The sequence below is a fragment of the Rhizobium sp. BK619 genome (assembly GCF_014195245.1).
In the GTDB taxonomy this organism is placed as follows: domain Bacteria; phylum Pseudomonadota; class Alphaproteobacteria; order Rhizobiales; family Rhizobiaceae; genus Rhizobium; species Rhizobium acidisoli.
The window spans coordinates 114,557-338,438 of record NZ_JACIBH010000004.1; the positions used below are offsets into that span (position 1 = coordinate 114,557).

Annotated in this window: 221 protein-coding genes, 7 tRNA genes and 3 pseudogenes (2 of these 231 cut by a window edge); 85 read left to right on the forward strand and 146 right to left on the reverse strand. The window is 60.7% G+C overall.

From position 1 onward, the window contains the following. Positions 1 to 233 carry the beginning of a sugar ABC transporter permease gene (locus FHX14_RS08600; RefSeq protein WP_184376871.1) on the reverse strand. 706 nt of this gene lie to the left of the window's left edge, so only the first 233 of its 939 coding nucleotides appear in the window; its start codon is at positions 231 to 233; its stop codon lies off the left edge, out of view. 79 nt (positions 234 to 312) lie between these two features. Beyond that, positions 313 to 1,617 carry an extracellular solute-binding protein gene (locus tag FHX14_RS08605; protein WP_184376872.1) on the reverse strand — a complete coding sequence of 435 codons (1,305 nt, stop codon included), beginning with the start codon at positions 1,615 to 1,617 and terminating at the stop codon, positions 313 to 315. 199 nt (positions 1,618 to 1,816) lie between these two features. Here FHX14_RS08605 and FHX14_RS08610 point away from each other — a divergent pair, with 199 nt between their 5' ends. The 4 genes from FHX14_RS08610 to FHX14_RS08625 all read left to right on the forward strand — a co-directional run bounded on the left by FHX14_RS08610 (position 1,817) and on the right by FHX14_RS08625 (position 5,985). Next, entirely contained in the window at positions 1,817 to 3,016 is a 1,200-nt protein-coding gene (locus FHX14_RS08610; protein WP_184376873.1) for an ROK family transcriptional regulator, read from the forward strand. A 33-nt stretch (positions 3,017 to 3,049) separates the two neighbouring features. Further along, the gene (locus FHX14_RS08615) at positions 3,050 to 4,150 is read left to right on the forward strand and encodes a Gfo/Idh/MocA family oxidoreductase (RefSeq protein ID WP_184376874.1); all 1,101 of its coding nucleotides are present in this window, start codon (positions 3,050 to 3,052) and stop codon (positions 4,148 to 4,150) included. 17 nt (positions 4,151 to 4,167) lie between these two features. Then, the gene (locus FHX14_RS08620; RefSeq protein WP_183692918.1) at positions 4,168 to 4,809 is read left to right on the forward strand and encodes a ThuA domain-containing protein; all 642 of its coding nucleotides are present in this window, start codon (positions 4,168 to 4,170) and stop codon (positions 4,807 to 4,809) included. A gap of 240 nt (positions 4,810 to 5,049) precedes the next feature. Next, the gene (locus tag FHX14_RS08625) at positions 5,050 to 5,985 is read left to right on the forward strand and encodes an IS110 family transposase (RefSeq protein WP_184377019.1); all 936 of its coding nucleotides are present in this window, start codon (positions 5,050 to 5,052) and stop codon (positions 5,983 to 5,985) included. A gap of 177 nt (positions 5,986 to 6,162) precedes the next feature. Here FHX14_RS08625 and FHX14_RS08630 read toward each other — a convergent pair whose 3' ends face one another. Next, positions 6,163 to 6,642: a DUF2938 domain-containing protein gene (locus FHX14_RS08630; protein WP_184376875.1), complete on the reverse strand. Its 480-nt coding sequence runs from the start codon at positions 6,640 to 6,642 to the stop codon at positions 6,163 to 6,165. A 242-nt stretch (positions 6,643 to 6,884) separates the two neighbouring features. Between FHX14_RS08630 and FHX14_RS08635 the strand changes: the two genes are divergently transcribed. After that, the gene (locus tag FHX14_RS08635) at positions 6,885 to 7,682 is read left to right on the forward strand and encodes a creatininase family protein (protein ID WP_003586555.1); all 798 of its coding nucleotides are present in this window, start codon (positions 6,885 to 6,887) and stop codon (positions 7,680 to 7,682) included. A gap of 65 nt (positions 7,683 to 7,747) precedes the next feature. On the opposite strand, the gene FHX14_RS08640 is transcribed toward FHX14_RS08635, so the two are convergent. Next, positions 7,748 to 8,698: a LysR family transcriptional regulator gene (locus FHX14_RS08640; protein WP_003586557.1), complete on the reverse strand. Its 951-nt coding sequence runs from the start codon at positions 8,696 to 8,698 to the stop codon at positions 7,748 to 7,750. A gap of 221 nt (positions 8,699 to 8,919) precedes the next feature. Between FHX14_RS08640 and FHX14_RS08645 the strand changes: the two genes are divergently transcribed. From FHX14_RS08645 to FHX14_RS08675, 7 genes are all read left to right on the forward strand, one after another. Continuing rightward, positions 8,920 to 9,897: an ABC transporter substrate-binding protein gene (locus FHX14_RS08645; RefSeq protein ID WP_245279822.1), complete on the forward strand. Its 978-nt coding sequence runs from the start codon at positions 8,920 to 8,922 to the stop codon at positions 9,895 to 9,897. 71 nt (positions 9,898 to 9,968) lie between these two features. Then, the gene (locus FHX14_RS08650) at positions 9,969 to 10,793 is read left to right on the forward strand and encodes an ABC transporter ATP-binding protein (protein WP_184376877.1); all 825 of its coding nucleotides are present in this window, start codon (positions 9,969 to 9,971) and stop codon (positions 10,791 to 10,793) included. Positions 10,794 to 10,804: 11 nt separating this feature from the next. Next, the gene (locus tag FHX14_RS08655) at positions 10,805 to 11,656 is read left to right on the forward strand and encodes an ABC transporter permease (RefSeq protein WP_184377020.1); all 852 of its coding nucleotides are present in this window, start codon (positions 10,805 to 10,807) and stop codon (positions 11,654 to 11,656) included. Then, positions 11,656 to 12,969 carry a cytosine deaminase gene (locus tag FHX14_RS08660; protein ID WP_184376878.1) on the forward strand — a complete coding sequence of 438 codons (1,314 nt, stop codon included), beginning with the start codon at positions 11,656 to 11,658 and terminating at the stop codon, positions 12,967 to 12,969. The genes FHX14_RS08655 and FHX14_RS08660 overlap by 1 nt, the downstream gene beginning before the upstream one ends. Position 12,970: 1 nt before the next feature. Continuing rightward, the gene (locus FHX14_RS08665; protein WP_184376879.1) at positions 12,971 to 14,377 is read left to right on the forward strand and encodes an FAD-binding oxidoreductase; all 1,407 of its coding nucleotides are present in this window, start codon (positions 12,971 to 12,973) and stop codon (positions 14,375 to 14,377) included. Next, positions 14,377 to 14,958 carry an NAD(P)H-dependent oxidoreductase gene (locus FHX14_RS08670; RefSeq protein ID WP_003586564.1) on the forward strand — a complete coding sequence of 194 codons (582 nt, stop codon included), beginning with the start codon at positions 14,377 to 14,379 and terminating at the stop codon, positions 14,956 to 14,958. Before FHX14_RS08665 ends, FHX14_RS08670 begins: the two co-directional genes overlap by 1 nt. Positions 14,959 to 14,997: 39 nt before the next feature. Beyond that, a complete protein-coding gene (locus FHX14_RS08675; protein WP_012557610.1) occupies positions 14,998 to 15,390 on the forward strand; it encodes a RidA family protein in 393 nt (130 codons plus the stop codon). 24 nt (positions 15,391 to 15,414) lie between these two features. Here FHX14_RS08675 and FHX14_RS08680 read toward each other — a convergent pair. The 8 genes and pseudogenes from FHX14_RS08680 to FHX14_RS08715 form a co-directional block, all read right to left on the reverse strand. Continuing rightward, positions 15,415 to 15,564, reverse strand: a pseudogene (locus tag FHX14_RS08680) (MarR family transcriptional regulator); the annotation flags it as partial. 153 nt (positions 15,565 to 15,717) lie between these two features. Continuing rightward, positions 15,718 to 17,316: an MFS transporter gene (locus FHX14_RS08685; RefSeq protein ID WP_012557609.1), complete on the reverse strand. Its 1,599-nt coding sequence runs from the start codon at positions 17,314 to 17,316 to the stop codon at positions 15,718 to 15,720. After that, a complete protein-coding gene (locus FHX14_RS08690; RefSeq protein ID WP_012557608.1) occupies positions 17,313 to 17,756 on the reverse strand; it encodes a DoxX family protein in 444 nt (147 codons plus the stop codon). Before FHX14_RS08690 ends, FHX14_RS08685 begins: the two co-directional genes overlap by 4 nt. A gap of 166 nt (positions 17,757 to 17,922) precedes the next feature. After that, entirely contained in the window at positions 17,923 to 19,905 is a 1,983-nt protein-coding gene (locus tag FHX14_RS08695) for an amidohydrolase (RefSeq protein ID WP_184376880.1), read from the reverse strand. Next, the gene (locus FHX14_RS08700) at positions 19,905 to 20,192 is read right to left on the reverse strand and encodes a XapX domain-containing protein (RefSeq protein WP_003586569.1); all 288 of its coding nucleotides are present in this window, start codon (positions 20,190 to 20,192) and stop codon (positions 19,905 to 19,907) included. Before FHX14_RS08700 ends, FHX14_RS08695 begins: the two co-directional genes overlap by 1 nt. A gap of 65 nt (positions 20,193 to 20,257) precedes the next feature. Further along, positions 20,258 to 20,947, reverse strand: coding sequence for a hydrolase (locus FHX14_RS08705; RefSeq protein WP_003586571.1), 690 nt, complete (start codon positions 20,945 to 20,947; stop codon positions 20,258 to 20,260). Between the two features lie 528 nt (positions 20,948 to 21,475). Beyond that, positions 21,476 to 22,393, reverse strand: a complete 918-nt coding sequence (locus FHX14_RS08710) for a LysR family transcriptional regulator (RefSeq protein WP_003586573.1) — start codon at positions 22,391 to 22,393, stop codon at positions 21,476 to 21,478. A gap of 90 nt (positions 22,394 to 22,483) precedes the next feature. Beyond that, positions 22,484 to 23,416, reverse strand: coding sequence for a VOC family protein (locus FHX14_RS08715; protein WP_012557605.1), 933 nt, complete (start codon positions 23,414 to 23,416; stop codon positions 22,484 to 22,486). 116 nt (positions 23,417 to 23,532) lie between these two features. On the opposite strand from FHX14_RS08715, the gene FHX14_RS08720 reads away from it, so the two are divergent. Next, entirely contained in the window at positions 23,533 to 24,432 is a 900-nt protein-coding gene (locus tag FHX14_RS08720; protein WP_012557604.1) for a LysR family transcriptional regulator, read from the forward strand. A 164-nt stretch (positions 24,433 to 24,596) separates the two neighbouring features. On the opposite strand, the gene FHX14_RS08725 is transcribed toward FHX14_RS08720, so the two are convergent. From FHX14_RS08725 to FHX14_RS08735, 3 genes are all read right to left on the reverse strand, one after another. Then, positions 24,597 to 25,316, reverse strand: a complete 720-nt coding sequence (locus FHX14_RS08725; protein ID WP_003586577.1) for a gamma-glutamylcyclotransferase — start codon at positions 25,314 to 25,316, stop codon at positions 24,597 to 24,599. A 75-nt stretch (positions 25,317 to 25,391) separates the two neighbouring features. Next, on the reverse strand, positions 25,392 to 25,850 hold the full coding sequence (locus FHX14_RS08730) for a Rid family hydrolase (RefSeq protein ID WP_184376881.1): 459 nt from the start codon (positions 25,848 to 25,850) through the stop codon (positions 25,392 to 25,394). A gap of 104 nt (positions 25,851 to 25,954) precedes the next feature. Then, positions 25,955 to 26,791 carry an alpha/beta hydrolase gene (locus FHX14_RS08735; RefSeq protein ID WP_184377021.1) on the reverse strand — a complete coding sequence of 279 codons (837 nt, stop codon included), beginning with the start codon at positions 26,789 to 26,791 and terminating at the stop codon, positions 25,955 to 25,957. Between the two features lie 398 nt (positions 26,792 to 27,189). On the opposite strand from FHX14_RS08735, the pseudogene groEL reads away from it, so the two are divergent. Then, positions 27,190 to 27,562: pseudogene (groEL, locus tag FHX14_RS08740) on the forward strand (chaperonin GroEL); the annotation flags it as partial. A 295-nt stretch (positions 27,563 to 27,857) separates the two neighbouring features. Next, complete coding sequence (locus FHX14_RS08745) at positions 27,858 to 30,968, forward strand: response regulator (RefSeq protein ID WP_184377022.1); 3,111 nt, start codon at positions 27,858 to 27,860, stop codon at positions 30,966 to 30,968. Between the two features lie 101 nt (positions 30,969 to 31,069). Here FHX14_RS08745 and FHX14_RS08750 read toward each other — a convergent pair whose 3' ends face one another. After that, a complete protein-coding gene (locus FHX14_RS08750) occupies positions 31,070 to 31,543 on the reverse strand; it encodes a MarR family winged helix-turn-helix transcriptional regulator (protein WP_012557599.1) in 474 nt (157 codons plus the stop codon). A gap of 44 nt (positions 31,544 to 31,587) precedes the next feature. Here FHX14_RS08750 and FHX14_RS08755 point away from each other — a divergent pair, with 44 nt between their 5' ends. Continuing rightward, positions 31,588 to 33,114: an FAD-dependent oxidoreductase gene (locus FHX14_RS08755; RefSeq protein ID WP_184376882.1), complete on the forward strand. Its 1,527-nt coding sequence runs from the start codon at positions 31,588 to 31,590 to the stop codon at positions 33,112 to 33,114. A 174-nt stretch (positions 33,115 to 33,288) separates the two neighbouring features. Here FHX14_RS08755 and FHX14_RS08760 read toward each other — a convergent pair whose 3' ends face one another. The 3 genes from FHX14_RS08760 to FHX14_RS08770 form a co-directional block, all read right to left on the reverse strand. Further along, positions 33,289 to 33,555: a hypothetical protein gene (locus tag FHX14_RS08760; protein WP_184376883.1), complete on the reverse strand. Its 267-nt coding sequence runs from the start codon at positions 33,553 to 33,555 to the stop codon at positions 33,289 to 33,291. After that, positions 33,555 to 33,725 carry a hypothetical protein gene (locus FHX14_RS08765; protein WP_010069037.1) on the reverse strand — a complete coding sequence of 57 codons (171 nt, stop codon included), beginning with the start codon at positions 33,723 to 33,725 and terminating at the stop codon, positions 33,555 to 33,557. Before FHX14_RS08765 ends, FHX14_RS08760 begins: the two co-directional genes overlap by 1 nt. Before the next feature lie 101 nt (positions 33,726 to 33,826). After that, on the reverse strand, positions 33,827 to 34,084 hold the full coding sequence (locus FHX14_RS08770; protein ID WP_003586584.1) for a DUF982 domain-containing protein: 258 nt from the start codon (positions 34,082 to 34,084) through the stop codon (positions 33,827 to 33,829). A gap of 389 nt (positions 34,085 to 34,473) precedes the next feature. On the opposite strand from FHX14_RS08770, the gene FHX14_RS08775 reads away from it, so the two are divergent. Then, a complete protein-coding gene (locus tag FHX14_RS08775; RefSeq protein WP_184376884.1) occupies positions 34,474 to 35,301 on the forward strand; it encodes a nickel-binding protein in 828 nt (275 codons plus the stop codon). Positions 35,302 to 35,377: 76 nt separating this feature from the next. On the opposite strand, the gene FHX14_RS08780 is transcribed toward FHX14_RS08775, so the two are convergent. Further along, positions 35,378 to 35,671 carry a DUF982 domain-containing protein gene (locus FHX14_RS08780; RefSeq protein WP_003586587.1) on the reverse strand — a complete coding sequence of 98 codons (294 nt, stop codon included), beginning with the start codon at positions 35,669 to 35,671 and terminating at the stop codon, positions 35,378 to 35,380. A gap of 303 nt (positions 35,672 to 35,974) precedes the next feature. On the opposite strand from FHX14_RS08780, the gene FHX14_RS08785 reads away from it, so the two are divergent. Continuing rightward, complete coding sequence (locus FHX14_RS08785) at positions 35,975 to 36,157, forward strand: hypothetical protein (RefSeq protein ID WP_082366278.1); 183 nt, start codon at positions 35,975 to 35,977, stop codon at positions 36,155 to 36,157. A gap of 146 nt (positions 36,158 to 36,303) precedes the next feature. Here the strand turns inward: FHX14_RS08785 and FHX14_RS08790 are convergent, their stop codons facing one another. From FHX14_RS08790 to FHX14_RS08800, 3 genes are all read right to left on the reverse strand, one after another. Further along, positions 36,304 to 36,582, reverse strand: coding sequence for a hypothetical protein (locus FHX14_RS08790; RefSeq protein WP_184376885.1), 279 nt, complete (start codon positions 36,580 to 36,582; stop codon positions 36,304 to 36,306). Between the two features lie 357 nt (positions 36,583 to 36,939). Further along, a complete protein-coding gene (locus FHX14_RS08795; RefSeq protein ID WP_184376886.1) occupies positions 36,940 to 38,433 on the reverse strand; it encodes an FAD-dependent monooxygenase in 1,494 nt (497 codons plus the stop codon). 117 nt (positions 38,434 to 38,550) lie between these two features. Next, the gene (locus tag FHX14_RS08800; protein ID WP_184376887.1) at positions 38,551 to 39,408 is read right to left on the reverse strand and encodes a LysR family transcriptional regulator; all 858 of its coding nucleotides are present in this window, start codon (positions 39,406 to 39,408) and stop codon (positions 38,551 to 38,553) included. Positions 39,409 to 39,515: 107 nt separating this feature from the next. Here FHX14_RS08800 and FHX14_RS08805 point away from each other — a divergent pair, with 107 nt between their 5' ends. Next, a complete protein-coding gene (locus FHX14_RS08805) occupies positions 39,516 to 39,974 on the forward strand; it encodes a DUF3237 domain-containing protein (RefSeq protein ID WP_184377023.1) in 459 nt (152 codons plus the stop codon). 305 nt (positions 39,975 to 40,279) lie between these two features. Here the strand turns inward: FHX14_RS08805 and FHX14_RS08810 are convergent, their stop codons facing one another. Further along, complete coding sequence (locus FHX14_RS08810) at positions 40,280 to 40,450, reverse strand: hypothetical protein (RefSeq protein WP_184376888.1); 171 nt, start codon at positions 40,448 to 40,450, stop codon at positions 40,280 to 40,282. A gap of 77 nt (positions 40,451 to 40,527) precedes the next feature. Between FHX14_RS08810 and FHX14_RS33010 the strand changes: the two genes are divergently transcribed. After that, positions 40,528 to 40,755: a hypothetical protein gene (locus tag FHX14_RS33010; RefSeq protein ID WP_246713367.1), complete on the forward strand. Its 228-nt coding sequence runs from the start codon at positions 40,528 to 40,530 to the stop codon at positions 40,753 to 40,755. A 104-nt stretch (positions 40,756 to 40,859) separates the two neighbouring features. Here FHX14_RS33010 and FHX14_RS08815 read toward each other — a convergent pair whose 3' ends face one another. Next, a complete protein-coding gene (locus tag FHX14_RS08815; RefSeq protein ID WP_184376889.1) occupies positions 40,860 to 41,063 on the reverse strand; it encodes a CsbD family protein in 204 nt (67 codons plus the stop codon). A gap of 502 nt (positions 41,064 to 41,565) precedes the next feature. Between FHX14_RS08815 and FHX14_RS08820 the strand changes: the two genes are divergently transcribed. The 3 genes from FHX14_RS08820 (at position 41,566) to FHX14_RS08830 (ending at position 43,591) form a co-directional block, all read left to right on the forward strand. Then, positions 41,566 to 41,787 carry an AlpA family phage regulatory protein gene (locus tag FHX14_RS08820; RefSeq protein WP_184376890.1) on the forward strand — a complete coding sequence of 74 codons (222 nt, stop codon included), beginning with the start codon at positions 41,566 to 41,568 and terminating at the stop codon, positions 41,785 to 41,787. A gap of 172 nt (positions 41,788 to 41,959) precedes the next feature. After that, positions 41,960 to 43,009: a bifunctional DNA primase/polymerase gene (locus tag FHX14_RS08825; RefSeq protein WP_184376891.1), complete on the forward strand. Its 1,050-nt coding sequence runs from the start codon at positions 41,960 to 41,962 to the stop codon at positions 43,007 to 43,009. A gap of 159 nt (positions 43,010 to 43,168) precedes the next feature. After that, positions 43,169 to 43,591, forward strand: a complete 423-nt coding sequence (locus FHX14_RS08830) for a hypothetical protein (protein WP_184376892.1) — start codon at positions 43,169 to 43,171, stop codon at positions 43,589 to 43,591. Between the two features lie 105 nt (positions 43,592 to 43,696). Here the strand turns inward: FHX14_RS08830 and FHX14_RS08835 are convergent, their stop codons facing one another. Together FHX14_RS08835 and FHX14_RS08840 are read right to left on the reverse strand one after the other, a co-directional pair. Next, positions 43,697 to 43,897: a hypothetical protein gene (locus tag FHX14_RS08835; RefSeq protein WP_246713368.1), complete on the reverse strand. Its 201-nt coding sequence runs from the start codon at positions 43,895 to 43,897 to the stop codon at positions 43,697 to 43,699. A gap of 356 nt (positions 43,898 to 44,253) precedes the next feature. Next, positions 44,254 to 44,329: transfer RNA gene (locus FHX14_RS08840), tRNA-Lys, on the reverse strand. A 302-nt stretch (positions 44,330 to 44,631) separates the two neighbouring features. On the opposite strand from FHX14_RS08840, the pseudogene FHX14_RS08845 reads away from it, so the two are divergent. The 4 genes and pseudogenes from FHX14_RS08845 to FHX14_RS08860 all read left to right on the forward strand — a co-directional run. Further along, a pseudogene (locus FHX14_RS08845) lies at positions 44,632 to 45,510 on the forward strand (AraC family transcriptional regulator); the annotation flags it as partial. Positions 45,511 to 45,670: 160 nt separating this feature from the next. Next, positions 45,671 to 46,420 carry a cytochrome c biogenesis CcdA family protein gene (locus FHX14_RS08850; protein ID WP_184376893.1) on the forward strand — a complete coding sequence of 250 codons (750 nt, stop codon included), beginning with the start codon at positions 45,671 to 45,673 and terminating at the stop codon, positions 46,418 to 46,420. A gap of 193 nt (positions 46,421 to 46,613) precedes the next feature. Beyond that, positions 46,614 to 47,522, forward strand: a complete 909-nt coding sequence (locus FHX14_RS08855) for an MBL fold metallo-hydrolase (protein ID WP_184376894.1) — start codon at positions 46,614 to 46,616, stop codon at positions 47,520 to 47,522. A 176-nt stretch (positions 47,523 to 47,698) separates the two neighbouring features. Next, complete coding sequence (locus FHX14_RS08860) at positions 47,699 to 48,661, forward strand: AEC family transporter (protein ID WP_184376895.1); 963 nt, start codon at positions 47,699 to 47,701, stop codon at positions 48,659 to 48,661. Here the strand turns inward: FHX14_RS08860 and FHX14_RS08865 are convergent. Genes FHX14_RS08865 through cysG form a run of 5 tightly spaced genes read right to left on the reverse strand, consistent with a single transcriptional unit; the run spans position 48,629 to position 53,834 of the window. After that, entirely contained in the window at positions 48,629 to 49,840 is a 1,212-nt protein-coding gene (locus tag FHX14_RS08865) for a UbiH/UbiF family hydroxylase (protein ID WP_184376896.1), read from the reverse strand. The two genes, FHX14_RS08860 and FHX14_RS08865, sit on opposite strands and share 33 nt — an antisense overlap. 39 nt (positions 49,841 to 49,879) lie before the next feature. Further along, positions 49,880 to 50,392: a DUF934 domain-containing protein gene (locus tag FHX14_RS08870; protein ID WP_179610914.1), complete on the reverse strand. Its 513-nt coding sequence runs from the start codon at positions 50,390 to 50,392 to the stop codon at positions 49,880 to 49,882. 9 nt (positions 50,393 to 50,401) lie between these two features. Further along, entirely contained in the window at positions 50,402 to 52,072 is a 1,671-nt protein-coding gene (locus FHX14_RS08875; protein ID WP_184376897.1) for a nitrite/sulfite reductase, read from the reverse strand. 8 nt (positions 52,073 to 52,080) lie between these two features. Then, complete coding sequence (locus FHX14_RS08880; protein ID WP_184376898.1) at positions 52,081 to 52,395, reverse strand: DUF2849 domain-containing protein; 315 nt, start codon at positions 52,393 to 52,395, stop codon at positions 52,081 to 52,083. Between the two features lie 2 nt (positions 52,396 to 52,397). Beyond that, the gene (gene cysG, locus FHX14_RS08885; RefSeq protein ID WP_184376899.1) at positions 52,398 to 53,834 is read right to left on the reverse strand and encodes a siroheme synthase CysG; all 1,437 of its coding nucleotides are present in this window, start codon (positions 53,832 to 53,834) and stop codon (positions 52,398 to 52,400) included. Between the two features lie 267 nt (positions 53,835 to 54,101). Here cysG and FHX14_RS08890 point away from each other — a divergent pair, with 267 nt between their 5' ends. After that, on the forward strand, positions 54,102 to 54,689 hold the full coding sequence (locus FHX14_RS08890) for a nucleoside deaminase (protein WP_184376900.1): 588 nt from the start codon (positions 54,102 to 54,104) through the stop codon (positions 54,687 to 54,689). Positions 54,690 to 54,710: 21 nt separating this feature from the next. Further along, positions 54,711 to 55,556: a nucleoside triphosphate pyrophosphohydrolase gene (gene mazG, locus FHX14_RS08895; protein WP_184376901.1), complete on the forward strand. Its 846-nt coding sequence runs from the start codon at positions 54,711 to 54,713 to the stop codon at positions 55,554 to 55,556. Between the two features lie 181 nt (positions 55,557 to 55,737). On the opposite strand, the gene hflX is transcribed toward mazG, so the two are convergent. The 8 genes from hflX to glyA all read right to left on the reverse strand — a co-directional run bounded on the left by hflX (position 55,738) and on the right by glyA (position 65,545). Beyond that, positions 55,738 to 57,063 (reverse strand): GTPase HflX, encoded by a 1,326-nt coding sequence (hflX, locus tag FHX14_RS08900; protein WP_184376902.1) that lies wholly within the window; start codon positions 57,061 to 57,063, stop codon positions 55,738 to 55,740. 77 nt (positions 57,064 to 57,140) lie between these two features. Next, entirely contained in the window at positions 57,141 to 57,383 is a 243-nt protein-coding gene (gene hfq / locus FHX14_RS08905) for an RNA chaperone Hfq (protein WP_003539403.1), read from the reverse strand. 106 nt (positions 57,384 to 57,489) lie between these two features. Beyond that, the gene (locus FHX14_RS08910; RefSeq protein WP_012557578.1) at positions 57,490 to 58,353 is read right to left on the reverse strand and encodes a D-amino-acid transaminase; all 864 of its coding nucleotides are present in this window, start codon (positions 58,351 to 58,353) and stop codon (positions 57,490 to 57,492) included. Positions 58,354 to 58,471: 118 nt separating this feature from the next. Next, complete coding sequence (locus FHX14_RS08915) at positions 58,472 to 59,836, reverse strand: sigma-54 dependent transcriptional regulator (protein ID WP_003586617.1); 1,365 nt, start codon at positions 59,834 to 59,836, stop codon at positions 58,472 to 58,474. Beyond that, entirely contained in the window at positions 59,826 to 62,096 is a 2,271-nt protein-coding gene (locus FHX14_RS08920; protein WP_003586618.1) for a PAS domain-containing sensor histidine kinase, read from the reverse strand. The genes FHX14_RS08915 and FHX14_RS08920 overlap by 11 nt, the downstream gene beginning before the upstream one ends. A gap of 280 nt (positions 62,097 to 62,376) precedes the next feature. Beyond that, a complete protein-coding gene (gene purU, locus FHX14_RS08925; RefSeq protein ID WP_184376903.1) occupies positions 62,377 to 63,273 on the reverse strand; it encodes a formyltetrahydrofolate deformylase in 897 nt (298 codons plus the stop codon). A 20-nt stretch (positions 63,274 to 63,293) separates the two neighbouring features. Next, a complete protein-coding gene (gene folD / locus FHX14_RS08930; RefSeq protein WP_184377024.1) occupies positions 63,294 to 64,190 on the reverse strand; it encodes a bifunctional methylenetetrahydrofolate dehydrogenase/methenyltetrahydrofolate cyclohydrolase FolD in 897 nt (298 codons plus the stop codon). Between the two features lie 77 nt (positions 64,191 to 64,267). Further along, on the reverse strand, positions 64,268 to 65,545 hold the full coding sequence (gene glyA / locus FHX14_RS08935) for a serine hydroxymethyltransferase (RefSeq protein WP_184376904.1): 1,278 nt from the start codon (positions 65,543 to 65,545) through the stop codon (positions 64,268 to 64,270). A 123-nt stretch (positions 65,546 to 65,668) separates the two neighbouring features. Here glyA and FHX14_RS08940 point away from each other — a divergent pair, with 123 nt between their 5' ends. The 6 genes from FHX14_RS08940 (at position 65,669) to FHX14_RS08965 (ending at position 72,546) form a co-directional block, all read left to right on the forward strand. Then, positions 65,669 to 66,565, forward strand: a complete 897-nt coding sequence (locus tag FHX14_RS08940) for a LysR substrate-binding domain-containing protein (RefSeq protein ID WP_184376905.1) — start codon at positions 65,669 to 65,671, stop codon at positions 66,563 to 66,565. Between the two features lie 400 nt (positions 66,566 to 66,965). Beyond that, positions 66,966 to 68,000, forward strand: a complete 1,035-nt coding sequence (locus tag FHX14_RS08945; RefSeq protein WP_184376906.1) for a transporter substrate-binding domain-containing protein — start codon at positions 66,966 to 66,968, stop codon at positions 67,998 to 68,000. 92 nt (positions 68,001 to 68,092) lie between these two features. Then, a complete protein-coding gene (locus tag FHX14_RS08950) occupies positions 68,093 to 69,274 on the forward strand; it encodes an ABC transporter permease subunit (RefSeq protein ID WP_246713369.1) in 1,182 nt (393 codons plus the stop codon). Next, positions 69,271 to 70,398 carry an amino acid ABC transporter permease gene (locus tag FHX14_RS08955; protein WP_184376907.1) on the forward strand — a complete coding sequence of 376 codons (1,128 nt, stop codon included), beginning with the start codon at positions 69,271 to 69,273 and terminating at the stop codon, positions 70,396 to 70,398. Before FHX14_RS08950 ends, FHX14_RS08955 begins: the two co-directional genes overlap by 4 nt. A 25-nt stretch (positions 70,399 to 70,423) precedes the next feature. Beyond that, positions 70,424 to 71,182, forward strand: coding sequence for an amino acid ABC transporter ATP-binding protein (locus FHX14_RS08960; RefSeq protein WP_210300988.1), 759 nt, complete (start codon positions 70,424 to 70,426; stop codon positions 71,180 to 71,182). A 41-nt stretch (positions 71,183 to 71,223) separates the two neighbouring features. Beyond that, complete coding sequence (locus FHX14_RS08965) at positions 71,224 to 72,546, forward strand: D-serine ammonia-lyase (protein ID WP_184376908.1); 1,323 nt, start codon at positions 71,224 to 71,226, stop codon at positions 72,544 to 72,546. 78 nt (positions 72,547 to 72,624) lie between these two features. Here the strand turns inward: FHX14_RS08965 and FHX14_RS08970 are convergent, their stop codons facing one another. The 4 genes from FHX14_RS08970 to dusB form a co-directional block, all read right to left on the reverse strand. After that, positions 72,625 to 73,614, reverse strand: coding sequence for an aldo/keto reductase (locus FHX14_RS08970; protein ID WP_184376909.1), 990 nt, complete (start codon positions 73,612 to 73,614; stop codon positions 72,625 to 72,627). A 517-nt stretch (positions 73,615 to 74,131) separates the two neighbouring features. Next, complete coding sequence (ntrC, locus tag FHX14_RS08975) at positions 74,132 to 75,583, reverse strand: nitrogen regulation protein NR(I) (protein ID WP_003586635.1); 1,452 nt, start codon at positions 75,581 to 75,583, stop codon at positions 74,132 to 74,134. Beyond that, positions 75,580 to 76,734: a nitrogen regulation protein NR(II) gene (locus tag FHX14_RS08980; protein WP_184376910.1), complete on the reverse strand. Its 1,155-nt coding sequence runs from the start codon at positions 76,732 to 76,734 to the stop codon at positions 75,580 to 75,582. Before FHX14_RS08980 ends, ntrC begins: the two co-directional genes overlap by 4 nt. After that, positions 76,731 to 77,747, reverse strand: a complete 1,017-nt coding sequence (gene dusB, locus FHX14_RS08985) for a tRNA dihydrouridine synthase DusB (RefSeq protein ID WP_184376911.1) — start codon at positions 77,745 to 77,747, stop codon at positions 76,731 to 76,733. Before dusB ends, FHX14_RS08980 begins: the two co-directional genes overlap by 4 nt. Positions 77,748 to 77,892: 145 nt before the next feature. Between dusB and FHX14_RS08990 the strand changes: the two genes are divergently transcribed. Together FHX14_RS08990 and FHX14_RS08995 are read left to right on the forward strand one after the other, a co-directional pair. Then, complete coding sequence (locus tag FHX14_RS08990; protein ID WP_184376912.1) at positions 77,893 to 79,113, forward strand: bifunctional 2-C-methyl-D-erythritol 4-phosphate cytidylyltransferase/2-C-methyl-D-erythritol 2,4-cyclodiphosphate synthase; 1,221 nt, start codon at positions 77,893 to 77,895, stop codon at positions 79,111 to 79,113. Next, entirely contained in the window at positions 79,110 to 79,610 is a 501-nt protein-coding gene (locus FHX14_RS08995; protein WP_184376913.1) for a CinA family protein, read from the forward strand. Before FHX14_RS08990 ends, FHX14_RS08995 begins: the two co-directional genes overlap by 4 nt. A 21-nt stretch (positions 79,611 to 79,631) precedes the next feature. Here the strand turns inward: FHX14_RS08995 and FHX14_RS09000 are convergent, their stop codons facing one another. The 15 genes from FHX14_RS09000 to FHX14_RS09070 all read right to left on the reverse strand — a co-directional run bounded on the left by FHX14_RS09000 (position 79,632) and on the right by FHX14_RS09070 (position 92,932). Beyond that, a complete protein-coding gene (locus FHX14_RS09000) occupies positions 79,632 to 80,084 on the reverse strand; it encodes a type II toxin-antitoxin system RatA family toxin (protein ID WP_184376914.1) in 453 nt (150 codons plus the stop codon). 9 nt (positions 80,085 to 80,093) lie between these two features. Further along, a complete protein-coding gene (locus FHX14_RS09005; RefSeq protein ID WP_184376915.1) occupies positions 80,094 to 80,687 on the reverse strand; it encodes an AAA family ATPase in 594 nt (197 codons plus the stop codon). Between the two features lie 221 nt (positions 80,688 to 80,908). Beyond that, on the reverse strand, positions 80,909 to 81,880 hold the full coding sequence (lipA, locus tag FHX14_RS09010; protein WP_184376916.1) for a lipoyl synthase: 972 nt from the start codon (positions 81,878 to 81,880) through the stop codon (positions 80,909 to 80,911). Positions 81,881 to 82,032: 152 nt separating this feature from the next. Next, a complete protein-coding gene (locus FHX14_RS09015; RefSeq protein WP_179610625.1) occupies positions 82,033 to 82,281 on the reverse strand; it encodes a GlsB/YeaQ/YmgE family stress response membrane protein in 249 nt (82 codons plus the stop codon). A gap of 14 nt (positions 82,282 to 82,295) precedes the next feature. Then, a complete protein-coding gene (locus FHX14_RS09020) occupies positions 82,296 to 82,550 on the reverse strand; it encodes a GlsB/YeaQ/YmgE family stress response membrane protein (RefSeq protein WP_003539329.1) in 255 nt (84 codons plus the stop codon). Between the two features lie 120 nt (positions 82,551 to 82,670). Further along, positions 82,671 to 84,116, reverse strand: coding sequence for a dihydrolipoyl dehydrogenase (gene lpdA / locus FHX14_RS09025; protein ID WP_184376917.1), 1,446 nt, complete (start codon positions 84,114 to 84,116; stop codon positions 82,671 to 82,673). Positions 84,117 to 84,132: 16 nt separating this feature from the next. Beyond that, the gene (locus FHX14_RS09030) at positions 84,133 to 84,714 is read right to left on the reverse strand and encodes a GNAT family N-acetyltransferase (RefSeq protein ID WP_179610627.1); all 582 of its coding nucleotides are present in this window, start codon (positions 84,712 to 84,714) and stop codon (positions 84,133 to 84,135) included. 2 nt (positions 84,715 to 84,716) lie between these two features. Continuing rightward, positions 84,717 to 85,358, reverse strand: a complete 642-nt coding sequence (locus FHX14_RS09035; RefSeq protein ID WP_003586651.1) for an SGNH/GDSL hydrolase family protein — start codon at positions 85,356 to 85,358, stop codon at positions 84,717 to 84,719. 19 nt (positions 85,359 to 85,377) lie between these two features. Further along, positions 85,378 to 86,715 carry a pyruvate dehydrogenase complex dihydrolipoamide acetyltransferase gene (locus FHX14_RS09040; protein WP_184376918.1) on the reverse strand — a complete coding sequence of 446 codons (1,338 nt, stop codon included), beginning with the start codon at positions 86,713 to 86,715 and terminating at the stop codon, positions 85,378 to 85,380. A gap of 15 nt (positions 86,716 to 86,730) precedes the next feature. After that, positions 86,731 to 88,116, reverse strand: coding sequence for a pyruvate dehydrogenase complex E1 component subunit beta (locus tag FHX14_RS09045; protein ID WP_184376919.1), 1,386 nt, complete (start codon positions 88,114 to 88,116; stop codon positions 86,731 to 86,733). A gap of 15 nt (positions 88,117 to 88,131) precedes the next feature. Next, entirely contained in the window at positions 88,132 to 89,178 is a 1,047-nt protein-coding gene (pdhA, locus tag FHX14_RS09050; RefSeq protein WP_164009483.1) for a pyruvate dehydrogenase (acetyl-transferring) E1 component subunit alpha, read from the reverse strand. A gap of 145 nt (positions 89,179 to 89,323) precedes the next feature. Continuing rightward, positions 89,324 to 89,644, reverse strand: coding sequence for a septum formation initiator family protein (locus tag FHX14_RS09055; protein WP_003586657.1), 321 nt, complete (start codon positions 89,642 to 89,644; stop codon positions 89,324 to 89,326). 134 nt (positions 89,645 to 89,778) lie between these two features. Then, on the reverse strand, positions 89,779 to 91,053 hold the full coding sequence (gene eno, locus FHX14_RS09060) for a phosphopyruvate hydratase (protein ID WP_003586659.1): 1,275 nt from the start codon (positions 91,051 to 91,053) through the stop codon (positions 89,779 to 89,781). A 140-nt stretch (positions 91,054 to 91,193) separates the two neighbouring features. Continuing rightward, entirely contained in the window at positions 91,194 to 92,039 is an 846-nt protein-coding gene (gene kdsA / locus FHX14_RS09065; protein ID WP_012557559.1) for a 3-deoxy-8-phosphooctulonate synthase, read from the reverse strand. Then, entirely contained in the window at positions 92,036 to 92,932 is an 897-nt protein-coding gene (locus tag FHX14_RS09070; protein WP_012557558.1) for a VOC family protein, read from the reverse strand. The genes kdsA and FHX14_RS09070 overlap by 4 nt, the downstream gene beginning before the upstream one ends. Positions 92,933 to 93,128: 196 nt before the next feature. On the opposite strand from FHX14_RS09070, the gene lexA reads away from it, so the two are divergent. After that, positions 93,129 to 93,848: a transcriptional repressor LexA gene (gene lexA / locus FHX14_RS09075; RefSeq protein ID WP_003579060.1), complete on the forward strand. Its 720-nt coding sequence runs from the start codon at positions 93,129 to 93,131 to the stop codon at positions 93,846 to 93,848. Here the strand turns inward: lexA and FHX14_RS09080 are convergent. After that, a complete protein-coding gene (locus FHX14_RS09080) occupies positions 93,829 to 96,261 on the reverse strand; it encodes a ComEC/Rec2 family competence protein (RefSeq protein WP_184376920.1) in 2,433 nt (810 codons plus the stop codon). The two genes, lexA and FHX14_RS09080, sit on opposite strands and share 20 nt — an antisense overlap. Before the next feature lie 290 nt (positions 96,262 to 96,551). Here FHX14_RS09080 and gltA point away from each other — a divergent pair, with 290 nt between their 5' ends. Then, positions 96,552 to 97,841, forward strand: a complete 1,290-nt coding sequence (gltA, locus tag FHX14_RS09085) for a citrate synthase (RefSeq protein ID WP_003586663.1) — start codon at positions 96,552 to 96,554, stop codon at positions 97,839 to 97,841. Between the two features lie 42 nt (positions 97,842 to 97,883). Here the strand turns inward: gltA and lpxB are convergent, their stop codons facing one another. From lpxB to FHX14_RS09175, 18 genes are all read right to left on the reverse strand, one after another. After that, a complete protein-coding gene (gene lpxB / locus FHX14_RS09090; protein ID WP_184376921.1) occupies positions 97,884 to 99,053 on the reverse strand; it encodes a lipid-A-disaccharide synthase in 1,170 nt (389 codons plus the stop codon). Then, positions 99,050 to 99,931: an LpxI family protein gene (locus tag FHX14_RS09095; RefSeq protein WP_012557555.1), complete on the reverse strand. Its 882-nt coding sequence runs from the start codon at positions 99,929 to 99,931 to the stop codon at positions 99,050 to 99,052. Before FHX14_RS09095 ends, lpxB begins: the two co-directional genes overlap by 4 nt. A 3-nt stretch (positions 99,932 to 99,934) precedes the next feature. After that, on the reverse strand, positions 99,935 to 100,753 hold the full coding sequence (gene lpxA / locus FHX14_RS09100; RefSeq protein WP_012557554.1) for an acyl-ACP--UDP-N-acetylglucosamine O-acyltransferase: 819 nt from the start codon (positions 100,751 to 100,753) through the stop codon (positions 99,935 to 99,937). Next, positions 100,750 to 101,217, reverse strand: a complete 468-nt coding sequence (fabZ, locus tag FHX14_RS09105; protein WP_003586669.1) for a 3-hydroxyacyl-ACP dehydratase FabZ — start codon at positions 101,215 to 101,217, stop codon at positions 100,750 to 100,752. Before fabZ ends, lpxA begins: the two co-directional genes overlap by 4 nt. Beyond that, positions 101,210 to 102,274 carry a UDP-3-O-(3-hydroxymyristoyl)glucosamine N-acyltransferase gene (gene lpxD / locus FHX14_RS09110; RefSeq protein ID WP_003586670.1) on the reverse strand — a complete coding sequence of 355 codons (1,065 nt, stop codon included), beginning with the start codon at positions 102,272 to 102,274 and terminating at the stop codon, positions 101,210 to 101,212. Before lpxD ends, fabZ begins: the two co-directional genes overlap by 8 nt. Positions 102,275 to 102,324: 50 nt before the next feature. Next, positions 102,325 to 104,664: an outer membrane protein assembly factor BamA gene (gene bamA, locus FHX14_RS09115; protein ID WP_003586671.1), complete on the reverse strand. Its 2,340-nt coding sequence runs from the start codon at positions 104,662 to 104,664 to the stop codon at positions 102,325 to 102,327. A gap of 197 nt (positions 104,665 to 104,861) precedes the next feature. After that, complete coding sequence (rseP, locus tag FHX14_RS09120; RefSeq protein WP_172643295.1) at positions 104,862 to 105,995, reverse strand: RIP metalloprotease RseP; 1,134 nt, start codon at positions 105,993 to 105,995, stop codon at positions 104,862 to 104,864. A gap of 28 nt (positions 105,996 to 106,023) precedes the next feature. Then, positions 106,024 to 106,854, reverse strand: a complete 831-nt coding sequence (locus FHX14_RS09125; protein WP_012557551.1) for a phosphatidate cytidylyltransferase — start codon at positions 106,852 to 106,854, stop codon at positions 106,024 to 106,026. Beyond that, positions 106,854 to 107,597: an isoprenyl transferase gene (locus FHX14_RS09130; protein WP_003586675.1), complete on the reverse strand. Its 744-nt coding sequence runs from the start codon at positions 107,595 to 107,597 to the stop codon at positions 106,854 to 106,856. The genes FHX14_RS09125 and FHX14_RS09130 overlap by 1 nt, the downstream gene beginning before the upstream one ends. Positions 107,598 to 107,634: 37 nt before the next feature. Then, positions 107,635 to 108,195 (reverse strand): ribosome recycling factor, encoded by a 561-nt coding sequence (gene frr, locus FHX14_RS09135; RefSeq protein WP_184376922.1) that lies wholly within the window; start codon positions 108,193 to 108,195, stop codon positions 107,635 to 107,637. A 63-nt stretch (positions 108,196 to 108,258) separates the two neighbouring features. Beyond that, on the reverse strand, positions 108,259 to 108,981 hold the full coding sequence (gene pyrH / locus FHX14_RS09140) for a UMP kinase (protein WP_003573378.1): 723 nt from the start codon (positions 108,979 to 108,981) through the stop codon (positions 108,259 to 108,261). 96 nt (positions 108,982 to 109,077) lie between these two features. Next, complete coding sequence (gene tsf / locus FHX14_RS09145; RefSeq protein ID WP_003586678.1) at positions 109,078 to 110,004, reverse strand: translation elongation factor Ts; 927 nt, start codon at positions 110,002 to 110,004, stop codon at positions 109,078 to 109,080. 239 nt (positions 110,005 to 110,243) lie between these two features. Further along, on the reverse strand, positions 110,244 to 111,011 hold the full coding sequence (gene rpsB / locus FHX14_RS09150; RefSeq protein ID WP_003573382.1) for a 30S ribosomal protein S2: 768 nt from the start codon (positions 111,009 to 111,011) through the stop codon (positions 110,244 to 110,246). A gap of 233 nt (positions 111,012 to 111,244) precedes the next feature. Further along, positions 111,245 to 112,351, reverse strand: coding sequence for a substrate-binding domain-containing protein (locus FHX14_RS09155; RefSeq protein WP_184376923.1), 1,107 nt, complete (start codon positions 112,349 to 112,351; stop codon positions 111,245 to 111,247). Further along, on the reverse strand, positions 112,351 to 112,968 hold the full coding sequence (locus tag FHX14_RS09160) for a 5-bromo-4-chloroindolyl phosphate hydrolysis family protein (protein WP_184376924.1): 618 nt from the start codon (positions 112,966 to 112,968) through the stop codon (positions 112,351 to 112,353). Before FHX14_RS09160 ends, FHX14_RS09155 begins: the two co-directional genes overlap by 1 nt. A 7-nt stretch (positions 112,969 to 112,975) precedes the next feature. Further along, the gene (locus FHX14_RS09165) at positions 112,976 to 114,544 is read right to left on the reverse strand and encodes a VWA domain-containing protein (protein ID WP_184376925.1); all 1,569 of its coding nucleotides are present in this window, start codon (positions 114,542 to 114,544) and stop codon (positions 112,976 to 112,978) included. A gap of 14 nt (positions 114,545 to 114,558) precedes the next feature. Continuing rightward, a complete protein-coding gene (locus tag FHX14_RS09170; RefSeq protein WP_184376926.1) occupies positions 114,559 to 115,635 on the reverse strand; it encodes a toxic anion resistance protein in 1,077 nt (358 codons plus the stop codon). 201 nt (positions 115,636 to 115,836) lie between these two features. Further along, positions 115,837 to 116,673, reverse strand: coding sequence for a cell envelope integrity EipB family protein (locus FHX14_RS09175; RefSeq protein ID WP_003586683.1), 837 nt, complete (start codon positions 116,671 to 116,673; stop codon positions 115,837 to 115,839). 136 nt (positions 116,674 to 116,809) lie between these two features. Between FHX14_RS09175 and FHX14_RS09180 the strand changes: the two genes are divergently transcribed. The 4 genes from FHX14_RS09180 (at position 116,810) to FHX14_RS09195 (ending at position 119,744) form a co-directional block, all read left to right on the forward strand. Beyond that, on the forward strand, positions 116,810 to 117,280 hold the full coding sequence (locus tag FHX14_RS09180; protein WP_003586684.1) for a RidA family protein: 471 nt from the start codon (positions 116,810 to 116,812) through the stop codon (positions 117,278 to 117,280). Beyond that, positions 117,277 to 117,996, forward strand: a complete 720-nt coding sequence (locus FHX14_RS09185) for a glycerophosphodiester phosphodiesterase (RefSeq protein WP_003586685.1) — start codon at positions 117,277 to 117,279, stop codon at positions 117,994 to 117,996. Before FHX14_RS09180 ends, FHX14_RS09185 begins: the two co-directional genes overlap by 4 nt. Before the next feature lie 78 nt (positions 117,997 to 118,074). Then, complete coding sequence (locus FHX14_RS09190; RefSeq protein WP_184376927.1) at positions 118,075 to 119,265, forward strand: GNAT family N-acetyltransferase; 1,191 nt, start codon at positions 118,075 to 118,077, stop codon at positions 119,263 to 119,265. Between the two features lie 53 nt (positions 119,266 to 119,318). Next, positions 119,319 to 119,744, forward strand: coding sequence for an HIT family protein (locus FHX14_RS09195; RefSeq protein WP_184376928.1), 426 nt, complete (start codon positions 119,319 to 119,321; stop codon positions 119,742 to 119,744). A 2-nt stretch (positions 119,745 to 119,746) separates the two neighbouring features. On the opposite strand, the gene FHX14_RS09200 is transcribed toward FHX14_RS09195, so the two are convergent. The 7 genes from FHX14_RS09200 to FHX14_RS09230 form a co-directional block, all read right to left on the reverse strand. Further along, on the reverse strand, positions 119,747 to 120,913 hold the full coding sequence (locus tag FHX14_RS09200; protein WP_246713370.1) for an MFS transporter: 1,167 nt from the start codon (positions 120,911 to 120,913) through the stop codon (positions 119,747 to 119,749). 173 nt (positions 120,914 to 121,086) lie between these two features. Further along, positions 121,087 to 123,579 carry an ATP-dependent Clp protease ATP-binding subunit ClpA gene (gene clpA / locus FHX14_RS09205; RefSeq protein ID WP_184376930.1) on the reverse strand — a complete coding sequence of 831 codons (2,493 nt, stop codon included), beginning with the start codon at positions 123,577 to 123,579 and terminating at the stop codon, positions 121,087 to 121,089. A 10-nt stretch (positions 123,580 to 123,589) separates the two neighbouring features. Continuing rightward, the gene (gene clpS, locus FHX14_RS09210; protein ID WP_003586692.1) at positions 123,590 to 123,940 is read right to left on the reverse strand and encodes an ATP-dependent Clp protease adapter ClpS; all 351 of its coding nucleotides are present in this window, start codon (positions 123,938 to 123,940) and stop codon (positions 123,590 to 123,592) included. 276 nt (positions 123,941 to 124,216) lie between these two features. Beyond that, on the reverse strand, positions 124,217 to 124,588 hold the full coding sequence (locus FHX14_RS09215) for a phasin family protein (RefSeq protein ID WP_003586693.1): 372 nt from the start codon (positions 124,586 to 124,588) through the stop codon (positions 124,217 to 124,219). Between the two features lie 274 nt (positions 124,589 to 124,862). Beyond that, positions 124,863 to 125,066, reverse strand: a complete 204-nt coding sequence (locus FHX14_RS09220; protein ID WP_012557538.1) for a DUF3126 family protein — start codon at positions 125,064 to 125,066, stop codon at positions 124,863 to 124,865. 142 nt (positions 125,067 to 125,208) lie between these two features. Next, the gene (gene cysE / locus FHX14_RS09225) at positions 125,209 to 126,042 is read right to left on the reverse strand and encodes a serine O-acetyltransferase (RefSeq protein ID WP_054183201.1); all 834 of its coding nucleotides are present in this window, start codon (positions 126,040 to 126,042) and stop codon (positions 125,209 to 125,211) included. A 153-nt stretch (positions 126,043 to 126,195) separates the two neighbouring features. After that, positions 126,196 to 126,981 carry an alpha/beta hydrolase gene (locus tag FHX14_RS09230; RefSeq protein ID WP_003586698.1) on the reverse strand — a complete coding sequence of 262 codons (786 nt, stop codon included), beginning with the start codon at positions 126,979 to 126,981 and terminating at the stop codon, positions 126,196 to 126,198. Between the two features lie 166 nt (positions 126,982 to 127,147). On the opposite strand from FHX14_RS09230, the gene FHX14_RS09235 reads away from it, so the two are divergent. Together FHX14_RS09235 and FHX14_RS09240 are read left to right on the forward strand one after the other, a co-directional pair. Continuing rightward, positions 127,148 to 127,393: a zinc-finger domain-containing protein gene (locus tag FHX14_RS09235; RefSeq protein WP_003539274.1), complete on the forward strand. Its 246-nt coding sequence runs from the start codon at positions 127,148 to 127,150 to the stop codon at positions 127,391 to 127,393. A gap of 28 nt (positions 127,394 to 127,421) precedes the next feature. Then, complete coding sequence (locus FHX14_RS09240) at positions 127,422 to 128,576, forward strand: FAD-dependent monooxygenase (protein ID WP_184376931.1); 1,155 nt, start codon at positions 127,422 to 127,424, stop codon at positions 128,574 to 128,576. An 11-nt stretch (positions 128,577 to 128,587) separates the two neighbouring features. On the opposite strand, the gene FHX14_RS09245 is transcribed toward FHX14_RS09240, so the two are convergent. Next, on the reverse strand, positions 128,588 to 129,778 hold the full coding sequence (locus FHX14_RS09245) for a cystathionine beta-lyase (RefSeq protein ID WP_037073109.1): 1,191 nt from the start codon (positions 129,776 to 129,778) through the stop codon (positions 128,588 to 128,590). 359 nt (positions 129,779 to 130,137) lie between these two features. Here FHX14_RS09245 and FHX14_RS09250 point away from each other — a divergent pair, with 359 nt between their 5' ends. From FHX14_RS09250 to FHX14_RS09265, 4 genes are all read left to right on the forward strand, one after another. Further along, entirely contained in the window at positions 130,138 to 131,163 is a 1,026-nt protein-coding gene (locus tag FHX14_RS09250; protein WP_003586705.1) for an amino acid ABC transporter substrate-binding protein, read from the forward strand. Between the two features lie 102 nt (positions 131,164 to 131,265). Then, on the forward strand, positions 131,266 to 132,468 hold the full coding sequence (locus tag FHX14_RS09255) for an amino acid ABC transporter permease (RefSeq protein ID WP_184376932.1): 1,203 nt from the start codon (positions 131,266 to 131,268) through the stop codon (positions 132,466 to 132,468). Position 132,469: 1 nt separating this feature from the next. Beyond that, positions 132,470 to 133,624, forward strand: a complete 1,155-nt coding sequence (locus tag FHX14_RS09260) for an amino acid ABC transporter permease (protein WP_003586709.1) — start codon at positions 132,470 to 132,472, stop codon at positions 133,622 to 133,624. Positions 133,625 to 133,659: 35 nt separating this feature from the next. Then, positions 133,660 to 134,433, forward strand: a complete 774-nt coding sequence (locus FHX14_RS09265; RefSeq protein WP_003586711.1) for an amino acid ABC transporter ATP-binding protein — start codon at positions 133,660 to 133,662, stop codon at positions 134,431 to 134,433. Between the two features lie 77 nt (positions 134,434 to 134,510). On the opposite strand, the gene FHX14_RS09270 is transcribed toward FHX14_RS09265, so the two are convergent. Then, complete coding sequence (locus FHX14_RS09270) at positions 134,511 to 135,083, reverse strand: hypothetical protein (protein WP_003586713.1); 573 nt, start codon at positions 135,081 to 135,083, stop codon at positions 134,511 to 134,513. A 501-nt stretch (positions 135,084 to 135,584) separates the two neighbouring features. On the opposite strand from FHX14_RS09270, the gene FHX14_RS09275 reads away from it, so the two are divergent. Together FHX14_RS09275 and FHX14_RS09280 are read left to right on the forward strand one after the other, a co-directional pair. Beyond that, complete coding sequence (locus FHX14_RS09275; protein ID WP_003586714.1) at positions 135,585 to 136,025, forward strand: DUF3597 domain-containing protein; 441 nt, start codon at positions 135,585 to 135,587, stop codon at positions 136,023 to 136,025. 171 nt (positions 136,026 to 136,196) lie between these two features. Beyond that, the gene (locus FHX14_RS09280) at positions 136,197 to 136,508 is read left to right on the forward strand and encodes a hypothetical protein (RefSeq protein ID WP_003586716.1); all 312 of its coding nucleotides are present in this window, start codon (positions 136,197 to 136,199) and stop codon (positions 136,506 to 136,508) included. 121 nt (positions 136,509 to 136,629) lie between these two features. Here FHX14_RS09280 and FHX14_RS09285 read toward each other — a convergent pair whose 3' ends face one another. After that, positions 136,630 to 137,025, reverse strand: coding sequence for a hypothetical protein (locus FHX14_RS09285; protein WP_003586717.1), 396 nt, complete (start codon positions 137,023 to 137,025; stop codon positions 136,630 to 136,632). A gap of 221 nt (positions 137,026 to 137,246) precedes the next feature. Between FHX14_RS09285 and FHX14_RS09290 the strand changes: the two genes are divergently transcribed. Together FHX14_RS09290 and FHX14_RS09295 are read left to right on the forward strand one after the other, a co-directional pair. Beyond that, the gene (locus FHX14_RS09290) at positions 137,247 to 137,579 is read left to right on the forward strand and encodes a hypothetical protein (protein ID WP_003586719.1); all 333 of its coding nucleotides are present in this window, start codon (positions 137,247 to 137,249) and stop codon (positions 137,577 to 137,579) included. Positions 137,580 to 138,341: 762 nt separating this feature from the next. After that, positions 138,342 to 140,384, forward strand: a complete 2,043-nt coding sequence (locus FHX14_RS09295; RefSeq protein WP_003586721.1) for a right-handed parallel beta-helix repeat-containing protein — start codon at positions 138,342 to 138,344, stop codon at positions 140,382 to 140,384. A gap of 287 nt (positions 140,385 to 140,671) precedes the next feature. On the opposite strand, the gene FHX14_RS09300 is transcribed toward FHX14_RS09295, so the two are convergent. Then, positions 140,672 to 140,748, reverse strand: a tRNA-Pro gene (locus FHX14_RS09300). A gap of 595 nt (positions 140,749 to 141,343) precedes the next feature. On the opposite strand from FHX14_RS09300, the gene FHX14_RS09305 reads away from it, so the two are divergent. After that, a complete protein-coding gene (locus FHX14_RS09305) occupies positions 141,344 to 141,649 on the forward strand; it encodes an ETC complex I subunit (protein WP_003586872.1) in 306 nt (101 codons plus the stop codon). A 57-nt stretch (positions 141,650 to 141,706) separates the two neighbouring features. After that, positions 141,707 to 141,783 (forward strand) — tRNA-Arg (locus FHX14_RS09310). Between the two features lie 32 nt (positions 141,784 to 141,815). Here the strand turns inward: FHX14_RS09310 and FHX14_RS09315 are convergent. Beyond that, positions 141,816 to 142,304, reverse strand: a complete 489-nt coding sequence (locus tag FHX14_RS09315) for a DUF192 domain-containing protein (protein ID WP_003586875.1) — start codon at positions 142,302 to 142,304, stop codon at positions 141,816 to 141,818. 1 nt (position 142,305) lies between these two features. Next, a complete protein-coding gene (locus tag FHX14_RS09320; protein WP_003573434.1) occupies positions 142,306 to 142,884 on the reverse strand; it encodes a cold-shock protein in 579 nt (192 codons plus the stop codon). Positions 142,885 to 143,078: 194 nt separating this feature from the next. Between FHX14_RS09320 and gloA the strand changes: the two genes are divergently transcribed. The 7 genes from gloA (at position 143,079) to FHX14_RS09355 (ending at position 151,990) form a co-directional block, all read left to right on the forward strand. Further along, a complete protein-coding gene (gene gloA / locus FHX14_RS09325; protein ID WP_003586877.1) occupies positions 143,079 to 143,519 on the forward strand; it encodes a lactoylglutathione lyase in 441 nt (146 codons plus the stop codon). 165 nt (positions 143,520 to 143,684) lie between these two features. After that, positions 143,685 to 144,749 carry a D-Ala-D-Ala carboxypeptidase family metallohydrolase gene (locus FHX14_RS09330; protein WP_003586878.1) on the forward strand — a complete coding sequence of 355 codons (1,065 nt, stop codon included), beginning with the start codon at positions 143,685 to 143,687 and terminating at the stop codon, positions 144,747 to 144,749. A gap of 197 nt (positions 144,750 to 144,946) precedes the next feature. Continuing rightward, a tRNA-Glu gene (locus FHX14_RS09335) sits at positions 144,947 to 145,021 on the forward strand. A gap of 75 nt (positions 145,022 to 145,096) precedes the next feature. Beyond that, positions 145,097 to 145,171: transfer RNA gene (locus tag FHX14_RS09340), tRNA-Glu, on the forward strand. Between the two features lie 506 nt (positions 145,172 to 145,677). Beyond that, positions 145,678 to 147,696, forward strand: a complete 2,019-nt coding sequence (locus FHX14_RS09345) for a class I SAM-dependent DNA methyltransferase (RefSeq protein WP_184376933.1) — start codon at positions 145,678 to 145,680, stop codon at positions 147,694 to 147,696. Further along, positions 147,693 to 149,000, forward strand: a complete 1,308-nt coding sequence (locus FHX14_RS09350) for a restriction endonuclease subunit S (RefSeq protein ID WP_184376934.1) — start codon at positions 147,693 to 147,695, stop codon at positions 148,998 to 149,000. Before FHX14_RS09345 ends, FHX14_RS09350 begins: the two co-directional genes overlap by 4 nt. Beyond that, complete coding sequence (locus FHX14_RS09355) at positions 148,997 to 151,990, forward strand: type I restriction endonuclease (protein WP_184376935.1); 2,994 nt, start codon at positions 148,997 to 148,999, stop codon at positions 151,988 to 151,990. The genes FHX14_RS09350 and FHX14_RS09355 overlap by 4 nt, the downstream gene beginning before the upstream one ends. Positions 151,991 to 152,131: 141 nt before the next feature. Here the strand turns inward: FHX14_RS09355 and FHX14_RS09360 are convergent, their stop codons facing one another. From FHX14_RS09360 to FHX14_RS09410, 11 genes are all read right to left on the reverse strand, one after another. Further along, entirely contained in the window at positions 152,132 to 153,010 is an 879-nt protein-coding gene (locus FHX14_RS09360; RefSeq protein ID WP_184376936.1) for a DUF4435 domain-containing protein, read from the reverse strand. Between the two features lie 8 nt (positions 153,011 to 153,018). Continuing rightward, positions 153,019 to 154,353 carry an AAA family ATPase gene (locus tag FHX14_RS09365; RefSeq protein ID WP_348649239.1) on the reverse strand — a complete coding sequence of 445 codons (1,335 nt, stop codon included), beginning with the start codon at positions 154,351 to 154,353 and terminating at the stop codon, positions 153,019 to 153,021. Between the two features lie 526 nt (positions 154,354 to 154,879). Next, positions 154,880 to 155,551, reverse strand: coding sequence for a recombinase family protein (locus tag FHX14_RS09370; protein ID WP_348649237.1), 672 nt, complete (start codon positions 155,549 to 155,551; stop codon positions 154,880 to 154,882). Positions 155,552 to 155,654: 103 nt separating this feature from the next. Further along, positions 155,655 to 155,981, reverse strand: coding sequence for a hypothetical protein (locus tag FHX14_RS09375; protein WP_184377028.1), 327 nt, complete (start codon positions 155,979 to 155,981; stop codon positions 155,655 to 155,657). Further along, positions 155,968 to 156,555, reverse strand: a complete 588-nt coding sequence (locus tag FHX14_RS09380; protein WP_184376938.1) for a Terminase small subunit — start codon at positions 156,553 to 156,555, stop codon at positions 155,968 to 155,970. Before FHX14_RS09380 ends, FHX14_RS09375 begins: the two co-directional genes overlap by 14 nt. A gap of 348 nt (positions 156,556 to 156,903) precedes the next feature. Continuing rightward, positions 156,904 to 158,022 carry an AAA family ATPase gene (locus FHX14_RS09385; RefSeq protein WP_184376939.1) on the reverse strand — a complete coding sequence of 373 codons (1,119 nt, stop codon included), beginning with the start codon at positions 158,020 to 158,022 and terminating at the stop codon, positions 156,904 to 156,906. Beyond that, positions 158,015 to 158,683 carry a hypothetical protein gene (locus FHX14_RS09390; RefSeq protein WP_184376940.1) on the reverse strand — a complete coding sequence of 223 codons (669 nt, stop codon included), beginning with the start codon at positions 158,681 to 158,683 and terminating at the stop codon, positions 158,015 to 158,017. The genes FHX14_RS09385 and FHX14_RS09390 overlap by 8 nt, the downstream gene beginning before the upstream one ends. Continuing rightward, positions 158,680 to 159,030, reverse strand: coding sequence for a hypothetical protein (locus FHX14_RS09395; RefSeq protein WP_184376941.1), 351 nt, complete (start codon positions 159,028 to 159,030; stop codon positions 158,680 to 158,682). The genes FHX14_RS09390 and FHX14_RS09395 overlap by 4 nt, the downstream gene beginning before the upstream one ends. Continuing rightward, entirely contained in the window at positions 158,999 to 159,289 is a 291-nt protein-coding gene (locus tag FHX14_RS09400; protein ID WP_184376942.1) for a hypothetical protein, read from the reverse strand. Before FHX14_RS09400 ends, FHX14_RS09395 begins: the two co-directional genes overlap by 32 nt. After that, a complete protein-coding gene (locus FHX14_RS09405; protein ID WP_184376943.1) occupies positions 159,286 to 159,582 on the reverse strand; it encodes an AlpA family phage regulatory protein in 297 nt (98 codons plus the stop codon). Before FHX14_RS09405 ends, FHX14_RS09400 begins: the two co-directional genes overlap by 4 nt. Positions 159,583 to 159,930: 348 nt before the next feature. Beyond that, the gene (locus FHX14_RS09410) at positions 159,931 to 161,208 is read right to left on the reverse strand and encodes a site-specific integrase (RefSeq protein WP_184376944.1); all 1,278 of its coding nucleotides are present in this window, start codon (positions 161,206 to 161,208) and stop codon (positions 159,931 to 159,933) included. Positions 161,209 to 161,744: 536 nt separating this feature from the next. Between FHX14_RS09410 and FHX14_RS09415 the strand changes: the two genes are divergently transcribed. Next, positions 161,745 to 161,819, forward strand: a tRNA-Glu gene (locus FHX14_RS09415). A gap of 48 nt (positions 161,820 to 161,867) precedes the next feature. Here the strand turns inward: FHX14_RS09415 and recJ are convergent. From recJ to FHX14_RS09440, 5 genes are all read right to left on the reverse strand, one after another. Beyond that, on the reverse strand, positions 161,868 to 163,670 hold the full coding sequence (gene recJ / locus FHX14_RS09420) for a single-stranded-DNA-specific exonuclease RecJ (protein WP_003586880.1): 1,803 nt from the start codon (positions 163,668 to 163,670) through the stop codon (positions 161,868 to 161,870). Between the two features lie 80 nt (positions 163,671 to 163,750). After that, positions 163,751 to 163,996, reverse strand: coding sequence for a hypothetical protein (locus FHX14_RS09425; protein ID WP_003586881.1), 246 nt, complete (start codon positions 163,994 to 163,996; stop codon positions 163,751 to 163,753). 173 nt (positions 163,997 to 164,169) lie between these two features. Further along, positions 164,170 to 165,495 carry a homoserine dehydrogenase gene (locus FHX14_RS09430; protein WP_003586882.1) on the reverse strand — a complete coding sequence of 442 codons (1,326 nt, stop codon included), beginning with the start codon at positions 165,493 to 165,495 and terminating at the stop codon, positions 164,170 to 164,172. Positions 165,496 to 165,556: 61 nt separating this feature from the next. Then, the gene (locus FHX14_RS09435) at positions 165,557 to 166,774 is read right to left on the reverse strand and encodes an LL-diaminopimelate aminotransferase (RefSeq protein WP_003586883.1); all 1,218 of its coding nucleotides are present in this window, start codon (positions 166,772 to 166,774) and stop codon (positions 165,557 to 165,559) included. A gap of 220 nt (positions 166,775 to 166,994) precedes the next feature. Then, complete coding sequence (locus FHX14_RS09440) at positions 166,995 to 167,408, reverse strand: hypothetical protein (protein WP_164009350.1); 414 nt, start codon at positions 167,406 to 167,408, stop codon at positions 166,995 to 166,997. A 146-nt stretch (positions 167,409 to 167,554) separates the two neighbouring features. Here FHX14_RS09440 and phaC point away from each other — a divergent pair, with 146 nt between their 5' ends. Both phaC and FHX14_RS09450 read left to right on the forward strand, forming a co-directional pair. Next, entirely contained in the window at positions 167,555 to 169,405 is a 1,851-nt protein-coding gene (gene phaC, locus FHX14_RS09445; RefSeq protein WP_246713376.1) for a class I poly(R)-hydroxyalkanoic acid synthase, read from the forward strand. 206 nt (positions 169,406 to 169,611) lie between these two features. Continuing rightward, positions 169,612 to 170,952 carry a DUF2778 domain-containing protein gene (locus FHX14_RS09450; RefSeq protein ID WP_012557523.1) on the forward strand — a complete coding sequence of 447 codons (1,341 nt, stop codon included), beginning with the start codon at positions 169,612 to 169,614 and terminating at the stop codon, positions 170,950 to 170,952. A 36-nt stretch (positions 170,953 to 170,988) separates the two neighbouring features. Here FHX14_RS09450 and FHX14_RS09455 read toward each other — a convergent pair whose 3' ends face one another. Continuing rightward, on the reverse strand, positions 170,989 to 172,146 hold the full coding sequence (locus tag FHX14_RS09455; RefSeq protein ID WP_012557522.1) for an aminotransferase class I/II-fold pyridoxal phosphate-dependent enzyme: 1,158 nt from the start codon (positions 172,144 to 172,146) through the stop codon (positions 170,989 to 170,991). Positions 172,147 to 172,356: 210 nt separating this feature from the next. On the opposite strand from FHX14_RS09455, the gene FHX14_RS09460 reads away from it, so the two are divergent. The 5 genes from FHX14_RS09460 to aat all read left to right on the forward strand — a co-directional run bounded on the left by FHX14_RS09460 (position 172,357) and on the right by aat (position 176,189). After that, a complete protein-coding gene (locus FHX14_RS09460) occupies positions 172,357 to 173,115 on the forward strand; it encodes a DsbA family protein (protein ID WP_184376945.1) in 759 nt (252 codons plus the stop codon). A 160-nt stretch (positions 173,116 to 173,275) separates the two neighbouring features. Then, a complete protein-coding gene (gene aroQ, locus FHX14_RS09465; RefSeq protein ID WP_003578965.1) occupies positions 173,276 to 173,713 on the forward strand; it encodes a type II 3-dehydroquinate dehydratase in 438 nt (145 codons plus the stop codon). Between the two features lie 20 nt (positions 173,714 to 173,733). Next, entirely contained in the window at positions 173,734 to 174,207 is a 474-nt protein-coding gene (gene accB, locus FHX14_RS09470; RefSeq protein ID WP_003586892.1) for an acetyl-CoA carboxylase biotin carboxyl carrier protein, read from the forward strand. Between the two features lie 4 nt (positions 174,208 to 174,211). Continuing rightward, positions 174,212 to 175,567 (forward strand): acetyl-CoA carboxylase biotin carboxylase subunit, encoded by a 1,356-nt coding sequence (accC, locus tag FHX14_RS09475; protein WP_172643239.1) that lies wholly within the window; start codon positions 174,212 to 174,214, stop codon positions 175,565 to 175,567. A 7-nt stretch (positions 175,568 to 175,574) separates the two neighbouring features. Further along, positions 175,575 to 176,189: a leucyl/phenylalanyl-tRNA--protein transferase gene (aat, locus tag FHX14_RS09480; RefSeq protein ID WP_184376946.1), complete on the forward strand. Its 615-nt coding sequence runs from the start codon at positions 175,575 to 175,577 to the stop codon at positions 176,187 to 176,189. Between the two features lie 58 nt (positions 176,190 to 176,247). Here aat and FHX14_RS09485 read toward each other — a convergent pair whose 3' ends face one another. From FHX14_RS09485 to gatB, 7 genes are all read right to left on the reverse strand, one after another. Beyond that, positions 176,248 to 177,270 carry a LuxR family transcriptional regulator gene (locus FHX14_RS09485; RefSeq protein WP_184376947.1) on the reverse strand — a complete coding sequence of 341 codons (1,023 nt, stop codon included), beginning with the start codon at positions 177,268 to 177,270 and terminating at the stop codon, positions 176,248 to 176,250. A 9-nt stretch (positions 177,271 to 177,279) separates the two neighbouring features. Beyond that, a complete protein-coding gene (locus FHX14_RS09490; RefSeq protein ID WP_003586898.1) occupies positions 177,280 to 177,471 on the reverse strand; it encodes a hypothetical protein in 192 nt (63 codons plus the stop codon). Between the two features lie 216 nt (positions 177,472 to 177,687). After that, the gene (locus tag FHX14_RS09495; protein ID WP_012557517.1) at positions 177,688 to 178,128 is read right to left on the reverse strand and encodes a DUF2155 domain-containing protein; all 441 of its coding nucleotides are present in this window, start codon (positions 178,126 to 178,128) and stop codon (positions 177,688 to 177,690) included. 115 nt (positions 178,129 to 178,243) lie between these two features. After that, on the reverse strand, positions 178,244 to 178,642 hold the full coding sequence (locus tag FHX14_RS09500) for an NADH:ubiquinone oxidoreductase subunit NDUFA12 (protein ID WP_184376948.1): 399 nt from the start codon (positions 178,640 to 178,642) through the stop codon (positions 178,244 to 178,246). 103 nt (positions 178,643 to 178,745) lie between these two features. Beyond that, positions 178,746 to 179,219, reverse strand: a complete 474-nt coding sequence (locus tag FHX14_RS09505; protein ID WP_184376949.1) for a GNAT family N-acetyltransferase — start codon at positions 179,217 to 179,219, stop codon at positions 178,746 to 178,748. 3 nt (positions 179,220 to 179,222) lie between these two features. Next, the gene (locus FHX14_RS09510) at positions 179,223 to 179,726 is read right to left on the reverse strand and encodes a GNAT family N-acetyltransferase (protein WP_184376950.1); all 504 of its coding nucleotides are present in this window, start codon (positions 179,724 to 179,726) and stop codon (positions 179,223 to 179,225) included. Between the two features lie 4 nt (positions 179,727 to 179,730). Beyond that, the gene (gene gatB / locus FHX14_RS09515; RefSeq protein ID WP_054183222.1) at positions 179,731 to 181,233 is read right to left on the reverse strand and encodes an Asp-tRNA(Asn)/Glu-tRNA(Gln) amidotransferase subunit GatB; all 1,503 of its coding nucleotides are present in this window, start codon (positions 181,231 to 181,233) and stop codon (positions 179,731 to 179,733) included. A 250-nt stretch (positions 181,234 to 181,483) separates the two neighbouring features. Here gatB and FHX14_RS09520 point away from each other — a divergent pair, with 250 nt between their 5' ends. Further along, positions 181,484 to 181,858, forward strand: a complete 375-nt coding sequence (locus tag FHX14_RS09520; protein ID WP_184377030.1) for a VOC family protein — start codon at positions 181,484 to 181,486, stop codon at positions 181,856 to 181,858. Between the two features lie 70 nt (positions 181,859 to 181,928). Here FHX14_RS09520 and FHX14_RS09525 read toward each other — a convergent pair whose 3' ends face one another. Further along, entirely contained in the window at positions 181,929 to 182,438 is a 510-nt protein-coding gene (locus FHX14_RS09525) for a GNAT family N-acetyltransferase (protein ID WP_179610649.1), read from the reverse strand. 297 nt (positions 182,439 to 182,735) lie between these two features. Here FHX14_RS09525 and FHX14_RS09530 point away from each other — a divergent pair, with 297 nt between their 5' ends. Continuing rightward, positions 182,736 to 182,993 carry a YjhX family toxin gene (locus tag FHX14_RS09530; RefSeq protein ID WP_184376951.1) on the forward strand — a complete coding sequence of 86 codons (258 nt, stop codon included), beginning with the start codon at positions 182,736 to 182,738 and terminating at the stop codon, positions 182,991 to 182,993. A gap of 50 nt (positions 182,994 to 183,043) precedes the next feature. Here FHX14_RS09530 and FHX14_RS09535 read toward each other — a convergent pair whose 3' ends face one another. From FHX14_RS09535 to FHX14_RS09550, 4 genes are all read right to left on the reverse strand, one after another. Continuing rightward, positions 183,044 to 183,319 carry a hypothetical protein gene (locus tag FHX14_RS09535; protein ID WP_184376952.1) on the reverse strand — a complete coding sequence of 92 codons (276 nt, stop codon included), beginning with the start codon at positions 183,317 to 183,319 and terminating at the stop codon, positions 183,044 to 183,046. 103 nt (positions 183,320 to 183,422) lie between these two features. Then, complete coding sequence (gatA, locus tag FHX14_RS09540) at positions 183,423 to 184,904, reverse strand: Asp-tRNA(Asn)/Glu-tRNA(Gln) amidotransferase subunit GatA (RefSeq protein ID WP_183693215.1); 1,482 nt, start codon at positions 184,902 to 184,904, stop codon at positions 183,423 to 183,425. A gap of 56 nt (positions 184,905 to 184,960) precedes the next feature. Then, complete coding sequence (gatC, locus tag FHX14_RS09545; RefSeq protein ID WP_184376953.1) at positions 184,961 to 185,248, reverse strand: Asp-tRNA(Asn)/Glu-tRNA(Gln) amidotransferase subunit GatC; 288 nt, start codon at positions 185,246 to 185,248, stop codon at positions 184,961 to 184,963. 69 nt (positions 185,249 to 185,317) lie between these two features. Continuing rightward, the gene (locus FHX14_RS09550; RefSeq protein WP_184376954.1) at positions 185,318 to 186,022 is read right to left on the reverse strand and encodes a metal-dependent hydrolase; all 705 of its coding nucleotides are present in this window, start codon (positions 186,020 to 186,022) and stop codon (positions 185,318 to 185,320) included. Between the two features lie 117 nt (positions 186,023 to 186,139). Between FHX14_RS09550 and ruvX the strand changes: the two genes are divergently transcribed. Further along, a complete protein-coding gene (ruvX, locus tag FHX14_RS09555) occupies positions 186,140 to 186,631 on the forward strand; it encodes a Holliday junction resolvase RuvX (protein ID WP_012557506.1) in 492 nt (163 codons plus the stop codon). Here the strand turns inward: ruvX and FHX14_RS09560 are convergent. The 3 genes from FHX14_RS09560 to FHX14_RS09570 all read right to left on the reverse strand — a co-directional run bounded on the left by FHX14_RS09560 (position 186,571) and on the right by FHX14_RS09570 (position 187,862). Continuing rightward, a complete protein-coding gene (locus tag FHX14_RS09560) occupies positions 186,571 to 186,900 on the reverse strand; it encodes a DUF6105 family protein (RefSeq protein WP_184376955.1) in 330 nt (109 codons plus the stop codon). The genes ruvX and FHX14_RS09560 overlap by 61 nt on opposite strands. Continuing rightward, positions 186,897 to 187,070: a hypothetical protein gene (locus FHX14_RS09565; protein ID WP_003586917.1), complete on the reverse strand. Its 174-nt coding sequence runs from the start codon at positions 187,068 to 187,070 to the stop codon at positions 186,897 to 186,899. Before FHX14_RS09565 ends, FHX14_RS09560 begins: the two co-directional genes overlap by 4 nt. A 132-nt stretch (positions 187,071 to 187,202) precedes the next feature. Continuing rightward, positions 187,203 to 187,862 (reverse strand): TetR/AcrR family transcriptional regulator, encoded by a 660-nt coding sequence (locus FHX14_RS09570; RefSeq protein WP_037073143.1) that lies wholly within the window; start codon positions 187,860 to 187,862, stop codon positions 187,203 to 187,205. 283 nt (positions 187,863 to 188,145) lie between these two features. On the opposite strand from FHX14_RS09570, the gene FHX14_RS09575 reads away from it, so the two are divergent. The 8 genes from FHX14_RS09575 (at position 188,146) to FHX14_RS09610 (ending at position 195,236) form a co-directional block, all read left to right on the forward strand. Then, entirely contained in the window at positions 188,146 to 188,322 is a 177-nt protein-coding gene (locus FHX14_RS09575; RefSeq protein ID WP_003586920.1) for a hypothetical protein, read from the forward strand. A 10-nt stretch (positions 188,323 to 188,332) separates the two neighbouring features. Beyond that, entirely contained in the window at positions 188,333 to 188,971 is a 639-nt protein-coding gene (locus FHX14_RS09580; RefSeq protein ID WP_184376956.1) for a zeta toxin family protein, read from the forward strand. Between the two features lie 146 nt (positions 188,972 to 189,117). Beyond that, complete coding sequence (gene map, locus FHX14_RS09585; RefSeq protein ID WP_184376957.1) at positions 189,118 to 189,954, forward strand: type I methionyl aminopeptidase; 837 nt, start codon at positions 189,118 to 189,120, stop codon at positions 189,952 to 189,954. 7 nt (positions 189,955 to 189,961) lie between these two features. Next, positions 189,962 to 190,789, forward strand: a complete 828-nt coding sequence (gene radC, locus FHX14_RS09590) for a DNA repair protein RadC (protein WP_003586925.1) — start codon at positions 189,962 to 189,964, stop codon at positions 190,787 to 190,789. Between the two features lie 29 nt (positions 190,790 to 190,818). Then, positions 190,819 to 190,929: a DNA repair protein RadC gene (locus tag FHX14_RS09595; protein WP_080518700.1), complete on the forward strand. Its 111-nt coding sequence runs from the start codon at positions 190,819 to 190,821 to the stop codon at positions 190,927 to 190,929. A 100-nt stretch (positions 190,930 to 191,029) separates the two neighbouring features. Continuing rightward, positions 191,030 to 192,436, forward strand: a complete 1,407-nt coding sequence (sthA, locus tag FHX14_RS09600; RefSeq protein WP_054183296.1) for a Si-specific NAD(P)(+) transhydrogenase — start codon at positions 191,030 to 191,032, stop codon at positions 192,434 to 192,436. A 64-nt stretch (positions 192,437 to 192,500) separates the two neighbouring features. After that, on the forward strand, positions 192,501 to 193,304 hold the full coding sequence (locus tag FHX14_RS09605; RefSeq protein ID WP_184376958.1) for an endonuclease/exonuclease/phosphatase family protein: 804 nt from the start codon (positions 192,501 to 192,503) through the stop codon (positions 193,302 to 193,304). Positions 193,305 to 193,460: 156 nt separating this feature from the next. Next, positions 193,461 to 195,236 carry a radical SAM protein gene (locus FHX14_RS09610; RefSeq protein WP_184376959.1) on the forward strand — a complete coding sequence of 592 codons (1,776 nt, stop codon included), beginning with the start codon at positions 193,461 to 193,463 and terminating at the stop codon, positions 195,234 to 195,236. 52 nt (positions 195,237 to 195,288) lie between these two features. Here FHX14_RS09610 and FHX14_RS09615 read toward each other — a convergent pair whose 3' ends face one another. From FHX14_RS09615 to FHX14_RS09635, 5 genes are all read right to left on the reverse strand, one after another. Then, a complete protein-coding gene (locus FHX14_RS09615; protein ID WP_012557497.1) occupies positions 195,289 to 195,726 on the reverse strand; it encodes a nuclear transport factor 2 family protein in 438 nt (145 codons plus the stop codon). 155 nt (positions 195,727 to 195,881) lie between these two features. Next, entirely contained in the window at positions 195,882 to 197,369 is a 1,488-nt protein-coding gene (tig, locus tag FHX14_RS09620; protein WP_184376960.1) for a trigger factor, read from the reverse strand. 171 nt (positions 197,370 to 197,540) lie between these two features. Continuing rightward, positions 197,541 to 197,625: transfer RNA gene (locus FHX14_RS09625), tRNA-Leu, on the reverse strand. 152 nt (positions 197,626 to 197,777) lie between these two features. Then, complete coding sequence (locus tag FHX14_RS09630) at positions 197,778 to 198,368, reverse strand: GDYXXLXY domain-containing protein (protein ID WP_184376961.1); 591 nt, start codon at positions 198,366 to 198,368, stop codon at positions 197,778 to 197,780. Next, positions 198,365 to 199,468 (reverse strand): DUF2157 domain-containing protein, encoded by a 1,104-nt coding sequence (locus FHX14_RS09635; RefSeq protein WP_184376962.1) that lies wholly within the window; start codon positions 199,466 to 199,468, stop codon positions 198,365 to 198,367. The genes FHX14_RS09630 and FHX14_RS09635 overlap by 4 nt, the downstream gene beginning before the upstream one ends. Before the next feature lie 871 nt (positions 199,469 to 200,339). On the opposite strand from FHX14_RS09635, the gene FHX14_RS09640 reads away from it, so the two are divergent. The 3 genes from FHX14_RS09640 to trmFO all read left to right on the forward strand — a co-directional run bounded on the left by FHX14_RS09640 (position 200,340) and on the right by trmFO (position 202,472). After that, positions 200,340 to 200,486 (forward strand): DUF1127 domain-containing protein, encoded by a 147-nt coding sequence (locus FHX14_RS09640; RefSeq protein ID WP_003586937.1) that lies wholly within the window; start codon positions 200,340 to 200,342, stop codon positions 200,484 to 200,486. Between the two features lie 301 nt (positions 200,487 to 200,787). Further along, positions 200,788 to 200,931 (forward strand): DUF1127 domain-containing protein, encoded by a 144-nt coding sequence (locus FHX14_RS09645; RefSeq protein ID WP_003539017.1) that lies wholly within the window; start codon positions 200,788 to 200,790, stop codon positions 200,929 to 200,931. 107 nt (positions 200,932 to 201,038) lie between these two features. Next, a complete protein-coding gene (trmFO, locus tag FHX14_RS09650; protein ID WP_012557493.1) occupies positions 201,039 to 202,472 on the forward strand; it encodes a methylenetetrahydrofolate--tRNA-(uracil(54)-C(5))-methyltransferase (FADH(2)-oxidizing) TrmFO in 1,434 nt (477 codons plus the stop codon). Positions 202,473 to 202,593: 121 nt separating this feature from the next. Here trmFO and FHX14_RS09655 read toward each other — a convergent pair whose 3' ends face one another. From FHX14_RS09655 to yajC, 5 genes are all read right to left on the reverse strand, one after another. Further along, positions 202,594 to 203,061: a hypothetical protein gene (locus FHX14_RS09655; RefSeq protein ID WP_012557492.1), complete on the reverse strand. Its 468-nt coding sequence runs from the start codon at positions 203,059 to 203,061 to the stop codon at positions 202,594 to 202,596. A 71-nt stretch (positions 203,062 to 203,132) separates the two neighbouring features. After that, on the reverse strand, positions 203,133 to 203,990 hold the full coding sequence (locus FHX14_RS09660; RefSeq protein ID WP_184376963.1) for a phytoene/squalene synthase family protein: 858 nt from the start codon (positions 203,988 to 203,990) through the stop codon (positions 203,133 to 203,135). A gap of 2 nt (positions 203,991 to 203,992) precedes the next feature. After that, positions 203,993 to 204,379: an Mth938-like domain-containing protein gene (locus FHX14_RS09665; protein ID WP_012557491.1), complete on the reverse strand. Its 387-nt coding sequence runs from the start codon at positions 204,377 to 204,379 to the stop codon at positions 203,993 to 203,995. A gap of 4 nt (positions 204,380 to 204,383) precedes the next feature. Beyond that, positions 204,384 to 206,924 carry a protein translocase subunit SecDF gene (gene secDF / locus FHX14_RS09670; RefSeq protein WP_184376964.1) on the reverse strand — a complete coding sequence of 847 codons (2,541 nt, stop codon included), beginning with the start codon at positions 206,922 to 206,924 and terminating at the stop codon, positions 204,384 to 204,386. 45 nt (positions 206,925 to 206,969) lie between these two features. Next, positions 206,970 to 207,317, reverse strand: coding sequence for a preprotein translocase subunit YajC (gene yajC / locus FHX14_RS09675; protein ID WP_179610665.1), 348 nt, complete (start codon positions 207,315 to 207,317; stop codon positions 206,970 to 206,972). Positions 207,318 to 207,520: 203 nt separating this feature from the next. Here yajC and FHX14_RS09680 point away from each other — a divergent pair, with 203 nt between their 5' ends. After that, positions 207,521 to 208,393, forward strand: coding sequence for an ATP-binding protein (locus tag FHX14_RS09680; protein WP_054183238.1), 873 nt, complete (start codon positions 207,521 to 207,523; stop codon positions 208,391 to 208,393). A 127-nt stretch (positions 208,394 to 208,520) separates the two neighbouring features. Here FHX14_RS09680 and FHX14_RS09685 read toward each other — a convergent pair whose 3' ends face one another. The 13 genes from FHX14_RS09685 to FHX14_RS09745 form a co-directional block, all read right to left on the reverse strand. Beyond that, positions 208,521 to 210,113 (reverse strand): M23 family metallopeptidase, encoded by a 1,593-nt coding sequence (locus tag FHX14_RS09685; protein ID WP_184376965.1) that lies wholly within the window; start codon positions 210,111 to 210,113, stop codon positions 208,521 to 208,523. A 139-nt stretch (positions 210,114 to 210,252) separates the two neighbouring features. Continuing rightward, positions 210,253 to 210,906: a protein-L-isoaspartate(D-aspartate) O-methyltransferase gene (locus FHX14_RS09690; RefSeq protein WP_003578890.1), complete on the reverse strand. Its 654-nt coding sequence runs from the start codon at positions 210,904 to 210,906 to the stop codon at positions 210,253 to 210,255. Continuing rightward, a complete protein-coding gene (gene surE, locus FHX14_RS09695; RefSeq protein ID WP_003586945.1) occupies positions 210,903 to 211,676 on the reverse strand; it encodes a 5'/3'-nucleotidase SurE in 774 nt (257 codons plus the stop codon). The genes FHX14_RS09690 and surE overlap by 4 nt, the downstream gene beginning before the upstream one ends. A gap of 4 nt (positions 211,677 to 211,680) precedes the next feature. Next, on the reverse strand, positions 211,681 to 212,964 hold the full coding sequence (gene serS, locus FHX14_RS09700; RefSeq protein ID WP_184376966.1) for a serine--tRNA ligase: 1,284 nt from the start codon (positions 212,962 to 212,964) through the stop codon (positions 211,681 to 211,683). A gap of 99 nt (positions 212,965 to 213,063) precedes the next feature. After that, complete coding sequence (gene tatC, locus FHX14_RS09705) at positions 213,064 to 213,891, reverse strand: twin-arginine translocase subunit TatC (RefSeq protein ID WP_003586948.1); 828 nt, start codon at positions 213,889 to 213,891, stop codon at positions 213,064 to 213,066. Beyond that, positions 213,888 to 214,514 carry a Sec-independent protein translocase protein TatB gene (tatB, locus tag FHX14_RS09710; RefSeq protein WP_003586950.1) on the reverse strand — a complete coding sequence of 209 codons (627 nt, stop codon included), beginning with the start codon at positions 214,512 to 214,514 and terminating at the stop codon, positions 213,888 to 213,890. The genes tatC and tatB overlap by 4 nt, the downstream gene beginning before the upstream one ends. A 51-nt stretch (positions 214,515 to 214,565) precedes the next feature. Beyond that, on the reverse strand, positions 214,566 to 214,757 hold the full coding sequence (locus tag FHX14_RS09715; protein WP_003538990.1) for a twin-arginine translocase TatA/TatE family subunit: 192 nt from the start codon (positions 214,755 to 214,757) through the stop codon (positions 214,566 to 214,568). Between the two features lie 181 nt (positions 214,758 to 214,938). After that, positions 214,939 to 215,643, reverse strand: coding sequence for an SMC-Scp complex subunit ScpB (scpB, locus tag FHX14_RS09720; RefSeq protein WP_003586952.1), 705 nt, complete (start codon positions 215,641 to 215,643; stop codon positions 214,939 to 214,941). Continuing rightward, positions 215,640 to 216,497, reverse strand: a complete 858-nt coding sequence (locus FHX14_RS09725; RefSeq protein ID WP_003586955.1) for a ScpA family protein — start codon at positions 216,495 to 216,497, stop codon at positions 215,640 to 215,642. The genes scpB and FHX14_RS09725 overlap by 4 nt, the downstream gene beginning before the upstream one ends. Positions 216,498 to 216,515: 18 nt before the next feature. Continuing rightward, positions 216,516 to 217,529: a beta-N-acetylhexosaminidase gene (nagZ, locus tag FHX14_RS09730; RefSeq protein ID WP_003586957.1), complete on the reverse strand. Its 1,014-nt coding sequence runs from the start codon at positions 217,527 to 217,529 to the stop codon at positions 216,516 to 216,518. Between the two features lie 115 nt (positions 217,530 to 217,644). Beyond that, on the reverse strand, positions 217,645 to 220,974 hold the full coding sequence (locus FHX14_RS09735; RefSeq protein ID WP_184376967.1) for an SPOR domain-containing protein: 3,330 nt from the start codon (positions 220,972 to 220,974) through the stop codon (positions 217,645 to 217,647). Positions 220,975 to 221,035: 61 nt separating this feature from the next. Beyond that, complete coding sequence (argS, locus tag FHX14_RS09740; RefSeq protein WP_003586960.1) at positions 221,036 to 222,793, reverse strand: arginine--tRNA ligase; 1,758 nt, start codon at positions 222,791 to 222,793, stop codon at positions 221,036 to 221,038. 64 nt (positions 222,794 to 222,857) lie between these two features. Further along, on the reverse strand, positions 222,858 to 223,882 hold the 3' portion of the coding sequence (locus FHX14_RS09745; protein WP_183693237.1) for a deoxyguanosinetriphosphate triphosphohydrolase. 193 nt of this gene lie beyond the right edge of the window; 1,025 of the gene's 1,218 nt are visible here — the last part of the coding sequence; its start codon lies beyond the right edge, outside the window; the stop codon is at positions 222,858 to 222,860.

Sequence of the window (223,882 nt, forward strand, 5' to 3'; positions counted from 1 at the left end):
TTGCGCAGGCCGATGAAATCGGTTGGCGTGCCATAGCCGTTCCACTTGTAGAGGCTGTACCAGGCCGCCTCGCCCATCGGCATGATGACGAAGAGCGTGAAGAGCAGCAGCGCCGGCGGCAGAAAGATGAGCAGCACCGTCAGCCGGTCATGGGCGACCGAGCTTTTCCGGTTTGCCGCCCGTCTTGCCGGCCTTGCGGCCGATGTCATCGAGGGTACTGAAATATTGGCCATGGGTCCTGCTTTCGTTCGTCGGCAGCAATGCCGGCGCTCCGTTTGATCGGGAGCGCCGGGAAGGCTCTGCGGGCGCTGGTTATTGTTCCAGCTCGAAAGCGTCCTGGATCATCTGGGCGCCGTCCTTGGAATTCATCTGGCCGGAGACGATTTCCACCGAGACGTCGTTGACGACACGGCCGACGGCAGCGCCGAGATCCTGGTCGAAGAAGTTCTGATGCCAGGTCGAACCGGCAAGCTGTTTGGCCGATTCGGCCAGCAGCGGATTGACGACGCCGTCATCGGCGCCGACGGCAACGGGAAGCAACATGCCTGATTTGGCCATCGCCCGCTCGTTTTCCGCATTGGTGAGGAAAGCGAGGAAATCGAGCGCTTCCTTGGAGGCCTTCTTGGTGACGGCCCAGCCGTTCAGGCCGCCGAGCGTATCGGTCGGCTTGCCGGCGCCGCCTTCGACTGTCGGGAAGACGAAACGGCCGATATTGTCTGAGGAAAGCCCCTTGCCGTCGCCGGCATTCTTGCGCTGGTTGGCCTCTGTCGCTTCAAAGCCGAGGATCATCGCCGCCTTGCCGTCGCCGAAAACGCCGAGCGTCTGCGGCCAGGTGGCACCGAGATAGCCGGGCTGGAACGGCTCGAGCTTGCCGAGTTCGGCGAGGTCGTCGCCGGCCTTGATGATAGTGGGATCGAGGAAACCTTCGCCTTCGCCGTTCTTTGCCGCTTCGAAGACCTTCTGGCCGCCCTCGCGCATGACGAGATAGCTCCAGTAGAAATGGATCGGCCATTTCTCACCGCCGCCGCCGGCGATCGGCACGATGCCGGCCGCCTTGATCTTCTTCACCGTGGCGAGAAAATCGCTCCAGGTCTTGATGTCTTCGGCTTTGACGCCGGCCTTGGCAAACAGCGCCTTGTTGTAGAAGAAGCTGACGAGACCGACCTTATAGGGAATGGCCCAGGTCTTGCCTTCGAAGGTCAGGCCATCGACCGAAGCCGGAGTATAGGCGCTGCGCAGCTTGCCGCCATCGGCATCAAGCGCTGCCGTCACATCCTGGAGCGCGCCGGTCTCGGACTGCTGCTTCAACACGCCGCCGCCCCAGCTGAAAAAGAAATCCGGCACGTCGTCGGACTGCAGCAATGTCGGAAGCTTGGCCTTGAAGGCCTCGTTTTCGAGGAACTGCATCTGGATGTCGACGTCGGGATGCTGGGCTTCGTATTTCTTGACGATGTCTTCCCAGGCCGCGACGTTTTTCGGGTCGAGCTCGAGATGCAGCCATTTCACCACCGTCGTCGCCGAGGCGGCACCCGCTCCCGCCAACACCAGGCCGGCTGCCGCAGCCATGGACACAATGCGCCTGCCGCCGAAAGCGGCGTTCTTCAGCATAAAATTCATTGATTTTCCTCCCAGGGGTCTATCCTCACAATTTTTCCCCTATGCGGATTAATTCAACGGAGCTTTGCCCGGATGTCAACCCAATCGTTGCTATTTTTACCAAATGCGCTTGACAGGCCCACGGGATTGCCTGCTATTTATTTCGTAACCCGTTAAAAATATTGGGTTCCGCCCAACAAACGATGCCGGCTAGTTTTTTATGAAGACCGCAGATCCAGAATTGATGCGCGCGATCAATCGCTTGAACGTGCTCGATACCATCCGGCGCCATGGTCCGATCTCGCGCATCGAGATCAGCGAACGCACCGAGCTTTCGACCACCACCGTTTCCGCCATCACCGCCTCGCTGCTCGACGACGGGCTGATCCTGCCGCGTCATGAAGGCGATATTCGCAATGAAGCGGTGCGCGGCAGGCCGCGCGTGGCGCTGGAGCTCAACCCGGACGCCGCCCGCGTCGTCGGCGGCAAGATAGCCGCCAATAGGATGGTCTTCGTCGTCACCAATTTTCGTGGTGACGTGCTGTCGAAACTCTCCCTGCCGATCCGCATCGACCGGCAGCCGATCGGCGTCATCGCCGATCTCGTCGAGGACGGTGTGCGGCGCTGCGTCGTCGATGCCGGGCTGTCGCTCGAGGATGTCGACAGCGTTTGCCTCGGCTTTCCCGGTGTGATCGAGCACCGCACCGGCTACATAAGAAGCAGCCCGATCTTTCGCGACACCAATGTCGATTTCGCCGCCGAAATGTCGACGCGGCTATCGACGCCGACCATCGTCGAGAGCGACGCGCATGCCATCACGCTTGGCCATCACTGGTTCGGGAAGGCGCGCGATCTCGAGGATATGGTATTGATTTCGCTGGAACAAACGCTGGGGCTCGGCGTGCTGCACGGCAACAGCCTGTTTCGCGGCGCCGGCGGTCTCAGCCACAATCTCGGCGACCTGGTGCTCGGTATGGGCGCGAACGGCGTCATCCGGCTTTTCAGCCAGGCCGGCGAAAGCGCCATCCTCGGCGAACAGCCGACCGACGGGCGTTTTGCCGAAGCGATCCGGCTCGGCCGCGGCATGACCCACGCCCAGGCGCTGATCAAGGCGGATGACGACCGGCTGATAAGCGCCGCCATCCGCGCCGGCGAAGCCGTGGGATTGACCATCGCCAATATCGTCACGCTGTTTGCGCCGCCCCGCGTCATTCTTGTGGGGTCGAGCCTGGCGCTCGGCGAACCCTTTCTGAACAGCCTGCGCGATGCCTATGCGCTCGCCATTCCGCCCTCGCTGAAGGGGGTGAGCGAACTCGTCTTCGACGATTCGAGCGATGATTTCTGGGCGCAGGGCGCGGCTGCCGTGGCGCTATACGAGCTTTACGAATCGCCCTGGAGCACCACCGGGCCGGCGCTCTGACGGGCGCACAATCACGATCAGATGGAGGAATTCATGGAGAGAGTCGGTATCGGCATCATCGGATGCGGCAATATTTCGGGCGCCTATCTCACGGCGATGGCATCCTTTCCCATTCTCGACATTCGCGGCGTCGCCGATCTCAATCGGGAGCTGGCCGAGGCGAAGGCTAAGGAATTCAACGTTCCCGCCCGATCGATCGAAGAGCTTTTCGCCGATCCGAAGGTCGAGATCATCGTCAATCTGACGATCCCGAAAGCCCATGTGGCGGTTGCGCTGCAGGCGCTCGAGGCCGGCAAACATACCTATTCGGAAAAGCCCCTCGGGATTAATTTCGCGGAAGGGAAAAAATTGGCCGACGCCGCCAAGGCGAGGAATCTGCGCATCGGCGCGGCGCCCGACACCTTCCTCGGCGGCGGCCACCAGACGGCCCGCGCGCTGATCGACCAGGGTGTCATCGGCCAGCCGGTCGGCGGCTCGGCGAGCTTCATGTGCCCCGGCCATGAACGCTGGCATCCGAATCCGGCTTTCTTCTACGAGGTCGGCGGCGGGCCGATGCTCGACATGGGTCCCTATTACATCACCGATCTCGTCAATCTTCTCGGGCCGGTTGCCGAGGTTGCGGGCTTTGCGACGACGCCGCGGACCGAACGGCTGATTACCAGCGAGCCGCGCAATGGCGAGCGGATCCCCGTCCATGTCCCCACCCATGTCGCCGGCATGATGCGTTTTGAGAACGGCGCCGTCGTCCAGATCGCCATGAGCTTCGATGTCGCCGGCCACAAGCATGTGCCGCTCGAAGTCTACGGCACCGAGGGCACGTTGATCGTGCCCGATCCCAACAAGTTCGCCGGCCCGGTGGAATATCTGAAGAAGGGCGGTCAGTTCGAGGACCAGCCGCTCACCGCACCCTATGCCGACGGCAACTATCGCTCGCTCGGCGTCGCCGACATGGCGCATGCGATCCGCTCCAACCGGCCGCATCGCGCCAACGGCGATCTGGCGCTGCATGTGCTCGAAGTCATGGAGGCGTTCCACACCGCGGCTGCCACCGGCCGGACAGTGGCAATCACCACGGCGGTGGAGCGCCCTGCCCCCTTGTCCCAATCGATCGTCGACGGACGGCTGGCGAAATAAATTCAGGAGGAAAGACTATGCGTGAAGCACTGATCGTCTGGGGTGGCTGGAGCGGGCATGAGCCGCAGGAATGCGCCGAAATCATCAAGACCATGCTCGAGGAGGACGGTTTCAAGGTCTATCTCGAACACGGCACCGAGGCGCTTGCCGACCCTTCCGTTCATGATCTCAGCCTGGTCGTACCGATCATGACGATGTCGAAGATCGAGAAGGAGGAGGTCAAGAACCTCGCCGCCGCGATCGAAAGCGGCGTCGGCATTGCCGGTTATCACGGCGGCGCGGGCGATGCCTTCCGCGACTCCGTCGACTACCAGTTCATCATCGGCGGCCAGTGGGTGGCGCACCCCGGCAACATCATCGACTATACCGTCAACATCACCCGGCCGGACGATCCGCTGATGGAGGGGATCGCCGATTTCCCCTATACGTCGGAGCAATATTACATGCATGTCGACCCCTCGAACGAGGTTCTGGCGACGACGAAGTTCACCGGCGAGCACGCCTACTGGATCGACGGCGTCGTCATGCCTGTCGTCTGGAAGCGCAAATACGGCAAGGGCCGCGTCTTCTATTCTTCGCTCGGCCACCAGGCCAAGGAATTCGACGTGCCTGAGATGAAGACGATTTTCCGCCGCGGCGCCAATTGGGCGGCGCGGTAAGGCGAAGTTCGCGCGGATGGCTGCCCCTCATCCGGCTGCCGCCACCTTTGTAACTTCCTTTTACCCGCTATTGGCGTAGTACTGCCTATTGCGGTGGCGGATGGAAGACCGTTGCACCTTTGGGACACCAAGCCCGTGGGAGAGCTTGGGTCTCCGTCCGCCGTTCCATTGAACCCGAACAGTCGCCGGGGCCGCTTGCGAAAGCAAAGCCCGCTTAGGCAAGGATGGGATCAGATGGATATGAATGAGAGTGTGGTTGTCGGTATCGATGTTTCCAAGGACCGATTGGACGTGGCGCTGCTCCCTTCAGGCGAGCACTTCGCGGTCAGCAACGACCAGGCCGGCATTGAGGAATTAATCACCAGGCTGGGAGCCTCCAGGCCGACGATCGTCGGCCTGGAGGCGACCGGCGGCTACGAGATGTTGGCGGTAGGTAGCCTGTCGGCCGCTGGCTTTGGAGTGGTTGTTGTCAATCCGGCGCAGGTGCGCGCCTTTGCCAACGCGCTCGGCCGCAGGGCCAAGACCGATCCGATCGATGCGGCCGTCATCGCTGCCTTCCTCCTGGCGACGAAGCCGGCGATCCGGCCGTTGCGCGATGCCGAGACGCAGGCCCTGTCCGAGCTCATTGCCCGCCGGCGGCAGATCGTGCAGATGGTCGTTGCCGAAGAGAACCGGTTGCGCATGGCGCTGGCCAAACAGGCGCAGAAGAGCATCAAGCGCCTGCTGACGGCCTTGCGCCGCGAGCTCGAAAACCTCGATGCCGACCTCGACAGCCATATCCGCAAATCGCCGGTCTGGCGGGTGCGCGAGACGCTGTTGACCTCGGTGCCGGGTGTCGGGCCGACAACGGCGCGGACGCTGCTGGCCGAGCTGCCCGAACTCGGCAGCCTCGACCGCCGCCAGATCGCCTCACTGGCAGGGCTTGCTCCCTGGACGCGGCAATCGGGGAAGTGGAAGGGCAAGAGCTTCATCGGCGGCGGGCGCGGCAAAGTGCGGGCCGTGCTGTTCATGGCCGCCCTGGTCGCCAGCCGCTACAACCCCGAACTCAAGGCCTTCCGCGACCGCCTGGTCGCAGCCGGAAAGCCCAAGATCGTCGCAACCGTCGCAACCATGCGCAAGCTGCTCACCATCCTCAATGCCATCATCAGGGACGGACGACCATGGCAAAACGCTTGACAAAGAAGACAGTCGCTCTCCCCGCTTGCGGGGAGAAGGGAATATGCGGCGACCTCTCCGTTCCCCGCTAGCTCTCGCAGGGCACGTCCCCTCTCCTCGTTTTTAAGGGGGTCCGAAGGACGGGTCGAGACGAGTGGCTCGACCCCTGCTGGTTAGGGTGAGGGGCAGGCCGCGATCTCAGCGCAGAATCAACGCCGTCCCATAAAGCCCCAACGCAAACACCGTATGCGCCAGCAGATTGAAGCAGCGGACCTTGTTCGGGGTCGGATGTTTGGAAGCGGCCCAGCCGATTCCGAGGCCGGGTTGCAGCAGGAACCATCCTGCCCCGACGGTGAGAATGCCGAAGATCCAGGCGGGGAGGAATGTTGGGGCGGCAAGCCAACCCTGCCCCATGATCAGCGCGAAGATCACGCCATAGAGAATGCCGACGGCATAGTGGCTGATCCAGCCGAGCGCCAGTTCATGCGCATAGGGCTCGGCATCGGCGATGCTGTCGTGAAAGATCTTGCCGCGGCGAAGGTGCCAGAACCAGCGGCCGACCGGGGCCCAGTTGGGCGCCGTCTGGCCGAAAAACTTGGTGAGCACGATCGCCCAGAGGTCCATGAGGATGGTTGCGCCGGCGCCGATCGTCAGGCCGCGCCACAGAATATCGAACATTGGGAATCACCGGAGAGCGTTGAATTGCAGAGGCGCCAGCAAACCACTGCGGACGCGTCGGCGCAATGGCTTCAGTGAATTCCTAGCCGCATCCAGCTCATGCAATGCTGGCCCCCTGCCCTCTGCACGGCCGCCATCGCTGCATCATCCGCAAAAAGGCATCGGTGCGGGCGCAAATTGATGCTTTTCGCGTGCAGCGATATTTCCTACTCACTGTCGAAACGGCAATGAGAGGTGTGGCGATGGCAATGCCATTTTACTGGAACGAACTGAACAGCTCCGATTTCGCCGGACTTTCACCCGATACGACCATTGCCATCCTGCCGATCGCCTCGACCGAACAGCACGGCCCGCACCTGCCGATCGCGACCGATGTGGCGATCGCCAACGGCATGCTCGCCGAACTGCGACAGCAGAAGCCCGACGACCTCGATTTCCTGGTCCTGCCGACGCAGGAGATCGGCAAGGCGAACGAACATATCTATGGGCCGGGAACGCTGTCGCTCGGCGCGGAGCTGCTCATTCCCGTCTGGACGGCGATCGGCGCCAAGGTTGCCGAAGCCGGCCTCCGCAAGATGGTCATCGTCAATTCGCATGGCGGCAATGTCGACATCATGAGCATCGTCGCGCGCGAGTTGCGCGTCCGCTATCAGATGGCTGTCGTCTCGACGCAATGGGGCCGCTTCGGGCATCCCGAAGGCATGATCAGCGAAGACGAGTTGAAATACGGCATCCATGGCGGCGAGGTCGAAACCTCGCTGATGCTCCATTTCCGCCCCGATCTGGTGCGGATGGACAAGGCGCAGAATTTCACCTCCAAGGCCGAATGGATGCGCGGACAATCGCGATATATCCAGCCGCTGCCGCCGCATTCGCTTGCTTGGATCGCCCACGACCTCAATCCGGCTGGCGTCGTCGGTGACGCCTCGCGCGGAACGGCGGCGAAAGGTGAAGCGATCTGCCGCCATCAGGTCAGCGGCTTCATCGAGTTGCTGTCCGATCTGAAGCGCTATCCGCTTTCCAACCTCTATTCACGATAGCGCCGGCGAAAGCACCTGGAGCATGATGCCGAAAAGTGTGAGCGGTTTTCGGAAAACATCCTGTTCTAAGGGGCAACAGGCTTTTCCATCGCGATATGGCCTTTGGCCTGCAGTTCCTGCACGAGGCCAGCAAGTTCGGCGAGCAGATATTCGACGAACAGGCTGGTGGCGGAATCGAGCGGCGCACGGGCGCGGGCAAAAAGCTTCATCGGCTGGTGGCGCGCATGCGGCTCGGCGATCGGCCGGAAGACCAATTCGCCCTGCCGGCACTCAGTGATGACGTCGAGCGGGTTGAGGATCGTCAGCCCCGCCCCCGACTTGACCAGCTTCTTCAACATCTCCGAGGCATTGGTTTCAAGCACCGGCTCGACATGCACGTCGAGCCGCGCCAGGGCCAGATTGATCACGTCACGCAGGCTGGTGCCCTGCTGGGCCAGCACCAGGCGTTCCTGGACGATGTCGGCAAGGTTGATCGGACCCGGCCCGATCAGATGATGGCCGGGCGGCAGGACGACGCCGATCGGGATGTCGAAACTGCCGAGCGCGCGGATACCGGGTGTGGCCGGAATATTGAAGCCGAGGCCGATATCCACTTCTCCCGAAAGTACCGGATTGACGGTCATCGTGCCGGCATCGTTGCGCAGTTGCATGAAGACCCGCGGATGCTCCGACTGGAAGCGGGAAACGATGTCAGGCAGCGGCCCGGCGGCAAGCCCAACCGTGGTGACGATACGGACCTTGCCGGCCTGCTGCATCTTCAGGCTGCGGATGCGGCCCTCCAGCCGCTCGTAGTTCTTTAGCACCTCGCGAATATGTTCGATGCAGAGCTCGCCGGCCGCCGTCAGGCGCAGGCCGCGCGGCAGGCGTTCGAAAAGCGGCGCCCCCATCTCCGCCTCCAGCGCCAATATCTGCCGGTTGATCGCAGACGAGGCGACGTTCAAGCGCGCTGCCGCCTTACGGATCGAACCCGAGCGGGCGATCTCGTTGATATAGAGAAGCTTTCTGGAGTGCAGCATCGCAACCTCGTTGCATAAAATTGAAGCAGACAGCGCAAATTTGGAACAGGCCGTTGCTGAGATGCCAAAAAGGCATCATTGCGCACGAAATTTGATGCTTTTCAAACAGCAAAGCAATCGCTCCAATGAAGAAAATCCGACGTCATCACCGGCGTTGCGAACTCAAAAGAGGAACGCTGATCATGCCCAATGCACTGAAGAATACGGTCTTTTCCGCGTTCATGGGCCTTGGTGGCGCGCTCGCCGCTGCCGTTACGGCGCATGCGGCCGACAAGGTGAGCTACGGAACGAACTGGCTGGCACAGGCCGAGCACGGCGGCTTTTACCAGGCGGTCGCCGACGGCACCTATGCGAAACACGGCCTCGACGTCACGATCGTGCAGGGCGGCCCGAACGCGGCCAACAGCGCGCTGCTGATCTCCGGCAAGATCGATTTCTACATGGGTGGGCCGCAGGGCGAGGTATCGGCTGTCGAACAGGGCATTCCGCTGGTCGATGTCGCGGCGATCTTCCAGAAGGATCCGCAAGTCCTGATCGCCCATCCGGATGCGGGTATCGATAAATTCGAGGATCTCGCCAAGCTCAAGACCTTGTTTCTCAGCAAGGACGGTTACCTCACCTATTTCGAATGGATGAAGGCGAACTTCAAGGGCTTCAAGGACGAGCAGTACAAGCCCTACAATTTCAGCGCCGCGCCGTTCCTTGCCGACAAGCAATCCGCCCAGCAGGGTTACCTCACCTCCGAGCCCTACGAGATCCAGAAGCAGGCCGGCTTCGAACCGAAGGTCTTCCTGCTCGCCGATAACGGCTATTCGCCCTATTCGACGATGATCACCACCACGCAGACGATGGTCGACAGCAAGCCGGATGTCGTCCAACGCTTCGTCGATGCCTCGATCGAAGGCTGGTACAACTATCTCTACGGCGACAACAGCAAGGCGAACGAGCTGATCAAGAAGGACAATCCTGAAATGACGGATGGCCAGATCGCCTACTCCATCGCCAAGATGAAGGAATACGGCATCATCGAATCCGGCGACAGCCTGGACAAGGGCATCGGCTGCATCACCGACGCGCATTACAAGGCGTTTTTCGACGAGATGGTAGCGATCAAGGTGTTCAAGCCGGAGACCGACTACACCAAGGCCTTCACGACGAAATTCGTCTGCAAGAACATCGGAATGGCGATGAAGAAATAGCTCCTGCGACGTCGGCCGATGGTCCGCCTGAAGTGGCGGACCACATCCTCCTCGCATGAATGAGACAGGCAATGCCGTTAGCAAAGGCCCAGGCCTTATCCCCACAAGAGAAGCGCAAGCGGCCGCTGGTCGTGATGCAGTCGGTCTCGAAGGTCTTTTCCAGCGGCACCGTCGCCCTTTCCGACATGTCGCTCACCGTCGAAAGCGGCGAGTTCGTCAGCCTGCTCGGCCCTTCCGGCTGCGGCAAGTCGACGGCGCTGCGCATCATCGCCGGTCTTGGCGACGTGACCTCGGGGGCGATCGACTGGCCGAGTTCGCGGATCAATGCCAGGGGCCTGCCGGAGGGCGATATCGGCTTCGTCTTCCAGGAGCCGACGCTGATGCCATGGAAGAACGTGTTCGACAATGTCCACCTGCCGCTGAGGTTGAGGCGTGTTTCGAAAGCGGCAGCGCATGCAGAGATCATGCAGGTGCTGACCACCGTCGGCCTGCAGGATTTCGCCAAGGCCTATCCACGCGAACTTTCCGGCGGCATGAAGATGCGCGTCTCGATCGCCCGCGCGCTGGTGACCAAACCGAAGCTGCTTTTGATGGACGAGCCCTTCGCCGCACTTGACGAAATCACCCGCCAACGGCTGAACGACGACGTGCTGCGGCTCTGGCAGACGACAGGCATCACCGTCATCTTCGTCACCCATTCGGTCTATGAATCCGCCTATCTGTCGAACCGGATCGTCGTGATGAAGGCAAGGCCCGGCCGTGTGCATGCAGATGTTCCGCTGACCACCAGCCTGGAACGCGACGAGCATTACCGTACCTCGGAGGAATACCGGAGGGCGTGTGAGACGGTCTCCCATTCGCTGATCGGGGCGATCAACGCAGCGGGAGAGCATTGATGCGTGACCAAATGGATACCTCGCCGCAGCCCCTTCACCTTTCGGCAAATATCAATCCCAGCGCCGCAGGTGCAAGGCGCCGCGATCTCGCGCTGCGCATCGCCATCCCCTTCCTCGTTATCGGCCTGCTGATCCTGATCTGGTACGCCTATGTCAAGCTCTCAGGCGTGCCGCCCTATATCCTGCCGGGTCCAGCCGCCGTCGCAAACGCTTTCGTGACGGACTGGGGTACGCTTGCCCCGGCCCTCTGGGTCACCACCAAGATCACCTTGCTGTCGCTGATGCTGGCCCTTGTCGGCGGCGTCGGCTTTGCGATCTTCCTGGTGCAGTCGCGCTGGATCGAGCTTGCCTTCTATCCGCTTGCCGTCATCCTGCAGGTGACACCTGTGGTGGCGATCTCGCCGCTGATCCTGATCTATGCGCCGTCGACCCAGGTGGCGCTGCTGATCTGTGCCTTCCTCGTCGCCTTCTTCCCGATCCTTTCGAATATGGTCCAGGGACTGAAGAGCGTCGACCACAATCTGATCAACCTCTTCGAGCTTTACGGCGCCTCGCGCTGGCAGACGCTGCTCTTTCTCAAGCTGCCCGCCGCCCAACCCTATTTCATGACCGGCCTCAGGATCGGCGGCGGCCTGGCGCTGATTGCCGCCGTCGTCGCAGAATTTGCGGCCGGCTCGGCGGGCGCCGGCTCCGGCCTCGCCTTCCGGCTGCTCGAAGCACAGTACCGGCTCAACATTCCGCGTCTCTTCGCCGCGCTGCTGATGCTTTCCCTGCTTGGCGTCGCAATCTTCGCCGTCACCTCGTTCATTTCCTGGCTCGCCCTGCACCGTTGGCATGAGAGCAGCCTGAAACGGGAAAACTGATGACCCATTCCTTCCTTTCGCCGCCCAATGCCGGCCGCTTCGTGCTGAGCAATGCAACGCTGCCTGCCGTCGCTGTCGAGGGATTTGACGCGCCGGCCACCGAGGGGCTGGTCAAGACGGATATCGTCATCGCCGATGGCGTGATCTCCACGCTGCTGCCGGCGGGTGCCGCGCCGGTGGAATTGCCAAGATCCGATCTGAAGGATGGCATGGTCTGGCCCTGCTTCACCGATATGCACACCCATCTCGACAAGGGGCATATCTGGCCTCGCAACGCCAATCCCGACGGCACCTTCATCGGCGCCCTGGACGCAGTGCGGGCCGACCGGGAGGCGTACTGGTCGGCGGCGGATGTCAGCAAGCGCATGGAATTCTCGCTGCGCTCGGCCTATGCGCACGGGACCAGCCTGATCCGCACGCATCTCGATTCGCTGGCGCCGCAGCACCGTATTTCCTTCGAGGTTTTTGCCGAGATGCGCGAGGCCTGGAAAGACCGGATCGCGCTGCAGGCGGTGGCGCTCTTCCCGCTGGAAAATATGGTGGACGCGACCTATTTCGCCGACCTGGTCGCCGTCGTCCGCGAAAAAGGCGGGCTGATCGGCGGCGTCACCCGGATGACCGCCGATCTCGACAGCCAGCTCGATGTACTTTTCAGGGCCGCCGCCGATAACGGCCTCGACGTCGATCTTCATGTCGACGAGAGCGACGATCCCGCCGCCGAGACGCTGAAGGCGATCGCGCAAGCCGTGCTGCGCAACCGGTTCGACGGCAAGGTGACGGCAGGCCATTGCTGCTCGCTCGCCAGGCAGGACGAGGAGACGGCAAAACGCGCGGTCGAGCTCGTCGCGAAAGCTGGCATCTCCATCGTCTCGCTGCCGATGTGCAACCTCTATCTACAGGACCGCTATCCCGGCCGAACGCCTCGCTGGCGCGGCGTCACCCTGTTCAAGGAACTGGCGGCGGCCGGCGTTGCGACGGCAGTTTCCTCCGACAACACGCGTGATCCCTTTTATGCCTATGGCGATCTCGACCCGGTCGAGGTGTTGCGCGAGGCGGTGCGCATTCTGCATCTCGATCACCCGCTGGATACGGCCGCGCGCGTCGTCACCACCTCGCCTGCGGATATTCTCGGCCGGCCCGACAAGGGGCGCATCGCCGTCGGCGCCCTGGCCGACCTCGTGCTCTTCAGCGCCCGGCGCTGGAGCGAATTTCTTTCCCGTCCGCAGTCTGACCGCGTCGTGCTTCGCCGCGGCAAGGTGATCGACCGCAGCCTGCCGGACTATCGTGAACTCGACAGCGTCGTTGGAGCATGACATGCCGGATTATCAGACGATCAAAACGCAACTCGAAGGCATTGCCGTCGAGGACAATCCGGCGCTGGTGCGCCAGAAGAGCCGCGATTTTTACTGGTATTCGCCGATCCTGAAGGCGCAGCTCGACAATGTCACGGCCGATCTCGTCGTCACCCCGAAAAACGAAGACGAGGTCATCCGGACCCTGAAGGTCGCCTTCGCGCACGGCGTGCCGGTGACGCCGCGCGGCGCCGGCACCGGCAATTACGGCCAAGCCATGCCGCTTTCCGGCGGCATCGTGCTCAACCTTGCCGCCATGGACAAGATCAAGGAAATCCATCCCGGCCGGGTGATCTGCGAACCGGGCATCGTCATTGCCCAGCTCGACAAGCAGACCAAGGCGCATTCCGGCCAGGAACTACGCTTCCACCCGTCGACGGCGCAGACGGCAACGGTCGGCGGCTTTATCGCCGGCGGCTCCGGCGGCGTCGGCTCGATCACCTGGGGCGGTCTGCGCGATCTCGGCAATATTCTGCGTCTGCGCGTCGTCACCATGGAGGCAGAGCCGCGCGTGCTCGACCTCACCGGCTGGGACCTGCAGAAGGTCAGCCATGCCTACGGTACCAACGGCATCATCACCGAAATCGAAATGCCGCTCGCCCCTGCCTATGATTGGGTCGACGTGCTTGTCGGCTATGACGACTTCATGGCATCGGTGCGCTTCGCGGATGCGCTGGCCAAATGCAACGGCATCCTCGTCAAGGAAATCGCTCCGATCGCGGCACCGATCCCGCACGATTATTTCACCCGCCACAGGCCCTATATCCGCAAGGGCCAGTCGGTGGTGGTGCTGATGATCGCGCCGCATTCGATGGATGCCTTCCTCGCCTTTTCAGCCGCCCACAAGGGCGAGATGATCTTCCGCTCCGACACGGTCGAAAGCATGAAAGGTATTCCGCATGCCTATGAGCTTGCCTGGAACCACACGACGCTGCGTGCGCTGAAGGTCGATCCCGGCTTCACCTATCTGCAGGTTCAGTATCCGGGCCCGGATCACGTCGCCAAGGTCGCCAAGATGGTCGAGATCTTCGGCGACGAAGTGCCTGGACATCTCGAATTCATCAGATTCGACGGGCAGATCCAATGCTCCGGCCTGCCGCTGGTGCGCTATACCACGGAGGAGCGCCTCGAAGAGATCATCAAGATCCACCAGGATCACGGCTGCCCGATCTTCAATCCGCATCGCTATACGCTTGAAGAAGGTGGCATGAAGCGCACCGACAAGGTACAGCTCGCCTTCAAGCAGGAAACCGACCCGAGGGGGCTGTTGAACCCCGGCAAGATGATCGCCTGGGAAAATCCCGATTTCGATTTCAACGCCGGCAAGAATTATCTCTTCCCGGGGCTCGCGAGCGTCATGGAGGCCTGATGAGAGTTCTCGTGCTTCATTCGCATCCGGTCGAGGAAAGCTACGGCAAAGCGCTCTACAAACAGACGCTGGAAAGCCTGCGAGAGGCCGGTCACGCGGTGGATGCGTGCGATCTCTATGCCGAGAATTTCGATCCGGTGCTCTCCCGACACGACCGGCTCGCCTATCACGATTATCCCGGCAATACCGCGCTGGTGAAACCCTATGTCGAGCGGCTGAAGCAGGCCGAAGCGCTGGTGCTGGTGACGCCGATCTGGAATTTCGGTTTCCCGGCGATCCTGAAGGGCTATTTTGACCGCGTCTGGCTTCCCGGCGTCTCCTTCGAACTGGTCGACGGCAAGGTGGAATCGCGCCTGCGCCACATCAGGAAACTCGCGGCCGTGCTGACATATGGCGCCACGCCGTTTCGCGCCTTCGTCGCCGGCAACCCGCCGGAGAAGATCGTCAAGCGTGTGCTGAGGGCGCAGATCAATCCGCTGCGGCCGGTCACCTTTCTTGCCCATTACGACATGAACAACTGCACGCCGGAAAGCCGGGCCAGGTTTTTGGCGAAGGTGAAGACGGCGATGGAGCGGTTTTGAGAGCCCGCATCTTCCTCGTTGCTACCCTAGGAAAGGCCTATGAAGACGATTTTCAATCCCCCGTCCGTCCGCCGCCCGTTCGGAAATTACAATCACGGGCTGCTGGTGCCGGCGGGCGCCTCGCTGCTCGTGACCTCGGGGCAGCTCGGCATCGGTCTCGACGAGAAAGTGCCGGAGGATACCGGCGCTCAGGCAGAACTTTGCTTCGAGGCCATCAAGGCAATTCTCGCAGAGGCGGAAATGAGTTTTGCCGACGTCATCCGCATCTCAGGGTTTGTGACGAAGCGCGAGGATTTCCCTGCCTATATGGCCATGCGAGATCGCTATACGCTCGATCCGAAGCCGGCCTCGACGCTGATCATCGTCAGCGGCTTCACCCGCCCCGAATTCCTTGTGGAAGTCGAAGTCACGGCCGCCAAACTGTTTTGTTGAAGCGAGCCTGGGGAAGCGCCCTCGTCAGCAGCCCTGTCCCTTGGATTCTCCCACGCCGCCGCCGGTATCACCGCCGATATCCTCTGCAAACTTGCGTATCAGCCGTACCAGCTCATTGAAGTCGTGTTCGTCCCAGCGCTCAAAGATGGCGCGGCCGATCCTTTCGCGCACCACGATCTTTCGCGCTCGTCATGCGTCTATCAGCAGCGCGCCTGCGCTATACGTTTTGCAGCTGAATGCTGCCAGTCGCAAATGCGTCAATTTCACTTCATTGCGTCCGCCGAGATGATGAAATGGCGGCCGAAGCCGCCATGCCCTACGCGTTTGTTATGCGGCATCAGGCCGGTTAATCGTCAGGAAGTGACGGACAACTGGTTTGTCGGGACCGATATGGTAGCCGAGCACTTTGCTTTGCAGGTCGGCGTCAGCGTTGGAAACCCTCTTATGCTGGCGAAGATGTTCGGCCCAGGATTCCACCATGAACCATTCGACGATCTTTTCTGGGTCGGCCGAATCCTCCGTGATACCCCATCCATAGGCACCATCGCGGCGACGCTCCTTGGAGAGATGATCGATGGCGTGCAGGAATGCGCTGCGGTGCTCCTTTTCGACCTTGTATTCGATCAAGATCAGAACCGGGCCTCGATCGTGGGCAACAGGTTCAGCCACCAGCGGCTCGGGCCAATGGTTTGAGGGCACCATGTCGGCATCACCGGTCGGAAGCTTCAGGCGGTGCATGATGAAACCGGCAACGAGCAGTCCGACGGCTCCGATAAGCAAGGTAGCTTGGATGCCGACAGCCTCGCCGACCGCACCCCAGCCTAGGCTTCCGGCTGTCATCGCACCGTTGAAGACAGTCAGATAGACGGCAAGGCCACGACCGCGCACCCAGTTGGGAAGCACTGCCTGCGCTGCGCCGTTGAGCGTTGTGAGCGCGGTGATCCATGCGCCACCGAGGAAAAGAAGAACAATGATGGCGACAATCTTCGGCGGGGCAAGCGACAGGACACCCATGACGACTGCAGTGACGAGTGCTGCGCCGAGAAGCAAACCATCAGAACTCAGGCGTTGGCGCAGCTTGGGCATGACCAAGGCACCGCCGATCGCGCCTGTGCCGACGGCACCAAGCAGGATACCGTAGAAGCTGGCGCCACCGTCGAGCAGTTGCCGGGCAACGAGGGGAAGAAGAGCCCAAACAGCACTGGCGAAGGCGAAAAAGATTGCGGCGCGCAGCAGAACCACATGGAGCGTGGTGCTTGAGCGGGTGTAGCGAAGTCCGGCCCGAAACGCACCGAAGAAGTTCTCCTGAAGCACGTCGTCGGCATTCTTTGCTCTTGGCCACCAGACCAGAGCCGCGATCACGGCGAAGTAGCTGGCAACGTCCGCCCCATAAGTGATCCCGGCTCCAAAGGCTGCTAGAAGCAGGCCACCAGCAGCTGGCCCGATAGAGCGGGCGATATTGATGCCGAGCGAATTGAGAGCGACCGCGCTCTTCACATCCTCGCGTTTCACCAGTTCCGGCACGATCGCCTGCCAGGTCGGTCCCATCAGAGCGGCACCGATGCCGCCAAGGAAGGTCAGACCGATCAGCGCGCTGACCGACAACATCCCCGTCTGCGACAGAACCATCAGCGAAATGCTGACTGATGCCAGCAAAAGCTGGACGGCGATCAGGAATTTGCGGCGATCGAGAATGTCCGTGAGAACGCCTGCCGGAATGGCAAGCAGGAAAATCGGCAGGGTTCCGGCCGCCTGAACCATGGCAACTGCGGCAGGCGATGCAGAAAGATCCGTCATCAGCCAGGAACTGGCGACGTCGCGCATGAAGCTGCCGGTGTTGCCGAGAACCGTAGCGATCCAGAGAACCGCAAAGACGGGCTGCGCAAGAGGAGCGAAAGTGCCCCCGGACGTTTTAGCGGCACTCATTTGTCTCCTCCATTGGTGAGATCAAATGCTGCAACGAAGACGAATGCGCCTGCGAGGCCAAGGTGTTCGAAGAAGGCGTTGGTCGCCATCATGCGATCCATCCCCGGAGCCATTTCCCAGAAGCGGAGAGCGATGAAGGTTGCCAGAAGCGTGAAACCGGCCAGAGCGAATGCACCCGCCCAACGCATGAAGCCGGAAATCACCATGGCTGAAGCCGTCAGTTCAAAGGCAATGACGACAACGGCGAAGAACGCAGCCGGATGAAGACCGAAATGATCCATCTCGACCAGCGCACCATTGAAATCGAAGATCTTGGTGATCGGCCCCTGGATGTAGGCGGCGCAGAGCCCAATCAGCGAAACGGTTCGCATATGAGGAGAACTGACGATGCGCACCAGATTGCTCCGGATCGGATTCGACGTATGGGATTGGTAGGTCATATCTGCTCCTGCATGTTCGCCGCGAGAGCGGCTGCGTTGGTGAAGCGAGAATGGCTGACGACTGCATTAACAACAATTGCAGCAATCATTTTGACTTAATTGCGGTTTTTGCAATTCTCGACAAAGGCGCTCGGGCGACGACGTGTCGCCTGAGCGCAAAGCTGAGTTATACCGCCCAGCAGGAGCACCCGAGAGCGCCGAAGAATCCCTTTAGGTCGGCGATCGGAAGTTTGGATGTCCAGGCTCCGGCATGGTCATGGCCATGCACGCCGCAGTCACTGGCACATCCGCATGTGGAAATCACCGTACGGCGCAAAGAGCGCGAGCCTGCGCCTTCCGGTTCGCCCCAGGCCGCGTATCCGCCGAATCTGCGGACGGGAGACCAGTCGGGCATCGCCGGCGGCACGTCGTTCTCGTCGAGCGTCTTGAAGTCGCCTGCCCCATAGACAATCTTGCCGCCGACCATGGTCAGTTCCGAAGTGAGGAAGGAGATCTCGTCTTCCGCGCAGGAGAAGAAGTCCTTGTCCGGCACCACCAGATCGGCGAACTGGCCCTTCTCGATACGGCCCTTCTTGCCCTCCTCATTGGAGAACCATGTGACCTTCTCGGTCCACATGCGCAACGCCGTCTCGCGATCGAGGCAGTTGGCGCGCGGATAGAGCTGCATGCCGCCGACCGTCTTGCCGGTGACCATCCAGGAGAGCGAAACCCAAGGGTTGTAAGAGGCAACGCGGGTGGCGTCGGTGCCTGCCGAGACATTCACGCCCTTTTCGAGCATGCGGCGGATCGGCGGCGTCGCCTCGGCTACACCGTGACCGTAGCGTTCGACGAAGTATTCCCCCTGATAGGCCATGCGATGCTGGGTGGCGATGCCGCCGCCAAGCGCCGCGATCCGGTCGATCGAACGTTCGGAGATCGTTTCGGCGTGATCGAAGAACCAGTTCAGACCTTCTAGCGGGATATCCTTGTCGACCTTCTCAAACACGTCGAGGGCTCGGGAAATCGTTTCGTCATAGGTGGCGTGCAGACGCCAGGGCCAGCGGTTTTCAGCCAGAACACGGACGACCTCCTCCAGCTCGCCTTCCATTTCCGGAGCCATCTCCGGACGAGGCTGGCGGAAATCCTCGAAATCTGCGGCGGAGAAGACAAGCATCTCGCCGGCACCGTTGTGGCGGAAGTAGTCGTTGCCCTGCTTGTATTTGACCGACTGCGTCCACTTCAGGAAGTCCTGTTTCTCTTCCTTGGGCTTCTGGGTAAAGAGATTGTAGGCAAGGCGAACGGTCATCTGGTTCGCATCGGAGAGCTTCTGGATGACTTCGTAGTCATCAGGATAGTTCTGGAAGCCGCCGCCGGCATCGATGACGCCCGTCACGCCCAGGCGGTTGAGCTCGCGCATGAAGTGGCGGGTCGAGTTGACCTGGTAGTCCAAAGGAAGTTTCGGTCCCTTGGCGAGTGTCGAGTACAGAACCCCTGCATTCGGCTTGGCCAGCAGCATGCCTGTGGGATTGCCATTGGCGTCGCGGGTGATCTCTCCGCCGGGCGGGTTTGGCGTGTCACGGGTGTATCCGACTGCACGCAAAGCCGCCCCGTTGAGCAGTGCGCGATCGTAGAGGTGCAGAAGGAACACCGGCGTGTCGGGCGCGACAGCATTGATTTCCTCAATCGTCGGGAGGCGCTTTTCCGCAAACTGATGTTCGCTGAACCCGCCGACGACGCGCACCCACTGCGGCGCGGGCGTGACCGCCACCTGGCGCTTCAGCATGTCCATCGCATCGGCGAGCGACCGGACGCCGTCCCAACGCAGCTCCATGTTGTAGTTCAGGCCGCCGCGGACCACGTGGGTGTGGTTGTCGATGAGCCCGGGCAAGACCCGCTTACCCTTGAGGTCGACGAGCCTGGTGCTGGACCCAGCCAGCGCCATGATCTCGCTGTCGGATCCGACTTCGACAAAGAGACCGTCCTTAACGGCGATAGCCGTTGCATTCGGATTGGACCGGTCAAGCGTGGTGACGCGGCCGTTGTGAAGGATCAGGTCGGGATGCATGGTGTCTACTCCGGTCTGGTTGGGATCGGCGGCCTTCGCCGGGGAAAAGAGGTTCGAGAACGCCAGGCTCGATGCTGCTCCCAGAAAAGATCGACGCGTCGTCATCAGCTATGATCCTCCATCCTCGCCTCCGCCTGATGAACACCGACAATGCTGTCGCCGCCCTTCGGCAAATGACCGAACATGTGCGGCTTGATTTGATGGATCCACGAGACCGCGGCCGGCTCCCTATTCATAAGTGTCTTGGCGAACGGTATCAGTTGTTCGCCGACCAGAATGCCGAGGAGGCCGACGAGTGCGATGACCGGTGGGGCGGGCGAACGCACGTTAAGCAGGCTGTAGACGATGCCAACAAGCAGACCCGCGCCAAGCGACAGAAGGTAGATTTTCATGGAATGTTCTCCGGTTGCGAGAAAAGCCGCTCCGACGGGGTCCTCGGAGCGGCCGGATCCGGCTATTACTTTGCGGGGTTCGGGCCGATGCGGTTGCCATGCTTGACGCGTTCGTCGGCGCCGTGAACCATCGTGTAGGCATAGTCGATCCCCATGCCGTAGGCGCCGGAATGCTCCTTCACGAGCGTGGTGACCGCGTCGTAAGTCTCCTTACGAGCCCAGTCGCGCTGCCATTCGAGCAGAACCTGCTGCCAGGTGACCGGGATCACGCCAGCCTGCACCATCCGGTCCATCGCGTACTTATGCGCGTCGGCCGAAGTGCCGCCGGAGGCGTCCGCGACCATGTAGATTTCATAGTCAGGAATGTCGTGGAGGGCGGAAAGCGCGAAGGTCGTATTGCAGACTTCCGTCCAAAGGCCAGACACCACGATCTTCCTGCGGCCGTTGGCGGCATTCTTTGCCAGCGCATCACGAACGTTCTGGTCGTCCCAGGAATTCATCGAGGTACGCTCGAGGATGTCGTTCTCCGGATAGACGGAAAGCAGTTCCGGAAAGGTGTTGCCCGAGAATGACAACGTCTCGACCGTTGTGATCGTGGTCGGAACTTTGAAGATCTTCGCAGCCTTGGCGAGACCGACGACGTTGTTCTTCAGCGTCTGACGGTCGATCGACTGCACGCCGAAAGCCATCTGCGGCTGCTGGTCGATGAAGATGAGCTGGCTGTTTGCCGGGGTCAAGACTTCGAGCTTAGACATGATATTTTCCTTTTGGTTGTTTAGACCGCGAATGCGGCTGGTTATGAAATGAGCTTGACCCTGAGGAGTCGAAACCGATGCTTCCACGGACTGCCTGGGCCGCTGGAAGGAAATGTACCGTGACGGGCGCCTGTGAAAAATGGCAATATTAATTGCGATTGAAGTTCATTTCTTGCAATAATTGCCTTAACTTCAACTCAGGTATGGACGTCGTGTGGGCGGCGCCAAGAGGCCATTCGTTCCAAAGGTTCTAAGGGAAATTTCATTCGGACACTCGGCCCGAAGGTAGTTCCGCACTCTCCCGACGACGTTGTCTTCTGTTTACTCTCAACAACCGCAATTCCAGTTAGAAGTCGCTTTTGCCAAACCAGAAACCAAGCCCGATGTCGCAGCCCACCCGGTAGTGGGCCGGCCAGGACTCGGCTCTTTCGGGCGATGGCTGACATTAGCCGTGGCAGATAACTTCAAAGGAGAAATCGGAGAAGCCCGTCGTTGTGGAGTAACTATCCATGAATATGGATAAACACCCTAGGATGTCCGGGTGCCATGGTCGTAGGCAGAAAATACGCCTGCAACCCAATCCGCGAAGACCTGATACTTGACGCTCGGAAACCGGCCCGCTGGCCTTAAAATGTGAACAGGATAACGGGGTGGCGCCCAATCGTTCATGATTGGGACCAGAGTGCCACGAGCGATATGAGGGCGTGCCAAGAATTCAAATGTCTGTCCTATACCCAGTCCTGCCAATATTCCTTGCAAATGCGCGGTCGCATCACTGGTGGAAAGCTTGATCGGGCTGTATATCTCTATTTTTTCCTCACCTTTCATCAGTCGAACGGGTGCTGCTTTAAGACTACGTGCGAAAAAATATTGCACGAAAATATGATCACGCTGCAGGTCCGATGGCGAAGCTGGAACGCCGTATTTTTCGAGGTATCCCGGGGTTGCGCAGGTCACTATCTCGACGCTGCATAACTTCCTCGCAACAATAGATGCGCTTGATAGATCGCCGGCACGTATGACGCAGTCTATACCCTCTTCGACGATGTCGGCCTGACGTTCTGTTACACCAAGATGTAACTCGATCTCTGGATAGAGTGCGTAAAACTCTGGCAACCGAGGGATCAAAATCGCATTCGCGAAGGTCCCTCCTATGTCAACCCGAAGTTTTCCGCTCGTCGCCAGGCGCCCACGGGTGGCCTCATTGTTCATTTCATCCAGATCGGCGATCAGGCGAAGGGCTCGCTCGTAATACGCAATGCCCTGAGGTGTTACGGTGACGGAACGTGTCGTGCGTTCGAGCAGTTTTAGGCTCAAGCTTGCCTCGAGATCCTGAACAAGCTTACTCACGGTCGACCGCGGCGCACCCATCGTGTCTGCAGCCTTTGCAAAAGATCCTGCCTCGACGACGCGAACAAAGGCTCTGATTGCTCCCAATTGATCCATTGGCATTTTCTCCATAGAAATCTGCGTGTGCGACGGCCTTGGGTTCAGTTGTCGATCAGTTGCAAAGAGCACCAGTTTTGAGCGGTATCGTCACGCCGCCAATGGCTCTAGATTGGCCTGAATCTGATCGCGGAACTCCTCATATCGGCTGGGCAGCTTGAGTGACTCTCCCAAGTGTGCGGTGTCCTCGTCGCGGTTGAACCCAGGCTCGTTCGTGGCAACCTCAAACAGGATGCCGCCTGGGGTCCGGAAGTAGATCGCCCAGAAATAATCGCGGTCGATGACAGGGGTGACCTGGTAGCCCGTATCCATCAGAGCCTTGCGCACCTCGAGCTGCTTCTCGCGGTTGTCGACTGCAAAGGCGATATGGTGAACCGAACCAGCACCCTGTCGGGCAAACGCCGTCTTCGGCATCGCTTCGAGATCGATCGTATCTGCTCCGTTGCCGCCCGGAATGAGGAACCGGGTCACGTCACCCTCCCTGTCGGCACGCTGATAACCCATGAAGCCGAGCAGTTCCTCGGTTGCACCGGTTTCATGGAGACTGAACCGCGCACCGGCGAAGCCGCGAATGGCCGTGTCGCCCGGAATACCGTCAGCCAGCCATGGCGAGCGGTTGTCGTCAGCAGACTCGATCAGCGCCAGGCTGTCGCCGTCGGGCCCCATAAAGCGAAGTCGGTTGGCGCCGAAGACGGTATCCGTTTGGAGACTCTCAACTCCCTGGGCGGTGAAGCGATCCTGCCAGAATTTCAGCGCACCCTTCGGCACGGAGAACTGTGTTTCGCCGACCTCGCCCACCCCGGGACGACTCAGCATCATGTTCTGGAACGGGAAATACGTCATGACTGTCCCGGCCGATCCGTTCTCGTCACCATAATACAAATGATACACGCTCGGATCGTCGAAATTGACCGTCTGCTTCACGCGGCGCAGGCCAAGCGTCTCGGTAAAGAAGCGGTTGTTCTGCCGGGCATCCGAAGCCATCGAGGTTACGTGATGCAGTCCTTTGATATCCTTGATCATGTTGATGCCTTTCAATGAGCGGTGGGTTCAAGCGTTGAAATCAATCTAGCCACCTTGAACGCCGACAAGAATTGCAATATTTCTTTTGATTGAATTGCAATTATTGAAACAATGACATGAACGATTACAAAGCGCTGCGGACCTTTCTCCTCGCCGCCGAGAAGCGGAATTTCGCCCAGGTCGCCCGCGAACTGGACATGACGCCTGCGGCGGTCACGCGCGCGATCGCAGCACTTGAAGCCGAACTCGGCGTGCAGCTCTTCGTGCGCACGACCAGGCAGGTGTCATTGACGACAGATGGCGCGATCTTCGCCGCCCAGATTCAGCCAGCGGTCAAGACGCTGGAAGAGGCGCGTCGCGAGGTGATGAATGCCCACAAATCTGAAGAAGGGCGCCTGCGGATCAGTGCACCGACCTGGTTCGGCAAGACGGTACTGCCGCCGATCCTGTCAGGGTTCAAGGAACGCTATCCGAAGATGAGCTTCGAGATCTCCCTGTCCGACGGTCTGGTGGACATCGTCGATGGCGATTATGACTTGGCGATCCGTATCTCGTCGCAGCCCTCGGACAAGTTCACGATCTGGAGAAAAATCCGGGTGGTGCCGCGCATTCTGGTCGCTGCACCGGGCAGCCGATTTGCCACCATGGAGCACCCGAACGAACTGACACCCGACGACTGCCTCGCCTATAGCGGTGAAAGCCGTCGCGAGAACTGGGTCCTGTCGGACGGCGGATCCAGCATGACGATTTCCGCAGGTAGGGCATTCAGCGCCAACAGTGGCGAGGTTCTGGCGGATATGGCCGCCGACGGCGCAGGCGTTGCCCTGTTACCAGGCTTCAACATTGCCGATCACATCCGAAGCGGCCGCCTGATCCATGTCTTCCATGGCTGGGCGCCGCCGGATCTGTGGCTGACGCTATTTTATCCGCCTTACCAGGCTCTGCCACCGCGTATCGCTTCCTTCTCGAAGTTCTTCGAGGAGCAGGTTGCGGCCCATATGGTCATGCTGGATTGACGCATGCGGCGGTGCGTTTCGCGGATTGTTTGAGGCCGCTCGTTGCGGATTAAAGCATGTCGCGCAAAAGTGTGTAGCGGTTTTGCGGCAACGACATGCGGAAAACATAGAGCTAAAGCGCAAGGAGCAAATCTGAAAGATCGCGACGCGCTTTAGAGCCTTGGTCAGGCTTCCGGGATAGCGCTCAATCTTGCGGCTACCATTGCCTGGAGCCGCCATAGGTTTCGATCGTAGATATTCCGATCCGCCAGATCCGAAACCGTGCGATGCAAATATTGCGCGCAGGATCCGGCAGGTCCGCATGCCTGGGCGATCAGCATTGCGGCTTCATCGAGTGGTATTTTCTCCGTAAGAGGTGATTGCCTCGCGCTTGCCCAGAAGGTGAGCGCACGACGCGTCCCCGTCGGCGTCTTGACTGAGACCCACCGCACCATGTCGCACACCTCGGCATAGCGGATCTCGCGTGCCAGAAGCGCACGCAGATCCTGCCCCTTCGTCTTGCAGGGAAGCTTGAGGACGAGACCGGAACAGCTTCCTCCCGGCCGAAGCGCCAGCATCAGACCTGGCGCATCGGAAGTGGCCCGAAGCCGTTTGATCCTGAGCGAGAAAGCGCGGTGCCATCCGAACGCAATGGCATCATCACTGGCGGCAACTTCGAAGCCCGGATTCCACATCAACGATCCATAAGCGAACACCCAGATCCCCTCGTCCCCGGCTTCCTGCTCGACCCGGCTGACGAGTTCATCGAGTTGCTGAGACGAGATCGGAGTCCAGTGCGGCTCCGGCCCCTCGTCTTCGACGACCTTGAGGGTTCTGGCGACGAGGTCGGCCGTTAGCTGCATGGCGACAGGCACACGTGTCTTGGCAGTGGTGCGTCTTGGCATCGCGGAACCTGTTTCAACAAGGTTGGAGCCGGAGCATCGGTGCCTCCGGCGGGTCGTCTTATGGCTTTTGTCAGATCAGTCAGCGGGGTGGTCGATCACGGCGCGGAAAGTTATCTCGACGACCTGTTCCGGAAACGCCAATGCGGTGACTCCGATGAGGTTACTGGCGCACTGAGGCATGTCCGTGCCGTACATTTCCTTGCGAACTTTCGAGCCAGCGGAGAATGCGCTTGGGACATCGAGTACGAAAAGGGTCTCTTCAACGACGTCGTCGAGTGTCGCTCCATATGCGGCGAGGAGCGTTTTTGCATTGGCGTAAGTCTGCCGGATCTGCGGCTCCATCTGCGAGAAATCGGCAGGCCGGCCATCGGCATTGAGCTCAGCAGGAGCGACGAGCTTGCCATCGCCATCGTGGCTCAATTGCCCTGAGATGTAGATCGTGTCCTTGAGCTTTACGGCCTGGACATATCCGAAAGCCTGCTCCCAGGCGACGCTGTGGTTTGCGGTCTTCTTGTGGGAGCTTATGTTGGTCATGATGATTTCCTTGCGTTATGTGGCAGAGCGCTGCGCGCTTTTCAGCCTTGTGGGTCTCTTAAGGCGACGGATGCTTGGGAGGCCGCAGCCGTCGCCGGTGCCGATCAAGCCTGGACGAAGGCCAGCAGATCAGCGTTCAGAACATCGGCATTGACGGTCAGCATACCGTGGGAGAAGCCGGGATAGGTCTTCAGCGTGCCGTTCTTCAGAAGCTTGGCAGACTTCAGGGCCGAGTCGGCAATGGGAACGATCTGGTCGTCTTCGCCATGCAGAACGAGGGTTGGAACGGTGATCGCCTTCAGATCTTCGGTTTGGTCGGTTTCGGAAAACGCCTTGATGCCGTCGTAATGGGCCTTGGCACCACCCATCATGCCCTGACGCCACCAATTCTGGATCACACCCTCCTGGACTGTCGCGCCATCACGGTTGAAACCATAAAACGGCCCTGCCGGAACGTCGCGGAAGAACTGGGCGCGGTTTACCGCAAGAGCCGAACGAAAACCGTCAAAGACCTCCATTGGCAGGCCTTCGGGATTTCCATCCGTCTTCACCATCAGCGGCGGCACGGCGGAAACCAGGACCGCCTTTGCGACACGACCGCTCGGCTGGCCATGCTTGGCCACGTAGCGGGCAACTTCCCCGCCGCCGGTGGAGTGGCCGATGTGGACTGCATTCTTCAGGTCGAGATGTTCGGCAACCGCGAAGGCGTCGGCAGCGTAGTGATCCATGTCGTGACCGTCGGAGACCTGAGCGGAACGGCCATGTCCACGGCGGTCGTGGGCAACGACGCGATATCCTTTCGACAGGAAGAACAGCATCTGCGCGTCCCAGTCGTCGGAGGATAGCGGCCAGCCATGGTGGAAGACGATTGGCTGCGCATCCTTGCGCCCCCAGTCCTTGAAGAAGATTTCGACGCCGTCCTTTGTGGTTACATATGCGATGGTGTTGGTTCCTTCGGTTGGGTTGGCGGGAGCAGCATTGGCTGCGAAGCAGCTAGGAGAGAGAGATTGCGATGGTCGTGCGGCGACGCCTGCGGACAGCAATGCGCCTCGGCGCGTCTGGCGGAAAGGGTTTGGATTACCTCGCATCGTTCGATTTCGTCATTGAAAACGTCAGGCGACGTTGCGTTCACCTGTTGGAGGGACAATGACGAAGACACATGAATTCGGCAATTGCGATAAAACTTTCGAATTTACTTCCGAAAACGCAACAATCATGGAGGTTCATCGGGATTGAGAGCAACGTCTCGACAAACGGATGACGACGGGCCCCATTGAGCCTCCGTCGCCCGTCAGAAGGAAACTGAATTGTGATCCCGGTCTCAATGCAGCTCGAATTCGTCTCGACCGAGAAAGAAAACACCACCATCATCGATGGCGTTGGCCGGAAGTCCGAGATTGACAGCCGCGTCGAGCAGATTTGGGCCCAGATCGAGGAAACCAGCTCCGATTACGATCGTGAAAAGCTGTAAGAGCGGCTTTCCAAGCTGGCCGGCGGCGTCGCCGTCGTCCGCGTCGGCGGTTCCACCGAAGTTGAGGTCAAGGAAAAGAAGGATCGCGTCGACGATGCGCTGCATGCGACCGCGCTGCCGTCGAGGAGGGTATTCTGCCTCGGGGTGGCTACTGCGGGCGGTCAAGGCGCTCGACAATCTGAATACCGCCAACCAGGGCCAGCGGGTCGGCGCCGAGATCGTCCGTCGGGCGATCGAGGCCCGGATATTTTTCCGCGCGACGTGCAACCGTCCCATGCAAAGGCGCGTATCGCTCTTCAGCGGTCTACAGCGCCCTCCACCATCTCTGGTGGTCATCTAGTTGAGCGTATCTTCATAATTGCGCCAGGAAGAGTCCTTGGCGCACCAAAGGTCTTCCAGCATATGTCGATCACGTGACTACACCACTGGACAGATCAAGCCTCTCGCCTATGTCAAGCCCGCTGAGCATCGATGGGATTGTCATGAACGCACGACCTCCAGAGCACTATCACGATATCTTCATAGGCGATGGTGAGATGGCGCAGATGATGCGCAATCACGACTGGGCGGCAACAAGCCTCGGCTCGCCCGAAGATTGGCCGGCATCCCTCAAGGTGGCGCTTCGGTTGCTTTTAACCTCGCGTTTCGAGATGTGGCTCGGATGGGGGCCGGAAATCAATTTCTTCTACAATGATGCTTACCGTCCGACATTGGGAAACAAGCATCCCCACGCACTGGCTGTGCCGACCAAGCTGTTATGGGCAGAAATCTGGGATGACATCAAGGATCGTCTCGCTACCGTATATCAGACCGGGCAAGCGACATGGGATCGGGCGCTGCTGCTTTTGCTTGTGCGCGATGGCTATCCCGAGGAAACCTATCACACGTTCTCGTATAGCCCGCTGATCGGTGACAAGGGTCATGTTGAAGGCGTCTTCTGCGCTGTAACCGAGGAAACGGAACGGGTTATCAGTGAGAGGCGGATGGGGACCTTGCGGCAGCTTGGTTCAGCCCTAGCTGCATCCGACAGCACCGCACAAGTCAATGAGGCATCTGCTGCCGTCCTCGGAGAAAACCAACAGGACCTGCCCTTCACTCTACTTTACCTGTTCGAAAAGGACGGCAGCGCAAAGCGGATTTGGACGACGGGGATTTCGCACACACATAGGCTTTCGCCAACCACTGTAATCGCTGGAGATGGACCATGGGATCTCGAGGCGATACGCAATAGCCAAGTCCCGGCGCTTGCTGATTTGACTTCCTACGAAGACGTGCCCATGGGCACTTGGAAAACCCCGCCAGCACGGGCGGCACTCGTGCCGCTGATTGGCCAAGGTGGTGATAAGCCAATCGGCGTGCTGATCAGCGGCCTCAACCCGCACCGACATATTGGCGAAGACTATCTCGACTTCCTCAAGTTGATCAGCGGCCAGATCGCTTCCCGCCTCGCGAGCGCTGAGGCCTATGAGACAGAACGCAGACGCGCGGCCGCTCTTGCAGAGGCAGCGCATATGCGTGACGCCGCGGCCATCGCCCTCGAACAATTGAACCGGCAGTTGCTGACGGAAGTTGAACAACGAACCGCCGAGCGCGACCGTATGCGCGCGCTTTTTCAGCAAGCGCCGAGCTTCATGTGTATTCTAAGTGGACCGCAGCACGTCTTCGAGCTGGTTAACGACGCCTACCTTCAACTTGTCGGGCATAGAGAGCTCCTGGGGCTCGCTGTTCGGGATGCACTTCCGGAAATAGCTGGCCAGGGCTTTTTCGAATTACTCGACGGGGTCTTTCAGTCGGGGAAGGCATATCTTGGCCGAAACTTGCCGGTTTATCTCCAGCGGGCAGCAGGTGAGGAACCTGAAGAGCGGTTCGTCAACCTCATCTATCAGCCAATCATTGACGCGGACGGCGAGGTTTCTGGCATCTTTGTCGACGGTTTCGATGTCACTCACCAGAAACGGGCCGAAGAGCAGCTCCACACTTTGAACCATACCCTTGAACAACGCGTCGACCAGCGCACTGAAGAACTGCGGGCCGCATTGCTCCAGCTGGAAAATGAGTCGGCCGAGCGTGAAGCTGCCCAGCTCGCCCTGCGTCAGGCGCAGAAAATGGAGGCGCTGGGCAAACTTACCGGCGGCGTTGCGCATGACTTCAATAATCTACTGCAAGTGGTGAGCGGCAATCTCCAGCTTCTATCAAGAGACATTGCTGGTAACGAAAGGGCTGAAAACCGTGTGCAGAACGCGCTTGCCGGCGTGTCGCGTGGTTCAAAGCTTGCCTCGCAACTATTGGCGTTCAGCCGCCGACAACCACTCGAACCTAAAGCGGTGAATGTTCGCAAGTTAATCCAAAACATGGACGACATGCTGCGCCGGGCACTTGGTGAAGAGGTCGAGCTGGAGACGGTTATATCCGGGGGCTTGTGGAATACGCTGATCGACCCGGGGCAGCTCGAAAACGCCATTCTCAATCTCGCGATCAACGCACGGGACGCGATGGACGGTCGCGGGCGACTCACGATCGAAGCAGCGAACGCCGTCCTTGACGATGACTATTCCCGCACGCACGAGGATGTTCGCCCCGGCCAATATGTTCTGGTCGCAGTAACAGACACCGGCTCCGGCATCGCGCCTGAAATTCTCGAACACGTCCTTGAGCCGTTCTTCAGCACCAAGAGCGAGGGGAAAGGAAGCGGCCTCGGGCTTTCGATGGTCTATGGCTTCCTGAAACAATCTGGTGGCCACCTCAAGATTTACAGCGAGGTCGGCCTTGGCACGACCATCAAGCTCTATCTTCCGCGAACAATGCAGGTCGAGGATAACCTAGTCGACCCGGCCGGGGCTCCGACCAAGGGAGGCACGGAAACCGTGTTGGTCGTTGAAGATGATGATGGCGTGCGTGAAACGTCGGTCGCTCTGCTGGCCGATCTGGGCTATCATGTCCTGAAAGCCCGCGATGCTCAGTCAGCGTTTACGATCCTGGAAAGCGGCGTGCATGCAGATCTCCTGTTTACCGACGTCGTCATGCCAGGACCGATGCGTAGCACCGAGCTCGCCCGCAAGGCAAAGGCGCTCTACCCTGAGATAGCCGTGCTATTCACGTCTGGTTATACGGAAAATTCGATTGTCCATGGCGGACGTCTGGACGCTGGCGTGGAATTGTTATCCAAGCCTTACACGCGCGAGGCACTGGCCCGCAAGGTGCGCCACGTGCTTGGCAATGCGGGCCAACAAAGACTCTCTGCTGACCGGATGGCATCTCTGCAAGCTTCGGGCGCAACGACTCGACTATCAGGCCAGCCACTTCAAATTCTGGTTGTCGAAGATGAACCCCTGATCTTGATGGCGACAGTCGACATGCTCACAGAAACGGGCCATTTGGTGCGGGAGGCCGGTTCGGGAGAACAAGCGTTGGTCATACTTGAGAATGAACCGGTAGATATCCTCCTTACGGATATCGGTCTCCCGGGCATGTCGGGCTCAGACCTGGCCCAAAATGTCAGGAAGCGTTGGCCTCATATCCACATCGTTTTTGCAAGTGGCGCCACCAACGGCAGTACGCAAGCAGGCATTGAAGACGCTTTGCATTTGTCGAAACCGTTTACCGCGGAGGCACTGGCTAAGGTGCTCAGCCAACTGCCCCTGGAGTGAAACGAGGGACACTCCGTCAACTCGGCGGAAATTCACGCCCGATCTCAACAAAGCGGTCCCCCGTGAGCTCATTGTGAAAAATCAGTCATCGCCACCTAAAATCATCCCTCTCCAATATCTTCTGCAAACTTCCGCATCAGCCGCACCAGCTCATTGAAGTCGTGTTCGTCCCAGCGCTCGAAGATGGCGCGGCCGATCCTTTCGCGCGCCACGTCGATGCGGTCGGTCATCGCCTTGCCTTTCGGGCTGATGACCGCCTCGCGCACGCGGCGATCGGCGGCACCTCCGCGACGCTCGACCAGGCCGAGGCTTTCGAGCTTGGCAACCTGACGGCTGACGGTGGTGTAGTCGCGCCCGGCCCGATCGGCGAGCTCGACCACGCCGATCGGACCGAGGCGTTCCACCGTGACCAATAGCGGAAACAGCGCACGATCGAGCGAAATGCCGGCTTCGCGCACCATCTGCTCGTCGCGCTGCGGCCGGTTCATGACGCTGACGATCTCGATCAAAGCCCCATGCAGTTCACGCAGTTTTTCGGATATATGTGTATTTTGCACGCTTTTTCTTGACGGCATGTCGATTCTCCTATTATGTGCATAATACACATATGGAGATGACAATGACACAGAATTCCACAGTCGACGTGCTGATATCAGGCGCCGGTGCAGCCGGGCTGACGCTGGCGATCGAGCTGGCGCGGCGCGGCGTCAGCTTCCGCCTGATCGAGAAAATGAACGACCCCTTCCGCGGCTCCCGCGGCAAGGGCATCCAGCCGCGCAGCCAGGAGGTCTTCGAAGATCTCGGCATCCTCGACCGGATCGTCGCGCTCGGCGGCGCCTATCCCCGGCAGCGGGAATATCGCGACGATCGAAGCGTCAGCGAATCCGAGGTCGTGCTGCATGAGCCGCCGACGCCGGCCGAACCCTACCATCTGCCGCTGATGGTGCCGCAGTTCCTGACCGAGGGCGTGATGCGCGAGCGCCTGCTCGAGTTCGGGCACCGCCCGGAATTCGGATGTGAACTCATCGGCTTCGAACCGGACGATGCCGGGGTAACGGCGCGGCTCAACGGCCAGTCCGGCGAAGAGACCATCCGCGTGCGCTGGCTTGTCGGCGCCGATGGTGGGCGCAGCTTCGTGCGCCACGCGCTCGATATCGGCTTTCCCGGCAAGACGCTCGGCGTGCGCGCCATCGTCGCCGATGTTGTGCTGACGGGGCTGGATCGCGACGCCTGGCATCGTTTCGGCGAAGGCGATATGCAGCGGCAGATTGCGCTTTGCCCGCTCGCCGGAACGGAGTTGTTCCAGATCCAGGGACCGATCCCGCTCGAAGGCGAGATCGACCTGTCGGCGGCCGGCTTGACCGCGCTGGTGGGCGAGCGCACCGGCCGCGACGATATTCACGTCCGATCGGTCTCCTGGGCCTCGGCCTTCAACATGAACGCCCGGCTTGCCGATCGCTACCGGCTCGGCCGCGTATTCCTGGCCGGCGATGCCGCCCATACGCATCCGCCGACCGGCGGCCAGGGTCTCAATACCAGCATGCAGGACGCCTATAATCTCGGATGGAAACTGGCGGCGGTCGCTGCCGGCGCGCCGGATGCGCTACTCGACAGCTATGAGGAAGAGCGCCGCCCGATCGCAGCGGCGATGCTTGGTCTTGCGACCAGTCTTCTCGATGCGCTGAAGCGCGGCGATCTCAGGCGCGGCCGCGAGGTCCATCAGCTCGATATCGGCTATTCCGAGTCTTCTCTCGCGCTGGAAAAGCCGGAGCGGCGCGGCGGCCTGCTGGCCGGCGACCGTGCGCCCGATGCACTGCTCACCGGTGCGGCCGGCCAGCCGCGGCGTTTGTTCGAACTGTTCAAGGGCACGCACTGGACGTTACTTGGCTACGAGATCGAACAGGCAGCCGTGCCACCCCGCCGCGGATTGCACATCCACAGCATCGGCCGGCGCGGCGATCTCATCGACCAAGGCGGACACTTCCTTGACGCCTACACCCTGACGCCGGGCGACTTCGTGCTGGTGCGTCCAGACGGTTATATCGGCGCCATCGTCGCGTCCGGCGATAGTTGGGCGCTGAAAGCCTATCTCGCCAAGGTCGGCCTTGGCCGGGGGCAAGAGAGCCTTCATACGGCGACACGCTGATCGGTGCATTCCCCACTCATAATCGCTCATTCCGAAACAACCATCCTGCTGTGATCGCCTCGACCGCCTTTCATTGTGGGTCGACGGTGGCTAGGCGCAGGTCTGACAGCGCTTTCAATTTACTTTGTGAGGCCCGTCTGAGAAAACGCGTGGGCTGCGAGAAGCCCTCTCCTCTCAGAGGGCGTCGCGCTTGTATCGCGGTGTCCAGCCGCGGGTCATTCCACGGCTCATCGCCCGCTCCGCCAGCGCCAGTTGCTGGCGGAGATGTTTGCAGTCGTCGAGCAGCGAGCGGATCGCCGCCTTGGCATTGTCGTCATGCCAGGCCAGCACGGCTTCGACTTCCCACGCGGGATCCGGCCAAGCAGGATCGGGTCGTGCCGGATCGGGCCAAACGGGATCGGGCCAAGCAGGATCGGGTTTCGGGATTTTCGCCGGCTGCATCAGTTCAGCGCCAAAGGCAATTGAACCGGACGCGGCAAGGGTGGCAGCGGCCGGCTGAGTTCGACCTTTCTCTGCCAGGCGGCGCGTCGCAGTTGATCGCGCTCGCGCGCCGCACGTGACGCTTCGACAAGGGCTAGGGCGTTGGCGATCACTTGTTCCGTATGCGTCATGACCATCTCCAATGTTCCTGTTTTGTTCCAATTTAGACTCTCGGCCGAAAATGTCAAGTCGGGCGGATCTAGTGTTCAGGACGATTGGATCAGGCGAGCGTTCAGTCCGCAGCTTCGATGACGGCGATGCCGGCTTCCTGCGCAGCCCTGATAAAGGATGCCCGCACCTCTTCCGGCGGGAGATCGCCGATAATCGCATCCAGGCAGGACTTCACGGCTTCGAAATAGTCTTCGCCGTCATCGACCGGCCACTCGTGCAGCAGTGTGCGCGCGGCGTCCCACACAGAGTTAATAACGGCATAATGGCCAAGCCCCATTGAGGCCAAGCCGACCGGTCGAAAATTTGCCGTCTGTCTCACTTTGTTACAGCTTTTCCAATTTCGGTGAGCCTACGAGTTAAAGATGCAATTTGCGTGCCGCGGGGTGGGCGGGAGCAGACATTCTCCTCGCCCCCTCCAGCCAGGCGTTTTGAGAACACGCAACGCTTCAAGTGCTCAGATCGGCATCGAGAACCCCGCAACTTGGTTATCAAACGGCTGATTATGGTAAATATCAGGCTTCTCCTGCCAAGCCTACTCATTAAAAGCCGGCTGTTCCCGAGTATTCTATAGAATTTACAGCAACGCATCGAATTATCCGGAAGCAACAGCCTTTATATTCATTCGTTGATTGTGCCAAAGGTGGACGCAGAAGCATCCGGATCGTAGAATGCCATCGCTTGCACGCAGCGGATCTGGGAGGACGCACAATGCCTATCTTCATGGATCGGCACTTTCTCGAGGGAACGTCGGCGGCCGACGTTGCCCAGGCCCATCGCATGGATCTGGACATTCAGGATCGCTACGGCGTCAAGTTCCTGACCTATTGGTTCGACCAACGGCGCGGGACTGCCTTCTGTCTCGTGGATGCGCCCGACATGGAAACCGCCCAATGTGTGCATCGCGAGGCGCACGGCTTCGTCGCCGGCGAGGTCGTTGAAGTCGCTTTGTCTGCGGTCGAGGCGTTTCTCGGCCGAATTCACGACCCCGATCCGGCGCCTGGCCAATCCTCCGCCGAGATAGATCCCGGCCACCGGGCAATCCTCTTTACCGATATCGTCGGATCGACCGAGATGACGGCGCGGCTCGGCGACCGCATCGGGACCGAAATGGTGAGAGCCCATGACGCGATCGTGCGCCGATGCCTCGGCCAAAATTCCGGCCGCGAAGTGAAGCACACCGGCGACGGCATCATGGCGGCCTTTTCCGCGACCACCGCCGCCGTCGAATGCGCCATGGCGATCCAGAAGGAATTCCAGCTCTACAACGGCGGAAACACCGAGCCGATCCATATCCGCATCGGGCTGGATTGCGGCGAGCCGGTCGAGGATAGCAACGACCTGTTCGGCTCGACCGTACAGCTCGCCGCACGCCTCTGTGCGGCCGCATCCAGCGACCAGATCCTCGTCTCAGAGAATATCTTTCGGGAATATGGCGCCGCCGATCTTTTCGGTCACGCCTCGCGCCGGCGGCTCAAGGGCTTTTCGAAGCCGGTGATGGTGTTTCGATGCGACTGGGCGAATGATGCGACCGCCTGAGATCCCGTGGAGACCCCCGGGAAACGAGAACGCGCCGCACATAATGTGACGGCGCGCCGGTGCTCATTCTATCCTATCAGGCGTTGCCGATATTTCGATCACCCATCAGTTGCTCGAATTTGGGGGCGGCCTCGACCTTGGCGAGCACACCCGACATCTTCAGAAAACGCCGGAAATTCTCGCGCGCAGCGCTCAGCGGGAAACGGCCGCTGGCGGTGTCCCTGCACGCCTTCAACAGCGTGTCATATGCCAGACCTCGTTTGTCCTCCGGCCATTCATCCAGAAAATCGAAGATTTCATCGAGACATGTGATCTCCGCGATGAAATGCTGACGATGAAGCAAAACCGGATCGAACCGAGTTTCCGCCATAGTATCCTCCCATTTATATTACTTTTTTATAGGATTATATTACTGAAAAAGCTTGATTTATTCAAGACAAAATCGGCCGCATTTACCCAAAAGCATCCGCAACTACTTCCATAACGGCAGAATAGCCCGATCAGATTATCTTGAGTCAATTGATCCGCGATCTAGGTTCAAAAGCAGACCATCAAGATTGGTCGATCCATCGCACACGTGTTCAGCTAAGCGTGATCAATCGGACGGCAAGTTTCGTATAGGCTCGTGACGGCATGGTTGTGACCAAGATCAACTCCGCAAGGGAAAGCCCAGATGAAACGATTTCTGACGTTCGTAGCCGTCGGCGCGCTGCTCGGTGTGTCCGCGATCACGTCTTCCTGCACTTCGCCGGGCAAGCCCGATCATGAAGATTTCCAATATCAACGGGACACATCGATCAACCCGGCTTGCGCGGGTGGTTTCAGACCCGGCAACGCGCGCTCGTGCAGCTATTGAAGGCGCGAGCGGCGACATTGGTGCTGGGCATCGCTGCGATTGCCGCAGGGAGCAGCCGCGATATGCCTGCGTCGTAAGAGGAGGCGCGCTGAAGCAATAGGACTAGTGAGGGAACTCCAAGCCCGTCCCGCAGTTAACGCAACGGGTCACGGTTGGCTCAATTCAAAACAGGAGAACGGTTCCCCATGAACAATTTGATCTGGCTTGTCGGCGCTGTCGTCATCGTGCTCGCGATTTTGAGCTTCTTCGGCTTTCGCTGATTGATGTAAATTGTGGCGATGGGCCTTCTCTCCAGGATCAGAATGGAGATCAGACCCGCTGGCGCCGATAGATCGATAATCTTCCGCGCGACTTGTTTCGGTCGACTTTAGCTTGGCCGGACGTTGTCTCCGCCTTTGGCCACCGAGGCTCGAGCCGCGTTCCATTGCCGTTTTCGTCAACAATCCACCGGATGACGGTTGGATGGGCTACATCACCCCCCTCGACTTCCTTTACAGTCACGCGTTTCGGCCTTCCCGGGGCCGGTCGCGAGGGAAATCGATGGAACGTCTTGGTGCGGATAAAGCGACTCAATCCAGGAAGCGTGCTGTAATAGCCGATCACTCGGATGGTTTTGCCCGGGATGTTTCAGCCGTCTCGCCAATTCCTTCAGCCAGGCGCGCCCCTGGGAGGCTTTCGGCATCAGCCGCCGGACATGGGAGCGCCGTGGCAAGCCCGTGCAGGAGGCGGCGATATCGGATTGCGGTTCGACGCCTCTGGCCGCTTAGCCAGTTTCACGGCTTTTAGTCGGGCTGCCCGAACCAGATGTTCATCGCCTCGCGGAGGCCATCCGGCATCCCCTCGCCCACCCAGGCCACATAGCCATCGGGCCGGATCAGCACTGCGGTTGGGGCTGAGACCGCACCCAGCGCCGGCAGCTCCCATGCGCCGTCATAGCTGGCGTCGACCAGTTGGACGCGGCCGGACCATGGCGCGATGTCGAGGCTGCCGGGCGCGCCGAGATTCAAAAGCAGCGGCCGCGCATTCTGGAGCAGCGTGTAGACGCGGAGCCGGCCATCGGGCGTGGTGAGGTCGAGGTCCGGCATGCGGCGGCCAAGCAGCGGATGGCCCTCGCCGAGGTCGTAATGGATGGCCAGCCCGGACATTTCGGCGGCGATCTTCTTGCGGGGCTCCTGCATGGCGAGGAGCTCCAGGACGATGTCTCGCAAGGCTTCGGTGCGGTCATCGGTCCGCTGCAGCGCGACCTGCGCCATCGTCGTGCGCAACACGCGGGCGGCCAACGGATGGCGCTCGGCATGATAGGTGTCGAGCAGGCTTTCCGGCGATATTCCCTTCACCACCTGTGCCAGCTTCCAGCCCAGATTGACGGCATCCTGCACACCGGTGTTGAGGCCCTGCCCGCCCACCGGAGAATGCACATGGGCGGCATCGCCGGCCAGGAAAATCCGGCCCTTGCGGTAAGCCGCCGCTTGCCGCGACATGTCGGTGAACCTGGAAATCCACCTCAGGCTATGGATGCCATGATCCGTTCCGCAGGCGGCGATGAGGGCTTCCTTAAGATCGCCGAGCGTCGGCTCGGCGGTGTCGCCGGCATTCTTTTCCGTCACCATGACATTGACCGGGCCTTCGCTGGCAAAGACGACCTTGCCGTCGCGGATTTCGTATTCCTCCCGGCCGAAGGCATGCATGCCGAGCGCCGTGCGATGGACGCCGAGCGGCGGCTCCTCCTCCATCTCGGCCTCGGCGAGAATATTGCTGGTCGTCGCCTCCCATCCCGGAAATTCAATGCCGGCCATCTTGCGAACCAGACTGCGGCCGCCATCGCAGCCGACAAGGTAGCCTGCCCTGAGCGCTGCCCGATCGGAAAGTTCGATGGTGACGCCGGTGTCGTCCTGCGCGAAGCCGGTCAGCTCGCAGCCACGATAGATCGTCACCGGCAGTTCGCCGATCCATTCCGCCAGAATGCGCTCGATATGCTTCTGCCGCAGCGCCAGACCATAATTATGCCGGGTCGGAAAATCGCTGATATCGAGCCGCGTGACCGCAAATCCAGTGACTTGCGCGATCTGCCCTTCCGCGAGGAACCGGGCGACCACGCCGCGCTGATCGAGAACCTCAAGGGTGCGTGCGCTGAGACCGCCGGCGCGCGAACCGACGATTTCCTGGTTCGGGCGGCGTTCGACGATCGCGACATCGACACCTGCCAGGGCCAATTCGCCCGCCAGCATCAGGCCCGTCGGCCCTCCTCCGGCTATCACCACTGCATGCTCCATCATACGCAATCTCCTGCTGTCCGACTGTCCGAGGGCGATATAGGGGTTCGAGTGCTTCCGGGAAGGCAAATTGATCGGGCGTGCCTGCTGTCGATTTGGCCTGTCGCAGGTTGTTCCCTATCAGGCTGGTTCGTGAGCCCGCGCGCAAAGCCATGCGCAGAGCTGCCTGGGAGCGGGACGGGAGTCGTCGGCGCGCATCAATGCGAAATGCCAGGCCGGCCCGGTCAGCACATATGGGAAGGGTGCGATCAGCAGGCCCTTCTCCAAAAGCGGTCGAAACAAGGACGGCGACAACAGCGCGACGCCGACACCTGCCACCGCCGCACTGGCGTCCAATTCGTGCGTGGGATAATCGACCATCGCAAACCGCAGAGCGGGCGGCGTCTCGCATTGAGCGCCCCTGAACCAGGCATCCCAATCCGGATGCGGCAAAAGCTCGAAATCGGCCAGTCCATCCGGCCCGTTCAGGGTTCTCTCTCCAAGCAGTGAGAGCGCCAGCATCGGTGTTGCCTCAACCGGAGCGAGTCGATATTCGTCAAGCCCTTCCCATCCGCCACGCCCCGTCCGTATGGCAACGTCAAATGCGCTGGGATCGCGAATATCGGCGGAGACGTCGACTTCGATCGGGGATGTTCCTACTGAGGGATAGCGGGACAGCCGCGGTGCGAGCCAGCGCGAGGCGAATGTCGGAGGCGCCGTCAGCCGAAGCGATGGCATGGCCGCCTGGAACTCATCAAGCGCGCCGGCAATGCCATCCAATGCCGCCCGAATTCGGCTCGCCAGAACAGCGGCAGCAGCCGTCGGGACAACGCGGCGCCCGGCGCGCTGGAACAGCGGCTGACCAAGTTCGGTCTCCAACGTACGGATACGCAGGCTGACTGCCGCAGGAGTGAGGCATAAACGCTCGGCCGCGCGGGCAAAGCTGCCGGCAGAAACGCACGCTTCCAGAATTCGCAGGGACTCCAACGGCGGCCGCATGATCTCTTCGCTTTTGATGAGTTTTTCTTGTGATGCTCACAAGCAAAGCGCGTTTTGGGGACAGAGCGCTTGCAGCTAGGGTTGAAGTCAACAATAGGCGATCTGATATGCCCCTGCAATCTCGGCCCTTATTCAAACTTTTCATGACACTTCATCCGGCCCTGGAGCTCGGCCAGACGCCGGCCGGAGGCCGCCGCATATTTTCCGTTTCCGGAGGATATTTTGAGGGCGAGCGCCTGAAAGGCGACGTGTCGCCGCTGATTGGCTCCGATCTGCTGCTTGCTCGCGCAGACGGCACGTTTCAGCAGGATGTCAGGCTCCTGCTCGTCGCCGATGACGGCGATCTGATCTTGATGACCTATCGCGGCATCAGGCGCTCCACCCCGGCAGTTGACGAGCGTCTGGCGCGCGGCGAAGCGGTCGACACCTCCGAATATTATCTGCGGACAACTCCCTATTTCGAGACGGCCGCGCCGCAGCACGCGTGGCTCAACCAAATCGTCGCGGTTGCAAAGGGCGGACGGTGTCCGGGCGGCGTTGAGTATGACGTATATGAAATTCTCTAGATGCGCTCCCAAGGCCATCGGCGATGGGTAGATATAATGCCGCAACGGCTTCTCTCAGCAGAGGCTGATTTCGTGTCGCAGGTTGTTCTCCCTATAAGTAGGATCCCTAATGGTTGGAGCGACTTGCGACAGGAGTTTCTGCCTTGCCTTCCAAAGCCGGGTTGCTTGCCGCTTGCTGTTTTCTTGTCGTGGAACCCGGCCGTTCCAACACGACCTGACTGGGTAGGACGCCGATGTGGCAAGTGCTTCCCGAGTCACCCTTTGTTCTCGAAGGGCGATCAATCAAATAGTTGGAGTGATGCGCCTCACTGCGGAGCCGTGGCTTTTTGCGGAATCGTCTCAGCCGCTGGTCGCTCAGACGGATCGGCGGGATGGCCATAAATTGTGTAGGCGGCGCCGACCAGAATGCCCAGGACGAGAAGAGCGGTCACGTATAGCATCATTCCGCGAATTGCTGTTTTTGGGGTCTTGTCCATTGCGATCTCCAGGACTGCTCAGCGGTCGTTCACGGAACGAACAGGTCCCGATCTCCCTGTTACTAGCGGAGGCCACCATGTGGGCAATCCTGATCGGGGCCGCTCTCATAATCGGCGGACTTCTTCTTCTGTTTTCGTCGGCGCTTGGTCGAAGACCGAGCGATCCGCATCAAAAGCCGCAAGGCGGCAGCACGTTGGAACCACGGCGCCAAGGCCTCAGGTTCCTCGGGATATCAAAGAACTGGCCAGCCCTTGCCGTTATCGCCGTCGGCGCCCTTCTCTTGGTTGTTGGTGGATATTCATGAACATCCGCCCGACCTTGATCGCTCCAAAGCCTGACGGGGCTGGCTGCGCCTCAGCACCTTCAATAGCAAAAAACCCGGCTTTCACCGGGCTTTTGTTCAGGTAATTACCAAGTCTGGCGGCCATACCAGTCGTCGACATCGCTTCTAATACGGTCCTTTTCGATGCCATACCGCTCCTGGATCTTGCCTTCCAGCTGATCCCGCTTGCCCGCGATCTGGTCGAGATCGTCGTCAGTGAGTTTGCCCCACTGCTCCTTGATCTTGCCCTTCGCCTGCTTCCAATTTCCTTCGACACGATTCCAATCCATGAGCGATTTCTCCTGCTTGTTGATGAGAAGAAAACGGACCGCAGTGGAAGTTGGTTCCTGAGACAAAGCTGATTTTTAAGCCGTCTGGTGATTCTGCGCTTGGGTATGATGGGAACCGAGCTGATGCATATCGTTCCCCTTTTCTCCGGCCGCGCACCCACGATATCCGCCGTACCATCGCCACCGACACGCCTGGAATCGCCATCATGCCGCACATCATTTGGGCGACCTTGAACAACGTCAGCGGCTTCAAGGCTAGCGCAACTGGCTCTACAACCAGGCGACATCCGAGCCTGAAAAGCGTGATGGCTTCGATCGGTAGACGAAGAAGATTTTTCTAATAATGAAAGCGAACATTTCAAAAACTCCCGCGGACGAAAGCGCAACAAACGTCGCGCCAAGCGCGTGAAAACTGTGAAATTACTATTGTTATCTTTGAACGCAAATAAGCCATGTGGTACAATCAGCGCATCACAAAACATACAGAAACGGATTTGGCAGAATGAAGTCATCCACATCTGTTAAGCGTCTCATCAGTACCAGCGAAGTTTACTCTCTCACCTCCCTTTCCCGCGCAACCCTGTGGCACGATATCAAGTCCGACGAATTCCCCAAACCAGTGAAACTCAGTGATGACGGTATCCGCAAGGCCTTCGTCTTAAGTGAGATTTGGGCTTCGACCGACCAGCACATCTCGCAACACGATCAACAGGTGAGCGCATGATCGAAGCGCGCGCCTCTGTCATCGTCTCTGCAGCGCAATTGCTCTCAGAACGCGAGCCGACGCATGACGTTATTCTACAGCCCAAAGAGCCGTTCGGATTGATTGCTTTGGAGGTCACCAAAGCGTGTGCTCTGGCATCTCGCTATCGCAGCTATCGGAGAGCACATAGCTAATGGCCGCATTCGCAGAATGGCAACCACGATATGCAGCCCATGGGATTGCCACTTTTCCCGTGGTGATTGACGGCAAAGACAAGCGGCCAGCCGTCAAAGGCTACCTCAAGTTAGGTTCTAAGGTCAGCGATCAGCTAGCCCTCAGGTTTCCTGCTCATGATGCCATCGGACTTGCATGTCGCCGAAACAACATCACTGTCCTCGACGTCGACACGACTGACGAGCGGGTTTTAGCCGATGGCTTAAGCCGTCATGGGCAAACGCCCTTCATAGTCCGCAGTGGTTCCGGTCATTATCAAGCGTGGTATCGCCACAACGGCGAACGGCGGCGCGTGCGACCGGATCTTCGACTGCCGATTGATATTCTCGGAGATGGCTATGTCGTTGCTCCGCCATCCTTGGGCAGCAAAGGGCGCTATCAGGTCATTCAGGGAAAGATGGATGATCTCGATAGCCTCCCGGTGATGATTCATCCTGAAATTGCGAGCGAGCCCGAAACCTCCCGACTCCAGGAGGATAGCCGAAGAACTTCCGAACGTCGCGAAAGCGCGGCCCCAACGTTTGGGAAGCAGGGTGAAGGAAATCGTAACCAGACGCTGTGGCTCTTCTGCATGAAGGCGGTACGCGGTTGTCACAAGATCGAAGAATTGCTGGAGAAGGCGATGCGTCATAATGGCGAGGCCTATTGCCAGCCGCTACCCACAGAAGAGGTCCTGAAGGTGGTGGCATCTGCTTGGGGATACGAGGTCGAGGGGAAGAACTGGTTCGGGCATGGGGCACGCGTCGTCATGCACCACTCCATCGTTGACAACTTGGCGGCACCTGAGCCCCGAGCTTTTGCGCTTCTTTCTTTGCTGATGCGAAACCATTGGGGACGGACGTTCTATCTGACCAAGGCATACGCCAGCAGCATCGGGTGGGCAGTGAATACATTGAAGGATGCTCGCGACGTTTTGATCCGGCTGGAATTGATAGAATGCATCCACGAAGGCGGTAAGGGACCGAATGATCCACCTGAATTTCAGTTTGGCAAAGGGGTTAAAAATTGACCCCAATAAGAAACAGAACACCCTCTCCTCTGTCTCTCTCCTCCTCCTTCATGCATAGGGGTGAACCAGTGGGTTTGGTGTTTCAGGAAGAGTTTTCACCCTTTCAGAATGAAAAAGGGTGCTTGGGAAAAAAAATCGCGCGCGCGAGAGGTTGAAGATATGACCGAAGACATCAGCGACGAAGACCGCGAGCTTGAGCAGCGCCTCCGTGACAAATGGAGGAATGAAGAAAAGCAGCCTCGCAGCGACGGCCAGCTTGGCGTTCCGATCGAGTATCACTTTTATAGCCGGGAATTGCCGAACGGCCGCGGTGGCGCTGATACCTATTGGCGGTTCGATCGCATCGAAGGGGCGGACGGCTTTATTCACCGTGAGTTCAATTCGAAGAGGCTGGCAACAATGGAGCTTGATAAGCTGCGGAAGGCTGGATTCACGGTACATGTGAGGCAGACACCGGAGGCGCTCACCCTTGAAGCTCAGGCTGAGCAACGACGAAAAATAGACGACATCTTTGAGTCGAGCAAAAACACCAGTGAGATTACTGAGGCATTGATCGCGGCCGGTAGAAAATCTCAGGGATGACCCGGCCGGCAGCATGATGCGCTTGAGACGTTGCTCTGACCGATATCGACAATGTCGAGGTAGATTTGGCAAAGGTCGCCAAGTGCCTGGGGCCGGTAGACGCCCTTAGTGTGCCGCATTGCGGGAGGCTTTTTCCTGACTTTTCATGAAGCGGTCCATCTCCGCTTCGGCCTCTTCCGCCGCCAAGCTCGGGCGAGTGTCGTCCAGAGAACGCCGGATGCGGGTACGCATCGTGTTTAGGCGTTCGGCGTTCTCAAACCGACGGCGCTGCCACACCCGTACCGCATCACACATCGCTTCGCTCATGGTCGCAAACTCCCGCCTCGACGGTATCTCGGACACTCCGCAACATATCAGCTGTGAGCGCAATCGTTACCTTTTCTGCATTTTGCATCGTCACCCAACTCCTGGCATCTGCATAAGTCCTCCTTTTCAGGTGACCGCAGCGGCTTTCCCGTTCAGCTCGAAATCCTTAGCGTGTTAGAGATTGTCGGTTCATCGTAGGCAGCGCACTGCGATATGAAGCGATTAGATCGCCGATAGCGGATTCTGTCACCAGACACTTCAGGAATGTCAGCGAAACCCGCAAAATGGTGCGAGAAATGTGTGAGGTTGTTCTGCTCGTTTTCAACCAACATCAAGGCCGCAAGCCGTTGAAATCATGGTGAGAGCGTCGGGGTTCGAACCCGAGACCTACTGATTAAAAGTCAGTTGCTCTACCGGCTGAGCTACGCTCTCCCTCTCCGCGGGTGAAGCACCCCGGCTGGAAGTGGGCGGAACATAGGCAGGCGACCCATTGCGGTCAACCGAAAAATTCAGCTTTTTCCGGCAGTCGGCACATTTCTTGCGGACGCAAAGGCATATGCTTTGCGCGCGCAGGGCACATAGCTTGCGAGCGCAAGGCACATGACGAGAAAATCGGCGGTGAGCTTGTCATCGAATCCTTGGCGATGTTCTGCGACCCGTGAGAAGACCGCAAGATCGGTCGAGCGCGTCAGGCCGGCCTGCGCTTAGTTGATGCTGCCACGGAGGACAGACGGATGAAGGCGGCGCTGCAAAACTACCATGCCCGGATGCAGCGGGTGCTTGACTACATAGACCGGCACCTAGGCGACGATCTGGATCTGGAAACGGTGAGCGGCGTTGCCGCCTTCTCAAAGTTCCATTTCCACCGGCAGTTCACGGCGACCTTCGGTCTGTCCGTGCATCGCTATATCCAGCTTGCCCGGATGAAGCGCGCTTCGCACCGGCTGGCCTACAGGGATGCGCAAAGCGTTACCGAGATAGCGATGGATGCCGGTTACGACGCACCGGATGCCTTCGCCCGCGCCTTTCGGCAACGGTTCGGGCAATCGCCTTCATCGTTCCGGAAGTCTCCCGACTGGGAGCCGTGGCTTGCGGCCTTCGGGCCTCTCGACAAAGCTAGGAGCAAGTTCATGCAGAAGAGTTTTACCACTGACGACGTGACGATTCGATATGTGCCGCCGACGCCGGTGGCGATCATCGAGCATCGGGGCGACCCGGCGACGCTCGGCGCCACCATCCAGCGGTTCATCGCCTGGCGCACGGCCGCAGGCCTGCACCCCAGGACAAATCCGACCTTCAACGTCTGGCGTTCCGAGCGGCGTCCCGCCTCGCCTGCAGATTACAGCGTGGACCTTTGTGTCGGGACCGATCAGCCGATTGCGGTGAACGGCGACGAGATCAAGGCCGGCGAGATCCCCGGCGGACGCTGCGCCGTGCTGCGCGTCGTCGGCAACACCGATAATCTGGAGCCCGCTGCGCTCTATCTCTATCGCGACTGGCTTCCGCTAAGCGGCGAAGAAACACGCGATTTCCCGATCTATTGCCAGCGGCTGAGCTTCTTTCCGGAGGTGCCGGAGCATGAGGCGGTTGCGGAATTGTTTCTGCCGCTGAAATGCGCTCTCTGGCGGCGGTCCGTCGCCTCTGATCGGAAGATCCCGACAGGCCGCCATTCTCCCATTCATGGTTCAGGGCTCGCCAAACGCAAAAAGGTGATTGGCAATCCACGGCCTGCAAAGCTAGGAACATCATGCAGATTGCAGCCGGAGAGAATGCGTGTCGATTGCCGATATTTCCCTGTGGAGCGCGTTGATTGCCGGGGCGCTTTCCTTTCTGTCGCCCTGCGTGCTTCCCCTCGTCCCACCCTATCTCTGCTATATGGCCGGTATTTCAGTCGAGCAGTTCCGCGGCGGCGGCGCGGTTGCCATCGCCCCCGACGTCCGCCGCGGCGTATTGTTCTCCGCTTTGCTCTTCACACTCGGCTTTGCCACTGTCTTCGTGGCGCTCGGCGCCGGCGCCTCCAGCATCGGCATGGCGCTTCGCCAGCATCTCGACCTGTTGTCGAAGCTCGGCGGGCTGATCATCATCGTCATGGGGCTGAATTTCCTCGGCCTCTTCCGGTTAGGGATCCTTGCCCGCGAGGCGCGCTTCCAAGGCGGCGGCAAGCCGGCGACGCTGACGGGGGCCTATGTCATGGGCCTTGCCTTCGCCTTCGGCTGGACGCCCTGCATCGGGCCGGTGCTCGGCGCGATCCTTGGCGTTGCCGCCTCGCGCGAGACGGTCGGCTCCGGCGCCGGGCTGCTCGCCGTCTATTCGCTCGGCCTTGCCATCCCCTTCTGGATCGCCGCCGGCTTTTCTGGCGCCTTCATGCGCTTCCTGTCGCGTTTCCGCCGCCATCTCGGCACTGTGGAAAAGGTGATGGGTGTCTTCCTCGTGCTGACCGGCCTCGCCTTCCTGTTCGGATGGGTCAGCAATGTGGCGATCTGGTTTCAGCAGACCTTCCCGATCCTGATGCAGATCGGCTAGATCAAGCACGGCCGGTCGATCGATCCGGTTGTTCGACGCCCCGGCAACCTGCATGGCAAGACCTATGCGGTGGTATAGCTCGCCCTGTCCTTGGCCCCACTCGCCCTTATCCCTCGACCCAATCGATCGCAAACACGCCTCCGTGTAGCGTCGTCGGTGCCGTGTTTAAGGCGGCGGTCAGAAGGAGACGAACATGAACCTTGAGACAAAGATGAGCCCTCGGCTCGACGAGTTGGTTCCGTCGCGCTACGCGCTTAATATCGGCGAGATTGAGGTGCTGGTGGTCAGTGATGGAGTGCTACCGCTCCCAACCGCGATGCTGGGCCACAACGCCGATCCGGCCGCCCGGGCGGCCTGGCTGAAAGACATGTACCTGCCGCTGGACGCATTGGATTGGGCGCTCAACGTCGTCGTGGTGCGCAGCGGCGGCCAGACCATACTCCTCGACGCCGGGCTGGGGGTCGATCCGGACTTGCACCTGCCGCGAGCCGGGCAGTTGATCAAGCGACTGGAGGCCGCCGGCATCGATCTAGCGGCCGTGACCGACGTGGTGCTGACCCACATGCACATGGACCATATTGGCGGGCTGCTCATCGACGGGGTTAAGGAGCAGCTGCGTCCGGACCTGCGGATCCATGTGGCCGCCGCCGAAGTCAAGTTCTGGGAGGCGCCCGATTTCTCCCACGTTTCCATGCCGCCGGGCTTCCCGGACGCGCTTCGGGCGGCTGCCAAGCGGTTCGCGAAAGAATACAGCGGCCATCTGTGGCTGTTCGACGAGGAGTACGAGGTGGCGCCGGGCGTGGTCGTCCATCGCACCGGCGGCCACACCCCCGGGCACAGCGTCATCCGCATCGCGTCCGGTGGGGACCGGCTGATGTTTGCCGGCGACGCCGTGTTTGCGGTCGGGTTTGAACACCCCGACTGGTATAACGGCTTCGAACACTACCCGGAGGAGGCGGCTCGCGTTCGGGTCCGTCTTTTACGGGAACTGGCGGAGACCGGCGAGCAACTGGTGGCCACTCACCTGCCGTTCCCGTCCGTCGGCCGGGTGGCGGTCGACGGCGACGCCTTTCGATGGGTACCGGCCTTCTGGGACTACTGACCGCTGGTTGGGTTAGGCCTCGATAGAATTAGAGCGTTTCCGTCTTTCTTCGAACGACGAAAACGCTCTATCTCTTTGTTTTCACCCAACTCCAGCAAATCCGCTGTGCACTTTGGCTGGAATTGCTTTAAATCGGATTCTTACCCGCCTGTAATCCCCGTGCACTGGAAGACCTCTTGGCCGATATCGTCAGCCTGCTATTGCCGTTCTTCGGCCTGATCCTGATCGGTTACGCCGCCGCCAGGGCGACGAAGCAGCCGGCCGAGGCGCTGGGATGGCTGAACACCTTCATCATCTATGCCGCCCTGCCCGCTCTGTTCTTCAAGCTCGTCTCGCGCACGCCGATCGAAGAACTGACGCGCGTCGATTTCATCGTCACCGATATCGCCGCGACCTATGCGGTCTTCATCCTGCTTTTCGTCATCGGCCGCCTCGTGCGCGGCAATTCGCTCGCCGATTGCACGATCCAGTCCTTTGCCGGCGCCTATGGCAATATCGGCTATATGGGGCCGGGCCTGGCGCTTCTCGCGCTCGGCGACGGTGCGGCCGTGCCGGTGGCGCTGATCATCTGCTTCGAGAACGCGCTGCATTTCATCGTCGCGCCGGCGCTGATGGCGGCGGCCGGCGACGACAAACGTTCGGCCGGCCGGCTTGCCGCCGACATCGCCCGGAAGGTGGCGCTGCATCCCTTCATCCTGTCGACGGCATCAGGCTTTGCCGTCGCCGCCCTGCACATTGATCAGCCGCTGGCGTTCCAGCGCCTCGTCGACTACCTCGCCCAGGCGGCTGCTCCCTGCGCCCTCTTTGCCATGGGCGTGACGCTGGCGCTCCGGCCGCTGAAGCGGATTCCGGCAGAGATCGGCTATATCGTGCCGGCGAAGTTGATCCTGCATCCGATCGCGGTTTTCCTGGCGCTGACTGCCGTCGGCGGTTTCGAGCCGGTGTGGATCCAGGCCGCCGTGCTGCTTGCCTCGCTGCCGACGGCGACCAACGTCTTCGTCATCGGCCAGCAATATGGCGTGTGGCAGGAGCGCGCCTCGGCGACGATCCTGATCACCACGGTGCTTTCGGTGGTCAGCGTTTCGCTCTGGCTGATCGCGATCCGCTCAGGCTTTCTTCCGCTTCAGCTTTTCCCTTAAGGAATCCGGAATATCGCGGAAGCCGCGGCCGGGCTCGATGCCCTCGCGCATGACGATGTTGCGCAGCGGCGGAATGGCCGACAGGATATGCAGGCCGGCAGCCCGCAGCATCTGCACCGGCAGGAAATCCGAAAGCAGCGAGCGGTTGAGAAGATCGACGCTTGCCGTGCGCGTCATGATATCGGCGCGGCGCTTGCGGTCGAAGCTTTCGCCGGCATCGGCCGGCACCGGCAATTCGGCCCGGTCGCAGAGGATCTCGGTCAGCGCCATGATATCGCGCAGGCTGAGGTTCAGCCCCTGCGCCCCGATCGGCGGGAAGACATGGGCAGCCTCGCCGATCAGCGCGATGCGCCCCTTGCCGAAACGATGCGCCATCATGCCGGACAGCGGCCAGACCTGGACGCCCTCCTCCACATCGACCTTGCCGAGCATGGACTGCATGCGTGCCTCGACGAGAAGCCCGAGTTCGGCCAGAGGCAATTCCATACGGCTTGCGGCCTCAGTGGGCTCCTGCACCCAGACGAGGCTGGAGCGGCCTTGCGGCAGCGGCACCTGGGTGAAAGGTCCGTGTTTGGTGTGGAATTCCGTCGATATATTCTGGTGCGGCAGCGAATGAGCGAAATTCAGCACCATGGCCGATTGCGGATAGGACCAGTTGCGGACGCCGATACCAGCCGTCTCGCGCAGCTTCGAGCCACGGCCATCGGCGCCGACAGCAAAATCGGCTGTCAGCGTCTCGCCGCCGGTAAGGGTGATCGACACGGATTCGGCTGATATCGCGATCGATTCGGCCATATCGGTGAAGCGGGTGATATTGCCCTCACCGGCGACCGCTGTTTCGAGGACCTCAATCAGCGCCTTGTTGGGGAAATTATAGCCGAAGGCGTCAAGGCCCACTTCGGCCGCGCGAAAGGTGGTCGTCGGCGCGCGCAACAGCCGGTCGGTGCCGTCGACGATGCGCATGCTGGAGAGAGGTGTGGCTGCCGGGCGCAGTTTTTCCCAGAGCGCCAGCCGGTCGAGGAAGCGGATCGACTGATCCATCAGCGCCGTGGTGCGCCGGTCTTCCCTTGCGGCAACGGGCGCAACCAGCGCCACGCTGCGGCCGCCGCGGGCAAGCGCGATTGCGGCGATCATGCCTGCGAGACCGCCACCGATCACCGCCACTTCGAATGTCTTCATGCTACCGTTCCGTCATCCTGAAAAGACGGAGCGGTCCGCTTATGCGGCCGGCTTCGCCTGACGGCGCCAACTATAGCCCTTGCCGGCTTCGGCGTCACGCACCGCCGGCTGATAATGATGGGGAATGGCGGGAAGACGATTTTCGGCAAGCCGCTTCAGCGCCGTGGCATTGCTGACGGCAAAACTGTCGATGCCGACGCGCTGCATCAGCGGCACCTGATCGATCAGCACGTCGCCGACGGCGCGCAGTTCGTTGGTGTAACCCAAGCGCTGGCGCAGCAGCGAGGCATGGCTGAAAGCCCGCCCGTCATTGAAGGCCGGAAAGGCGACGGCAACGATTTCGAGGCGATAGAGATAAGGCTCCAGCCGGCGCACGTCGTCGGCCGGCTTGATCAGCACGCCGAGACCGACATCATTGCTTTCGTCGGCCTTGGCGATCAGCTCGTCGAGGCTGAGCAGCGGCTTCTGCTCGCCTGAAGCCTTCACCTCGTCGGTCTCGATCACCCAGGGATCGTTGTCGACAAAACCGGTTTCTCTCCAAATCTTCGTCATCATCGCTCCTTATGCCGCTTCCGCGGCAGCGCCATAGAGCGCAGTCTTGAAAGGCTGCGGCCCGACGCGGCGATAGGCAGCAAGGAAGATCTCCGACGGATCGAGGCGGAGGCCGAGATAGGTGTCGACGATCGTCTCGATCGCGTCCGTCACCCGGTCCGGCTCGAAGCCGCGGCCGATGATTTCGCCGATCGAGGTATGTTCGTCGCCGGAGCCGCCGAGCGTGATCTGATAGAGTTCGGCGCCCTTCTTCTCCACACCGAGCAGGCCGATATGGCCGACATGGTGGTGGCCGCAGGCATTGATGCAGCCGGAGATCTTGATCTTCAGCTCGCCGATCTCGGCCTGGCGTTCGGCGCTGCCGAAGCGACGGGAGATTTCCTGCGCCAGCGGGATGGAGCGCGCATTGGCGAGCGCGCAATAGTCGAGCCCGGGACAGGCAATAATATCGGTGATCAGGCCGGCATTGGCTTCCGCCAGATCGATAGCGACGAGACCGCGATAGACGGCTTCGAGATCGGCCAGCGCCACATGTGGCAGGATCAGGTTCTGCTCATGGCTGACGCGGATTTCGTCGAAGGCATATTCTTCGGCGAGATCGGCGATCGCATCCATCTGCGCGTCGGTGGCGTCACCCGGAATACCGCCGATCGGCTTCAGCGAGATCGTCACCATGCCGTAATCGGGGTTCTTGTGCGGCTGCACATTCTGCTGGACCCAGCGGGCGAAAGCCGGATCGGCCTTCTTCCAGCGGGCGAGGTTTTCCCATCCTTCTGCGCGCTGCGGCAGAGCCGGCGGCGCGAAATAGGCGGCGATCGCCTCGACGTCCTGTTCCGGCAGCTTGAGTTCACTATCCCTGAGCGAGGCGAATTCGGCCTCCACCTGGCGCGCCAGTTCCTCGGTGCCGGTTTCATGCACGAGGATCTTGATGCGGGCCTTGTACTTGTTGTCGCGGCGGCCGTGCAGATTGTACACGCGCACGATGGCCGTGGTGTAGGAGAGCAGATCCTCCTCGGGCAGGAAGTCGCGGATCAGCTTGGCGATCATCGGCGTACGGCCCTGGCCACCGCCGACATAGACGGCAAAACCGATCTCGCCCTTGTCGTTCTTCTTCAGGTGCAGGCCGATATCATGGACCTGGATCGCAGCGCGGTCGCGCTCGGCGCCGGTGACGGCGATCTTGAACTTGCGCGGCAGGAAGGAGAATTCCGGATGGACCGACGACCACTGACGGAGGATTTCGGCATAGGGACGCGGATCGGCGATCTCGTCCGCGGCGGCACCGGCAAAGTGATCGGCGGTGACGTTTCTGATGCAGTTGCCCGAGGTCTGCAGGGCATGCATCTCGACGCTTGCGAGATCGGCGAGCGCATCGGGGATTTCCGAGAGCTTCGGCCAGTTGAACTGCAGGTTCTGGCGCGTGGTGAAATGACCATAACCGCGGTCATAGGTGCGGGCGATATGGGCGAGCATGCGCATCTGGCGCGCGCTCAGCGTGCCGTAGGGAATGGCGATGCGCAGCATATAGGCATGAAGCTGCAGGTAGACGCCGTTCATCAGGCGCAGCGGCTTGAACGCATCCTCGGCAAGCTCGCCGGCAAGGCGGCGCTGGACCTGGTCGCGGAACTGCTCGACGCGCTCGCTGACAAAGGCATGGTCAAATTCGTCGTAACGGTACATCGTCTTCCTCAGACTGCAATGAATTCGGGATCGGCCGGAGCGTAGCCCGGTGCATATTCCATGGTCGGCCCTTGCGCGCGGATGCGCTCGCGCAGGCGAAGCGGCCAGAGAATGCCGTTGGTGTCCTGGACTTCGACGACGGCAACGTCAACCACCTCGTTGTCGGCATAGGATTTCTTGCCGATCGCCTCCAGCGCTTCGACGGCTTCGTTATGGCGGGCGACAAGCGCTTCCTGCAGCGAAGTGGACCACTTCCCGTTCGCATCCAGCCAGACAGCAATGCCGTCCGTCAGCCGGTTGGCCGTCAGAACCTTGTCTACCATATTCAGCTCCTTGCAAGTTCCTCGAGCCGGGCGTTCGCACGCACCAGCGGCTCGGACAGTTCGAAATTGGCGCCGGCGACCGCATCGCCGATAATGACCATGACCGGCCCGGTCAACTCGTCGCGATGCTGCAGATCGGGCAGATCGGCAAGCGTGCCGTGCAGCAGGCGGCGCTCCGCGCGGCTGGCATTTTCGATGACGGCGACTGTGGTCTCGGCGGGAATGCCGGCCTGCATCAGCCGCTCGGCGACCGAGGCGGCAACCGTGCGCCCCATATAGACGGCGATTGTCGCGCCGGAGACGGCAAGGCTTGCCCAATCGGGCAGTACGTCGCCGGTGAGATCATGGCCGGTGGTGAAAACCAGTGAGGAGGCAACGCCGCGCAGCGTCAGCGGCAGCTCGAAATCGGCAGCGGCGGCGAAGGCCGAGGTGATGCCGGGCACGACCTCATAGGTGATGCCGGCGGCGCGCAATGCCGCCATCTCTTCCCCCGCCCGGCCATAGACCAGCGGATCGCCTGATTTCAGGCGGACGACACGTTTGCCCTGGCGGCCAAGATCGACCAGGAGGTCGTTGATCTCTTCCTGCGATTTCGAATGGCAGCCCTTGCGCTTGCCGACGGAAAGACGCTCGGCATCGCGGCGGCCCATATCGACAATCGCCTGCGGCACGAGCGCGTCATAGACGATGACATCGGCTTCCATCATCACGCGCTGGGCGCGCAGCGTCAGCAGATCCTCGGCGCCTGGGCCGGCGCCAACCAGCCAGATATGGCCGGCGACCTTGTCCATCGAGCCCAGCAGCCGGTCGGCGGCATGGCGGGCCTGCGGCAGGTTGCCGTTGGCGACCGCATCGGCAACGGCGCCGGAGAAGAAGCGGCGCCAGAAGACGCGGCGGGAAACGCCACGGGGCACCAGCTGCTCGACTGATTTGCGGTAGCTGGTCGCCAGGCCGGCAAGCCGCCCGAGCGAGGGGGAAAGAAGCTGATCGATCTGCGCCCGGATCATCTGCGCCAGAACCGGTCCTGCCCCTTCGGTGCCGATCGCCACGGCGACGGGGGCGCGATTGACCAGCGCCGGGGTGAAGAAATCGCAGTAGTCGGGCTGATCGACGGCATTGGCCGGAATTCTAGCGGCACGGGCGGCATCGACGATCTCGCGATCATCGGTTTCATCGCCGGTGGCGGCAAAGACGAGGGCGGCCCCCTCAACCTGTTCGGCGGAAAAGCCGGCGCGCACAGTCTCGATCCGGTTGGCGATGAGGAAGGCGTGATAATCGGCTTCCGGCCTGTGGGCATAAGCGACGATCCGCGCCCGCGTGTTGAGCAGCAGCCGCACCTTGGCGAAAGCCTCGTCGCCATTGCCGAAGACAGCCGTCTTCTGGCCTTCCACGCGAAAGAAGGCTGGAAATACCGAAAGCTGCTCAGTCTTGGGAGACATCATCAATCCACTTCGAAGTTGCCAGAATATGCCCGTGATCGACAAGGGATTGAAGGAACAGAAATTCGAAAGCCCCAGCAAGCGCGTATTCTTTTGCTCGCGTCGTCGGCGATTTGAGAAAAGTCAACCGTGCTGACGAAAACCACCTGATCCCACTCTCTTTGTTGCAGCGCAGTATAAAGCCTGTGACAAACGGCGTCCACCGGCGTTTGGCGCATTTCGCTCGCGCCGCCAAGACGATAGACTGAGGGAAAACCGGAGACGCCAATGCCTGACAAGACCATCGCCGCCCGCCTGCTTTCGGTCATCGAGGACGATATCCTGCCGCTGACCGAGCGCGGCGTTTCCTTGGGTAATAAGGTGTTCGGCGCAGCGATCCTGCGCAAATCCGATCTGTCGCTCGTCGTCGCCGAGACCAATAACGAGCTCGACAATCCGCTCTGGCACGGCGAGGTGCATACGCTGAAGCGCTTCTACGAACTTGGCGAGAAGCCGGCGACCAAGGATCTGATCTTCCTTTCGACGCACGAACCCTGCACCATGTGCATGTCGGCGATCACCTGGGCGGGCTTCGACAATTTCTACTATTTCTTCAGCCATGAGGATTCCCGCGACGCCTTCGCCATTCCGCACGACCTGAAGATCCTCAAGGAGGTCTTCGGGCTTGAACCCGGCGGCTATCGCAGGCAAAACGCCTTCTGGAGCAGTTTTGCCGTCGCCGATCTCGTCGAGACCGAAGAGGCTCAGCTGAAGACCGCGCTGACGGCGCAGACCGCCCGCATCAAGGCCCGCTACGACGCGCTGTCTTCCACCTACCAGTCGTCGAAGAGCGCCAACGATATTCCCCTTAACTGAAGCCCGCTCAACTGAGGCACAATGGAACCTTCCAAAGACATTTCCCGGCTGATCGAGATCATGGCGGCGCTGCGCCATCCAGAGACCGGCTGCCCCTGGGACATCGAGCAGAGCTTCGAGACGATCAAGCCCTATACGATCGAGGAAGCCTATGAGGTCTCCGACGCGATCGAACGCGGCGATATGGATGATCTCTGCGACGAGCTCGGCGACCTGCTGCTGCAGGTGGTCTTCCACGCCCGCATGGCCGAGGAGGCCGGCGAATTCTCCTTCGGCGACGTGGTCAACGCCATCACCACCAAGATGATCCGCCGCCACCCGCACGTCTTTGCCCGCTCGGAGGCCGACACGCCCGACGCGGTGAAGATCCAATGGGACGAGATCAAGCAAGCGGAAAAACGCGAGCGCGCCGAGCGCCGGGCAAGGCGCGGCATTACCGAAGATTTCAAGGGCGGGTTCCTCGGCTCCGTGCAGCGCAGCTTCCCGGCCCTGACGGAAGCGCTCAAGCTGCAGGAACGCGCCGCCAAGGTCGGCTTCGACTGGTCGGCTCCCGAGCCGATCCTCGACAAGATCGAGGAGGAGATCGACGAATTGCGGGTGGCATTACGCGAAGGCGACCGGGGGAAGGTGAGCGACGAGTTGGGAGATCTGATCTTTGCGGTCGTCAATATCGGCCGGCATGTGAAGACCGATCCGGAACAGGCGCTGCGCGGAACGAATACGAAGTTTCGGCGTCGTTTCAGTCACATCGAGCATGTTCTTGATAAAGAAGGCGAGACGCTGGAGGCGGCCAGTCTGGAGCGGATGGAGGAAATCTGGCAGGCGGCAAAGGCGATTGAGCGGGCTGTGACGGCTGGAGCTGAGTGATTTGTGCCTGTCGGTTCGGGCGGATGGCTGCCCCTCACCCTAACCCTCTCCCCGTAAACGGGAAGAGAGGACGTGCCCTACGAGAGGTCTGCGGAGAATGATGAGGTTGCGGCTATTCCCCTTCGCCCCGTTTACGGGGAGAAGGTGGCGGCAGCCGGATGAGGGGCTGGCCTCGCCAACCTTACCGCTCCCAATCCTCTTTCGCTGCCTTCGGCCCGTTGCCGATGCGGCGTTCGAGTTCGGTGGCTTCGGTTTCGGAGAGGCGCAGCTCCAGCGTGATCGAGCCGTCTTCATTGTCCTCGCGGCCGTCGACGATTGCGTGGTCGTAGAGCCAGGGCAGCAGCGCCAGCTTGTCGACGGGAAGGCGGACGGTCGTTTCGGTCATGACGCCGGAAAGCCTGCGGCTGATCTCGTCCATCAGCGTGTCGACCCCCTCGCCGCTGACGGCAGAGACGGCAACGACATTGCTGGCGCCGGCCGCTTTCTGCACCATGGTGTCGTGCACCTCGGGCTCCAGCCGGTCGATCTTGTTCCAGACCTCGATCAGCCGCTTCGCCGCTTCGGCCTCGTCAATGCCGAGATCGCCGAGGATGCGCATGACGTCGGAGCTTTGGGCCTGGTTGTCGGGATCGGACATATCACGTACATGCAGGATGAGATCGGCTTCCAGCACCTCTTCCAGCGTCGCGCGGAAGGCGGCGACCAGATGGGTCGGCAGGTCGGAGATGAAGCCCACGGTGTCGGACAGGATGACGGTGCGGCCGTGCGGCAGCTTCATGCGACGCAGCGTCGGGTCGAGCGTGGCAAAGAGCATGTCTTCGGCCAGCACACCGGCGCCGGTGATGCGGTTGAACAGAGTCGATTTGCCGGCATTGGTATAGCCGACGAGCGCCACGATCGGGTGCGGCACCTTGCGGCGCTTGGCGCGGTGGAGCTGGCGGGTGCGCACGACCTGCTCCAGCTCGCGTTCGAGCTTGATGATGCGATCCTGCAGCATCCGCCGGTCGGCTTCGATCTGGGTTTCGCCGGGGCCGCCCATGAAGCCGCCGCCGCCGCGCTGGCGTTCAAGGTGGGTCCAGCTTCGAACCAGCCTACCCTTCTGGTAATTCAGGTGGGCGAGATCGACCTGCAGCGTGCCTTCCTTGGTGGAGGCACGGCGTCCGAAGATTTCGAGGATGAGGCCCGTCCGGTCGATGACCTTGGCGTTCCATTCCTTTTCGAGATTGCGCTGCTGCACCGGCGTCAGCGGATGATCGACGATGACGAGACCGGAATCGCGCTCGTTGAGCAGCGCCTTGATCTCCTCGATCTTGCCGGTGCCGAGCAATGTCGCCGGTCGCGGATCATTGACCGGCACGATCGAGCCAGTGACGACATCGAGGTCGATCGCCTGGGCAAGCCCTGTCGCTTCTTCGAGCCGGCTTTCCGGTGTGCGGGTCGAGGCCGATTCGCTCTGGCCGCCGCGGCTGCGCGATTTCAGGACCGGCACGACGACGGTCGCGCGCATGTCGTCCCTATGCTTGGCGGCCTCAGGGATGATCGAATCGTTCTTGGTATCGCGTGTCGAAATGACGGCTGATCCTGTTAGGACGCTGCTTCTTCGCTCTCGAACATCTGCATCGGCTGGCCCGGCATGATCGTCGAGATCGCATGCTTATACACGAGCTGTGAATGGCCGTCACGGCGAAGAAGAACACAGAAATTGTCGAAAGACGTAACAACGCCCGTGAGCTTCACGCCGTTGATCAAAAAGATTGTCAGGGAAATCTTTTGTTTGCGAACAGTATTGAGAAATAAATCCTGGAGATTCTGAGAACGTTCCGCCATCGCGCCGCTTCTTTCTTTATTGCCGACCTGATCCGGCCGGTAGAATATCAATCAACCTCACCCGCAAGACCGGTGCCTCATTTCACCCGTCCAGCAAATCTTGGTATCAAATCGCAATCTTTTCCGCAACGTCGAAAAAGGCCTCGCGGACTTTCTGCGAAACGCTGCCCGGATGACCGTTGGCGATCGTCTGGCCATCGACGGAAACGACCGGAAAACAAATACTTGTGGCTGCGGTGATAAAGACCTCGCGGGCCGCGAGCATCTCCGAAACCGAGAAATTCCGCTCGGTGATCTGCAGTCCGAGCTTGGCTGCGACATCCATCAAGGTGGTGCGGGTAATGCCGCGCAGGATGCCGTGTTCGGCCGGCCGCGTCACCAGCATTCCCTCGCGATCGACGATCCAGACATTGGTCGCCGCCCCTTCCTTCACCATGCCGTCGCCGTCGACATAGATCGCCTCCTGGGCGCCGGCCTCCTTGGCCTGCTGGCGGGCCATGGCATTCGGCAGCAGGCCGACGGATTTGATGTCGACGCGGTCCCAGCGATTGTCGGCAACGGTGATCGCCTTGATGCCGTTGGCGTTCTTGGCGGCAATGATTTTGGGATCGGTGCTCTTGGCGGTGATGACAAGCGACGGCGGCGTGCCCTCGGCCGGGAAGACATGATCGCGCCGGGCGACGCCGCGTGTCACCTGCATATAGAAAAGCCCGTTGCGGACATGGTTGCGGCGCAGTGTCTCGCGAATGACCTGCGTCAGTGCGGCCCGGCCCATCGGCCAGGCGATGCGCAGCTCACCGAGCGACCGGTCCAGACGGTTCAGATGGCGGGTGAGATCGACGATATAGCCGTGACGCACCTCGCAGACCTCATAAACGCCGTCGGCGAACTGGTAACCGCGATCCTCGATATGCACGCTGGCGTCGGAATGCTTGACGTAGCGGCCATTCACATAGGCAATTCTCGGCATAGGAAACCTGGTCTTGCGGAAAGCGATAACGGAATGCGGCACTGCAATGGCGCCTGGCAGATCAAAAAGTGGAGCATGATGTTGCCCGAAAACCGCTGACAGTTTTCGGCATCATGCTCTAGACGCCGAGCGACTTCAGCTTGCGGTGCAGCGCCGAACGCTCCATGCCGACGAATTCGGCGGTGCGCGAGATATTGCCGCCGAAGCGGTTGATCTGGGCGATCAGATAATCCTTCTCGAACATCTCGCGGGCTTCGCGCAGCGGCAGCGTCATGATGTGATAGTCGTTCTTGGCGGAGACCTTCGGCAGCATGTCGCCGAGATCGGTCGGCAGCATGTCCGCGGTGATCGGTGCATCCGGCCCGTCGGTGCGGGCAAGGATCATCAGCCGCTCGATATTGTTGCGCAGCTGGCGGATATTGCCCGGCCAGTCATGGGCCTGCAGCACCGCCATGGCGTCGTCGCCGATGCGGCGCGGACGAATGCCGGCCTGCTCGGAAATCTGTCGCATCAGCTGGTCGACGAGGAAGGGAATATCCTCGCGCCGTTCGGCCAGCGCCGGCACGCGCACCGGCACGACGGCGAGGCGATGATAGAGATCCTCGCGGAACCATCCCTCGGTGATGCGGCTTTCGAGATTATAGGCAGTGGAGGAGATGATGCGGACATCGACCTTGACGCGCTTGGAGCCGCCGACGCGCTCGAACTGCTGATCGACCAGCACGCGCAGGATCTTGTTCTGCGTCTCGCGCGGCATCTCGCCGACTTCGTCGAGATAGAGGATGCCGCGATGGGCTTCCTCGAGCGCGCCGATCTTGCGCGCCTGGCCGGGCGTGCCCTCGGTGCCGAACAGCGCCACCTCCATGCGATCGGGCGTGATGTTGGCAGCGTTGATCGCCACGAAGGGACCATTGGCGCGGGTCGACTTCTTGTGGATCATCCGCGCCACCAGCTCCTTGCCGGAGCCGGATGCGCCGAGGATCATGATGCGGCTGTTGGTCGGCGAAACCTTCTCGATCGTCTGGCGCAACTGCGACACGGCGACCGAGGTGCCGATCAGCTCCAGGGCGTCGCCGGTGCGCCGTTTCAGCTCGGAGACCTCGCGCTTCAGCTTGGAATTCTCCAGCGCCCGTTCGGCGATCAGGATCAGCCGGTCGGCCTTGAAAGGCTTTTCGATAAAATCGAAGGCGCCGCGCTTGATCGCCGAGACGGCGGTTTCGATATTGCCATGGCCCGAGATCATCACGACGGGCAGATCCGGGTGGCGGGTCTTGATCTCGTCGAGCAGCGACAGACCATCGAGCTTGCTGCCCTGCATCCAGATATCGAGGAATATCAGCCGCGGCACACGATCGGAGATCGCGGCCAGCGCACTGTCGCTGTCATGGGCCGTGCGCGTTTCGTGCCCCTCGTCGGAGAGAATGCCGGAAACGATCTCGCGAATATCGTGCTCGTCGTCGACGACGAGAATATCAGAGGCCATAAACGCTTTCCTTGTCATTGGCTGCGGGAGAGGTGGGCGTCGAATCCCGGCGTGGCAGATGCACGCGGATCATGGCCCCTCTTCCCCGGTCAAAATCGGCGGGCGCATCGTGCAGCTCAAGCTGCCCGCCATGTTCTTCGATGATCTTCTTGACGATGGCGAGACCGAGGCCGGTGCCCTTCTCGCGCATCGTCATATAAGGTTCCAGAATGCTGTGGCGGTTCTCCACCGGCAGGCCGCGGCCATTGTCGATGACATCGACGGTGAAGCGGTCGCGGGCAGTATCGAGGGCGGCGCGAACGAGAATCTTGCGCTCGTCCCGTTCGTCGCTCGGAACGGCCTCGATCGCTTCTACGGCATTCTTGATCAGATTTCCGAAAGCCTGGCCGAGCATGCGGCTGTCGAACAGGCCCTCCAGCGGCTGGTCGCCGAAATCCTGCCCGAAGGTGACGTGGTTGTTGCCCATCTCGCGCAGGAAGATCGCGTCGCGCAGGATCTCGCGCAGGTCGCTCGGCTCCTTGGTCGGCTTCGGCATGCGGGCGAAGGCGGAGAATTCGTCGACCATGCGGCCGATATCGCCGACCTGGCGGATGATCGTATCCGTGCACTGGTCGAAGACGGTCCGGTCGCCCGGATCGATCTGCTTGCCGTAGCGGCGCTGGATGCGCTCGGCGGAAAGCTGGATCGGCGTCAGCGGATTCTTGATCTCATGGGCGATGCGCCGTGCGACGTCACCCCAGGCGGTCGAGCGCTGGGCGATGACGAGGTCAGTGATGTCGTCGAGCGTGATCACATAGGATTCGCTCATATCGCGCACTTCCTCGCGGGTGACCTGCACGCTCAGCGTCCGCACGGTGCCGCCGCGCACGAGCGCGATCTGCTTGCGGAAATCGCCGCGATGCCGCGACGCCGCTTCGGTCAGCACGTGATCGACCTCAGGCGCGATCTCGGCCAGCTGCTTGCCGAGCATCTCATCGGCCGACAGCGACATCAGCGTCTCGGCCGAACTGTTGACGATGGCAATGCGGCGGTCCTGCTCGACGCCGATGACGGCGGCGGTGACGCCCGACAGCACCGCTTCGATGAAGCGGCGGCGGTCGTCGACCTCATCCTTGGCTTCGAGGATCTCGTCGCGCTGGGTGCGGATTTCCGAGATCATCTTGTTGAAGGTGCGCGACAGATTGGCAACGTCGCCGTCGACGGCGTGCACCGGCACGACGATATCCATATTGCCCGACGCGACGCTGTCGGCCGCAGTGATCAGGAGCCGGATCGGCCGGACGATGCGGTCGGCCACCGCGATCGCGGTCCAGATCGCCGCGAGCAGCACGATCAGCGCGAAGCCGATATAGAGCACGGCGAAAGCGATCTGCAGCGAGAAGCGGTTGGCTTCCATCGAGCGATATTCGGTGGCGTTCTCTTCCATCATGCGCATGGCGCCCATGACCTTGGGATCGACGGCGCGCACCGTATAGAGGAAGGTGCCCTGGATGGCATCGAGCTTGATGATGGCGCCGACGAGGTTGGTGACGCCTGGCGGAATGAGCGTCGGCTGGCCGGCAGCAGCCTTCTCCAGCGCGTCCTGCGGAATGGCCGGCAACGGCTTTTCGGTGGTGATGTCGGCCTGGACGATCACCGAGCCGTCGCGCTCGACGAGGAAGGAGCCGAGCAGGCCGCGCCCCCTCGCCTGGCGCGTCATCAGGTCGGCAAAGCCCGTCCTGTCCAGGCTGTAGAGCGCGCGGTTGCGCTCCAGGTCGTTGGCCATGGAAACCGTCTGCCCCTGCAGATAGCTGGCGTTTTCCATCATATAGGCCTGGCCGATGTTGCGCGACGAGCTGACGATCGACTGGGTGCGCAGCGCAAACCAGCGGTCGAGGCCGGCATTCAGCGTGATGCTGGCAAAGATGGCGACGAGGATCGCCGGCGTGATCGCGACGATCGAGAAGAGCACGACGATGCGGATATGCAGGCGTGCGGCGGCCCGGCCACGGGTGCGCGCCTTGAGCAGCCTTGCCACCTCACGGGCGATCAGCGCCAGCAGCGTCAGGACGAAGAAGGAATTGACGATGACCGAGGTGATGACGACATGCGACGTCGGCGCGATCGGCGTGAGGCCGAGCAGCACAAACAGTGTCGCCGTGGCGCAGAGAAGCGCTCCACCGGCGAGCACCAGGCCGGGCACGGCGAAAAGGGCGCGGCGATCGGTCACCGTGGTCACCGCCTCGCCCGCCGCCGCCGGCGATACCCCATCCTGCGTCATTCGGCCTCTCTTCAGACGGCACCCGCCGCCCGCGCCATCCGATCGAACCCAAAGAACGCCGGCGAGAAAGCCAGCGCTGGAACGACTCGATCGGGAGCGAATGTCCAAAACCCTGCGTGACCTTTAAGCAACGCATTGTGGCGAAAATGCAACGCACGCCCTCACATTGTCAAGCCGCGGATGAACGTGGTCCCTCAGTAAGGAGAGTTGCCCACAGCCGACGCGGGGAGTTCGATGGGTGATCCCGCTCCCGCTGATTTGAGCATAGGCTATGCCGCGGTCAGCCCATGCGCTCCGATGCGTGGGAGCCCGGTGAAGCGGGGAATACGACTGTCTTGTTGCCGTTGATGAACACTCGGCCATGGATGTGGGCGTGGATGGCTCGGGCGAGTACCTGGCTTTCGACGTCGCGGCCGAGGCTCACATAGTCCTCGCCGCTCTGCGCATGCGTAACGCGGACGATATCCTGCTCGATGATCGGGCCTTCGTCGAGGTCTGCCGTCACGTAGTGCGACGTCGCGCCGATGAGCTTCACGCCCCGTTCGAACGCCTGCTTGTAAGGATTGGCGCCCTTGAAGCTCGGCAGGAAGGAGTGGTGAATATTGATGATCCTGCCGGACATCTTCCGGCACATTTCGTCGGACAGCACCTGCATATAGCGGGCCAGAACGACGAGTTCGGCTCCCGAGCCCTCGACGATCTGCATCTGTTTCGCCTCGGCCTCCGGCTTATTTTCCCCAGTGACCTTGATGCAGTGGAACGGGATGTCGTGGTTCACGACGATCCGCTGGTAATCCATGTGGTTGGAGATCACGCCGACGATGTCGATCGGAAGCGCCCCGATCCGCCAGCGGTAGAGAAGATCGTTCAGGCAGTGTCCGAAGCGGCTGACCATGAGGATCACCTTCTTCTTCTCGGTCTCGTCGAAGAATTCCGCGTTCGCCTCGAACTTGGCAGCGATCGGCTCGAAGCCGTCACGAAGCTGCTCCAGCGTATGTCCGTCCTGCGGCTGGAAGCTGATCCGCATGAAATATCTTCCGGTGTCCGCGTCATCGAATTGCGCACTGTCGGAGATATTGCAGCCGCTCTGCGACAGATAGGTGGCAATAGCGGCCGTCACGCCGCGGATTGACGGGCATGCCACACGAAGAGCGTAGCGAGGAACCGTGGTGGTCATATCTACTATCCTTGTTCTTCTCAGGCCGCGGCGACCATGGCGTGGTGACGGCGGAATGCCGTGAGCGTGTTGGACAGCAGGCATGCGATCGTCATCGGACCGACGCCGCCGGGCACGGGCGTGATGGCGCGCGCATGGCCGGCTTCGCCATATGCCACATCGCCGACGATCCGGGATTTTTCGCCGTCCTGGATCCGGTTGATGCCGACGTCGATCACGACGGCGCCAGGCTTGATCCAATCGCCGCGAACGAGACCCGCTCTACCGGCCGCGACGACAAGAATGTCGGCCGCCCGGCAAAGCTCCGCCGCGTTCTTTGTCTGCGAATGCACGACCGTGATGGTACAGTGTGCGTTCATCAGCATCTGCGCCATTGGCTTTCCAACGATATTGGACTTGCCGACGATCACGGCATGAAGGCCGGAGAGGCTTTCGCCGAGCGTCGCCTTGATAAGCATCATGCAGCCCAGAGGAGTGCAAGGAACCAGGGCCGGCTTGCCCGTCGCAAGGCGGCCGGCATTCGATATATGGAAGCCGTCGACATCCTTGTCGGGATTGATGGCCTGGATCACGGCATGTGGGTCGAGGTGCGCCGGCAGCGGCAACTGTACAAGAATTCCAGATACTTCCGGATCTTCATTGAGGCGATGCACGAGTTCTAGCAATTCGTCCTGCGAGGTTTCCGCCGCGAGCCGATACTCAAAGGAGTTCATACCTGCAGCGACCGTCTGACGCTGCTTTGAAGCCACGTAAATTGCGCTTGCCGGATCGTCGCCCACCAGAACGACGGCCAGACCGGGAACGGCGCCTGTCGTTGCCTTCAGGGTTTCGACATCGGCCTTGATGCGCTGGAGGAGTTCTGCGGCGTATTCTTTGCCGTCGATGTTCGCCGCGCGTGTGAATCTATCCATTCCCATGGGGTGCTCCATTGCATCCAAGCTCGACCAGCAGCCGTGCCGCGCCTTCGAAATGTCGGCACGGCATTTCCGCATTCTCAGTGACCGTAGACCGGGAACTTCTCGGTCAGTTCCGCGATCTTCGCTTTGGCCGCGCCGACGATCTCGTCCGCCTCGCCCTTCGTTTCGGCGTCGATAAGATCCGCGATGACGTGGCCGAGAACCCGGAATTCCTCTTCCTTCAGGCCGCGTGTCGTCGCTGCGGACGAACCGAGCCGCATGCCGACCCACTCCGGAGGACGGGGACTGTCGCCGGGGATCGGGTTCTTGTTGGAGGTGATGTTCGCCTTGGCGAGCAGCGTCTCGGCCTGCTTTCCAATCAGTCCCTTGCTCGACAGATCGAGCAGAACGATGTGGGTGTCGGTGCCGCCCGAAACGATGCGAACGCCACGATCCGCAAGCGTTTGCGCAAGGACCTTCGCATTAGCCACGACATGGCGAGCGTAGGCCTTGAAATCGTCGCGGAGAGCTTCGCCCAGGCAGATCGCCTTCGCAGCCAGGACGTTGCTGTGCAGCGACCCCTGGACGCCGGGAAACACGGCGGCTTGCAGCTTCTTGTACCATTCCTCATTGTTGGTGAGGATCAGGCCGCCACGCGGACCGCGCAGCGTCTTGGTGGTGGTGCAGGTCACGATGTCGGCATGCGGGAATGGCGAAGGATGAACGCCGCCTGCAACGAGGCCGGCGATGTGGGCCATATCGACCAGGAAGTAGGCACCGACCCTCTTGGCGATCCCCGACATGCGCTCGAAGTCGAGTTCGCGCGGATATGCGGAGCCACCGGTGATCAGCAGCTTCGGGCGGATCTCTTCCGCGATTCGTTCCATCTCATCAAAGTCGATGACCTCGTTCTGCGGATTGACGCTGTAATTGGCGGCGTCGAACCAGCGGCCCGAGAGGTTCGCCTTCATGCCGTGCGACAGGTGCCCGCCGGCCGCGAGGTCCAGCGAAAGGACCTTTTCGCCCGGCTTCAAAAGCAGGAAGAAGACGGCAAGGTTGGCCTGTGTCCCCGAGTGCGGCTGGACGTTGGCATAACCGCAGCTGAAGAGCTGCTTCGCCCGGTCGATCGCGGCCTGCTCTGCAATGTCGACAAACTGTCCGCCACCGTGAAAACGGTTGCCCGGATAACCTTCGAGCGTCTTGTTGGTGATCTCGTGCCCCAAGGCGTCCAGAACCGCGCGGCTGACGATATTCTCCGAGGCGATGAGTTCAATCTGGTTCTGCTGTCGGGCCCGCTCGGCGGCGAGAGCATCGGCGACAAGTGGATCAGCCTCTTCGACGGTGGTGTTGAAATGCACCCTTGCAGCGTTGGTCATCTGAGTTCTCCAAATCTCGAAATTTGTGAGGACCCTAGATCGAGCAACACACCAGAAAAAGTTAATATTATTTGCTTATACGTTCAGACGCGCTAATGATTCCGCCGAACTGAGGAGATTGTTATGGACATCGGACGTCTGCGGGCAGTGCGCGAACTATCCATCCGCAAGACCATGGCCGCGGTGGCAGAAGCCTTGCACGTTTCCCCTTCGGCGGTGTCGCAACAAATTGCGCTTCTCGAAGAAGAGGTCGGTATTCGGCTCGTCGAGCGACGCGGCCGGGGCGTGGTGATGACACCTGCCGGCCAGCAGCTGGTGCTGCGAGCGGAGAAAATTCTCATCGAAATCGAATCGGCGAAAGCAGACATCGCCGAATTGAAAAGCGTCGTTTCCGGAGAGCTCCGGGTGGCTGCTTTCCCTTCCGTAGCCGCCGCCGTCATTCCAAAGGTCGTCTATGACTTAGCCGAACGACACCCGCACCTCACCGTTCAATTCGAAGAAATGGAGCCGGCCGAAAGCGTTGCCGCGCTGCGGAGCTGGCAGACGGATGTCGCGATTATCGATGACCTGAACATGCCGACCGGCGCGCTCGATCCCAATATCGAGACGATCTTCCTGATGGAGGACGTCTTCAACGTCATGGTCTCCAAGGATCACAGGCTCTCGGAACGGCCGACCGTTGGCCTGCACGAGCTTCGGGAGGAACGCTGGGCGATCGATACCGCTTCCGACACCTATACGAGGATGCTGGTGGAGGCCTGTCAGGAAGACGGTTTCAAGCCTAACATCGTGGCGAGGTGCAAAGGGTTCGAGGTGACCATCGCCCTGATCCGGCAGAATTACGGCATCTCGATCCTGCCCGGCCTGCGCGCCAGCTACGATCTCGAAGACGTCTGGGTCTGCAGGCTCGTTCCAGAAATCCGCCGGAAAATATTTCTCGCCTTCCGGAAAGAGGAAAAGCGCAGTCCGGCTCTCCAGGCATTCCTGGACCGAATGGCGGAGAAGCCGCCGCTCTCCTGATCGAGCGCGCCAGCGCTCCGCGAGCGCCTCGTCGGTAAATGCCGCTTCACCGATACCGCATCGTTTCGCGCCTCGACCACGCGAGTGGCCCCAATCGTATTGTTTTGCCTGCGTGGCCAACGACGGCATCAGACATTCCAATGGTATGGATGCCGTAGAAAACAACAGATTTACTAATGTATCACCTCAGGAGAATTAAGTAGATTTGAAGAGACCCCACCCCTACTTTCGGTCTGCCAATTGATGGGACTGGGAGCCGGGATCGCGCCCAGACCTTGGCCAATATGGGAACGACGCGTTCAGAATGGCGACAATGCCACCAGCGTCTGACCGAACCTTCGATCGAGCCATCGCTCATTGATTTGGCGTCCATCCTATGCGGTCCGAAAGGGGAACTTCGATGAAACTACTGAAAATCCTGACTGCCGGCGTTTTCGCGGGCGTGGCGTTCACAGCGGCCCATGCTTCCGCTTCCGTTCTGGACACGGTCAAGCAGCGCGGCGTGCTTAACTGCGGCACCGACAACACTGCTCCGGGCTTCGGCTATCTCAATACCACGACCGGACAGATGGAAGGGCTCGACGTCGACTTCTGCAAGGCGGTCGCAGCCAGTGTTCTTGGCGATGCTGCGAAAATCAAGTTCATCACGGTGACCGACAAAAGCCGCTTTGACGCCGTCCTGACGGGTCAGGTCGACGTGGTCTTTGCCCACACCACAATCAAACCCGCGCGTGAATCGTCGATCGCCATCGATTTCCTCCCCATCAACTTCTACGACGGCACCGGCCTCATGGTGAAAGCTGATGCCGGGATCAAGGAATTCGCAGATCTCGATGGTGCAACGATCTGCACCACGCAGGGATCGGCGACCGAGACTGTTCTGGCTGCTGCCTTTAAGGCCCGTGGCTGGAAGGATTCCAAGGTTCTGACCTACGAAAATCTCGAGAAGCTTTTCTCCGCTCTCAACTCGGGTCGCTGCAACGCGATGAGCACCGACAAATCAGCACTTGCCGCCTGGGCAGGGAATGCACCAAAGCCCGCCGACTATCTGATCCTTCCGGACACGCTGGACAAATCCCCGTTCGGCGGCTTCGTGGTCGCCAACGACTCCAAGTGGCGCAACGCGCTCCGCTGGATCGAATACGGCCTCTTCCAGGCCGAAGAATCCGGGATCACCCAGGCTAATTTGGCCGAAAAGCTGAAGAGCGAAGACCCCTTCGTTCAGAAGTTCCTCGGCAGCAACGGCGGCAGCTACGGCAAGGACTTCGGCCTCTCCGACGACTTCATTGCTCAGGCAATCAAGGCTGTCGGCAACTACGGTGAGGCCTACGATCGCAACCTGGGGCCGAAGACCAAGATGTATCTCGACCGCAAGGGCACGCCGAACGCCCTGTGGATGCAGGGTGGCGCCATCTACTCGCCGCTCTGGAACTGATGCTGGCCGGGGGTCGGGACCGTGCAAAGGTTTCGACCCCAAGCACTTGGAGCCTGAACATGACAATCCACGAAACGAGTGCGATCCATGGCATGGTCGAGAGCGATAGCCTGAAGTCGCGGCGCCTGCGCAATCGCATCCGGCACGAGGCGATCCAGTTGGGCATCGTCGGTCTGGTCGTGGTGCTGCTTGGCATCCTGGCCTACGCGGTCAAGGCGGGCCTTTCCGAGAAAGGCATACGGTTCAGCTTCTCGTTCCTGGCCAACACCGCCGGCTTCGACATCAGCGAAGGATGGACGCTGACATCCGGTGCAGGCGTCGTCCCCGGCCTCTCCCAGTTCTCTTCGGAAATGTCGGTCGCGTCGGCCTTCGTCACAGGTATCTTCAACACCGCGAAGGTCGCGCTACTCGCAATCGCCCTCAGCACGATCCTCGGAACGCTGCTCGGCGTCGGCCGTCTCTCGACCAACTGGGTGGTGAGAAACCTGTGTTTCTGGATCGTAGAATTCGTACGCAACACGCCACTGCTCATACAGCTCGTCTTCTGGTACTTCGCGGTCGTACTGCGCTTTCCTCCAATGGCGTCCGCAGCGAAGCTTTACGGCGGTCTTATCGTCAGCCAACAAGGCATATACGTTCCCACCTTGTCCTGGAGCGGCGGCGTATCCACCCTTTCGCTCATCCTCGTCACCGCCACATGGGTCTCGGTTCTAGGAGCAGTGTTCGACCCCATCCGTGGAATGCGGCGGATATGCATCGCTGCGGCGGTGGTCTGCTTCGGGCTATTGATCGCAACCGGCGGAATGACCGTCGATTTTCCCGTCGCCAACAAGTTCAAGGCCAGCGGCGGAACCAGCATAAGCCCTGAGATGGCGGCTCTCCTGCTTGCCGTCGTCGTGAACAGCGCTTCCTTCATCGCAGAGATAGTCCGCGGCGCGATCGACGCTCTTCCCAAGTCCCAGTGGGAAGCAGCGGGGTCGCTGGGCTTCAGCCGGCGCGACACCGTCAACGACATCGTCCTTCCTCAGGTATTCCGCGTCGTTCTCCCCTCTTTCGGGAACCAGTATATCAGCCTGACCAAGAATACCGCGCTCGGGATCGCGGTCGGATACCCGGACCTGTTCAACATCTATGGAACGATCGCCAATCAGACCGGCCACAGCCTCGAAGGCATCATCATCGTCATGGCGTCCTACCTGATCGTCAGCTGGATCATCAGTTCGGCCGTGTACTGGGCGAACCGCCGTCTCAACCCAATGGGAGTGTCGCGATGATCACCACCTCGATGAAGTGGACCCGTCACAACCTCTTTGGAAAGCCTTTCGACGCCGTCCTGTCGCTGCTGGTCATCCCAAGCGTTCTCTGGCTCGCCTATTCCATCTTTGACTGGGCGCTCACCACGGCAAGGTGGGACATCATCGCAGCGAGCCTGCGGGTATTGATGATCGGCGTGTTTCCAGCCGATCAGGCGTGGCGCGCATGGACGGCTTCGGCGATCATAGGAGCAATACTCGGCGCCGGCCTCGGCTGCGTGTTTTCGTTCAAGCCTCACCACGGTCTCGTGCTCGTTCTCCCAGCGTTGCTGCTTTCGATCGTCGATCATGGCGATCTGGGCAATGCACTGCCTGCCTTCGGCGTCGTCGTTGCGACCATGCTGGGCTGGGTGCTGACGTCCTACGTGCCATTGTCCAGGAGCGTGATGCCTGCCGCGGCATTCACGGGTTTCATCATCGTTGTGGCGGTCATGGCCCCTCCGGGCGTGGGGCTCTGGGGCGGACTTCTTCTCAGCATCCTGCTGACGCTCGTGACTTCGGTCCTGTCTTTGCCGATCGGCATCCTGCTCGCCTTCGGACGGCAGAGCCGGCTCTCAAGTCTGCGGATCATCTGCACCTGGTACATCGAGGTCATGCGGTCGGTCCCGCTCATCCTCGTCGTCTACTGGATCTGGATCCTCATGCCGGTCCTTGCGCCTCAGTGGGGACTGGCCGACGTCGCGCGCGGCATGATCGGGTTCACGATCTTCTATTCCGCCTACGTCGCCGAATACGTTCGGAGCGGCCTTCAGGCGGTTCCCCGCGCCCAGACCGAGGCGGCCAGGTCTCTCGGCATGAGCGAATTCGACATCAACCGCTCGATCGTTCTGCCACAGGCGCTCCGGGTCGTGGTCGCTCCGCTGGTCGGCAATGTGCTCGACATCTTCAACTCCGCACCACTCGTCTTCATCATCGGGCTGACGGATTTTCTCCGCGCCGGGCAGATGATCCTGGCGAACCCACAATATGGCGACCGGACCTTCGAAGTCCTCTCGTTCCTGCTCATCACCTATTTCCTGGTCGGCTCGCTGATCACCTATGCCGCCAGAAAGCTCGAAGACCATATGGCAACGAGCACCCGGTGAGCCGATGCAACACGGAGACATCACGATGAACGCCATCGTCGAAATGAAAAGCGTGAACAAGTTCTACGGCGCTCACCATGTGCTGAAGGACATCGATCTCGCCGTCACACGCGGTGAAGTCATGGTCATACTCGGGGCCAGCGGTTCAGGAAAATCGACCCTCATCCGGTGCGTCAACGGCCTCGAAATGTACCAGAATGGCAGCCTCTTCGTGGACGGCTATAAAATGCCCGTCGAGGCGGACCGGAAGCTTGGCGGGGAACGCGAACTCGTGACGATCCGCAAGGGCGTCGGCATGGTATTCCAGCAGTTCGGTCTGTTCCCGCACAAGACTGTGCTGGACAATATCACCATCGCGCCGATGCGGGTTCGTAAAAAATCGCGGGAAGACGCCGAAGCGACCGCTATGAAGCTTCTCGACCGCGTCGGTCTCAGGGCGCACGCCCACAAATATCCAGGTCAACTGTCCGGCGGCCAGCAGCAACGCGTTGCCATTGCGCGCTCACTCGCCATGGAGCCGCATCTGATGTTGTTTGACGAGCCTACGAGCGCGCTCGATCCGGAAATGGTCGGCGAAGTCCTTGATGTCATGCGGGAGCTTGCCGCAGAAGGCATGACGATGATGGTCGTGACCCACGAAATGGGGTTCGCAAGAGAGGTCGCCGACCGCGTCGTGTACATCGACCAAGGTTCGATCATCGAGGTCGGGAAGCCGGACGAGTTCTTCGACAATCCGAAAAACGAACGCGCTCGCTCATTCCTCGCACGCGTCCTAAAACACTGACCGCCACAACGCAGACCGGCTCACGAACACTGGAAATCCACATGAACACAATACTGCCCGCAGAACCCGCTCGAGACGATGTTCTCGCGGGCCGCCCCACCCTCTGGGTCAATCCCTCCTATCGGAAACGGGCGATCGACACTTCAGACCTGCCGGTTTCACGGGACGACGTACAGATTGCGCGCCTGAACTGGCAGGGCCTGGCGCCGCTTCTTGCCGAATGCTTTCCGGAACTGAAGGATTCGGACGGCGAGATCCGCTCCGAACTGGTGGAGCTCAACGAACTCCGCGAGGCGCTCGGCTATCGAACGAGAGAGTTCGGCAATGTTTTTATCAAGGCTGACAGCCACCTGCCGGTCGCCGGCTCGATCAAGGCTCGCGGCGGCGTCTATGAGGTTTTCCTGTTTGCCGAGAATCTCGCCCGTCAGAACGGACTGCTCGGCGATGGCGAAGATATCCGCAAGCTGGCAGCGGAGGAGGCCCGCTCGTTATTCTCCGGCTATACCGTGGCGGTGGGCAGCACCGGCAATCTGGGCCTGAGCGTCGGCATTGCCGCGCGGGCCCTGGGCTTCAAAGCCACGGTTCACATGTCTTCCGACGCGAAGGCCTGGAAAGTCGAGCGCCTCCGGCGGCTTGGAGTGGAAGTCATCCAGCACGAAGCGGATTATACGAGTGCGGTCGAAAACGCCCGCGACATAGCCGACGCCGATCCGACGATCTATTTCGTCGACGACGAACAATCGCAGCACCTGTTCCTCGGTTATAGCGCAGCGGCGTCGGAGCTGGCAGCGCAGCTCGACGAGCGTGGGATAACGATCGACGAGGAAAATCCCCTATTCCTTTACCTTCCGTGCGGCATCGGTGGAGCGCCGGGCGGTGTTGCCTTCGGTGCCAAAGCGATCTTCGGCGACAATGTGCACGCGTTCTTCGTCGAGCCGGTTCAGTCGCCCTGTGCCCTCGTCCATATGATGTCGGGTTCGCAGGAGCTGGTGTCGGTTTATGACGTCGGCCTGACGAACAAGACCGAAGCCGATGGCATGGCCGTCGCCCGTATGTCGGCCTTCGTCGCCAAGGTGATGCGCGAGATGCTCGCCGGCGTCTACACGGCCGCCGACGACGATCTGTTCAAGCTGCTTCGCATGGCATGGATCACCCAAAGACAAAAGCTGGAGCCCTCTGCCGCCGCCGCCTTGCTCGGCCCGCACTTCCTCGTGCACCATGGGGAAGGTCGGCGCTTCCAGGCAGAACAGGGCATCGAGGAGAAGATGTCGCGGGCGACGCACATCCTCTGGACGACGGGCGGCTCATTCGTTCCGGAGGAGCAGTTCCAGAACTTCCTTCGTCAGGCCGAAGCCGTCGCTTAGTTCCATCCGCATGATGCCACAGGCACGGAACAAGAACGTTCCGCGCCTGCAGTCTCCGCTTCGGTTGCGCGACGGGCGTTAGAATCGACGCGGGCCTTCCGGCTTGTTTCCAACGATCGTGTCGATCCGGCCCATGACTTCAGGCGTCATCTTCTGCCTGTGCGAAAGGGCCGCGAGATTGTCCTGCAACTGGCTGGCGCGCGAGGCGCCGAGAATGACGGTGGAGACGTTGCGATTGGCGAGGCACCACAACAAAGCGAGATGGGTGATCGACAGGCCGATCTCGTCGGCGAGCTTTGCAAGTTCGCCCACTTGCTTGAGCTGGGCGCGGCCGGCATCGCTGGACCATTTCTCCTTCAGCCATTCGTAGCCCGGCAGGTTCATCCGGCTGTCAGCCGGCACACCGTTATTGTATTTGCCGGTCAGGACGCCCGAGGCGAGCGGCGACCAGATCGTGGTGCCGAGGCCGATCAGGTCGTAAAGCGGGAGATAGTCGGATTCGACCTTCTGGCGTTCGAAGATATTGTACTGCGGCTGCTCCATGGTCGGCGGCGTGATGCGGAGGTCGCGGGCCACAGCGTAGGCTTCCGTCAATTGCTGCGCGGACCATTCCGATGTTCCCCAGTAAAGCACCTTGCCCTGAGCGACGAGATCGTGCATCGCCCGGACCGTTTCCTCGATCGGCGTGTCGATATCCGGGCGATGGCAGAAATAGAGGTCGAGATAATCGACCTGAAGTCTCTTCAGCGCGGCATGGCAGGCATCGGTCACGTGCTTGCGCGACAGGCCGCGCTGCGTCGGCTTCTGGCCGCCCCAGAAGACCTTGCTCGAGACGACGAAGCTGTCGCGGCTCCAGCCAAGCGACTTCAGCGCCTCGCCCATGACGACCTCGGACTTGCCGCTTTCGTAACCTTCGGCATTGTCGAAGAAGTTTACCCCGTTGTCATAGGCAAGCTTCATCAGGTCGACGGCGTCGCCTCCATGGACCTGCTTGCCGAACGTGACCCATGAACCGAAGGAGAACTCGCTCACCTGCAGACCCGACTTTCCCAAACGACGATATTCCATCATGCAGCTCCCGAAAAATGTGCCGGCCGGTCGCCGGCATTGCGCGATCGATCGACGACCGACTCGCGTAATTTATGGCAGAGGCGCCGATATGCGAGGACTTTCCTCAAAGAAAAAGGGCGCTCGACGACATAAGTCGGAGCGCCCGTAGCATGCAGTCGACGACGTTTGCGGCGGAGGTCGACAGCAGCAGAGGGAGATGACGAGATTCGGAACGGATTGGCAACATGCAAGTGGATCAGCGACGTTATCACCCCCTGATAATCCACCTATTATCCACAGCTTATCCACAGGCGCGGCGGCTACGACCGCAGCAACTTCAATGACATTCGCCCGACGGCAAACCGCACGTCGCAAATGCTCTGTGACCGTTGAATGACACTGCGCTTTTGTTTGCCCGCCCGGATATAAACCCCGACCCGGCTCGGCTAGATTCAATTATCTTCCCGACCGTGGCGGCGGACGCCGGGAGGAAGTGGGCGGTGGGCAACATGAGGGCCCGCCGCCCACTTTTCATTCAGGCGGTGCGGGAGCTTCTGTAAACCGAGACGCCCAGTTCCCTGATCTTCTTGCGCAGGGTGTTGCGGTTGAGGCCGAGAAGATCAGCTGCCTTGATCTGGTTGCCGCGCGTTGCCGTGAGTGCCGCGAGGATCAGCGGATATTCCATTTCCGTCAGCACGCGGTCATAGAGTCCGGGCGGCGGCAGGTTTTCGCCGAAGCCCGAGAAATAGGTGCGCATGTTCTCCTCGACGGCCTGGGCGATCGTCATCGAGCCGCTGCGCATCGGACCCTTGTCGATCGGGCTGTCGGGCACGTCGGAGCGAAGCTCCGCGTCGATGATTTCGCGGGTGATGATATCCTGCGGATAGAGCGCCATCAGGCGACGGATGAGGTTTTCCAACTCGCGGACATTGCCCGGCCAGGCATAGGCCTTCATCAGGTCCAGCGCTTCCTGATCGAAGCGCTTGGAGCCGAGGCCTTCCTTCTCCGCCTGCTGGATGAAATGGCGCACGAGATCGGGAATATCCTCGGCGCGGTCGCGCAGCGGCGGCAGGCGCAGTGGCACGACGTTGAGACGATAATAGAGGTCCTCGCGGAAGAGGCCCTGGTTGATCGCCTGTTTCAAATCCTTGTTGGTGGCGGCGACGATGCGCACGTCGGTGCGGATCGGCGTGCGGCCGCCGACGGTGGTGTATTCACCCTGCTGCAGCACGCGCAGGAGCCGGGTCTGGGCGTCCATCGGCATGTCGCCGATCTCGTCGAGGAACAGCGTGCCGCCTTCGGCCTGCTCGAAGCGGCCGGTCGAGCGGGTCTGCGCGCCGGTGAAGGCGCCTTTCTCATGGCCGAAGAGTTCCGATTCGATCAGGTCGCGCGGGATCGCCGCCATGTTGATCGCCACGAAGGGGCCGTTGCGGCGCTTGCCGTAATCATGCAGCGCGCGGGCGACGAGCTCCTTGCCGGTGCCGGATTCGCCGGTGATCATCAGCGTCAGGTCCGTCTGCATCAGCCGGGCGAGCACGCGGTAGATTTCCTGCATCGCCGCCGACCGTCCGACGAGCGGCATGCCATCCTGCATGTCCTCTTCGAGCTTGGCCGGCTTGCGCTTCGGCTCGGCGAGCGCGCGGCCGATGATGCCGATCAGCTCGGTGAGATCGAAGGGCTTCGGCAGATAATCGTAGGCGCCCTTCTCCGAGGCCTTGATGGCGGTCATGAAGGTGTTCTGCGCGCTCATGACGAGGACGGGCAGATCGGGACGCGCCTTCTTGATGCGCGGCAGCAGATCGAAGGCGTTTTCGTCAGGCATCACCACGTCGGTCACGACCAGATCGCCCTCACCCGCCGAAATCCAGCGCCAGAGGGTAGCGGCGTTGGAGGTGATGCGAACGTCATAGCCGGCGCGGCTCAAAGCCTGGTTGAGCACGGTGCGGATGGCCGCATCATCATCTGCAACGAGGATCGTAGCTGTCATCGAGAAGGTCCTGTCGAGCTTGCGGAAGAGGCGTCTTCGAGCGAGGCGTCCTTCGACGCCGGCATGAGGACGCGGAATGTCGTGCGGCTGTTCTGGCTGTCGCATTCGATGATGCCGCCGTGATCGCCGATGATCTTGGCGACCAGCGCCAGGCCGAGGCCGCTGCCGTTGGTCTTGGTGGTGATGAACGGATCGAAAAGATGGGGCAGCAGATCGGCGGGAACGCCGGGGCCATTGTCGTGGACGCAGAATTCGAGCGGCAGCGAGATTTTCTCGCGCGTGCCGGCGACCGAAAGACGGATGCCGGGACGATAGGCCGTCGTCAGCAGGATCTCGCCATCCGGCCGATCGCCGACCGCTTCGGCAGCATTTTTCACCAGATTGAGGAAGACCTGCACGAGCTGGTCGCGATTGGCATAGACGGCCGGCAGCGACGGGTCGTAACTCTCGGTCACGCGGATGTTGCGGGCAAAACCCGCCCTGGCGACGGCCTTCACATGATCGAGCACGGAATGGATGTTGACCGGCATGCGGTCGACCGGACGTTCGTCGGAAAAGACTTCCATGCGGTCGACGAGCGAGACGATCCGGTCGGTTTCGTCGCAGATCAGCCGGGTCAGCGCCCGGTCGTCGTCGACTGCGGATTGTTCGAGCAGCTGGGCGGCGCCGCGGATGCCGGAGAGCGGGTTCTTGATCTCATGCGCCAGCATCGACGCGAGGCCGGTCACCGAACGGGCGGCGGCGCGATGCGTCAGCTGCCGGTCGATCTTGTCGGCCATCGAGCGTTCCTGAAAGACGATGACGACGGCGCCGGGTTCGCTGAGCACCGGGGCGACGTAGAGATCGACGAGCTTGTCCTGGCCGAGGCGCGGCGAACTCAGGTCGACGCGATATTCGTTGACCGGCGCCTTGCGCTCGCGCACCTGCTCGATCAGGGCGAGCAGCGGGCTGCCGAAGGGAATGAAGGTCGAGATGCGGTAACGCGCCAGATGCGAAGCGCTGGCGCCGAAGAAGGCCTCCGCCTCCCAATTGGCGAAAACGACGAAGCCTGATTCGTCGACCATGACGACGGGGTTCTGGATGGCGTTGAGCACGGCCATGGCGACGGTTCCGCCGGCCTGATCGGGCGGAGAAGTCGTATCCTTCGTCATGCCGCCTCCCGGCTGTCGACAACACCCGATGCCAAAGCCTCGTAAAGGCGCGCGGCCACTTCACGCGGCTCGCGCGAGGTCATGATCGCAGCCTTGTCGCCGCCGGCAAGATCAGCGGCGAAACGCTCGAGATACCAGCCGAGGTGCTTGCGGGCGTGGCGGATCGCCACCGCCTCGCCGTAGAAATCGAGCATCATCCGATAATGTTCGACGGCAATATCGGCAATGTCTTCGCGTCGCGGCTCCGCTCCACCGGCGAGCACACCGGCATGCCACGGCCTGCCCTGGCAGCCCCGGCCGATCATGACGGCATCGGCGCCGGAGCGGCGTAGGATTTCCTGCGCATCCGCGGGGTTTTCGACATCGCCATTGGCGATCAGCGGGATCGAGATGACGTCGCGGACGGGACGGATCGCGTCCCAATCGGCGCGGCCTTCATAGAATTGCATGCGGGTGCGCCCGTGAATGGTCACGAGCTGAATGCCGGCCGCCTCGGCGCGGCGCGCGATCTCGGGCGCGTTGATCGAGTTCTCATCCCAGCCGAGGCGCATCTTCAGCGTCACGGGAATATCGACGGCCTTGACCGTCGCCTCGATGAGCCCGAGCGCGTGATCGGGATCGCGCATCAGCGCCGAGCCGGAATAACCGCCGATCACCTTCTTTGCCGGGCAACCCATATTAATGTCGATCATATCGGCGCCGTGATCGGCAGCGATCTTCGCCGCTTCCGCCATCCAGTGGGCCTCCCGGCCGGCAAGCTGCACCATGTGCGGCCGGAAGCCCGCTGCTCTCAGCCGCGACCAGGATTCGGCCGTGTCGTTGACCAGTTCGCGGCTCGCCACCATTTCGGTGACGACGAGGCCGGCGCCGAAGCGCCAGGCGAGCTCGCGGAAAGGCATGTCCGTGACGCCGGACATTGGCGCCAGCACAACACGGTTCCGCACCGATACGGGTCCTATTCGGAAAGGCGCTGCGAGGTCCTTGGAAATCAAATGATTATCTTTCGGGCACACTGTGGAAGTGCATGATTTTTAGCCATTGTTCCCCGCCTTGCCAAGGGGGCTGTGATCGAAATCGATATTTTTCGGGCAGATGCTGGAAAAGGCCAAAGCAAGACGTTAGAGCACTCGGGTCAATTCCGCATATTTTAGGGGATTTATGCTGCAAATGCCTTCCAAGCAACCGATATCGGCTGGAATTGTCATCGTCGCCGCCGGCCGCGGTGAACGTGCAGGCTCCTCCAAGGAAGGCCCCAAGCAGTATCGCATGATCGGCGGCAAGCCGGTTATCGTGCATACGCTTGAAAACTTCATGACATGGGAGCCGGCAACTGAGATCGTCGTCGTCATTCATCCCGAAGACGAGGCACTGTTTGCAAGAGCATTGCGCCATATCATCTCGGCAACGCCGATCGAAACGGTGTATGGCGGGCCGACCCGGCAGCAATCCGTGCTTGCCGGCCTCAGGCATCTCAAGAACAAACAAATCACACATGTGCTGATCCACGACGCCGTACGGCCGTTCTTCGACCATGTGCTTCTCGACCGCATTGCCGAAAGCCTCGACAATGGCGCGCAGGCGGTGCTGCCGGCAATCCCGGTCACCGACACGCTGAAACGCGCCGACAGCGCCGGCACCGTGCTGGCGACGGTTTCGCGCGAGCATCTCTATGCGGCGCAGACGCCGCAATCCTTCGCCTTCGAAACGATCCTCGATGCGCATGAGAAGGCGGCGGCAAGCGGGCGAAGCGATTTCACCGACGACGCTTCGATCGCCGAATGGATGGGCATTCCGGTGACGATCGTCGCGGGGACGGCCGATAACGTCAAGCTGACGGTGAAGAAGGATATCGCCATGGCGGACGACAAGCTATCGGCCTCGCAGCTTCCGGACGTGCGCACCGGCAACGGTTACGACGTGCATCAGCTTGAAGCGGGCGACGGCGTCACACTTTGCGGCGTGTTCATTCCGCACGACCAGAAGCTCAAAGGTCATTCGGATGCCGACGTCGCGCTGCACGCGCTGACGGACGCGCTGCTTGCCACCTGCGGCGCCGGCGATATCGGCGATCATTTCCCGCCGTCCGACCCGCAATGGAAGGGGGCGGCGTCGCGCATCTTCATCGAGCATGCCGCCCGGATCGTGCGCGAGCACGGCGGCACGATCATGAATGCCGATGTCTCGCTCATTGCCGAGGCGCCGAAGGTCGGGCCGCATCGCGAGAGCATGCGGGCGAGGCTGTCGGAGTATCTCGGCATCGATATCGAGCGCTGCTCGGTCAAGGCGACGACCAACGAGACCATCGGCTTCGTCGGCCGGCGCGAAGGCATCGCGGCAATCGCCACGGCGACCGTCGTCTATCGCGGGGGGAAACGATGAGCCTTTTTCCCGAGGATATCCTTTCGGCGGCGCAGACGATCATCCGTGACTTCACGGCCGCAGAGCTGATGATCTCGACCGCCGAATCCTGCACGGGCGGACTGATATCGGGCGCGCTGACCGAGATATCCGGCTCATCGGCCGTCGTCGACCGCGGCTTCGTTACCTATACGAATAGGGCAAAGATCGAGCTGCTTGGCGTGCAGGAGGCAACGCTGTTGCGCTTCGGGGCGGTCTCCGAGGAAACGGCGCGGCAGATGGTGCATGGCGCCCTCTTCCGCTCGCGCGCCGATATCGCCGTCGCCGTCACCGGCATTGCCGGCCCCGGCGGCGGGTCGGCGGGAAAACCGGTCGGCCTCGTGCATCTCGCCGCCAAGTCACGCAGCGGCATGCTCATTCACCAAAAGATGTTTTACGGCGATATCGGCCGCAGCGAGGTTCGGCTGGCAACGGTCCGGACGGCGCTGGAGATGGTGCGCTCGCTGCTGGCCGGCTGACGGACGCCGGCAATCGCCGCATCAGGCCGGCGCGTAGATCCTGCTTGCCCTGGTCTCGAAGGCTTCGGTGAACATGCGGAAGGCGCGGTCGAACATCGAGCCCATCAATGCCCCGAGAATGCGGCTCTTGAACTCGTAGTCGATGAAGAAATCGACGGTGCAGCCGCCGGTCGGCGTCTCGGCGAAATGCCAGCGATTGTCGAGATATCGGAACGGGCCGTCGATATATTTGACCTCGATGACGTGCTCGGCCCGGTTCAGCAGCACCTGCGTCGTGAAGGTCTCGCGGATCGCCTTGTATCCCACCGTCATGTCGGCGACGAGCAGGACCTTGCCATCGCGCTCCTTGCGGCTCCTGATGGCGAGCGCTTCGCAGAGCGGCAGGAATTCCGGATAGCGCTCGACGTCGGCAACGAGGTCGAACATCTGATCGGGCGTGTGCGGGACGGGACGATGGGTTTCGAATTGCGGCATAGGCGGCAATTAAGCGGCTGCGGCAAGAAGATCAAGAAGCGCGCGCATCTGACGGCGGGATTTTAGCTGGAACACGGGCACATCAGGACCATGTTCAGCAATGCCGGCAGTGATGCGCGGTACGAATTTCTCCTCGAATGTCCAGATGAAGCGCAGGAATTCCAAATCGATCTTCTCGGGACAGCCCGGTGCCATTTCCGGGCGGTTGCGACCGATCCATTTCGCCCATCGGCTGATTGCGCCCCAGATACAGAGAAGTCGGGGCATACGGACCCAGAGGACAAAATCGGTCCGCGGCATGCGAATGTCCAACGAGGATGGATTGGTGCCGTCCATGATCCAGCGTTCCTCGAGGATTCGGCTGGCGATGATACGCCGTTGCTCCGCCCTGTCTCGCGTCACCCAGCCGGGAAGCCAAAATACGTCGCGGTCGAGCGAGATATAGGAAAGCCCGAAGCGTCTAGCAATCTTCAACGAAAGAGTGGATTTTCCGCCACCGGAGCAGCCCACCACGAGGATGCGTCCGGCTCTTCGGATGCGCTCCGCCGCCTGCTTAAGGTCGGTGATCTGCTGATGCGGTAGCAACTCTGCTCTGTGGTCCATCGGGTCATCCTCGGTCCGTCTGCGCCAAAGGCTGCCCCTCACCCTAACCCTCTCCCCGTAAACGGGTAGAGGGGACGTGCCTTGCGAGACGCTGGCGAGGGATGGAGAGGTTGCTGCATATCCCCTTCGCCCCGCAAGCGGGGAGAAGGTGCCGGCAGGCGGATGAGGGGCAGGCGGCGATCTCGAGGGCGGAGATATTCTCCTATCGCGGCACCCGAACCTTACTCAGCCGCCATCAGCAGCTTCTTCTCCCGCGCCGCCCGCAACCGGGCGAAGTCATCGCCGGCATGATGGGAGGAGCGGGTCAGCGGGCTGGAGGCGACCATCAGGAAGCCCTTGCTATAGGCGACCGTCTCGTAGGACTTGAACTCGTCCGGGGTGACGAAGCTTTCGACCTTGTGGTGCTTGCGGGTCGGCTGCAGGTATTGGCCGATCGTCAGGAAATCGACATCGGCGGTGCGCAGGTCGTCCATCAGCTGCAGCACCTCGTTGCGCTCCTCGCCGAGGCCGACCATGATGCCCGATTTGGTGAACATGGTCGGATCGAGTTCCTTCACCCGCTGCAGCAGCCGGATGGAATGGAAATAACGGGCGCCGGGGCGAACCGTCAGATAGTTGCCGGCGACCGTTTCCATGTTGTGGTTGAAAACGTCGGGCTTGGCGGCGACGACGCGCTCCAGCGCGCCCGGCTTCTTCAGAAAGTCCGGCGTCAGGATTTCGATCGTCGTTGCCGGCGAAGCCGCGCGGATCGCCCAGATCACCTTTTCGAAGTGTTCGGCACCGCCGTCCTCCAGGTCGTCGCGGTCGACCGAGGTGATGACGACGTGGGATAGGCCCATCTCCTTGACCGCCTTGGCGACGTTCTCCGGCTCGGCCATATCGAGCGCGTTCGGCTTGCCGGTGGCAACGTTGCAGAAGGCGCAGGCGCGCGTACAGATCTCGCCCATGATCATGAAGGTGGCGTGCTTCTTGTCCCAGCACTCGCCGATATTCGGGCAGCCGGCTTCCTCGCAGACGGTGACGAGCTTGTGCTCCTTCACGATCGCCCGGGTCTCGGCGTAACCCTTGGAGGTCGGCGCCTTGACGCGGATCCAGTCCGGCTTGCGCATGACCTCGGTATCCGGCCGATGCGCCTTCTCGGGATGGCGCACGCGCTTGGCTTCGGGATTGATCGTGTCGAGAATGGTCACCATTGCAGTATCAGCCTTCCGCCGCCCTTAAAGCGGCATCATCTCTTGGATCTAAAGCGCGTCGCGATCTTTCAGATTCGCTCCTCGCGCTTTAGCTCCTTGTTTTTGCGCATGTCGTTGCCGCAAAACCGCTGCACACTTTTGCGCGACATGCTTTAGCGCCGCACCAGCCGCGCCAGGAATATCAGCAGGCAGGCGCCGAGGAAACCCGTCACGAAATAACCGAGCCGTCCGCCGGCGAGCTGGACATGGAACTGAGCGAGGATGGCAGTGGCGACGATCGAGCCAACAATGCCGAGCACTATGTTCAGGAAAATCCCGTACCGCGCCTCCATCAGCTTGCCGGCGAGCCAGCCTGCAAGCCCGCCGATGATGATTGCCGAAATCCAGCCCATGCCTTCCATGCCTGCCCTTACCCTTAAGCGACCGCCCTGGCGATCAGCACCACGATGATGGCGCCGACGGTGGCGTGGATGATCTGCACGACCAGCGCATTTTCAATGCCCAGCGAAATGCCGAGCGCGCTGAACAGATAACCGCCGACGAAGGCGCCAATGATGCCGCTCAGCAGACATCTGATCAAGCCGCCGCCACCGACGACCAGACTTGCGAGGAAGCCTGCAACCAGGCCGATCAGCAAAAACACCAGCAACGCCTGCGTCTCCATAGACATGATAATTTCCTTTCGTTTTTTCCAGCCCCCGAGGGATGGCCTAGGCCATCCCGGATGACGGCTTCGCCGCCTCTGCGGGACGGCTTGCCGCCCTGGGATAGAGGGCAGCCGTGGAAATTATCAAGCGTTCAGCACGCGGCCATAGGCATCGAGCACCGCTTCCTTCATCGTTTCGGAAACGGTCGGGTGCGGGAAGATGGTGTGCATCAGTTCTTCCTCGGTCGTCTCCAGATTCATTGCGACGACGAAGCCCTGGATGAGTTCGGTGACTTCGGCGCCGACCATGTGGGCGCCGAGCAGTTCGCCGGTCTTCTTGTCGAAGATCACCTTGACCATGCCCTGGTCTTCGCCGAGCGCGATCGCCTTGCCGTTTGCCGCGAAGGAGAAGCGACCAACGCGGATGTCACGGCCCAACTCCTTGGCCTTGGCTTCGGTGAGGCCGACGGAGGCGACCTGCGGGTTGCAATAGGTGCAGCCCGGGACCTTGCCCTTGTCGGTCGGATGAACATGCGGCAGACCGGCGATCTTCTCGACGCAGACGACGCCTTCATGCTCGGCCTTGTGCGCCAGCATCGGCGGGCCGGCAACGTCGCCGATCGCGTAAATGCCGGCGACATTGGTCTTGCCGTGCCCGTCGGCGACGACGCAGCCGCGGTCGGTCTTGATGCCGAGCGCCTCGAGGCCGAGATCTTCGATATTGCCCTGAACGCCGACGGCCGAAATCATCCGGTCGGCGGTGATCTGCTGCACCTTGCCGTCTGACGTCTCGACATGGGCGGTGATGCTGCCCGCACCCTTCTCGACCTTCGTCACCTTGGCGCTGGTGAAGATCTTGAGGCCGCGCTTTTCAAGCTGCTTGCGGGCGATGGCGGTGATTTCGGCATCTTCGACCGGCATGATGGTCGGCATGACTTCGACAACCGTCACGTCGACGCCCATCGAGCGGTAGAAGCTGGCGAATTCGATGCCGATCGCGCCCGAGCCCATGACGATCAGCGACTTCGGCAGCGCATCCGGCTTCAACGCCTCGAAATAGGTCCAGATCAACTTGCCGTCGGGCTCGATGCCGGGCAGCGCGCGCGGGCGGGCGCCGGTGGCGATGATGATGTGCTTGGCGGTGTAGGTGCCCTCGCCCTTGACATTCTTCGGCAGCGGGTGCTGCGGCTCGACCACGGGCTTCGACGACTTGCCGACGACGATCTCGCCGGGCTTGGTAAGTTTTCCCTCGCCCCAGATGATGTCGATCTTGTTCTTCTTCATCAGGAAGCCGACGCCGGCATTGAGACGGGCGGAGACGGCGCGCGAGCGGCCGACGACGGCCTTGGCATCCGGCTTGACCGTGCCTTCGAGAACGAGGCCGAAATCCTTAAAGTGGTTGGCGTGATCGAGCACCTCGGCCGAGCGCAGCAGCGCCTTGGTGGGTATGCAGCCCCAGTTCAGGCAGATCCCGCCCATATGCTCGCGCTCGACGATCGCGGTCTTGAGCCCGAGCTGAGCGGCGCGGATGGCGGCGACATAGCCGCCGGGACCGGAGCCGATGATGATGACGTCGTAGGATTCAGCCATGTGTTTCCTGCCCTTGTTATGCTGCGCTGCGGGTCATGAGCACCCACGCGTGGCTCTTGCTGTTTTCGAAGAGCGGCACGGCATCGGCGCGCGCAGCCTCCAGAAATCCGTTTCTTCCATAAAGCGACAAAGCCGCTTCGTTATCACTTGCGGTAATCAGGCTGACGGGGCGGCGATCGGCCCTGTCGATCTGATCCTCCAGCAGCCTGCGTCCGATGCCGATGCCGCGCAGGTGGCGATAGACGCCGAGACTGCCGATGAACCAGCTTCCCACAACCGTTTTCTGCAAGGCGAGCATCGGCTCGGTCGCCGGGATGGTCGCCTCGATATCACCTATGCCGTCCTCCAGCGCATGGCCGATCGCCACACCGGCGACTTCGCCGTAGGCCTCGGCGATGACGGAATCCCGCCAGCCGCCGACAGCTTCCTCCTCGCTCATCTTCAGCCGGCCCTGCTCCAGCGGCGTGTCGCTGACGCCATTCGCCACATCGGCGCACCAGAGCCAGGAGGCAAAACCGTGCGAAGCAATATCCGCCAGGATCGCCAGCTCCGAGGCATCCCGCCGTGAGGCCTGCCGCAGCGCGATGAAGGCGGTCATTGTCAGATCCCCAGCATCATCCGCACGATCGATTCCAGCCCGCGCCCGAGCGCCCGCGTATTCTCCGCATCGAGATGGATGCCATCGATCGGCGTGGTCCTCGCGACGGAATTGCCGTCGAAGAAACCGCAGCCGAGTTCGTCGGCAAGATCACGATAAAGCGTGGCAAGCTTTGCCGATTCGTCGATGCCGCCGGGAAAGGACGCGGCGAAGGGCACATTGCCCGTCGCGCAGATCGCCGGCGGCGCCACGATCAGGATCTCCGGCCCATCGAATTCGAAGGGCCAGGCATGATTGCGGATCAGCCGCACCAGCCGGCTGATGCCCTGGCAGGCGGCAAAGGCCGAACCCGCCACGACCGGCTTCATGTCATTGGTGCCGAGCAGGAGAATGACGAGATCGAGCGGCGCATGCGTCTGCAGGATCGTCGGCAGGACGCGCGCACCGTTGCGGTCGCAATCGGCGAGGTGGTCGTCGAATGCGGTGGTGCGACCGTTCAGCCCTTCGGCGATGACGCGCGCCTCGCTGCCGAGCGCTGCCTGAAGCACGCTCGGCCAGCGGTTTTTGTACTCATGACGGCCGATCGTGTCGGCGTCATAACCCCAGGTCAGCGAGTCGCCATAGCAAAGAACGGTCTTGGTCATTTCCGCCTCCGCCCAGCTATCAGACAAGCATGCCCATCGGGTTTTCGATGTAGGCCTTGAAGGCCTGGAGCAGCTCGGCGCCGAGCGCACCGTCGACGCAGCGATGGTCGGTCGACAGCGTGACCGACATCACGGTGGCAATCGCCATTTCGCCGTTCTTGACGACGACCCGCTGCTCGCCGGCGCCGACCGCGAGGATCGTTGCATGCGGCGGGTTGACGACGGCGGCGAAGTTCTTGACGCCCATCATGCCCATGTTCGAGACCGAGCTGGTGCCGCCCTGATATTCCTCGGGCTTCAGCTTGCGGTCCTTGGCCCGCTTGCCGAGATCGCGCATCTCATTGGAGATGACGGACAGCGTCTTCTGCTCGGCCTTGCGGATGATCGGGGTGATCAGGCCGCCCGGGATCGAGACGGCGACGCCGACATCGGCGTGCTTGTGCTTGACCATGTTGCTGTCAGTCCAGGAGACGTTGGCATCCGGTACGTCACGCAGTGCCAGCGCCATGGCCTTGATGACCATGTCGTTGACCGAGAGCTTGTAGGCCGGGGCGTTGTCCTTGCGGGGAGCAGCGTCGTTCAGCTGGGCGCGCAGCGCCATCAGAGCATCGAGCTCGCAATCGACAGAGACGTAGAAATGCGGGATCGTCTGCTTGGATTCGACCAGGCGTCGGGCGATCGTCTTGCGCATGCCGTCATGCGGCACGAGTTCGTAGGAGCCCGGCTCGAAGAGCTTGAGCACGGCGTCCTCGGAAGCGCCCTTCGGCGCTGCGGCCGGAGCCGGAGCGGCAGCCTGCGGGGCAGCAGCGGCCGGCGCGGCGGCAGGTTTGGCGCCACCACCGGCAACGGCGGCTTCGACGTCGCTCTTGACGACGCGGCCATGCGGGCCGGAGCCGGCGACAGCCGAAAGATCGATACCGGCTTCCTTGGCGAGCCTGCGGGCGAGCGGAGAAGAGAAGGCGCGGTTGCCGTTTGAGGAAACCGCCGCGGGTGCGGCGGCAGGCGCCGGCGCTGCACCCGCAGCAGGTGCAGCCTCGGCCTTCGGTGCCGGTGCGGCCTCGGCCTTCGCCGGAGCGGCGGAGCCCGCACCGCTTGCGGCAGCCGCGACATCCTCGCCATCGGCGGCGAGAACGGCGATCAGCGCATTGACCTTGACACCTTCGGTGCCGGCGGCAACGACGAGCTTGGCGACCGTGCCTTCATCGACGGCTTCGACTTCCATCGTTGCCTTGTCGGTCTCGATCTCGGCGATCACATCGCCAGACTTGACCGTATCGCCTTCCTTGACCAGCCATTTGGAAAGATTGCCTTCTTCCATGGTCGGAGAGAGGGCGGGCATCGTGATATTGATCGGCATCGAGATACCCTCCCCTTATTTGTAGCAAACAGCCTTCACCGCATCGACGACTTCGCCGACGTTCGGAAGCGCCAGTTTTTCGAGATTGGCGGCGTAGGGCATCGGCACGTCCTTGCCCGCGATCGTCAGGATCGGCGCATCGAGATAGTCGAAGGCCTGCTGCATGACGCGGGTGGCGATTTCGGTGCCGACTGAAGATTGCGGATAACCTTCCTCGACGGTGACGAGGCGGCCGGTCTTCTTCACCGATTCGATCACGGTCGGGAGATCCATCGGGCGGATAGTGCGAAGGTCGATCAGTTCGACGTCGATGCCGATCTTCTCGAGTTCGGCAACCGCCTTGGTCGCATAGGTCATGCCGATGCCGAAGGAGACGACGGTGACGTCCTTGCCCGGACGATGGATGCGGGCCTTGCCGATCGGCAGGACGAAATTATCGAGCTTCGGCACGTCGAAGTGCTGGCCGTAGAGAATTTCGTTTTCCAGGAAGATGACCGGGTTCGGATCGCGAATCGCAGCCTTGAGCAGGCCCTTTGCGTCGGCTGCCGTGTAGGGCATGACGACCTTCAGGCCGGGGATCGCGCTATACCAGGCGGCATAGTCCTGGCTGTGCTGAGCGCCGACGCGGGCGGCTGCACCGTTCGGGCCACGGAAAACGATCGGCGCGCCCATCTGGCCGCCGGACATATAGAGCGTCTTGGCAGCCGAGTTGATGATGTGGTCGATCGCCTGCATGGCGAAATTGAAGGTCATGAATTCGACGATCGGGCGAAGGCCGGCCATGGCGGCGCCGACGCCGACGCCGGCAAAGCCGTGCTCGGTGATCGGCGTATCGATGACGCGGCGGGGGCCGAATTCCTGCAGCAACCCTTGCGTGACCTTGTAGGCGCCTTGATATTCGGCGACTTCCTCGCCCATGACGAAGACATCTTCGCTGGCGCGCATTTCCTCGGCCATGGCGTCACGGAGCGCTTCGCGCACCGTCATCGACACCATTTCGGTGCCGGCCGGAATTTCCGGGTCGTTCGGCACGACGGCCTTCGGCTCGGCCGGAAGCGGTGCGGAAGCGGAACCGGCATTGGTCGGCTTTTCTTCCTGGGCAACCGCCGGCGCGGCAGCGGCGGCCGGCTTGGCGGCGGAGATATCGGCGGCGGATTCGCCGTCCTGCAGCAGCACGGCGATCTTGGTGTTGACCTTGACGCCTTCGGTGCCGGCATCGACGAGCAGCTTGCCGATGACGCCTTCGTCGATGGCTTCGACTTCCATCGTCGCCTTGTCGGTTTCGATTTCGGCAATCACGTCGCCGGAGGTGACCTTGTCACCTTCCTGTTTCAGCCATTTGGACAGCGTGCCTTCTTCCATCGTCGGAGAGAGGGCGGGCATGAGGATATCGATAGGCATGGGTTCCCTCCCCGATTAGAGCAGAATGTCGGTGTAGAGCTCGGATGCATCCGGCTCCGGATCGGCCTGGGCGAAATCGGCGCTGTCTGCGACGATATCGCGGACATCCTTGTCGATCGCCTTCAGATCGTCTTCGGAAGCCCAGCCCTTTTCGACGAGGCGTGCTTTCACCTGTTCGATCGGGTCATGTTCGGAGCGCATCTTCTGCACTTCGTCCTTGGAGCGATACTTCGCCGGGTCGGACATGGAGTGACCGCGATAACGATAGGTCAGCATTTCGAGAATGATCGGACCCTTGCCGGAACGGCAATGTTCGAGCGCTTCGTCGGCCGCCGCCTTGACGGCGCGAACGTCCATGCCATCGACCTGAATGCCGGGGATACCAAAGCCGGATCCACGCAGCGAGTAATTCGACTGGGCGGTGGCGCGCGCCGTCGACGTGCCCATGGCGTAGCGGTTGTTCTCGACGATATAGACAATCGGCAGCTTCCAGAGGGCTGCCATGTTGAAGCTCTCGTAGACCTGGCCCTGGTTGGCGGCACCGTCGCCGAAATAGGCGATCGAGACATTGCCGTTGCCGCGGTAATGATTGGCAAAGGCAAGACCGGTTCCGAGCGAAACCTGGGCGCCGACGATGCCGTGGCCGCCGTAGAAATGCTTCTCTTTCGAGAACATGTGCATCGAGCCGCCCTTCCCGTGGGAATAGCCGCTGCGGCGGCCGGTCAACTCCGCCATGACGCCGCGCGCTTCCATGCCGGTTGCCAGCATGTGGCCGTGATCGCGATAGGCGGTGATGACCTGGTCACCTTCCTTCTGCGCCATCTGCATGCCGACGACGACAGCTTCCTGACCGATGTAAAGGTGGCAAAAGCCGCCGATGAAGCCCATGCCGTAAAGCTGGCCGGCCTTCTCCTCGAAGCGGCGGATCAGCAGCATCTCGCGATAGGCCTTGAGCTCCTCATCGCGATCGAAGTCGGCTACCGGGCCTCCATTCGATGCCTTGGCTGCCGGTTTCGCTGCAGTTTTGCGGCTGGAAACGGTCGCGGTCTTTCGCGGCGCCATTCAACCCTCCCTATGGGTTTGTCGTTTCTCGGTGGCGCGTACCATAGGGAAGAAATAAGACCACAGCAATGCCATAATTGCATGGCTCGTATTCGGTGCTAAATTATTGGAAATACAACGAAAATTCCAATTAACCGAATTCCGGTTAATTGGAGTAATGGTTGAATATGACGATCTCGTCCGCGCGCGACATATTGAGCTGATAGCGCGCTTTTTCGTCCAGCATATCCTTGTCGAGCGAGCCATCACTCAGCAGCGCGACCTGATTTTCCAGATGTTCGCGCTTTGCCTTCAAGATCGCAAGCTCTTTCTCACGCGCGACACGCTGATGCTCGAACGTTTCCGTTGCGCGCAGTCCGTAATCGCCGTGAATGCAATGATAACCGAAGTAGGAAAGGAAGGCGACCGTCATGGCCGGAATGACGAAACGGCCGATCTTTCTCTTCTTATGATGCTTTGTCCACATACACGCATGCTCTTGAACGCATTACCAATTCATTCAGCATAACGCTCAGAGATTAACCGTTCGTTGACCGTAAATACGGGCAACAAAAAACCCGCGCCGGGAGGCGCGGGTTACGTGGTCGAAAGCAGATTCGATCAGCCGCGGATGATCGAGCGGCCGGCATACTGAGCCTGAGGGCCGAGGCCTTCCTCGATGCGGATCAGCTGGTTGTACTTGGCGAGACGGTCGGAACGCGACAGCGAGCCGGTCTTGATCTGGCCGCAGTTGGTAGCGACCGCGAGGTCGGCGATGGTCGAATCTTCGGTTTCGCCGGAGCGGTGCGACATGACGGCGGTATAGGCTGCCTTGTGCGCCGTGTTGACGGCGTCGAGCGTTTCCGTCAGCGAGCCGATCTGGTTGACCTTGACGAGGATCGAGTTGGCGACGCCCATGCGGATGCCGTCGCGAAGACGGGCGGAGTTGGTGACGAAGAGATCGTCGCCGACGAGCTGGGTCTTCTTGCCGGTCAGGTCGGTCAGCGTCTTCCAGCCATCCCAGTCGTCCTCGGCCATGCCATCCTCGATCGAGATGATCGGGTACTTGGCCGCGAGCTCGGCCAGATATTCGGCCATGGCGCCCGATTCGAGCGTGCGGCCTTCGCCTTCGAGAACATATTTGCCGTCCTTGAAGAACTCAGTCGAGGCGCAATCGAGGCCGAGGCACATGTCGTCGCCCGGCTTGTAGCCGGCCTTTTCGATCGACTTCATGATGAAGTCGAGGGCTTCAGGCGCGCTCTTCAGACCCGGAGCAAAACCACCTTCGTCGCCGACATTGGTGTTGTGACCCTGGGCGGCGAGTTCCTTGCGCAAGGTATGGAAGACTTCCGAACCCATGCGCACGGCTTCAGCGATCGTGTCGGCGCCGACCGGCAGGATCATGAATTCCTGGAAATCGATTGGATTGTCGGCATGGGCGCCGCCGTTGATGATGTTCATCATCGGCACCGGAAGCAGGCACGCGGACGCGCCGCCGACGTAACGGTAGAGCGGCAGGCCGGAGGCCTGGGCGGCAGCCTTGGCGACGGCCAGCGACACGCCGAGAATGGCGTTGGCGCCGAGGCGCGACTTGTTCGGCGTGCCGTCGAGCTCGATCATGATGTTGTCGATCTGGATCTGGTTTTCGGCATCGATGCCGCCGATCGCGTCGAAGATCTCGGTATTGGCCGCATCGACCGCCTTCTGCACGCCCTTGCCGAGGTAGCGCTTGCCGCCGTCGCGCAGCTCGACCGCCTCATGCGCGCCCGTCGAAGCGCCCGAGGGAACGGCCGCGCGGCCCATGCTGCCGTCTTCGAGATAGACATCGACTTCGACGGTGGGGTTGCCACGGCTATCGAGAATCTCGCGGGCGATGATATCGGTGATTGCAGTCATGGGTTCTTCCTGCTCGGTGGGTGATCAATCGTTCGAAGCCTGTCATAATCGAAGGCGTGCAAATTACAATGGCGCATTGCACACCTTCGATCTGCATGTCTGATCGTCGCTATAGCACGAACATGTCAGGCTTTTGACTGTCAGCCCTTGGCGACGGCATCGAAGGCCAGCAGCTTTTCCAGCAGCCGCGGCATGTCCTTGAGATAGACCATGTTCGGGCCGTCGGACGGTGCATTGTCCGGGTCCTGGTGGGTTTCGACGAAGACGCCGGCAATACCGGTCGCTACCGCTGCGCGCGCCAGCGTTTCCACGAATTCCCGCTGCCCCCCGGAGGAATCGCCCTGCCCGCCCGGCTGCGCCACGGAATGGGTCGCATCGAAAACGACGGGGGCGCCCATCGACGCCATGATTGGCAGCGAGCGCATGTCGGAAACCAACGTATTATAGCCGAAGGAGGCGCCGCGTTCGCAGAGCAGCACGTTCGGATTGCCGCTGGCGTTGAGCTTCTTCAGTACGTTCCTCATGTCCCAGGGGGCGAGGAACTGGCCCTTCTTGACATTGACGGCACGGCCGGTCTCGGCGGCGGCGATCAGAAGGTCGGTCTGACGGCAGAGGAAGGCCGGAATCTGCAGGACATCGACCACCTTTGCCACTTCGGCGCATTGCTCGGCGGTGTGAACGTCGGTCAGGACCGGAAAGCCGAATTCCTTCTTGAGATCGGCAAAGACCTGCATGCCCTTTTCAAGCCCGATGCCGCGCTCGGCCGACAGCGAGGTGCGGTTCGCCTTGTCGAACGAACTTTTGTAGACGAGGCCGATGCCGAGCTTGGCGCAGAGCTCTTTGAGCGTCCCGGCAACCATGAAAGCGTGGTCGCGGCTCTCCATCTGGCACGGGCCGGCAATCAGCGACAGGCGGCCGGTATTGGAGAAGGTGACCTGGCCTGCGCCCTCGCCGATCCTGACTTCAGAATTCGTATCAGTGCTCATCGTGTTTCCTCGAAGGCGAAGAGCGTGCCCTGCCCGGGCGCCGGCTTCACCAGAATGCGATTGTTCTTGCGCGTGTAGGTCACTCCGTTAGCAGCCAAATGCGCTTCTGTCACGGCAAGATCGGCGACAGTGAAGAGGATAGCCCGGCCGCGCAGGCCGCGGTCGGCGGATGAGACGGCGATCTCGAAATAGGCCTCCAGCCCCTCCGGGGTCATCAGGCTGATTTTCGCGTTCGGCGCGGCGATATTGACGCCGAAACCGGTTTTTTCGACGGCCGACTGCGCAGCGGCAAGGCCGACGAAGGCCGCGAATGCGGCGGGTTCCGGCGCGCAAAGCGCAATCTCGGCAATGCCTGTTACGCCATTGGCATGCGTCTCCAGCGCGCGGCGGTCGGACGGCAGCGGATTGATGCGCTCGACGCTGAAGAGGAAGAAATCCGGCGCGCGCAACTCAGCGGCAAAGGCCAGCTTGAAGCCGGCAATGGTCTCGAAACCATCAGGCATTTTCATCGGTCGGCTGAACTGCAGCATCTCGCCGGCGCTCGATCCGCTGCCGGCGAAGTGGCGATGATCGCGGCCGGCATCGCTGGTGGCAAAGGCCACCGCGGAAAGCCCCTCCTCGCCGCAACGGAAGCGGAAGGCTCGGTTGCGGGCAGTGAAGACATTGCCTTGCCGCGCCGACGCCTCGCTCTCTTCGACGCTGGCGATACCAAGCGGCTCCAGATAGGTCTTGTCGGCAAAGAAGACGCAGGCATTCTCCGTGCCGAAGGGATGGCGGGCATCGGCGGCAACGGTGAAGCCGAGCTTGCCGAGCCGCTCGCGAGCCAGATCGATATTGACGACGGGCAGCACCACATGATCCAGCGGGTGCGGTTTGGCGGAACGCTCGTTCATCATATCCCTCCCTCAAACGACAAGAGATGTGCGACAGCGCCACCCCCATTGCAAGACATGTGTGCCAATCCGGCGAATGAAAATAAAAATCTCAACGAGTTGGCGGCAAGTTTTACGGAAATTTAGCACCTTGCGGAACACATATGGAACATATAGTGTCTGTTCTGGATTTGTTTCAATCAGGGGTCACACGCCGATGCTCACGCGCAAACAACAGGAGCTTCTCCTTTTCATTCATGAGCGCATGAAGGAATCCGGCGTTCCGCCTTCTTTCGACGAGATGAAGGATGCCCTGGATCTGGCCTCGAAATCCGGCATTCATCGCCTGATTACGGCGCTCGAGGAACGCGGATTCATTCGCCGCCTACCGAACCGCGCCAGGGCGCTCGAGGTCATCAAGCTTCCCGAAGCCTATAGCCCCAGCATCCAGCCCCGGCGCGGCTTTTCGCCAAGCGTCATCGAGGGCAGCCTTGGCAAGCCCCAGCCGGCTGCTGCCCCCGCGCCTGCAAAACCCGTCGCCGACAACGGCAACTCGGTCTCGGTGCCGGTCATGGGCCGAATCGCTGCCGGCGTTCCGATCTCGGCGATCCAGAACAACACCCATGACATCGTTGTTCCCGCCGACATGCTTGGCTCCGGTGAACATTATGCGCTGGAGGTCAAAGGCGATTCGATGATCGACGCCGGCATCTTCGATGGCGACACGGTGATCATCCGCAACGGCAGCACCGCAAGCCCCGGCGACATCGTCGTTGCCCTCGTCGATGACGAGGAAGCGACACTGAAGCGCTTCCGCCGCAAGGGCGCCTCGATCGCACTTGAAGCGGCCAACCCGGCTTACGAGACCCGGATCTTCGGGCCGGACCGCGTCAAGGTGCAGGGCAAACTCGTCGGCCTCATTCGCCGCTATCACTGACACCGGACAGGCCGGATTCGGTAAAACTGTTGCTGCGCCAGTCATAGGCGCGCTGGCGCATCCACGGCCGCGACAGCGTTTCGAATGCGGTTGCGACCTCCAGGCCGGCATCCGCGAAACGCAACTCGACGGAACCGGTCCTGCGCAGCGTCTCACCGGTGAAGAGCGTCGCGCCTGAGCGGCAGCTGTTGAAACGCAGACGGACCGGCGTCACGACGATATCGGCCGAATCGCAGGCCGGACCGAGATAAGCGGCATTGTCGATGATGGTTACCACACGGCCATTGCCAAGCCTCGATGTGCACCAGGCCTTCTTGACGCAGGAAAAGCGGTTTGTTTCTCCGCCCGCGGCAGCCGCCCGCATTGCTGTCCTTGCTTCATTCTGCTGCTCGCGGGAAAGCCTGACGCGGCGGTCTTCTCCCTCCGGTGGGATAGCGGGGCCATCCAGCATCTTCGGCGGGTGATGGGTCGGCAGGACCAGCGCTCTTTGCCACTGGTCGAAGATGAAATCCGGCGGGTTTTCACGATTGGAAGCCATTGCCGCGGTCTCGACGAGCGCGACCAGACCGCCGTCCTCCGAAATCACCAGATCCGGCGGCCGCGGAACCGGCAGAATCAGCACCAGAAGCGTCGAGACGGCGAGGATCGATGTGCCGGCATGGCGAAGCCGGGTACGCAGCAACGTCAGCAGCAGGAAGCCTGCCACGGCGACGGCGAAATACCAGGCGGGCAAGCGGCCGACGCCGATATCGCCGCCCCAGCCGGACACCGTCTTGGCGACTGCGATCACCAGATCGAGCCCGAAGCCGACCACCTTCCAGAGCGGAGCGTCCAGACCGAACGGCATGAGCAACATCGCCAGCAGCCCGGCCGGCATGACGATGAAGGAGATGATCGGCATCGTCGCGAGGTTTGCCGGCAGGCCGTAAGCGGTCAGGCGATGAAAATGCTCGATCGAAAACAGCGCCGTGGAGAAGCCGCCGATCAGCGAGGTCAGGAAGACGCCGCCGAAGAAACCGGCGACCGCAACGACCGGCCGGAAGACCGGCAACTTCAGCCAGGCGTTTTCGCGGATGCGCCGGTCTTTCCACAGCTGATAACCCGATACCAATGCCAATGTCGCGGCAAAGGACATCTGGAAGCTCGGACCCAGGACTTCGGAGGGCGAAATGGCAATGATGACAAGGGCCGAGAGAACGACATTGCGCAGGCTGATCGACGGCCGATCGAAGAAGACGGCGATCAGCATGATGGCCATCATGATAAAGGCGCGTTCAGCCGAGACCCCGAAGCCGGAGATCAGGTAGTAAGCGGTGACGGCGATGAGCGCGCCTGCTGCGGCGATCTTCTTGGTCGGATAAGCCTGGGCAACGCCCGGAAAGAGGCTGAGCAGCATCCGGAAGCCGACGAAGAAGATGCCGGCCGACAGCGCCATGTTGAGGCCGGAGATCGCAACAATATGAGCAAGACCGGACTGGCGCAGCGCTTCCGTCGTCGCATTCGAGATGGCGCGCCGCTCGTCGGTCACCAGTGCAGCGGCAAAAGCGCCGGTATCGCCGGGCAGGATCGACCGAATGCGGTCGCCGATGCGGCTGCGCAGTTGGTAAAGCCATTCGAGCATTGCTTCCGATGTCGATCTTGCCGGCTGCGGGCCTGCCTGCAGATCGGCTTTCTCCGGCGCGCCATAGAAGAAGCCGTTTGCGCCGATGCCGTCGAAGTAGGCACTGAAGGAGAAATCGTTGAGCTCGGGCAGCGCTGGGCCCGCCGGCGGCGTCAGCCGCGCCCTGCCGGTGATGATGTCGCCGATCTCGAAAGGTGTATCGGCGCCGCGGACGATCGCGGTGATGCGTCCCGGCCACCGCTTCAGCTCCGGCTTCTCCGTCCCGGTGACGGAAAGGATGTAGCGCCAGCGCCCACGGCCATCACCTTCCCGCCGTTCGACACGGCCGGTCACCGTCGTCGTCACGGATGAATCGAGCATCACGGTCGAAGCCCGCCAGCTCTCGAATTGGGCCGAGAGCATGCCGCATGCGAAAAGCGCCAGCGCCATGAAGCTGGCCCGCAACACCGGCCGGCTGGGGCCGGCGACGAGAACCACGACCGCCGGCGTCGCCAGGCAGAGCAGCGATGCGATGAGGGGAAAATCCGACGGCGCCAGAAACCAGAAGGCCGCCCCGGCGCCGAGGAAGACCGGCGAGAACAGCAGCAGTCGGCCATGGTCGGTCTCCTCGCCCAGCATGCGGATTCCGGCACGCAGCGATTGCGAGGCCGCGGCCGGCAGCCGGTGGCGCAACGGCATCGCAGACTGCGTCCTTGCCGGCCGATTCACCACGGCGGGCGCGGAAAAACCCGGGGAATCGGCCAAGCCGGCGCCCGCTTCCGGCCGCAATTCGACTGTCGTCAATTCCTCCATGTCCCGCCCAACATCACCCGCACCCGCGGCCAGAATGCAACCTTCAATCAAAACGAGCAAGAATAATCGATTGAAATATGAGGGAAAATCGCCACCGCCAAAAGAGCAGTCGAATCATTGGCTTCCGCTATGCGCGCGGCTCATCGCTGCAGTGCCTAAAAGGTGATACCGCAATGCACAAAATGCCGTCACGGTAACTTGGCATTAGCTTCGCGATCATATAGCTATCGGTGAGGACGCTTAACCCCTATGGCGCTTTTATGGCGCCACCGCCATTTCGGAGGATCAGCATGACGGATCAAAGCGCTACAATAAAAATCGGTGACAAATCTGTCGACCTAGCCGTCAAGAGCGGCACGATCGGCCCGAGCGTCATCGATATCGGTGCCCTCTACAAGAACACGGCTTCCTTCACTTACGATCCGGGTTTCACCTCGACTGCATCCTGTGAATCGAAAATCACCTATATCGACGGCGACGAAGGTGTGCTGCTGCACCGCGGCTATCCGATCGAGCAGCTGGCCGAGCATGGCGACTTCCTCGAAGTCTGCTACCTGCTGCTCTACGGTGAACTGCCGACCACCGCGCAGAAGAAGGATTTCGATTATCGCGTCACGCACCATACCATGGTGCACGAGCAGATGAGCCGCTTCTTCACCGGCTTCCGCCGCGATGCGCATCCGATGGCCGTCATGTGCGGCTGCGTCGGCGCGCTGTCGGCTTTCTATCACGACTCCACCGACATCACCGATCCGCACCAGCGCATGGTCGCCAGCCTGCGCATGATCGCCAAGATGCCGACGCTTGCCGCCATGGCCTACAAGTACCATATCGGCCAGCCCTTCGTTTATCCGAAGAACGATCTCGACTACGCCTCGAACTTCCTGCGCATGTGCTTTGCCGTGCCTTGCGAAGAATATGTGGTCAATCCGGTGCTTGCCCGCGCCATGGACCGCATCTTCATACTGCATGCCGATCACGAGCAGAACGCCTCGACCTCGACCGTCCGTCTCGCCGGCTCGTCGGGCGCCAACCCGTTTGCCTGCATCGCAGCCGGCATCGCCTGCCTCTGGGGCCCCGCCCATGGCGGCGCGAACGAAGCAGCGCTCAACATGCTGCATGAGATCGGCTCCGTCGATCACATTCCGGAATATATCGCCCGCGCCAAGGACAAGAACGATCCGTTCCGCCTGATGGGCTTCGGTCACCGCGTATACAAGAACTACGATCCGCGCGCCAAGATCATGCAGAAGACGACGCATGAAGTGCTCGGCGAGCTCGGCATCAAGGACGATCCGTTGCTCGAAGTGGCGATGGAGCTGGAGCGCATCGCGCTCACCGACGAATATTTCATCGAAAAGAAGCTCTATCCGAACATCGACTTCTATTCCGGCATCACGCTGAAGGCGCTGGGCTTCCCCACGACCATGTTCACCGTGCTCTTCGCGCTTGCCCGCACCGTCGGCTGGATCGCCCAGTGGAACGAGATGATCGAGGATCCGGAGCAGCGCATCGGCCGTCCGCGCCAGCTCTATATCGGCGAACCGAAGCGCGACTACATCCCGGTTTCGAAGCGCTGATCGCTTCGGCCAATATATCGGCTAGAGAAGAAGAAAACCCGGTCAGAGACGACCGGGTTTTTTCTTGTTCAGCACCTCGAGCAGGATTTCGGCGGCATGTTCGCCAGGCGGTTTTTCCGTCTGCATGCGCTGCCAGATGAGATCATAGCCTTCCTTCATCGCCTTGAGCTGGTAGGTGTCGGCCGACAGCCTTTCCATCCAGCGGGCGAGGCTTGCGCCGCGAACGACGTCGTTCAGATATTCCGGGACGACGGCGTAATCGGCAATCAGGTTCGGCAGTGCGCCAGTCCAAGTCTTGATGCTTGACGTCAGCAGACGCATGATCCAGTCGACCTTGTAGGCGGAGACGACGGGAACATCGGCAAGCGCCAGTTCAAGAATGACGGTTCCGGATGCAGCCATCGCCGCATCGGCTTCAGCGAAGGCCTTCCATTTAGCTTCAGCGCCGACAACGATCTCCGGCTTGACCGCCCATCCCGCCGTCAGTTGGCGGACAAGCGCTTGCCTGTGCGTCACCGTCGGCAGAACAAAGCGCGTCGGCCCATTGCGGGCGACAAGTTCGCTTGCTGCCACCTCGAAATGCGGCAGAAGCTTCTGGATTTCGGAGGAGCGTGAGCCGGGCAGAAGCAGGATTGGGCCGTTGCCGGGCTGCCTGCCGGCGCGCCGGCGCCGGGTCTCCAAGAGCGCGAGGTCGGCGGTCAGGCGATGGCCGACATAGGTGGTCGCCGGTCCGCCAAGGCGCTGCATCGCCGCCGGCTCGAAAGGCAGGACGGCGAGCACATGATCGACATAGTCGAGCATGCGCGTGGCGCGATATTCCTTCCAGGCCCAGACGCTCGGACAGACGTAATTGACGACAGGCAGATCGGGCAGCGCAGTACGGACGCGCTTTGCGACGCGATGGGTGAAATCCGGGCTGTCGATAATGAGGAGGATGTCAGGCCTTGCAGCGACGATGGCAGCGGTGGTCCGGCGGATCAGGCTATACAGTTTTGGAAGCCGGCTCAGCACCTGGGTAATGCCCATGATCGACAGCTCGGAGAAATCGAACAGGGATCGCAAGCCCTCGGCCTGCAGCCCCTCGCCGCCGACGCCGACAAGTTCCAACGGTCCGGTGTGGACCCGCTTCAGGGCGGCGATGAGATCGGCACCGAGCAGGTCACCCGATACCTCACCGGCAATGACGGCGATCTTCAGGGGCGCCGCGTTCATTCGAGCCCCCATGCCGGCAGCCCGCGATCGATGCCGCAGACAAAGAGCCCTGCCTCGTCGGCGGCCTTGATGACGGCGGGGCGATCGAGCACCAGCGAGCGGCCGGCCTCTACAGCGATGCCGCCGAGACCAGCTTTTTTTGCGTTCAGGATGGTGGAAACGCCGATCGCCGGCAGGTCGGCGCGGATATCCTGCTGCGGCTTGCAGAGCTTGACGAGCGCGCCGCGGCGCCGCGGCGAGATGCGCCCGGCGGCTCTGAGACCCGCGACACGGTCCAGCATCTCATCCGTGCCCTCAAGACCCTCCAGCGCGACGACACGCCCGCCGATGCTGATCGCGCCCTGCCCGACATCGAGCCGGCCGAGCATGTCGGCGGCTTCGGCGGCGCGGCGGATATCGCGCCGGTCCTCCTCACTGGGCGTTGTCGCGCCAAGCGGACCGACAGAGGCAAGCAGATCGGGGGCGATTTCATGCGCGCCGACAACCCGGCGGCCGTTTCCCTCGATCAGCCGGATGACCATTTGCAGAACCGTGTCGTCGCCGCCGGAAAGCAGCGTGCGGATGGCGGCCGGCACTTTCATCAGAATGCGCAGTGTCGGACGCACCTCGCGCCATTCCGGCCGGCGGGCGACGCTGCCCGACATCACGACACGGCCGACACCATAACGGCTGAGCAATCCATCTAGAGCTGCGAAATCGCCGATGCCGATGACGGCGTGGTCATAGTCTTCCCAGCGCCGGTCGCTTTCGTCCTTCAGGGCGACGATGACGGGATTTTCACCCGCCGCACGCGCGGCTTCGGCGACATAGGAAGGCAGAAGACCGCCGCCGGCAATGATCGCCAGCCGGCCCGCAGCGGTGTCGCCTGATAAAGCCACGGATCAGCCCTTCTGCCCCCGGGTCGGCGAGGACAGAGCACGGTCGCTGTCGGCGGCGATGAAGTCGAGGATCTGGACCGCCTGCTCGCAATCGGCATATTCGTCGCGGATGGCGGCGGCATTTTCGCGGACCGAGCCCGTTCCTTCGAAGATCGACTTATAGGCGCGGCGTACCCTGTGGATGACGGCGCGGTCGACGCCGGCGCGGGTCATGCCGACAACATTGAGGCCGCTCAGCAGACCGGGATTGCCGTTCAGCATACCGTAGGGAATGACGTCGTAACTCACGGCCGAAAGCCCGCCGACGAAGGCCTGACGGCCGACGCGGGTGAACTGGTGAACAGCCGAGCCGCCGCCCAGGATGACACGATCCTCAATGACGACATGGCCGGCGAGCATGACGTTGTTCGACATGATCACGTGATTGCCGACCTTGCAGTCATGCGCGACGTGGGAATTGGCAAGGAAAAGGTTGTTGTCGCCGACGATCGTCTGGCCGCCAAAATCAGCCGTGCCGGTGTTCATCGTCACGCCTTCGCGCATCGTGCAGTTGGCGCCAACCGAAAGCGTCGTCTCCTCACCGCCGTGATGCACGCTCTGCGGGTCGCCGCCGATGACGGCCATCGGAAAGATGCGCGTACCCTTGCCGATCACGGTGCGGCCGGCGACGACAGCATGCGACAGGAGCTCGACATTTTCATGCAGGACGACGTGCGGCCCGACATGGCAGAACGGACCGATCTTGACGCCCTCACCGATCACAGCCCCGTCTTCGACGACGGCCATCGGGTGAATGCGGGCGCTTTCGGCAATAGTGCTCATGCCTGTTCCTTACGAACGATCATTGCGCCGATATCGGCTTCGGCGACAAGGGCACCGTCGACCTTGGCGTCGCAATGGAATTTCCAGATATTGCCGCGCTGCTTGTGCTTGGCGACATGGAATTCGACGCGGTCGCCAGGAACGACAGGCTTGCGGAAGCGCGCGTTCTCAATGGTCATGAAGTAGACGAGGTTGCCGGGCTGGCCTTCCTTCTTGGCACAGATCGCACCCGCGGTCTGCGCCATGCCCTCGATCAGGAGAACGCCAGGCATGATCGGAGCTTCCGGAAAATGGCCGGTAAAATGCGGTTCGTTCACCGTGACATTCTTGATGCCGATCGCTGAGTTGTCGCCGTCGATCTCGATGATCTTGTCGACCATGAGGAAGGGGTAACGATGCGGCAGCAGCTTCATGATCTCGATGATGTCCGCCGAAGAAAGCGTTGTCGTGGCTTCTTCAGTCATTTTCCTTGCCTCCAGGGTTCCGACCGCGCAACTTGGACTTCGACACTTGTTGTGCGGCCTCTCTCAGATAGTCTTTTAGCGGACGGGCCGGTACGCCGCCATATTGCCCGCCGGCGGCAAGATCGGTCATGATACCGCTTTTGGCAGCGATCTGCACGCCGTCACCGATCGTCACATGTCCCTTGATGCCGACCTGGCCACCGATCTGCACGCCGTTGCCGATCTTCGTGCTGCCGGCGATGCCGACCTGCGCGACGATGGCGCAATGGCGTCCGATCTGAACGTTGTGGCCGATCTGTACCTGGTTGTCGATCTTGGTGCCTTCACCGATGACCGTATCGTCCATGGCGCCGCGGTCGATCGTGGTGTTGGCGCCGATCTCGACCTTATCCTGGATGATCACCCGGCCGATCTGGACGATCTTGATCATGCCGCGCGGACCCGGCGCATAACCGAAACCATCCTGGCCAATGCGAACGCCGTTATGGATGATGACGCCGTTGCCGATCAGCGCGCAGAGAATGCTGGCGCCGGCTGCGATCGAACAATCGCGGCCGATCTTGACGCCTGGACCGATGAGGCTATGTGCGCCGATGCGGGTGCCCTCGCCGATCTCGGCATGCGCGCCGATGACGGCCAACGGCTCGACGATCACGCCCTTTTCAAGCCTGGCGCTCGGATCGATCACCGCGCTCGGCGCGATCTCGCCTTCACCCGAAAAGACCACAGGACGCAATGCGGCGGGATAAAACAGGCCGCCCGCCATCGCGAAGGCGGCGTGCGGATTGGACGACAGGATGATGGGGATATGCGGGGGGACGAGATCCGCGAGCGCCTTGTCGCAGATCACCGCCGAGGCTTCGCATGTCGCCAGTTCGTCGCGGTTGCGACGCGACAGGATATAACAGACATCACCGGCGCGCGCCCGGTTGATCGGGGCCACGGATCGGACGACGATATCGGCATGGTCGGAATTGGCGAGTTCCGCCCCAAGAAACTCTGCCAGCTCAGCGAGCTTCAGACCTTCATGGGGCAGAAAAAAAACGTTTTGCTCCATCGGCAATGCTCCAGAACGGAATTGAGTCTTACAGTTCCGGACTGCCGATATCAGAATTGGTTGTTGATGCCAAACTTGAAGTTCTGCGTCTTGTCGAAGTCTTCCTTGAGAACCGGGATAGCGTAATCCAGGCGCAATGAACCGAAGGGAGACTGCCAGACGACACCGACGCCGACGGAAGCGCGCAGAGAGGCGTCTTCGCCGTCAATGCCGTCGCCCCTCAGGTCAACGTCATTGCCGAACAGCGTGCCGGCATCGGCGAAGACCGCGCCGCGCAGGTTGAAGTCACGCGGGAAGCCCGGCATCGGGAAGGTCGCTTCGGCCGAAGCGGTGAAATACGTCGTACCACCCAGCGGATCGTCGTTGGTGCCGGAAACGCGCGGGCCGATGCCCTTGTTTTCAAAGCCACGAATATCGCCATTGGTCAGGGTGAACTGATCGAAGACATTCAGATGGTCGCCGAGGCCGATGACATAACCCGCCGAAGCAGAAACCGAGCCGATGATATCGGCATCGTCAGCGAGCAGACGGTAATAACGGGCCTTGCCGTAGATCTTGTAGAATTGCGAGTCGCCGCCGAGGCCGGCAAGTTCCTGCGTCGCCGTCGCATAGATGCCTTCACGCGGCAGGACGGTGTCGTCCAGCGTGTTATAGGTCAGCGTCTGCGAGATCGAAGAGCGCGTCCACGGGCTGTCTTCAACGAGGTGCTGATACGGAGCTGACAGATCGGAAAGATCGCTGCTGTCCGCATCATACTTCATCTGCTTGTAGTTATAGCGGAAGGTCGTCGCCAGGTCTTCGGTGATCGGCGCGGTGACGCGCAGGACGACGCTGGTTTCCTCGTAGTCGTAATTGTCGTTGCTCGACGTTTCGCTGTGGTTGACGTCGAAGCCTGCGGCCAGACGATAGCCGAGGAAATAGGGCTCGGTGAAGCTGACGCCGTAGGCGCGCGAACCTTCCTGACCGCCGCCGGCCGAGATGCGGATGTACTGACCGCGGCCGAGGAAGTTCTTTTCCTCGATGGAGGCTTCAAGCAGCAGGCCATCGCCGCCGGCGGCATAACCGGCGCCGACACCGAACGAACCTGTGGACTGATCCTGCACGTCGACGACCACCACGACGCGATCCGGCGAGCTGCCCGGCTGGGTGGAGATGTTGACGGAGGAGAAGTAACCCAGCGCTTCGAGGCGGCGCTTGGCCTTGGTGATCATCTGCTGGTTGAAGGCGTCGCCTTCGCTCATATCGAATTCGCGGCGGATGACGTAGTCGCGCGTGCGGCTGTTGCCACGGATTTCGATACGCTCGACATAGGCGCGCTCGCCCTGGTCGACCAGATATTCGACACCGATCGTATTGTTGTTGAGGTCGCGGTTACCGCGCGGCGTGACGCGCGCAAAGGGATAACCGGCAGATGCGACCTGATCGGAGATCGCCTCGATCGACTTCTGCACTTCCTTGGCGTTGTAGACATGACCTTCGTGGGTGCGCACGAGCGGCTGCAGCTGCTCGGAGCCGACGCCTTCAACGGTCGACTGGACGGTCACCGGACCGAAGTCGTAACGCTGGCCTTCCTCGATGTTGAAGGTGAGCGTGTATTTGTTGGTCGCGTCGTCGAAGGTGGCATCGGAAGAGACGATGCGCATGTCGGCATAGCCACGATTATAATAGAACTGGCGCAGCGCTTCCTCGTCGGCATGGAGCTTGTCTTCGTTATAGACGTCCTTGCGGGTCAGGAACGACAGGAAGTTCGAACGCTTGGTGTTGATGACAGCAGCCAGGCGGCCGGCGCTGTAGGCATTGTTGCCGACGAAGTTGATCGAATCGATCTTAGTGCGATCGCCTTCGTTGATGACGAAGGCCAAGTTGACGCGGCCTTCACCGAGCGGCACGACCTGCGTCGTGACTTCAACTTCGCTGCGGCCGGTGGCGGCGTAGGCTTCCTTGATCGACTGAATGTCGGACTGGATCTGGGTGTCGCTGTAGGGGCCGGCAGCATGCGTCTGGACGATGGTCGCGAGCTTGTCGTCCTTGATCTTGCGATTGCCGTTGAAGACGACCTGATTGACGAGCTGGGCTTCCTGGACGTTGACGACAAGCGTGCTTCCGGAGACCGAGATCTTCACGTCGGAGAAGTAACCCGTCCCGTAGAGCTGCTTGACCGATTCATCGATATCGGTGTTCGAAAAGCTCTTTCCGGGAGCGATGGTGAGGTTCGACCGGACCGCTTCCGCGCCGACGCGGCTTGCGCCGCGCACATCAATGCGCTGGATGACCGCGGCCTCAGCGGCGGTAGCGGAAACGAACGTCAAAGCACCTGCGCCCGAAGCAACAACACTAGCAGACAGCGCAACCGCCGATACTGCGTTCAAAAACTTTGAACCAGCCTTCATTTCACCTATTACCTTTTTTTCCCTCGTCCCCGGCCTCAGGAAAACCCGATTCCGGTCACGTGTGTCGTTTTACCCGCTTTTGACATACAAGCAAGGGAGGTCGTTAATTTCTGTTTACTTCATTTCGAAGCGTGACCCATTCGCCACTACAGCCTTGAAACATCGTAAATAAATAGTAATTCCCTTGCTTTGCGCGTTTACCCTCTGATCGCGCCAACGTCGTTCCAGGTCGTGAAAACCATCAATGTTAGTATCATGGCCAAGCCAATGCGAAATGCGATTTCCTGAGCCTTGGCGCCCAGCGGTTTTCCTCTGACCGCTTCCACCGCATAGAACATCAGGTGGCCGCCATCAAGTACCGGAACCGGCATCAGGTTAAGCAATCCTATCGAAACTGAAAGCATGGCGGCAAGCTGCAACACTGCCCCTATCCCAAGCGAAGCCATCTGGCCCGAGGCTTGCGCAACGCGGATCGGCCCACCAAGTTGATCGGCCCGCATCGTACCGCGGAAAATATTGCCGATATATTTGAATGTGCCGGTGACGATATCCCGGGTTTCGATCACACTTTCGCGCAGCGCCTGGAGCGGCGTGTACGTCTGCAGGCGGAAATTGCCGACTTCCTTGCTGGTGACGATACCGATCTGGCCGACTTCGATCTTGTTGCCGAACTGGTCGGTCCTGTCGACGCGTTGCGGCACCATCGGCAAGTCCAGCTTTTGGCCGCCCCGCTCGATGGTGACGACGATCTGCTGGCTCGGGCGGATGGCGACATAGCGGCGCACGTCGTCGAAGGTCTCGACCTTGCCGCCGTCGATGGCGACCAGCAGATCGCCCGGAAGGATGCCGGCGGCGGCCGCCACACCATCCGGCGTGACTTCGGAAACGACGGGATCGGCGACCGAACGGCCGTAGATCGAGAAAAGAAGGGTAAAGATGGCAATCGCCAGCAGGAAATTCGCGATCGGGCCGGCTGCGACCGTCGCTGCACGTTTCCACAGCTTTGCGCCGGCAAAGGAGCGCGCCCTGTCCTCTTCGGACATGGCGGCGAGCTTGTCGCTGTCGGGCTTGCTCGAGGCGTCCTCGTCACCAAAGAACCGGACGTAACCGCCAAGCGGGATCACCGAGATCTTCCAGCGTGTTCCGTGGCGGTCGTTGAAGCCGAATATCTCGGGACCGAAACCGACGGAAAAGGCAAGGATGCGAATGCCGCTCCAGCGCCCGACGAGGTAGTGGCCCATCTCGTGCACGAAGACGAGCAGTGAGAGCACGAGGATGAAGGTGACGATATTCCCCATCAGGAATGTGTATATATCGGCCATCACTTCTATCAGTTCCTTCCGTCAGGCTGCCGCGTCATCAAAGGCCGAACAAGGCCGCGCCGAGCGACGTCATCGCAGTCCCCTTTATCAGGGAAAATAATCCAGCTAGCAAGAACGCCGAAAAACAGGCGAAAATCAGTCCGTCGACACGGTCCATGACGCCGCCATGACCAGGAATGAGACGGCTTGAATCCTTGACACCGAATTTCCGCTTGATGAAGGATTCAAACAGATCTCCCGACTGGCTGCAAACCGAGAGAACGAGTGCCGCAACGGCAGCGATGATTTCAGTGCCAGGAAGGAGAAAGTGGATGAGTACGACGCCGGCTACGACCGCCGAAACGGCGCCGCCGATTGCCCCCGACCATGTCTTTCCCGGCGAGATCGAAGGGGCAAGCTTCGGTCCGCCAAGCGCCCTGCCGACGAAATAAGCAAGGATGTCGGTTGCCCAGACGACGGCAAAGACGAAGAGCATGGCATAAAGGCCGGGCCGGTCATCACCTCTGATCGCGGCGAGCGCGAGGCCCGTGGCACCAGCATAAAACAGGCCCACCGGCAACCAGCGGCTGGTGCCGTGTAGGATGATCAGCGCTATGCCGACGGCGGTGACACCAGCCAGCATGCCGGCTGCGAATTCGAAATTGCCGACAAGCACGAGGAAGGCAATCGCCGCCTGACCGATCCAGCCGACGGCATTGGCGACCCAATCACGCGCGACGCCGGTTATTGTCGACCATTCATAATAGATCAGCAGGCCGATCACGGCCGCCAGGATGCGGAAGGCAAATCCGCCATACCAGGTGGCGGCAAGAACGATCACCGCAAGAATCAGGCCTGAAACGATGCGGAGCTTCAATTCCTGCTGCATCAGGTGCCGACCGCGGCTGCCTGCGACGACAGGCCGCCGAAGCGTCGGTCGCGGGAGGCGAATTTCTCCAGCGCCGAGCGGAAGATCTCGGGGCTGAAATCCGGCCAATATTCCGGAACGAAGATGAATTCCGAATAGGCGGCCTGCCAGAGGAGGAAGTTGGAAAGCCGCTCCTCGCCGCTGGTGCGGATGATGAGGTCCGGATCGGGAATACCGGCCGTATCGAGACGCGCGTTGATCAGCGAGGGCGTGATATCCTGCGCCCTCAGGCGGCCGGCCTCGACGTCCCTCGCCAGGCTCACCACAGCCCGCGAGATCTCGTCGCGCGAGCCGTAGTTGAAAGCGATGACCAGCGTCAGCGCCGTATTGTCCTTGGTCGTTTCCTCCGCCTCGAGCAGCAGGCCGAGAATGTCGTTGCGCAGGCTGTGGCGGTCGCCGATCACCTTGATCCGTACGTTCTGGCGATGAAGCTCGGCAAGGTCACGCCGGATGAAAGCCTTGAGCAGACCAAGCAGGTCGGAGACCTCGGCCTCCGGCCTGCGCCAGTTTTCCGAGGAGAAGGCAAAGAGGGTCAGATATTTTATGCCGGCCGCGCCGGCGGCGCGCACTGTCTCGCGAACCGCCTCGACGCCCTTGCGATGGCCCATCGTGCGCGGCAGGCCGCGCTGCTTGGCCCAACGGCCATTGCCGTCCATGATGATGGCAACATGCTCTGGCACAGTCACAAATACAGATTCCGACATTTCCCGTCCGGTCTTTCCAGGCAAAGGCACAGATCCACTAGACCTGCATGATTTCCTTTTCCTTCTCGCCAAGCAAGCGGTCGATTTCGGAAATCGTCTCGTCGGTCATCTTCTGTACACGTTCCGACTGCGCCCTGCCCTCGTCCTGGCCGATTACGCTATCCTTTTCGGCCTTCTTAAGGCCGTCCATACCGTCTCGGCGAACATGGCGAATCGCGACCTTGCTCTTTTCGGCATAGTCATGAGCCACCTTGACGAGCGACTTGCGGCGCTCCTCGTTCAGCTCGGGCAGCGGAATGCGCAGGCTCTGGCCGTCGACGATCGGGTTGAGGCCGAGATTGGATTCGCGAATGCCGCGCTCGACGGCGCTGACCATCGACTTGTCCCAGACCGAAACCGACAGCATGCGCGGCTCGGGCACGGTGATGTTGGCGACCTGGTTCAGCGGCATGCGCGAACCATAGGCCTCGATCGTGACCGGATCGAGGATGTTGGCCGAAGCGCGGCCGGTGCGCAGCGATGCGATGTCGCTCTTGAATGCGGAAACCGCGCCGTCCATGCGGCGCTTCAGTTCCTTGATGTCGATACCTTCACTCATGTCGATGCTCCCGTATAAAGCGCGTCGCGATGGCTGCGCCTGACAAAGGCGGCGCAGTCTATATCAGTTGTCGGAGACGATAGTCTTGAGGCCACCGCCCGTCAGGATTTCAGCAAAACCGCCTTTCTCGTGGATCGAGAAGACGATGATCGGAATGGAATTCTCCCGGGCGAGCGCCACGGCGGCAACGTCCATCACCGCAAGCCCCCTGTCCAGCACTTCCTGGTGCGTCAGCCGGTCGAGGCGGGTCGCATCGGGATATTTCTTCGGGTCGGCGGTGTAGATGCCGTCCACCTGCGTGCCCTTGAAGATCGCTTGCGCGCCCATTTCGGCGGCACGCAGCGCTGCGGCCGAATCGGTGGTGAAGAAGGGGTTGCCGGTGCCGCCGGCAAAGATCACCACACGCCCCATCGACAGGTGATAGAGGGTCGCGCGCTGCGAGAAGCTTTCGCAGATTTCGGGCATGGAGATGGCCGAAAGTACCACCGTATCGATGTTCAGCTTGCGCAGCGAGGTCGCCAGTGCCAACGCATTGATGATGGTGCCGAGCATGCCCATGTGGTCGCCGGTGACCCGGTCACCGCCCTTGGATGCGACCGCGACACCGCGGAAAATATTGCCGCCACCGACGACGACGCCGACTTCCACGCCCATATGCCTTGCTTCGGCGATATCGGATGCAATGCGGTCCGCCACCGCAACATCGATCCCGAAACCCTGGCTACCCATGAGCGCTTCGCCGGAAGCCTTGAGTAGAACGCGTTTATAGACAGGCTCTAAAGACATCTTGGCTCCTCGTAAATTGCCGTGAGTGCCCGATACACGAAGGGCACCGCGTTGTCACGCGATGCCCCTGTTGTTTTCCCAATTATGGCTGGGAGATCAACCCTTGACGGCAGCCGCAACTTCGGCTGCGAAATCGGTTTCTTCCTTCTCGACGCCTTCGCCGAGCAGAAGGCGGGCCATGCCGGCGACTTCGATCGGCGCGCCGACGGCCTTTTCAGCTTCCTTGACGGCGGCTGCGACGGTCAGATCCGGATTGATGACGAAAGCCTGCGAGAGAAGGGCGACTTCTTCGAAGAATTTGCGCATGCGGCCATCGACCATCTTCTCGATGATGTTGTCAGGCTTGCCGGAAGCGCGCGACTGCTCGATGAAGACGTTGCGCTCGCGCTCGGCGACGGCGGCATCGACTTCCTCGGGGCGGATCGCCAGCGGTGCGGTCGCAGCGATATGCATGGCGACCTGGCGGCCGATTGCGTTCAGGGCTTCCTTGTCGCCGGTCGACTTCAGCGCGACGAGAACGCCGAGCTTGCCGAGGCCGTCGGAAACAGCATTGTGGATATAGGTGGCGACGACGCCGTCCTCGACGGACAGAGCGACCGAGCGGCGCAGGTTCATGTTCTCGCCGATCGTTGCGATCGCGTCCTTGATCGTATCGGAAACGGACTTGCCGGATGCCGGGTAGGTCGCAGCCGCAACGGCGTCGACGGTGCCGTTTGTGGAGACGGCAACCTTGGCGATGCCGCGGACGAGATCCTGGAAGGCATCGTTACGGGCGACGAAGTCGGTTTCGGAATTGACTTCGACGACAACGGCCTTGGTGCCCTGGCTCGAAACGCCGATGAGGCCTTCGGCAGCGGTGCGGCCCGACTTCTTGTCGGCCTTGGCGATGCCCTTGGCGCGCAGCCAGTCGATCGCCGCTTCCATGTCGCCGCCGGTTTCAGCAAGAGCCTTCTTGCAGTCCATCATGCCTGCGCCGGTCTTTTCGCGCAGTTCCTTCACCATTGCAGCCGTAATCTCGCTCATTAGCTTCCTCTTGTCGGTTCATACGGTGGGCCGCAAAGCACGGCGCGGCACCGGATTGAGGCACGAAATGTACCTGTATGTATGACAGCGTGATGAAGACGCGTCATAACGAAACTTATCTGGCAAAGAGCCTGATGCCCTCGCCCTGAAACAGGCAAGGCCGCCGAACTTCGATGAGTCGCGAGCGGCCTTTCCCAGTCATGCAAGCTTTGGCGGACCTTTCGATCCGCCGGCTTTCATCAGCCTTCGGCTGCTTCTTCGAGAGCCGGCTCGACCGGAACTTCGGAGGATGCGCCGAGATCGCGGCCGGAAGAGCTCTGCTGACGCGCGATGCCGTCGATGGCCGCGCGGGAGATCAGCTCGCAGTAAAGAGCGATGGCGCGCGACGCGTCGTCGTTGCCCGGGATCGGATAGTCGATCAGGTCCGGGTCGCAGTTCGAGTCGATGATGGCGACGACCGGGATGCCGAGGCGCTTGGCTTCGTCGATCGCGATCTTTTCCTTGTTGGTGTCGATGATGAACATCAGGTCCGGTGTGCCGCCCATATCGCGGATACCGCCGAGAGCCTTGTCGAGCTTTTCACGCTCGCGCTCGAGGTTCAGGCGTTCCTTCTTGGTGAAGCCCTGGGCTTCGCCGTTGAGGATCTCATCGAGCTTGCGCAGGCGCTGGATCGAGTTGGAGATCGTCTTCCAGTTCGTCATCATGCCGCCGAGCCAGCGCGAGTTGACGTAGTACTGGGCCGAACGCTTGGCGCTGTCGGCGATGATCTCGGACGCCTGGCGCTTGGTGCCGACGAAGAGAACGCGGCCGCCGCGGGCAACGGTGTCGCTGACGACCTGCAGGGCGCGCGACAGCATCGGAACGGTCTGGGCCAGGTCGATGATGTGAATGTTGTTACGATCGCCGAAGATGTACGGCTTCATCTTCGGGTTCCAGCGGTGCGTCTGGTGGCCGAAGTGGACGCCTGCTTCGAGAAGCTGACGCATAGAGAAATCGGGCAATGCCATGCCTTTGTATCCTTTTCCGGTTGAACCTCCGCAAGGCGAACAGCATCCTCTTCGAGAATGCCACCGGGCGGAACGATCCGGATTTCTCCCGGATAATCCCATGCCTTACGTGTGGAATGCCGCTGCCCATACATTCCGTTCGGCATAAAAGCAAGGAAAACATTCCAATCGGCAGACAAACAAGGTTTATGCCGAAAAATTCAGCCGCTGCCCTGCCCTTCGCATGTGGCGGCTCAGCTTGCCAGCATTGTCAGCAGCGACAGCATGAGGCCGGCGTCCGGCATCGGCAGGACGGCATCGACCTCGGCCGGCAGCAGGCTGCCGATTGCGCTGTCGGCGTTGCCGGTGGCAGTTCCGAGCGGCCCGCGGAAGCCGTGTCTCGTCCAGGCCAGTTCCTGCAGCTTCGGGCTCGCCAGCGCTTCGATCAGCCGATTGGCGTTCTCGTCGACGACGATCAGCGGATGGGCTGAATAAACGGTCGGCCGCGGATAGAGCACCACCGGCTTTGCGCCCGGGCTTGCCTTGATGCGGTCCCAGCGCGAGGGATCGGCGAGGATCCATTCGACCAGCTGATTCTCATAGCCGACGATCATCGGCTCGCCGCCGAGGCCGCCTGCGAGATACTGGTCGAAGAGCTTGCCTGACGAGGGAGACTTGAAGCCCATGTTGCGGAAGACCGCCTGCACCTTGCCGCCGAACGCGGCAAGATCGTCTGCGGTCGCGACATTGCCGCTAAAGAGGCTGAGCGCCAGGCCGGCGAACATGAAGCCGGAATTGGAGCGGTTCGGGTCGGTCGAGACGATGCGCGCCCGGCCATAGAGCGAATTCACGCCGAGCTTCGACCAGTCGGTGCCGGCGAGAACCGCATCAAGCAGCGCTTTGAGATCGAGCTGATGATGGCCTTCATTTGTCACCGTCACCAGTCCTGATTTCATCAGGCCGTCGACCACCGGCTGCCAGGAATAGACAACGACGGGGGTGTTCAGCACGACCCGGTCATTGCGGATTTTGACGCCGTTTTGTCTGGCGATATCGACCATGATCGACGAGGACGGCCATAGAAATTGCGGGCTCTGCGACAGCAGCGCCTGCTCGCGCACCATCTCGACCGAACCCGCCACGCGGCCGTTTACCGTCAGGCCATATGCCCCAAGTGCGCTCACCACGCCACGGTCGGCGAGAAAGGCTTCCTTCTCGCCGCCGATGAAGCCGGAAAGCGTCGTGCGGCCGCCGAGCAGGCCCTGCAGCTCGGGCCGGTCCTTGACGGCGAAATAACCGCCGGTGCCGACGACGCCGGCTCCGAGCAGTCCCAATCCAAAGGCGCGACGAGAAAGGGCCATCAGCGTCCGATATCCTCTTTGAGCGAAGCCTGGATGAGGCGCAGATCGGTGTCGAGCGTGCCGAGCGCCTCGTCGATCAAGCTGTCGGCATAATGGACGAAGGCCTCTTCGAGCTTGACCAGCACGGTGCGGACCTCCTCCAGCTGTTTGGTATCAGGAACGCGTTTCGCCTCGATGACGGCAAAACCTTCCGCCACCTCGGCGGCACGCGGCAGGTAATAGGAAAGGAACCGCCGGACGGCATTGGCGCTCTCCGGTTTGGCCTCGACTTTGCGAAAGACATCGGCGGCGATTTCGGCAAGATGGCGGACTGCGGTTGCCGTCTTCCGATCGGTGATCGCATCGGCGGCGACCTCCAGCCTCTGCGCAAAGGGAACGGCGGCCTCCAGGAGGTCGCGGGCAAAGGCGATGCGCCCGCTGCCGATGCTCTTGATATCGAGGCCTTCGAACAGCCGGCGTGGCGCAAGCAGAATAACGAGGCCGGCAAAGATCAGAAGAGCGATGATGGCGGCGATCCAGAACGGCATGCCGGCAACAAAACTCAAGAGCGGCACGGTGATGGCCGCAGCCAGTCCCGCCACGATCCAGTTGCCGTCATTGCCGAGCCAGTTGCGCATGCCGGTCCTAATTATAGCCGCGTGCGGTGCGGAAAGCGGTGGCGAGATTCGAACCGCCGTCGAACACGCGCGCCGAAGTCTGCTTGGCAAGGCTATCGAGCTGTGTCTTGTCGGCGTCGCCGAATGTGATGCCGAACACCGGCACATGCGGCTCTGTCGCGTTCCATTCGCTCATGAAAGCCTGGCTTTGATCGTCGGACCTGCCGTCGGTCATGATGACGATGGCAGGCAGATACGTCGAGAGCCTGTCGGTTCGGGCAATCTGCTGGAGAGCCTGTGCGGCGCAGGTATACATGTCCGTGCCGCCGCCGGCCTTCTGCCGGGAAATCTCGTTCAGCAGCCCTTCCTGCTCCAACGGGTTTCCGCTTGCCATGAAGGTGTTGCGCACGCTGCCGTCGAAAGGAATGACGATGATCCGGTCGGCGGGCGACCATTGCACCAGCACCTTGCTCGCCTCGTCAGGTGTCAGGAGGAAACGCATCGCCTTCTGCAGCTGGTCCTCGCCGTCGCCCTGCATCGAGCCTGAGAAATCGAGGCAGAGCGCAGTCAGGGACGGTTTGCGCAGCGCGGCCTGATAAAGAGTGAGCGCCTGGCGGATGACCTCCGGCTCCGGCATTCGGATGGCCGTCACAAGCCGGGCGGGATCGAAATTCCAGCCAGGCTCCGGTTTTGCGGCAACGCCGCTGAGCGGAATGCGCCGGCCGGTATCAGCGATACGCTGCTGCACCGAGGCCGAACGGAGATAGGCGAGCAGATCGTTGAAGAAAGTCTGGGCTTCAGGCCCGCGTCCATGATCGACGAAACCGAGCGGCGAATCCGCCATGGCCACGCCATCGGCCGGGTAGATCGCGTAAAGCGGTTCCTGCGACAAGGCGGCAAGCTTGTCGTTGGTTTCCTTCAGCACCGCCTCGTAGTTCCACATGCCGTCGTAGACAGTGCCCTTGCCGGCGGATTCGACGTAGAGATCGGCAAGCCAGCCGGAAGAGCCGGAAGAGCGCATGACGCCCGAAAGCAGCGACCGGACGCTCTCCTGAACACCCTTGTCGTCGAGATCGCCGGGCTCGATAACCGGCTTGTTGCCGAGCGCACTCGACAGCATGGCGAGATAGGCGCTGGCGCCGGAGTTTGATTGCGTCGCCGAGGTCATCAGGAATTTCAGCGATCCGTTTTCGACGGCCGCCAGAATATCCTTCATGAACACATCCCTGCCGATCCAGCCGAGCTGCTCGGCCTTCGACTTGCGCACACCCAGGACCACCGGCGTCTGGGCGATCGAAGTCAGGCTCTTGACGCGGCGCTTGGTGTCGAACATGTCGACCCAGACGCTGGAGGCCGGCCAGACCGCATCCTGCTCGACGCCCTGATCGCTCTGCAGCGCCAGGCCGATATCGAGCGTGCCTTCATATTTGAAGGTGCAGGTCGCATTCTTCTGCTTGCAGAATTCCTCGACGATCGGCTGCAGAACGGTATTTTCCGATCCGGAGACGATCGAGAAGTCCGGCCCCTTGCCGAAGGGATCGCAGCCGGCAAGGGCGAGAGCCGCAAGGAGCGCCAGGCCTGAAAGCAGTGCTCGCATCGTCATCCTGCCGATCACGCCCCAGTCATCGCCTTCTTGAGTTCGACCGTCATCTGCTCCATCTGCTGCTCGGCCTGCGCCCGCTTCCGGCGCCCCTCGTCCTGAACCTGCAGCACGCCTGAAATCGTGTCGATCAGATCCCTGTTGGCCTTGGCGAGCGTGTCGATATCGACGATGCCGCGCTGCGACTGCTGCTCGATAGCGATCGCCTGGTCCTTCATCATCTCCGATGCCTGGCGGATCATGTCGTTGGTAGCGTCGGTCACCGCCTTCTGCAGCTCAAGCGCCGATTTCTGCCGCGTCAGCCCGAGCAGGATCACCATCTTCTGCTTCCAGGCCGGCACCGTCAGCGCCGAGGTCGCCTGCAGGTTCTCGATCAGCGTCTCGTCGCCCGCCTGGACGATGCGGATCTGCGGCAATTGCTGGATGCCGAGCTGGCGTGCCTGCTGCAGGTAAAACACCCGCTTTTCCAATCGGTCCAGCGCCTGCAGGCTGTCCTGATAGGTCTGCGCTTCCAGCATGCCGCCGCCGGGGCCGGTCGCAGCCGTATCGGCTGCAGCCTTCAACCTCGGTAGCTCGGTGCTGCGGAAACGCTCTGCAAACGCCTTGCCGGCCTGCACATAGGCCTCGAGCCGCATGATCGATTGCCGGGTTTCCTCATGCAGGTCGTCGAGCAGCGCGATATCGCGCCGCAGCGTATCCTTGTGGCGGTCGAGTTCGAGGCCGATCCGGTCGATCTGGCCGGCCACGTCCTCAAACTCCGCCTTGAACCGTTCGAGCCGTGCCTTGGCGGAGAGGAAGATGCGGCTGAGAAAACCCTTGTCCTTCAGCGACGCCGGGTCGAGGCCCTTCGACTTGAGGATGATGTCGCTCAAGAGGCGGCCGATTTCGCCGAGATCCTTGTTGCGGACCTCGCGCAGGATCCTGTCGGCATAGTCGCTGACCGCCTGCTGGGCGCGGTCGCCATAGACCGAGATGCCGGCGCGATCGGTGATATTGATGGTGTCTGAAATGCGGGCGATTTCCGCCGGATCGGCGGCGACCACAGGCAGGGCGGCGTTCTGAACAGTCGCGAGATCGGTATCGGCCATGAGGCGGGCTTTCCAGGCTTGCGACAGGTAAATCGTCTGGAGGCCCATCTTCGCAATAAACAGGCCTTGTCACGATGGACTGGCCGCTAGGATCACACCGACCCGAAAAGCAGGACGACGGAAGACGACTCAATCATCGCTGGTCGCCGCACAATAATGAACTTTATGATACAGTTTTATGACAGTCGAAAAGCTCCAGTCTTACTTGCAAGCCTCGGCCTTGCGATCGAGCAATTCCAGCTTGGCGAGCTTGCCGGTCAGAACGAAATCGCCGTAATCCATAGTCAGGTCGCGGGTGATGCCGTTCTCATAGAGCTTGAACGACATGCGGTAGACCGGCAGAGCATCGGACTTTGCATTCTCGTTGAAATAGGCGATCGTCACTGGCCAGAAGGCTGTCTTGGAGAAAGCGCCGGCATTGCCGGAATCAGCCTCCTCAGCAACCGGCGTCTCCTGTTTGCCGACGATCGTCGTCGTCACCAGCGACTTGTCGCCGTCATCCGAGCCGTCGAAGACGCGGGCCTCGAAGAATCGCTTGCCGTCCTTGGCGTTCTGGATCACGTCGAGCATATGTTCGGTTGGGAACCGGCTTTCGGCAAGCTGCAGTTCGCGGCTCGACGGTTGCTTGAGATCGACCTTGACGCCATCCGGCTGATCCTGAGCCGCACCGTTGACCTCCTTGTCGAGCTGTTGGTCGGTGAAGGATTTGGTGTCGAAGGTGAACTTGCCGTCCTTGAGATTCTCGAAGGTCTTCGTCTGCTGGTCGCTGACGCGGACGCTGTCGCCGGTGTCGATCTGCGTCACGAAGCGAAAGTTGGTGGTGAAGCCCTGGCAATAACTGCCGTCGAACTCATAGACCATGCGACCGTACATGCCGGCAATGCCGGAGCGGTCAGAGGCATCCTTCAGTTCCAGATCGTAGACGGCGCGATGTGCGACGAGGCCGGTCGCGATCGCAGCGCTTACCGCGGGCGCAGCCGCCCATGCATTGGCGGAAACGCTGGCGAGAAGCAGAGCGACAAGACCTGATCGGAACATTCATTAACTCCTGTTGGACTCGGTCGCGATGTTATAAGAACGCTTTCGGCCAAATCGAGGCTCGAACCTGTCATATTAAAGATTCTAGTCTTGATGCATAATTTTTGAAGAATTGACAACAAAAGCGGAGACGAAAATGTCGGATGAAATTGCAAAGCGCCTGACTGAGATGGGGATAACCCTGCCCGAAGCCGCAGCGCCTGCTGCAAATTACGTTCCTTACGTCATCAGCGGCAATCTTCTCTACATCTCCGGCCAGCTGCCGCTCGAAGGCGGCAAGATCGCCGTCTCCGGCCATCTCGGCAAGACCGTCGACGTTGCGAGCGGCCAGCGCGGCGCCGAACTCTGCGCCATCAACATCCTTGCCCAGGCGAAGGCGGCGCTTGGCGGCGATCTCGGCCGCATCCGGCGCGTCATCAAACTGAACGGCTTCGTCGCCTCGGCGCCCGACTTCGTCGAGCAGCATCTCGTCATCAACGGCGCTTCGAACCTGATTGCCGGCGTGCTCGGCGAGGCCGGCAAACATGCGCGTGCCGCCGTCGGCATGGCCGCCCTGCCGCTGAACGCCGCCGTCGAGATCGATGCTATCATGGAAATCGCGGAATGACCAATGCGGCCTGGATCCGGGACGTGCCGGTCGCCCATCGCGGCTATCACGACCTCAATAAACTCGTCTGGGAAAACACGCTTTCAGCCTTTTCGCGCGCCGTCGAAGCGGGCTTTGCGATCGAATGCGACCTGCACTACGCCTCCGACGGCGTGCCGGTCGTCTTTCACGACGAGGACCTGCAACGGCTCTGCAATCTTCCGGGCGACATCCGCGAGCGCACCTCCCGTGAGCTCGGACTGATCGCCGTCGGTGGCACTGGAGACAAGGTGCCGACGCTCCGCCAGCTCCTCGATCTCGTCCAGGGCAAGGTGCCGCTGGTGCTGGAGCTGAAGGGCCGCGAGGCCGATGACGAGGGATTTGCAGAAGCCGTGCTCGAAGTGCTTCAGGATTATCAGGGCAAGGTGGCGCTGATGAGCTTCGACCACTGGCTGCTGCGCGATCTGAAGGCGCTTGACGCCCCCTACCCGCTTGGTCTTACCGCCAACGGCAACACGCCGGAGGAGTTTGCGACGCATGCGAAGGCGATGGAGATCGGTCTCGATTTCATCTCCTATTATTATGACGACCTGCCGAACGCCTTCATCTCAGGCGAACGTGAAAAGGGCATCCCCGTCATAACCTGGACTGTGCGCGACGAAGAAGCGCGCCGGCGCACCTTCGCCAACGCGGACCAGATGACCTTCGAAGGCTTCGACCCGCGTGTGGCGGTTTGACGCTCGCTTTTTGGCCAAGATCATGCGCAGATTGAGACAGAGCCGAGACTATTCTCCCACAGGCTTCGTATCTGCCCCATGACCGATGAACTATCCATTCGCGTAGAACGCTCCTTCACCGCGATTTCCCCGGAAAGCTGGTCCAGGCTTTCCGGGGCGTCGAAGACTTGCCCGACGCTTGCCTATAACCCGTTCGTCTCGCACGCCTTTTTGTCGTCGCTGGAAGAGTCCGGTTCGGCCAGCGCCGAGACCGGCTGGCTCGGCCACCACCTGCTGCTCGAGACCGAGCACGGCGAACTGATCGGCGCCCTGCCCGGCTACCTCAAGAGCCACAGCCAGGGCGAATATGTCTTCGACCACGGCTGGGCCGATGCCTTCGAGCGGGCCGGCGGACGGTATTATCCCAAACTTCAATGCTCGATCCCCTTCACCCCGGCGACGGGCCCGCGTCTTCTCGTCGCCGAGGGACTGCAGCGACTGCCGATCCAGAGCGCGATCGCCGAAAGCCTGAAGGAGGTCGTGCGCCGGCTCGGCATCTCGTCTGCCCACGTCACCTTCGTGCCTGATGAGGAGATCGGCGTTTTCGAGATGGACGGCTATTTGCACCGTACCGACCAGCAGTTCCATTTCATCAATGACGGCTATGCCAATCACGAGGAATTTCTCGAAACACTCGCGTCGCGCAAACGCAAGGCGTTGCGCAAGGAGCGGCGCGCCGCGCTCGAAAACGGCATCAGCATCGACTGGCTGACCGGCCGCGACCTGACGGAACGCATCTGGGATCAGTTCTTCAAATTCTACATGGATACCGGCGGGCGCAAATGGGGCCGGCCCTACCTCACCCGCAAATTCTACTCGCTGATCGGCGAGCGCATGGCCGACGACATCCTGCTAGTCATGGCCAAGCGTGACGGGCGCTATATCGCCGGCGCCATCAATTTCATCGGCGGCGATACGCTTTATGGCCGTCACTGGGGCTGCGTCGAGGATCATCCCTTCCTGCATTTCGAGGTCTGTTATCACCAGGCGATCGACTTCGCCCTATCGAAAGGGCTGAAGCGGGTCGAGGCCGGCGCCCAAGGCGAACACAAGCTCGCCCGCGGCTACCTGCCGGTGACGACACATTCGGCCCATTATGTCGCCCACGCCGGCCTTCGCCGGGCGATCGGCGACTATCTCGCCCGCGAGCGCGCCGATGTCGAACAGATGAGCGAGGTGCTGAGCGAACACAGCCCCTTCCGCAAGGGCGAGCGCCAGCAGGAGGATTGACGCCGCCCTGCTGGCGGCGTTACCCGATCAAGATGAAATGAGGAGATTTCGCGATGACCAGCGCCTATGACGACAACAATATCTTCGCCAAGATCCTGCGCGGCGAAATTCCCTCGCACCGTATCTATGAGGACCAGCATACGGTTGCCTTCATGGATGTGATGCCACAGGCGCCGGGCCATGTGCTCGTCGTGCCGAAGGCGGCGTCGCGCAATATTCTCGATGCCGATCCAGCCACCCTCACCCATGCGATTACCGTCGTCCAGAAGATTGCCAATGCAGTCAAGGAGGTCTTCGACGCCGACGGCGTGTTCGTCGCCCAGTTCAACGAACCGGCCGCCGGGCAAACGGTGTTCCATCTGCATTTCCACGTCATCCCGCGCCACGAGGGCACCGCACTCAAGCCGCACTCCGGCAAGATGGAGGATGGCGCCGTGCTTGCCGCCCATGCCGAAAAGATCCGGGCGGCGCTGGCATAAGGTCATTTGGCGAGTGCTGGCCGCGCCTTCATGCCGTTCAGTTGCAACAGAACTGCGAAAGCCGCCATGCTCAGCCCGCCCAGAACCGCGAAAGTCGCCTGCGCCCCGATACCGGCCATCAGCGCCGCTATGCCGGGCGGGGCGAGTGCGTTCATCAGGTTCATCGGCAGGGCGATGGTTGCCATCGCGGCCGTATAATCGGCCTTCTCAAAGAAAACGAGCGGCATCGTGGCGCGTGCGACGGCAAAGGCACCGCTGCCGACCCCGAACAGGACGAGGTAGCCGCCCACCGATAGAATACCGGCGCCGCCGATCCAGATCGTAACCAGTCCCATTGGGATCATCGCGCCGGAGACAATTGCGGTAGACAATCCATCCCATTTTTGCCCGCCGAGAAGGTCGATCACGCGCCCGCCGACCTTGAAGACCCCAAGGAGGGAGGCGATCGCGACGGCGCCGGCAAGATCCATCCCCATCGACTGCAGGAGTTTGATTCCCACTGCCTCGACGCCGAAGGTGACAAAGCTGTTCAAGGCGATGGCGGCGACCAGCAGGATGAAGACAGGTTCCCATCGCCCGCGTCGCCGATCAGCTGTCGCTGCGGTCGCCGTCCCGGTGGCAGGCAGGCCGAAGCGGACCAAAGGGCAGATGATGAAAACCATGACACTGGCATAGACGACGAAAACCTGCCGCCACCCCACAAGGTGGTCGAGAAAGGCGGTTATGGGCCAGAAGACGCTGCCTGCCAGACCGGTTACCAACATCAATGTTCCAATCAGGCTTCGCGCCCGATCCTCTGCGTATTCCGCGACATAGGCATAGGCCGAGGTCGTCAGGAACATCGCGCCGGCCAGTCCGGTCAGCGCCCACCCGACCCAGAAGACAGGCAGGTTCGGAGACAGCGCGAGCAGGCACAGAGCTAGGCCGATCAGGCCCGCTCCCGCCGCCATGACCTGGCGCGTTCCAAACCTGCGAAAGGCGCGGCCGGCCCAGGGTGCGGCAAGCCCCATTGTGACAAACATCACCGAGGTTCCCAGAAAGACCGACGGCAGCGAGGTTTTGAATTCCGCTGCCACCGGCGTCGCAATCACGGGCAGGACGCCGACTACGCCCCAGCCGGTGATCTGGGTCAGCGTGAGACAAAACAGGACAAGGAAATGACGGTGCATGGTCCACTCGTAGGTCCGAAGCATGACACTCCGATAACAGCCACGATGGTGCAGCCTCGCCCACTGGAGCTGACTGGCTAATGCCGCCTCGATGAGATGCGGCCGGTTCAGCGGGAGAAAAAGTCCCAAGACGAAAAAGGCCGCATGACGCGGCCTTCTTCAATTGGTGGATCTTACTTCTTGCGCGGAACCTTCGGAACCGTGCTGCCCTTCTTCGGGGCGTCGCGGACCTCGGGCTCGGCCTGCGGGACCGTCTTGGCGCGGGACTTGGGCGCCGCCTTGGTCTTCAGTTCGCCGTCGCCCTGATCGTCGGCGTCGGGATGGACGACTTCGGCTTCCGGCTTCGGCTTGATCGGCGCCGTATCCGGGATGGCCTCCAGCACGATGCCGGGCTTGCCGTCTTCCTTCGGGCCGACCGTGACGTTGACGACGCCGCCTTTCTTCAGCTTGCCGAAGAGGATTTCGTTGGCAAGCGGCTTCTTGATGGTGTCCTGGATCACGCGGGCAAGCGGGCGGGCGCCCATCTTCTCGTCGTAACCCTTTTCCGACAGCCAGGCGATCGCATCCTCATGCAGGTCGAAGGTAACGTTCCTTTCGGAAAGCTGGGCCTCCAGCTGCATGATGAACTTCTGCACGACCTTGTGAATGACAGCCGTCGGCAATGCCGCGAAAGGAATGATCGCGTCGAGACGGTTGCGGAACTCCGGCGTGAACAGGCGGGTCAGCGCCTCCTCGTCCTCGCCGGTGCGCTTGGACGAGCCGAAGCCGATCGCCGCCTTGGCCATTTCGGATGCGCCCGCATTCGTCGTCATGATCAGGATGACGTTGCGGAAGTCGATCTTCTTGCCGTTATGGTCGGTCAGCGTGCCATGGTCCATGACCTGCAGCAGGATATTGTAGATGTCGGGATGCGCCTTCTCGATTTCGTCGAGCAGGACCACGCAATGCGGGTGCTGGTCGACGCCATCGGTGAGAAGACCGCCCTGGTCGAAACCGACGTAGCCGGGAGGTGCACCAAGCAGGCGCGACACCGTGTGCCGTTCCATATATTCCGACATGTCGAAGCGCAGCAGTTCAACGCCCAGCGACGATGCCAGCTGCTTTGCCACCTCGGTCTTGCCGACGCCGGTCGGACCGGAGAAGACATAGGCGCCGATCGGCTTGTTCGGCTCGCGAAGGCCGGCGCGCGCCAGCTTGATCGAGGTCGAAAGGGCTTCGATGGCGATATCCTGGCCATAGACGACCGAACGCAGTTCCTGCTCGAGATTGGCAAGCACCGCTTCGTCATCCTTGGAGACGGTCTTCGGCGGAATGCGCGCCATTGTTGCGACCGTTGCCTCGATCTCCTTTTCGGTGATCAGCTTGCGGCGCTTCGACGGCGGCAGCAGCATCTGGGCCGCACCGGTCTCGTCGATCACGTCGATCGCCTTGTCCGGCAGCTTGCGGTCGGAGATGTAGCGGGCCGAGAGTTCGACGGCCGACTTGATGGCATCGTTGGAATAACGCAGGTGGTGGTATTCCTCGAAATAGGGCTTCAGGCCCTTCATGATCTCGATCGCGTCATCGATCGACGGCTCGCTGACGTCGATCTTCTGGAATCGGCGAACCAGCGCCCGGTCCTTTTCGAAGAACTGGCGATATTCCTTGTAGGTGGTCGACCCGATGCAGCGGATCGCACCCGACGACAGAGCCGGCTTCAAGAGGTTCGATGCATCCATCGCGCCGCCCGAGGTGGCACCGGCGCCGATCACCGTGTGGATCTCGTCGATGAACAGCACGGCGCCCGGATATTCCTCGAGTTCCTTGACGACCTGCTTCAGGCGCTCCTCGAAATCGCCGCGGTAGCGCGTGCCGGCAAGCAGCGTGCCCATGTCGAGCGAGAAGATCGTCGCATCGGCGAGCGCTTCGGGAACCTTGCCTTCGACGATGCGCTTGGCCAGACCCTCGGCGATTGCCGTCTTGCCGACGCCGGGATCACCGACATAGAGCGGATTGTTCTTCGAACGGCGGCACAGGATCTGGATGGTGCGGCTTACCTCGGCGTGACGGCCGATCAGCGGGTCGATCTTGCCGCCCTTGGCCTTCTCGTTGAGATTGACGCAATAGGCCTTGAGCGCATCCTGCTGCTTCTTCGGGCCGCCCTCTTCCTCGCCGCCGCGCGCCGTCGGCTTGCTGCTCTCGGCTTCCTCCTCGGCGCCGCGCGGGGGGCGCGCTTCCGAAGCGCCCGGGCGCTTGCCGATGCCGTGGGAGATATAGTTGACGGCGTCGTAGCGGGTCATCTCCTGCTCCTGCAGGAAATAGGCGGCATGGCTCTCGCGTTCGGCAAAGATCGCGACGAGCACGTTGGCGCCGGTCACCTCTTCGCGGCCGGAGGATTGCACGTGGATGACGGCACGCTGGATGACACGCTGGAAGCCGGAGGTCGGCTTCGAATCCTCGTCATATCCGGTGATCAGGTTGGAGAGTTCGTTATCGACATATTCGACGAGCGTCTTGCGCAGCGCGTCGAGATCGACATTGCAGGCTCCCATGACCGCGGCCGCATCGGCATCGTCGATCAGGGCGAGCAGCAGATGCTCGAGCGTCGCATATTCGTGGTGCCGCTCGTTGGCAAAGGTCAGTGCCTGATGGAGCGCCTTCTCTAAACTAGGCGAAAATGTTGGCACGTTCAGATCCTCACTTCTTTTCCATGACGCATTGCAGCGGATGCTGGTGTTGCCGGGCGAAGTCCATCACCTGGCTGACCTTCGTTTCCGCCACCTCGTATGTGAATATTCCGCATTCGCCGACGCCGTGGTTATGGACATGGAGCATGATGCGGGTGGCACTTTCACGATCCTTTTGAAAAAAACGCTCCAGAATATGGATGACGAATTCCATGGGCGTGTAGTCGTCATTCAAAAGCAGCACGCGGTAGAGATTGGGCTTCTTGGTCTTCGGCTTGGTGCGTGTGATGACCGAGGTTCGATTTCCGTTCTCCCCGTTCCTATCGCTGTCGTTCTGCATCCGGATCGGCTTTGCGATCATTGTCATTCATTCCTCAAGCAATCCGGCGGAGCATGGGAGGGTGCTTTTCCCGCCGAATATCTGAAACACTAACTTAGTTCATAATAGGCCGATTTTAAGCCCCCTGTCAGTCACTGCAATCAAGAAATGGCCGGCATGCACGGGAAAGACCAAAAAAGTCCCCGGCCGGTCCCACGGAGGTGCTACAGCGAAAGTGGAAACAAAAAGACCGGCTACAGATGCGTAGCCGGTCCATAATTTTCAATATGTAGCGCAGGTTGCGCCGTCGCAGTCAATTCATGCAGCGGCAGGCGTTGCCGGCTGCGCCTGCCGGGTGGTCTTGGCAACGGCAGCGGCGATCGGCGCCTCATAGGGCTTGTAAGCGGATTTAGCGAGATCGGCATACATCTCGCTGAGTTTCGTCGTCTCGGAGACGAGGCCTTCGAAATAGCTCTTGACGTAGTTGGTCTGCAGTTCGAAAGCGGCCTCGAAGCTCTTGACGCCGGCCAGCGTTTCGAAATGCGTCACCGCGTCCTGAAAGGACTTCTTCGAATAGTCTGCAGCTTCGGCAGCGATCGCCTGGAAGCCTCTGGTCGTATCCGAATAGGTTCTCAGCGCCGTATCAACGGCTTCCTTGCTCTTCTTGTTTGCGTCGTCAAAGTTGAACATGACCGTCCTCCGTTGGGCTGTGGGATGGCGGCAGGGTAGCTGCAACGCACAAATAGTCAAGTAGTCTTGTGCATTGCAAAACACCTATGGGTTGTGCGACAATAATAAAACAAAGGATGCGCGCCGGGGCACGTACGTCTTTAACTGTTTTTGCTAATATATATCAGATAAGCGCAACCTGAAGCTTCAAATAAATTTTGGCCCCAAGCCCAGAAAACAAAAAAAGGACCGAACGGATCGCGCCGTTCGGTCCCTTGGAAAGCGTTCGAGCAGGTCAGAGATCGACGTCGAGGATCGCCATCGAAAAGTTGTAGGAGCGGTCGCCGTCCTCGTCATCGATATAGACGACGCCCAGAAATTCTTCGCCGAGATAGACTTCCGCAGAATCATTCTTGCGCGGACGCGCCTTGACGACGATCTGCGGATTGAGCGTGCGTTTGAAATAGGCGTCGAGCTTCTTGATTTCTTCAGGCTTCACTCTGTTATCTCCGTAAACGGTCTTGATTGGCCGCTTCTTGCACAGGAAAAGCAGCGGTGTAAAGGCAAGGTTGCCAGTTGGCAATTTCCATCCCCGCCCGAGGACCGCCGACTTTTCCCAATCCTTATTTTCCGGCAGCCGATCAGATATCGGCGCCGATCACCTGGTCCATGTTGCGCGACGGCTCGGAACACCCGGCTTCGCCGACGACCTTGGCCGGCACGCCGGCGACCGTCTTCTTCGGCGGCACCGCCTTCAAGACGACGGAGCCTGCGGCGATGCGTGAGCAGTAGCCGATCTCGATATTGCCGAGGATCTTTGCGCCGGCGCCAATCATGACGCCGCTGCCGATCTTCGGATGGCGGTCGGCGCCCTCTTTGCCGGTGCCGCCGAGCGTGACGTTATGCAGGATCGAGACATTGTCGCCGATCACAGCCGTCTCGCCGACAACGAGGCCGGTGGCGTGATCGAGGAAGATGCCTTTGCCGATCCGCGCGGCCGGATTGATGTCGGTCTGGAAGACGCTGGAGGAGCGGCTCTGCAGATAGAGCGCGAAATCTCGCCGGCCGCGGTTCAGCAGCCAATGGGCGAGACGGTGTGTCTGCAGCGCGTGGAAACCCTTGAAATAGAGCACGGCTTCCATGAACCGCAGGCAGGCGGGATCGCGATCGTAGATGGCCTGGATGTCGACGCGCAGAATGGAACTCCATTCCGGCCAATCGGAGAGCATTTCCTCGAAGGTCTGGCGAAGCAGGTTTGCCTGCATGTCGGGGTGATCGAGACGTTCGCAGATGCGGTGGATGACGCATTCCTCGAGCGAATGGTAGTTGATCACCGTCGAGTAGAGGAAGGCGGCAAGAACCGGGTCCCGTTCGGCGGCGAGCCGGGCTTCTTCGCGCAGGCTGTCCCAGATGGGATCCATCACCTTCAGCGGCTGACCTGTCTCAAAAGCACGAATATCAGTCTTGGCGACCATCGCCGCTCTCCTCGTTGCCAACAGGAATGCCGTTTTCGGAATGCCAATATATAGTGGAAAACGCCAATAACATAAATGGGTGCCGTCGCCATGGTTTTTTAGCATGGGTTTTCGGCATCACGATGATGTCACCCGCCAATGTCACCCGAGACATCATCCCCTGGCGACTTTCGCGTAGAAGGCCAGCACCGCCTGCTTGAAAACCTTGTCGCCGACGGCGAGCATGTGATCACGGCCCGGAATATCCAGCGCTTCGGCATCGGGCATCAGCGCCGCCAGCTCCTGCGGCGAGCCGGCGATGTCGTCTTTCGTGCCGACGCCGATCAGCGTCGGCATGTCGAGCTTTCCCATATCAGCGCGGGCAACGAGATCGCGCGAGCCGCGGATGCAGAGGGCAAGGGCGACGCGATCGCTCTTGGTCTGTTCGGCAAAAGCGCGGAACATGCGGCCACGGTCATGCGTGACGTCCTCGAGCGAGGGAGCAAGCAGCGCATCGGCGATCGGATCCCAGTCGCCGACGCCGTCGGTCATGCCGATGCCGAGACCGCCGAGCACCAGCGAGCGGACCCGATGCGGATTGGCAAGGGCGGCAAAGACCGAAATGCGCGCGCCCATCGAATAACCCATGACATTGGCTTCCGGGATGCCGAGATGATCCAGAAGCGCGATCGCATCGCCGGCCATCACCCACGGACGATAGGCTTCGGCATCGTGCGGCTTGTCGCTTGCGCCGTGGCCGCGATTGTCGACGGCGATCACCCGGTAGCCGGCATCCCCCAGCGTCTTCAGCCAGCCGGGGTGCACCCAGTTGACGTTTGCGGTCGAAGCAAATCCGTGGATCAGCAAGACGGGCACGCCGGCCGGATCGCCCTCATCGAAGAAGGCGAGCTTCAATCCATCATGCGTGAAGCTTGAAAATGCAGGCGTGTTCAGGTTCATCGCGTCTTCCTTCAGGGCCTTTTCGGCGTGACCATAATCGAGCCGCTATTCATCGTGAAGCCAGAAACTGTGCCTAAAAACAGTACCCACCGCGGCGCTTTGGCTCTACACATTTGCGGCGAAGACTTATAAGGTCCGCGTAGATTTCAAGCATTCGGAGAGCGACATGGCCGGCCACAACATTCCCCACTTCCAGAACGACGGCGGTCACCGGGTTATCGAAGTCGGCGTCAAGGAATTCATGTGCACCGGCGCTTCGGCCCCGTTCGATCATCCGCATATCTTCATCGACATGGGCGACGACAACGAGAAGGTCTGTTCCTACTGCTCGACGCTCTATCGCTTCAATTCCGCGCTCAAGCCGAGCCAGACCAACCCGGCCGGCTGTGTTTTCCACGTGAAGGCGGCGTAACCCGTCCAGATTTCGGATCGGACGGATAATGCCGGTCGAACATGCCGCCATCATCGGCGCCGGGATATCGGGGCTGACCGCTGCGCTTTCGCTTTCGCGCCGGGGCATCAGCTCAGACATCTTCGAGCAGGCAGGCGAACTCACCGAGGTGGGCGCCGGCTTGCAGGTTTCGCCCAACGCCTCGCGCATCCTCGCCGAACTCGGTATCCTTGACGGGCTGTCAAAGGTCTGGCTCGAGCCGGAAACGATCCGGCTGATCTCGGGCAGTTCTTTGCGCCAGCTGGCAGCCGTGCCTGCAGGCGCATTCGCACGGCAGCGCTGGGGCGCTCCCTATGGCGTCCTGCATCGCAGCACATTGCAGAAAGCCCTTTTGGCCGCGGTGGAGGCCGATCCGCTCTGCCGGCTTCACCTTGGTATCAGGATGGAATCGGCGCTGCCGGATTTCGAGCGGGACCCCGATGTCGTCATCGGTGCCGACGGCGTCTGGTCGAAGCTGCGGCAATTGGTTCCGGGCAGCCCCTCGCCGCGGTTTTCCGGCAATATCGCCTACCGCTTCACCATTGCCGAAAGCGAAGCGCCCGGTTTTCTCGACCGGCAAAGCGTTTGCGCTTTCCTCGGCGGGTCGGCGCATCTCGTCTGCTATCCTTTGAGGGAGACCGCCAGCTTCAACATGGTGGCGATCACCGCCGGCAATATCGCGCCGCAGGCCTGGCAAAGCGAACCGACGGCCGAGCAGCGCGCAGAACTCAGGAAACGCTTTTCCGGCTGGAACGCCGCGATCGTCTCGCTGTTCGACCAACACCGGAACCTGACGTTCTGGCCGCTGTTCGAAACCTCCGCCGGTGCGTGGCAGGACGGCCGCAAGACGGTTCTGATCGGCGATGCCGCGCATGCGATGATGCCCTTTGCCGCACAGGGCGCGGCCATGGCGATCGAAGACGCCTACGAACTTGCCGCGTTTCTTTCCAATCGTCCAACGGCGGAAGCTCTAAAGCTCTTTGAAAGCCATCGAGCGCCGCGCATCGCGAAACTTCGCCAGCGCGGCGCCTTCAACCGGTTCGCCTATCATGCCAAGGGGCCGATCCGGATCGGCCGCGATCTCGTGCTTGGCCTCAAGCCGCCGCAAAGCCTCGCGGCGGACCTCGACTGGATTTACGGCTACCGGGCCCTGCGTCTGCCATAAAGCGCATCGTGTCAGACGGCGCTTGCGGCGGCAAATCCCCGTTCGATATCGGCCTTGAGGTCAACCACATCCTCGATGCCGATCTGCAGGCGGATGACAGCACCATCCGTCGGGGCCTTGGCGACGGTGCGGTCGTTGAGATAGGCGTGCAATGCGAGGCTTTCAAAGCCGCCCCAGGAATAGCCGAGACCGAAGATCCGGAGCGCATCGAGGAAGGCATGCGCCTTTGCCCTGGATTTTTCGGGGCCATCGGCGGCGAGCACGAAGGAAAAGATGCCGCTGGCGCCTTTGAAATCACGCTTCCAGAGATGGTGAGAGGGGAAACTCGGCAGGGCAGGATGCAGCACGCGGGCGACGTCCTCCCTGCCCTCCAGCCATTGCGCGATACCAAGCGCGCTTTCATAATGCCGCTCGAGGCGCAGGCCCATGGTGCGCAATCCGCGCAGGATCTGGTAAGCGTCATCGGGTGCGCCGCAGATGCCGAGCACACCGTTTGCTTCCTTCAGCCGCTCCCAGTGCCCGGCATTGGCCGACACCGTTCCAAGCAGGATATCGGAATGGCCGGACGGATATTTCGTCGATGCGTGGATCGAGATATCGACGCCGTGATCGAGCGGTTTGAAATAGAGCGGCGTCGCCCAGGTATTGTCCATCATGACAACGGCGCCGTGGCGGTGCGCCACCGCCGAGATCGCCGGGATATCCTGCATCTCGAAGGTGTTGGAGCCGGGCGCCTCGGTGTGGACGATCCTGGTGTTCGGCCGGAACAGCGTCTCGATGCCGGCGCCGATCGACGGGTCGTAATATTCGACCTCGACGCCAAGCCGCTTCAACATCGTGTCGCAGAAATGGCGCGTCGGGCCATAGACCGAATCGACGACAAGCGCATGGTCGCCGGCGGTAACGAAACCCAGGAACGGAATGGTGACGGCCGCAAGGCCCGAGGGGACGAGGATCGTGCCGGCCGAGCCTTCGAGTGCGTCGATTGCCTCGCAGAGCGCATCCGTCGTCGGCGTGCCGCGCGTTCCATAGGTGTATTTCTGCGAGCGCGTCTCCATCGTGCGCGCATTTGGAAACAGCACCGTCGAGGCATGCACGACCGGCGGATTGACGAAGCCGTGATAGTCGAAAGGGTCGTTGCCGATATGCGTCAGGCGGGTGTTGATGCCGGCGTTCTGCAGCAAGCTGTCTTTTTCTTTCATGTCGGAAATAGCCTTTGGCGAGGGGCGCGAAACCAGACTTTTGGACGCCCCGCCGTGTCCGGTCAACCCCTTGACGGTGGGTTGGCGACAACGGTTGGACATGATGGAATTTCCGAATTTCGCGTTATTTTTCCGCAATCGGACGCCTATTTCATAGCCAACCGCCCTCGAATGCGGCGCAATCGACCAAAATTCTGAATTTTGCCGCAATTATTGATGGTGACACTTGACCATGGTGACATTTGCGACTGTGATAGGGTACTCGCGCCGGGAGGGTGTCGAGACATTGGGGGCGGCAGGTTTTTCCGCCGGAACTTCCCCACAAGAAAATATAAGACAACGGAAAAGGTTGGGAAAAAATGAAGAACAAGCTTCTGTCCGCCGCTATCGGCGCAGCAGTTTTCGCTCTTGGCACCTCGGCTGCCTCGGCCACCACTCTCGGAGACGTCAAAGCGAAGGGTTTCGTGCAATGCGGCGTCAATACCGGTCTTACTGGCTTTGCCGCGCCTGACGCTTCCGGTAATTGGGCCGGCTTCGACGTCGACTTCTGCAAGGCCGTCGCTTCGGCTGTGTTCGGCGACCCCACCAAAGTCAAGTACACGCCGACAAACGCGAAGGAACGCTTCACCGCCCTGCAGTCCGGTGAAATCGACGTCCTCTCGCGCAATACGACCTGGACGATCAATCGCGACACCGCACTCGGCTTCAACTTCCGTCCTGTCACCTATTACGACGGCCAGGGCTTCATGGTGCGCAAGAGCCTGAACGTGAAGTCGGCTCTCGAACTCTCCGGCGCCGCAATCTGCGTGCAGTCGGGCACGACCACGGAACTGAACCTCGCCGATTACTTCAAGACGAACAATCTGCAGTACAATCCGGTCGTCTTCGAAAACCTTCCTGAGGTCAACGCTGCCTACGACGCCGGTCGTTGCGACGTTTACACGACCGACCAATCCGGGCTCTATTCATTGCGTCTGACGCTGAAGAACCCCGACGAACACGTCATCCTCCCTGAGATCATCTCCAAGGAACCGCTCGGCCCAGCCGTCCGTCAGGGCGATGATCAGTGGTTCGATATCGTTTCCTGGACGGCTTATGCGCTGATCAATGCCGAAGAGTTCGGCATCACCCAGGCAAATGTCGACGAGATGAAGAATTCGCCGAACCCGGACATCAAGCGCTTCCTCGGCAGCGAGACCGACACCAAGATCGGCACGGATCTCGGCCTGACCAATGATTGGGCCGCCAACGTCATCAAGGGCGTCGGCAACTATGGCGAAATCTTCGAGCGCAACATCGGCCAGGGTAGCCCGCTCAAGATCGCCCGCGGCTTGAATGCTCTCTGGAACAAGGGCGGCATCCAGTACGCACCGCCGGTTCGTTAATCGAGCCTTGGCATGAAATGCCGGGAAGGCGGCCAGCCGCCTTCCCGCTTCTAAAAAGTCAAAAAGAAAGCCCGAAAACGGGCACAAGGGGATTGGCGCGGCATGACGCATGGGGCTGTGGATAGGACACCTTTGCATGACACCGGCTGGACTTTCCGGTCGGCAATGTACGATCCGAAATACCGGAGCATATTCTTCCAGATTCTAACAATCGTTGTTCTCGTGGCGTTTGTGTGGTGGGTGGCCCACAACACGGCCGTGAACCTTGCCCGCAGCAATACGGCATCCGGTTTCGGCTTTCTTCGCGGTCGCGCCGGTTTCGAAATCGGCCAGTCGCTGATCGGCTATTCAAGCGACTCGACTTATGCACGCGCGCTTTTCGTCGGTATTCTGAATACCTTGCTGGTGGCGGTGACCGGTATCGTCACGGCAACCATCATCGGGTTCATTATCGGGATCGGCCGGTTGTCGCGGAACTGGCTGATTGCCAAGCTCTGCACGGTCTATGTCGAAATCTTCCGCAATATTCCGCCGCTGCTCGTCATCTTCTTCTGGTATCTCGGCGTTCTCTCCGTCCTGCCGCAGCCGCGCGAATCGGTGGGGCTGCCGTTCAGCATGTTCCTCAACAACAGAGGACTAGCCTTCCCGAAGCCGATCTTCGAGACAGGCATGCTAGCGGTCGGCATTGCCCTGCTGATTGCGATTGTCGCCGCCATCATCATGGCGCGCTGGGCTCATAAACGACAGGCCGCAACCGGCCAGCCGTTCCATACGGTATGGGCGTCGATCGCGCTGATCGTCGGCCTACCATTGTTGGTCTTCGTGGCCTCGGGCTTTCCGCTCACCTTCGATGTTCCCGTCGCCGGAAAGTTCAATCTGACGGGCGGCTCGGTCGTCGGCCCCGAATTCATGTCGCTGTTTCTCGCTCTGTCCTTTTATACCGCCTCGTTCATCGCCGAGATCGTTCGTGGCGGCATTCGCGGCGTTCCAAAGGGACAATCCGAGGCAGCCGGCGCGCTGGGGCTGCATCCGTCGAACGTGACGAGACTTGTCGTGGTGCCGCAGGCGCTGCGCATCATCATTCCGCCGCTGACAAGCCAATACCTGAACCTGACCAAGAACTCCTCGCTCGCCATCGCGATCGGTTTCTCCGATCTCGTTGCCGTCGGCGGCACGATCCTCAATCAGAGCGGTCAAGCGATCGAGATCGTGTGCATCTGGGGTATCGCCTATCTCAGCCTGAGCATTCTCACGTCGCTGTTCATGAATTGGTTCAATGCCAAGATGGCACTGGTGGAGAGATAAGATGTCGGTCGCCGATAAACCCTTCGTCAGAACGTCCATCCTTGCTGCCGAACCGCCGCCCCGCGGCGAGAGGGGAGCCGTTGCCTGGATACGCCGCAACCTCCTGGCAACTCCGAAAGACGTGATCCTGACAATCCTGGCTGTTGCGCTGATCGCATGGGCCGTGCCGCATCTCGTCAACTGGCTGTTCATCCAGGCCGTATGGTCCGGGCCCGACCGCACATTCTGCGCGACGACAATCCAGGGCGGCATCCAGCCCGAGGGCTGGAGTGGCGCGTGCTGGGCCTTCGTCAGCGCCAAGTACGATCAGTTTATCTTCGGCCGCTATCCGCTCGACGAGCGCTGGAGACCGGCGATCGTCGGGATCCTCTTCATTCTGCTTCTGGTTCCGATGCTGATCCCGTCGGCGCCGCGCAAGGGCCTGAACGCCATTCTTCTGTTCGCCGCCCTGCCGATCATCGCCTTCTGGCTTCTTCACGGCGGGTACGGCCTCGAAGTGGTGGAGACACCGCTCTGGGGCGGGTTGATGGTGACGCTCGTCCTGTCCTTTGTCGGCATTGCAGTGTCATTGCCCTGCGGTATTCTGCTTGCACTGGGACGCCGTTCGAAGATGCCGGTCATCCGCATGCTCTGCGTGACCTTCATCGAGGTCATTCGAGGCGTTCCGCTGATCACCGTCCTGTTCATGGCAAGCGTGATGTTGCCGCTCTTCCTTCCCACAGGCTGGAACGTGGACAAACTGCTTCGGGCACTGATCGGCGTGTCGATCTTCACGTCGGCCTATATGGCCGAAGTGATCCGTGGCGGTCTTCAAGCGATTCCGAAGGGACAGTTCGAAGGCGCCGATTCACTTGGCCTCGGCTATTGGCAAAAGACCCGGCTGATCATCATGCCGCAGGCCATCAAGCTGGTAATCCCGAGCATCGTCAACACCTTCATCGGAACCTTCAAGGACACGTCGCTGGTCACCATTATCGGCATGTTCGATCTGCTCGGTATTGTGAAGCAGAACTTCTCCGATGCCAACTGGGCAAGCGCCGTCACGCCGATTACGGGCCTGATCTTCGCGGGCTTCATCTTCTGGCTGTTCTGCTTCGGCATGTCTCGCTATTCGGGCTTCATGGAACGCCATCTCGATACCGGCCACAAACGATAAGAACGCTAAAACGATAAGAATGAGGGAAAACAATCATGGCTGAAGCTCCAGCTAAAAAGCTCACCGTTTCCGCAACGGAAGTGGCGGTCGATATCATCAACATGAACAAGTGGTACGGCGATTTTCACGTGCTGCGCGACATCAACCTCAAGGTCATGCGCGGCGAGCGCATCGTCATCGCCGGCCCGTCGGGTTCCGGCAAGTCGACGATGATCCGCTGCATCAACCGCCTGGAAGAGCATCAGAAGGGCCGCATTATCGTCGACGGCACCGAACTCACCAACGACCTGAAAAAGATCGACGAGGTCAGGCGCGAAGTCGGCATGGTGTTCCAGCACTTCAACCTCTTCCCGCACCTGACGATCCTCGAAAACTGCACTTTGGCGCCGATCTGGGTGCGCAAGATGCCGAAGAAGCAGGCGGAAGAAGTCGCCATGCACTTTCTGAAGCGTGTCAAGATCCCCGAGCAGGCCAACAAATATCCGGGACAGCTTTCCGGCGGCCAGCAGCAGCGCGTAGCGATCGCCCGCTCGCTGTGCATGAACCCGAAGATCATGCTGTTCGACGAGCCGACCTCGGCGCTCGATCCCGAGATGATCAAGGAAGTGCTCGACACGATGGTGGGTCTCGCCGAAGAAGGCATGACCATGCTCTGCGTCACCCATGAAATGGGCTTTGCCCGCCAGGTCGCCAACCGCGTCATCTTCATGGACCAGGGCCAGATCGTCGAGCAGAATTCGCCGGCCGAGTTCTTCGACAATCCGCAGCACGAACGCACCAAGCTGTTCCTCAGCCAGATTCTGCATTAGGCCAGATCCTGCATAGGCTTGGGAGCTGAAGCTATTTGAGACCCGCCGCGCCTTCCGGTTCGGCGGGTCTTTCACGTTCAGCGCGAGGCTGACGCCTGCAGCAGGCTGCAGAGACCGGCAAGGCCGGAATCAGAACCACCTGAGGCCGAGCCGCCAGGCGATGAGATATCAACGCAACGGACAAGCATCTTGCGTTGCTCATTGACCGGCCTCGACCGGAAGTCGTCCAGGATGCGGGCCTGGGATGCGCTGAGGTTACCCTCAGTCGCGGATTTGTTGCTGCCCCCTGCCCCGCCGATGGCGAGATTGGCATCGACGCCGCTGCCGCGTCTGACCGAGGCCGTGGCGTCGGTATCAAGCCCACCGGTGCTGCCGATGCGTGCATTGAGATCGGCATCAACGCCCCGCCCGCCGCCGGCATTGGCGGTCGCATTGGTGTTGACGCCGCTCGAACCGCCGACGGAAGCATTGGCATCGGCGCTAATGCCACTGCCGCCGCCAAGCGATGCCCCGACATCGGCGCTGGCGGCATTGCCGGCATTTACCGATACGCCGACATCGATGGCATGTGCATCGCTTGCCGTCATGGCAAACAGGGCGCAGGTGGATACGAGCACCGCTATGGATAGTCTATTGTGATTATGGGTCATGTTTTCCTCCGTTTCCATTCGCCGGGCGATCTGCCCGGCAATCGAAAATCGAGGAACGCGCGTGCCTTCGATCGTCTGGACGCCTGCAACCTGCAGGACATCCATTGCAAGGCAACGTGAAAAGATGACGAATGTTTCACAACCCGGCGCGGCAAGTCGGCTTCGTGGCGTGCAATGATCTTTCAGGGTTATTGAAATGCGAATTACCGACCCGACTGTGCCGAAAGCGAACATGGCTTGCCGTCACTGGAACGCCGGCTGAGTATTTCCTTCCGAACTGCGTCGGGGATCTTCAGTGCGGCAAGCAAAAACGCAGTTGTCGATGCGATTGACGGCGATTGAACCTTAGGCAGTTTTGCAGATCGCCTGCGCCTTGCCTTGGAACTGGCTTCTCCATCACTGATTGAGATAGCGAAAAATAACGCCCTTCCGTTCTGGATATATCAGGCAAGAAGTCCATGTTTCAGCATGTTCTCATCTAATGGAACTGGAGGTCCAAGAATGGGCATTTTCGACAAGATCAAACATGCAATCTTCGGGGAAGCAAAAGCAGCCGAACCCGTTGCATCAGGCGCGCCGAAGGCGCCGCCCGCCCCGGCTCCCGTCTCGCCCTCGGCGGCGCCCAGTCCGGCACCGACCGCCTCTCCCGCTCAAAGCAAGCCGGCCACGGCCCCGGCCGCAGCAAATGTCGATATCGTCCCGATCCTCGACGCGGCGGTGAAAAAGAGCGGCCGGAAACTCGATTGGCGCCACTCGATCGTGGATTTGATGAAAGCGGTCGGGATGGATGCGAGCATGGCTGAGCGCAAGGAGCTCGCCTCTGAACTCGGCTATACCGGCGACACCGGTGATTCCGCCAAAATGAATATGTGGCTGCACAAGGCACTGATGAAACGCCTGTCGGAAAATGGCGGCAAAGTACCCGCCGATCTCCTGGATTGATCGAAGAGCGCCCGGCGCTTCGCGATAGAGGCTCATCTGTCACGGAGCGTCGGCAATCCAGGGCATGCGCCGCTCAGACCGCAGGCAACAAGTCCCCTTGCCCGCAGACGCTGGAACCAATATCGTTCCGCTCGATTACTTCGATAATCGATCACGGGAGAAAGAAATCCAATGAGATTGATGGCAGTCGTTGGCGTTGCGCTTAGCTTGGGCTGTATTTCGGCCGCGGAATCTCCTTCAAACTATCAATCCTACAGCGGCATCCGGGTCGATACCGACCCGGTCCTCCTGGCTCGATACGACAAATCGCTGCGGTGGTGCGTGCCGGAGGCGGGCTCCTGGCGACGCGGCTCGCCGGATCCGCAAAGCCTGCATTACAATGCGGCGCTCAGAAACTGCCTCTACAGACACGGCTTCGTCGATAGAGGCGTCTACGCCTACCCGATCCCCGAGGTCTACTTCGAGCATTTCCTCGATCGCTAAGAAGATCCGAGCAGCGCAGATCCGTCATGGACCTTCAAGGTAAAACATCGGCCCGCCGTGTTGGCGGGCCGTTTCCGCTGCGACTGCCCACATGTCAGCAAGTTCCTCTCGAGCCGCGGCTTCAGCCGACCGTCGAGACCGCATGAACTTTCATATCATCGCGAACTTCGTAGAACTTGTCGCCGTCGATATAGATCGAATGGCAGCTCGGTTTTTCGCCCTTGCCATTGGAGCAAGCTTTATCGCCCTTGAATGTGAGTTTGGTTTTCACGTCGATCGTTTTGCCGCCGACATCAGCCTTACCGGTGATCGTGCCCTTCTTCCAGTTCCAGACCAGATCGGCGGTCACGGGCTTGTCCAGATCAACGATCTCCACCTTCACATGCTTGCCATCAGCAAATGCTTTAAACTCTTCCATCGTGACCTTCTTGGCGCCGGCCGGAAGATCGACGGCATAGGTGTTCACAGCCGACAGCATGAAGGCCGCAGCGCCGACGCTGGATAGGATGGTTCTCATGTTCCGCCTCCTCAGGATTGGCGGCCAAATTACAACCCGTCGGGCGAAACAACATCCCGCCTATTGTGATTAGGGCAGTATACTGCAGGCTGAACTGTCAAAATGCAGCAATTTTTCTTCTGGGCGACATCGCAATTTTTGCGCGTGGTCTTTCCTGCATCACACGAATCGAAATAAACACCAGAAACCGACCATCGGATATTTAAAGGAATAAGATAACAATGCCTACTCGCACCATAATAGTATTGATTGCCATGGCCTTGCTCGCTGCCTGCGTACCGACTCGCCAGGAATATGATTCCTTCGTTACTTTGACGCAGGGGAGTGCAAGAGCGAGAAATGAGGCTGTCAATATTTGCGTGAAGAGCTTCGATGCAAATGCGCGCCGCAACGCTGGCATCGTGACAAACGCTTCGGACAAAGACGCTCCGCGCGTTGCCTGCAATCGGCTTCTAGCGGCGATGATTTCCGGTCGCGCCACCTACGATGATTTCGTTGCCATCAAAAGCCACAAGTTCACACCGAAGCTGATCAAGATTTTCCAAGGGCGTTAAACTGGATCAAGCGACGGCTTGCGGTCCCGACCCTCGCAAGCCGTCAATGGCCCGCTCGAAACGCGGTTGTCATTCAAACCTTAGGCACGGTTCATTACCGTTGTCGTATCGACGACAGCTTTGGCAAAGCCGATGTTTCAGTAACGGCTGACATTGCAATAGCCGTCGGAGCAAGCTCGATGTCATAGAGCGGGACTTCGCCGGAGTGTAGACGCGCTTCTTGCGGCATGCCTGCAGCGGCGTTCCGAGTACCTGAACGCTGCATCGGGATCAGAAAACGAGAGCTTTGCCTGATCGCCGATCCGTTTGATGGGGGGCTTATTGTGAAGTCCGAAGTGCAGGCGATTCGACGGTCTTGCCTCCCCCAACCATCTCGATCAGCCCCCATTTTTAGGGCGATTCTGCTCAAAAATTGCTAAATTCAGAAAAAAATGTCGATTCCGCCTTTGGCGAGAGGAATCCAGTCACGCCGTCAAGTTTTTCTAATGTTTTCAATAGACGCATTTCGCTATAGTTGCAGAAAGAATAATTCGCGAAATGCGAGACATTTATACTGCCTCAATTTGGGCGACTCGAAATTCTACAAATATTTCAAAACGTAACATCGAGGTGATTGGGATAATGTGGCAGCAATATGGCTATGTTTCTCAAGTACTTACCGTTGCGTTGCTGTTGCGCCCTCCAAAATGTCGCCCTATAACCCCCCGCCGTAAGACATGATTAACCTAAAATATTAACGGGCAGGGGTTGAGGAACAAGACAATGACAACATACTACGTAGCGACGACTGGCAGCAGCAGCGGTAACGGCAGTGCCTCCTCGCCTTTCCGCACGATCGGTGACGCGATGGCGTCGAACCTTAAGCCCGGCGACGAGGTCGTGGTGAAAGCGGGGACCTACAACGAGTCCATCAACATCGACAAGGACGGCTCAGCGGCAGGCAACATCACGCTGCGCTCGGAAGTGCCCGGGGGGGCGCTGATCCGGCCGCCAGCGGGCTCATACACCGGGATCAGTGTCAACGGCAACTACGTGGTCATCGACGGCTTTGACATCAAGGGCGGCACTGGCGACGGCATTGAAGCGAACAACGTCCACCACATCCAGATCCTCAACAATACTGTCCACGACAGCGGCGAGTCGGGCATTCAGTTCAACCAATCGGATTTCATCCGGGTCGAAGGGAACGAGACGTACAATAACGCGTCGTCCGGCTGGTACTCGGGCATCTCGATCTACGAGAACCGGAACATTACCGGCGATACCTCGACGGACGGCTACCGGACGATCGTGCGGAACAATATCTCACACGACAACGTCACGAAGGCGGGTGCACACACCGATGGCAATGGCATCATCATCGACGATTTCCAGAGCACGCAGTCGAGCGGTCATCCGAACTACACATTCAAGACCCTGGTTGAGAACAACCTCGTCTACGAGAACGGTGGCAAGGGCATTCAGGTTACCTGGAGCGACTCTGTCACGGTGAAAAACAACACCGCATACCACAACAATCAGGACAACGCGAACACCGGCACCTGGCGCGGCGAGCTCAGCAACTCCGCGTCGAACAACAACACCTGGGTCAACAACGTCGCCGTAGCGGACCCATCGGTGAACAAGAACAACACTGCGATCGATAACACGTCTACCAGTGGCGCCAACAGCAACGTCGTCTGGGCCAACAACATCACCTACAACGGCACGGCCGGCCAGGCATCGGTCAAGACCGACGGCGGCAACGCGATGCCCAGCACGGCGAACGGCAATAAGCTCGGCGTCGACCCGACATTCGCGGGGGCAGCGAGCGACAACTTCCACCTCGGCTCCGGCTCGTCGGCGATCGACAGCGGAACCAGCAAATACGGTGTCGCATCGGTCGATCTGGACGGCCACGCTCGCGTCGTTGGAACTGTCGATATCGGTGCCTACGAATCGGGCTCCAGCTCGACCCCGGGAACGCCAACCACGCCGACAACGCCGACAACGCCGACGCAACCGACAACGCCAACAACGCCAACCACCCCGACGCAACCGACAACGCCAACCGCGCCGACAAAGGAATTCGTCGGCACCAATGGCAACGATATCCTGCCACACACCGGTCAGTCGAACGGCGGCAACGAAACCTTCAAGGGTCTCGGTGGTAGTGATGTGTTGAAGGGCGGGGCCGGCGCGGACGCGCTCGACGGCGGTACTGGCAACGACACCGCCAGCTATGCGGGCTCCGGCGCGGTCAACGTCAACTTGGCGACTAAGGTCGCATCGGGCGGCGAGGCGACCGGCGACAAGATCGCCAGTATCGAAAACTTGACCGGCTCAAGCTACAACGACGTACTGACCGGCGGCAACGGCGGCGGCAACGTTCTCACTGGCGGGGCTGGCGCGGACAAGCTGGACGGCGGCGCCGGCAATGATGTCCTCATTGGTGGTGCCGGAAAGGACATTATGACCGGTGGCACCGGCGAGGATAAGTTTATCTTGAAAGCACCGACGGAAACCGGGTCCGGCTTGAACCGAGACGTCATCACCGACTTCCAGCACGGCATCGATAAGATCGACCTCTCGGCGATCGATGCGAATGGCTCTGCGGCGGGCAATGGAACCTTCCATTTTCAGGCACAGGAGAATGCCCTGTTCGACCACAAGGCTGGCGCGCTCGCTTGGCACTATGACGACCAGTCCGGAACCGCGAACGATGTTACCGTTATCCAGGCCGACACGAACGGCGACGGTGTTCATGACTTCGAGGTTCAGCTGAAGGGCTTGGTCCACTTGGGGGCAGGCGATTTTCTCCTGTAATTGTCCCCGTTGTGGCGGTCGTCCGATCGCCACAACCATCGTGCTGATATCCGAGCGCCGATCAGGCGTTCGGACACCAAGGTCTCCGTCATCGTCGACGGAAGGTTGCTGGTGACTAACGTGGCACTCATGCATAAAACAAAGCTAAAGCGCGTCGCATCAATCAAGTTTGATGCGACGCGCTTTATCTGTCTGTCATCCGTTTCCGGACGCAGTTGGCCGGCACCACGCCCGACAATGCGGGCCATGATGCGGCTGTCAAAGATGCAAGATATCGGGATATTGAATGGTCGGAGTGGAGAGATTCGAACTCCCGACCCTCTGGTCCCAAACCAGATGCGCTACCAGACTGCGCTACACTCCGTGCCGTGGCGGGGAGATACACGGTTCACTTCGCCGTCGCAACCCATAAATCCAGCGCGGGTCGAAGAATCCCGCCTGATACGTCGATGTCTCTAGAAAAAGCTGCATGACGCGCGTCTGCGCCGTCGGACGCAATTGGACGTCAGGAGAGCGCTGCCTCAGCCGCGTTCGAGCAGACCGATATATTGAGCGTAGCTGATGGCAACGTAGAAGAAAGCCGTAATGCCGGCCCCGATCACAATGGCATTGAACTCCGCCGAACGTCTCATCATGCGTGCAATCCACTGAAATTGACTGAGCCGTAAATAGTCCCGCGGGCTGGCCGCGGCAATCAGGTTGTGATCACAACATGAGACGATCGGTAATATTGCGCAACCGGCCTGTCTGCCGGTGTCGTGTTTCCGCAGCATCGCCCTATCATCGCGATGATACCGGCAACGCTTCATACGCCGCCTTTTTTCTTGATAAGGCGGGGATTCGCGGATAAGCAAAATTCATCTCTTCGCGCTATCTCTCAAGATGAAGCAAGAGCCTCGGCAACGAGAATTGAGACCATTAAAGGCGGGTGTTGCCCGCATAGTCGGAGACGCGCAGTCATGTCTGCCAAGATCTATCGTCCAGCCAAGACCGCCATGCAGTCCGGCAAGGCCAAGAGCCATCTCTGGGTGCTTGAATTCGATCAGGAGTCGCCGCGCAAGATCGATCCGATCATGGGTTACACCTCCTCCGGCGATACGCGCCAGCAGGTGAAACTCACCTTCGAAACACACCAACTGGCCGAAGCCTATGCCCAGCGCAACGGCATCGAATACCGGGTCATCGCACCGAAGGATCCCGTCCGCCAGGTTGTGGCCTATCCGGATAATTTCCGCTATACCCGCACGCAGCCCTGGACGCATTGAGATTTCTCGTCCAGAACTGCCGCATCCGGTCGCGCTCCCTGAACGCGTTCGCCAGACGGCCCCTTAGCTCAGCTGGATAGAGCACCTGCCTTCTAAGCAGGTTGTCGCAGGTTCGATTCCTGCAGGGGTCGCCACAAATTCAATGACCTGAAGCCGCCCGGTCCCGTCACTTCGACTTCTTGGTCGTCGTGGCGCTGACGATTTTGTCGCCCGGTTTGATCCCGAGTTTGGCGGCGATGCCGGCATTGAGTTCGACGACGTATTTCACCGGGCTCATCGAGTCGATGATATCGCGCGAATAGGGCGTCGCGTTTTCCTTGATGTGGCGGATCGTGCCGGTGCCGTCGGCAAAAAGCATGTCGAGCGGCAGGATGGTGTTTTCCATCCACATGGTGACGCGTCTGGGCTCGTCGAAATCGAAGATCATCCCGGCATCATCGGCCATCGTCTTGCGAAACATCAGCCCGTAGGCGCGCTGATCCGGCGTCGAGGCGATCTCGACAGTGAAATGCAGCACCTTGCCCGCGGCGGTCTGGATGAGCAGCGGCTCCTTGTCGAAGTGGATCTGCTCCTCGGCGAAAGCCGGCAGCGCAACCATGAAAAAAAGCGCCAGGATGGCGCTTTTGATCGCATGAAGAAGGACGATGTCACGCATATCAATGCGACCGGCTGGCCGGGCTCGGAATGTCGGGATGGATTTCCGCGGCCATCAGGCCCTTTTCGCCGTCGCCGAAGCGGACGAGCACCACCTGGCCGGGGCGCAGTTCCGTCAGGCCGAAGCGGCGGAGCGTTTCCATGTGCACGAAGATGTCTTCCGTGCCCTCGCCGCGCGTCAGGAAGCCGAAGCCCTTGGTGCGGTTGAACCATTTGACCAGCGCACGCTCAAGGCCGCTCGTCGCGGTGACCTGCACATGTGTGCGCACCGGCGGCAGTTGCGAGGGATGAACCGCAGTCGACTGATCCATCGAAAGGATCTTGAAAGCCTGGTAGCCACGTTCGCGACGCTGGATGAGGGCGACGATGCGCGTTCCCTCGAGGATCGTCTGGTAACCGTCGCGGCGCAGGCAGGTCACGTGCAGGAGAACATCCTGCATGCCGTTGTCGGGCACGATGAAGCCGAAACCCTTAGCGACGTCGAACCACTTGACGACGCCGGTGATTTCAACAAGATCGACCGCCTCTGCCGATAGCTCGTCAAGGTCGGAGTATTCGTTCGATGAAATCCTGTCAGCCATAGTCGCCAGCCCCTCGAATACGCGTCACACTGTTACGGTTAACTGATTCTTGAAATCAAGATTAACATCTTGGTAACGGATAAGCGCAAGTCCTAGTTTTCGGTTATTCCCAACTGCACATTTTATATCGTTGACTTGCCCGAGGCTGACCTCAGCTCGCCGAAAAAGCCAGACCCAATAAAGGAGTAGATAGAATGCGTTATCTCCATACAATGGTTCGCGTCAAAGACCTGGATGCCTCACTCGCCTTTTACACCACGCTGTTCGGGCTGGAGGAGATTCGCCGGCACGAAAACGAGAAGGGCCGCTTTACCCTGGTTTTCCTGGCTGCTCGCGACGATCTCGGCCGTGCGCGCAGCGAAAAGGCTCCCTGCCTCGAGCTTACCTATAACTGGGATACGGAAGATTATAGCGGCGGACGCAATTTCGGCCACCTCGCCTATGAGGTCGACGATATTTACGCAACCTGCCAGAAGCTGATGGACAACGGCATCACCATCAACCGGCCGCCGCGCGACGGGAACATGGCTTTCGTGCGCTCGCCCGACGGCATCTCGATCGAAATCCTGCAGAAAGGCAGCCCGCTCGCCGCCGCCGAGCCCTGGGCCTCGATGGGCAATACCGGCGCCTGGTAAGGCTTTTCGCCGCAAGGCTTTTGCGAGGCTTGCGGCTTTTGCGATTTCGGGTCCGGCCGGCGCCTCGACGCTTGCCGCGATCCGGCCCTGCAGGCAATCTCCTGGCGACTCGACGCGGAAGATGGCGGTTTTCGACCATTTTCCGCATCAACTGGAGACTGTCGCTTGCGTCACATTGAGATGCGGATGCCCCTGATGGGCGCTTTGCTGATCGCCACTTCGGTGCTGGCGCTGTCCGGCTGCGCGTCGGACAAGAAGGCACTCGATTCCGCCGCAGCCGTTCCGGCACCGCAGGCAGCCGCACCGCAGCTTGCCGCGGCAGCACCCGCAGGCCCTGCCCCACGTTCGGTCTACACGGATCCCCGGCTCGTCAATGTCTCTAGCGCTCAAGCCGCCCCCCAGGCCTTGGCAACGGACCCGAATGCGCCCGTCCCGCCCGCCGATCCGGCGGCGGCAGCGCCTGCCAATATCGGCGGGCTGGTGCTGCAGTCGACCCGGATCAACGCGCAGGCGATGAGCATCTTTTCCGACCACCAGCCGGCGCCGCAGAACAACAGCACGTCGACGGTCATTCAGCCGCAGGCCTATGCGCCTGTTGGTGCAGCACCCGCGAGAAGCAGCGTCTACAGCCAGCAACCGGTAACAGAACCGCCTGCGGAGCCGGTGCTGCCGCAGCAATCCTCGCAGAATGGCAGCACACAGCTTGCGCCCGTCCAAACGGCGTCGCTGGCGGCAGACGGCAATCCGGCCCCGACGATGAATGCGCTCTACAGCGCGCCGAAGCAGAACCTGCTCGGCAGCCTCACCGGCCTGTTGCAAAAAGCGTCGCTGCCCGGCATGACGCGGATCGCGCCGAACGGGCTGCATGTCCAGAACGACAAGGTCGAGGTCGGCTGCTTCAAGCCCGAGCTGCTGAACGTGATCAAGACGGTGGAAACCCATTTCGGCCGGCCTGTTATCGTCACGTCAGGCTATCGCGACGAAGAGCATAACCGCCTGGTCGGCGGCGCCGACGAATCGATGCACAAAAGCTGCGAGGCGGCCGACATCCAGATCGACGGCGTCACGAAATGGGATATCGCCGCCTATATCCGCTCGCTGCCGAACCGCGGCGGCGTCGGCACCTATTGCCACACGGATTCGGTCCATCTCGATACCGGCAAAACCCGCGACTGGAACTGGGGCTGCGGCGGCAAACGCGCGCCTATGGCGACCGCAAGAGCGATCTGACGGCCGCGCGTTTTTCGCATGACCTTACGGAAGCGCCGCCTCGTCTTGTTGAAGAGATAGTCGGCAGCCCGTTGATTCAGCTTCAATAATCAGCTGCTCGAACGCATACGGATTTCCTGTCATTTTTTTGAAAGAAACCGAATTTGCCGCTTGCGGGATTCATAACGCCTGACTATAAGGGCGCCACCACGAAGGAAGCGCCCTTCGTCTATCGGTTAGGACACCAGATTTTCATTCTGGGAAGAGGGGTTCGACTCCCCTAGGGCGTGCCACTTTCTCTCCATATAGAAGCCATCGCATCCGCTTGCAGAAGTCTGCGCGCGTTCCTATTTTAACGGGGCTGGCCTGCGCCCTTCGTCTATCGGTTAGGACGACAGATTCTCATTCTGTAAAGAGGGGTTCGACTCCCCTAGGGCGCACCAATTTTTCACCGTAAAATCAATCGGATAAATTCAAGGCGATACGGCAGAGAAATTATTCTCTAATTAATCAGCGTCCGGGGGCAATTCGGGGGCAATTGAAAAGGCAAGGGCATTTTCTCGGGGTGGCGATGGAAGAACTGGTTCCTACCAGCCGCCACCACATGCCTCTTGCCCCCGCCAAGCAGCGCTTTTCAGCGATAGTCGCGGTTCCATTCTTGATCCAAGTCGGCCGCGCGGTGCCCCAAAGCCTTCCGGGCGGTAAAAAATAGCCAAAAGTCGGGGTGCGTTGGAATTTCGAGCGTCCGGAAAACCTGATGAGCGCCGTGACAAGGTCAGCTTGGCAACACCGTTCGATCTTACCTATTCCCACCGCAACGATTCTTAATTGAGTCAGTGAATTTGATGCTGAAGTATGCGAGGACCGGGGACGCCTTGTTAACCAGCCTGCAGGGTAGTCCGGTCACAGCGACGCGAGCCGCCACGTCTGTCAGGGGAAGAGAGTAGAGATGCAAAAAGAAGAAATCCGCTCGTTGGGCGGTTTTGTCTGGTCGATTGCCGAGATTCTGCGCGGCGACTTCAAACAGTCGGAATATGGAAAGGTCATCCTACCCTTCGTGGTGCTGCGCCGACTCGATTGCATTCTCGAAGCATCGAAAGCCCAAGTGCTCGACGCTGCCAAGACGCTTCCCGACGGCGTGGATGACCCCACACGCGACATGATTTTATTCGGCGCGATCGGCGGCAACGTGAAGGTCTACAACCTTTCGCGCTTCACCTTCGCCACTCTCAAGGGGCAAGACCCCGGCCAGCTCCACCAGAACCTCGTTGATTACATCACGAAGTTCTCCGGCAACGTCCGCGACATCTTCCTCGACAAGTTCCTGTTCACCGACCAGCTCAAGCGGCTCAAGGATGGCGGCATTCTCTGGAACGTGTTCCAGCGCATGACCGAGATTGATCTTCACGCTGACCACGTGAGCAATATCGAGATGGGCTATCTCTTCGAGGAGCTTATTCGCCGGTTTTCGGAAATCTCCAACGAGACGGCGGGAGAGCACTTCACCCCCCGCGAGGTCATCCGCCTGATCGTTGATTTGCTGATCGCAAATGACGACACTAAGCTCACAAAGCGCGGTATCATCCGCCAAGTCTATGACCCCGCGTGCGGAACGGGTGGGATGCTGGCGCTGGCCGAAGAGGCGTTGCAAGATTTCAACCCCTCCATCCGCGTCGAATTATTCGGGCAGGAGATCAACGGCGAGTCTTTCGGCATCTGCAAATCCGACATGCTGGTGACGGGCCACGACCCCGAACAGATCGCTTTCGGTAACACGCTTACGCAGGACGCGCACAAGGACAAGCGCTTCCATTATATGCTGTCGAACCCGCCCTACGGCGTGGATTGGAAAAAGTATCAAGACCCGGTCAAAGAGGAGGCCGACACGCTCGGCTTCTCCGGCCGCTTCGGAGCCGGAACGCCGCGTATATCGGACGGTCAGCTTCTCTTTCTCCAGCACATGATTTCCAAAATGCGCGGCGACGAAGACGGCTCGCGCATCGGCATTGTCATGAACGGCTCCCCGCTCTTCACCGGAGGGGCAGGCTCCGGCGAAAGCGAAATTCGCCGATGGATGCTGGAAAACGATTGGGTCGAGGCCATCGTCGCCCTGCCCACGGACCTTTTCTACAACACGGGCATCCAAACCTACGTCTGGCTGCTGACCAATCGCAAGCCCGCCGACCGACAAGGCAAGGTGCAGTTGATCGACGCATCGGGCGAGCGGTTTTGGAAACCCATGCGCAAATCCCTCGGCTCCAAACGCCGCGAGATTCCCGACGAGGCCCGCGCCGAGATCGTGCGCATTTACGAGGGCTACCTGAACGGCGGGAGCGGCGAAGGCGACGTTGCCAAAATCTTCGATACTGGCGATTTTGGCTACCGCGAAATCCGCGTCGAGCGCCCGTTGCGCCTTAACTTTCGGGCCAGTGCCGAGCGTATCGCCCGCCTTCGCGACGACAAGGCCTTCTTGCGCCTCTCCGAAAACGAGCAGGAGCAGATCGAGGTCGTCTTGCTCGTCCTTGGCGACAAGCTTTTCACCAACCGCGACGCTTTCGAGAAAGTCCTGGCCAAGGCTTTAAAAGGCAACGCTGTTAAGATCGGCGGCCCCGTCAAAAAGGCCATCCTCGTAGCACTCGCCGAGCGCGACGATAATGCCGAGATTTGCACCGACAAGGACGGCAACCCCGAACCAGACGCCGATTTGCGCGACCACGAGCTTGTGCCGCTCAATGAGAACTGGCGGGACTACGTAGCGCGGGAAGTCATCCCCTTTGTACCCGACGCATGGGTGGACCAAAACTACCGTGACGCGGGCGACCGTGAGGTCGGGCGCGTCGGTTATGAGATCAACTTCAACCGCTACTTCTATCGTTACGTCGCGCCGCGCCCGCTTGAAGAGATCGACGCGGAACTGAGGGCGCTCGAAGCGGAAATCGCAGTGCTGCTGCAAGAGGTGGCGGCGTGAGCTTCTGGCCTTCTTCATGTCATCGTCAGCTTCTTCCGTTAAAGCACGCCTGCACGCTCAATCCCGAGGCTTTGTCGGAATCTACCGACCCCGATTTCGAGTTTGAATATGTCGACATCGGCAATGTTACACTTGAGGGCGGCGTTACAGCACGCGAGCAGATGAAGTTTGCGAACTCTCCTAGCCGCGCACGGAAACCCGTGCAATCTGGCGATGTCATCATTTCGACAGTACGAACCTATTTGAAAGCCGTCGCGTCCATTGGGCCCGAGGCGCACAACTGGATAGTTTCGACAGGTTTCGCTGTGCTGCGTCCTAATTCGCAGATACTGCCCGGTTTTCTTTACCGAGCCGTTCAATCAAATCCTTTTGTGGAAAGCGTTGTTGCAGCCTCTACAGGCGTTAGCTATCCTGCAATTAACCCGTCCGCTCTCGGAAGCATCCTCATTCCGATTCCCGACCTCCCCACCCAAAAATCCATCGCTGATTTCCTCAACCGCGAAACAGCCCGGATCGACCAGTTGATCCAAAAGAAACAAGGGCAATTGGCCCTGTTTCCTGAAAAGGAGAAAGCCGAGATTTCTAGGCTTGTTCTTAGAGGGACCGACGCAAACATTGACACGTTCCCCAGCGGCATTGTTTGGCGAGGTGCTGTCCCAAGCCATTGGACTGAGAGCCGTCTTAAGGCGCATTTCAAGATGCGCAAGCGTCAGGGATTTGAGGATCGAACTGTTCTCTCTGTGTATCGGGAGTTTGGCGTCATTGAGAAATCGTCACGCGACGACAACATTAACAAAACTCCCGAAGACCTATCAAAATACCAACTCGTTGAACCGGGCGACCTTGTTATAAACAAGATGAAGGCTTGGCAGGGGTCATTAGGTGTTTCAACATTTACCGGAATCACCAGCCCTGACTATGTTGTCATGGTTCCTATCGGTGAACACGACGCTGGATATATGCACCACCTCCTACGCGCCAGACCTATGCCAACCGCTTATCACTTGATTTCCAACGGAATTCGAATTGACCAGTGGCGTATGGAGCCAGAGAAGTTTCTGTCACTTCCCGTGTTTCTTCCTCCGTTGCATGAGCAGAGGCAGATTGCCACCTCAGTGAACCGCGTCCTCAAGAACCTACGGGACGTTAGTGAGGCAGTCAGTCGGTCTATCGACCGCCTCCGCGAACTCCGCAGCGCGCTTATCACCGCCGCCGTTACGGGACAGATCAACGTGGCGACGTGGGACAAACAGGGCCTTACCGACCGCCGCTTGGACAAGATCGAGGAGACGCTTCGCGCATGAACACCGCCGCCCACAACGCCCACAAGGAGCAGGTGCTTCAAGTCCACTTGATCGCGCAGCTTGTAGCGGGCGAGCAGTATGAGCAGCGCGACGCCAAGACAGACTATGACCGCGCCCTGGCGATGGACAAGGCGCTTGTGCTGCGCTTCGTCCGCAGCACTCAGCCCGAGGAATGGACGAAGCTCGAAAGACACTATTTGGCTTCCGCCGAGGTGACTTTTTTTAAACAGCTTGAAAAGGCGCTCAAAGATCGCGGATTGCTGGACGTGCTGCGGCAGGGCATCAAGATCGTCCCCGGCATCAAGTTCATGCTCTGTTATTTCCGCCCCGCAAGCGCCTTGGAGCCGAATCGCGTCGCCGAATACGAAGCCAATATCCTCTCCGTCATGAAGGAGGTTGAATATAGCGAACGCAACGGCAATCGGCTGGACGTGGCGCTTTTCGTCAACGGCCTTCCCGTCGCGACGCTAGAAGCGAAGAACCTTCTTACCGGCTCCAACTTCCGCCACGCCGAAAAGCAATATCGCAAAGACCGCTCCCCCGCAGGGGAGCCTTTGCTGACCTTCAAGCGCGGCGCGTTAGTGCATTTCGCGGTGGACGAAGACAACGTATCCATGACCACGCGGCTGCAAAATGGCCGCACCCGCTTCCTGCCCTTCAATCGTGGTCGCGATGGGGGAGCGGGGAATCCCGATGTGGAAGGCGAATTTCGTGTCGCATATCTCTATCACTCTGGCGCTTGGGGCGAAGCGATTTTCTCTCGCCCCGTGTTGCTCGACATCCTTGGGCGTTTCATGCACCTCGACACGAGCGGTCGGGAAGAAGCCATGCTCTTCCCCCGCTTCCAGCAGCTTGACGCGGTGCGCAAGCTGATGAGCCACGCGCAAGCGTTCGGCACGGGACAAAACTACCTCATTCAGCATTCCGCAGGTTCGGGCAAATCCAACACCATCGGCTGGCTCGCCCACCACGCCATCAACCTGCACGACGCGGCTGACAAGGCCGTATTCAACACCGCCATCATCGTCACCGACCGCATCGTGCTTGACCGCCAGCTTCAAGGCACCGTCTCGCAGTTCGAACAGGTGCAAGGTATCGTGCGCAAGATTGACGGCACTTCCCGCCAGTTGAAGGAAGCCATTGCCAACGGCGTGCGCATCATCGTCACCACCATCCAGAAGTTTTCGACCGAGCATTTACGGGAGATTTCCGGCCAATCGGGCCGCACCTTCGCCGTCATCGTGGACGAGGCTCACAGCAGCCAATCGGGCGCGACCGCGCAAGCCATGACTGATGCGCTAAGCCGCGAAGCCGATTCCAGTGACGACATCGAGGATATTATCGCCGCTTACCAGAAGGCACGCGGCCCGCAGCCGAATATCAGCTTTTTCGCCTTCACGGCGACGCCGCGCAACGTCACGTTGGAGCGTTTCGGGACTAAGGGGTCGGATGGGATGCCACATCCCTTTCACCTCTACTCCATGCGTCAGGCCATTGAGGAAGGCTTCATTCTGGACGTCCTCCAGAACTACATGACCTACAAAGCCTATTACGCGCTTGAAAAGGCAGTCGAGGACGATCCGAAATTGAGCGGGCGGCGCGGTCAGCGCAAGGTTGCCCGATATGCCAACCTCCACCCCACCGCCCTCGGCCAAAAGGTCGAGATCGTTGTCGAGCACTTTCGCCGCCACGTCGCCAAGCTGCTAGATGGACAGGCGAAAGCGATGATCGTCGCCAGCAGCCGCGATCACGCGCTGCGCTACTATTTCGGCGTGCGCGACTACATCGCTCAGCAGGGTTACACCGATCTTCGCGCCCTTGTCGCTTTCTCGGGCGAAATCGCCTTCAACGGCGAGAAATACACCGAGGCGGACCTGAACGGCTTCGCGGAAACCGAGCTTCCCCGCCGCTTCGATGGCTTCAAACCCGACGGCACGTCCTATCCCGAGCAATATCAAATCCTGATCGTCGCCGAAAAATACCAGACCGGATTCGACCAGCCCAAACTTTGCGCCATGTACATCGACCGCAAGCTCGCGGGCTTGCAAGCCGTTCAGACCCTCTCGCGCTTGAACCGCACGCGGCCGGGGAAAGACCAGACCTTCATTCTCGACTTCCAGAATACCATCGAGGACATTCAGAGCGCCTTCCGCCCCTATTATGATGTGACGGCGCTGGAGGCCAATTCCGACCCAAACCTTGTCTACGACCTTGAAGGTCGCTTGTTCAAATTCGGCTATCTCGACAAGGAAGAGATCGAGCGCTTCGCGCAAACCTATTTCAAAGGGCCGTTGGACGGCGGCGACCGCGCCCGCCTTGAAGGGCTTGTCCGTCAGGCCGTCACACGCTTTGAGGCTGACGACGACGAGGGCCGGCAGGAAGAGTTCCGCCAACTCTTGCGGAGCTACATGCGCTTCTACAGCTTCATCTCCCAAGTCATGAAGCTGGAGGATACGAGTCTAGAGAAACTGTCAGCCTATGCCGCTTGGCTTTCGCGGCTTCTTCCCAACCGCGAAATCCCGCCCGAAATCGAGATCACCGACGACATGCTCCGCCTTCAAAAGTTCAAGGTGGAGCAGAAGGAGCAGGGTGACGCTTCGCTTTCGGCGGGCGACCGCGCGCCGCTCAAACCCATCAGCGAGTTCGGCGCGAAGCCCTACACCGAAGACGAGCAGAAAGAGCTTTCCCAGATCGTGAAGGCGTTCAATGAGCGCCACGGCACGCAGTTCACCGAAGCCGACATGATCCGCTTCGAAGCCGTGAACAACGAAATCCTCAGCACCGACCTTTCAGAAATGCTCCGCAACAACCCGCCCGATGTGGTGTATACCGCTTTCGCCCAAGCCTTCTTTCAGGGCGCGATCCGCATGTTCCAGCGCGACAACGAGATGCGCAACATCGTCCTTTCCGATTCCGATGCACGCGACAAGGCCACGCGCCATTTCTTCAACCGAGCGCTCCGGCAGGTGCGGGACAACCATGCCCCATGAAGCCCATACGTCCCAGATCACCGACCCGCGGCGAAATCGGCGGGTTTCAAAGAGGGGTAAATTGACAGCCAAGACATCTCCAAGATGTAGAGGCCAGTTTGCCTTACAGTGGCTGGGCGGCGAGTTTCTATCGACTCAAGTCTAGTTAGCCTCCTGAGCCTGCGAGGTAATATTTTGAAGCATATTGGTGTAATAAGATCTAATTGGAAGGGTTGATCCGAGGGTTGCGTCGCAAAACGCCGGAACAATAGTTTGAAACAACAAATCATCGTTCACGTTCATCGTTCGCCCACCCAATCGAACTGCAAAAGCAACAACCTTCCGCATCAGAAATTCAATCGCGTGCCCCTGTGTGTATGACGCTGTGTCGATAATGGAAAGCTTCGGACGGTTTCTCCGCTTGGCTACCGGAACTTTGCGCAGCGTCTCTATGTATTTCTTGCGCAATGATAGAGTGTTGAGGAACGGTTTAGCCGTCGCAGGGTCATGGGATATAAAGTGACCAGGGCTCATCTGTGGGAACAACGACGTCTTCAAGGCTCTCAGATAGAAATCAATATTCACGAATGGTCGAAGTCCGTGCAGCAATTCTTCGTAGCTGTTAGTCAACCCCTCTAGGACGTGAGATGGAAGTTGATCCATATGCAACAGTCGCTCGATTGCTAATATCAGACTTGGTCCGTAGAAAACGTCATTTTCCCAGCTATAACCGTACGTATAAATAACGAACGGTGATTGAATCTTTTCATTGAGAAGTTCGTCGAAATCGGCATCCATAGCAACAATGGAATTGCGCACATCATTCGATGCCACTTTTTTCGCGATAGTCTCGAGCTGCGGCTTCCCGCCGAGGACGCTGATCGTGATCCTGATCTCAGGGCGAAGTCTGGTGAAAATTGCCCGCCAAAAGACGACGTCAGTTGAGCCTTTTCCTGGTTGTCCGCCACCACCTTCAACATAAAGCGTAAATATCGCATCAGTGAAAAGGCTACGGTTCGATAGCCCCGAATTCGATCTCATCAGCATTTTCAGTAAGCCAGCTGTTCCATTGAAAATACGTTCTCGCCATACCGATTAACGATATCCGGGGAATGGGTTGCAAATAATATTTGAGCTTGCGGGCTAATTTCCAAGATTACTGGAACAAGCTTTTCTTGCCACTCAATGTGTAATGACAGTTCTGGCTCGTCAGCTATAAATATGTATGGCTTTTTCTCTCTAAGTAGGGTCTCTCCCAAAAATATTATCAGCTGTTTTTCGCCAGAAGATAGGTCAGGTATCTGTATCTCATGGCTTTTTGATCGACTTATTTCTTTTCTATCCGACGGTATAGCGTAGCCATGCTTGAATTCTACCCGGAGAGTATTTCCGTCGTCAGTATAGGCTCGCTTTCGGAAAAGCATTTCTTCAAGTTTCTCTAAGAACTTATTCTTGAAATAGTATATTTGCTCACGCTTTTCTTGAAGGACTCTCCACCGTACCACCCATCCATGCAACTTTGAGATTTCGATCAGATTAACTGCGGCGGCAAACGTGCTTACCTTGTCGAAACCTTCAGTCGCCAACCTTTTGGCAGTGGCAATATGACGATCAACCTTTGGCAAGTACTCTTCAGGTGGTATCTTCAGCTCCTGAAGCATAGAGGTGAGGTGCAACCTCTCCTCCTCCAGATCAAGATCATTGACGCGTCGCAACATATTGTCTTGGCGTTCTTCCACGAGAAACGAAAGAAGCCACTTTTGTTGGAACGTCTGGACTTCCGCAGCAAATTCGTTATCAAGTTTTGTGAAGTAGGTTGCAAGTCTTGTAACCGTGTCCAAGACTTTGCGGTCAATCTCCGGCATCCTGGGCTTATCCGCTTCAGGATCATTCAAGCCTGCACTTCTATTAAGCGCCAGCCATGTTGTGCTATATCGTTTTGAAAGCTCGTGCTTGAGTTTTCGCAATACGGCAGGGTTTGGCTCTTCTGCGTTGCGATATGGGCGCACTCTAAGAACATAAGAGAAACTGTCTTCCCTGGATTTGTAATCGCGAAATCTAAATCTGACGCCTGCGACAAAACCCTCTTCGTCAAATAGCTTCTCAACGAAAAGCGTCGGGCTATATCGCTTATCGGAGTGTGCAAAGACTACCTCGGCCGCCGAAAATGGCGATCGAGCTAGGGCCTGGTATCTTGCAGACAGAATGTTGTTTATGAGGTTTATAAGCGTCGTTTTGCCGGTTCCGTTCCGCCCAATAAGGAAGTTGGCGTCGCGTTTCAAATCAATGACGAGCGGATCAATCTTTCCGCGATATTCGAATATGGTAATTTTACGAAGCACCAGATCGCTTAGAACTGCTTCTCCGCTTTCATCAACTAACACTGCCAACTCGGTCGTCCTTACATTTCGAAATATCTGGCCTGCGCAGACAAAGAAGATGTTACACATAGTTGCTAAAAATTCACTACAACCACTGCGCGCTTCCTATCCATTTGTCTGGTAATGAAGTCGCTGATTGCTGAGGACAGCACGCTCAAGCTTCATGGTGCCGCCGATGCCCGCACCGTATTTCGCGGTGAAGGGCATGGTCAGGAGCACTGCGCGGCTAGTGCCCTTGGATCGCGCAATGTATCTTCGGATCACGTCCCCCAGCGAGATCACCGTCTTGGTAGGCAATTTGGGTAGGGCCGCCCCGGCATCACATTAGACGCGTTCTTCGGCTCGATCTGGATAAGCGTTGGTTGCTGAGAGGTCGCAACGCAATTGGCTTGGCTGGGTGGCGGGCTTTGCCATCCTCCTCGTCGTTGTCATGTCGGGTTCAGTCAGGCACGCGGCTGGCTGGTCGGGACCGCTAATCGATAGCAGGCAGGGAGGGGTGACCGTACCCGCTGCCCTGCCCTCCTATGGCCTAGGGTGCATGCTCCATGCGCTTGACTAGCCGTGTCACAGTAGTTGCCTGCCAACTGCCGCCGTTGGGAGTGGCAATCCCGGTATCGTTAAGCCGCTGGGCGACTTGTCGAAATGATAAGCCTTCCTTCAGAAGCGCTCTCACGACCGGAAAGGTCTTTGCTGCAAAGGCATTCGCGTCGTCGGCGCGCTGGGCGTTGGCGCTGTCTAATGCGCCTTCACGATAACCGCCCAGTTTTACGCCACGTTGCTTTGCTGCAGCGAGAGCGGCCTTGGTGCGCTGGCTGATAAGCTTGCGCTCCTGTTGACCAAGTGCGGCGTAGATATGCAGCTGGAATTCGTCCGCATCCGGCATGGTGGCCACTCGGAAATGGATTTCCTTCATCAGCGTGGCGATATCGGCCACGTCACGCGACAGACGATCAAGCTTGCTAACTAAGAGCACCGCCTTTTCCTTCATGACCAGCTTCAGAGCCTTCTGGAATTCAGGGCGCTCGATATCGGCACCAGACTGGACATCACTGAAGCAGCCGATGACTTCGCCCTGGTGCATTTCGAGGAACGTGGCAATATCGCGCTCTTGAGCTTCCAATCCCAAACCGGACTTGCCCTGCTCCTTGGTGGAAACACGGGTGTAGATCACAAATTTGGTGGACTTCTTGGCCATCATCATCTGGCGGTTTCCGTCATTAGGCGTCTAGTGATAATACCAATATTATCGCATGTTACACGTGTCAACGTTCGTTGTGTGCGTATCACATCAATGTATGAGGAAGTCAATGAATGGTGGCGATTTCTTTCTCGGCCTCGGCCAGATCGACCCGGCATTTGCGCAGATCGGCAACAGCGGATTTGATGGCGGCGGCAGCTTCCGGGTTGAACCGGCTAGCGAGCGCTGCAGCAAGCCCACCCAGATCAATGATGCAGTCGATGGACGGCGGCATAGGATTGGTAGGGGCACGGCGCTCGATATGCCATGCAACTTTCAACGCCCTGACGGCGGAAACTCTGTCGCCACTCGCTTCCGCCAGGTCGGCTAGACTTCGAAGATCGGCAACAATTCCCTCGCGGGTGACTAGGGTGCGTTCGTCAATCATCGTCATCAAGCCCTATCACTCCTCTAGCCTTTATCTCGTCCGTCTCGATATCCCATGTGATGGGCGGCTCTACGGCACGCCGATTGCCCGCGCCGCCCAATTTCCGCGCCTCGGCTTTCCGCTGCTTGGCCCCATCGGTGAGCGCGTGCCGTTGGCCCGGTCCTTTGCTGAATTGGGCGATCCATTCGCTTTCGGAAAGTTCGAGGACTTTAGTCGGCAAGGGTGCTGGCCTCTGCAGCACGGTCGTTTCGCTTCGATCAATCATCAAACCAAGCAGTTTTGCTTGGGTATTAACGGCAGCAACCATGGCGGTCGGATTGCCGCATTGCCTTGCAAACGCAATGATTTCGTCGAGGTCGGCGACGAGACTTTCGACCGTTTTTGTGGTTCGCTTGGCCGCCGTTCCCTGCAGTTCCGATATGCGTTCGGCGACCTTGACGTTTCTTAACAGACGAGAGGCAGCTGCCTCCGCATTGTTGCCAGTGACGTGATAGATGCCGGAATAGGCTTTGGACGCGCTTTCGCCCCGGCAGATGGCGCGGGCGAAAGCTTCATGTCTCTGGTTTTTGAGCGCGGCCATGGCGGCTATTCCTCATGACGGATAACGAATGGTCGGTTTTGTAAGTGCCTCTGCTTCGGACGCGCAAACGTGGAGCAGTCTGCACACACCTCCCTCCTATAGAGGGAGGCAGTGTGCAACATGCCTGCATCCACCATACGTCTGTTGCACGCTGGACCGCACGCCGAATTTCTACACAATGGTTTGATTTTTCGATCAAAACGGCAATTGCTTCACACCCATGTTTGCGTGCATCTTTCCGTGCAAAAGAACCTCCAAATAGGCGTGCAACTGGCTCTTCGAGTTGCACGCCTATCTCGATAACTAAAATGCAAAGAAATGGCGCGGGCTGTAGGGTCATTTTCATGGCTATCTCCCGTGCAATTCGAGCGCCTTCTTGCCCAGCTGCGTGATCGCGAGCTTGCGTTTGAACCGGCGGATGAGCTTGTCCCTGACGAGCTGGTTGAGGGCCTTGTCGACGCCGCGGCGGCCGATGCCGGTTTTCGAATGCAAGCCGTTTGCAGTAATCCCGCTCTCGACATGGATGGCCGCCAAGATATCGATCTCGTTCTTGTCGGCGTCGTCGCGTAGCTCGGCCTCCCGCAGCTCGCACAACGGTCTGATGATCGTCATCGGCATTTGATCGCCGTCGGCGTTCACAAGCCCTTCTGGCTTGATAACGGCGGTTTCAAACTTGAGCGGATCGAATGGAACGCCACGGAATTTGCCGGACCAATGGAATTCACCGACTACGCTGCCTGGTTCCACCCAAGCCGTGAAATTGCCGTCCAGCTCGTTTGTAAGCGCGCTGCCGCCTCGTGGCAGAAGATTTTCGCGGCTGGCCTTCTTTACCGGGTGCGCGATGATTAAGCCGGACGGCTTGTTCGGGTGGCCTTCCGTCAGCTCGCGAAAGCTGACTGCAAGCCTCAGCATGTCGGCATTTTGGTTATCGTCGTCGCCTTCGAAGAATGCCTGCAGGCTGTCGAAGATACAGAGCCCCAAGTCAGCGTGGGCAGCCAGCTCGGCCTTTACGGCGCACATGGCGTCTTCGATAGAAAACACGCCATCATGCCACTTGATATCCAGCTCATCGGGATTGACGCCGATCTCGGCGCACACTCCGTAAAGCTGATACCGCACGTTGTCGGGGTTCTCACCTGCAAAGAACACCACCCGCGATTTTCGACATTGGCGGCCAAGAAACCATTGGCCAAGCGCCGTTCGGATTGCCAATAGGATAGCGAGCAGGGTTTTGCAGTGGCCGGTGTTGCCCGTCAGTGTGTACGTGCCGCCGCGCATTATGAGGCCGTGCACGAGGTAATCGGGCGGCGTCATGTCCGCGAGGAACTTGGCCGACGACATCAGCCCCTTGAACGGCTTGCGTCTGGGGTCTCGTTTATCGCGTTTGGGGCCGGGGCCAAAGTTTCGGTTGCTGTCGCGAGACCCCGGGGGCACATAGTCGTCGACCCATTGGCTAACGTCATTCATCGGGTGGCCACCATGCGTTTTCACGAGCAATCAGCCGCACGGCGGCACGGCAGTCGTCGAGACTAAGCTTGGAAAGGCCGATGGCCTGCAGATATTCGAGCAGGCTGGCTAGGTCGGTGTCCCTGAGCCGTCGCATCTCAAAATCGAAGCGTTCCGAACAGGCGAACGGCAGCGGTTCTCTAAGCACGATGGCATTTTGCCTTTCGTCCAGCGCGATGACGCCAGATAGCATCGGGCTTTCCCGGAGCGCTGCCGCAGCGTTGTGAAGGTTGGAAACCGGGCGGAGGTTGCGGTCGAGTTGCCAGTGCCGCACTCGCCAATCTTTAGGATCGGTGCCAACCGGCTGCACCGGCCGCAATGCTGGTCTCGGCTGCGGCTGCCGGTGTCTGCCCAGCAGATGGTAGACGGCGAGCCGATCCCATTGCCGATTTATGGCCTCTAGCAACGGGTCGGGCGACGCCGCCAATTGGCCTTCCATGCTGGCGTTGATGGCCTTAAGCATACGGCGGCGCGATTGCGTCTCGCGCTCGAAATCCCGCCGCGACTGCTCGACGCGTCGGACGACATCGGGCTTGCTGGCCGGGATGAGCTTGCGGTTGACGACAATATGGATCGTGGGGCGGCTGGGATGGCCAGGGACACCAAGGGCAGCGCCTATCATAGGCAGCCCTCGAAAAATGCAGAATCGAGGGCCAAGACCGCATCAATCGCGGCATCGGAGAAATCGCCCTGCAGTTCGGGGCTATCGAAGATGACGGTCGCTGTGTAGCTGCCGCTGCTGTCCTTCTTTGCGGGAAGGTTGACCCATTGCCTACCCTTGCTGGAAAAGACCCCGCCGCCGACAAGCATCATCCGGCATTCCGCAATGCGCAGATCGGCAAAACCAAAAAGGGCGGTGCCACCGCCGACGTGGCGAGCCGATACGCATTCGAATTCGAAGCGCTTGCTTTTCATTGCATCGCCTCCTCCATTCTGCTTATGAGCGGTTGGAGTCGCCGCCGCCGTCATCTTCGTCGCGCGGATACAAGAACGGCGCTACATCCTCATAGGCAGACAGCAGCTTGCTATTCCGCTCCCAATCTTCCTCGGTCTCATTGCGCCAACCGGAAAACAGGTTAGAGCCGATAGACCAGCGGACCTTATGCGTGTGGCAAACCGTCCAATGGGTTTTCCCGACATTGAGCATTCCATCGTTGCGATGGCAGATGGGGCAGAGCCCGCCATAGTCGTCGGTGAAAGGTGGCCTCGGGATATCCATCCTGGTCATGCTGCACCTCTGGGGTCGGTGCCGATGGCACCGTCAGTGACGGGCAACTTCCTTGGACGCCCCGGCCCGCGCTTTTCCGAAACGACGACAGCGACGGCAGTCGTCGACATCTGCCCTTTCGCCCGATCGCTGATGATCTGCAGAATGGTGCTTTCACGCCAAGCGGAGGTTCGTTCGCTGATTTTCAACGGCGCGGGAATGTTACCGGCTGAAACCTCCCGATAGAGCGTGCGGGTGCTTACACCAAGTCGGTGGGCCGCGTCCTTTGGCCGAATAAGTCTTTCACTTATCATTGTCCGGTTCTCCCAATTTTCAGAGTCTTGCCGTGACACACAGAATCATCGCTGCTTCGGTCGGACGGTGTAAAGCCCTTTTGAGTTGTGCGGTGACGGTCATAACTATGGCGCGTCAGAGGGAGACGTGACAAATGAAAAAATCGATGGAAGCCACTGACGGCGTTGGGGAAATTTGTTTCAACACCACTTTGTCGTTCAGGTTTAAATTAGGTTAAAAGTCAATTCTCTGTAAGTGGCGCTAAATCAGCGGCATGGGTGTCGAACCGGTTTAAACTTTCGCTTAAACCGGCTTCGAACCTCCCGCGCAAGGCTGCGGATTTCAGACGCATAAGCTCTCTTAATCCGTCACGCCTGCTTGCGTGGAAATGCTATTACCCTGCCGCCGCCATCGCTTGGCGTCTCTGCAATGATGCCCATCAGCAAATTGGCCCATGCGTCGGCAGTGCGGCGCTTTTCGCCAAGATAGTCATTCATGTCGTAGTGCTTGCCTGTCATGTCGTGGTCGGCATGAGCCAGTAGCAGCTTCCCAGTCGAGCGCGGAATGCCGATACGGTCTCCGCAGATATTCGTGAGTGCCGTTCGGCGGAAGTCGTGCGGCGTGGCGCGCGGCATGTCCAAATGCTCTACAATGCGCTTGAAGGCGGCACCAATCGAAGCGGCATGTAACGGGCGTCCCGTCCTCGCGGAACGAAACACCAACACGTCGTCGCCAATGATTTGTCGTGCGCGCTCCAACAGTGCCATCGCGGGGGCCGTAAGCGGCATAACGTGCTGACGTTTCCCCTTCATGCGGGGTGCCGGGATAGTCCAAACGTCGCCCTCGATTTCGGCCCATTCCATCCCGGCGACTTCCGACGCGCGCAGTGGCTCTAGAAGCATCATCTGCAATAGAAGCGCCATTTCGTCGGAAACCTCGACTTCGGCACGCGCCTCGATATCGTTTAGCAACGCCCAGATCTTGCGAAGTTCATCATCAGTAAGCCAACGGGTGCGCGGGGCTATCGCCTTCACGGCGACGTGCGGCGCGGGGTTCATCGGAATGATATCGCGGGTCACGGCGAAGTTGAGCATTTGCCGCAACAGGTGAAAGCCAGCACGGCCCGCCGATGGCGCGCGGCCAGTGAGCGCATCGACCCATTGAATAATTTCCTTCTTAGTTAGAGTTGCAACGATGCGCTTGCCGAACTTCGGTTCGATGTCTGCCTTCCAAACGCGCTCCTCTTGAGCAAGGGTTTTTGGCGCCTTAATGCGGACTCTATCGCCGATGCGCTGGGTTCCGACCAAGCACGCGGCGAAATATGCTGTCGCAACATCGGATAGGGTTTCCCTTGCCGCTTCCGCCTTGGCCTCATTCCTGGCCTTACGCTCTTCTGCAATTACGTCGCGGCCCTCCGTAACTTGCCCTCTGAGCTTGCGGACCAGTTCGCGCGCTCGTGCCAGACCTATCTCCGGATACTGGTAGGTCTTGCGTCGCATCGTCCCATCGGGCGCTTCGTAGCGCATGGACCATGATTTGTTGCCTGTGGGCGTCACACGTAGTACCAAACCACGCTCTTCGGTGTCGCGGAATTCAAGCCGCTTGCCCTCTTCCGGCCGAAGGTTTTTGACGAAATCAGGGGTCAATCTGGTCTTCACGGATGACTCTGTTTGTTTGTGTGTTGGTCTCGTCAGTCTTTACAGAATATTTTTGGCGGGGGCATCTCAGGGGCAGTTCAAGCCGTCAAGGCATGGCACTTCTTTACAAAGTACGGCAGCGAAAAGTCAAGTTACTTCAATATGTTTCGCGATTTTGACGTCTCTTTGCACGTCTTGGCGCAAGCGAAAAAGATGTTCTCATTCTGTAAAGAGGGGTTCGACTCCCCTAGGGCGTACCACATCAGGCCCAAATGCCTGGGCGTTCCGTTTGCCCAGGCGCTTATATGTCCACCCCAGTGACTCACAGCCAAGTAGTTCATTGCTTTTTCAGGGAGACTTTCTCGGTGGCAAAGTAATCATCGAGCTGGCTGGTCACATCGGCGAGCGCGCTGTTTTGGTTGCATCGCCTCATCCCGCCGCGTTTTCCACAGCCACAAATAAATCGGCGAAAACGATGATTTTTTCGCGTCTTGGCGCTTGCGGCTTTTGAAGGTGCTGACTATAAGGGCGCCACCACGAAGGAAGCGCCCTTCGTCTATCGGTTAGGACACCAGATTTTCATTCTGGGAAGAGGGGTTCGACTCCCCTAGGGCGTGCCACTTTCTTCTCTCTCAATCCCTCATCATCAGCCTTTGTGCGCGGCTATTCTATTTAGCCGGCGCAGCATCGCAGACGCGCAGTTGGATGCGGCGGGCGCCCTGGTAATGCTCGGCACCGAGCGCACCCGCGACATGCAGGCTGGCGCCGCGTGAATTGATGAGAAGATTGCCGAGTGCCGTATCGGCGGCGCGGAAGGCAATGCCGTCGAGCCGCGATCCGTCCATTGCCTCCATCGTCACCTTCACATGTTTCTCCCCAACCAGGCGTGCATCGCGCACACGATGCGCCGGCACGGCAAAGAGCGGCTGGGCATGGCCGGAGCCATAGGGGCCGGCGGCCTCCAGGCGGTCGATGAGTTCGAGCGTGGCGCCGCTGGCGCCGATCGCTCCGTCGATCTTCAAGGTCTCGTTGGCGACGAGGTTCGCCACGGTTCTTGCCGACTTCTCGGTGAAGAAGGTCCTCAACCTGCCGAGATCGGCGCGCTCGACCGTCAGCCCGGCGGCCATGGCGTGACCGCCGCCCTTGACCAGCAGCCCCTCGTCGACCGCGGCCCGCACCATCCTGCCCATGTCGAAGCCGTTGATGGAGCGGCCCGAGCCGGTGCCGCGGCCGGAGGGATCGAAGGCGATCGCAAAGGCCGGCCGTTTGAACTTCTCCTTCAGCCGTGCCGCGATCAGTCCAACGATGCCGGGGTGCCATTTCTCATGGGCGGTGACGATGACGGAGGCACCCTCGCCGTCGCCATATTCGGCCAGCGCTTCCGCCTCTGCCTCCTGCAGCATGATCGCCTCCATCGCCTGGCGCTCGCGGTTGAGCTCATCCAGGCGCTGGGCGATCACCTCAGCTTCGCCGGTGTCATCGAGCGTCAGCAGGCGGCTTCCGAGCGCGGCATCGCCGATCCGACCGCCGGCATTGATGCGCGGACCGATCAGGAAGCCGAAATGATAAGGTGTGACCGGGCCGGCGAGCCCGGCCTTGCGGAAGAGCGCTGCGAGGCCGGCATTGCTCTGGTGGCGGGCGGCGACCAGCCCCTTCACCACATAGGCGCGGTTGAGGCCCTTCAGCGGCACGACATCGCAGACTGTCGCCAATGCGACGATATCCAGCCATTGCAAGAGGTCGAGCGCCAGGATGCCCTTGTTGCCGGACGCCCGCAGCAGCCTGAGGGTGGCGACCAGCACCATGAAGACCACCCCGGCGGCGCAAAGATGCCCCTGCCCCGACAGATCGTCCTCACGGTTCGGATTGACGAGCGCATGGCAGTGCGGCAGCTCATGTGTCACCTGGTGGTGATCGATGACGACGACATCGATACTGCGCGCGGCGGCGGCTTCCAGCGCCTCGTGGCTGGTCGAGCCGCAATCGACGGTGACGATCAGCCGGGCGCCGTTGTCGATCAGCTGGTTCATCGCCGCCGGATTGGGGCCGTAACCCTCGAAAACCCGGTCGGGAATATAGATGTTCGCCTTGACGCCGAAATGAGTGAGGAAACGAAACATCAGCGCCGAGGAAGCCGCACCGTCGACATCGTAGTCGCCGAAGATCGCGACATTCTCGCCGCGCTCGATGGCGCTCACCAGGCGGGTGGCGGCCCTTTCGCAATCGGTCAAAATATGGGGATCGGGCATCAGCCCGCGGATCGTCGGATCGAGGAATTCGATTGCCTCGTCCGCCGTCACGCCGCGCCCGGCCAGCACGCGGGCGATCAGATCCGGCATGCCGTGGATCTGCGACATGGCCAGCGCCCGGTTCTGCCCGGCCTGGTCGAGCCGCGCCACCCAGCGATTGTCGAGCGCGGATTTCTCCACGCCGAGAAACGCGCGCTGTACCGGATCGACGAGATCTGCCATGCCATACTCCGCTGATTTCATCTGCTCTTTCTACAGAAGCAGCGGAGATAACATAGCGATGGATTTGCAGACACGGATTTTTACCAGAATACCGCCCAGATGATCGCGGCGACGCCGGCAAGCTGCACGACCAGGAAGGAAAACAGCGTCAGCAGAATAGCCCAGTTGCGGCCTTCCGTATGTTCATCGCCGTCAGCCTCGTCAGGGACCTCGTCGCAAATGTCACGGTAGCCAGGCTTGAGAATTTCCCCAAGCATATCAGGACGATCAGGCGGCACCTCGCTCGGGCGGCCATACCCCTTACCGGCGTGGCTGTCCTTGCTCATGAAATTCTCCACGCCGACGACTCACCATCTATGGTTTTATTTATATCAATATTTCGGTATTTGTTAATATAGACTTCCGTAAGGGGAGCCCGGACGATCAACAAAAAACGCCCTGTCTTGTTGAACTGCCAGTTCAACAAGACAGGGCGGCTGATATTCGCCGCTGTAAAAGCTTAAGCGTCTTCTTTCGGCCGCTCGATACGAATCACCTGCGGTTCGCCGAAGAGATAGCCTTCCGACTTGATCGAGGCGACCGCCTTGCGCACCGACTCTTCCATCGTCGCATGGGTGACGAGAATGATTGTCTGGTGGTGCGACGGCGCCAGATGTTGCTTGGAGCGCTGGACGATCGATTCCAACGAGATGTTGTTTTCCGCCATGCGGGTTGCAACGCTGGCAAAGACGCCGGTGCGGTCGAGCACGGTCAGGCGGATAAAGTAGCCGCCCTCGTGGCTCTGCATCTGCGCCTTGCGGTAGGGTTCCAGCGCTTTTGCGGGATGGCCGAGCACCGGCACGCGTTGTGCGCCCGGCTGGCTTTTGGCGATATCGGCGATATCGCCCAGTACGGACGAGGCCGTCGCATTGCCGCCGGCGCCGGGACCGACCATCAGCAGCTCGCCGAGCACGTCGGATTCGATCGCCACCGCATTGGTAACGCCGTCGACCTGGGCAATGACCGAATCGACCGGCACCATGGTCGGATGCACGCGCTGCTCGATGCCGGTGTCGGTGCGCTGGGCAACGCCCAGGAGCTTGATACGATAACCGAGCTCGGCGGCGGCGTGGATATCCTCGATCGAGATGTTGGTGATGCCTTCGAGATAGATATCGTCGGCCGCGATGCGATTGCCGAAGGCGAGCGTCGTCAGGATGGAAAGCTTATGGGCGGTGTCGTTGCCCTCGATGTCGAAGGCCGGATCGGCCTCGGCATAACCCAGCCGCTGGGCTTCCTTCAGGCACTCGGCGAAGGAAAGCCCCTCCTTTTCCATCTTGGTCAGGATGTAATTGCAGGTGCCGTTCATGATGCCATAGATGCGCGAGACGGCATTGCCGGTCAGCGATTCGCGCAGCGCCTTGATGACCGGGATGCCGCCGGCCACCGCGGCCTCGAAGTTTAGAAGCGCGCCCTTCTCCTCGGCAATCGTCGCAAGCTCGACGCCGTGATAGGCAAGCAGCGCCTTGTTGGCTGTCACCACGTGGAGACCACGCTTAAGTGCGGCGCGTACGGAGGTGTTGGCAGCTCCTTCGGCGCCGCCCATCAGCTCGACGAAGACGTCGATATCGCCCTTTTCGGCAAGATCTTCCGGCCGATCGAACCAGGTGACAGCGGAAAGATCGATACCGCGGTCTCTCGTTTTGTCACGCGCGGAGACCGCCGTGATGGTGATCGGACGCCCGCAGGTGACGGCAAGCTCGTTGCTCTTCTGCTGAATGATGCGGACTAGCGAGGCGCCAACGGTGCCCAAGCCCGCAATGCCGATTTTGAGGGCATCTGCCATGGATCGATCCTGAATGTCTGTGTGGCGGCAGCCGCAGGACGCGGCTGCCTTAAGAGTTGGATTAACGGTGCGCGTTCAGCGAAATGACGTTGTGCATCGTTTCGTCTGCCGTCGACATGAACTTCTTGATGTTGCGCGCAGCCTGGCGGATGCGGTGTTCGTTCTCGACCAGCGCCAGACGGACGTAGTCGTCGCCCTGCTCGCCGAAGCCGATGCCCGGGGCAACGGCGACGTCGGCCTTCTCGACCAGCAGCTTGGAAAACTCAAGCGAACCGAGATGACGGAACTTTTCCGGGATCTTCGCCCAGGCGAACATGGTCGCAGCCGGCGGCGGCACGTCGAAGCCGGCCTTGCCGAAGCTTTCGACCATAACGTCGCGGCGGCGCTTGTAGACGTTGCGGACTTCAGCAATGTCGGAGCCGTCGCCGTTCAGCGCATGCGTCGCCGCCACCTGGATCGGCGTGAAGGCGCCGTAGTCGAGGTAGGACTTGACGCGGGTGAGTGCCGCAATCAGCCGCTCGTTGCCGACGGCAAAGCCCATACGCCAGCCGGGCATGGAGAAGGTCTTCGACATCGAGGTGAACTCGACCGTCACATCGATTGCACCCGGCACTTCGAGAACCGAGGGCGGCGGTGCGCCGTCGAAATAGATCTCCGAATAGGCAAGGTCGGAAAGCACGATGATGTCGTGCTTCTTGGCGAAGGCGATGACGTCCTTGTAGAAATCGAGCGTTGCGACGAGGGCCGTCGGATTCGAGGGGTAGTTGAGGATCAGCGCCAGGGGCTTCGGGATCGAATGCCGGACCGCGCGCTCAAGCGGCGGGAAAAAGCTCTCGTCCGGCTCCACCGACATGGAGCGTATCACGCCGCCCGCCATCAGGAAGCCGAAGGCGTGGATCGGATAGGTCGGGTTCGGGCAGAGGATGACATCGCCGGGCGCGGTGATCGCCTGCGCCATGTTGGCGAAGCCTTCCTTGGAGCCCAAGGTGGCGACCACCTGGGTATCCGGGTTGAGCTTGACGCCGAAACGGCGGGCATAATAGGCGGCCTGGGCGCGGCGCAGCCCCGGAATGCCCTTGGAGGACGAATAACGGTGGGTGCGCGGATCCTGCACGACTTCGCACAGCTTATCGACGATCGACTGGGGAGTGGGAAGGTCGGGGTTTCCCATGCCGAGATCGATGATATCGGCGCCGCCCGCTCGCGCGCTTGCCTTCAAACGGTTGACCTGTTCGAAAACATAAGGCGGCAAACGCCGGACTTTGTGAAACTCTTCCATTTCATTCCCCATGGAAAGGCGGCTTTCGGGCCGCAGTCGAAGTTCGTTCCGTCTCCCGGCGGCTGCGACACGAACTTCAGAATCGCAACGCCGTATTCATCAGACCCAAAACACGCGGCAAATCTTTGACGGAAAAGCCGCGTAAAGCGCATTATCGGGAAAATCTTGTCTTCCGATCCATCCGGAAGGCTTTGCGTCCAAATTGCCTGAAAGGCAAGGTCTATTTGGAGATTTCGGAGAGCGTATCAGCGCCGTGCTCGGCGGCAAGGCGGCGCATTTCAGCGGCCTTGGCCTGATATTCGGCTTCCGAGATCGTGCCGGCCTTGCGCCGCGCGGCAAGTGCGGTCAGTTGATGCTGCAGTTCGGCTGCCTGCTCGTCGCTCATCTGGACGTTTGCGGCCGTCAGCGGGGCGCCGAAATTCGGATAGCCGTCTGGCGACTTCGCCAGGCCGCCCTCGACCGCATCGCCCTTGGTGGCCGGCATGACGACGGCGGTCGGCGCCGCTCGCTTGGCGGCGGCTGCGGCCTTCTGCTCGGCCGTCAGATTGCATCCGGCCAGGGCCATCGCCGCCGCGGCGCAGATCAATGCGGTGCGGTTGAAGGTTGCGATGCGCCGAATGCCGTTCTTCGTCATGCCTCAAAATCCAGTTCTGACTGCGTCGACTGTTAAATTTGTCGCAGCCACAAAGCAATAGCATGAGCCTGCGCGGGTGGAACTTGTTTTCTCGTTCAATCACGATGTACAACGAATGGATAAAAAGAGTGCTGCCGCCGGAGGAAATGGTGACCGACAGCAAGCAGGAGAATGGCGGCCAGAAGAATGGCGGCAAGGCCGGTTTCGACGCGACCGATCTCGATCCCTATCTGTTGAAGGATCCCGAGGCGATGGCGATGAATTTCGCCCGGGCGCTCGAAAATCTCGGCCAGGCGGCCTCGGCCTGGCTTGCGCCGCGCGAACGCGGCGAGATCAGCGAAACCGTCATCGATCCGATGACCGACATGGTCAAGACGCTTTCCAAGGTCACCGAATACTGGATTGCCGATCCCCGCCGCACCTTCGAGGCGCAGACGCAGCTGATGTCCTCGTTCTTCGGCATCTGGATGCGCTCAATGCAGCGCATGCAGGGCGAGCCCTCGCCTCCGGAACCGGACACCCGCAAGGACAAGCGCTTCTCCGACGAGGACTGGCAGAAGAACCCGTTCTTCGATTTTCTCCGCCAGGTCTATTTCGTCACCACCGACTGGGCGGAGAAGCTGGTGTCGGAGACCGACGGCCTCGACGAGCACACCAAGCACAAGGCCGGCTTCTATGTGAAGCAGATCACGGCAGCACTTTCGCCGAGCAATTTTGTCGCCACCAATCCGCAGCTCTACCGCGAGACGATCGCGACCAGCGGCGAAAACCTCGTCCGCGGGATGAAGATGCTGGCCGAGGATATCGCTGCCGGAAAGGGCGATCTTCGCCTTCGCCAGACCGACATGACGAAATTCGCCGTCGGCCGCGACATGGCGCTGACGCCGGGCAAGGTGATCGCCCAGAACGACATCTGCCAGATCATCCAATATGAGGCTTCAACCGAAACGGTGCTGAAGCGGCCGCTGTTGATCTGCCCGCCCTGGATCAACAAATTCTATATTCTTGACCTCAACCCGCAGAAATCCTTCATCAAATGGTGCGTCGATCAGGGTCAGACCGTTTTCGTCATCTCCTGGGTCAACCCGGATGCGCGCCATGCCGACAAGGACTGGGCGGCCTATGCCCGCGAGGGCATTGATTTCGCGCTCGAGACGATCGAGAAGGCGACTGGCGAAAAGGACGTCAATGCCGTCGGCTATTGCGTCGGCGGTACACTTCTGGCGGCAACGCTGGCGCTGCACGCCAAGGAGAAGAACAAGCGCATCAAAACCGCGACGCTCTTCACCACCCAGGTCGATTTCACCCATGCCGGCGATCTCAAGGTCTTCGTCGACGAGGAGCAGCTCGCAGCGCTCGAAGAGCATATGCAGGCGACCGGTTATCTCGACGGCTCGAAGATGTCGATGGCCTTCAACATGCTGCGCGCTTCCGAGCTGATCTGGCCTTATTTCGTCAACAGCTACCTCAAGGGCCAGGATCCCCTGCCCTTCGACCTGTTGTTCTGGAACGCCGATTCGACCCGCATGGCGGCGGCAAACCATGCCTTCTACCTGCGCAACTGCTATCTCAGGAACGCGCTGACCCGCAACGAGATGATCCTCGACGGCAAGCCGGTGTCGCTGAAGGATGTGAAGATCCCGATCTATAATCTCGCCACCCGCGAGGACCACATCGCGCCTGCCAAATCCGTCTTCGTCGGCAGCCAGTTCTTCGGCGGCAAGGTGGAATTCGTTGTCACCGGCTCGGGACATATCGCCGGCGTGGTCAACCCGCCCGACAGGAAGAAGTATCAATTCTGGACGGGCGGCCCGGCCAAGGGCGAGTATGAAACCTGGATCGACCAGGCGACCGAGACGCCGGGATCATGGTGGCCGCATTGGCGGGCCTGGATCGAGACCCATGACGGCAGGCGCGTTGCGGCGCGCAAACCGGGCGGCGACGCGCTGAATGCGATCGAGGAAGCGCCCGGAAGTTACGTGATGGAACGCGTCTGAAAGATCCCACGCATCTCTTTTTGAGACGTCGTGAGAAAGCGCAACGCCGCGTAAATAAATTAGAAACCATAATTCGTCATCCTTGCGAAACAGTCGGATGTCGCGAGTGGTCTAAATTCGGCCCATTTGCGCCATTACCGGCCCCGGCGAAGTGTAGTCAGTCAGTGCCGCCGGCCTGCGTAGCGAGTTTGAAAGACGAGTTCAGTATGGCGTTTGCGGTCGGGACGTTCGATGACGTCACCCCTCTTGGCGGATCTGCTTTTCGTTTGCGCAGATCTCGTGGCTTTCTTTACGGCGTCGTCGGCGCCGGATTTCTGACCTCAACATGGCTGATTACGACCTTGGCGACGATGCATTCGGTTGCCGCGCCCGTTTCGCCGCCCGAAAGATTCACCCAGGTCGCATTGGCGCCGAAACCCAAGCCGGCGACGCACGAACGGCTGATCCATGTCGGCAAGGCCGATCGGCTGGCCGCCTTCGACGCCAAGCCGGTCGTCGCCCTGACGGCCGACCTCGTCCAAGCGCATGCGCAGAAGACCAGTGCAGCCGCAACGGCATTGGCAGCACTTACAAAACACAATCGGCTTGTCATGGCTGCCGAGCAGCCCGTGGTAGCCGCGATTTCCGAAAGCGCCAAATTCCGCAAGGATGATGTGGTCACGCCGCCGGCCGTCGAGGTTGCCTCGGCAGAGACAGTAGAAGAAGACGACAGCGACCGGATCGTCGTTCCCTCGAAGGAGGCGGTCGCCGCTGCCGAACTCCCGGCCCTGCTGGCGCTTGCCGATGCCGGACCGCAGCAGATTGCGCCGGCCCCGGTCGAGCCGCCCGCGCCCGCCCTCAAGACAGCGTCACTGCCGCAGGAAAAATCTGCGCCGGTAGAAATTGCCGCGGCCGAAGACCAACAGCCTTTCGATCTCGTTCTGGCGCCGGATGCCGGTTCCGTGCCGCTGCCGATGGCGCGTCCCGACGGCCTTATCGGCAAGCCGGCACCGGCCGCCAAGGGGTCGCAGCGCGCCGGCGAGCCCGCCCTTGCCTATGCCCAGCCGAACTCGCCGATCGAGGACGACCAGGACGATGCAGTGCCGCGCTACGACAAGCCCGTCTTCTCGCCGAAACTGCGCGCCGGCGTCGCCATCTACGACATCGAAAACAGCACGGTCTATCTGCCGAACGGCGAGAGGCTGGAAGCTCATTCCGGTCTCGGCAAGATGCGCGACAACCCGCGTTACGTCGACAAGAAGATGCGCGGGCCGACGCCGCCGCATACCTACGCCCTCACCATACGCGAAAGCCTTTTCCATGGTGTCGAGGCGTTGCGGCTGACGCCGCTCCAGGGCTCGGACGCCATCTATGACCGTGTCGGTCTGCTCGCCCACACCTACATGCTCGGCAAGAACGGCGATTCCAACGGCTGCGTCTCCTTCAAGGACTACAAGCGCTTCCTCGCGGCCTATAAGCGCGGCGACATCAGGCAGCTCGTGGTCGTGCCGCGGCTGAACAACAAGCCGTCTTCGACGCTCGCCTCGCTGTTTTCATCGCGCAGTTAAGCGATAGGAGAGCAGGCAGCCGCTGGCCTGCCTGCGCTACTTCAACCAGGCTGCGATTCGCTCCACCGCCTCGGCGATCTCGGCTTGCGAGCCCGCATAGGACAGACGCAAGGTTCGATGTCCCTCCAGCGGATCGAAGTCGAGACCGGGTGTTGCGGCGACGTCGATTTCCGCGAGCATGCGCTTGGCAAAACCCATGCTGTCATTGGTGAAGCGGGTGACGTCGAGATAGGCGTAGAAGGCGCCGTCCATCGGCGAGGCGATCGACAGGCCGATCTGCGGCAGGCGCTTCATCAGCAAGTCGCGGTTGGCGGCATAGCTCGCCTTGTAGCGGTCGAGTTCGGCGCCGGCGCCGAGCGCGGCCACCGCGGCGATCTGGGAGAGCTCGGGCGGGGAGATATAGAGGCTCTGCGCCACCCGCTCGATCGGCCGCACCAGCCGTTCCGGCAGCACCATCCAGCCGATTCGCCAGCCGGTCATGCAATAATATTTGGAGAAGGAGTTGATGACGATCGCCTCGTCGGTCAGCTCCAGCGCGCTCGCCTCTTCGCCAGCGAAGGTCAGCCCGTGGTAGATTTCGTCGGAGATGAAGGCGATAGAATGGGCCGCGCAATAATCCGCAAGCGCCTTCAGCCCATCGCGGCCGGTCACCGTCCCGGTCGGGTTGGCGGGGCTGGCGAGCAGCACGCCTTTCAGCGTCAGGCCGCTTTCCTTCTGCGCCAACTCGAGACTTTCAGGCGTCAGGGTGAAGTGGGTCTCGGCGGTTACCGGCACTTCGACAACCTTCAGGCCAAGCGCGCCGAGGATATTGCGATAGGCGGGATAACCGGGTCTTGCGATCGCCACCGCATCGCCGGCATCGAAGAGCGACAGGAAGGCGAGATTGAAGCCGGCCGAGGAACCGGTGGTGATGGCGATCCGCGTGGGATCGATTTTTAGCCCGTGGCGATCTTTGTAATGCTGGGCAAGGGCCGATTTCAGCCGCGCCGTCCCCAGCGCATCGGTGTAACCGATCCGGCCTTCGGCAAGGGCTGCGCGCGCTGCTTCGAGGGCTGCCTGGGGGGCCGGATGCGAGGGCTGGCCGACCGCCATCGAAATCACCGGATGGCCGGCTGCGCGCCGTTTGGTCGCCTCCGCCAGCACGTCCATGGCATGAAAAGGCTCGACTTCGCTGCGTTTCGATATGGAAAACAAGATCGCTTCTCGCTCGGCTTCTGCAATGATGGCCCGACAATTGCCGCATTAATCGGCTCATCACAATCCCGCGAGGGCCGCGCGGGGGTGAAAATTCCTGTTTGAGCGGAACGCAACGCGCCGTACCTTGACGCGACGCATTCAAGTCCATTAACCCGGCGACGGTCTTCTCGCTCAGGAGACGACCCCATCGCCGTTGACGAGGATATCATGGCCTTTCTTCCGAAAACCTTCACCGCACTGGCGCTTGCCGCATCGATCGCCCTTCCCTTTCCGGCGGCAGCGCTCGACGACCAGCAGAAGAAGGAGTTCGGTGAATTCATCAAGCAATATCTGATCGAAAATCCCGAGATCATGCTCGATGTCCAGGATGCGCTGCAAAAGAAGCAGGAAGCCCAGCGGCTGGTGAAGGCCAATATGGCGATCGAAGAGAACACCACCGACATCTTCGATTCGAAGAACGACGTCACGCTCGGCAATCCCAAAGGCGATGTCACCGTCGTCGAGTTCTTCGATTATAATTGCAGCTACTGCCGTCACGCGCTTCCCGACATGCAGGCAATGCTGAAGAAGGACAAGAACGTCCGCTTCGTGCTCAAGGAATTTCCGATCCTCGGGCCGGACTCGGTCGCCGCCCACAAGGTGGCCGACGCCTTCCGCAAGCTGGCGCCTGAAAAATATGCCGATTTCCATGTCGCCCTGCTCGGCAGCGAAGGCCGCGCTTCGGACGAAACGGCGATCGCGGTTGCCGCTTCGCTCGGCGTCAGCGAGGACAAGATCCGCGCCGAGATGGCAAAGAACCCGAATGACGGCATCGTCCAGGCGACCTACCAGCTCGCCTCCAGTCTCGGCATCAGCGGCACGCCGTCCTATGTGATCGGCACCGAACTGGTGCCGGGCGCCGTTGGGTTCGACGATCTCGAAGCCAAGGTCAAGAACATGCGCAGCTGCGGCAAGACCGCCTGCTGAGCACGTCGGCCGCCGGACGGCTGCCCATCAAATCGCCAAAATCGAAGCGTTTCAACCATGTGGACAAATGTGGCGCGATTCCTGCCGGCAATCCGTAAGGGCTTTCATTCAGCCTTCGCGGAGTCTATAGGTTGCCGTCGTACATTTTACGGATCATTCGATGACGCAAACGATTTTTGTCCTGAACGGCCCCAACCTGAACATGCTGGGCAAACGCGAGCCCGGCATTTACGGCGGCAAGACGCTGAAGGACATCGAGGCGGACTGCAAAGCCGCCGGCCGCGAACTGGGCTTCGACATCGATTTCCGCCAGAGCAACCATGAAGGTACGCTCGTCGACTGGTTCCATGAGGCCGACGAGAAAGCCGCCGGTGTTGCCATCAATGCGGGCGCCTATACGCATACATCGGTTGCGCTGCACGATGCGATCCGCGCTATTTCCATTCCCGTCATCGAGCTCCACATATCCAACGTCCATGCACGGGAAGAATTCCGCCACAAATCGATGATCGCGCCGGCATGCAAAGGCGTGATCTGCGGTTTCGGGCCTCACAGCTACATCCTGGCGCTCCAGGCGCTGAAGAACATCACGGCATAAGAAGAAGACAGGGCAACACCATGGTTGAAAAGAAATCGGGTATCGATCAGGCACTGATCCGCGATCTCGCCAATATCCTCAACGAGACCGATCTGACCGAAATCGAGGTCGAGCAGGACGACCTGCGCATCCGCGTTTCGCGCGCCGGCACCCCGCAATATGTCCAGGCGCCGATCGCGGCACCCGCCTATGCCGCACCCGCAGCCGCCGCTCCGGCAGCAGCAGGCGCTGCACCGGCCGCAGCTCCCGCCCGCAACCCCGCCAATGTCGTCAGTGCACCGATGGTCGGTACGGTCTATATGGCGCCGGCTCCCGGTGCGCGTGCCTTCATCGAAGTCGGCGCCACCGTCAAGGAAGGCCAGACGCTGATCATCATCGAAGCGATGAAGACGATGAACCAGATCCCTTCGCCGAAGTCCGGCAAGGTGACCGAGATCCTCGTCGATGACGGACATCCCGTCGAATACGGCCAAGCCCTCGTCGTCATCGAATAGGCCGATGCCCATGATTTCGAAAATTCTCATCGCCAATCGCGGGGAAATCGCCCTTCGCGTGCTCCGGGCCTGCAAGGAGCTCGGCATCGCCTGCGTCGTGGTTCATTCCACCGCCGACGCCGATGCCATGCATGTGCGCCTTGCCGACGAAAGCGTCTGCATCGGTCCGCCCTCCTCGCGCGAGAGCTATCTCAATATCCACCAGATCGTCGCCGCCTGCGAGATCACCGGCGCCGATGCGGTGCATCCGGGCTACGGCTTTCTGTCGGAGAATGCCAAGTTCGCCGATATTCTCGAGGCCCACGGCATCACCTTCATCGGGCCGACGGCGGACCATATCCGCATCATGGGTGACAAGATCACCGCCAAAACGACGGCGCTGGAGCTCGGCATTCCCGTCGTTCCGGGCTCGGACGGCGAAGTGAAGACCGAAGAGGACGCGCTGAAGACGGCCGCCGAAATCGGCTATCCCGTGCTGATCAAGGCAACGGCCGGCGGTGGCGGACGTGGCATGAAGGTTGCCAAGAGCGAGGCCGACCTGATCGAGGCCTGGTCGACGGCGCGCACGGAAGCCGCAGCCGCCTTCGGCAATGACGCCGTCTATATGGAAAAATATCTCGGCAAGCCGCGCCACATCGAAATCCAGGTGTTCGGCGACGGCGAAGGCAACGCCATTCATCTCGGCGAGCGCGACTGCTCGCTGCAGCGCCGCCACCAGAAGGTCTGGGAAGAGGCGAATTCGCCGGCACTCAACGTCGAGCAGCGCATGAAGATCGGCCAGGTCTGCGCCGACGCCATGAAGAAGCTGAAATATCGCGGTGCCGGCACGATCGAATTCCTCTACGAGAACGGCGAGTTCTATTTCATCGAAATGAACACCCGCCTGCAGGTGGAGCATCCGATCACCGAAGCCATCACCGGCATCGATCTCGTGCACGAGCAGATCCGCGTCGCCTCCGGAGGCGGTCTCTCGGTGACGCAGGATGAAGTGCATTTTTCCGGTCATGCCATCGAATGCCGGATCAATGCCGAGCACCCGCGCACTTTCGTGCCCTCGCCCGGCACGATTACGCATTTCCATGCGCCTGGCGGACTCGGCGTGCGCATCGATTCCGGCGCCTATCAGGGCTACAAGATCCCGCCCTATTACGACAGCCTCATCGGCAAGCTGATCGTGCACGGCCGTACCCGCGTCGAATGCATGATGCGGCTGCGCCGGGCGCTCGACGAATTCGTCGTTGACGGCATCAATACGACGCTGCCGCTGTTCCAGGATCTCGTCTCCAACCAGGATATCGCCAACGGCGACTACGACATCCACTGGCTGGAACACTACCTCGCCAACGAACCGGCGGCATAGGGCAGGAATGGCAGGATCGCGCAGGAAGTCACCAGGCATTACCCCTGAAATTCTCCTGCGCGCCTATTCCATCGGCCTCTTCCCGATGGCTGAATCCGCCGACGACCCGGAGATTTTCTGGGTCGAGCCGGAACTGCGTGGCGTGCTGCCGCTCGACCATTTCCACCTGTCGAAGAGCCTTGCCAAGACGGTGCGCAGGAAACCCTTCGAGATCCGTTTCGACCATGCTTTCGATCAGGTGATCGCGGCCTGCGCCGAGGAGACATCCGGTCGCCCGAGCACCTGGATCAACAAGACGATCAGGTCCCTTTACGCGACGCTCTTCGACATGGGCCATGCTCATACCGTCGAAGCCTGGGACGGTGACAAACTTGTCGGCGGTCTCTATGGCGTCTCGCTCGGCTCGGCCTTCTTCGGCGAAAGCATGTTTTCGCGCCGGACGGACGCCTCGAAGATCTGCCTCGTGCACCTGGTCGAGCGACTACGGGAAAGAGGCTTCACGCTGCTCGACACACAGTTCACCACCGAACACCTGAAGACGTTCGGCGCGATCGATGTTGCGAAGGCGGACTATGCCGTGATGCTTGCTGCGGCAATGCAATCGCCGCACCTTAAGTTTTAAACTCCGACAGATCAGGTACCAGCGGTTATCCGGATGCCTCGGTGCCCGGCAGTCGAGTTTATCTGCTCGGCCCCCCGGCGCTCAACAGCGCCCGCACCAATGCCGCCTGGCTGCGGACGCCCGTTTTGTCGAAGATGCGCTGCAACTGCGTGCGCAACGTGTTGACACTGACCCCAAGCTGATCGGAGGCGGCGGCGAGGTCGTGGCCATCGACGATCAGGCGAGCAAGCCGGGTCTGCGCCGGCGAGAGGCCGAAGACCTCCCGCGCGCTCGCAATTCGGCGCACCACCGTCTCGGCGTCGTCAAAGGAAACCAGCGTCTTGCCATCCTCGAGCAGGACCCAACAGTAGAGCGGAATCCCCGCGGCGTCCTCGCCGAGCGCCACCGACCAGGCCTGCTTCGGCGCGATGTTCAAAGGTCTCTGACTCTGCAGCTCATAGAATGCCAGGCGCACCGCTTCGCGCAGCGCAACGTCGCGATCACGCCGCCGGGCGCGCAAGCGGCCGGCAGCGGCGACGAGCCCCGGATGGCCACGCATCCGTTCCCGCGCCAGCCGGTTCGTCCAGAGGATTCGTACATCCGCGTCGACCTCGATCAGCGAACAGTTCGCCTCGTCGACGCTGCTCTCCATCATTACCATGCAGCCGATCTTCCAGGCGCCGCCGATCCGGTGAAGTATGCGCAGTTGGCGCTTGCGATCCTCGCCGGTGTCGCTGCCAATCTGATCGAAAGTCACCCAGGCCATATTACCGTCTACGACGATGTTGACCTTTTCCCAGCGGACGCGCCCCTCAAAGGCGTGTTTCTCCGGGAATCGCTCCACGATCTTCTTAATTCGTGCCGCGATTGGGTCCCAGCCTTCGTCCACCCGGACGCCCAGCGAGGCGAAGGATTCCATCCGCCGGGTCTGCGGCGACTGCACCCAATGGCTCGCCAGCGCCTCGAAGTCCCGCTGCAGCCAAGCCTCGGTTTCGGCGCGGATCACCGCCATGATCGACGCCCGGTCAGCCTCGCTGTCGTCCATCTTCCGCTCCCCAGTGACAAGGGATCGCAGCATAGCATGATCGATCTGTCTGACCATGAGGTCGCCTCATGCCTTGATGATGCCAGCCAGAAGCAGCGTCACGCTGCCGGTCGTTGCGATCAGGCCGAGTAAACGCAGCCCCAGAGGCGGCGGCAGGGTGATCTGATTTCGGTAGTATCGATCCTCGGCCGCGGCGTCCATCTGCGTGGGGCGGCGGTGGTTCGGCATGTGAGCAGCGACGAGACACTGAAGATCCATTTGATGCCTCCTGGTTCGGGGCTTCATCTGAAACATTCTCGCACGCATCCCCGCCGCACCCTGTCATGCAGGCGGACGACATCGGGCTCAGAAGATCACGCTTGCCGCTGGGCCTCCACTCCCCACGAAGGTAAGGAAATCGAAGACGTCATTGCCAACGTCCCGAGGCACGTGCAGTTCGACGAAGGGAAGGTTGGCGTGTTGGCGAGAGGCGTTCTAGCGGGCCGTCGCCTTGGCGTTGTCAGGCGCTGGGACATCCGAGTTTGCCTTGCAGTCCTTCAGCCAGACGTCGTAGATCGGGTGCTCAACGGCGTTGAGGCCGGGGCTGGCGGCAAACATCCAGCCGGTGAAGATGCGGCGGATCTTGCGGTCGAGGGTGATCTCGTCGACTTCGACGAAACCGTCGATCTTCTGCGCTTCGGCCTGGTCACGCGAATAACACGCCTTCGGCGTAACCTGCAACGCGCCGAACTGGACGGTCTCGTTGACGTAAACGTCGAAGGTGGTGATGCGGCCGGTGATCTTGTCGAGGCCGGAGAAGACCGCAACAGGATTTTCGATGCGTGCGGCATGTGCCGCAACCGGCGGAAGCAGGGCAGAGAGCGCCAGCAGCGACCCGGCGGCACGCAGCGCCATGTTCCGCGTGAAGAGCTTCATGTGTACCCGTCTCCAGACATTCTTCGTTCACGGCCGCGGTCAAGCGCGGCCAACCTGCGGGTAAAGGTCAATTGTGGCCAAAAGCCGGGTTTGGGATTGCCCCGGTCGAGCCGTCTCAGTTGCCCGGCGTCCAGGCGTCGTAATCGCCGGTGACCCGCGGACGTTCGCCCGGAACGGCGATGGAGCCCGGCGGACGGTAGGCCTGCGGAGAACCAGTGAAGTTGGGGCGATGCGCCTTCTGCCATTCCTTGGCGACGTAATTTTCCTTGGAGGGCGGAACATCGGTGCGGTGATGCATCCAGCCATGCCAGCCCGGTGGAATGGCTGAGGCATCGGCATAACCCTTGTAGATTACCCAGCGCTTCGGCAGACCGTAGGAAGACATGCCGCCTTCGTAATAGACGTTGCCGAATTCATCCTCGCCGACGCGCTTGCCGAAACGCCAGGTCGCAAAACGCGTGCCCATCGTCTGACCGTTCCACCAGGTAAAGGTCTGAACCAGAAGATTCCACATGTCTTTTCCTTGTGCCCACCAGATGCGGGCCAAACCAGAATTCGTTTTCTCGCTTATGCCGTCGTCAAGCCGAATTGTCCAGCGATTCCACGACAGCCAAAGGTCATTTCAAAGCCATCTTGAAGCCGAGATGCGAGGGCTTGAAGCCCAGTCTTTCATAGAAACGATGGGCATCCTTGCGGATCGCATTCGAGGTCAAAGCTACCCGCTTGATCCCGCGGCCTTTTGCCTCGGCAATGGCGAACTCGATCATCCCGGCGCCGATCCCCTGCCCGCGCATGTCGGCCCGCGTCTGCACCGCCTCGATGATCATTGCCGACGAGCCTCGGCCAGTCAGCGTGGTCGTGACCATCGTCTGAAACGTGCCGACGACCTCGCCGCCGCGCTCCGCGACATAAAGCACCTGGTCGGGCGAAGCCTCGATCGCCGCGAAGGCCCTGACATAATCGGCAAAGGCCACTGGATCGGTGGTGTCGCCATGACCGCCGACGGCATCCGCGGCAAATATTGACACGAGGGCGGGCAAATCCTCCCTCAGCGCCTGGCGAATGCGAATGGCGGGCAATTCGACGTCCACGCCTCAATGCCCTTCCAGCGGCTTTTCGAGGATCAGCGACGGAATGCCGGATTGCCCAGCCGCGCCATTTTCGTTGCGGCCGACTTCGGTGAAGCCGTGCGCCTGATAGAAGGCGATTGCCGCTGCATTCTGCGGCTCGACTTCGAGGCGCATGATCTCCGCATCGGGAAAGCAGGTTTCGAGCTCGGCGAACAGATCGCGGCCGATGCCCTGGCGCTGTAGCACCGGAGCGACGTAGAGGAGATGCAGCATGACCGTCTTCGTCAGCTCCTGCGACATCGCCGCATAGCCCATGCCGCCGATCTTGCGGCCGTCGTCGGCAACGAGGAATTCGGCATCCTTGCGCACCAGGCGCACCTTCAGCGCCGCCGGCGAAAAGAGCTGCGCGGTCAGTTCGTCGACCTTTGCTCTGCCATGGAGGCCGTCATAGGTGGCGTGAAAACTCTCCACCAGCAGGGCGCGGACCTTCTCCAGGTCGCGCTCGCCGGCGGTGCGGACGAAATACACCGCCTTATTCCTCGATGCCGAGCTTCGCCTTGACGAGCGCCTGGACGGCCTGCGGATTAGCCTTGCCGCCGGTCGCCTTCATCACCTGGCCGACGAACCATGCGGCCAGGGTCGGCTTCGCCTTGACCTTTTCCACCTGATCGGGATTGGCGGCGATGATCTCGTCCACGGCCTTCTCGATGGCGCCGGTATCGGTCACCTGCTTCATGCCGCGCGCTTCGACGATCTCGGCGGGATCACCGCCCTCGGTCAGCACGATCTCGAAGAGATCCTTGGCGATCTTGCCGGAGATGGTGCCAGCCTTGATCAGATCGATGATGGCGCCGAGCTGGGCCGGCGAAACCGGCGTCTGCTCGATATCCTTGCCGGTGCGGTTCAGCGCGCCGAGCAGATCGTTGATCACCCAGTTTGCCGCCGTCTTGCCGTCACGGCCCGCGGCCACGGCTTCGAAATAATCGGCGATCGCCTTTTCGGAAACGAGCACCGACGCGTCGTAGATCGACAGGCCGAGCTCGCGCACGAAGCGCTCCTTCTTGTCGTCAGGCAATTCCGGCAGATCGACTGCGAGTGCTGAGACGAAGGCATCGTCGAACTCGAGCGGCAGCAGGTCCGGATCGGGGAAATAACGATAGTCGTGCGCATCCTCCTTGGAGCGCATCGAACGTGTCTCGCCCTTGTTCGGGTCGAACAACCGCGTCTCCTGCTCGATCGTGCCGCCATCTTCCAGAATGCCGATCTGGCGGCGGGCTTCATATTCGATCGCCTGGCCGATGAAGCGGATGGAGTTGACGTTCTTGATCTCGCAGCGCGTGCCGAAACCTTCGCCCGGGCGGCGGACGGAGACGTTGACGTCGGCGCGCATCGAACCTTCGTCCATGTTGCCGTCGCAGGTGCCGAGATAACGCACGATCGAACGCAGCTTGGTCATATAGGCCTTGGCTTCGTCGGACGAGCGCATGTCGGGCTTGGAGACGATCTCCATCAGCGCGACGCCGGAGCGGTTCAGATCGACATAGGACATGGTCGCATGCTGGTCATGCAGCGACTTGCCGGCATCCTGCTCCAGGTGCAGGCGCTCGATGCCGATCTCGATATCCTCGAACTGGCCTTGGCGGTCCGGCCCGAGCGAAATGACGATCTTGCCCTCGCCGACGATCGGATCCTTGAACTGCGAGATCTGATAGCCCTGGGGCAGGTCGGGATAGAAATAGTTCTTGCGGTCGAAGAGCGAGCGCTTGTTGATCTGGGCTTTGAGACCGAGACCGGTGCGCACGGCCTGCCTGACACATTCCTCGTTGATAACAGGCAGCATGCCGGGCATGGCGGCATCGACGAGCGAAACGTTGGAATTCTGCGGTTTGCCGAACTCCGTCGAGGCGCCGGAGAAGAGCTTCGAATTGGACAGCACCTGGGCATGGACTTCCATGCCGACGATGACTTCCCAGTCGCCGGTGGCGCCGGGGATGAAGCGTTTCGGATCAGGCGTGCGGACGTCGACAAGGGTCATCTGATACTCTTTGCAGGCTGTTCTTTTCCATTGGTGAGGTAAAGGAAATGGGATGTCGGTGCAAGGCTTTCGCGGAATTGTGTAGCAGTGGCCGTTGCCCGCTTCCGCCCGCGGAGAAGGGCCGTATTGCACCAGGAGCGGCCATGCATTTCATGGACACGAACCGGTGGGCAAGATTTCGACCGCCCAGATTGTCGACACCATACTGATCTCTATCTTCAGTAAAAGAAACCTTGATCAGAAAGCTCCCATGGCAAAGCTGAAAGAAATCGTGGTTGATTGCGACGTCCCCTCACGGGTTGCTCGTTTCTGGGCGGCTGCGCTCGATGGCTATGAAGTGATGCCTTATGACGATGCGGAGTGGGCCCGCCTTGCCGCGATCGGACTGACGCCTGAAACGGACCCGACCGTAATGGTCGATGGTCCGGGCCCGCGCTTTTGCTTCCACCTTCGTCAGGGAGAACGTCCCGTCCGCAACCGCGTTCATCTCGATATCGCCGCTCCAGATCGAGAAAAAGAAGTGCAGCGGCTCTTATCCCTCGGTGCGACATTCGTCCGCGAGACGGATAGCTACAGCGTATTGAATGATCCCGAAGGCAACAATTTTTGCGTGACGTCCGAATAGTCCGCCATGGGCGGAACGCTCACATTCGCACCGCGAGCAATCCTTCGCTTTCTGCCGGACTTTCGAAACGTCAGAATTCCTGCCCGTATCCACCCTGCCCGTCCGAAACCAGCAATTTCGTCAGCCCGACCGAGGGCACGTCGCGATCGAGCTTTGGATTATAGGCGACCGAGAGCCAGTGGATGCTATAGCCGTGCTTGCGGAAGAAGCCGATCGCTTCGTTGTTGCCGGAATGGGTCTGCATCGCCGCCTTCTCGAAGCCTCGGTCGGCGATCTCCTTTTCGATGCGCTCGAGAAGGGCCGAACCCAGCCCCTGGCGGATGAAGGCAGGATCGATCCAGAAATCCGAGATGGTTTCGTCCAGTCCCTCGCGCGCCGCCCAGCCTGCGACCTGGCCGTTCTGCTCGACGACGGTGATGGTCAGCCAGTCGTTTTCCACGAAGTTGCGAAAGGCGTTGCGGGCTGCATCGATCATCGCATCCGATTCGCCGATCGACGCCATCGCCTTTTGCCAGGCCCTCAGCCCGATCTCGCTCAACAGCTCCGCTTCGCCGTCGCGGGCATTGCGAATGTGGATCAACGACACCTCCGCGTTACCCCGCAACAGACCATTGAGTCGGGGAATTTACCAGTGCCCCCAGCGGGATGACGGCTGGAAACTGCGGTTTTCGACCGGTTTGATCGGCAAGCACGGTCTTGACCGCCTTTTCCGCGCGAAATAAGAAACTCTTTATGTTGAGCCAGTCACAGACCCGGTAAAGGCCCTGCCCGCAAGCCCGCTTGCGCGCATGGGCCCGAAAAAACGAAGCCCTGACGTTCGAAAGAGCGCCAGATCGTTTTTGTGCGCCCTATCGGGCGCGATACCGGATCTCAACACATGGACATTTCCCGCACGGAGCAGCGCATCCTGCATCTCATGGCCCAAGGCGGCCGCATTGAAATTTGCCGCGACGACGACAGGAAGATCGAGGCAGTCAGCTGCTTCACCCGCGATGGCTGGCTCTATCCCGGCGTCGACCTCGATCTCTTCCGCAGGCTGAAGCGGCTGAGAGCCATCAAGTCCTCGAGCGGCCAGCCCTATCGGATCACCGAAAGAGGGCTGAAGCTGGTCAGGTCGCAGCTGAACAACAGGTAATACTCAACCATCCTGACCGCGTCTCGAACCGACGCGGTCAGAGCTCAGCCTCAAGCCTTTGCAGAAAGTTCTGACCGCATCGCCGACCATTCCTCGGCCATCGTGCCCGTGCCGCGCCTCTTGCCGGCGCGGCGATACCAGTAATCGGCATTCCAGTCGTCGCCCTCGATGCGATGGCAGAGAGCATGACCCCAGTCGAACGGCTGTTCGCCTTCGTGGCGCTGGCAGATTTCATGGACCTCCTGCCACTCCGCGCCCATGACAAAGCCGCCGACGGCAAGGCGATCGGCGGCTTCGATCAATCGCTTGAGATCATTGCTTGCCACTAGCCCCTCCTGATGCCCGTTACTGATCAGCCAACCGCTTCTTGAAATGCACCTTTTCGCATTCGACACTCATGCTTGTGGAAGAGCCGGATCGTTAGATCCGTTACCACCACCTGGCCGGCGTGAAGCGGCCGGCTGCCTGCTCGATGACGTGAGCGGTCTTGAAGAGGGTTTCCTCGTCGAAGGGCTTGCCGATCAGCTGCAGGCCGAGCGGCAGGCCCTTCTGGTCGAGACCGGCGGGCACGGCGATGCCCGGCAGGCCCGCCATGTTGACCGTGACCGTGAAGATGTCGTTCAGATACATCTTCACAGGGTCGGAAGCGAGGTTCTCATCGGCGACGCCGAAGGCGGACGACGGGGTCGCCGGCGTCAGGATGGCGTCGACGCCAGCGTCGAAGGCGAGCTCGAAATCGCGCTTGATCAGCGTCCGGACCTTCTGGGCGCGGATATAATAGGCATCGTAGTAACCGGCCGACAGCACATAGGTGCCGATCATGATGCGGCGCTTGACTTCCTTGCCGAAGCCGGCGGCGCGCGTCTTCTCGTACATGTCGACGATATCCTTGCCGTCGACGCGCAGGCCGTAGCGCACGCCGTCGTAACGCGCCAGATTCGAGGATGCCTCGGCCGGAGCGACGATGTAATAGGCCGGAAGCGCGTATTTGGTGTGCGGCAGCGAGATGTCGACGATTTCGGCACCGGCATCCTTCAGCCAGGCGATGCCCTGGCGCCAGAGGGTCTCGATCTCCTCAGGCATGCCATCGACACGGTATTCGCTTGGAATGCCGATCTTCATGCCCTTCAGCGACTGGCCAAGCGCTGCCTCATAATCCGGCACCGGCAGATCGACCGAGGTCGTGTCCTTGGCGTCGACGCTGGCCATCGACTTCAGAAGGATCGCGGCATCGCGCACGTCGCGGGCGATCGGGCCTGCCTGGTCGAGGGAAGAGGCGAAGGCGACGGTGCCCCAGCGCGAGCAGCGTCCATAGGTCGGCTTGATGCCGACGGTGCCGGTGAAGGCGGCCGGCTGGCGGATCGAGCCGCCGGTATCGGTTGCGGTGGCGCCGGCGCAAAGATGCGCGGCGACGGCCGCGGCCGAGCCGCCGGAGGAGCCGCCAGGAACGAGCTGCTGGTTGGAACCTGCCGCACGCCAGGGATTGATCACCGCGCCATAATGCGAGGTCTCGTTGGACGAGCCCATGGCGAATTCGTCCATGTTCAGCTTGCCGAGCATGACGGCGCCGTCGTCCCAGAGGTTCTGCGTCACTGTCGATTCATAACGCGGCTCGAAACCGTCGAGAATGTGGCTGCAGGCCTGGGTATGCACGCCGACGGTGGCAAAGAGATCCTTGATGCCGAGCGGGATGCCTTCGAGATCACCGGCCTTGCCGGCAGCGATACGCTCGTCGGAATTCTTCGCCATCAGGCGGGCGAGATCCGGCGTCACCTTTATATAGGCATTCAGATGGCCATTGGCGGCATCAATCGCCGAGATATAGGCCTCGGTCAGTTCGAGTGCGGTGATTTCCTTGGCGCGCAGCTTCCGGCGGGCTTCGGCAATGGTCAGGCTGGTGAGTTCGCTCATGATGTTTTCGCTTCAGATCTGAAAATGGCAACAGGGTCGGAACGAGGCTTGAAGCCCTATTCGACGACTTTCGGCACCAGGAAGAAATTGTGATCGGTGACAGGCGCATTGGCGACGATATCGGCGGCCTTGCTGCCGTCGGTCACCTCATCCGTCCGCTTCTTCATCGCCATCGGCGTGACGGATGTCATCGCTTCGACGCCATCGACATTGACTTCGGAGAGCTGCTCGACAAAGCCCAAGATGCCGTTCAGCTCACCGACCATGCGATTTGCCTCGTCTTCGGAGACGGCAACACGGGCAAGGTGGGCGACGCGCTTCACGGTGGCAAGATCGACGGACATGGCATTCTCCGGATGGGATTTTTCCTACCCGCTATAAAGGCCATGTCCGCCCGGTGCAACGGGATTTCGTCAGATCGACAGGCTCGCGGCGGGCTTCAGCGCCTTCACTTCGGTCTTCGATCCCTCCATGCCGGCAACGAATTTATCGGCCGTCTGCTCGATGATCGGGAAGGTGCCGAAGTGACAGGGAATCGCCGTCTTGAAGTTGAAGTAGCGCCGGCAGGCAAGGGCCGCCACCGCGCCGCCCATGGTGAAGCGGTCGCCGATCGGCACGAGGCCGATATCGGGCTGGTGCAATTCATTGATCAGCGCCATGTCGGCGAAGATGTCGGTATCGCCCATGGCGAGGATCGAGGCTTCATCGTCGAAATGCAGCATCAGGCCGTTGGCATTGCCGAGCGCATGCGAGACGCCGTCTTCGGTGATCTGGGCGGACGAGTGCAGCGCATTGGTGAAGGTCGCCGAGAAACTGCCGAGCGCGATCGTGCCGCCGGTATTGCCCATCTCGAGCCTGTCGAGACCCTTGGAGCCGAGCCAGGCAGCGAGATCGGCATTGGCGAGAACAACGGCGCCGGTTTCCTTGGCAAGCGCCACTGTATCGCCGACATGGTCGCCATGCCCATGCGTCAGCAGGATATGAGTAACGCCTGAAGAGACATGCTTGATATCCTGGCCGGAGAAGGAAGCGTTATGGCTGAGGAACGGATCGAGCAGGATCGTCGCTTTTCCGGTCTCGATGCGGAAGGCGGAATGGCCAAGCCAGGTGATCTTCATGAAATCTCTCCTTTATTACGTGATGCAAAAGCCTGTTTGGATGCTATGGACATATCTCATGCGGCCGCAAAGAAAAGCGGCGGCGACTTCAATTTCTTTTGACGGGATGAAATGGCGATGACGGTGCTGACGATCGAGGAAATGGCCGAGACGCTTGCCCCGCGGCAGGCGATTGCCGGCCTCGATCTCGGCACCAAGACGATCGGGCTTTCGATGTCCGATCTCGGGCGGCGTTTCGCCACGCCCCGCCCGGTGATCCGGCGCGTCAAGTTCACCATCGATGCGCAGGCGCTCATGGATTTTGCGACAGCGGAAAAGGTCGCGGGATTCGTCATCGGCCTGCCGATGAACATGGACGGATCGGCAGGTCCGCGGGTGCAGGCAACGCGCGCCTTTGTGCGCAACATGGAGCAGAAGACGGCGCTGCCCTTTGTCTACTGGGACGAGCGGTTATCGACGGTAGCGGCTGAACGGACGCTGCTCGAAATGGACGTCTCGCGCGCCAAGCGGGCCGAACGGATCGATTCGGCCGCCGCGAGCTTCATCCTTCAAGGCGCGCTCGACAGGCTTTCCTTGCTGGCGAGATCCGATGGAGACGAATTCAGCTGACGCGCCTTCCACCAGGCGACGATCGACCTGCGTTTCCGGAAACCGAGGATGGCGAAGACGACGAGACTGTCGACCGCGATCGCACGGGCAACGAGCGGCGGAATGGTTTCCGGCGGAATGCCGAGGACCTCGCCATACAGCTGGAACGTCAGGTCATGCACCTGCCGCGACAGCATGAAGATGCCGAAATTCATGTCGTAATAGGAGAGCCAGTACCATCCGCCCAGAAAGACGATGGGGCCGGCCCAGAAGATCAGAAACCACTTCATGCGGCCTCTCCTCCATGCTTGCGCGCGACGGGCAGATCGAGGGAAACCAACCGGGTCGACAATGCCATGATGCAAAGCACCAGCGTCGGAATTGCGATATCCAGCGCCAGGACTGCGAAAAACATCATCGCAGTCACGAGAAAGGCGGCTTTGGCGATCCTGGTTCCCATTGATGTCAACTCGGGGGCTCTTACTCATTCCATCTCTGCTCCCCTCCACACTGTCGGGTTAACCGAGGCCAGGCAACGTAAACCATTCATTAAGGTTAACGCGGCAGCCGCTGCCTGTGGATGAATGAGCTGTCAGCCGTAGACGCCGCGCACGATGCGCTTCAGCGCCGTCGCCGCCTTCTCCCAGTCCTTCGGCGTCTTCAGCGACAGACCGGCGCACTGCCCGCCGCTTGCAGCGGCAAGCACGAGATGCTGGATCGCGGCGATGATGACGGCATTGACGGCTGCGGCATCGACGCCCTTCGGCGGCGCCAGCGAGCCGCGCATGCGCTCCAGCCAGAGAGCGAGCGCCTTCGAACGCGCTTCGGAAAGCCGCCTCACCTGCTCGGTGTTCTCAGATATCTCCCAGGCGAGGATGCGTCGCATCAGCGGATCGTTCCTCAAGGCTTCGAGGAGGAGAAGCGACAGCCGCTCCATCAGGTCGCCATAGGTGAGCAGGAACATGCCGCCGGCGTCTTCCGGAATGCGATCCCTGACCCATGTGCCGAGATCGGCGCCGATCGCCTCGACCAATCCGTCAAGACCGCCATAATAACGATAGATCAGCTGCTTGTCGCAACCGGCACGGCGGGCGACGGCATTGATGCCGAAATTCTGGAAGCCTTCCTCGGCCAGCAACCCCTTGGCAGCGGCAAGGATGGCGCGCTCCGTGGCGCCGCGATCCCGCACACGCCGTTCCGGCTCGCCGCCGACCTCAGGCAAATTTTCAAGTTTTACCGCTTCATCAAGCACGAACGACCCTTCCCCGCTGTCACCAATCGGTGAGTAGCGGGGAGGTTTCACGCAATCAATCCTATCCTCTTGAGAAGATTGTGGATATTCAATCCTGGCCAATGATTTGACGGCGAACGAGGACCGGCAGGCGATCCGTGGTTGGGTTACCCGGCGACAGGGCTTAAAAGCCGTCTCCCGCGACCTGTTGCAACCGGTGTTGTTTGCGGGCGGAACCTGGAACAAGAGAAATTTGCAGCCGACGGCCTGACGCATTATGTTGGCAACGAATAGGAGATTGCCGATGCTGTTGCGGAAGTATCGAGAAAACAAGGAAGCGCTCAAGCAAATCGGCCGGGAAGCGTTGGCCGAAAGCCGTCGCATGGGTCTGACGATCTCTGCCAAGGATCGACAGAACGAAGCTAAGGATCGGGCGAAACGTGAGCGTAACAAGGATCGCGCTCCTGCTACAGTAAGGTAGCAATCGCTTCATGCCGGAATTGACGTGCATCATCCTTGGTGGGCCGAACGGCTCCGGCAAATCATCCGCCTTCGCGAAGCTCGATCTTGAAGGCGTATGGATCAATGCCGACGAGATTGCCAAGTCTCTGCCTGAGAGCGACGACGGCAAGTCAAAGGAACGGCGAGCTTCCGAGGTCGCCCTTCGCCGGATCGCAGAGATGATCGAAACCCGGCAATCATTCATCTTTGAGACAACACTGAGCAGCCAGCAATCTCTCCGGCTGATGCGCGAGGCGAAGTCGGCTGGTTTCAAAGTCGATCTCTACTATGTGGCCCTGGATTCCGTAGAAACGAACGTGGAGCGCGTCAGGCAGCGCGTCCAGAAGGGCGGACACAACATTCCTGAAGCCGACATCCGGAGGCGGCACAAGGGATCGCTGGCAAAGCTGACGGACGCCCTGACGATCGCGGACGAGGTTTTGCTGATTGACAACAGCGGCCTTGAACCGCACGCGGTATTCGCCATCAGTGGCGGCGTGGTCCAATCTTTCGACATCGACGATAGCCAAGAGCTGCATCGCCTTATGGCGGCCAAGGTCTGCGAGGCCTACGGGTTGATTTGGGTGCATGACGGCTTCAGGAAATCGGTGTCCGCCGCATCGAAGTGACAACGAACGACTTTACTTTCAAAGAGCGGGCTGACCGTCCCGGGCCGTATCTTTTCAGAAATCTCACCCCGACGGTTGATCGCGATGGACGAACCCGGCATAGCTGCATTATGAACAATTCTAATATTCTCCGCTAAGGCCCTGCAATGGTGAACTATATAGAAGCCTCTTCCGCGCCCTCGAAGAATACGGGCGCCATCCGGCTTTACGACGCGCAAGCATACGAGGGCATGCGCAGGGCATGCCAGCTGACCGCGCGCTGCCTCGATGCGCTGGCCGACGTCGTCAAGCCGGGGCTGGTGACCGATGACATCGACCGGTTCGTCTTCGATTTCGGCATGGATCACGGCGCCCATCCGGCGACGCTGAATTATCGCGGCTACACCAAATCGACGTGCACCTCGATCAACCATGTCGTCTGCCACGGCATTCCGAACGACAAGCCGCTGCGCGAAGGCGATATCGTCAATATCGACGTCACCTTCGTGCTCGACGGCTGGCACGGCGATTCCAGCCGGATGTATCCTGTCGGAACGATCAAGCGCGCCGCCGAGCGACTGCTCGAGGTCACCTATGAATCGCTGATGCGCGGCATTTCCGCCGTCAGGCCCGGCGCCCGCACCGGCGCAATCGGCGAGGCGATCCAGACCTATGCCGAGGCCGAGCGTTGCTCGGTGGTGCGTGATTTCTGCGGCCACGGCGTCGGCCGGCTGTTTCACGATTCGCCGAATATCCTGCATTACGGCCGCGCCAATGAGGGGCCGGAACTGCGCGAAGGCATGATCTTCACGATCGAGCCGATGATCAACCTCGGCCGGCCGCATGTGAAGGTGCTGGCCGACGGCTGGACGGCGGTCACCCGCGACCGGTCGCTTTCGGCGCAGTACGAACACACCGTCGGCGTCACCTCCGACGGCTGCGAGATCTTCACCCTGTCGCCCGGCGGGCTCGACCGCCCCGGCCTGCCATCGTTTGCCGGGTGACGATCCGATGGCGAAGGGGCCGGTAGCGACATCTTCCGACGACGAGCTGCCTTTCGAGACCGAAGAGCCTGTTGCCGCCGACGAACGCTCGTTCTTCGGCGGACAGCCGCAAAAAACGGCCGCGCCGAATGCCAAGGCCGCCCTGCCCGCTTCGCTCGCTGCGCAGGAGCATTATCACGGCCATCGCGAGCGGCTGCGTGACCGCTTCCGCGAACAGGGCGACACCGCCCTTGCCGACTATGAAATTCTCGAACTCCTGCTTTTTCGCCTGATCCCGCGGCGCGACACCAAGCCGATCGCCAAGGCGCTGATCGAACGCTTCGGCTCGCTCGCCGGCGTCTTCGGCGCACCGGCGGCGCTGCTGACGGAGGTAAAGGGTGTCGGCGAGGCCGTGGCGCTCGACCTGAAGCTGATTTCGACCGTCGCCCACCGGACGCTGAAGAGCGAACTCAGGAGCAAGCAGGTGCTGTCCTCGTGGTCCTCGGTCATCCAGTATTGCCATGCCGCCATGGCGCATGAGACGCGCGAACAATTCCGCATCCTCTTCCTCGACAAGCGCAACGTGCTGATCGCCGACGAGGTGCAGGGCCGCGGCACCGTCGACCATACGCCGGTCTATCCGCGCGAGGTGGTCAAACGTGCGCTCGAGCTTTCGGCAACGGCGATGATCCTCGTGCACAACCACCCCTCCGGCGACCCGACGCCGTCGCGCGCCGACATCGACATGACGAAGGTGATCATCGAGGCAGCCAAGGCGCTCGATATCACCGTCCACGACCACGTCATCATCGGCAAAGATGGCCATGTCAGCCTGAAGGGGCTGAAGTTGATCTGAAGCCGTCGCGCGCTGACATCGATTTGACGATGGTGATCATCGACGCGGCGAATGCGTTTGATATCATCGTCCATGACCACATCATCAACGGCGATGTCGGCCTTACGGGCCCGACGCTGATAAAACACAGATCCGGCTGAAACGGCACTTGTAAAACAATCTGTAACATTGACCGGCTACCGATAGACGGGCGACATCTTTGCGTCGCAAATGATTCCATTTCCAATCCGGGGCCAGATGATGCTTCAGTACGATCTTGTTGTGGTGGGTAGCGGTCCCGCGGGGCGCCGCGGCGCGATCCAGGCTGCGAAACTCGGCAAGAAGGTGCTTGTCATCGAGCAGGGCAAACGCGTCGGCGGCGTCTCCGTGCATACCGGCACCATTCCCTCCAAAACGCTGCGCGAGACCGCGCTCAATCTTTCCGGCTGGCGCGAACGCGGCTTCTACGGCCGGTCTTACCGCGTCAAGGAAGAGATCAGTGCGGATGACCTGCGCCGCCGTCTGCTGATCACGCTCAACCACGAGGTCGAGGTGCTGGAACACCAGTTCGCCCGCAACCGCGTGCAGCATATTCGCGGCAAGGCGAGCTTCATCAATGCGTCGACGCTGCAGGTGATCAAGGATGACGGCGAGATTACCCAGGTCACCGCCGCCAGCGTGCTGCTTGCCGTCGGCACGAAGCCGTTCCGCCCCGATTACATACCCTTCGACGGCAAGACCGTTCTCGACAGCGACGAGTTGCTCGATATCCAGGAGCTGCCGCGCTCGATGGTCGTTATCGGCGCCGGCGTCATCGGCATCGAATATGCGACGATCTTCAGCGCGCTCGACACGGCCGTGACCGTGATCGATCCGAAGGCGACGATGCTCGACTTCATCGACAAGGAAATCGTCGAGGATTTCACCTACCAGCTGCGCGACCGCAACATGAAGCTGCTGCTCGGCCAAAAGGCCGACAAGGTGGAGACGCTTGAGGGCGGCAAGGTCGAGCTGACGCTCGACAGCGGCCGCCGCCTGACGACCGACATGGTGCTGTTTGCCGCCGGCCGCATGGGGGCGACCGACGCATTGAACCTTCCGGCCATCGGCCTCGAAGCCGACAGCCGCGGCCGTCTCAAGGTCAATCCGGAAACGTTCCAGACATCGGTTGCCAACGTCTATGCCGCCGGCGACGTCGTCGGCTTTCCGAGCCTTGCCTCGACCTCGATGGAACAGGGCCGCATCGCCGCCCGCGTCGCGATCGGCGCGGTTGCCAAGGAGCCGCCGAAATATTTCCCCTACGGCATCTATGCCGTGCCGGAGATTTCCACCTGCGGCCTGACCGAAGAGGAGATGAAGGAGCGCGGCATTCCCTATGAATGCGGCATCGCCCGTTTCCGCGAAACCTCGCGCGGTCATATCATGGGCCTCGACACCGGGCTTTTGAAGCTGATCTTCTCGCTGAAGACACGCCGCCTGCTCGGCGTGCATATCGTCGGCGAAGGCGCCACCGAGCTGGTGCATATCGGCCAGGCGGTGCTCAATCTCAAAGGCACGGTCGAATATTTCGTCGAAAACACCTTCAACTATCCGACGCTTGCCGAAGCCTACAAGATCGCCGGCCTCGACGCCTGGAACCGGATGGGCGACATCAAGTCGGAACTTTAGAACGCATCCCGGACGACAGAGCTGTCGACTCGATCCGGCCGTCCAAAAACGGAGCCGAACGACATTGCGCATCATTTCGCTCAACGCCTGGGGCGGCAGGCTGCATGAGGCCCTGATCGATTATATCAGGCAGGCCGAGGCGGACGTGCTGTGCCTGCAGGAGGTGCTGCGGGCGCCGGGTGCGGATTGGGGATGGTCGATCTATCGGGATGCCGGGCTGGAACTGCCGCAGCGCGCCAATCTGTTTGCAGAGATCAGCGCCGCCCTGCCCGGCCACGACGGCTTCTTCTGCCCGACATCGAGAGGCGAGCTATTTAACGGCGATAGCGCCATTGCCGCCGAATTCGGGCTGGCGACCTTCGTGCGCAAATCGCATTCGGTCATCGCCCAGGGGCTGGACTTCGTGCATGGCAGTTTTTCCGCCAATGGCTGGGGTGAACATCCGCGGCCGCGGAACGCCCATTGCATCCGCATCGTCAGCCATGAGAACGCTTCCAGCCTGACCATCGCCCATATGCATGGCCTGCGTGATCCGGCCGGCAAAAACGACACGGCGGCGCGTAAGAAGCAGGCCGCCGCACTGGTTGCGCTTGTCGAGCGCGTCTGGCCCGGCGGTGAAGGGCTCGTTGTCTGTGGCGATTTGAACATATTGCCCGACAGCGAGACTTTCACGATTCTCGCCAGACTCGGGCTTTCCGAACTCGTCACCGGAAACGGCCTTGTAGACACGCGAACCTCCTACTATCTGAAGCATGGCCGCTTTGCCGATTACATGCTGGTCACACCGGAGGTGAAGATTGCCAGGTTCGAGGTGGTCGAGGCGCCCGAGGTCTCCGACCACCGCGCATTGCTGCTCGATATCGGGTAGTATATTGAGGAATGTGCTGCGAGAAGCGTTTTGCGTGCAGCGCCGTTTTTTACGCCTTAGTTTGACCGCCTGAATCGTATTGATACGCCATGCCTGATAGATGCATTCAACGCCATTTTGCCTCCGGCAAAAGCTTCTGAAGAAAGATAGATAATCTTGTCCCATGTCTTGGAAGCTGCGCGCCGACGTTTTCAGCTAATCCTGATCAAGCCGTCGCATTATGACGACGACGGCTATGTCATCCGCTGGTGGCGGGCGATGATCCCTTCCAATTCGCTCGCGGCTCTCTATGGCATCGCTGCCGAATGCGCTGAGCGTAAGGTGCTCGGGCCCGATACGGCGATCGACATCACCGTGATCGACGAGACCAATACGCGGATCGACTTCGCCGGGCTGCTCGCACAGTTCAAGCGCCACGACAATTTCGGCATGATCGCGCTGGTCGGCGTCCAGACCAACCAATATCCGCGCGCACTCGATATCGCCCGGCCCTTCCGCGATGCCGGTCTGCCGGTTTCGATCGGCGGCTTCCATGTTTCCGGCTGCCTGTCGATGCTGGACGGCAAGGCGGTCGGGCTCGAAGCCTGCCGCGATATGGGCATTTCGATGTTTGCCGGCGAGGCCGAGGGCCGGCTGGAGATGGTGCTGCGCGATGCCGCGAGCGGCGAGTTGAAGCCGCTCTATAATTTCATGAACGACCTTCCCGGCATCGGCGGCACGCCGGTTCCTTTCCTGCCGAAGGACAATATCCAGCGCACGCTCGGGCTCAGCACCAGCTTCGATGCCGGACGCGGCTGTCCCTATCAGTGCTCGTTCTGCACCATCATCAACGTGCAGGGACGCAAGTCGCGTTTCCGCTCGGCCGACGACGTCGAGAAGCTGGTGCGGATGAACTGGGCGCAGGGCATCCATAAATTCTTCATCACCGACGACAATTTCGCTCGCAACAAGGATTGGGAAGCGATCTTCGACCGGCTGATCGAACTCAAGGAGCGGGACGGCATTCCGCTCGGCCTGATGATTCAGGTCGACACGCTCTGCCACAAGATCCCGAATTTTATCGAGAAATCCCGGCGGGCCGGCGTCACCCGCGTTTTCATCGGCCTCGAAAACGTCAACCCTGACAATCTGACGGCCGCCAAGAAGAACCAGAACAAGATCACCGAATATCGCAAGATGCTGCTCGCCTGGAAGGCGCAGGGCATCATGACGCTCGCCGGCTATATCTTGGGCTTCCCCGCCGATACGCCGGAATCGATCCGCCGCGACATCGCGATCATCCAGGAAGAGCTGCCGCTCGACGTCATCGAATTCTTCATCCTGACGCCGCTGCCCGGCTCCGAGGATCATCAGGTTCTGTGGAAGAAGAATGTCGAGATGGACGCCGATCTCAACATCTACGATGTCGAGCACGTCTGCACCGCGCATCCGAAGATGAGCAAGCAGGAGTGGGAAGACATCTACCACGAGGCCTGGGCGCTCTATTATTCAGCTGATCATATGAAGACGCTGCTGCGCCGGGCCGTGGCGACCGGGGTACCGCTCGCAAGACTCGTCAAGGTTCTCGTCTCCTTCGCAACCACCGTGCCGCTGGAAAACGTGCATCCGCTGCAGAGCGGCCTCCTGCGCCTGAAGACACCTTCAGAGCGGCGTCCCGACCTGCCGCGCGAAAATCCGCTGGTCTTCTGGCCGCGTTTTGCCTGGGAAACCTTCAGAAAACATGCTTCGCTCGCCGGCACGATCATCGGCCTGACGATTTCGGCATTCCTGATTTCAAGGGAAGCGAAGTCGAAGACCTATATGGATCAAGCCCTGACGCCGGTCGCCGACGATGAGGAAGAGACACTCAGCCTCTTCACCAAAACAGCCGGCGGCACTGCTGCCGTCAGCCATGTGAGGAAAGTCGCGGAGCTGACGCGGACCGCGCATTGAATTGCAATTCCGCTAGAGCGCGTCGCACGGATCACGTTCGACGCGATACGCTTTAGCGGCTTGAGGTTTGAGCGACCTGGTTTATCTGGGCTATCTCAGCCACTTGCAGCGTGTCGACGAATTCGACGATCTTGACTGGTTTCCCATCCTTGAAATGGATTTTGTCGACGAATTCCGTATGGAAGCTCACGCCCGATGGGATGTGCCGGACCTCACCTTCGCGATGGGCGAAGACCATATGCTCGTCCTCGTCCACATAAATGCCGGTTGTCTTGATCTTGGATAGATCCCAGACAGTGATGAGCTGCTCTATCACCTGACGAAAGGCAGGCCCGCCGGATTCAGTCGAAAGAGGCGCCATCCGTGCATTGCCGGCCATCCGAAAGGTACAATCCTCCCCGAACAGCGCCAGCGTGCCCTCGATATCGCCGCGGCCACGCACAGCATAGATATCCTCTACCAGCTTCTTCATGTCGTTCTTTGCGGTCATTTTCAGGTCCCTCCACCCACCGGCAAATCTGCGCCGAATTATACTTTATTGCAACTATTTGTTGTTGCGGATGAAGACGGGGGACTGCCGGATGCCCGCAATAGAAAAGGCCCCGCACGATGGCGGGGCCTTCAAACATCAGAACCAGGAAGCGATTATTCGGCGCTTTCGTCGGCTGCCTTCTTCTTCGGAGCGGCCTTCTTCTTCGGAGCGGCGGCTTCTTCGCCTTCGCCGGCGTCGGCAGCTTCAGCCTTGGCGGCAGCCTTCTTCTTCGGGGCGGCCTTCTTGGTTTCAGCCTTCGCCTCGCCTTCTTCCTCGGCGAGCAGTTCTTCCTTGGTCACCTTCTTGTCGGTGACGTCGATTTCGGTCAGCAGATGATCGATGACCTTCTCTTCGAAGATCGGCGCGCGGATCGAAGCTGCGGCGCCCGGCTGGCTGCGGAAGAATTCGAGGATCTGCTTTTCCTGACCCGGATACTGGCGCAGCTGATCGTAGATGGCGCGCTGCATCTCGTCTTCGCTGACTTCGACGCCGGCCTTTTCGCCGATTTCGGAGAGAACGAGGCCGAGGCGGACGCGACGCTCGGCGAGCGTCTTGTATTCCTCACGTGCCTTCTCTTCGGTCGTCTCTTCGTCCTCGAAGGTCTTGCCGGATTGAGCGAGGTCGTTGTTCACCTGGCTCCAGATGCCGTTATATTCGGCGTCGACGAGCGAGGTCGGGGTCTCGAACTTGTACATCTCGTCGAGCTGGTCGAGGATCTGGCGCTTCAGCTTCTGGCGGGTCAGCGAGCCGTACTGCGATTCGATCTGGCCACGGACGATTTCCTTCAGGCGATCGGCAGATTCGATGCCGAGCTTGGAGGCGAGTTCGTCATTGATCTCGACGGCGCCGGGAGCTGCAACATCCTTGACCGATACGTCGAAGGTGGCTTCCTTGCCGGCAAGGTTCTTGGCCGGATAGTCGGCCGGGAAGGTGACGGTGATGGTCTTCTCGTCGCCGGCCTTGACGCCGACGAGCTGGTCTTCGAAGCCCGGAATGAAGCGGCCGGAGCCGAGCACCAGTTCGGCGCCCTGGTCGGTGCCGCCTTCAAAGGCTTCGCCGTCGACCTTGCCGACGTAATCCATGGTGATGCGGTCGCCGTTGGCGGCCTTGCCGGTCTTGGTCTCGTAAGCCCGGGCGCTTTCAGCGACCTTCAGGACCTGCTCGGTGACTTCGTCGTCCGAGATGTCGATGACTTCGCGCGTGACCTTGATGCCCTTGACCGACTTCAGCTCGATCGGCGGCAGCACTTCATAGGAGAGCGTGAATTCGAAATCCTGCTCGGCGGCGAGGATCTTGTCGGCTTCATCCTTGTCCTCGGTCATGGCGATTTCCGGCTGCGTGGCCGACTTCTCGCCGCGGCTGGAGAGGATGGCCGACGGCTGCTCGCGGACGATCTCGTTGACGAGTTCGGCCATGATCGACTTGCCGTAGACCTTCTTCAGGTGAGCTGCGGGTACCTTGCCCGGACGGAAGCCGTTGATGCGGACCTTGTCCTTCACATCGGCAAGACGCTCATTCATCTTGTCTTGCATGTCCTTGGCCGGGATAACGACCTTGATTTCGCGCTTCAGCCCTTCAGCGAGCGTTTCGATAACCTGCATGTCTTCCTACCTTCATGTCCTGGCGGCCGTGCCCAGACGCCGTTCGTTTCAATGAGCACGACGCCGGCAGCGTGCCGCGCGTGGCTTTTCCCAATTCCTGTATCATTCCACCCAAAGGGGAACGGCACTCGCGGGGTATTCGGGACGACTATCTCCCGCCTGCAAACAGCTTGGTGCGGGTAGAGAGACTTGAACTCCCACGCCTTGCGGCACCAGAACCTAAATCTGGCGTGTCTACCAATTTCACCATACCCGCGTTCACAAAACCGCATGCCTAAGCCTGCGCATGAGGCCTTCCGGAGCGCGGCGTCTCTATATCACCCGATTTGGTCGAGGCAAAGGAAAAATGAACGGCAAATGACAGGGATTTGCGGCCCGCAAACCGCGCCCTTCCGAAGTGCCGCCGGATCAGTAGAGCGGCTCGTCGTAAACCGGCTTGCCGTCAACGAGAAGACCGCGGATCTGCGCGCTTCCCGCCGGCGAGACGCGCACGGCGATTGCGACATTGCCGCCGTTTCTGGCCTCCTCGATCGGCTTGCCCTGACCTTCAGGAACGTAATAGCGCTCGATGCCGTATTCGACGCGGATGTTGTCACCGGCGGCAAGGCCGCCACTGTAGAAGGGCTGGCTGCGCAGGATCACGGTCTCCGGCAGCGGTGGCAGTTCGTGAAAGGACGATTCGATCACCGTCCAGAAACCGTCTTCCTGCTTCTTCAACCGAACCCATAACGTGCGCTCGCCGGGCTCTGCCGGAATGCCGCCCGAGACCGTCTGCACCGGCACCGAGGAAATGTCATAGTTCAAGACGACATAATCGCCGCGCAGGAAATCGCGCGGATCGACGGGCGCCGTCTTCAGCAGCACTTCGGCGCCATTGTTGAGGATCGAGGCGCGGCTCTGGATGATCGTGCCGAGGATCACGGTCTGCAGACCGGCGACGATGATTGCCGAAAGCAGATAGCCCCTGCCGGAGTGCAGCCTTGCCATCAGCGAGTTCATGCGCTCTCTCCCTGTGCATTCGCCGAAAAGCGCCGTTCGAGACGGATGACGATCCAGGCAACCAGCGCGACGACGAGACCGGAAAACAGGAAGAGGCTCGAGGTACCGAGGATCGAGCCGACAGTGACGGAAGCGAGATAAAGCATCTCGGCGGCAAAGGTCGTATAAGCGAGATAACGTACCGCGCCGTTGTCCCTGCCATGCAGGGCGATCGCCAGCACCGAGGCGGCAAGTGTCGCCAAGCCGAGCACCACCAGCCGCCAGCCGTCCTCGATTTCGATATGCAGCAGCAGGAAGCCGATCGCGGCGACGAGGAAGCTGTAGAAGGCTGGGGCCGCGCCGGCGCTCCTGACCAGGGAGGCAACAGAGCGGGTCGGCAACGCCGTCAGCACGAAGGCCGCCATGCCGCCGATCGCGAAGGCAAGCGCCACGGCGATCTCCTCGTAAAGCGTATAGAGCCAGGCGAGCCAGCCGATCAGCAGCAGATAGGCGAGATGGCGAGCCCGCTCGGCGCCGGTATACCGCACCAGCCCGATGACGATTACCGCCATGACGGGCGCCATCCAGGGATCGAGCCCGATCCAATGTGTGTCGTAATTCTCGAGATAGACGGCAAAGGATGCCCAGGACAGGAAACCCGCGACGACGGCCACTGCGCCCGAGCGGAACAGGATCGCCGAGATCGTCGCGATGGCGAACCAGAGATACATCACTGTCTGCTCGTCGCCGGAGAGATGATACATCTGTCCGACCAGAGAGATGGCGCCGCCGAAACTCATCGCGCCGATGATCAGCAAGCCGCTTGCCGCCGCTGACGCACCGCTGGCGAGTATCCGGGCGGCGGCGAGGTGCACCACCCAGATCAGGGCAAGGATAACGCCGACGCGGATAAGCCGGGGGATGGCCTCCCAGTTGGAGGCGACGACCAGCAGGATGGCGGCTGCCAGCAGCACCGCCGCCAGCGCCATCAACACCCGCCCGAGGCTGAAGCTGGCCGGGCGGCTGTCATATTCGGCAAGAAGCGCGCCTGCCGTTTCCTGCCCCAGCAGGCCCTTGCCCACCCAGAGGGAGAGATCCCGCTCCAATCTGCCGCGATACATGCTCCCACCCCTTGACTTCCGCGACGCTCGTTCCGGCGCTGCGGCTTCCGTCGTTATAGACGCAGCATCGAGGTTCGCAAACGTCCTCGCGACAAATATACAAATTCCTCATTGGTCTAAATTGGGGCGAGTATTAACCGACCGCTAACGTCATTAGCGCTATTATAAGTGCATGTTCGGAGAGGTATGCATATTGCGCATATCCCTCATGAATTTATTGCACTGCAAAAATTCAATTAGTCATACTATTTAAAGACTCATCGAAGCACGGGGATGGCGCCCCGGCCCGGTTCTGCCGGATGCCCGCGGAATGATTGTCCGTGACGAGATTCGCAGCCGCGCACTCCTCCTCCCAAGCGCGCTGCGATAAGACTGGCAACACTCCTCCTCCCAGTTGCCAGTCATCATAATGCGCCCGCCGGATCCTCCCCCGGCGGGCGTTTTATTGCGCAAAAACGCATTAAAGCATTGGCGTCCCAAGATTTCGGCCGGTTGGTCCCGTCGTGCCACACTGCCGCCACACCGCCCTCGCCGAGGCTGCGCATACATGGGCGGTGTCGATCCGAGGCGAAACGCCTTATTGTGGTGGACGCACAGGCGGAACCGCCGGAGGGAACGGCGTTTTGACGCAAGAACGCCCGTTCGGTGCGCCAAACCAGATTGCTTTCCTCAGAATCATTTTGCCTATTCGTTGACCAAAAAGCGGTAGATCTTGGTCAAACAGCCTTTGAGCATTGCATACTTCGCATAGGTGATCTGAAAACTTGGCTGTTTTCCTCTTTCGCGCCGCAACATATATTCCGGTCATCAAATAGAGGTCAGCGCCGATCAGTGGCTGCTGGCAGATCAAACCCTCGGAAAGGGGCTTAACATGAACTTCTCTCGCTCTTTCAATAACTGGCGCAAGTATCGTCAGACCGTCACCGAACTCGGCCGCATGAGCAACCGCGAATTGCACGACCTCGGTATCGACCGTTCGGACATCCATCGCGTTGCCCGTGAGGCTTCCGCCCGCTAATTCAAGGCATTCGCTGTCTCCTCCCAAGCAGCTTGTCCTCGATCGAAACGCCCGCTGTACCCACAGCGGGCGTTTTCTTTTTCCCGACGCACTGCCGCGTCGGTTGCACGCCTTTGCGTACTTCTTTAGCCCGCTCAAAAAATATCCACCGCTTAATTGGCAAGCATCACATTGCACAAATGCATAGCAGACGCCTTTTATTTGCACTGCACAAAAGCGCGGTTCTCGCCTATATAAACATCAACCGCAGAGAGATAGGCGATCCCGCCATCCAGCGGACATTTGTTTGAGGAAAAAGACAATGAACCCGATCCGCATTGCAAGAAGCTGGCTCAGCTACCGCCGTACGCTCAACGAACTCGGCGGCCTTTCGAACCAGACCCTGTCCGATATCGGCGTTAGCCGTTACGACATCCGTAACATCGCATCCCGCTCGTTCCGTTAATAGCCAGTCGCTAACAACGGGCTTGATGCTTCCAAGACGGCGCCCCGAGGCGCCGTTTTTGATTCCCGGGTGTTGGATCGCACCTGCCGACATGATATCAGCCCGGAATGAACACGATCTCTTCCTATTCCCCCATCCACGTTGTCGGCGGCGGACTTGCCGGTTCGGAAGCCGCCTGGCAGATCGCCAGTTCCGGCGTTCCCGTCATCCTGCATGAAATGCGCGGGGTGCGCGGCACGGATGCACACAAGACCGACGGACTTGCCGAGCTGGTCTGCTCCAACTCCTTCCGCTCCGACGATGCGACCAGCAATGCCGTCGGCGTCATCCACGCCGAGATGCGCATGGCGGGCTCGCTGATCATGGCTACTGCCGATCGCCACCAAGTGCCGGCCGGCGGCGCGCTCGCCGTCGATCGCGACGGCTTTTCCGAAGCCGTGACCCGGGCGATCCACGACCACCCGCTGATCACGGTCGTGCGTGAAGAGATCACCGGCCTGCCGCCTGGTGACTGGGATCTCGCCATAGTCGCCACCGGGCCGCTGACCGCGCCGTCGCTCGCAAGCGCCATCCAGGCGCAGACGGGCGAGGATTCGCTCGCCTTCTTCGATGCCATCGCGCCGATCGTCTACCGCGAGAGCATCGACATGGATATCTGCTGGTATCAGTCGCGCTACGACAAGGTCGGTCCCGGCGGCACCGGCAAGGATTACATCAATTGCCCGATGGACGAGGCGCAGTACAATGCCTTCGTCGATGCGCTGATATCGGGCGACACGGTCGGTTTCAAGGAATGGGAAGGCACACCTTATTTCGACGGCTGCCTGCCGATCGAGGTGATGGCCGAACGCGGCCGCGAGACGCTGCGCCACGGGCCGATGAAGCCGATGGGGCTGACCAATGCGCATAACCCGACGGTCAAAGCCTATGCCGTCGTGCAGCTGCGCCAGGACAATGCGCTCGGCACGCTCTACAATATGGTCGGCTTTCAGACGAAGCTGAAATATGGGGCGCAGGCGGAAATCTTCCGGATGATCCCCGGCCTGGAAAATGCGGAATTCGCCCGCCTCGGCGGCCTGCACCGCAACACCTATATCAATTCTCCCACCCTGCTCGACCCGTCGCTGACCTTGAAATCGCGGCCTGGCCTGCGTTTCGCCGGCCAGATCACCGGCTGCGAGGGGTATGTGGAAAGCGCCAGCGTCGGGCTGATGGCCGGCCGTTTCGCCGCTGCCGAACGCAAGGGCGAGGCGATCTCGCTGCCGCCGGCAACGACGGCGCTCGGCTCGCTGCTCGGTCATATCACCGGCGGCCATATCGTCACCGACGAAGAGCCGGGCAAACGCTCGTTCCAGCCGATGAACATCAATTTCGGGCTGTTTCCGGAACTTCAGCCCGGATCGATCGTCAAGCCCGAGGGCGTCAAACGCTTCCGCGGCAAAGACAAGACGATCATGAAGCGGCAGTTGATCGCGCGGCGAGCACTCGCAGACTGCGCCGCCTGGCTGGGTCAGAACTCGCCGCTCGCCGAAAGCGCCTAACTCGCTATTTAGAGCATGATGCCGAAAAGTGTGAGCGGTTTTCGGACGACATCATGCTCTAACTCTTTAATTTAGAACAGGATTCAGATTTTAGGCCAACCGGGCCTAAAATCATCCTGTTCTAGTGCTTGTTCGCCGCCGAAATATGGTCGGACGGCAGATCCTTATCCGGCTCGGCGATATAGTTGCCGAGCAGCCAGAGCGCTACTTCCGCGGACTCCTTGGCGGAAGCGAATTCGAAATCGCCGTTGTGATGCGGCGCATCGAGGAAATCGATCACCAGGCCCCTGCCCGTTTGCGAGCTGACGACGCGCACCCGGCCCGGCTCGATCAGATGACAGGCGAAGTGGCGCGACATGTTGCGCATGAAGCCGGCCTTATTGTCATGCAGGCGCACGAAGATGGCCTGGCCGTTCTCCGTCGCCTGCAACTGGCGGATCGCCTCGTTCGGAAAGGCGCGGCCGAACTCGATGATGGCGAGGCCCGTGTCGTGCAGGCCGTCTTCCTTGTTCTGCGCAGCCATGCGCGTGACCACGAAGGCAAAGAAGATGACGATGGCGAAAAGAACGCACCAGACGATAATGCCCACGCCGAGTCTCCGTTCAAAAAGTAGCGGTTCAGGCCTTGTAACGCGCGAGACTTGCGCGAGTTTGACCGGTGTCAGATTTTTCTGCGGACGGCCGAGAGGGCCATACTAAGCTGACGGCGCCATTGCGGCGGCTGCAGCGGCCGGTCGAACAGGACAGCGCCGAGCTTCTGCGCCCTGAAAAGCACCGGTTCGGCAAGCGTCGCCGGCAGGAAGGCCGGAAAGACCGCGGGCGCGATCGGCCCTGCCGCCCTCGCCTTTGCCAGATGTTCGCGACCGAGGCCGGCAAAGGCTTCGATGGCGGCGGAAATGCGCGGCCGGTCGTCCCCGGCAAGGAAGGTATCGCGGTTGAGACCGGTGGCGGACAGGATCTGCAGCGGAATATAGACCTGGCCGCGGCGGCGATAGAGCGGCATCAGCAGCAACAGGCCGGCGACCGCCTGGGCTACACCGGCATGACCGGCGGCGTCGGCCGATCGTGCGGCTTCCTCGGGCGAAAGCACCAGGCTTGCGAGCTGAATGAGGGCCGATGCCGTCTCGCCGGCATACCCTTCGAGCGACAGACGCGTTTCCATCGGATCGTCGTAGAGATCGAAGGTGCGGGCCTCGATCATGTCGATCAGCGTCTTGCGCGGCAGGCGGTGCGTCTCGATCGCCGTCAGAAGTGCTGAAGCGACGGGATTGGCCGCCGTCGAACCATGGGCGCTGCCTTCCAGCAGGTCGCGCCAGTATTGCAGCCGCACCTCGCCGGGCAACGGCTCGTGCACGAGATCGCGAATGCGGGCAAGCTCGGCATTGAAGGCGTAGAGGGCTGCGAGCGCGCCGCGCTTGTCCTCCGGCGACAGCAGGCAGGCAAGGTAGCGGTCGCGATCGCTGTCGCGCAGCATCGCCAGGCAGGTCTCCTGGTTCGTCGCAGGCTTCGCTTCAACCATCGTCAGACCGCAATCAGTGCCGCGGCGACGGCGCGCTGCTCGGCGAGCATGATATTGAAGGTGCGTACCGCTGCACCGGTGCTCATCGGATCGGAGGCGATGCCGCGCGCCTTCAGCGCCTGCTTCAATGCCTCCGGCAGACGGCGAAGCTCGGTTCCGGTCCCGACGAGCAGAACCTCGATATCATCGGCCTCATCAAGCACCCGGCGGAAATTTTCCGGCGACAGCGGTTTCGACATGTCCATGTCCCAGCCGTGAATGCCGGAGGGCAGGCAAAGGATCGAGCCGCGATGCGACATGTCGGCAAAGCGGAAACCGCCATTGCCGTAAGTATCGATCGGCGCGCGCCCGGGAAAATGCGCGGCGCGGATTTCTATGCCTTTTGCCATGTTTTCAAACCACCGTGCCGGATTTTACACCAGCATCCGTCTTGTTGCTCTCTTCCCCATCGGGGCTTTCCGGCCGCAGCCGGAAGACGATCAGCACAGGAGCGGCGATATAGATCGAAGAGAAGGTGCCGAGAGCGACGCCGAAGAGCATCGTAAAGGTGAAGGAGCGGATGACCTCTCCTCCGAAAAGATAGAGCGCGAGCAAGGCGAGCAGCGTCGTCGCCGCGGTCAGTATGGTGCGCGACAGCGTCTGGTTGATCGACGCATCGATCAGGATCGGCAGCGGCATCTTCTTGTATCGCTTCAGATTCTCGCGCATTCGGTCATAGACCACGACCGTGTCGTTCAGGGAATAACCGACAACGGTCAGCACGGCGGCAACGCTCGTCAGGTTGAATTCCATGCCGGTGAGGACGAAGAGACCGAGCAAGATGATGACGTCGTGCAGCGTCGCGACGATGGCGCCGACCGCGAACTGCCATTCGAAGCGGATCCAGATGTAGATCAGGATCGCCGCAAGAGCGGCCAGAACGCCGAGCGTCGCCATCATCGTCAATTCGCCGGAGATGGCGGGGCCGACGATCTCGACGCGGCGGAAGTCATAATCCTCCTGGAGCTCGCCGCGCACCAGTGTCGCCGCAGACTGCTCGGCATTCTCGCCGCCGCCCTGGGAGGCGATGCGGATCCGCACATTTGATGGCCCGCCGGCGCGCGTGACGCTGACCTCACCGAGATTGAGATCATTGAGGCGCGATTGAAGATCGGCAAGGTCGGCATTGCCCTGCTTCGCCGTCACCTCGATCAGCGAGCCGCCGGTGAAATCGATGCCGAGACGCAGGCCGGCGGTGGCAAAGGCGGCCATGGCGATCAACGAAATGATCGCCGACGCCGTAAAGACGTAACGGCGGATCCCCATGAACCGGATATTGGCGTGTTCGAAAAGATGGGTCAGAACGCTTTTCGGCAGATGCCGGGGGTGGCGCCGCCGCAGCCAGACGGCGACGATCGAGCGCGTCAGCGTGAAAGCCGTGAAGACGGTCGTGAGGATGCCGACCGCCAGCGTCACCGCGAAACCGCGGATGGATTCGCTGCCGAGGAAAAACAGGATGATCGCGGCGATGAAGATCGTCACATTCGCATCGACAATTGTTGCGAAGGCGCGCGAGAAACCGCGGCCGGCGGCCTCTGCAAAGGAATGGGCGGTTTTTTCCTCTTCACGGATACGCTCGTAGATCAGAACGTTCGAGTCGACCGCCATGCCGACGATGAGCACGATGCCGGCAATGCCGGGCAAGGTGAGCGTCGCGCCGGCAAGGCTGAGCACCGCGACGATGAGAATCAGATTGAAGACGAGCGAGACGACGGCAATAACGCCGAGGATGCGGTAGAGCGCGATCATCAGTGCCGCGACCAGCACGACGGCGACGAGGCCGGCAATGAGGCCGGAGAAGATCGAGTCGGCGCCGAATCTCGGGCTGACGCTGCGCTCCTCGACGCTCGTCAGCGTCGCCGGCAAGGCGCCGGCGCGCAGCATGATCGCCAGGTCGCGGACGCCATCCTCGGAGAAGTTTGCCGAAATTACCCCCTCGCCGCCGGTGATCGCCGCATCGATGGCCGGTGACGACATCACCTGGTCGTCGAAGACGATGGCAAGGTGCTTGCCGATATTCTGCCCCGTCACCTCAGCCAGCCGCCGCGTTCCGTCCGCATCGAGGCGGTATGCAATCGAGCTATCCTGGGTCTGCGGGTCGACGACCGGCTCGATACCGACCATGTTGCTGCCGGTGAGGAAAGCCGTGCGATCGACGAGATAAGGAACCGGCGGATCATCCAGCGAATAGAGCACCTGCGATGTCGCCGGCCAGCGGCCGTTCAGCGCCTCCTGCCCCGACATGCTTGCATCGATCAGATGAAAGGAAAGCTTGGCCGGTTGATTGAGGAGGTTTTTCAGCCGTTCCGCATCGACCGATCCCAGCACCTGCACGACGATGCGGTCGGTGCCATCGGGGCGAACGATGAAATTCGCATGGCCGAATCCAGCGATACGGCGGGCGACGATATCGAGCGATCGGGTCCGGGCGGAGGCGACGTCAGCGGTGATGCCGGCGTCGGAAATCTGCAGCGAGAGCTGCCCGTCCTCGCCCTGCTGCAGCGCGACTTCAGGTCCGGCACGTCCGCCGGGCGCCGTCAAAGGCTTCAGGAGATCGACCGCCTTTTGCGTCTCAGCCGGATCGGTGATCTGGACGGTGACGGTCTGGTCGTTGCCAGTCAGCCCGGTATAGCGGATGCCGGCGCCGCGCAGCGCGTTTCGGACATTGGCGACCGCCTCTTCCAGGCTGTCCTTGACGATATCGGAACGCTCGACCTTCAGAACAATATGCGAGCCGCCCTGCAGATCGAGACCGAGCGTTACGCGGTCCTGCCGCAGCCAGCCCGGCAGAGAAGAGCGCTGCGCCTCGCTCAGCAGATTGGGCGCAGCGATGACGATGGCCGCAAACGCGGCCAGCCAGATCAGAAGTGTTTTCCAGCGGGAAAAATGCAACATTCTCTCGACGATCTTCCGATCCGGCAGTGCTGCCGTTATCGCTTGTTACGCTGCGTCGGCCTTGACGGGTTCACCCTTGACGCGCACATCCGAAATACCGCTGCGGACGATGCGCACGCGAACACCATCAGCAATCTCGACTTCGACTTCCTTGTCGTCAATAACCTTGGTGACTTTACCGATGAGACCGCCACCCGTGACGACCTGATCGCCGCGACGGATCGCCTTCAGGGTTTCCTCACGCTTCTTGGCCTGTGCGCGCTGCGGACGGATCAGCAGGAAGTACCAGACGACCATCAGCGGCACGAACAGGATGATCATTTCGAAACCGGAGCCGCCGAAACCGGTTGCGGTATCGGTGGCACTCTGGGCGAATGCCGGGGTGATGAACATGCTAAACTCCTCAGGCTTGGCGGCGGAACTCCGCCTCATTTTTCAGGTTGCCGGACTATAATTACCGCTTCGATGAATGCAACAGAAACAGCCCGAAACAGTACCGATTCCGCTGCCTCATAACCTTTCCGCCGGCAAAACACCATGCTACCCCGCATCGAAAGATAGAGTGCATTGCCGCAGCAAGAAATCAGGAGCTTGCGATGACCGAGGAAATCAACACCGCGCTGCTTGCCGAGCTGAAGCGGCTTGCAAATGCCGTCGAGCGCCTTGCCGGACCAGCGCCTGCCGTCAACGATTGGGATGCGGCGGATTGTTTCGTCTGGGCGCCATCGCGCCTGCATCTACAGCCGGTGAACAAGCCGAACCGAGTGGCGCTGAAGCTGATCCGCGGCGTCGATCATGTGCGCGACATCCTGCATGAGAATACGGTGCGGTTCGCCGAAGGTTATGCGGCCAACAATGTGCTGCTCTGGGGTGCGCGCGGCATGGGAAAATCCTCGCTGGTCAAGGCCGTGCACGAGGATGTCAGGCGCGAAAGCGGCTCTGCGCTTAAGCTGGTCGAGGTCCATCGCGAGGATATAGCGAGCCTGCCCAACCTGCTCGATCTCCTGAAGGACACGCCGTACCGCGTCATCGTCTTTTGCGACGATCTTTCCTTCGACCACGACGACACCGCCTACAAGTCGCTGAAGGCGGCACTCGACGGCGGTGTCGAAGGGCGACCGGACAATGTGCTCTTCTACGCCACCTCGAACCGGCGCCATCTGCTGCCGCGCCACATGATGGAAAACGAGCAGTCGACGGCGATCAATCCGTCTGAGGCCGTCGAGGAGAAGGTTTCGCTATCCGACCGCTTCGGCCTCTGGCTCGGCTTCCATAAATGCAGCCAGGAAGATTATCTCGGCATGATCGACGGCTATGCCGAGCATTTCAAGCTCGGGCTCGAACGTGACAAGATGCATGCCGAGGCGCTGGAATGGGCAACGACGCGCGGCGCCCGCTCCGGCCGCGTCGCCTGGCAGTACATCCAGGATCTGGCCGGACGCATGCGCGTCCATATCGACCGGGCCTGAAGCGCGACGCGCGCTTTCAGACCCGCTCCTCGCTGCCGCAAAGCCGCGGCACACTTTTGCGCGACATGCCTTAAATGACAAAAGCCCGGCGGGTGGCCGGGCTTTTGCGCTTCCTGGGACGCTGTACCTATTCCAGGAAAGTCATCGGGTTGACCGGGGATGCGTCCTTGCGCACCTCGAAGTGGACCTGCGGCTGCTTGACATCGCCGCTCATGCCGGAGACGGCGACGGTCTGGCCACGCTGGATCTTCTGACCGCGGGCGACGCTCAGCGTATCGGCATTGCCGTAGACGGTGACGGTCCCGTCGTCGTGACGGACGAGAACCGTGTTGCCGAGTTCCTTCAGGCCGTTGCCGGCATAGATGACGACGCCGTTTTCGGCAGCCTTGATCGGCGTTCCCTGCGGCACGGAGATGTCAATGCCGTCATTGCGGTTGCCGTTGACGTTAGCGCCGTATGAAGCAATGACCTGGCCGCGAACCGGCCAGCGATACTTGCCGATGCCGGTCGATTCCGGTGCGGCGGAGCTGACGTCGGACTTCTTCTCGACATCGTCGACCGTCTGAGTGGCGACCGGCGCCTTGTAGGGTGCCGGCTCGACGGAGGCCGTCTGCTGGGCGGGCGCCGCCTGAGCCGGCTTCGGATCGGCCTTCTGCGGCTGGATCGATGCTGTCTTGATATTGTCGGCGGTGCCGTTCGGGATCTTCAGCGCCTGACCGACCCTCACCGAGCTGGCCGACAGATTGTTGGCGGCCTTGAGATCGTCGATCTTGGTGCCGGTCGCCTTGGCGATCTTTGCCAGCGAATCGCCTTGCTTGACGACATAGGTGCCGGCAGGCGCTTTCGGATCCTTGCCGGCGCCGGGCGGAAGCTTGCCGGTGGCATCGGCGCTCGCCATGGTCTTGTCGCGAGCGGAACTGGCGCCGGGAACGACGGCGACGTTCTGCTCAGGCGCCTTCACCGGTTCCGGCATCTTGCCGGGCTTGGAGAGGTCAGCCGCTTGCGACGCTGCCTTGGCAGCGTTACCGCCATTGAAGGTCGGGATCAGGATCGCCTGGCCGGGCGTGGCGGCGGAAGCTGTCTTCAGGTTATTGACGCGCAGGATTTCCTTTTCCGGAACACCGAAGCGCCTGGACAGCGTGGCAACGCTTTCACCCGGACGCAGCGTCACGGAAGGGGCATTGGTCCCGGACCAGCCGGATACCTTCGGCGTCGTGCCCGTCGTCAAAGTATCAGGCGTCAGCTTCGGCGCGGTCGGGGCCACCAATCGGTTTTTTTCCGCCTGGGGCGCTGAAGGGAACGGCTGGGCGAGCGCGACCTCCTTTTCCCGCTGCCGGGCCGGCGCGACGGCGCCCGGAGCTGCAAGCTCGGAACGCTGCACCGCAACCGGCGCGGAGGCCATACGGGCGCTCGACGTGCGGACCGGATCATAGCTCGGGTTCGACGGATAAGGCTGGTTCAGTGCGCCATTGCCACCACCATAACCCGACTGGCTTGCAACGGCGGAGCCGCCGAGATCGGCGCGCGGCACCGGATCAGCCTGAGCGCCGCCCCTGCGCGGGATGGAACTTGTGGTGATCTGATCCTGCCCTGAGGAGGAAAACAAGCCGCCAAACCGTGTCACATCGGAACTGCAGCCTGTTGCGGCACTTGCCAGCAGGCCCACAACCAGAAGATTACCGGCCGACTTCCCGAACTTCGGCGAAAGACTGAAACGCATTGACTCGACCCACTGAGAACGCAACCATTTGTGAGTCTATTAAAACGCGTTAGTATTACCACGCAGTTAAGATGCTGGAATCAGTGCGATATTTTTGAGAAGTTGATAACCATAGCTTACGGGTGAAAAATCGTAGAGCCTACAGCAGCGAGGCAAGGCGCGGAACGATCGGCAGATAAGGGGCTTCGAACAGTTCCTCGCGTTCGAAACGGCTGCCGGTTTTCGTCAGCCGGACCATGCGGCATTCGTTCTCGGAGATCATCAGCGGCGCGATCATCGAACCGCCGGAAACAAGCTGATCGGTATAAAAGCGTGGCATCGCATTGAAGGCCGCCGTCACCAGGATGCGGTCGAAGGTGCCCTCGCCCTGCATGCCGGCACTGCCGTCTGCGTGGCGGATGATGACGTTGCGCAGACTAAGCGATTCCATGCGCCGCTGCGCAGCCGATGTCAGCGTCTTGTAGCGGTCGATAGACAGAACACGCTCAGCCATGCGGCCCATGACGGCGGCGGTAAAGCCGCTGCCGGTGCCGATTTCCAGAACGCGCTGACCGGGTTTGAGCTTCAGGTGATGCAGAATGCGGACGACAAAATCGATGCCTTCAAGGAAGGAGCCGCATTCGATCGGGATCGTCCGGCTCGAATAGGCGTCATCGGAAAATTGCGGCGGCACGAAAAGCGACCGCTGCGTCTGCTCGACCGCGGTCAGCAGATCGAGATCGGAGATGCCTTCGGCACGCAATCTGAGGACGAGCGCCGCAAAGCCCTCTTTCTCGGCCAGTCTTGCCGTCAAACCTGTGCTCCGTATCCCAGGGCCCGCGCCACGCGGTCCGTCACGGAATAATCGGTCAGATCCAGTTTCAAAGGCGTTACCGAAATCTTGTTATGCTTGAGGGCGTGAATATCGGTGCCCTCGATGAAGGCGCCGGCGCGCTCGCCGAACTTCAGCCAGTAATAGGGAAAGCCCCGCCCATCGGAGCGGGCATCGACCTGCAGGTTGAAGGCGAGCTTGCCCTGCATAGTCACCTCGGCGCCGTCGACCTCGCCCGGACGGCAGTTCGGGAAGTTGAGATTGAGGAACGTGCCCTCCGGCAGATCCAGAACCATCAGCTTTTCCAGAAGAGCCGGCGCATGCGTCTCACAGACCTCCCATGGCACGATGCGCGCACCGTCTTCATAGAGATAGGCTTGGCTCAGCGCGAAGGAGCGCACGCCCTGCATCGTGCCTTCGATGGCGCCGGCGATCGTCCCGGAATAGGTTACGTCGTCCGCGACGTTCGAGCCCGAATTGACGCCTGACAGTACCAGATCGGGCTTGATGTCCATCACCTGCCGGATGCCCATGATGACGCAATCGGTCGGCGTGCCGCGCAAGGCGAAATGCTTGTCGGAAATCTTGCGCAGCCGCAATGGCTCGGACAGGCTCAGCGAATGGGCAAGGCCGCTCTGGTCGGTCTCGGGCGCCACGATCCAGACATCGTCGGACAGCGTGCGGGCGATCCGCTCCAGCGCGGCCAAGCCTTCGGCGTGAATGCCGTCGTCATTCGTAAGCAGGATGCGCATCGCCTCAGGCCGCCCGTTCGATCTTGGTCAATCCGCCCATATAAGGCAGCAAAACGTCCGGAATCGTGACCGAGCCATCCTCGTTCAAATAATTTTCAAGCACGGCGATCAGGCAGCGGCCGACCGCGGTTCCGGAGCCGTTCAGCGTGTGCACGAACCTGTTGCTCTTGTCGTCCTTGCCACGGTATCGCGCATTCATCCGCCGGGCCTGGAAATCGCCGCAGACCGAGCAGGAGGAGATTTCGCGGAAGGCATTCTGTCCCGGCAGCCAGACTTCGAGATCGTAGGTCTTGCGCGAGCCGAAGCCCATGTCGCCGGTGCAAAGCGTCATCGTGCGGAAATGCAGGCCGAGGCGCTTCAGCACTTCTTCGGCGCAGGCGGTCATCCTTTCATGTTCGGCAACAGCGCTCTCGGCATCGGTGATCGAGACGAGTTCGCATTTCCAGAACTGGTGCTGGCGCAGCATGCCACGGGTGTCGCGGCCGGCCGAGCCCGCTTCCGAGCGGAAGGACGGCGTCAATGCGGTGAAGCGCAGCGGCAGCTTTTCCTGGTCGAGGATTTCCTCGCGCACCAGGTTGGTCAGCGTCACCTCCGCCGTCGGAATGAGATAGCGGCCATCCGTCGTCTTGAAGAGATCCTCTTCGAATTTCGGCAGGCTGCCGGTGCCGAACACCGCTTCAGCCCGAACCATCAGCGGCGAGCTGACTTCGGTGTATCCGTGCTCGCGCGTGTGGAGATCGATCATGAACTGGCCGAGCGCGCGCTCGAGCCTGGCGAGCGGCCCTGTGAGAACCGTGAAGCGCGAGCCGGAGAGCTTGGCGGCGCGCTCGAAATCCATATAGCCGAGCCCCTCGCCGATTTCGAAGTGCTCCTTCGGCGTGTGGTTCCAGCGCGGCTTTTCGCCGACGGTGCGGGTGACGACATTGTCATGCTCGTCCTTGCCGACCGGAACATCGTCGAAAGGTATGTTCGGAATGCGCGAGAGCGCGTCGTTGAGCTCGGCCGTCAGCTGCCGGTCCTCTTCCTCGACCACCGGCAGCAGCGCTTTCAGCTCGGCGACCTCGGCCTTCAGCTTCTCGGCGAGTTCGGCATTCTTCTGGGACAGCGCCGCGCCGATCTCCTTGGAAGCGAGGTTGCGGCGGGACAGCAGGTCCTGCGCCTTCTGCACGGCGGAGCGGCGCTTTTCATCGAGGGCAACGAGATTTTGCGCCAGAGGCTCCGCACCGCGCTTGGCGAGGGCGGCATCGAGCGCTTCGGGATTCTCACGGATCCATTTGATATCGAGCATCGTCGTTCCAGGTCGTTGCAACAGAAGTGACCCGGCCAAAGCCTGACCGGGCTTCGACCGGATGAGACGGCGTTCGTGAAAGGATTTCCGGATTGCCGCTCAGACGCTGTCCGTCTTGGCAACGTCCGCGGATTCGGTGTCCTTTTCGACCGCCTGCCGGGCACGCTGGCGCTCCACGAGTCGCGCCGCATGGATGGAAATCTCGTAGAGAAGGATCGTCGGTATCGCAAGGCCGATCTGGGACATCGGATCCGGCGGCGTCAGCACGGCGGCGACGATGAAGGCGAGCACGATGGCGAATTTGCGCTTTTCGGCGAGCCATTGCGATGTCAGCAGGCCGACGCGGGCAAGCAGCGTGGTGATGACCGGGAGCTGGAAGACGAGGCCGAAGGAGAAGACCAGCGTCATAATCAGGCTCAGATATTCCGAGACCTTCGGCATCAGCGAGATCGCCACCTCGTCATGACCCGGCGCCTGCTGCATCGACAGGAAGAACCACATGACCATCGGCGTGAAGAAGAAGTAGACCAGTGCCGCGCCCATCAGGAACAGCACCGGCGAAGCGATCAGGAACGGCAGGAAGGCCTGGCGTTCGTTCTTGTAGAGCCCGGGTGCGACGAACTTGTAGACCTGCGCGGCAATGATCGGAAACGCCACCACGAGGCCGCCGAACATCGCCACCTTGACCTGGGTGAAGAAGAATTCCTGCGGTGCGGTGTAGATCAGCTGGGCCTTCTCGACATCGAGATGCGCCCACTGCACGGCCGTCTTGTAGGGGATGACTAGATAGTTGAAGAGATGCTTGGCAAAAAAGAAGCATGCGATGAAGGCGACGAAAAACGCGCCGATCGACCAGATCAGCCGCGTGCGCAGCTCCATCAGGTGCTCGATCAACGGCTGCGGCTTGTCTTCGATATCACCGCTCATGCCTCGTCCCTTTTCTTCATCTGCGCCGGCGTCTTCGGCGCTGCGGGCTTTCTGGCAGCAGTCGTGCGCTTCGGCTTTTCCGCAGGCACGTTTTCCACGGGCGCGGCGATGGCAAAGGCCGCCTTATCCGCAGCCTTGGCCCGCGGCTTGCGCACCACTTTCGGCTTGGCGGCTACCGTATCGGCAGTGGCGACCGCGGCAACAACGGGCTCCGGCGTCGGCGCAGGTGCCGGCACCAACGGCGGCGTTTCCGGCAGGCCCATCGACGGCGTCGGCGCGGAAACGGCAGCCGGCGGCACCTCGGTCTTGTTTTCCGGGACTGCGGTCGCCTTCTGCAGGTCGGCCTTGATCTCGTTGCCCATCTGGCGAAGCGGGTTCATCGCCTCGCGCAGGCTGTTAACCGGGTTGAGCTTCTGGGCGTCGCTGAGCGTCTGGCGGACATCATCAAGCTCGGCCTCGCGCAACGCTTCGTCGAACTGCGCACGGAATTCACCCGCCACCTTGCGGGCGCGCTGCGTCATCTTGCCGAAAGCGCGCAGCATCGGCGGCAAATCCTTGGGACCGACGACCACGATCAGGACGACCGCGATGACCAAAAGCTCGGTCCAGCCAATATCGAACATGCAAGGCTCCTGGACGGGAAGCGCGGAGGCTGCGCTTTTTCCCGCACTTGGTTACTTCGTTTCGTCGGCCTTGTGATCGACGGTCTTGGCCGTGTCGGGCGCGTCTTCGTCCGTCATGCCCTTCTTGAAGCTCTTGATGCCCTTGGCGACATCGCCCATCAGTTCCGGGATCTTGCCGCGACCGAACAACAACAGCACGATGACCAGAACAATCAGCCAGTGCCACATGCTAAAAGAACCCATTACCCTAACTCCCTGTTTCGATGTTCCCTGATGTAAGAATTTCCGACACCGTTTCCAACATCAAGCCCTTTGAACTGCGCTTAATGTCACGGTATCGCCCTTTGTGACAAGCCATTGACCGGTCGAAAAGTGATGGCCGCCATTGTTTTCGCCATGCATGGCGAAAGCAAGACGAAGTCCTTCAATCTTCGGAGGTGCCGCGCGGTGCCAGCAACCCTAATTCCTCGAGATCCATCTGGGTGATCGGATCCTCGTCCTCGGTCAGTTCGTCGTTCATCAACGGCGAGGGAATATTGAAATTCGCCGGAATGCGGCCCGACAGCAAGCCCGCACCCTTCAATTCTTCGAGACCGGGCAGGTCACGCAACTCTTCGAGTCCGAAATGGTCGAGGAAATCGCGTGTGGTGCCCAATGTCACCGGCCGGCCCGGCGTGCGCCGCCGGCCGCGGAACCGCACCCAGCCGGCTTCCATCAGCACGTCGAGCGTGCCGCGCGAGGTCTGGACGCCACGGATATCCTCGATCTCGGCGCGCGTCACCGGCTGGTGATAAGCAATGATCGCCAGCACTTCCAGTGCGGCGCGCGAGAGCTTCTTCACCTCGTTGTCATCGCGGCGGATGACGAAGGAGAGATCGGCGGCGGTGCGAAAGGCCCAGGCGCCCTCGATCTGCACGAGGTTGACGCCGCGCGGCGCATAGTGTGCCTTCAGGCGCAGCATGATGGCGCGCACATCGGTCTTCTCGGGCAGGCGCTCGGCGAGGAAGCCTTCGGAAACCGGTTGCGAGGAGGCAAAGACCAGCGCCTCGGCGATGCGCTCTGCCTCGATCTCGGCCTGCAGGTCACGGCTCCTGCCTTCGAAATCCTCGTCGCTCTTCGGATCGATCAAGCCGGCTGCTCCTGCTCCACCACCTGCAGCGTGGCGTGTTTGGGCCCGCGGCGCATGTATATCGGCTGAAAGGCGCCGTCCTGGCGGATTTCCAGCTTGCCCTCGCGCACCAGCTCCAGCGAGGCGGCAAAAGCGCTGGCGATCGCCGTGACGCGTTCCTCGGGCGTTGCGAGATAACGCAGCAGATAATGCTCCATCGCCGTCCAGTCACCGACCTCGCCGATCATCTGGGTCAGCAATTCACGCGCATCGGTCAGCGACCAGACGTTACGCCTCTCGATCGTCACCTGGGTGACGGCATTGCGCTGGCGGAGCGCCGCATAGGCGGTCAGAAGATCGTAGAGGCTTGCCGCATAGGCGGATTGCTGCCGGTCGGGAATATGCTCGGGGGCGCCGCGCACGAAGATGTCGCGGCCGAGGCGGTTGCGGTTGACGAGGCCTTCGGCGGCCTGGCGCATGGCTTCGAGGCGTTTCAACCGGAAGGCGAGCGTTGCCGCCATCTCCTCGCCCGAAGGACCGTCATCCTTGATCTGCTGGGGTATCAGCAGCCGCGACTTGAGATAGGCAAGCCAGGCCGCCATGACGAGATAATCGGCGGCAAGCTCGATGCGGATACGCCGGGCGCTTTCGACGAACTGCAGATATTGCTCGGCCAGCGCCAGCACCGAAATGCGCGACAGATCGACCTTCTGGTTGCGGGCGAGATAGAGCAACAGATCGAGCGGGCCTTCAAAGCCGGCGACATCGATCACCAGTGCCGGCTCGTGGCTGGCGCGCTCGGCGCCGTTCTCCTGCCACAACTTGTCCATCGGCGTTGCCGCCTGCGGACGCTCCGTGCCCTTGACCGTGATCACCACCCTGCTCCTCTGCGATCACACGATCGCAAACATCGCCTCGAATTCCGCCCGCAATTCCGCCTCATCGGCGGCATCCGGCGCGGCAAAACCTGCTTCCACCGCTTTAGCGCGGGCAAGCGATTGACCGGCGAGCGGCGGAACGTTTGCCACGACATCCAGCATCTCGTCCATATGGCCATTGCAATGCAGCACGATATCGCATCCGCCTGCAATAATATTCGCCGCACGTTCGCCGATCGTGCCGGAAAGAGCATTCATCGAGCTGTCGTCGGAAAGCAGCAGACCGGTAAAGCCGATCTGCTCGCGGATGACGCCGTCGATCACCTTGCGCGAGGTCGTCGCCGGATTGTCGGGGTCGATGGCGGTAAAGACGACGTGGCAGGTCATCGCCATCAGCTCGTCCTTCATCGCGATAAAGGGCGGGAAATCATGGGCCTCCAGCTCATCGCGCGAGACGGTGACGACAGGCAGTTCCAGATGTGAATCCGCAAAGCCGCGGCCGTGGCCGGGCATATGCTTCATCACCGGCAACAGGCCGCCGGCCTTCAGCCCTTCGGCAGCCGCCCGACCCATGGCGATGACGGTCTGGGGATCGCCGCCATAGGCGCGGTCGCCGATGACGCTGCTGCTGCCCTCGACCGGCACGTCGAGCACCGGCAGGCAATCGACATCGATGCCGAGGCTCGAAAGATCGAAGGCGTGCAACCGCGACATCACCCAGGCGGCGCGCAGCCCAAGCGCCGGATCGCGACGATAGAGATCGCCGAGCGCCTGGCCGGAGGGATAACGTGCGAAAACCGGCGGACGGATGCGCTGAACGCGGCCACCCTCCTGGTCGATCAGCACCGGCGCATGCCAGCCGACGCTGTCGCGCAGTTCGGCGACAAGATCGGCAATCTGCCCTGCTTCGGAGATGTTGCGCCCGAAGAGGATGAAGCCCCAGGGCCGTTCGCCCCGGTAGAAGGCTTTCTCTTCGGATGTGAGGGCAAGGCCGCTGCAGCCAAGGATCATCGCTTTTGATTCGGTCATATCAGAATCATAGACGGCGCCCGGCCAAATGCGAGCAAGCTCGGGCGCGATGCACAAAAAAGAGCGGCGGACCGATCCGGCCCGCCGCTCCCGTTATTTCGTTGAAAACCCGATACTACTTGGAGATCAGGCAGCTTCCGCCCGCCGCGCGATACTGTTCGCAGAGCGCTGCGGCCTCGTCCTTGGAACCAGCCGGAATACGGACACGGTAGAAAGTGCCCTTGCCGGCGATATCGGCCCTGCGGATTTCATGAGCGCGGCCACCAAGCACACCGGCGAATTTCTTCGACAGGTTGGCATAGGACTTGGTCGCCTCGTCCTGCGATGGCAGCGAGGCGATCTGGATGCCGTAGCCGCCGACGGAGGCAGCCTGCTGCTGCGGCTGTGCGGCGGCGGGTGCTGCAGCAGCGACCTCCGTCGTCTTCGGCTGCTGCGCGGGCTTCGGCTGCTGTGCGGGAGCGCGAACGTTGCCCTTTTCGGTCACCGTGCCGACGACGTTGACGGGCTGATCGACCGGGCGCGCGATCGGAACCGGAGCGGTATCGGTGACCGCCGTGGTCTTGACCGGGGCGGGATTTGCGGTCGGCGCATCGGCAGCAGCTGCAAGCGGCGGCTTTGCCGGCGCGGTTTCGGCAGGCGCTGCGGAGCGGGCATCGGCTGAGGCAACCTCGGCGCTCGCCGGGAAGCTTGCGGCCGTTCCGGCGACCGGCGGCACGGGTGAAGCCGATTGCGCCGACGGGGCCGTCAAGGCCGGCATCGGCTGAGCGGCCTGTGCAGACTGCGTCGCCGGCACAGATGGTGTCGCCGGGGCAGCCGGCTGGTCGACGGGTGCTGGTTCCTCGCGGGCGACCAGCGTGCCGTCAGGCTTGACGATCATCGTGCGGACCTTGCGCGGTGAAACCGATGGCGTCTTGTCGGCATCGCTGGCGGCGGCGTTGTCGGCGCTGTCCTGGTTCGGCAGCAGACGCGGATCTTCCGTCTCACCGACTGCGGTCGGCGAGACCTGATCACTGGCGTTGGCGTTCTCGTCGTCCTCAGGCAGCGATTCCGGTGTCAGCGTCCGCTGGACGACATCGACCGGCGCCTCATCGGAAGAAACCAGCGCCTTCTGCTTCGGCTCCTCGGCAGAACCGGCAACACGATCGTAGACGGCTTTGTCCTGGTTCGGCACGGTCTTGCCGCCGGGATTTTCCGGAACGACCTTGACCGGCTCCTTGTCGGCCGTGATCACGCGCGGCTCGCCGGATGCGACGATGCCAAGCCCTTCGCCGTTCCAGACGGAGGAATAGACACCATAAGCGACACCGGCGAAGACCACGAGCACGACGGCTCCGGCCAGCAGCCGGCGCATCGACCGGGCACGGCTGAAGTCGGCTGCCTGGCTTGCCGATTCGATGCGGACCTCAGAGGTCTCGCGGCGCTCGACCGGCTCGCGCACGCTGCGGCGGAAATCTTCTTCCAGCGCCCGTTCGAAATCATCGAGGCCGTCGGCGATGGTCGGCTTGACCGGCTTTGCCGCGGCGGCAGCGGTATCACGAACCGGGGCCGGCGTTTCCCGCGGCTTGGCCGGTTCAAAGAAGCTGGCAATCTCCGCGTCGAGATCGAAATCGAAATCCTGTGTTTTCGCGACCGGCGCGGGCTGCTCGACCGGCGGCAGCGCCGGCACGTGCATGTCCTCGACCGTCTCGGGACGTTCCTCCGGATCGGAGATCATCGCCGGATCAAACGGCAGGTCTTCGGTCGATTCAGCGACAGAAGACCAGTTGACGGCCGGAGCCTGAGTTGGAGCCTGGGGCTCAACGAAGGCCGGAGCAGGCCGCGCAGCGGCGGAAGCCGCCTGCTGGAAAGCGGGATTTTGCGGCTCAGGCGTAAAACCGGTGGCCGATCGGGAAGAGACGGCAGCGGCCGGCTGGTTCGCACGGACCGGCAGCTCCGGGTGCCGCTCGGGCTCAGCCGGCGTCACCTCGGACTCGGAGAAATCGAGATCGGCGAGTTCCAGCTCGATGCCGGCAAGATCCAGCTCGATGCCGGCAAGATCCAGCTCGAAATCATGGCCGGCGAAGGGGTCGTCGGCTTCCGGCACAGGCTGCGGCGCCCGCGAATAGGCCATTGCGACGGGCTGGGGTGCAATAACCTCGGCAGGCTGCGGCGCGACCGGCCTTGCGGCTTCGGCAGCATAGACCGACGCCGGCTCGACCGGAGCAGGCTGAACGGGGGCTGCGGCAAGCGGCGCTGGCGCGATCACCTGCGGCTGGGCAAATGCGGCGGCCATAGGCGCGACAGCAAGGGGAGCGGCAGCAACGGGTGCAGCCTCGATCGTTGCGGCCTGCGGCGAAACGGGCGCCGTGTTGGGGCGTTGCGGCACCGGATAACGCGAGACGTCGGCGAGCAGATCATCCAGATCGAAAGTCCCGGCAGTGTGCGGAACTTCAGGCACGACCTCGGTCAGCGCCGCATCGGCCTGGATCTCGCCTTCGACGGCAGCGGCGATGAGATCGAAACCGGCATCGGACCCGAAATCTTCGAGTTCGTCTTCGATTTCGACGAAGCCGTCGGCCTCGGCAATCTCTTCCGACGCCACTACTTCGTCATGGCGATCGTGCTCGGCGGGAAAGCCCAGCGACGGAGACGCGGATTCGAATTCCTCGGACGGCTCGACAGTGATGACCGGCGCCAATTGCTCGGCGACCGGGGCGGACGGCTCGATCGCGGGCTGCGGCTCTGCCGCGGCAAGATCGGCAGACGGCGCTTCAACCGCCGGCGCTGCGACCGCTTCAGCCACAGGCGCTTCTGCCACCGGCGCTTCTGCCACCGGCTCTGGCGGAACAACCGTTTCCTCGCGTTTGGCCGCGTGGAAATTGGCAAGCGGCAGCCTGATGCTGGCGGCCGACCATTGCGGCGCCTTGGCGGGCTGCGGCAGCGAAGAGACCGGAGCAGAGCCGATCGACAGCTCAAGCTCCTCGATCAGGTCGCGTGCGCCGCCAAAGGCCGATTGCACCGGCGCCTCGGAAGTGGGCTCGATAGAAAGCTGCTGCGGCCAGGCCGCCTCGTCGGCGGGCGCATCCCAGTTGCTTGCGGCCGGCGCAGCTTCTTCCTCAACCTCAACGGAGGCGACGGAAACCGGCTCGGCAATCTCAGCTGTCTCGGCAGCGGGAGATACATCGAGAACGGGCTCGATGTAATCTTCCGGCGTGTCGTCATCGGAGATCGGTTCGGCGGGCCGGTCGAGCTCTGCGAGCGGACGTGGCGAATCGTAACGGTCGAACTCGCGCCCCAACTCGTCCTCGAGATCGAGGGCGGGCTCGTGCCGCGCAGTCTCAGTTATCGTGTTTGCTGCAACACGCGGCTCGAAGCCGACGATACGGGCAAGTTCCGCCAACGGATCATCGTCGGCAAACAGGTCATCTTTTCCGCGCGTATCATACGCAAGTTGTTTATCAGCCATGCCTATCCCACTCGCAAACGCCAACTCTGAAATGCCAGCGCATTGTGGGGAAATGGTGACGTTATCGCATTTCGTCCGGTGCGGCAGTGCCTGTAATGGCAAGTCCCGACTTCAAAACCGACGCGACGGCGTACACCAGCCCAAGTCTGGCAATAGTTGATTCTCGGTTTTTATCATTAACAAATCGTAATTCCGGCTGATCTTTACCTTTGTTCCAGTGGGCGTGGAAAGAACTGGCGAGGTCGTAGAGGTAAAAAGCGAGCCGATGCGGCTCCTGCGACTGGGCCGCCGCCTCGACGATCCGCGGGAATTCGGCGAGCTTGGCGACGAGCTGCAGTTCGGCCGGATCGCCAATGCCTGCAACGGTTTGCGCAAATTCTTCGGGGGAGACATCGAGGTCGCCGAAAGCCTCCCTCGCCTGCCGGAACACCGACATGCAGCGGGCATGCGCATATTGCACGTAAAAGACCGGATTATCTTTCGACTGTTCCGTCACTTTGGCGAAATCGAAGTCGAGCGGCTCGGAATTCTTGCGGTAAAGCATCATGAACCGGACCGAATCACTGCCGACTTCCTCGACGACGTCCCGAAGCGTGACGAAATCGCCCGAGCGTTTCGACATCTTCACCGGCTCGCCGTTGCGATAGAGCTTGACGAGCTGGCAGAGCAGCACGGTCAGCTTCGCCTTACCATCCGAAACGCCGCGTGCAACCGCTTCCAGGCGCTTGACGTAGCCGCCATGGTCGGCGCCGAGCACATAGATCATCTCGTCGAAACCGCGATCGAACTTGTTCTTGAAATAGGCGACGTCGGCAGCGAAATAGGTGTAGGAGCCGTCCGACTTGATCAGCGGCCTGTCCATATCGTCGCCCACTTCGGTCGAGCGGAACAGCGTCTGTTCACGGTCTTCCCAATCCTCGGGCAGCTGCCCCTTCGGCGGCGGCAAGGTGCCCTTGTAGACATAGCCCTTGAAGGTCAGGTCGTTGATCGCCGTGCGGATCGCGGCCGCGCCATTGGCATGCAGGGTACGCTCGGAGAAGAAGATATCGTGATGGACGTTCAGCGACGCCAGGTCTTCGCGGATCATCACCATCATCGCATCGATGGTGCGGTCCTTGACGATCGGCATCCATTGATCTTCCGGCATGTTGTGCAACCGCACGCCATAGTCGGCGGCAAGCGACTGTCCCACAGGCACGAGATAGTCGCCCGGATAGAGACCCGAGGGAATTTCGCCGATCTTTTCGCCGAGCGCTTCGCGATAACGCAGGAAGACGGAACGGGCGAGCACGTCGATCTGCGAGCCGGCATCGTTGATGTAATATTCCTTCTCAACGCCGTAGCCGGCAAAGGCGAGCAGGTTGGCGAGCGCGTCGCCGACGACGGCGCCGCGGCAATGGCCGACATGCATCGGCCCGGTCGGATTGGCCGAGACATATTCGACGTTGACCTTCCGGCCCTCGCCGAGCGTCGAGCGGCCGTAATCGGTGCCGGCGCCGATCATCGCAGCGAGCAGCCGCTGCCAGTAGCCAACAGAGAGACGGATATTGATGAAACCGGGACCGGCGACCGAAACATCGGCAACGTCGGCATCCTCCCTGAGCTTGGCGATGATGATGTCGGCCAGTGCGCGGGGATTGGTTCCGAGCGGTTTTGCCAGCACCATCGCGGCATTGGTCGCGACGTCGCCGTGGCTCGCGTCACGCGGCGGCTCAACGGCAATGCGGCCGAAATCGAGCTCAGATCGCTTTTCCCTGACCAGATCGATCTGTTCAAGGGCGGTTTTGATCCTGGCTTCGAAGTCGGTAAAAAGGTTCATCGCACTCTTCCATGCATAGGCTGTGCCAAAGGCCCAAATCGGCCCTTGGCGGGGCGACCGCTGCCTATCGCAAATCCGGAGTGTGGTCAAACAATCGCCTGTGGGCGCTGATCGCATAGGTGTCGGTCATGCCGGCCAGATAATCGCCGACATGGCGGGCCTTCGGCGCATCGGCCAGGCCGGCGATATGATCGACCCAGTAATGGCTCTGCATCTCCTTGGGATTGGCCATGTAGGCGGCAAAGAGATCGGTGACGATCTGGGCGGCACCGGCGCGGATGCGCATGATATCGGGATTGCGGTAGATGCGTTTGAAGAGCATCGCCTTGATCTGGCTATCGGTTTCGGCCATTCGACCTGAGAACGTGGCGATGACCCGGTCGGCAGCGCGGATGTCGGCGGCGCTCTCGGGGCGCAGCAGCGAAAGGCGCTCCTGCGCGACGGCGATCACGTCTTCGACCATGCGGGTGATCTGCCGCCGCATGATCTCATGGGTGAAGCGGCTCGGCTCCAGATGCGGGTATCGCGCCCTCACCTCGGCCATCAGCCCGGCAAGGAACGGGATTTCCTCCAGCATGTCGAAAGTCAGGTAACCGGAGCGCAGGCCGTCGTCGATATCGTGGGTGTTGTAGGCGATGTCGTCGGCAATCGCCGCGACCTGGGCCTCGAGACTGGCATAGGTCGCAAGCTCGAGATCGTGCAGTTCGCAATAGTCGAGGATCGGCTGCGGAACCGGACCGCGTGTGCCCACACCATCCGGCGTCAGCAGCGGACCATTGTGCTTGACCAGACCTTCGAGGCTTTCCCATGTCAGGTTGATGCCGTCGAATTCGGCATAACGCCGCTCCAGCTTGGTCACGATGCGCAGCGATTGGGCATTGTGGTCGAAGCCGCCATAGGGCAGCAGCACCTCGTGCAGCGCGTCCTCGCCGGTGTGGCCGAACGGCGTATGGCCGAAATCATGCACCAGCGCCACGCCCTCGGCCAGATCCTCGTCGAGCTTCAGGGCGCGGGCAAGCGCGCGGGCGATCTGCGCCACCTCGATCGTATGCGTCAGCCGGGTGCGGTAATGATCGCCGTCCTGGGCGA

What these genes read in the sequence shown, in the direction of transcription:
- FHX14_RS08605 (WP_184376872.1), bottom strand. Translation starts at nt 1,617, where the DNA reads ATGAATTTTATGCTGAAGAACGCCGCTTTCGGCGGCAGGCGCATTGTG.
- FHX14_RS08610 (WP_184376873.1), top strand. Translation starts at nt 1,817, where the DNA reads ATGAAGACCGCAGATCCAGAATTGATGCGCGCGATCAATCGCTTGAAC.
- FHX14_RS08615 (WP_184376874.1), top strand. Translation starts at nt 3,050, where the DNA reads ATGGAGAGAGTCGGTATCGGCATCATCGGATGCGGCAATATTTCGGGC.
- FHX14_RS08620 (WP_183692918.1), top strand. Translation starts at nt 4,168, where the DNA reads ATGCGTGAAGCACTGATCGTCTGGGGTGGCTGGAGCGGGCATGAGCCG.
- FHX14_RS08625 (WP_184377019.1), top strand. Translation starts at nt 5,050, where the DNA reads ATGAATGAGAGTGTGGTTGTCGGTATCGATGTTTCCAAGGACCGATTG.
- FHX14_RS08630 (WP_184376875.1), bottom strand. Translation starts at nt 6,642, where the DNA reads ATGTTCGATATTCTGTGGCGCGGCCTGACGATCGGCGCCGGCGCAACC.
- FHX14_RS08635 (WP_003586555.1), top strand. Translation starts at nt 6,885, where the DNA reads ATGGCAATGCCATTTTACTGGAACGAACTGAACAGCTCCGATTTCGCC.
- FHX14_RS08640 (WP_003586557.1), bottom strand. Translation starts at nt 8,698, where the DNA reads ATGCTGCACTCCAGAAAGCTTCTCTATATCAACGAGATCGCCCGCTCG.
- FHX14_RS08645 (WP_245279822.1), top strand. Translation starts at nt 8,920, where the DNA reads ATGGGCCTTGGTGGCGCGCTCGCCGCTGCCGTTACGGCGCATGCGGCC.
- FHX14_RS08650 (WP_184376877.1), top strand. Translation starts at nt 9,969, where the DNA reads ATGCCGTTAGCAAAGGCCCAGGCCTTATCCCCACAAGAGAAGCGCAAG.
- FHX14_RS08655 (WP_184377020.1), top strand. Translation starts at nt 10,805, where the DNA reads ATGGATACCTCGCCGCAGCCCCTTCACCTTTCGGCAAATATCAATCCC.
- FHX14_RS08660 (WP_184376878.1), top strand. Translation starts at nt 11,656, where the DNA reads ATGACCCATTCCTTCCTTTCGCCGCCCAATGCCGGCCGCTTCGTGCTG.
- FHX14_RS08665 (WP_184376879.1), top strand. Translation starts at nt 12,971, where the DNA reads ATGCCGGATTATCAGACGATCAAAACGCAACTCGAAGGCATTGCCGTC.
- FHX14_RS08670 (WP_003586564.1), top strand. Translation starts at nt 14,377, where the DNA reads ATGAGAGTTCTCGTGCTTCATTCGCATCCGGTCGAGGAAAGCTACGGC.
- FHX14_RS08675 (WP_012557610.1), top strand. Translation starts at nt 14,998, where the DNA reads ATGAAGACGATTTTCAATCCCCCGTCCGTCCGCCGCCCGTTCGGAAAT.
- FHX14_RS08685 (WP_012557609.1), bottom strand. Translation starts at nt 17,316, where the DNA reads ATGAGTGCCGCTAAAACGTCCGGGGGCACTTTCGCTCCTCTTGCGCAG.
- FHX14_RS08690 (WP_012557608.1), bottom strand. Translation starts at nt 17,756, where the DNA reads ATGACCTACCAATCCCATACGTCGAATCCGATCCGGAGCAATCTGGTG.
- FHX14_RS08695 (WP_184376880.1), bottom strand. Translation starts at nt 19,905, where the DNA reads ATGACGACGCGTCGATCTTTTCTGGGAGCAGCATCGAGCCTGGCGTTC.
- FHX14_RS08700 (WP_003586569.1), bottom strand. Translation starts at nt 20,192, where the DNA reads ATGAAAATCTACCTTCTGTCGCTTGGCGCGGGTCTGCTTGTTGGCATC.
- FHX14_RS08705 (WP_003586571.1), bottom strand. Translation starts at nt 20,947, where the DNA reads ATGTCTAAGCTCGAAGTCTTGACCCCGGCAAACAGCCAGCTCATCTTC.
- FHX14_RS08710 (WP_003586573.1), bottom strand. Translation starts at nt 22,393, where the DNA reads ATGGATCAATTGGGAGCAATCAGAGCCTTTGTTCGCGTCGTCGAGGCA.
- FHX14_RS08715 (WP_012557605.1), bottom strand. Translation starts at nt 23,416, where the DNA reads ATGATCAAGGATATCAAAGGACTGCATCACGTAACCTCGATGGCTTCG.
- FHX14_RS08720 (WP_012557604.1), top strand. Translation starts at nt 23,533, where the DNA reads ATGAACGATTACAAAGCGCTGCGGACCTTTCTCCTCGCCGCCGAGAAG.
- FHX14_RS08725 (WP_003586577.1), bottom strand. Translation starts at nt 25,316, where the DNA reads ATGCCAAGACGCACCACTGCCAAGACACGTGTGCCTGTCGCCATGCAG.
- FHX14_RS08730 (WP_184376881.1), bottom strand. Translation starts at nt 25,850, where the DNA reads ATGACCAACATAAGCTCCCACAAGAAGACCGCAAACCACAGCGTCGCC.
- FHX14_RS08745 (WP_184377022.1), top strand. Translation starts at nt 27,858, where the DNA reads ATGGCGCAGATGATGCGCAATCACGACTGGGCGGCAACAAGCCTCGGC.
- FHX14_RS08750 (WP_012557599.1), bottom strand. Translation starts at nt 31,543, where the DNA reads ATGCCGTCAAGAAAAAGCGTGCAAAATACACATATATCCGAAAAACTG.
- FHX14_RS08755 (WP_184376882.1), top strand. Translation starts at nt 31,588, where the DNA reads ATGACACAGAATTCCACAGTCGACGTGCTGATATCAGGCGCCGGTGCA.
- FHX14_RS08760 (WP_184376883.1), bottom strand. Translation starts at nt 33,555, where the DNA reads ATGCAGCCGGCGAAAATCCCGAAACCCGATCCTGCTTGGCCCGATCCC.
- FHX14_RS08765 (WP_010069037.1), bottom strand. Translation starts at nt 33,725, where the DNA reads ATGACGCATACGGAACAAGTGATCGCCAACGCCCTAGCCCTTGTCGAA.
- FHX14_RS08775 (WP_184376884.1), top strand. Translation starts at nt 34,474, where the DNA reads ATGCCTATCTTCATGGATCGGCACTTTCTCGAGGGAACGTCGGCGGCC.
- FHX14_RS08780 (WP_003586587.1), bottom strand. Translation starts at nt 35,671, where the DNA reads ATGGCGGAAACTCGGTTCGATCCGGTTTTGCTTCATCGTCAGCATTTC.
- FHX14_RS08785 (WP_082366278.1), top strand. Translation starts at nt 35,975, where the DNA reads ATGAAACGATTTCTGACGTTCGTAGCCGTCGGCGCGCTGCTCGGTGTG.
- FHX14_RS08790 (WP_184376885.1), bottom strand. Translation starts at nt 36,582, where the DNA reads ATGGAACGCGGCTCGAGCCTCGGTGGCCAAAGGCGGAGACAACGTCCG.
- FHX14_RS08795 (WP_184376886.1), bottom strand. Translation starts at nt 38,433, where the DNA reads ATGATGGAGCATGCAGTGGTGATAGCCGGAGGAGGGCCGACGGGCCTG.
- FHX14_RS08800 (WP_184376887.1), bottom strand. Translation starts at nt 39,408, where the DNA reads ATGCGGCCGCCGTTGGAGTCCCTGCGAATTCTGGAAGCGTGCGTTTCT.
- FHX14_RS08805 (WP_184377023.1), top strand. Translation starts at nt 39,516, where the DNA reads ATGCCCCTGCAATCTCGGCCCTTATTCAAACTTTTCATGACACTTCAT.
- FHX14_RS08810 (WP_184376888.1), bottom strand. Translation starts at nt 40,450, where the DNA reads ATGGACAAGACCCCAAAAACAGCAATTCGCGGAATGATGCTATACGTG.
- FHX14_RS33010 (WP_246713367.1), top strand. Translation starts at nt 40,528, where the DNA reads ATGTGGGCAATCCTGATCGGGGCCGCTCTCATAATCGGCGGACTTCTT.
- FHX14_RS08815 (WP_184376889.1), bottom strand. Translation starts at nt 41,063, where the DNA reads ATGGATTGGAATCGTGTCGAAGGAAATTGGAAGCAGGCGAAGGGCAAG.
- FHX14_RS08820 (WP_184376890.1), top strand. Translation starts at nt 41,566, where the DNA reads ATGAAGTCATCCACATCTGTTAAGCGTCTCATCAGTACCAGCGAAGTT.
- FHX14_RS08825 (WP_184376891.1), top strand. Translation starts at nt 41,960, where the DNA reads ATGGCCGCATTCGCAGAATGGCAACCACGATATGCAGCCCATGGGATT.
- FHX14_RS08830 (WP_184376892.1), top strand. Translation starts at nt 43,169, where the DNA reads ATGACCGAAGACATCAGCGACGAAGACCGCGAGCTTGAGCAGCGCCTC.
- FHX14_RS08835 (WP_246713368.1), bottom strand. Translation starts at nt 43,897, where the DNA reads ATGAGCGAAGCGATGTGTGATGCGGTACGGGTGTGGCAGCGCCGTCGG.
- FHX14_RS08855 (WP_184376894.1), top strand. Translation starts at nt 46,614, where the DNA reads ATGAACCTTGAGACAAAGATGAGCCCTCGGCTCGACGAGTTGGTTCCG.
- FHX14_RS08865 (WP_184376896.1), bottom strand. Translation starts at nt 49,840, where the DNA reads ATGAAGACATTCGAAGTGGCGGTGATCGGTGGCGGTCTCGCAGGCATG.
- FHX14_RS08870 (WP_179610914.1), bottom strand. Translation starts at nt 50,392, where the DNA reads ATGACGAAGATTTGGAGAGAAACCGGTTTTGTCGACAACGATCCCTGG.
- FHX14_RS08875 (WP_184376897.1), bottom strand. Translation starts at nt 52,072, where the DNA reads ATGTACCGTTACGACGAATTTGACCATGCCTTTGTCAGCGAGCGCGTC.
- FHX14_RS08880 (WP_184376898.1), bottom strand. Translation starts at nt 52,395, where the DNA reads ATGGTAGACAAGGTTCTGACGGCCAACCGGCTGACGGACGGCATTGCT.
- cysG (WP_184376899.1), bottom strand. Translation starts at nt 53,834, where the DNA reads ATGTCTCCCAAGACTGAGCAGCTTTCGGTATTTCCAGCCTTCTTTCGC.
- FHX14_RS08890 (WP_184376900.1), top strand. Translation starts at nt 54,102, where the DNA reads ATGCCTGACAAGACCATCGCCGCCCGCCTGCTTTCGGTCATCGAGGAC.
- mazG (WP_184376901.1), top strand. Translation starts at nt 54,711, where the DNA reads ATGGAACCTTCCAAAGACATTTCCCGGCTGATCGAGATCATGGCGGCG.
- hflX (WP_184376902.1), bottom strand. Translation starts at nt 57,063, where the DNA reads ATGCGCGCGACCGTCGTCGTGCCGGTCCTGAAATCGCGCAGCCGCGGC.
- hfq (WP_003539403.1), bottom strand. Translation starts at nt 57,383, where the DNA reads ATGGCGGAACGTTCTCAGAATCTCCAGGATTTATTTCTCAATACTGTT.
- FHX14_RS08910 (WP_012557578.1), bottom strand. Translation starts at nt 58,353, where the DNA reads ATGCCGAGAATTGCCTATGTGAATGGCCGCTACGTCAAGCATTCCGAC.
- FHX14_RS08915 (WP_003586617.1), bottom strand. Translation starts at nt 59,836, where the DNA reads ATGGCCTCTGATATTCTCGTCGTCGACGACGAGCACGATATTCGCGAG.
- FHX14_RS08920 (WP_003586618.1), bottom strand. Translation starts at nt 62,096, where the DNA reads ATGACGCAGGATGGGGTATCGCCGGCGGCGGCGGGCGAGGCGGTGACC.
- purU (WP_184376903.1), bottom strand. Translation starts at nt 63,273, where the DNA reads ATGACCACCACGGTTCCTCGCTACGCTCTTCGTGTGGCATGCCCGTCA.
- folD (WP_184377024.1), bottom strand. Translation starts at nt 64,190, where the DNA reads ATGGGAATGGATAGATTCACACGCGCGGCGAACATCGACGGCAAAGAA.
- glyA (WP_184376904.1), bottom strand. Translation starts at nt 65,545, where the DNA reads ATGACCAACGCTGCAAGGGTGCATTTCAACACCACCGTCGAAGAGGCT.
- FHX14_RS08940 (WP_184376905.1), top strand. Translation starts at nt 65,669, where the DNA reads ATGGACATCGGACGTCTGCGGGCAGTGCGCGAACTATCCATCCGCAAG.
- FHX14_RS08945 (WP_184376906.1), top strand. Translation starts at nt 66,966, where the DNA reads ATGAAACTACTGAAAATCCTGACTGCCGGCGTTTTCGCGGGCGTGGCG.
- FHX14_RS08950 (WP_246713369.1), top strand. Translation starts at nt 68,093, where the DNA reads ATGGTCGAGAGCGATAGCCTGAAGTCGCGGCGCCTGCGCAATCGCATC.
- FHX14_RS08955 (WP_184376907.1), top strand. Translation starts at nt 69,271, where the DNA reads ATGATCACCACCTCGATGAAGTGGACCCGTCACAACCTCTTTGGAAAG.
- FHX14_RS08960 (WP_210300988.1), top strand. Translation starts at nt 70,424, where the DNA reads ATGAACGCCATCGTCGAAATGAAAAGCGTGAACAAGTTCTACGGCGCT.
- FHX14_RS08965 (WP_184376908.1), top strand. Translation starts at nt 71,224, where the DNA reads ATGAACACAATACTGCCCGCAGAACCCGCTCGAGACGATGTTCTCGCG.
- FHX14_RS08970 (WP_184376909.1), bottom strand. Translation starts at nt 73,614, where the DNA reads ATGGAATATCGTCGTTTGGGAAAGTCGGGTCTGCAGGTGAGCGAGTTC.
- ntrC (WP_003586635.1), bottom strand. Translation starts at nt 75,583, where the DNA reads ATGACAGCTACGATCCTCGTTGCAGATGATGATGCGGCCATCCGCACC.
- FHX14_RS08980 (WP_184376910.1), bottom strand. Translation starts at nt 76,734, where the DNA reads ATGACGAAGGATACGACTTCTCCGCCCGATCAGGCCGGCGGAACCGTC.
- FHX14_RS08990 (WP_184376912.1), top strand. Translation starts at nt 77,893, where the DNA reads ATGCTGCAAATGCCTTCCAAGCAACCGATATCGGCTGGAATTGTCATC.
- FHX14_RS08995 (WP_184376913.1), top strand. Translation starts at nt 79,110, where the DNA reads ATGAGCCTTTTTCCCGAGGATATCCTTTCGGCGGCGCAGACGATCATC.
- FHX14_RS09000 (WP_184376914.1), bottom strand. Translation starts at nt 80,084, where the DNA reads ATGCCGCAATTCGAAACCCATCGTCCCGTCCCGCACACGCCCGATCAG.
- FHX14_RS09005 (WP_184376915.1), bottom strand. Translation starts at nt 80,687, where the DNA reads ATGGACCACAGAGCAGAGTTGCTACCGCATCAGCAGATCACCGACCTT.
- lipA (WP_184376916.1), bottom strand. Translation starts at nt 81,880, where the DNA reads ATGGTGACCATTCTCGACACGATCAATCCCGAAGCCAAGCGCGTGCGC.
- FHX14_RS09015 (WP_179610625.1), bottom strand. Translation starts at nt 82,281, where the DNA reads ATGGAAGGCATGGGCTGGATTTCGGCAATCATCATCGGCGGGCTTGCA.
- FHX14_RS09020 (WP_003539329.1), bottom strand. Translation starts at nt 82,550, where the DNA reads ATGTCTATGGAGACGCAGGCGTTGCTGGTGTTTTTGCTGATCGGCCTG.
- lpdA (WP_184376917.1), bottom strand. Translation starts at nt 84,116, where the DNA reads ATGGCTGAATCCTACGACGTCATCATCATCGGCTCCGGTCCCGGCGGC.
- FHX14_RS09030 (WP_179610627.1), bottom strand. Translation starts at nt 84,714, where the DNA reads ATGACCGCCTTCATCGCGCTGCGGCAGGCCTCACGGCGGGATGCCTCG.
- FHX14_RS09035 (WP_003586651.1), bottom strand. Translation starts at nt 85,358, where the DNA reads ATGACCAAGACCGTTCTTTGCTATGGCGACTCGCTGACCTGGGGTTAT.
- FHX14_RS09040 (WP_184376918.1), bottom strand. Translation starts at nt 86,715, where the DNA reads ATGCCGATCAATATCACGATGCCCGCCCTCTCTCCGACCATGGAAGAA.
- FHX14_RS09045 (WP_184376919.1), bottom strand. Translation starts at nt 88,116, where the DNA reads ATGCCTATCGATATCCTCATGCCCGCCCTCTCTCCGACGATGGAAGAA.
- pdhA (WP_164009483.1), bottom strand. Translation starts at nt 89,178, where the DNA reads ATGGCGCCGCGAAAGACCGCGACCGTTTCCAGCCGCAAAACTGCAGCG.
- FHX14_RS09055 (WP_003586657.1), bottom strand. Translation starts at nt 89,644, where the DNA reads ATGTGGACAAAGCATCATAAGAAGAGAAAGATCGGCCGTTTCGTCATT.
- eno (WP_003586659.1), bottom strand. Translation starts at nt 91,053, where the DNA reads ATGACTGCAATCACCGATATCATCGCCCGCGAGATTCTCGATAGCCGT.
- kdsA (WP_012557559.1), bottom strand. Translation starts at nt 92,039, where the DNA reads ATGAGCACTGATACGAATTCTGAAGTCAGGATCGGCGAGGGCGCAGGC.
- FHX14_RS09070 (WP_012557558.1), bottom strand. Translation starts at nt 92,932, where the DNA reads ATGAACGAGCGTTCCGCCAAACCGCACCCGCTGGATCATGTGGTGCTG.
- lexA (WP_003579060.1), top strand. Translation starts at nt 93,129, where the DNA reads ATGCTCACGCGCAAACAACAGGAGCTTCTCCTTTTCATTCATGAGCGC.
- FHX14_RS09080 (WP_184376920.1), bottom strand. Translation starts at nt 96,261, where the DNA reads ATGGAGGAATTGACGACAGTCGAATTGCGGCCGGAAGCGGGCGCCGGC.
- gltA (WP_003586663.1), top strand. Translation starts at nt 96,552, where the DNA reads ATGACGGATCAAAGCGCTACAATAAAAATCGGTGACAAATCTGTCGAC.
- lpxB (WP_184376921.1), bottom strand. Translation starts at nt 99,053, where the DNA reads ATGAACGCGGCGCCCCTGAAGATCGCCGTCATTGCCGGTGAGGTATCG.
- lpxA (WP_012557554.1), bottom strand. Translation starts at nt 100,753, where the DNA reads ATGAGCACTATTGCCGAAAGCGCCCGCATTCACCCGATGGCCGTCGTC.
- fabZ (WP_003586669.1), bottom strand. Translation starts at nt 101,217, where the DNA reads ATGACTGAAGAAGCCACGACAACGCTTTCTTCGGCGGACATCATCGAG.
- lpxD (WP_003586670.1), bottom strand. Translation starts at nt 102,274, where the DNA reads ATGGAGCAAAACGTTTTTTTTCTGCCCCATGAAGGTCTGAAGCTCGCT.
- bamA (WP_003586671.1), bottom strand. Translation starts at nt 104,664, where the DNA reads ATGAAGGCTGGTTCAAAGTTTTTGAACGCAGTATCGGCGGTTGCGCTG.
- FHX14_RS09125 (WP_012557551.1), bottom strand. Translation starts at nt 106,854, where the DNA reads ATGCAGCAGGAATTGAAGCTCCGCATCGTTTCAGGCCTGATTCTTGCG.
- FHX14_RS09130 (WP_003586675.1), bottom strand. Translation starts at nt 107,597, where the DNA reads ATGTCGGAATCTGTATTTGTGACTGTGCCAGAGCATGTTGCCATCATC.
- frr (WP_184376922.1), bottom strand. Translation starts at nt 108,195, where the DNA reads ATGAGTGAAGGTATCGACATCAAGGAACTGAAGCGCCGCATGGACGGC.
- pyrH (WP_003573378.1), bottom strand. Translation starts at nt 108,981, where the DNA reads ATGTCTTTAGAGCCTGTCTATAAACGCGTTCTACTCAAGGCTTCCGGC.
- tsf (WP_003586678.1), bottom strand. Translation starts at nt 110,004, where the DNA reads ATGAGCGAGATTACGGCTGCAATGGTGAAGGAACTGCGCGAAAAGACC.
- rpsB (WP_003573382.1), bottom strand. Translation starts at nt 111,011, where the DNA reads ATGGCATTGCCCGATTTCTCTATGCGTCAGCTTCTCGAAGCAGGCGTC.
- FHX14_RS09155 (WP_184376923.1), bottom strand. Translation starts at nt 112,351, where the DNA reads ATGGCCCTTTCTCGTCGCGCCTTTGGATTGGGACTGCTCGGAGCCGGC.
- FHX14_RS09160 (WP_184376924.1), bottom strand. Translation starts at nt 112,968, where the DNA reads ATGCGCAACTGGCTCGGCAATGACGGCAACTGGATCGTGGCGGGACTG.
- FHX14_RS09165 (WP_184376925.1), bottom strand. Translation starts at nt 114,544, where the DNA reads ATGCGAGCACTGCTTTCAGGCCTGGCGCTCCTTGCGGCTCTCGCCCTT.
- FHX14_RS09170 (WP_184376926.1), bottom strand. Translation starts at nt 115,635, where the DNA reads ATGGCCGATACCGATCTCGCGACTGTTCAGAACGCCGCCCTGCCTGTG.
- FHX14_RS09175 (WP_003586683.1), bottom strand. Translation starts at nt 116,673, where the DNA reads ATGTTCCGATCAGGTCTTGTCGCTCTGCTTCTCGCCAGCGTTTCCGCC.
- FHX14_RS09180 (WP_003586684.1), top strand. Translation starts at nt 116,810, where the DNA reads ATGTCGGATGAAATTGCAAAGCGCCTGACTGAGATGGGGATAACCCTG.
- FHX14_RS09185 (WP_003586685.1), top strand. Translation starts at nt 117,277, where the DNA reads ATGACCAATGCGGCCTGGATCCGGGACGTGCCGGTCGCCCATCGCGGC.
- FHX14_RS09190 (WP_184376927.1), top strand. Translation starts at nt 118,075, where the DNA reads ATGACCGATGAACTATCCATTCGCGTAGAACGCTCCTTCACCGCGATT.
- FHX14_RS09195 (WP_184376928.1), top strand. Translation starts at nt 119,319, where the DNA reads ATGACCAGCGCCTATGACGACAACAATATCTTCGCCAAGATCCTGCGC.
- FHX14_RS09200 (WP_246713370.1), bottom strand. Translation starts at nt 120,913, where the DNA reads ATGCACCGTCATTTCCTTGTCCTGTTTTGTCTCACGCTGACCCAGATC.
- clpS (WP_003586692.1), bottom strand. Translation starts at nt 123,940, where the DNA reads ATGATCGCAAAGCCGATCCGGATGCAGAACGACAGCGATAGGAACGGG.
- FHX14_RS09215 (WP_003586693.1), bottom strand. Translation starts at nt 124,588, where the DNA reads ATGTTCAACTTTGACGACGCAAACAAGAAGAGCAAGGAAGCCGTTGAT.
- cysE (WP_054183201.1), bottom strand. Translation starts at nt 126,042, where the DNA reads ATGGTCGCCAAGACTGATATTCGTGCTTTTGAGACAGGTCAGCCGCTG.
- FHX14_RS09230 (WP_003586698.1), bottom strand. Translation starts at nt 126,981, where the DNA reads ATGAACCTGAACACGCCTGCATTTTCAAGCTTCACGCATGATGGATTG.
- FHX14_RS09235 (WP_003539274.1), top strand. Translation starts at nt 127,148, where the DNA reads ATGGCCGGCCACAACATTCCCCACTTCCAGAACGACGGCGGTCACCGG.
- FHX14_RS09240 (WP_184376931.1), top strand. Translation starts at nt 127,422, where the DNA reads ATGCCGGTCGAACATGCCGCCATCATCGGCGCCGGGATATCGGGGCTG.
- FHX14_RS09245 (WP_037073109.1), bottom strand. Translation starts at nt 129,778, where the DNA reads ATGAAAGAAAAAGACAGCTTGCTGCAGAACGCCGGCATCAACACCCGC.
- FHX14_RS09250 (WP_003586705.1), top strand. Translation starts at nt 130,138, where the DNA reads ATGAAGAACAAGCTTCTGTCCGCCGCTATCGGCGCAGCAGTTTTCGCT.
- FHX14_RS09255 (WP_184376932.1), top strand. Translation starts at nt 131,266, where the DNA reads ATGACGCATGGGGCTGTGGATAGGACACCTTTGCATGACACCGGCTGG.
- FHX14_RS09260 (WP_003586709.1), top strand. Translation starts at nt 132,470, where the DNA reads ATGTCGGTCGCCGATAAACCCTTCGTCAGAACGTCCATCCTTGCTGCC.
- FHX14_RS09265 (WP_003586711.1), top strand. Translation starts at nt 133,660, where the DNA reads ATGGCTGAAGCTCCAGCTAAAAAGCTCACCGTTTCCGCAACGGAAGTG.
- FHX14_RS09270 (WP_003586713.1), bottom strand. Translation starts at nt 135,083, where the DNA reads ATGACCCATAATCACAATAGACTATCCATAGCGGTGCTCGTATCCACC.
- FHX14_RS09275 (WP_003586714.1), top strand. Translation starts at nt 135,585, where the DNA reads ATGGGCATTTTCGACAAGATCAAACATGCAATCTTCGGGGAAGCAAAA.
- FHX14_RS09280 (WP_003586716.1), top strand. Translation starts at nt 136,197, where the DNA reads ATGAGATTGATGGCAGTCGTTGGCGTTGCGCTTAGCTTGGGCTGTATT.
- FHX14_RS09285 (WP_003586717.1), bottom strand. Translation starts at nt 137,025, where the DNA reads ATGAGAACCATCCTATCCAGCGTCGGCGCTGCGGCCTTCATGCTGTCG.
- FHX14_RS09290 (WP_003586719.1), top strand. Translation starts at nt 137,247, where the DNA reads ATGCCTACTCGCACCATAATAGTATTGATTGCCATGGCCTTGCTCGCT.
- FHX14_RS09295 (WP_003586721.1), top strand. Translation starts at nt 138,342, where the DNA reads ATGACAACATACTACGTAGCGACGACTGGCAGCAGCAGCGGTAACGGC.
- FHX14_RS09305 (WP_003586872.1), top strand. Translation starts at nt 141,344, where the DNA reads ATGTCTGCCAAGATCTATCGTCCAGCCAAGACCGCCATGCAGTCCGGC.
- FHX14_RS09315 (WP_003586875.1), bottom strand. Translation starts at nt 142,304, where the DNA reads ATGCGTGACATCGTCCTTCTTCATGCGATCAAAAGCGCCATCCTGGCG.
- FHX14_RS09320 (WP_003573434.1), bottom strand. Translation starts at nt 142,884, where the DNA reads ATGGCTGACAGGATTTCATCGAACGAATACTCCGACCTTGACGAGCTA.
- gloA (WP_003586877.1), top strand. Translation starts at nt 143,079, where the DNA reads ATGCGTTATCTCCATACAATGGTTCGCGTCAAAGACCTGGATGCCTCA.
- FHX14_RS09345 (WP_184376933.1), top strand. Translation starts at nt 145,678, where the DNA reads ATGCAAAAAGAAGAAATCCGCTCGTTGGGCGGTTTTGTCTGGTCGATT.
- FHX14_RS09355 (WP_184376935.1), top strand. Translation starts at nt 148,997, where the DNA reads ATGAACACCGCCGCCCACAACGCCCACAAGGAGCAGGTGCTTCAAGTC.
- FHX14_RS09360 (WP_184376936.1), bottom strand. Translation starts at nt 153,010, where the DNA reads ATGAGATCGAATTCGGGGCTATCGAACCGTAGCCTTTTCACTGATGCG.
- FHX14_RS09370 (WP_348649237.1), bottom strand. Translation starts at nt 155,551, where the DNA reads ATGATGATGGCCAAGAAGTCCACCAAATTTGTGATCTACACCCGTGTT.
- FHX14_RS09375 (WP_184377028.1), bottom strand. Translation starts at nt 155,981, where the DNA reads ATGACGATGATTGACGAACGCACCCTAGTCACCCGCGAGGGAATTGTT.
- FHX14_RS09380 (WP_184376938.1), bottom strand. Translation starts at nt 156,555, where the DNA reads ATGGCCGCGCTCAAAAACCAGAGACATGAAGCTTTCGCCCGCGCCATC.
- FHX14_RS09385 (WP_184376939.1), bottom strand. Translation starts at nt 158,022, where the DNA reads ATGAATGACGTTAGCCAATGGGTCGACGACTATGTGCCCCCGGGGTCT.
- FHX14_RS09390 (WP_184376940.1), bottom strand. Translation starts at nt 158,683, where the DNA reads ATGATAGGCGCTGCCCTTGGTGTCCCTGGCCATCCCAGCCGCCCCACG.
- FHX14_RS09395 (WP_184376941.1), bottom strand. Translation starts at nt 159,030, where the DNA reads ATGACGGCGGCGGCGACTCCAACCGCTCATAAGCAGAATGGAGGAGGC.
- FHX14_RS09400 (WP_184376942.1), bottom strand. Translation starts at nt 159,289, where the DNA reads ATGACCAGGATGGATATCCCGAGGCCACCTTTCACCGACGACTATGGC.
- FHX14_RS09405 (WP_184376943.1), bottom strand. Translation starts at nt 159,582, where the DNA reads ATGATAAGTGAAAGACTTATTCGGCCAAAGGACGCGGCCCACCGACTT.
- recJ (WP_003586880.1), bottom strand. Translation starts at nt 163,670, where the DNA reads ATGGCAGATCTCGTCGATCCGGTACAGCGCGCGTTTCTCGGCGTGGAG.
- FHX14_RS09425 (WP_003586881.1), bottom strand. Translation starts at nt 163,996, where the DNA reads ATGAGCAAGGACAGCCACGCCGGTAAGGGGTATGGCCGCCCGAGCGAG.
- FHX14_RS09430 (WP_003586882.1), bottom strand. Translation starts at nt 165,495, where the DNA reads ATGGCAGATGCCCTCAAAATCGGCATTGCGGGCTTGGGCACCGTTGGC.
- FHX14_RS09435 (WP_003586883.1), bottom strand. Translation starts at nt 166,774, where the DNA reads ATGGAAGAGTTTCACAAAGTCCGGCGTTTGCCGCCTTATGTTTTCGAA.
- FHX14_RS09440 (WP_164009350.1), bottom strand. Translation starts at nt 167,408, where the DNA reads ATGACGAAGAACGGCATTCGGCGCATCGCAACCTTCAACCGCACCGCA.
- phaC (WP_246713376.1), top strand. Translation starts at nt 167,555, where the DNA reads ATGGTGACCGACAGCAAGCAGGAGAATGGCGGCCAGAAGAATGGCGGC.
- FHX14_RS09450 (WP_012557523.1), top strand. Translation starts at nt 169,612, where the DNA reads ATGGCGTTTGCGGTCGGGACGTTCGATGACGTCACCCCTCTTGGCGGA.
- FHX14_RS09460 (WP_184376945.1), top strand. Translation starts at nt 172,357, where the DNA reads ATGGCCTTTCTTCCGAAAACCTTCACCGCACTGGCGCTTGCCGCATCG.
- aroQ (WP_003578965.1), top strand. Translation starts at nt 173,276, where the DNA reads ATGACGCAAACGATTTTTGTCCTGAACGGCCCCAACCTGAACATGCTG.
- accB (WP_003586892.1), top strand. Translation starts at nt 173,734, where the DNA reads ATGGTTGAAAAGAAATCGGGTATCGATCAGGCACTGATCCGCGATCTC.
- accC (WP_172643239.1), top strand. Translation starts at nt 174,212, where the DNA reads ATGCCCATGATTTCGAAAATTCTCATCGCCAATCGCGGGGAAATCGCC.
- aat (WP_184376946.1), top strand. Translation starts at nt 175,575, where the DNA reads ATGGCAGGATCGCGCAGGAAGTCACCAGGCATTACCCCTGAAATTCTC.
- FHX14_RS09485 (WP_184376947.1), bottom strand. Translation starts at nt 177,270, where the DNA reads ATGGTCAGACAGATCGATCATGCTATGCTGCGATCCCTTGTCACTGGG.
- FHX14_RS09490 (WP_003586898.1), bottom strand. Translation starts at nt 177,471, where the DNA reads ATGGATCTTCAGTGTCTCGTCGCTGCTCACATGCCGAACCACCGCCGC.
- FHX14_RS09495 (WP_012557517.1), bottom strand. Translation starts at nt 178,128, where the DNA reads ATGAAGCTCTTCACGCGGAACATGGCGCTGCGTGCCGCCGGGTCGCTG.
- FHX14_RS09500 (WP_184376948.1), bottom strand. Translation starts at nt 178,642, where the DNA reads ATGTGGAATCTTCTGGTTCAGACCTTTACCTGGTGGAACGGTCAGACG.
- gatB (WP_054183222.1), bottom strand. Translation starts at nt 181,233, where the DNA reads ATGACCCTTGTCGACGTCCGCACGCCTGATCCGAAACGCTTCATCCCC.
- FHX14_RS09520 (WP_184377030.1), top strand. Translation starts at nt 181,484, where the DNA reads ATGGCAAAGCTGAAAGAAATCGTGGTTGATTGCGACGTCCCCTCACGG.
- FHX14_RS09530 (WP_184376951.1), top strand. Translation starts at nt 182,736, where the DNA reads ATGGACATTTCCCGCACGGAGCAGCGCATCCTGCATCTCATGGCCCAA.
- gatA (WP_183693215.1), bottom strand. Translation starts at nt 184,904, where the DNA reads ATGAGCGAACTCACCAGCCTGACCATTGCCGAAGCCCGCCGGAAGCTG.
- gatC (WP_184376953.1), bottom strand. Translation starts at nt 185,248, where the DNA reads ATGTCCGTCGATCTTGCCACCGTGAAGCGCGTCGCCCACCTTGCCCGT.
- FHX14_RS09550 (WP_184376954.1), bottom strand. Translation starts at nt 186,022, where the DNA reads ATGAAGATCACCTGGCTTGGCCATTCCGCCTTCCGCATCGAGACCGGA.
- ruvX (WP_012557506.1), top strand. Translation starts at nt 186,140, where the DNA reads ATGACGGTGCTGACGATCGAGGAAATGGCCGAGACGCTTGCCCCGCGG.
- FHX14_RS09560 (WP_184376955.1), bottom strand. Translation starts at nt 186,900, where the DNA reads ATGAAGTGGTTTCTGATCTTCTGGGCCGGCCCCATCGTCTTTCTGGGC.
- FHX14_RS09565 (WP_003586917.1), bottom strand. Translation starts at nt 187,070, where the DNA reads ATGGGAACCAGGATCGCCAAAGCCGCCTTTCTCGTGACTGCGATGATG.
- FHX14_RS09575 (WP_003586920.1), top strand. Translation starts at nt 188,146, where the DNA reads ATGCTGTTGCGGAAGTATCGAGAAAACAAGGAAGCGCTCAAGCAAATC.
- FHX14_RS09580 (WP_184376956.1), top strand. Translation starts at nt 188,333, where the DNA reads ATGCCGGAATTGACGTGCATCATCCTTGGTGGGCCGAACGGCTCCGGC.
- map (WP_184376957.1), top strand. Translation starts at nt 189,118, where the DNA reads ATGGTGAACTATATAGAAGCCTCTTCCGCGCCCTCGAAGAATACGGGC.
- radC (WP_003586925.1), top strand. Translation starts at nt 189,962, where the DNA reads ATGGCGAAGGGGCCGGTAGCGACATCTTCCGACGACGAGCTGCCTTTC.
- FHX14_RS09595 (WP_080518700.1), top strand. Translation starts at nt 190,819, where the DNA reads ATGGTGATCATCGACGCGGCGAATGCGTTTGATATCATCGTCCATGAC.
- sthA (WP_054183296.1), top strand. Translation starts at nt 191,030, where the DNA reads ATGCTTCAGTACGATCTTGTTGTGGTGGGTAGCGGTCCCGCGGGGCGC.
- FHX14_RS09615 (WP_012557497.1), bottom strand. Translation starts at nt 195,726, where the DNA reads ATGACCGCAAAGAACGACATGAAGAAGCTGGTAGAGGATATCTATGCT.
- tig (WP_184376960.1), bottom strand. Translation starts at nt 197,369, where the DNA reads ATGCAGGTTATCGAAACGCTCGCTGAAGGGCTGAAGCGCGAAATCAAG.
- FHX14_RS09630 (WP_184376961.1), bottom strand. Translation starts at nt 198,368, where the DNA reads ATGAACTCGCTGATGGCAAGGCTGCACTCCGGCAGGGGCTATCTGCTT.
- FHX14_RS09635 (WP_184376962.1), bottom strand. Translation starts at nt 199,468, where the DNA reads ATGTATCGCGGCAGATTGGAGCGGGATCTCTCCCTCTGGGTGGGCAAG.
- FHX14_RS09640 (WP_003586937.1), top strand. Translation starts at nt 200,340, where the DNA reads ATGAACTTCTCTCGCTCTTTCAATAACTGGCGCAAGTATCGTCAGACC.
- FHX14_RS09645 (WP_003539017.1), top strand. Translation starts at nt 200,788, where the DNA reads ATGAACCCGATCCGCATTGCAAGAAGCTGGCTCAGCTACCGCCGTACG.
- trmFO (WP_012557493.1), top strand. Translation starts at nt 201,039, where the DNA reads ATGAACACGATCTCTTCCTATTCCCCCATCCACGTTGTCGGCGGCGGA.
- FHX14_RS09660 (WP_184376963.1), bottom strand. Translation starts at nt 203,990, where the DNA reads ATGGTTGAAGCGAAGCCTGCGACGAACCAGGAGACCTGCCTGGCGATG.
- FHX14_RS09665 (WP_012557491.1), bottom strand. Translation starts at nt 204,379, where the DNA reads ATGGCAAAAGGCATAGAAATCCGCGCCGCGCATTTTCCCGGGCGCGCG.
- secDF (WP_184376964.1), bottom strand. Translation starts at nt 206,924, where the DNA reads ATGTTGCATTTTTCCCGCTGGAAAACACTTCTGATCTGGCTGGCCGCG.
- yajC (WP_179610665.1), bottom strand. Translation starts at nt 207,317, where the DNA reads ATGTTCATCACCCCGGCATTCGCCCAGAGTGCCACCGATACCGCAACC.
- FHX14_RS09680 (WP_054183238.1), top strand. Translation starts at nt 207,521, where the DNA reads ATGACCGAGGAAATCAACACCGCGCTGCTTGCCGAGCTGAAGCGGCTT.
- FHX14_RS09685 (WP_184376965.1), bottom strand. Translation starts at nt 210,113, where the DNA reads ATGCGTTTCAGTCTTTCGCCGAAGTTCGGGAAGTCGGCCGGTAATCTT.
- surE (WP_003586945.1), bottom strand. Translation starts at nt 211,676, where the DNA reads ATGCGCATCCTGCTTACGAATGACGACGGCATTCACGCCGAAGGCTTG.
- serS (WP_184376966.1), bottom strand. Translation starts at nt 212,964, where the DNA reads ATGCTCGATATCAAATGGATCCGTGAGAATCCCGAAGCGCTCGATGCC.
- tatC (WP_003586948.1), bottom strand. Translation starts at nt 213,891, where the DNA reads ATGAGCGGTGATATCGAAGACAAGCCGCAGCCGTTGATCGAGCACCTG.
- tatB (WP_003586950.1), bottom strand. Translation starts at nt 214,514, where the DNA reads ATGTTCGATATTGGCTGGACCGAGCTTTTGGTCATCGCGGTCGTCCTG.
- FHX14_RS09715 (WP_003538990.1), bottom strand. Translation starts at nt 214,757, where the DNA reads ATGGGTTCTTTTAGCATGTGGCACTGGCTGATTGTTCTGGTCATCGTG.
- nagZ (WP_003586957.1), bottom strand. Translation starts at nt 217,529, where the DNA reads ATGACCGAATCAAAAGCGATGATCCTTGGCTGCAGCGGCCTTGCCCTC.
- FHX14_RS09735 (WP_184376967.1), bottom strand. Translation starts at nt 220,974, where the DNA reads ATGGCTGATAAACAACTTGCGTATGATACGCGCGGAAAAGATGACCTG.
- argS (WP_003586960.1), bottom strand. Translation starts at nt 222,793, where the DNA reads ATGAACCTTTTTACCGACTTCGAAGCCAGGATCAAAACCGCCCTTGAA.